Raw genomic sequence first — 225,960 nt, 5'->3', positions numbered from 1 at the left:
GTTGCTGCAGTAGGAGGCACCGCCGGTGAGCACCCCCACCAGGTACTTGTTGCTGGTCTGGAACAGGCCCGAACCACTGCTGCCGCCCTCGGTCACGCCGCTGGTCCAGCCCACGGTGATGTGGGTGCTGCTGGCGGCGCTGCTGCTGCCGCAGCTGATGCTGGTGGAGCCCGCAGCCCGGGTGCAGGCCGAGTAGCCCGCCACCTGACCCACACTGATTTTTTGCAGGTCCCCCGCGGGGTTGTGCACACTGCCGACGGCGGTGCTCACGGCGGGCAGGCTGGGCGACCAGCCGGCATAGGTCACCCCGGCGGGCGGACTGCTGTTGAGCTTGAGCAAGGTGGTGTCGTTGCTGATGCTGGTGTAGAGCAGGGTGGCGCCGCCGCTCACGGTTTTGTTCAGCCCGCTCAGCACCCCGCTGCCACAGGCTGAGGCACGGTAAAACCAGAAGGTCTGCAGGGTCGATGCGACCGCCTGGGTGGCGATGCAGTGGTTGGCCGACAGGAAGTACGGGGTCTGGCTGTTGGCTCGGTCGTTGAGCAAGGTGCCGGTGCACAGGTAGCTGGAGCCGGTGCTGACGTCCGAGAACAGCATGCGCGCCGTGCTGTTGGAGGTGCTGGCCCAGTCGGCGTTGCAGCCCACGTCGATCTCACAGCTGCCCGAGTTGTTGATCTTCAGCACCAGCTTGGCCGCCGTTGGGGACTGGAACAGGTGCGAGATGCGCGGCACATTGATTTGCAGGTTGCGGGTCGGCACCCCAGCCGGTAACTCGATTTCGAGGTTGATTTCTTCTCCTTCCACATAGGGTGCTGCGTAGGTGCGGCTGGCCGTGCTGCCGGGGGTTTCGATGGCGTTGGCGCTGATCGCGTCTTGGATGGCGGCCCCGCTGACCTGGGTGGCCGTGGTGGCGCCTTGGCCGTAAAAGCGCAGCTGGGCCTGGGCGGGGATCGCCGTCACGTCCAGCAGCAGGCGGGCGCCGGCGGCGCCGGTGGCGACGAAGCGGATGGCGGTGATCTGCCCGCCGCTGTCGGTGGGCGTCCAGCTCAGGCGCTGGCTGAAGTCGCTGGCCGAGCGCAGTTCAGTGACCTGGCGACCCACGCCGATTTGCGGCACGTCATTGAGGCTGCGCTCGCTGCTGGTGCTGACCTTGGCCACATCGGCGCTGGCGCTGCCCAGCACCAGTTGCGCACTGGGGGCGGGGGAGTTGCGGCCCAGGGTGTAGGCCTGCGGGTCTTGCGCGCCGGCCTTGGTGACTTCGGGGGTGTAGGGTTCGACCGGGGTGGTCTGGGGTTCTGTGGCGACCGCCAGGCGGGTGCTGCTGGCGTCGACGCCGTTGGTGCTGCCGCCGCAGGCGCTCAGCAAGGCGGCCAGACTCAGCGCCAGCCCGTGGACAAACCCTCTCGTTGTCATGCTCTTTCCCTTTTCAGTGTGTCGTGCTGTGGCTGGCGGGGGGCGCAGGGCCTTGCCGCTCATCCAAAGTGGGGTGATTTTGCGCTGCCTGTCGCTGGAGAGCCAGCCCCTTTGTCTTCGCCAGGCCTTCACGGGGGGTTGTTGATCGCAGGGCGCGCCTGGCCCTCCACCGACAAGGCCTGGTGCAGCAGGGCTGGCATCAGGCCGAGCATGCGCTGGGCTTGCTGCCCTGGCGGGTTGGCGCTGGCGTGGTAGCTGTACAGCGACATGGGCGGCAGCTCGTGCAGTTCCAGGGTCAGCAGCGTGGCCGGGTCCAGGTGGCGCGCGGTCAGGAAGTCCACCACGGTCCAACCCATGCCCCGGCGCACCAGCTCCAGTGCCAGGCGCGAGGTTTGCACCTGGATGCCAGGGCCGGCCGCGGCCTGCAGGCGTTGCGACAGCTCGTCAATGGCCTGGCGCATCGGGTCGTCGCCCACCAAGCGGATCACCGGGATGTGGGCCAGGCGCGCGTGCGGGCGGGGGCCGGGGCTGGGTGGGCAGCTGTCCCACAGGGCCCGCGTCACGGCCAGGAACAGGCGGCCGCTGACCAGCAAGTCGCTGCTGATCTGGGGGTGCGGGTGCGGGTAGTAGCCCAGGCAGAAGTCCACGCTGTGCGTCAGCAGGGCCTGGGCCATCTGGTCCTGGTTCAAGGTGCGCACCTCGATGCCGACCTGGGGGTGGCGCTGGGCGTGCAGTTGCAGCACCTCAGGCAGGAATTCGTGGGTGATGGCCGGGATGGCGGCCAGCCGCACCAGGCCGGTGTCGCTGCGGCCCAGGTTGCGGGCGGTGCGGCGCAGACCATCGAGCTGGCGGTGGATGCTGGCCGACTCCATGGCCAGCACCCGAGCTTCGGGCGTGGGGCTCAGCCCGGCGGGGCTGCGCGTGAAAAGGCGGTAGCCCAGCTGCAGCTCGGTGTGGGCCACGGCTTTGCTGACCGCCGAAGGGGTGATGCACAGCAGGCGTGCGGCGGCACTCATGTTGCCGGTTTGCAGCACGGCTTGGAAAACTTCGAGCTGGCGCAGGTTCATGGGTGGGTGGGGCAGTCGGTCGGAAAAAGCACTCGGGTGGCGTGGGGTGTGAATTTAACTCATACCCTGCGGTTGATATTTCGCAGCGGAATCGGACCCTGTTCTCATAGCATGGCGCACCTCGTGCATGTGCTCGAGCCGTGAAGCCGGGGTGTGCGCCCGCTTCATACCCCCTCAACTACAGGATGTTCAAGATGTTGAATCGTTTCGGATGGAAAAACGGCCTCGCAGCCCTGGTGCTGTCGGCTTTGTCCAGCGTGGCCCTGGCCCAGGCAGCCAAGCCCCATGTGGTGGTGTTGGCCACGGGCGGCACGATCGCTGGCGCCGGTGCCTCGGCCGCCAACAGCGCCACCTATTCGGCCGCCAAGGTGCCGGTCGACAAGCTGCTGGCCGGTCTGCCTGAACTGGGCCAGGTCGCCCGCGTGAGCGGCGAGCAGGTCTTCCAGATCGCTTCGGAAAGCTTCACCAACGACCACCTGCTGACCCTGGCGCGCCGCGTCTCGGCCCTGAGCAAGCAAGCCGACGTCAACGGCATCGTGGTCACCCATGGCACCGACACCCTGGAAGAAACCGCTTACTTCCTGAACCTGGTGGTGCGCACCAGCAAGCCCATCGTCGTGGTGGGTTCGATGCGCCCGGGCACGGCCCTGTCGGCCGACGGTGCCTTGAACCTGTATGACGCCGTCAGCGTGGCCGCCAGCCAAGACGCCGCTGGCAAGGGTGTGCTGGTCACCATGAACGACGAGATCCAAAGCGGTCGCGACGTCAGCAAGAGCATCAACATCAAGACCGAAGCCTTCAAGAGCCAATGGGGCCCCCTGGGCATGGTGGTCGAAGGCCGCAACTACTGGTTCCGTGCCCCGGTCAAGCGCCACACCAACGCCTCTGAGTTCAACATCGACGAGATCCAGAGCCTGCCTGCGGTCGACATCGTGTACGGCTACAGCAACATGAACACCACCGGCATCGAAGCCTACGGCAAGGCCGGCGTCAAGGCGCTGATCCACGCTGGCACCGGCAACGGTTCGGTGGCGGCCCAGGCCGTGCCGGCCCTGCGCGCGGTGCGCGCCAGCGGCGTGCAGGTGATCCGTGCTGCCCGCGTGCCCGACGGTTTTGTGCTGCGCAATGCCGAGCAACCCGATGACCAGTACGACTGGGTGGTGTCGCACGACCTGCGTCCGCAAAAGGCCCGCATCCTGGCCATGGTCGCCCTGACCAAGGCCCAGGACGCCAAGTCGCTGCAACGCATCTTCTGGGAATATTGATCCCCCAGTCGGCCCGCCCTGGCGCGGGTCGCTTGTCCAGGCCGGCCGCTCGTGAGCGGGCCGGCCTTTTTCATTTTGTGGTGCCTCCAGGCCCGGGCGCGGCCACCGGGCTGGCGGGCCGTAAAATCAGGGGTTTGCATGCGCGCTCGGGCTGGTCCGGGCGCCAGCGCCTCATTCACCTCTTTGCCCAGGTCCTGTTCAGCAGGGCCCACCGTCATGTTGACCTTTCAGCAAATCATTCTGAAGCTGCAGTCCTACTGGGACGCCCAGGGCTGCGCGTTGTTGCAGCCCTATGACATGGAAGTCGGGGCAGGGACCTCGCACACCGCCACCTTCTTGCGCGCCCTGGGCCCGGAGCCCTGGAAGGCCGCCTACGTGCAGCCCAGCCGCCGTCCCAAGGACGGCCGTTACGGCGAAAACCCCAACCGCCTGCAGCATTACTACCAGTACCAAGTGGTGCTCAAGCCCGCGCCCAGCAACATCCTGGAGCTGTACCTGGGCAGCCTCGAAGCCCTGGGCTTTGATCTCAAGAAGAACGACATCCGCTTTGTCGAAGACGACTGGGAGAACCCCACCCTGGGTGCCTGGGGCCTGGGCTGGGAAGTCTGGCTCAACGGCATGGAAGTGACGCAGTTCACTTACTTCCAGCAAGTGGGTGGCATCGATTGCAAGCCCATCACCGGTGAAATCACCTACGGCCTGGAGCGCTTGGCCATGTACCTGCAGGGCGTGGACAACGTCTACAACCTCAAGTGGACCGACACCCTGAGCTATGGCGATGTCTATCACCAGAACGAAGTCGAGCAGTCGACCTACAACTTCGAGCACAGTGACGCCGAGTTTTTGTTCACCGCCTTCAGCGCGCACGAAAAGCAGGCCAAGTACCTGATCGAACAGCAACTCGCCCTGCCGGCCTATGAGCAAGTGCTCAAGGCCGCCCACACCTTCAACCTGCTGGATGCGCGTGGCGCCATCTCGGTCACCGAGCGCGCCGCCTACATCGGCCGCATCCGCAACCTGGCCCGCGCCGTGGCCCAAGCCTATTACGAGAGCCGCGAGCGCCTGGGCTTCCCCATGGCCCCGCGCGAATGGGTTGACCAAATGACGAAGAAGACCGCCTGAGCGCGCCCGGACGAAGCGAAAGAACCCGACATGAGCCACCAAAACCTTCTCGTTGAACTGTTTGTCGAAGAACTCCCGCCCAAGGCTTTGAAGAAGCTGGGCGAGGCCTTTGCCAACGTGCTGGCCGAGCAACTCAAGGCCCAGGGCCTGAGCAGCGCCGACAGCGTGGTCACCGCCTACGCCTCGCCGCGCCGCCTGGCCGCCCACATCACCCAGGTCGCGCCCCAAGCGGCTGACCGTGCCGTGCAGCAAAAGCTCATGCCGGTGAGCGTGGGCCTGGACGCCGCTGGCAACGCCACGCCGGCCCTGCTCAAAAAGCTGGCCGCACTGGGCGCCGACGCCTCGGCCGTGGCCGGCCTCAAGCGCGCCCCCGATGGCAAGGCCGAAGCCTTGTTCTACGACAGCGTGGTGCCTGGCGCCGCGCTGCAAGCCGGGCTGCAAAAAGCGCTGGAAGAGTCGCTGGCCAAGCTGCCCATCCCCAAGGTCATGACCTACCAGCTCGAAGCCGATTGCGAGCTGCCGGGCTGGACCAGCGTCCATTTTGTGCGCCCCGCGCACGGCCTGGTGGCCCTGCATGGCAGCAGCGTGGTACCGCTCAAGGTGTTGGGCCTGACGGCAGGCAACACCACCCAGGGCCACCGCTTTGAAGCCGCCAAGCCGGTGGTCACCCTGGCCCACGCCGATGACTACGCTGAGACCCTGCGCCGCGACGGTGCCGTGATCGCCAGCTTTGCCGAGCGCCGCGCCGAGATCGCGCGCCAGTTGGCCGAGCGGGCCGCCCAGATCGGTGGCGGCGTGCGCCCCATTGAAGACGAGGCCTTGCTCGATGAGGTGACGGCCCTGGTCGAACGCCCCAATGTGCTGGTCTGCGCCTTCGAAACCCAGTTCCTGGACGTGCCGCAGGAGTGCCTGATCCTCACGATGAAGGCCAACCAGAAGTACTTCCCCCTGCTCGACGCGGCCGGCAAGCTGACCCACCAGTTCCTGGTGGTCAGCAACATCAGCCCCGACGACGCCAGCGCGGTGATTGGCGGCAACGAGCGCGTGGTGCGCCCGCGCCTGGCCGACGCCAAGTTCTTCTTCGACCAAGACCGCAAAAAGACCCTGGCTTCGCGCGTTGAAGGCCTGGGCAAAGTGGTTTATCACAACAAGCTGGGCACCCAGGGCGAGCGCGTCGAACGCGTGCGCCACATCGCCCGCGCCATTGCCGCTCAGCTGGGCGACGCCACCCTGGTCGAACAAGCCGACCTGGCCGCCCAACTGGCCAAGACCGACCTGGTGACCGACATGGTGGGCGAGTTCCCCGAGCTGCAAGGCACCATGGGCCGCTACTACGCGCTCAACGATGGGCTGCCCGAAGCCGTGGCCGACGCCATCGAAGACCACTACAAGCCCCGTTTTGCTGGCGACAGCCTGCCCCGCGGCACGGTGGGCCTGGTGGTGGCCCTGGCCGACAAGCTCGAAACCCTGACCGGCATGTTCGGCATTGGCAACCTGCCCACCGGCGACAAAGACCCGTTTGCCCTGCGCCGGCACGCCCTGGGCGTGGTGCGCATGTTGATCGACCAACAACTGCCGCTGTCGCTGTCGGCCCTGTTGAGCAGCGCCGTGCCCGCATTCGGCGACAAGATCACCGACGCCACCCCGGCCCTGGCCGACTTCATCTACGACCGCCTGGCCGGTGGCCTGCGCGAGCAGGGCTTCAGCGCCCAGGAAGTCGACGCCGTGCTGGCCCTGCGCCCGCAGCGCCTGTCCGACGTGGCCCAGCGCCTGGAGGCGGTGCGCGCCTTCGCGGCCCTGCCCGAAGCCGCCGCCCTGGCGGCCGCCAACAAGCGCGTCAGCAACATCCTCAAGAAGGCGGGCGAAGTCGACGCCCACGTCAGCCCCGTGCTGCTCAAGGAGCCGGCCGAGCAAGCGCTCTATGCCGCGCTGCAAGCCACCGTGCCGGGGGCCAACCAGCAGTTCGAGGCCGGTGACTACACCGCATCGCTGCAGGCTTTGGCCGCGCTGCGCGCGCCGGTCGACGCCTTCTTTGACGGCGTGATGGTGAACGCCGAAGAGACCGACCTGCGCCTGAACCGCCAGGGCCTGCTCAAGACCCTGCACGAGGCCATGAACCGCGTGGCCGATCTGGCCCGCCTGGCCAGCTAAGTCCCACCGACCTCAGGAGCCTGCTATGAAACTCGTCATTCTTGACCGCGACGGCACGATCAACGAAAGCAGTGACGACTTCGTGAAGAGCCCTGAGGAATGGCTGCCCCTGCCGGGCGTGCTGGAGGCGATTGCCCGCCTCAACCATGGCGGCTTCCAGGTCGTGGTGGTGTCCAACCAGGGCGGTCTGGGCCGGGGCTTGTTTGACATGGCCCAGGTCAATGCCATGCACGCCAAGATGCACAAACTGCTGGCGGCAGCCGGTGGCCGGGTGGAGGCGGTGTTCTTCTGCCCCCACGGGCCCGAAGAGGAATGCCGCTGCCGCATGCCCTTGCCCGGCCTGTTCGAGCAAATTGGCGAGCGTTATGGCATCAGCCTCCAGGGCGTGCCCATGGCGGGCGACAGCTTGCGCGATTTGCAGGCCGGTCACGCGGCGGGCTGTGAGCCCCACCTGGTGCTGACCGGCTTGGGTGCCGAGTGGCGCGACCGTTCCCTGCCCGACACCTTTCCGCCCGGCACCCGGGTGCACGCCGATGTGGGCGCGTTTGCCGACCACATCCTGGCGCGCGAGGCCCAGCGCCAGGCCCAATTGGCCTGACCCGGCGCTTGCCGTGGCCCTGTTTGTTTGAGTTTCCTCTCCGAGAAAGTCCCCATGTCCTTGTTGCGTTCCATCTTGCATGCCTTGTGGATGCTGGTCACTGTCATGCCCTGGGCCCTGATCATGCTGGTGGCCTCGATCTGGCGCCGCGGCAAGCCCCTGTGGTGGATGGCGGTGCGCTGGCTGCGCTGGGCCACCGATGGCGCCCGCGTCATCCTGGGCATCCAGGTCAAGGTCATCGGCCGTGAGAACCTGCCCGTGGGCGAGACCGCGCCGGCCATTTTGCTGGTCAAGCACCAGTCCACTTTTGAGACCTTCTTGATGCCCACGCTGATGCCGCACCCGCTGGCCTATGTGTTCAAGAAAGAGCTGCTGTACGTGCCGTTTTTCGGCTGGGCCATGGGTCGGCTGGACATGATCCACATTGACCGCAGCCAGCGGGCCCAGGCCTTCAACAAGGTGGTGGCCCAGGGCAAACGCCTGCTGGCCCAGGGCATCTGGATCATCATGTTCCCCGAAGGCACGCGCATTCCGCGCGGGCAAAAAGGCCAGTACAAGAGCGGCGGCACCCGACTGGCCATCGAGACCGGCGCGCCCGTGATCCCCGTCGCCGTGACCTCGGCCAAGTGCTGGCCCCGCAAGGCCTTCATCAAGCGTCCTGGCCTGGTCGAGGTGTCGATTGGCAAGCCCATTCCCAGCCAAGGCCGCCAGCCCGATGAGCTGATGCGCGAGGTCGAGGCCTGGATCGAGGCCGAAATGCGCCGCCTCGACCCCGAGGCCTACGCCAGCCCGGCAGCCTCTTCGACCCCCTCCTGAGGGCGAGCACTCTGCCGGTTTTCGCCATGCACCGACTGCTGCAGTTCACGCTGGACTTGTTCGAGCGGGAGCGCGCGCCAGCGGCGGCCCCCACGCCCCTGCCTCAGCCCACAGCTGCGCCGCGTCCGCGCCGCGCGGCGCCCCCAAAGCGCCGCGCCAGCACGCCGCCACCACAGGCCTTGGGCGAGGACTTGTTTGCCGTCGCTGCCCCGGCAGGCCCCACCGCGCCCAGCCCGGCCAAGTCGCCACGCAGGCCGACGGGGGCTGCGCCGGCCGAGCCCTTGGCCGAGGTGATTGCGCCCATGGCCTTCCAGCACCCGCAGGCCAACCGGGCCCTGCGCTTGCAGGACAGCACGGTGGCCTACCTGTTCAAGCGCGCGCGTCGGCGCAGCATCGGCTTTGTCGTCGGGCCCGATGGCCTGGTGGTCAGCGCGCCGCGCTGGGTGACGCTGGCCGAGGTCGACACCGCGCTGCTGAGCAAAAGCGCCTGGATCTTGCGCAAGCTGGGTGAGGCCCGCGAACGCCAGCAGCGCCAAGCGGCAGCCCAGGTGCGTTGGACCGATGGCGCGGAGCTGCCCTTTTTGGGCGAGCCCATGCGCCTGACCCTGTCCCCGGGCCAGTCCCCCGGCGGCCAGTTGCAGGTGCTGGCCCCCGAGCAGGCCCAGGCCGAGGGCGTGGCCCGGGTGCTGCTGCTGGGCCTGCCCCCACAGGCCGCGGAGAGTCAGGTTCGCGACGCGGTGCAGGCCTGCCTGATGCGCGAGGCCAAGGCCTTGTTCATCCAGCGCCTGGACCACTTCGCGCCGCAGTTGGGCGTGCAGTGGAAGAAGCTCGCGCTCAGCAACGCTGGCACGCGCTGGGGCAGCGCGCGCATCGATGGCAGCATCCGCCTCAATTGGCGCCTGATCCATTTCAGCCTGCCCGTGATCGACTATGTGGTCGCGCACGAGCTGGCCCACCTGCGCGTGATGGACCACAGCCCGCGCTTCTGGGACACCGTGGCCTCGGTGCTGCCCGATTACGCTGAACGCCGGGGTCAGCTGCGCCACGTGGCCTTGCCGCACTGGGATTGAGTCTGCGGCTGGCGCGGCTGGTCTGCCATGATTTCGCGGCTTCTGCACCTCCCTCCAGCGGCGTCCAGCGCCAGCGCTGAGTGCCACCTTGCCGCACAATGCCAGTCCGTCCCGGGGCCGTCCCCGGGGATCCTTCGTCCACGCAAACGCGACCACCAAGGCGTTCCATGATCCACGGCCTGGCCACCCTTTTTCTGCTGCAGCTGCTGGGCGAGGCCTTGGTGTTTGCCCTGCACCTGCCGGTGCCTGGGCCCTTGTTGGGCATGGTGCTGTTGGCGGCCTTTCTGGTCTGGCGCGGTCATGTGCCCGAGGGGCTGGGCCAAGCCGCGGGCGGCCTGCTGCAAAACCTGATGCTCTTGTTCATTCCCGCCGTGACCGGCGTCATGATGCATTGGGGGCGGGTGGCCCAGGAATGGCAGCCCTTCCTGGTGGCCTGCGTCGCAGGCGTGGCCATCACCTTGCTGGTCACGGCCTTCACCTTGCGCTGGCTGCTGCGCCGCAGTGGCACGGCGCTGGACGAGGAGCTGGCATGAACCCTTCCGGCCTGTTTGAAGTCTGGGTGTTTTTGGGCCGCTCGCCGCTGCTCTGGCTGGGCCTGACCTTGCTGGCCTACCTGGGCGCGCTGGCGCTTTACCGGCGCTCGGGCTACCTGCCTTTTTTGATCCCGGTGCTGACGGCCACCAGCTTCACCATCGCGGTGCTTTGGCTCACCGACACGCCTTACCCCACTTACTTTGAGGGGGCCAAGTTCGTTCACTTCTTGATCGGCCCGGCCACGGTGGCGCTGGCGGTGCCCTTGTACAGGCAATGGGCGCTGTTGCGGCGCATCTGGCGCCCGGTGTTGTTGGCCTTGCTGGTGGGCTCGTTGACGGCCATGGTGTCGGCCTGGGGCATCGCCTGGGCCCTGGGCGGTAGCCGTGAGACCTGGATGTCCTTGATGCCCAAGTCGGCCACCATGCCGATTGCCATGGCCCTGGCCGAGCAGGCCGGCGGCCTGCCTTCGCTGGCGGCGGTGGCGGTGGCCGTGACGGGCATTGCCGGCGCCATCATGGCTCGGCCCTTGTTGAACTGGGCCGGCATCCGAGAGCCCGCCGTGCGCGGCTTTGCGGTCGGCTTGTCGGCCCATGCCATCGGCACGGCACGGGCCCTGCAGGTGCATGAAACCGCAGGTGCTTTTTCGGCCCTGGCCATGGCTTTGAACGGCGTGGCCACGGCCTTGCTGATGCCGCTGCTGCTGGCCGTGATGCGCGCCTTCGGCGGCTGATGACGGTGTTTTCCAAACCCAAGAGGATGCAATGAACATGATTTCCAGGGCTTTCCCGGGCGCGCCGCGCCACCCCCTGTGGTGCCGTGCCCTGGTGCTGGCAGCAGGGCTGGTCTTGGGCGCTTGTGCGAGCCCGACGCCCCCTGAGCGGGCACCAGCGTCCCGCCCGTCCTGGAGTCAGGCGGGCATCGCTGCCGTCTTGGCCCAGAGCGACCGCAGCGAGGCGGACCGCGCACAGGATGCGCGCCGCCATGCCGCTGACTGGTTGGCTTTTGTGGGAGTGGGCCCGGGCATGCAGGTGCTGGACCTGGCTGCCGGCAGCGGTTACAGCAGCGAACTGCTGGCCCGCGCCGTGGGCCCCAGCGGTCGGGTTTTTGGCCAGAGCACGCCGCCGGTGAGCAGCCTGTTTGTGGCTGGGCCCGGTGTGGCGCCGCCCCAGCCGCCTGGCCCGGTGGCCGCGTTCACGGCAGGTCCGTCTCCGGCGGCCGTGCCCCGCCCGCGGTCGGCCGACTGGTTGCGCGCGCGCAGGCAGTACGCCGGCCTGAGCCAGCTCGAACCGGTCGAGCGTCCGTTTGAAGAACCGGTGCCCCCCGCGCTGGCCGCAGGCAGGCTGGACATCGTGACCCTGATGTTCAACTACCACGACCTGGGGCACCTGGGGGTGGACCGCGCCCGCATGAACCGCGCGGTGTTCGCCGGCTTGCGCCCGGGTGGGGTGTACGTGCTGGCCGACCACGCGGGCCGCCCGGGCACGGGCATCAGCGAGTCGCGCACGCTGCACCGCATTGAAGAAGCCTTCTTGCGCCAGGAGGTGGAGGCGGCAGGCTTTCAGTGGCTGGCGCGCTCGGACCTGTACGCCAACCCGGCCGATCCCCGCGACCAGCGCAGCCCCGAGCCGCCGCAGCAGCCCGACGGTTTTTTGCTCAAGTTCATCAAACCCTGGTGAGGGGCAACGGGGCCTGCTGGCCCCGTTGCTCAGGCTGGCTCAGCCCCGGGCGTGGGTCACGCCACCATCGACGGTCAGGGTCGAGCCCACCACGTAGTCGCCCGCGCGCGAGGCCAGGAAGATGGCCGCGCCGGCCATGTCCTCGGGCTCGCCAATGCGGTGGGCAGGGATGCGGGCCGACACGGCTTCGCCATGGTCGCGCGCGTCACGGTTCATCTCGGAGGCAAAGGCCCCCGGGGCGATGGCGCTGACCACGATGTTGTCCTCGATCAGGCGCAGCGCCATGCGCCGCGTCAGGTGGATCAGACCGGACTTGCTGGCCGCGTACGAGTAGGTTTCCATCGGGTTCACGGAGATGCCGTCGATCGAGGCGATGTTGATCACCTTGGCCGGGCGCGTCGCGGCGGCGCGGCGCAGTTGGGGCACCAGGGTTTGGGTCAGGAAGAAGGGGGCTTTGAGGTTCAGGTCCACGACCTTGTCCCAGCCGCTCTCGGGGAAGTCGTCAAAGGGGGCGCCCCAGGCGGCGCCGGCGTTGTTGACCAGGATGTCCAGCGATTCTTCGTGCTGTGCGTAGGCGGCGGCCAGGGCTTGGGCGCCCGCCAGGGTGGACACGTCGCCCGGCAGGGACACGCAGTGCCCGTGCTGTGACAGCTCGGCGGCGGTGGCGTCGCAGGCGGCGGCCTTGCGCGCCGAGATGTAGACGCGCGCGCCCTGGGCGATGAAGCCTTCGGCGATCATGCGGCCAATGCCGCGCGAACCGCCGGTGATGAGCGCGGTGCGGCCTTGCAAAGAAAAGAGTTGGCGGGTGTCCATGGGGCAGGTCTCCTGGTTTTGTTTTGGAAGGGGGAAGGCGGCTGCAGCTCAGCCAAAAGCGTGGCGCTGGGCCAGGCCGCCGAGCCGGGCGGTGATGTCGAAGAAGCCTTGCAGGGTGTCGTCGATGATCTCTTGCGCGGTTTTCACGCCCTCGATCAGGCCCACGCTCTGGCCGGCCAGGGCGGGGGCGGCTTCCATGTCACCGCCAAAGTAAACCTGCTGCAAGCCGGCAAAGGTGTCGGCGGGCATGAGGCCCGCCTCGTGGATGTGGCGGGTGCGCTCGGACTTGAGTGCGCGGATGCAGGGCGAGGCCTTCTTGTTCAGCACCCAGGTGCCGGTCTCGCTGGCCGCTGCGATGGCGTTTTTGTAATTGGCATGCACCGGGCTTTCGGCGCAGCAGACAAAACGCGTGCCCATCTGGATGGCTTCAGCCCCCAGGGCAAAGGCGGCGGCCATGCCGCGCCCGTCCACGATGCCGCCGGCCGCCACCAGGGGCAGGTCGACCCGGCTGCGGATGCTTTGCAGCAGCACCAGGGTGGAGACTTCCTCGGGGTTCTTGAAGCCCCCGCCTTCGGCGCCTTCGACCACCAGACCGTCCACGCCGGCGTCGGCGCATTTGAGGGCGGTCTCCAGCGTGGGCACCGCGTGGTAGACGGTGATGCCAGCGCTCTTCAAGGGCGCAATGAACTTGGCCGGGCTGCCGGCCGAGGTGGTGACAAAGCGCACCCCGCTGTCGCAGACAAAGCGCAGCATGGCCTCGTCATGCAGAAAGCGAATGGGCAGGTTGACCCCAAAGGGCAGGCCCAGGGCCAGCATCTGGCGGATCTCGGCCTGGCAATTGGCGGTCTCGCCCGACGAGGTCTCGATGATGCCCAGCCCCCCGGCGCGCGACACGGCCGAGGCCAAAGGGGTGCGGGCGATCCAGCCCATGGGGGCCTGAAAAATGGGGTACCTGGCGCCCGTGTGGGCGAGGACGCGGTTGCCCGCAAGGGCCGGGGAGGGGGTGCTCATGCTGGTGAACCTGACAGTGGGAACATGGGCTGGCAGCGTAGCGCCGGCGCTTCCCGCTGTCGGTCACCTGCGGGTCAGGGCAGCCAGCGTCGCGCCAGGGCCATGCCCAGCAGCAGGGCCGCCACAAAGGCCAGGGCGTCCAGGCCGCCCACCAGCAGCGAGGCCAGAGCCGGCCCGGGGCAGTAGCCCGCCAGGCCCCAGCCGATGCCGAACAAGGCCGCGCCGCTGAGCAGCTTCCAGTCGATGTCGCGCCGCGTCGGGAGTTGAAAGCGTGGTGCCAACCAAGGCTTGCGCTGCGGGTGCTGGGCGTTGGCGGGCGTCAGGGCAAAGGCCAGCAAGGTGACGGCCAGGGCGCCGCCCATGACAAAGGCCAGGCTGGGGTCCCAAGTGCCGTCGGCCAGGCCAGCCAGGTTCAGAAAGCCCAGCACCTTGGCCGGTTGGGTCATGCCCGACAGCACCAGGCCGGCGGCAAACAAGGTGCCCGCGCCCAGGGCGCTTAGCAGCACCGCCCAGCGCTCGGGTGGGGGGCTGGGCGCGGAGTTTGGGGGAGTGAGGCTCGTGGGGTTCATGTCAGTCTTTCGGTCTGCGTGCATTGGAGGCGTGTCGATCAGCCCAGCCAGCGTGTCAGGCCCACCGTGGCAAAGCCCGCACCCATGAAGGTGGCGGTGGCCACCAGCGAGCGCAGCGAGCGCCGGCCCAGGCCACACACGCCGTGGCCGCTGGTGCAGCCCGAACCCAGCACGGTGCCAAAGCCGACCAGCAGGCCGGCCAGCGCCAGCAGCGGCAGGGGGCGCAGCGCGGTGACGGGGGGGTGCAGCCACAGCGTGAACAAGGCGCCGCCCCCGATCAAGCCCAGCAGGTAGGCCAGGCGCCAGGCGCGGTCGCCGGTGGGCGTGGTGCTGCGGCCGGGCAGCAAGGCGGCGGTGATGCCGCTGATGCCCGTGACCCGGCCCAGGGCGGCCAGCAGCCACCAACTGGCCAAGCCGATCAGCAAGCCGCCAAGGCTTGATTGAAGGTAGGGGTGCAGGGTGTTCATGCGCGGTATCTTTCGGAGTTCGTAGCCTGAATATACTCCATGGGGTATATTTGTGCTTCTCCCATTCCATCACCCACCCAGGAGTTCTGATGTCGCAACTGGCCGATCCCGCCAAGAAAAAAGCCTTGCAGGCCCGCCTCGCGCGGGTGGAGGGGCAGTTGCGTGGCGTGCAGCGCCTGATTGAAGAAGAAGCCGACTGCGAGCAGATCGCCCAGCAGTTGGCAGCGGCGCGCAAGGCGCTGGACAAATCCTTCTTCAACATGGTGGGCTGCATGATTGAGCAGGGCGGCATGCCTGGCCCCCATGTGGCGGCGATGCTGGCCAAATTCGCCTGATGGGCTGACCCTGATTTCTGAGGATTCGATATGCAACCGATTCAATTGTTTGACGCCGCCTCCAGTACCTACACCTATGTGCTGCACGACCCGGTCACGCGCGAGGCCGTGATCATCGATCCGGTGGACGAGCACCTTGAGCGCGACCTGCAACTGCTGCGCGACCAGAGTTTGACCTTGCGCTGGATCATCGAGACCCACGCCCACGCCGACCACATCACCAGTGCGGCCGCCCTGGCCGAGCACACCGGCGCCCACACCGTGGCGCCCGAGGGCTGTGGCGTTGGCACCGCCTCGACCCAGTTGGCGGATGGCCAGAGCCTGAGCTTTGGTGGCGAAACCCTGCGTGCCTTGCACACCCCCGGCCACACGGCGGGCAGCATGAGCTACCTGTGGCGCGACCACGTCTTCACGGGCGACACCTTGCTGGTCAATGGCTGCGGCCGCACCGACTTCCAGTCGGGCAGCGCCGAAGCCCTGTACCGCAGCCTGACCGAGGTCTTGTTCCAGTTGCCGGAGGCCACCGTGGTCTGGCCAGGCCACGATTACCAGGGCCGCACGCGCTCCAGCATCGGGGTGGAAAAAGCGTCCAACGCCCGCACGGCCGGTCGCAGCCTGGACGAGTTCGTGGCCTTGATGGGGGCGCTGGACCTCCCCAAGCCCCGACGCATTGACGAAGCCGTGCCCGCCAACCTGCGCTCCGGTCTGCGCCAGGACGCCGGCGGCACGCCCGTGGGCCAGCCGCAGGCCGCCGCGGGCTATGCGGGCGACGTGTCGCCTGCGCTGGCTTGGCAATGGGTGCAGGCCGGTGAAGCGGTGCTGGTGGATGTGCGCACCGACGCCGAGCGCGAATGGGTGGGCTATGTGCCCGGCGGTGTCGGCCTGGCTTGGAAGCAGTGGCCCGGCATGGCCATGAACCCGGCCTTCGATGCCGGTGTGCTGGCCGCAGCAGCCGACGGGCGCAAGGTGGTGCTGCTGTGCCGCAGCGGCGTGCGCTCGGTGGCGGCCGCGCGGCGCGCCACGGAGCTGGGCGTGGCCCAGGCCTACAACATCCTCGAAGGCTTTGAGGGGGACCCAGACCAGAACGGCCAGCGCGGTCGCAAGGGCGGTTGGCGTTTCCGTGGCCTGCCCTGGCGCCAGGGCTGAAGTGGCCACGGCGCCGCCGCCGCCGGCTCAGCGCGCGGCTTGCTGGCGCAGGTGGCGCTGGTAGCGGTACATGGCCGGCGTGGTCCACAAGCGCAGCAGGCTGCGCAGGTGCAGGCTCACATAGCGCCACTGCCGGTGGCTGGTGCGCTGGGCGTGGTGGGTCATGTGGGTGTCGGCGCGCGCCAGCTGCCAGCCGGCGGTCTGCAGGCGCAGGCAGAAGTCCACGTCCTCGCAGTACAGGAAATAGCCCTCGTCAAAGCCCCCCATCTGACGCCAGATGCGGCTTTGCAGCACCCAGCAGGCCGCATTCACCCAGTCGCGGCGCGGCACGGGGGGGCGGTGGGTGTAACGCTTGAACAAGGCCCAGGGCGTGGGGATTTCACGTTCGCTGTCCTGCACCGTGCCGTCCAGGTTCAACAGCCGAGGGTAGGCGCAACCCACCCCAGGCTGGTTGGACAGCGCGAGCAAGCGGGGCCACAAGTCGGCCGGCAGGTTTTCCAGATCCGGGTTGATCACGCCAAAGTGGCTGGTGCGGCACAGGGCAAAGGCCTGGTTGTGGTTGTGCCCGAACCCCTGGACTTCGCGGTTGTGCACTTCGCTGAGCTGGAAAGGCCAGCCGCCCACCGGGGTGGGCAGGGGGCGACCGCTGCCCGGCAGGTTGTGCGTCACGATCAGGTGCTTGAGCACCCCCCCGTGCTGTTGGGCCAACTGCCCCAGCAAGGTGTGCAGGCAGTCGTCATGGTCGTGGCTGACCACCGACAGGGTCAGGCCCTCGATCAGAGGCGACTCCACTTGGGGCGCTGCCGCCGCACCCCCTTCACTCACGAATGACACCTGCTTTCATGGCGCGGATGTTAACTGTTCGGCACGCTTGAATTTGGCGCGCGGGGGCTCAGATGGTCTGGGTGCGCATTTTTTCCGCGCCTGATCACGATGAATTCTGGGGCCTTTGGTGTGTTGGTGGGGCTGTCTCTGCTGGGGGCGGCTTGGCTGTGGCTGGCGCCTTGGCGCCAGGCTTGGCGGCGTTGGCGTGTGAGCCGACAGGCGTTTCCGGCGTCTTGGCGGGCCATTTTGCGCGAGCAAGTGCCCCTGGTGGCGCGTTTGCCCGCGGATCTGCAGCTGCAGCTCAAGCGGCGCATGCTGGTGTTTTTGGCCGAAAAGCCCTTTCTGGCCTGCGATGGCCTGGTGCTGACCGAGGCCATGCGCGTGGTGATCGCGGCCCAGGCCTGTTTGCTGCTGCTCAACCGCCCCGGGGCGGACTTTGCGTCGCTGCGGCAAATCCTGCTGTACCCGGCGCCGTTTTGGGTGGACCGGGTGCGCGCCGGTGCGGCGGGCGTGGTGCATGAGCAACGCCAGGCCTTGTCGGGCGAGTCCTGGCAGCAAGGCCAGGTGATCCTGTCCTGGGCCGATGTTCGGGCCGGCAGCGCCGACCCTGGCGACGGCCGCAACGTGGTGATCCACGAGTTTGCGCACCAGCTCGACCAGGACAACGGCCCCGCCAATGGGGCCCCGGCCCTGGGCGGCCGGCGACGCCAGCGCGAGTGGCAGCAGGTGATGGGCGCGGAGTTTGCCGCCTTGCAGGCCCGGGTGGCGGCGGGGGACCCCGGACTGCTGGACGCCTACGGTGCCTCCGATCCAGCCGAGTTTTTTGCGGTGATCAGCGAGGCTTTTTTTGAACAGGGCGAGCGCCTGGCCGCGGCGCATCCGGCGCTTTACCGCCAGCTGAGCCTTTTTTACCGGGTGCTGCCCCTGAGCTGGCGCTGAGCCCGCAGGCCCCGTTTACCGAAGCCCCAGAGCAGATGGTGCAAAATTGCGCCCTTGTCGGGGGCTCCTGGCGCCGCCAGTGCGGGCGGCCTGAAGCGGGTTGAGGGGCGTATCCAGTCCTTGATGCCGCGGAGCCCCATTGCCTCATTGCCCATCCCATGACCACTGACGCCTCTGTTGCCATTGAGCCTTCGCTGACGAACGTCGCGGAGCGACCCCGCCTGGGCGAGCTGCTGGTGCAGCAGGGCAAGCTGAGCGCGCGCGACATGGAGCGTGCCCTGCAGGCCCAGCAAGAACTGGGCAACATGCTGGGCCGGGTGCTGGTGCAACTGGGCCTGGTGTCCGAGCTGGACGTGTTGCACACGCTGGCCCAGCAACTGGGTGTGGCCGTGGCCCGGGCTGAGGACTTTCCTGACATGGCCCCCGAGGTTGAGGGCCTGTTGCCTGAATTTCTGGCCGCCAATCAGGTGTTTCCGTTGCGGCTCGAAGACGAGCGTCTGGACGTGGCCATGGCCGTGCCGCAGGACGCCTTTGTGCTCAAGGCCTTGCACCTGTCGACCGGGCTGAGCATCCGGCCCTTCATCAGCCTCGAAAGCGACATCGAAAAAGCCCTGGCCCAGCCGGCGCCGGCGGCCGAAGAGGACGAAGCCGATGGCTTCGAAGACGAAGGCCTGGGCGGCGATTTTGTCGAGCATTTGAAAGACCTGGCCAGCGAAGCGCCGGTGATCCGCCTGGTCAACAGCATCATTGGCCGCGTGATCGACCTGCGCGCCTCGGACATCCACCTGGAGCCCTTCGACGACGGCCTGCATGTGCGCTACCGCGTGGACGGCGTGATCCATGCCGGCGAATTGGTGCCGCCCAAGCACAGCGCGGCGGTGAACTCGCGCGTCAAGCTGCTGGCCCACCTCGACATCGCCGAGCGCCGCCTGCCACAGGACGGTCGCATCAAGACCCGCGTCAAAGGCCGTGAGTTGGACCTGCGGGTCTCGACCGTGCCCACCGTGCACGGCGAAAGCGTGGTGATGCGGGTGCTGGACCGTGCCAGCGTGCGCTTCAGCCTGGAGAGCATGGGCTTTGCCAGCGACACCCTGGGTCGTTTCAACACCTTGCTGGCCAAGCCGCACGGGATTTTGCTGGTCACCGGGCCCACCGGCTCGGGCAAGACCACCACGCTGTACGCGGCCCTGTCCAAGCTGGACTCGGCCACACAGAAGATCATCACGGTGGAAGACCCGGTCGAGTACCAGCTCGAAGGCATCAACCAGATCCAGGTGCACCCCCAGATCAACCTGACCTTCGCCAGCGCGCTGCGCTCCATCCTGCGCCAGGACCCGGACATCATCATGATCGGTGAAATGCGCGACGGCGAAACCGCCCAGATCGCGGTGCAATCCGCCCTGACCGGTCACTTGGTGCTGTCCACGCTGCACACCAACACCGCCGCCGGCGCGGTGATCCGCTTGAAGGACATGGGGGTGGAGGGCTACCTGATCACCTCTTCGGTCAATGGCGTGCTGGCCCAGCGCCTGGTGCGCACCTTGTGCAAGCACTGCAAGGTGCCTGAAGTGCCCTCGGCCGAGCTGCTGGCCACGGCGGGCTTGCACCGCTTTTGCGCGCCCGGCCAGCCGATTTACAAGGCGGTGGGCTGCGACCACTGCCGGGGTTCGGGCTACCAGGGCCGAACCGGCATCCACGAATTGCTGGTGCTGGATGAGCCCATGCGCCGCGCCATCGTGGCCGGCGAGGACGCCAGCCGCCTGCATGCGCTGGCCATCCAGTCGGGCATGCTGACCTTGCACGAAGACGGCTTGCGCAAGGTGGTGGCGGGCGTCACCAGCCTGGACGAACTGCTGCGCGTGACGGAGGACCAGGGCGATGCCTGAGTTCATCTGGCGCGCCGCTGACGCCAGCGGCAAGGCCCAGGACGGGCGGCTGGACGCCCCATCGGCGGCCGCGGTACAAAAACAATTGCGCGCGCGCGGCCTCACGCCGCTGAGCATCCGCGCGCCGGGCGCCGAGGACGGCGCAGCACCCGCCCCGGCGGAGTCGGCCGGCGCCGCCGCGCTGGCGGGGCTGGTGGCCGCGCCAGGCAAGCAGCGCTTGGGGCGTGGGCCGGTCACGCAGGCCGACATCCTGCTGCTGACCTCGGAGCTGTCCATCATGCTGCGCGCCGGCCTGGCGCTGGACAACGCCTTGCGCGTGTTGATCGGCATGAGCCACAAGCCCTCGGTGGCCGAACTGACCCAGCGCACGCTGGAAGACGTCAAGGGCGGCACGCCTTTCAGCAAGGCGCTGGCCAAGAACCGCAACCTGTTTGGCGACTTCTACATCAACATGATCCGCTCCGGCGAGGTCAGCGGCCAATTGACTTCGGTCATGGAGCGCCTGGTCGAGCACATGGAGCGCCTGCGCGCGCTGCGTGAAAGTGTCGTCTCGGCCACCATTTACCCGGCTATTTTGTTGGGCGTGGCGGTGCTGTCGCTGATTGCCATGCTGGGTTTTGTGGTGCCGCAGTTCGAGAAGCTGTTCACCGACATGGGCGACGCCTTGCCCATGCCGACCCGCATCGTGATGAGCGTGGGCCATGCCTTCACCCGCTACGGCCTCTTCATGGCGCTGGGTGCAGCGCTGCTGGTGTGGCTGGTGCGGCGCTGGCTGTTGTCGCCTCAGGGGCAGCAGTGGTGGCAGGTGCGGGTGCTGCGCCTGCCCTTGCTCGGCCGGCTGATGCTGAAGTACCAGCTGACCTTGTTTTCGCGCTCGCTGGGCACCTTGTTGGGCAACGGCGTGCCTTTGCTCACCGCCTTGCACATTGCCACCGACACCGTCACCAACACCGTGCTGCGCCAGGCCTTGGCCAGCGTGGGCCCGAATGTCAAAGAGGGCGGCAAGATGGTGGACGCGATTTCGGCCACGCGTATTTTTGAACCTCTGGCCATCAACCTGATCAGAGTGGGCGAAGAGACGGGTCGCATTGGCCCCATGATGCTGGAGTTGGCCAACATCCTGAACCGGGATGTGGAGCTGGGCATCAAACGGAGCCTGACCCTCGTGGAGCCGCTTCTGATCATCGTTTTGGGTTTGATGATCGCCTCGATCATCGTCTCCATCTTGTTGGGCATCCTGTCCATCAATGACCTTGCAGCTTGATTTTTATTGAAGGATTCATCATGGTGAGCATTCGCCAAAGCCGTCGTCAACGTGCCAGCCGGGGTTTCACCCTGATCGAATTGCTGGTGGTGCTCGCCATCCTGACCTTGCTGGCCGGTCTGGTGGGTCCGCGGGTGCTGAACCAGCTGGGGGGCGCCAAGTCCAAGACCGCTGGGGTGCAAATTGCCGACCTCGAAAAATCCCTGGACCTCTTCAAGCTCGACGTGGGCCGCTTCCCGACCGCAGAAGAAGGCCTGGACGCGCTGGTCACCAAGCCGGCCGCTGTCTCCGCCGGCTGGAACGGCCCCTACCTCAAGGGGGGCGTGCCCACCGATCCGTGGGGCAAGCCTTACAAGTACGCCCTGGCGGGTGGCAATGTGGAAATCATCTCCTACGGTGCCGACGGTGCCGCTGGTGGTGAGGGCGAAAACGCCGACGTGCGCAACGCCAAGTAAGCAGGGGCGGCAGGCGTGCGGGCGCAGCGTGGTTTCACGCTGATTGAATTGCTGGTGGTGTTCTCCATTGCCGCCTTGCTGGTGGGCGTGGTGCCCTTCGCCTTTTCACGCATGCAAGAGTCCGCCCAGTACCGCGACGTGCTGCGCAACATGATGTCCGATTTGCGCCTGGCCCGCCAACAGGCCCGGGTTCAGGGCCGCGAGGTTCGGTTTCGCCTGGACCTGACAGGGCGACGCTTTGGCATCGACGGGCAGAGCACGCGTGACATTCCCGAGCCCTTGCAAGTTCGTGCCACCGTGGCCGGCATTGAAATGTCGGCCAACCAAGTGGCGGCCATCCGTTTCATGCCTGAGGGCGGTGCCACCGGCGGCAGCGTGGATGTGTTCCGCCCGTCCGGGCAGGGCACACGGGTGCGCGTGGACTGGCTGTCGGGCCAGATCAGCACCGAATCGATCCGGCCATGAGCGGCCCCTTGTCCCACCACAGCCGGGGTTTTTCCTTGCTGGAGTTGCTGGTGGCCATCGCCATCATGGGCATGGCCATGGGCTTGCTGTACCGCGCCAGTGGCGGCTCGGCGCGCAGCGTGGGCCAGGCCGAGGCCTACCAGCGCGCCGCTGTGGTGCTGGAGTCTTTGCTGTCGGCGCGTGACGCCGTGCCGGACATCGGGGTCAACGAAAGCGGGCGTTCGGCAGGTTATGAATGGGCGGTGCGCTCCGAGCCTTGGACGCAGGGTGGGGGGCTGGACCCGCGCGCCGTGCCTTTGCACCGGGTGTTCATGACCGTGCGCTGGCTGGATGGCGAGCGCTGGCTGAGCCTGGATGCGGTGACTTTGCTGCCCCAGCGCAAACCGGTTGTTCCAGGGGGCTAGTGGATGTCGATGCGCCCCTTGCTTGCTCGTGTTCCCACCCGGGGCTTCACTTTGCTGGAGTTGCTGGTGGTGATGTCTTTGATGTCCCTGGTCATGCTGGCCATGACCTCGGCGCTGCGCACCATGGCCCAGACCGAGGAGCGCGTGGACGCGCGCGTGGCGCGGGCCGACGATTTGCGCTCCAGTCTCGACTTTTTGCGTGGTGCGCTGGGCCGTGTGGCCATGCGCAAGGTGCCCATGCAGTCGGCGGCGCAAGGCAGCCCCTATCTATTCCAGGGCGGCGCGGATGCCATGGTCTGGGTGGGCATCATGCCGGCCCGATTTGGCGCGGGCGGCCGCTATGTGTTTCGCCTGGGCCCGGAGGCTCTGCCGCAAGGCCAGACCCTGACCCTGCGTTTTGCGCCCTGGAATCCAATGAGCGGGTTTCCGGACTGGGCTTTGACCGAGATGCGCCCCTTGGTGCTGGGTTTGACCGGCTTCTCTATTCAATATGAGGACGTGCGCCGCGCCCCTGGGCAGTGGCAGCCCGAGTGGATGCCGCGCGCGGATGCGCCGCCGGACCGCGTCAATCAGTTTCCCGCCCGGGTGCGCCTGCTGGTGCAGACCAGCCAGGGGACCTGGCCCGACGTGATCATCCCGCTGCGGGTGATGAGCTCGTCCAGCAGCAGCCTGGGTGGCTTCACCGTGGGTGGGGGGAGCCAGGATTGAACGCGGCGTCGCACGTCTCTCCACCGGCGCGATCGCGCGGCATGGCTTTGATTGCCGTGCTGTGGATCGTGGCGGCGCTCAGCCTGGTGGTCACCGGCCTGGTCAAGACCGCCCGTGATGAGATCCGGCAGGTGTCGGCCAATCGACGAGCCCTCACCAGCGAGGCCCTGGGCCTGGCCGCGATCAACCAAGTGCTGCAACAAATGCAGGTGCAGCCCACGGCGGTGACCGGCTTGACCTACGTGCCGACGCAGTTTGAAGGCGTGGCCATCCAGGTGCAGGTGCTGCCTTTGACCGGCCTGATCAACCTCAACAGTGCGCCGGCGGGCTTGTTGGTTCGCCTCTTCACCGTGGCGGGTGGCCTGGCGGCCGGACAAGCCGAGGCGCTGTCCAACCTGGTGCTGGCACAGCGCCAGGCGCGTGACGGCTCGGGTGCGCCAGTGGGGTTTGACGCCCCGGAAGACCTGCTCCAACTGCCCGGGGTCGATTACGAGCTCTATGCTAGACTCGCTCCCCTTGTGGTGGCGGACCGCCGCACAGCGGGTGGGGTCAACCCCCTGGCGGCACCGGTGGGGGTGCTCAAGGTGCTGGCCGGGGGCGACGAGGCCATCGCGCTTCAAATCGACACGGCCCGCCGGACCTCCGGTGCTGGCGTGGACACCAGTCGCCTCGACGGTGCTTGGCTGGATCCAACCATTGGCAACCGTTTCTGGCTCATTGCGCGTGTGCCGCAAGCCGATGGCGGCTGGCTGCTGAGTCTGCGCGGGGTCGATGTGGCTGCCGGTGCCCGTGACGGCCTGCCTTGGCAGACTTTCGTGGCGCGTCGTTGGTTTGAGCCTGCGCCCCGTTAACACCCCAATCCCACTGTCAACCCCCTTTTATTCCTGATGGCACTGAACTCTCAAGATTTGCGACTGTTCGGCCTGGACCTGCGCAAGGCCGGGTCCGAGCTCAGCCGCTTGTGGCAGGGGGCTGTGCAGCATCCGCTGCTGGCTTGGCTGACACCGGCATTGCCGGTGCGCTTGGTGCGGGCCGATGGCACGCTCTGGCTGTGGCTGGATGGACAGGCGGCCACACCTTGGCCCGCGTCTGCGCCCCGACTGGCCTTCCCGGCTCGCGTGCTGCCCCAGGACAAGTACCTGTCCCGCGTGCTGACCCTGCCTGCGCTGGGCGGCGCCGAACTGGCTTCGGCGCTGGCGCTGGAAGCCCAGACCAGCAGCCCTTTTGCGGCCTCGGACCTGGTCTGGGGTTACGGGGTTCAAGGCCATAGCGACGCTGGGGTTTCGGTTTTGCTGGTCATGGCCTCGCGCCGTCAGGTGGCCGCCTTGCTGGGCGCCCAGGGCGCGCCAGTCGATGAAGCCGCACAAGAGTTGTGGGTGCTGGAAGGCGATGAGGCCTTGCAGGTCCGCGATCCCGCTGCGGTGCCGCGCGGGCAGCCGATTGTCTTGCAAGGGTATGGGGAGGCGGCACGTCAGCGACGCATGGCGCTTGGCCGCACCTTGCGCACCAGCCTGTTGGCGCTGGCCTTTCTGGGGGCCGCAGGCCTGGCCATTACCCCCACCGCCCAGTTGCGCTTGCGTGCGCTCGATGCCTTGGCCCAGTTCCAGGAAGTGCAGGCCCGCACCGTGCCATTCTTGCGCCAGCGCGAGGCGCTGGTGCAGTCCGCCGACCAATTGAACAACCTGGGTGAGTTGCTGCGCGACCGCGTCGAGCCGCTGCGCACCTTGGATTTGCTGACCCAGGCCTTGCCCGACGACGCTTCCTTGCTGTCGCTGCAGGTGCAAGGCAACAAAATCACCCTGATTGGCTTGGCGCCCAATTCGGCCTCGTTGATGCAAAAGCTCAGCGCTGAGCCGCTGTTCAAGGATGTCAAGGCGCCGACCGCCGCCGTCAAGGCCTTGGGCGCGACCAAGGAGAGCTTCACCATCGAGCTGACCCTGGATGCCAAGGCCATGCGCGCCAATGACCCCGTGCCACCGCCGCCCGTGGTGGTGGCGGCGCCTGCCGCTGCGACCGTGGCCGCCACCAGCACCACGGCCACGCCCGTGCCTGCCGCTCCCGTGGCCCCGGTGACTCCCGCGCCCGCGCCTGTTGCGGCACCCGTTGCCGCGCCGGTGCTGGCACCAGTCCCTGCCGCGCCGCCACCGCCGCCCCCCGCGCCCCCGCCGGCGGGTTCCTCGCCGTTCTCCATTGGAGGAGGTGTCCGATGAGTTCTGTATTGCGCACGGCCCGCGACCGTTCTTTGCTGGCTTTGATGGGCTTGTTGGTGCTGGCCCCGATCCTGGCGCTGGCGGCTTATGTGGCTTACAAGCACCAATGGGCCACGGAACAGATGGGGCAAATGGAGCCCCGCTACGCCCGCCTGTTGGGTCTGGAGCAGCAGCGCGACAAGCTGCAAACCTTGGCGCAGCAGTCTGCGGCGCTGGTCAATCAGTACGCCTACCCTGAAGCGCAGGAGGCGACCCAGGCCGGGAACGACGCCCAGCGCCGCGTTCGCGACGCCTTTGCCAAGGCGCGCCTGGAGGTGATGAGCAGCCAGGTCCTGCCCGCCAAGCAAGAGAAACAATTCGACCGCATCCCCGTCGTGGTGCGCTTTGAAGGGCAGTTGACCGCGCTGCAAAGCGCTTTCGTGGCCTTGTCGGTTGAGCCTGGGCCCGCCATTTTGGTCGAGGGCTTCACCGCTCAGACGATTGGTGTGGTCAAGGCCGAAACGCCCCAGATGCTGGGCGGTCAGATCAATCTGTATGTGCTGAGGGTGCACCCATGAACCTTCAACTCTTCTTCACACGCCAGGGCACCTGGCTGCTCCTGGCTTTGAATGCGGCGCTGGCCCTGGGCGGCTTGGCCCTGTGGATGGACACAGAGGGGCATTGGCGCGATGTGCGCTGGCAGGCGCCGGCGCCTCAGGTGATGGCGTTGGCGGATGTGAATCTGCCGCGCGGCTCGGTCGGGGGTGACCTCGATGTGGGCCGCTTTGTGGCGGTGCTGGACCGCCCCTTGTTTTCGCCTAGCCGCCGGCCGCCGCCACCGCCACCGCCGCCAGCTCCGCCGCCGCCGGTGGACCCTTTGGCCAATATCCAATTGTTTGGGGTGTACGGCGGCAAGACCGGTGGTGGCATCGTGGCCCGCATTGACGGCAAGGTCCAGCGCGTCCAAGTGCAATCCAATGTCGGTGAATGGACGGTCAAGTCCATCAGCGGGCGGGAGGTGACCTTCGCCCGGGGTGAAGAAAGCCGCACCCTGACCCTGATCCACGCGGTGGCGGCACGGGCGCCAGCGCCTGTTGCCGCGGCCGCACCGCTGGAGGCGCCCAATCCCGGCGGTATGGCCCTGGGGGCCCAACAAAAAATGCAGGAAGAAGCGCGGGCCCGTGAGGCTGCGCGTCTGGATATCTTGCGTCGAGCTGGCCTGACGCCGCTCAAATAGTGAGTGACTACCCTATGAACAAACACAGTTTGGCTTTGACGGTTGTGGCCTTCGCCACGCTTCAGGTCTGCGCGCAGGCCCAAACCGCTGGCGCTCCCTCTCCTTTTGCCGTGGGCGGGGCGGTGGTGACAGCGCCTGCAGCACGGCCAGCCGTGGTCAAGCCCGTGGTCGTGGCGCCTGCCCCGGCCCCAGTCTCGGTGATCGCGACGCCGACCGTGGCCCAGCCTGCGGCTGTGCCGGTCGTGGCGCCTGCTGTGGTGGTGACCGCCGTCGCGGCCACCGCCACCGTGGCCCCGGCCCCGGCCGTGCCTGCGGAGCCGCTGCCCAGTCAGGTCGTCCCCGAGCCCGCTTCGCTGCCGCCGATGCTGTCGGCCGTGGCACCCAGTGTGGCCCCCGCCCCTGCGGCTTCAGGCACCAAGATTGCTGCCGAGCCGCCGCCCCAGGCCGAAGCCCGCATCCTGCAGGGGACCGACCGGGTGATCGCGCCGCCCAAGCCCTTCCCGGCCATTGAAGGCGCGGCGATGGCTTTCAAGTTTGAAGAGGCGCCGATCTCCGAAGTCATTCATGTGGTGATGAAGGACGTGGTCAAGGCCGATTACGTGTTGCACGGCCAAGTGGCGGGCACGGTGACCTTGTCCACGCAAACCGATGTGTCCCCCGACCACGCAGTGCTGCTGCTGGAAAGCGCCTTGCAGGCCAATGGCCTGAACATGATCCGGGACAGCCGGGGCACCTTCCACGTTGGCAAGCCAGAAGCCTTGCGTGGGATTTTCCCCACCATCCGCCAGGTGGTACCCAAGACGTCTCTGCCACCAGGCAGCGGCGCCATCATCGTGCCGCTGCAGTACATCGGGGCCAATGAAATGGCTTCCATCTTGCGCCCCATGTTGCCCCCCGACGCCCTGGTGCGCGTGGACAGCGTGCGCAACCTGCTGGTCTTGACGGGCAACCGCACCCAGGCCGAGGGCTGGCTCGATGTGGTCAGCACCTTTGATGTGAACTTGCTCAAGGGCATGTCGGTGGGGGTGTTCCCGCTCAAGTACGCCACGATCAAAGAAGTTGAGTTGGCTCTGCGCCTGATGTCCGGTACCACCGGGGGCGGTGCGTCGGCGGCGGCGGCTGGTGCGGCCGCGGCCCCCACGGGTACGGCGCCTGGCATGACTTCGGGCGCCACGGGCGGTTTGTCTGGGTCCAGTGCCTCGTCGGGTTCGTCAGCGTCCTTGTCGGAGAGCTTTCCCCTGTTTGGTGCGGTGCGCATCATGCCGATCGAGCGCATGAACAGCATTTTGGTGGTGACGCCGCGTGCTGCCTATTTAGAAGAGGCGCGCCAGTGGATTGAGCGCCTGGACAAGCCCAGCAACAACAGTGGTGAGTCGCAGTTGTTTGTCTACCCGGTGCAAAACGGCTCGGCCAAGCACCTGGCGTCGGTGATTGGGGGCTTGTTTGGTGGATCGGGTGGCACGGGTGCCAGCAGCACGGGCGTGGCGCCGTCCTTGGGGTCGACCAGCCAAAGTTCGGGCCTGGGATCCAGTTTGGGCAGTTCGTCAAGCGGCAGTGGCCTGACTTTGGGCACCAACCTGAATCGCACCTCAGTCAACACCCAGAGCACCCCAGCCACCGCTGTCACGTTGGCGCCCGGCTTGCGCATGATTGCCGACGACATCAACAATGCCGTCTTGGTGTACGGCAGCCGCAGCGACTTCATGAAGATCGAGGCCGCCTTGAAGCGCCTGGATGTGCCGCCGACCCAGGTGCTGATCGAGGCCACCATCATTGAAGTGACCCTGGGCGACTCGTTGCAATACGGTTTGCAGGGCATGTTCAGTGGCAAGGGCGTCAATGGCGGTTCGGGCACCGGTGTTTTGAGCACCGCAGCGGACGGCAGCTTGTCCAGCGCGGTACAGGGCTTCTCCTACACCTTGAAGAACTCGGCAGGCAATATTCAGGGCGTGCTGAGCGCCTTGGCCAGTCAATCTTTGCTCAAGGTGATCTCCAGCCCCTCGTTGATGGTGCTGGACAACCACACGGCCAACATCACCGTGGGCACGCAGCAGCCGGTGCAGACGGCTTCGACCATCATCACCAGTGGTGCGGTGAGCAACAGCATTCAATATAAGGACACTGGGGTGAACCTCACGGTCACCCCCTCGGTCAATGCCGGCAACATGGTGACCATGGACCTGGTTCAGTCGGTCACCGACATCGGTGCTAAAACTGATTCTGCAACCGGACAGTTCCCCTTCAACCAGCGCCAGATCACCAGCAAGCTGGCGGTGCGCTCGGGTGAGTACATCGTCATGGGGGGCTTGATCCGTGACAACAACTCCAACGGCAGTTCGGGTCTGCCTTTATTGAGTTCGATTCCGGTCGTGGGTGGTTTGTTTGGAACTCGCACCTCCAGTCAGAATCGGACCGAGCTGCTGGTGGTGTTGACGCCACGCGTCGTGCGATCTGACCAAGAGGTCAGGGACGTCAGCGAAGAGTTGCGTGACCGCATGAAGGGGTTCACGGGTTTTGAGGCCTTGTCCCGCGCCCCCTTGCCCAAGGCGGGCCAAAGCCCGCTCCCTGCCAGCAATGGGGTCCAACCCAAGGCTTTGCCTTGAGTTGAACGACAAGGTCAATTTTTATCGTTTAGGAGTGATGCGTGATGTGGGATCAAAAATGGACCCGCCGGGTCAGTGGCCTGGCACTGGGTTTGACCGTGCTGCTGCTGGGCGCGTGTTCCAGTCTTCCTGATCAGAAGGCCGAAGATGTGGTCCGCCAACGGTCTGAGCTTCGTTGGTCATATTTGATCAAGGGTGCGAGCCAATGGCCGAAGGCCTATGAGTTGACTGAGCCTTCCTACCGAGCTGTGAACGACTTTGACAACTGGGCCTTGAACTTTGGCAAGCAAGTGCGCTGGAAGAGCGCTGAAGTTCAAACCGTCCAGTGCGAAGCTGAAAAATGCGCGGTCAAGTTGGTGGTCTCGGTTTATTTGCCACTGTCGCGTCGCGCCAACGACACGATCAGCACCACGGTGGATGAAACTTGGTTGCTGGACCGGGGGCAGTGGTACTATCACCAACAGCCCTGATAGGGTGGCGTTTGCTGGGTTCGCTTGGCTTTGGTCAGGCGGATCGATCATGAGGAGGGTTGACTGACCATGGTTTGAAGAACTTGCCTGAATTGGACCTGTTGCTTTTTTTCTACATAAAATCACATCAGGTTTGTCTGTTGTTCATCCTCGCAACGCCTGTGCTAACATCCTCTAGCGTAATCAATCTTGGTAGTTGCGCTTACCAACTTTTTTAAATGGAGTCTTTAATGAGAAAAAGTATTCTCTCTGCAAGCATTGCTGCCATGATTGGTGGCCTCGGCTTCGCTGGTGCTGCATCCGCTGCCGTTTTCAGCAATGGCCCGACCGCAGGTACGATTCAGTACCAAAACAGCGGTATCGGTGACATCCTGCTGGTGCCTTACTTCACTTCGCAAGGCTCCAACGCCACGCTGCTGAACATCACCAACACCGACACCGTTAACGGTAAGGCTGTGAAGGTGCGTTTCCGTGGCGCTTCGAACTCTGACGATATTTTTGACTTCCAGCTGTACCTGTCGCCTGGCGACGTGTGGGCCGCTAAGGTCAGCCGCGACACCGCCACGGGTCTGAGCAAGCTGGAAACGGCTGACAACTCGTGCACGCTGCCTGGTGGCGTTGGCAAGACCACGACCGCTTTCGTGACTGGCCGTCTGAACAGCAAGCTGACCGGCGACGCCCTGGCTGCTGAAACCCGCGAAGGCTACGTCGAAATCTTGACGATGGCTGACATCAAGCAAGCTGGTTTCCCTGACCAAGCCACCGGCACCCCGCTGGCTACCCCCACGGTCAACCCCCTGTTCACGGCTACCAAGCACGTGGCTGGCGTGGCTCCTTGCTTCAGCACCGCTGCTGGCTCGGCCGCTCTGAACCTGCTGATCAACGATCCGCGCGTTTACGCTCGTAGCACCACCACTGCCAACAGCGCCACGGCAGCTGCAGGTTACTCGGCCAACGCGCTGGGCCTGGCATACCCCACCGGCAAGCTGATGGCTAACTACACCATCATCGACGTGGTTAACACGGCTACCTTCAGCGGCGAAGCTGTTGCTCTGAAGGCAACCGCTGGTGCCAACCTGGTGTTCTTCCCGCAAGCTGCTGCTGGTTTCACCGACACCTACATCGGTTCGACTGACACCATCGCTGCTCAAACCACGATCGTGGGCGACGTGACTGCTGATCCGCTGTTCCGTACCGACTCGTTCTTGGCTAACGGCACCACCCTGGTGACGACCGGCACGACCGCTCTGGTGACCCCGGGTTACTACGATCTGCCTGACCTGTCGACCCCCTACGCGAAGAGCCCTGCTTCCACCGCCAATGGCACTGACTCTGTGGCTCAAGCCAAGGCTCTGACTGCTTCGTTGGCTGTGAACTCGGTTGTGAACGAGTACCTGACCACCACCAGCATTGCTGCTACGACTGACTGGGTGTTCTCGATGCCTACCCGTCGCTATGCTGTGGCATACAACTACGCTGCTGCCACTGGCGCTGACGGCCGTATCTTCTCGGCTGGCTGGGCTACCCCGGGTGCTTACTTCACCCCGAGCAACACCACCCTGGCAACCAACGGTTACCAAATCTGCGTGGCTACCGGCGCTGTTGCTCCGTTCGACCGCGAAGAAACCGCCCCGGCTGCCGCTTCGGTTGGTTTCGTGGTCTCCCCGAGCTCGGTGGCTGCCGCCGCTACCGTCCGCTTCTGCGGCGAAGCCAGTGTGATCAGTATCAACGCTCCTGTTGCTGCTGCTCCTGCTTCCCCGACCCTGAAGTCGACCGTGACCCGTCAAGACATCTCCGTCACGACTGGCAACGAAGGCTGGCTGACCATCAACACCCCCAACGGTGCTCTGGGTCTGCCGGTTCTGGGCAAGGCTTACGTCAAGTCCAGCGGTTTCGGTGCCAACTGGTCGCACCGCTACTGATAAGTAGCTTGAATGGGACTCGCAAGAGTCTCTTCAATATGAAGGCGGGAAGCAATTCCCGCCTTTTTTCATGATGCTTTAGATTTAGTGTTGTTGTATGACTCGATTTTTTGTCCGTTTCATGCCCTGCATGGTAGGCATGTTGCTCGCTTCCATGACCGGGATCGCGGCTGCGCAAGGCCCGGGGATTGTCATTCAACGCGATGGTGTGGCCATCACCACCGCAGATCTGGAGTCTGAACTCAGCCGCATGGCACCTGAAATGCGTCAAGCCATGCTGGGCAAACCAGACGATATGGGGCGCATGAGCTCCAACCTGCTGATGCGCAGGGTACTGGCCAAGCAGGCTGAAGAAGCCGGTGTTGACAAAGACATGGTCAACCAAGCGACACTTCGCATCGTAGCCGACCGCGTGCTGTCGGACATGCAACTGGCGCGCATTGACGAGAAGGTGAAACTCGATGACAAGGTGCTGACCGAGAGAGCCCTGAGCCTTTACAAGGCGGACTCAAAGCGATTTGAACGCCCCCAAGAGGTCCGTATTCGTCACATTTTGTTGGCAAATGGCAGTGGAACCAAAGAGCAAGCAGAGCAATTGCTGCTTGAGTTGCGCAATGGCGCTGACTTTGAAAAGCTGGCCAAAGAAAAGTCCAACGACCCGGGCAGTGCTGCCAAGGGTGGTGACTTGGGCTTTTTTGCGGCGGGCCGCATGGTCAAGTCCTTCGAGGATGCGGCCTTTGCGCTCAAGAAGCCTGGTGAACTGAGTGGTGTGGTGGAGTCCCAGTTTGGCTTCCACATTCTTCAGTTGATGGAGATCCGTGAAGCCTCTGTTCAAAGCTTCGACGAAGTCAAAGACACCTTGAAGGCCGAAGTTCTGGCCAAGCTGACCCAAGATGCGCGCATTGCCGAAGGCCGCCGCATCATGGAGAAGGCTCAGCCTAAGCCTGAAGTACTGCAAGCCTTCATTGAGGCGCAATTGGCGAAGTCTGCCGCCAAGTAAGCCCACTGGGGCCGCCGCTGCGGCCCCAGTTCATTGAACTCTGCCACACGAAGTCTTGCTATGCCGCTCATTCATGACCTGTTGACGATCTTTAGGTCACGTCATTTGCTGTGGGTGCTCACCATGCGAGAGTTGTCGGCGCGGCATGCCGGCACGGCGGCAGGTTGGCTTTGGGGCTACGTCCAACCTCTGCTGACGGTGGCCGCCTACTACTTGGTGTTTGATGTGGTGTTCGCCTTGCGCCTGGGCGAGGGTGCCCCGACACGCCAAGTCGGCGCTTTCTTGATTGTGGGCGCCTTGCCCTGGATGTCGTTTTGCGATGCCATTGGCCGAGGGGCCAACAGCCTGTTGGATGCAGGCGGGATCTTGCAAAAGAACCCGCTGCCCCCGGTCTTGTTCCCCACCCGCGCCGTACTGGCCACCATGCTGGTACATGGCCCCCTGATTTTGCTGCTGGCTGTCGCTTACTGGCCCATGCACCAAGGCGCCTGGCCTGTGTTGAGCCTCTTGCCTTTGTGGTTGATGCAGGCGCTGTTCTGTGTGCTCTTGGCCTACCTGTGTGCCATCTTCTCCGCCGCCGTCCGAGACACCGTGCAGATCATCGGTTTTCTGCTGTCGGTGGGCGTCTTCATCTCGCCCGTTTTGTTTCCCGTCAGCCAGTTTCCTGAGGGGTGGCGCTGGGTGCTGTGGCTCAACCCGATGACGGCTTGGGTCGAGGCCTACCAGTTGGTCTTGCTCAAGGGGGAGTGGCCGGAAGCGTCCCAGTGGATCGCGATGTTGGTCTGGATGTCTGGGGTGGGGCTGCTCCTGGACGTGGTGGTACGTCGCAGCCGCGATCAACTGGTGGATTGGCTATGAGCACCAAATTCAACCCCGAAACCGTGATGGAGGTCGAGGGCCTGGGCAAGCAGTACCAGATCTACGACTCGCCGCGCGCGCGCATGAAGTCGCTGTTGTTGGGCACCGGCCCGCAGCGCAGCCATTGGGCATTGAAGAACGTGTCTTTCAGTTTGACCAAGGGCCAGTGCTTGGGCTTGGTGGGCGACAACGGCGCTGGAAAAAGCACCTTGCTCAAACTGCTCACGGGCACCCTGCAGCCCAGCACGGGCAAGTTGACGCGCCAAGGCCGTTTGACCGCTATTTTGGAGTTGGGGGCCGGATTTCACCCCGACTTCACCGGACGCCAAAACCTGTACTTTGGGGGCAGCCTGATGGGCCTGTCTGCCGAGGAAATCAAGCGCCTGGAGCCCTCGATCATTGAGTTCTCCGAGTTGGAGGCCGCGATCGACCGCCCGGTCAAAACCTATTCGTCAGGCATGACGGTTCGCTTGGCTTTCGCCCTGGTGACGGCGGTTGAACCGGCCATCCTGATCATCGATGAAGCCCTGGCGGTGGGGGATCAGCACTTCCAAAAGAAGTGCATCGAGCGCATCGATCAGTTCCGCGAATCGGGCTGCACCATCATTTTTTGTTCACACAGCCTCTACCACGTGCGCCACCTCTGCGACGTGTCGCTGTGGCTCAGTGGTGGGCAGGTGCAGGCTTTTGGGCCCACCGAGCACGTCTTGGCCTCCTATGAAACCCATGTGCGCCAGCAGGATGACCATGGTGAGGACCCCGAGCTGCGAGCGGTCGACGCGCCACGTCCTGTGCGCACGCTGGACCAAGCTGGGCTGGTGTCGATCGAGGTGGAGGGCTTGACGGCTGACACCCCGCCTTTGTTGCCGGGGCCCGACTTGGTGATCCACGTTCGGGGTCGGGTGCCCGATGGAAGCCAACCCAGCTTTGGCTTGATGTTGGAGCAACAACACGGCGTGGGCATCACCTCCTTGGCCACCCATGCTGAACATGCCCAGTCGCAGGTGCAGAAGCTGGGCGACGGCTTGTGGGGTGTGACCCTGCGCTTCCCGGATCTGCCATTGCACTCGGGCGAATACAAACTCAGCGGCTACCTGTTCGACAGCCAAGGACTGGTGACGCTGGATGAATGGATGAATGCCGTGGTGTTCAAGTGGGTGTCGCCCAGCTTGACGCCGGGCTTGGTGCGCTTGCCGCACCGTTGGGAGCCCAGCCTGGCTGGGTGAACAAGATCACTGTCTGACACGGGTTATCGCACATGACGGTTCAAGAAAATCACGCAAGCTCCAATGCTTGGCAGGCCTTGTTGGCCGAGCAGCAAAAAGCAGCTCCTTCCACCCCACTGCCTGAGGCCGCTGGCGAGCCCTTGGCCTTGGGTGCGGCCTGGATGCTGGTCCTGATGTTTTTTCTGTTGCCCGTGTTGGGGGCCCCTGAAGCGGCGCCCGTGGGTGATTCGGTCAAATCGGCCATCGTGGCCTTCGGGGCTTTGGGCGGCTTGCTGTGGTTTGCGCTGCAACGCCGCACCCACCCAGCGCCGCTGCAAAGCCACTGGTTCTTGGCATTGGGTGTCTTGCTGACCCTGTATTCAGTCGGCAGTATTTTTTGGGCACACGCGTACTTGGCCACAGGTGAAGCCCTGCGCTGGGCACTGTTGTCCCTGGTGTTCTGGCTCACGCTGCAGTTCAAGACCCGCTCCTTTTTTGTGGCGCTGTCCTGGGCGATCCACCTGGGTGTCTTTTTGTCCTCCGTGGTGGTGGCCTGCCAGTATTGGTTTGGGGTGGAGTGGTTTGCCCAGGCGGCACAGCCGGCCTCCACTTTTGTGAACCGGAACTTCTTCTCTGAGTACGCAGTGTGTGCGCTGCCGTTCTCGCTGATGCTGTTGTCGCGTCTGCGAGCCGGGTTCCCGTTGTACTTCCTGGTGGTCAGTTTGGCCGTGGATGTAGCTGCGTTCTTGATGACGGGTACGCGTTCAGCGCTTCTTGGTGTGGGGGTCGCTTTGGTCGCCGTTCCCATGATGTTCTGGTTCTACCGTCATCCCTTGGGCCTCACGCAGCGTTGGCAAGCCAGCACGGCGGGGACGGTCGTGCTGTTGTTTTTGGCCGTTGTTGTGGCCCTTGGTCTGTTGCCCACGGGCAACCCCTCCATACTCAAGGACCATGCTGTGTCGGGGCGCGGGCACAGTGCTTTTGCGCATGCCTTCCAACGCTTTGAATCAACGGGTGAGGCGCAAACGGCCAACGACAAAAGCAGTATTTCTGTGCGTTTCGACATGTGGCGTGCTGCGCTGAAAGCAGTTGCAGCCAACCCGATTATTGGGGTAGGTGCGGGAACCTGGGAAGTAGTGATCCCGCTGTACCAAACTGAGAAATCTGAAATTGAGATCGACTACTACGTTCATAACGAGTTTTTGCAACTGATCGTTGAGTACGGTCTTGTTGGTTGGGCTTTCGTGTTGGCATTGCTGGCATTGCTTGCGCAAAGTGCATGGCAGTTGCTGCGTAGCGTAACGAGTTCCGAAGACTCCAACCTTGCCATGCGCCTGACTGGGGTCTTGAGCTTGGTGTTGTTGCTTTGGGTGAGCAATCTGGGTTTCCCGTGGCATTTGGCTGGCACCGGGGCCTTTTTGGCCTTGAACATGGCGCTGATGCTTGCTCCCTCCAAGTCGGTGGCGGAGACTCCAATTGTTGGGCCTTGGCAGGCGGTTTGGCCTTGGGCAACGGCGGTGCTGGCCGTGCTCGGATTGCTGGCGACCGTGTACGGCACCCGCCAAGCTTTCATCGCCGAGGACCGATATATGCGCAGCATCGGCTTGTTGAAAGCTGCTAAGTTGCTACCCAACCCGTCAGATCCACGCCGCAAAACGTACATGGAGCTCTCCCTGAAAGCTGGCAAGGAGGCGGTTGCCATCAATCCGCACTACCGCAAACTGTTGAGTCAAGTGGCCGACGAGTTCAGTAACCTGGGTGATTGGAGGAATGCGGTTTGGGCCTATGAGTTGATGGCGGCTTCTCGACCGAATGTGCCCGTCATTTGGGCTAACCTCGCCACGGGCTACTCCTACGATGCCGATCACGATAAGGCCAAGGACGCCCTGGCCAAAGCGGCTGCACTCAAGCCAGATGCCTATTCGGTGCGGTATGCCACGGTTCTGGTGCAGGCCAATGCAGGCGACGTGGAGGGTGCTGCCAAAAAGCTGCGAAGCTACATTGAAGACGGTGGTTTCAATGTGCCGCTGGTGGATGCGACGCTGATCATGGCGCGCCGCACCGGTGACTGGGATCTCGCGCTGAAGGCTTTGGAAGGCGGGCGCGTCAAAGCCCCAGACCAAGCCGTGCGCATGTCCCTGCAAATGGCCGCGGTCTACAACTTGTTGAAGCAACCGGAGAAGGTGGTTTTGGCCTTCCGTGATGCGCTGGTGTTCGGGGCCAAGAAGGGGCAGCAAAGTGCTGTGCTGCAACGCATTCCGCCTGAACTCCGTGAACAGGTGCAAGCCCTGGCCCAAGCCCAAATCAAGGCTGACCAAGCCGCCGGCAAACCATGAACCGTCAACGCTTGCGACTGGAGTTCCGAGACCTGCTGGAGCTGGTGCTCCTGCCGGGTCTGGCCGCTGTCTTGCCCTGGTCCATCTGCTTCCGTGTCTTCAAGTGGCTGGCCCACATCCCCTCGCTGTACCGCGAGCCCTGTGAGCGGGCACTGGAACAGGCCACGCAGCGCGGCTGGGTCGGCCAGGAGCCCGGTGCGGCGGCGCGCTGGATCTGGTCGCGGCGCCTGGTCACCTTGGTGGATCACGCGGATTTCTACCTCGGCCGCACCCGGTCGGACGCCTGGATGCGCCGCCATCTGGAGGTCGAAGGCCACTGGTGCCCGCCAGACCAAGCTGCCTTGCTGTGCACCTTCCATTGGGGGGCTGGCATGTGGGGCCTGCGCCACGCGCGCGCTCAGGGCTTGAAGCCACACGCGCTGGTGGCCGCCCTCAATGGCGACCATTTCAAGGGCCGCAGCGTGCTGCATTGGTATGCGCGCGCCCGCACCCAGGCCGTGACCGATGCGCTGGGGCAACCCGCCATGGACGTGTCGGTCAGCCTGCGCCCCGCCATCAAGGCCTTGCGCTCCAACGAGCAGGTGTTGGCCGCCATCGATGTGCCCGCAGATCAGGTCGTTTCCAGCGAAGTGGTTTCCCTGGCGGGCATGCCGGCCCGTGTGCCGCGCGGCTTGCTGCGCCTGGCCGTGGACCAGAAGATTCCAGTCGTGCTCTACATCACCGGTTTGAACCTGGACACCGGCCGGCGCCATTTGCGCATGCGGGTCTGGGGTGTCGGCGATGACGTGAGCACCCTGGCACAGGCTGTGTTTGCCGAGCTCGATGGCTTGATCCGCCAATGCCCGCCCGCTTGGCACTTCTGGAGCGAGGCACCGCGCTTCTTCATCGAAGCGTCGGAGCTGGCCGCCGCTGCCGCGGTCGAAGCGCAGGCCGCGACGGCCATCGCCCCGGTCGAAGCCGAAGCCGCCGCCAACGCCTGAAGCTCAGCTCACCGGCCCGCCCACAAGCGGGCGCTTGATCAGACTTCTCCCAGGCTGTGACCTGGGGGCCGCCTGTTGCACGGGGCCGAACGCCCCCGTCTCTCAAAAACGACTGCTGCGGTAGCGCTCCAAAAAATCCTGCGGCAGCACTTGGGGCGCTGCCACGGTCGGCAGGTCCTTCAAATACTCGCTGCCGTAGTGCCAGTCCCGCACGACGCTGCCCATCAGGCCAGGGTCGCGCTTCGCTGGCGGGGTGGGGGCAGTGCCGGTGACAAAGTGCGCTTCGCGCACCTCGCGCCACCACACAAGGCACTCGTTGACCGGGCTGTTCCAGGGCCGCAGCCATGACCAGGCGCGCCCTTGTAGGCGCTCCGGGAAGGCGCCCAGATCGGGGGCCACCACGGGCAGACCCGCCTGCAGACAAGTGCTCAGTGTGTAGCTGTAGGTCTCTGGCCACAGGGCCGGGAACCACACCACATCGGGCTGCAGCCAGGTCAGCATGGCGGGCAAATCTTCATCCCGGTAGGCGCCGTGCACGGTGAGTCGGCTTTGCGGCCGGGTCTTCAGGGTACGGTAGCCATAGCCGACCAAGTGGATGTCGATCAGCACGTTTCGGCGTTCGGCCTCCAGCGCCAGTTCTTCCAGCAGGTCCGCCCCTTTGATGGCACTCAAGGCGCCGATGACCACCACCTTCAGCGGCGCCTCTGCGCTCAACAGGCGGGGCAGGGTGGCCTCGGGCAACTGAGCGGGCAAGTCCAGGTGCGGCGCCCAGCGCAGATCACAGCCCGGCACGTAGCGGGCCATGCGCTCGGCGGCGTCAAGGCTGGGGGCCAGCACGTGGCGGGTGCGCTGCAGCAGCTGCGCGTGGTAGTAGCGCCAATCTTCGATGCGGCCGCCCCCTGGGCCAGGCCGCTCGGCGACACATTGTTGGCACTGGGCCAGGCCTTGTTCGCCGCAGTATTGCGAGCGCTTGTCGGTCAGCGTGACCTGGGGGCAGACGGTGTAGAAGTCATGGGCGGTGAAGTCGGACGTCACGCCCAGGTCTTCAGCCAGTCCCATGACCGGGCCGGCGTGGCCCAGCAGGTGTTGGTAGTGCACATGGCGCACGCCCAGGTGGCGCAGCGCCTGCAGCAGGGCGGGGTACTCGGTCGCGAGGTCAAAACCCAGCTCCAGACCTTCTTGGGGCCCCATGAGCTGCAGCCGAACCTGCGCCCCATCTTCGGGGCGCAACATCAGGCAGAAGGCCTGGCCTTGCAGCGAGGCCGCCAGTTCACGCACATGGCGCATGGTGCCGCCTTCGTAGCGGTGGGTCACCATCAGCACGCCGGGCAGCCCGGCTTCCACGAGGCGGGCCACGTCCACAGCCTGGCGCGCAGCGCGGGCCGGGTCGCGCCCGATGAAGGCCTGCACCTCGGCGTCGTAACTGGGGTGCAGGCGGCGCAGGGTCTCCATCGCAGCCAGTTCGCGGGCGCTCTTGGAGGCGCCAAAGCTCACGCCACCCGCGTGCAGCACAAAGGTGTCGAGCGCGTGCAGGTTGCGCCAGCCAGCCTGTTGCGCGCGGCAGCAGAAGTCGTTTTCCTCGCCGTAGCCTTTGCCGAAGTTGGCCACATCGAACAGGCCCACGGCCTGCAGGCAGTCGCGCCGGATGTACATGCAAAAGCCCACGCCGGTGGGCACATCCACCACCTGGCCCGGGTTGGTGCGGGCAAACAGCGCGTCCAGGCGGGCGGTGTCGTAGCCCACGGGCAGCGGGTTGGCCTCGCAAAAGCGTGGCGTGCTGCAAATGGTGGCGTTGTTGGAGAACGGTGTCACCGTGGCCACGCGGCCGTTGTGGTGGGCGGCGTGGGCCAGGCGGTCCAGCCAGTCATTGGCCACCTCGGTGTCGCTGTTGAGCAGCACCACATCGCGCTCCGGGTGCAGCGACATGCCCCGGTTGACCGTGGCCACAAAGCCGAGGTTTTCGGTGTTTTCCAGCAGGGTGATGCGGGGCTCGCTGGCCGCCACCTCCCGCAGCCAAGCGGTGACTTCGGGCTCCGGGCTGCAGTCGTTGATGACGATCAGCGCCCAGTCGCGGCGCTGCACGCTGGCCAGGGCCGAGCGGATGCAGCGCTGGGTGTCGCTCAGGCCCCGGTACACGGGCACGATGACGTCGATGGGGGGCGCTGGTGGCGCGTCCGGCCGCAGCTCGGGTGCCGGCTCACGCTGGGGCGGCGTGGCCGGCGCAGCCAGGGCTGCTGGCGCTTCAGGCACCCCATGGGGACGTTGACCGAGCAGGCTGATCTTGAGTTCCACCAGGGGGCGGGTGAGCCGGAACACCGTGGTGTTCTCCAGCGCCTGCACATGGCGGCGATGCTGCGCGCTCTCCAGGCTGAGTTGCTGGACTTGGGCCTGCAGTTGCTGGTGTTCTGCCTGCAGGGCGGCACATTGCGCCTGCAGCGCATCGCGCTCCTCTTCGGTGCGACGCAAGGCGGCTTGCAGGGGCAGGCGTTCGGCGTTGAGCGCCTGGTGGGCCGCGTGCAGCTGCTGGAGGTTGGCGCTCAGGGTCTGATGGCTTTGCGCCAAGGCGTCGTGCTGCTGCTGGGCCTGCGTCCATTGGCGGTCCCAGGCGTTTTGAGCGGCCTGGTATTGCAGCGATTGGGCGCGGAATTGTTCAGCCAGGGCCATGAAGTCGGCCGACAGGGGCCACCCCAAGCGGGCTTCAAAAGTGCCGCCCACGGCTTGCGGCAGCAGCGCCTGCACAGGGGGGCTGACCCAGGGATCGTTGCCCACCAGCAGGCACAGCGGGCTGCCATTGCCCAGCCCGGTGCGGTGCAGCAGCAGGTCATGGTGCGGCCATTGGCCCAGCTGAGCCAGGCCGTCGAGTTCGCTGCTCCAGTGCCACAGCAGGCGGCCGTCAGCGGCCTTCAGGCTCAGGCTGTGCAGGTGCAAAAAGCCAGGCCGGTCGGCCGGGTCAAAGCGCAGTTCGTTGAGCTCGCGCTCGCTGGGCAGCGCGAACACCAGGGTCTGGTCGGCTTGTCCCACGGCGCCGGCCAAGACGAGCTTGCGGTCTTCGCTCAGCCCGCGCGCGTCGCCCAGGTACAGGTTGGCGCTGAAGCGCGGGTGGGCTTGGGGTGGGGCGGTGTGCAGCAGCTCGCTGACGTGCTCGCGATCCGGTTCGACCGAGGCGATGAACTGGTAGGTCAGCGCGTCAGGCTGGCTCAGCAGTTGCTCGGTCACGGCGGGTGCCAGGGTGTCAAACCAGGTGCGGAATTCGGATTCGTGCAGCTCGCGCTCGATGGTGTCCAGCGCCCGCAGGCCCCAGCCCTCTTCGCTGAGGAAGCGGGCCAGCGACTGGCGAGTGAAAAAGCGCACGTGGGTGCGGTCCAGCAAGCCTTCGTCGCGGTACAGGAACTCGCCTTGCATCAGCTCGGCGATCAGGCCCGCGTAGCCTGCATTGGGGATGGAGATCAGCACCTGCCCCCCCGGGGCCAGCAGGCTGCGGCAGGCGCGCAAGACCTTGTCGGGGCCGCGCAAATGCTCCAGCACATCGGCGCAGATGATGAAGTCGTAGGTCTCACCCGCGAAGCGCAGCGCCAGGTCATCCTGGTCTAGGTCGGTCACGTCGACACGGCGGTAGCCGGGGCGGGCCAGTTCGGCTTCGGCCTCGTTGATGGTCACCCCGTCCACGGTGCATTGCCTTTGGGCCGTCAAATGGTGGCCCAGCGCCCCACTGCCACACCCCAGGTCCAAGACCCGGGCGCCAGGCTGGACCAGGTCAGACAGCACCCGCAAGGAGGTCCGGGCTTCTTGGCGAATTTCGCGCGTGTAGACGTGCAGAGGAGCGTTCCGAGATGACATGCGCGGATTATGAGGGCTGTCCAAACCCCCTCAAGCGCTAGAGCGCCAGCGCCCGGGCCCGCAGCGGCCCCGCGCGCTCGAACTAGAATCCGAGGTTAAAAGAATTCAGGGACTGGCCACTTGCATCGGGCCTACCCTGGCGATTTTCCCGAGTGAATCCAAAAGGTTTATCCATGCAGGCTCTTACCGCCGTCTCTCCCGAAGCCTTCGCTGGCCAATTCTGGAAGCACCCAGGTCACTACCAATACGCTGTGACCACCTCGTTTGTGCCCCTGTCGGCGGCTGAACTGCGCAAGGCGGCTGCCCACCTGCCGCTGGCCTTTGTGAAGTTGGCTGGTGAGTGGCAACTGGTGGCCATCCTGTCGCTGCTGGAGAACACCAACCTGCTGGTCGGCCCCCAAGGCCAATGGCTGGGCGCCTATGTGCCGGCCGCCCTGCGGGCCCACCCCTTCCGCCTGGTGCGCGACGCGCAGCAAAAAGGCCTGGTGTTGGCCACCCTCGACACGGGCGAGCACTTGGTGCCGGCCTCGGAAGGCCAGCCCTTCTTCGAGCAAAACGGCCTGCCCAGTGCCGAACTGCAGCGCGTCATGAACTTCCTGATCGAGCTGGAAAACGGCCGTGTGCAAATCACCCGCGCTGCCACCGCCCTGTTTGCGGCGGGCGTGTTGAGCCCCTGGGAGCTGGTGGCCAGCCACAACGGGCAAGACCAAAAGGTGGCGGGTCTCTTCCACATCAACGAAGCGGCCTTGGCGGCCTTGTCGCCCGAGAAACTGCTGCGCTTGCGCAACGAAGGCGGTCTGCCCGTGGCCTACGCACAGATTTTTTCTGAAGAACAACTGCTGCGCCTGCAGCAAGCCATTCAGACCCAAGAAGCCCTGCGCGCCGAGTCGAACTGATTGATCGTTCCGTGCACCGCGTCGCCAGCCCGGGAGCTTGCTTGAACCGCCTGACCGCCTGATGGTTGTCCTCACCACCATCGCCTTTTTGATCGCCCTCCTGACGGGGGTGGCGATCGTGCGCGCGCAAGGCCGTGCCGCGGCCATGTTTCGCTATGGCGACGACAAGCCCCAGCGCTTCCACGTCGGCCATGTGCCGCGCCTGGGCGGCCTGGCCTTGGGCGCGGGCCTGTCGGGGGCCTGGCTGGTGGGCGCTTTGGTCGATGGGGTGTTGGTTAACCTGAACCTGCGGCTCAACCCCATCAACGTGCTGCTGTGGCTGCTGGTCATGATGCCGGCCCTGCTGACGGGCCTGATGGAAGACATGACCCAGCGCTTGCCGGTCAGCCTGCGCCTGCTGGCCACCTTTGGCACGGCGGTGTTGGCCTGCTGGTTGCTCGGCCTGGCCGTGCCCCGCCTGGACATCGACTGGATCGACCGCAGCCTGAAGCAATGGCCCTGGCTGGCCGTGGTGCTGGCGGTGATGGCCATTGCCGGCCTGCCCCACGCCTTCAACATCATCGATGGCTACAACGGCCTGGCCGGGACCGTGGCGTTGTTGATCTCCCTGGCCCTGGCCCACGTGGCTTTGCAGGTGGGCGACCGCACCCTGGCCGCGCTGATGATGGCGCTGGCCGGCGCGACCGCGGGCTTCCTGATCTGGAACTACCCGCGCGGCCTGATTTTTGCCGGCGACGGCGGCGCTTACCTGTGGGGCGGCGTGATCGCGGTCGGCGCCATCATGCTGGTGCAGCGCAACCCGGCGGTCTCGCCCTGGTTCCCGCTGCTGCTGCTGATTTACCCGGTGTGGGAGACCCTGTTCTCCATCTACCGCAAAGCGGCGCGTGGCGTGTCGCCGGGTGTGGCGGATGCGCTGCACTTTCACCAGCTGATCTTCCGCCGCCTGGTGCGCAAGGTGTTCCATGACGACCACGCGCGGCAGTTGCTGATCCGCAACAACCGCACCTCGCCCTACCTCTGGGGTTTCACCGCGCTGACCGTGCTGCCGGCCGTGCTGTTCTGGCAGAACTCCGTCGTGCTGCTGCTGTTTTGTGGCCTGTTCGTGGTGACCTATGTGCTGGCCTACCTGGCCATCGTGCGCTTCAAGGTGCCCGGTTGGCTGCGTCGTTGAGCGCGGCGTGATCGGCCTTTTCTGGCCGACACGGAACGCCAGGCCGCAAGGGCCCTGTCGCTTGCGGCACAATTCGGCCTGTTTCGCCTCCCCCGGCTGTGTTTCAGCCCCTCCTGGTAAACCGCCTCAGGCCCCGGCCCGGGGCACCCACCCTCAGTTCAGACCATGACCGACATCCAATCCATTGCCCCGCGCGACAAGGCCGAGATCCTGGCCCAGGCGCTGCCCTACATCCGCAAGTTCCACGGCAAGACCCTGGTCATCAAGTACGGCGGCAACGCCATGACCGACCCGGCCCTGCAGGCCGACTTTGCGGAAGACGTGGTGCTGCTCAAGCTGGTGGGCATGAACCCGGTGGTGGTGCACGGCGGTGGTCCGCAAATCGAAACCGCGCTGAACCGCCTGGGCAAGAAGGGTGAGTTCATCCAGGGCATGCGCGTCACCGACGCCGAAACCATGGAAGTCGTGGAGTGGGTGCTGGCCGGTGAAGTGCAGCAAGACATCGTGGGCCTGATCAACCAGGCCGGCGGCAAGGCGGTGGGCCTGACCGGGCGCGACGGCGGCATGATCCGCGCGCAAAAGCTCAAGATGGTCGACAACCAGGACCCGAACAAAGAATACGACGTGGGCCAGGTCGGCGACATCGTCTCCATCGACCCCAGCGTGGTCAAGGCGCTGCAGGACGACGCCTTCATCCCCGTCATCAGCCCGATCGGTTTTGGCGAAGACAACGAAAGCTACAACATCAACGCCGACGTGGTGGCCAGCAAGCTGGCCACCGTGCTCAAGGCGGAGAAGCTGGTGCTGCTGACCAACACCCCGGGCGTGCTCGACAAGTCGGGTCAGCTGCTGACCGACCTGACGGCCAAGCGCATCGACGAGCTGTTTGCCGACGGCACCATCTCGGGCGGCATGCTGCCCAAGATTGCCGGCGCGCTGGACGCGGCCAAGAGCGGTGTCAACGCGGTGCACATCATCGACGGCCGCGTGCCGCACGCCATGCTGCTGGAAATCCTGACCGAACAGGCCTTCGGCACCATGATCCGCTCGCACTGAGCGCACCCCATCTCAGGCCCGCTTGCCGCGCCCCTGGCGCTGGCCGGGCGGGCCTGAGGGTCTGGTTTTAACCCCCCTGCACCGCATGAGACTGCTGCTCGTAGAAGACGATGTGATGGTGGCCAGCGGCATCAAGCTGGGCCTCAGCGATGCCGGCTATGCCGTGGACTGGGTCGGCAGCGGCGAGCGCGCCGAAGAGGTGCTGCGCGGCGAGACCTTTGACGCCGCCATCATCGACATCGGCCTGCCCGGCATGAGCGGGTTGGACCTGACCCGGCGCCTGCGCCTGTCCGACGTGGCCAGCCGCACCATGCCGGTGTTGATCCTGACCGCGCGCGACGCCTTGCAGGACCGCGTCCAGGGCCTGGACCTCGGGGCCGACGACTACATGGTCAAGCCCTTCGAGTTGCCTGAACTGCTGGCCCGCCTGCGCGCCTTGCTGCGCCGCTCCCAGGCCGCGACGTCCGCCGTGCTCAGCTTCGGCCCGCTGGAGATGGACACCGCCAGCCGCCGCGCCACGGTGCGCCACCCGGTCGACGGTCGCCAGACCGTGATCGACCTGGGCCCGCGCGAGTGGACGGTGATGGAGTACCTGCTGATCAACGCCCCCAAGCCCGCCAGCAAGGACAAGCTGCTCGCCGCCCTGACGGGTTGGGACAAGGAAATCACGCCCAATGCGGTCGAGGTCTACATCTCCCGCCTGCGCAGCAAGCTCGAGCCGCATGGCCTGGCGCTGCGCTCCATCCGGGGCTTTGGCTACCGCCTCGAATTGCAAGAAGGCGCCTGAATGGCCAGCCGCCTGCGCAACCGGCTGCTGGTCATGCTGCTGGCGCCGCTGTTCCTGCTGGGCCTGGGCAATGCCTGGTTTGACTACCGCTCGGCCGACAGCGCGGCGGTCCAGCACGACCGCCAACTGCTGCGCTACGTGCCCTTGCTGGCCGACTCGGTGGTCGCGCCGGGCGTGCAAAGCGGCGACCCGCCCGTGCTGCTGCTGGCGCCCCCCGTGGAGGACTTTCTCAAACTGCGGCCCGGCCACGCGGCCTACAGCGTCAACGACCTGGACGGCCGCTTGCTGCACGGCGAGCCCTGGCTGTCCGGCGCCACCGTGGCCACGGGCGAGCCCGAATTCCACAGCGTCGAAGAGCAGGGCATCACCTACCGCATCGTGTCGCAGCGCGTGCGCACCCGTGCGGGCGAGCTGGTCGTGCAACTGGCCGACGGCTCGGACCCGCGCCAGCAGTGGCTCAGCGCCTTGCTGGCCCGGGTGCTGCTGCCCAATCTGGTGCTGATGATCGCCGCCGCCTTGACGGTCAGTTGGGCCGTGCGCCGCGCGCTGCGCCCCCTGATCGAACTGACCGAGGCGGTGGAGAACCGCTCGCCCCAAGACCTCAGCGCCATCGACGTGGCCGCCTCGCCCGCCGAGGTGCGGCCCCTGGTCCAGTCGCTCAACCGCTTGTTCGACCTGGTCAACGCCCAGTCGGCCAGCCAGCGCCGCTTCATCGCCGACGCGGCCCACCAACTGCGCACCCCTTTGGCCGGTTTACAAGCCCAGGTTGAAGCCTGGGCCCAGGTGCTGCACAACAAGCACCGCCAGCCCCCGGGGGCGTCGACACCGGTGCCTGGCGCGGGCGGTGCCCAGCCCGTCACCTTGGCGCTGGACGCCGAGCAGATCGACAAGCTGCGCCGCGCCACCCGCCGCACCTCGCAACTGGCCAACCAGTTGCTGGCCTTGTCGCGTGCCGATGCGCGCAGCATGGAGGCCCAGCCCGTGCAACGCGTGGACCTGCTGGCCTTGTGCGAGTCGCTGCTGGAGGCCCACCTGGACGCGGCCACCGCACGCGGCATCGACCTGGGCCTGGCTGCGCAAGCCGCCCACACCCAAGGCCATGAATGGCTGCTGCGCGAGCTGTTGGCCAACCTGGTGGACAACGCCATCCGCTACACCCCACCCGGCGGCAGCGTGACCCTGCGCTGTGGGCTGATCCCCTTGGCTGGGTCCGTCAAGCCCTACCTCGCGGTGGAGGACGACGGTCCGGGCATCTCGGCGGCCGAACGCAGCCGAGTCACCGAACGCTTCTACCGCGTGCCGGGCACCGTGGGCGAGGGCAGCGGCCTGGGCCTGGCGATCGCCGATGAGATTGCCCGCGTCCACCACAGCACCCTGGAGCTGCACGCCGGCCAGGGGGATCGTGGCCTGCTGGTGCGCCTGGTGTTCGCCCCCGAGCCGGCCTGAGATCGCCCCGCGCCACCGGCGGGCGCGAGCCCTTCCGGTTGGCTGCGGACGCCCCTTGTCTTCCCACCTTCGACCGCATCGCGGGCCTTGGCGCCCGGGCTGGCGCAGGCCCCGGGTGCGCCCATTCGCGTGTGCGAGAATCAGCCGCGCCAACCCCCTTCGCCGATGCCCGATACCCCCTCATTCACCGCCGCTTCCGATGACGTTTTGAACCCGCTGCTGCCCGAGGCGCAGGCCGAGGTGGGCGCGGACATCGACGCAGTCCCTGCGCGCAAGCGCCCCCGGCCTGGTGAGCGGCGCGTGCAGATCCTGCAGACCCTGGCCAGCATGCTGGAGCAGCCCGGCGCCGAGCGCATCACCACGGCCGCGCTGGCCGCGCGCATCGGCGTCAGCGAGGCCGCGCTGTACCGCCACTTCGCGAGCAAGGCGCAAATGTTTGAGGGCCTGATCGAGTTCATCGAGCAGACCGTGTTCTCCCTGGCCAAGCAGCTCATCGATCGCGAGGCCGCGGGTGACGCTGACCCGCGCACGCTGGGCCGGCGCCAGGCCACCCGGGTGATGTACCTGCTGGTGCAGTTCGCCGAAAAAAACCCAGGCATGGTGCGCGTCATGTGTGGCGACGCCCTGGTGCTGGAACACGAGCGCTTGCAGCAGCGCATGAACCAGTTGTTTGACCGGCTGGAGTCCACCTTGCGCCAGTGCCTGCGCCCCTTGGCCGAGGCCTTGGGCTCGCCCACGCCCACGGTGGATGCGCAGGTGCGGGCGGCGGCGCTGACGGCATTTTTGCAAGGTCGCCTGCAGCGCTATGCGCGCTCCGGCTTCAAGCGCCTGCCCTCCGAGCAATTGGACGGCACGCTGGACTTGCTGCTGGCCGCCTGAGTCACCAGCTCCACAAGGTGCCGTCGTGCTGCAGTCGGTTCACCGGCAGGTAGGCGCGCTGGTAAGGGTAGCGGGCCGCCAGGGCCTCGTCGATGTCCACCCCGTGCCCCGGCGTCTCGCCGCAGTGCATGAATCCTTGTTCAAAGCGGTAATCGTGTGGAAAGACCTCCAGTGTCGCCTCGGTGTGGGGCATGTACTCCTGGATGCCGAAGTTGGGCACCCAGGTATCGAAGTGCAGCGCCGCGCCCATGCACACCGGTGACAGGTCGGTGGCGCCGTGGCAGCCGGTGCGCACCTGGTAGAGCGCCGCCAGGTCGGCGATGCGGCGCAGGTGGCTGATGCCGCCCGCGTGCACCACGGTGGTCCGGATGTAGTCGATCCACTGCTGCTCGATCAGGGCCTTGCAGTCCCACAAGGAATTGAACACCTCGCCCACCGCCAGCGGCGTGGTGGTGTGCTGGCGGATCAGCGCAAAGGCCTGCGGGTTCTCGGCGGGGGTGGCGTCTTCCAGCCAGAACAGGTGAAAGGGCTCCAGCGCCTTGCCCAGGCGCGCCGCCTCGATGGGCGTGAGCCGGTGGTGCGCGTCGTGCAGCAAGTGCACCTCCGGGCCCACGGCCTCGCGCACGGCAGCGAACAGGGCGGGCGTGTGGCGCAGGTATTTTTCGCTGCTCCAGTCGTGCTCGCTGGGCAAGCTGCCATCGGCGGGCTCGTAGAAGCCGCCGTGGCCCACGCCATAGACCTTGTCCAGGCCGGGCACCCCGCTTTGGGCGCGAATCGCCAGGAAGCCCATCTCCCGGTGGCGCAGCACCTCGTCCACGGTGTGTTCGATGTCGCGCCCATTGGCGTGACCATAGACCAGCACGCGGCTGCGGCTGCGCCCGCCCAGCAGTTGGTACAGCGGCAGGCCCGCGGCCTTGGCCTTGAGGTCCCACAGGGCCGTGTCCACCGCCGCGATGGCGCTCATGGTGACCGGGCCCCGCCGCCAGTAGGCGCCTTTGTAGAGGTACTGCCAGATGTCCTCGATCTGGTGCGCGTCGCGCCCGATCAGGCAAGGGATCACATGGTCGTTGAGGTAGCTGGCCACGGCCAACTCGCGGCCGTTCAAGGTAGCGTCACCCAGGCCGGTGAGGCCCTGGTCGGTTTCGATCTTGAGGGTGACGAAGTTGCGGCCGGGGCAGCAGACGATGACGCGGGCAGCGGTGATTTTCATGGGGTTCCGCTTGGGGCGGTGGCGGCATGGAGTTCGTTCAGTGCGCCCAGCACGCCCAGGGCCTGGATGCGCTCCAGGTGATGCTGCACGGCGCCAGTCCAGCGCGGGTGGTGTGGCAGGGTGGGGCCCCAGAGGTCGAGCCGCGCCGACAGGGCCCGCACCGTGGCGGCCGCATCACCTGCGTGGGCGCGCGCCAGCGCCTGCAGCGCCTCGGCTTGCGGGTCGTTCAAGGTGTAGGGCTGGCCTTGTTCGTTCACGCCCAGCAGGTAGCGCAGGTAGACCGCCGCGCTGAAGGCCAGGTGGCTGATGCCCTGGCCGGCGGCCAGTTGGCGCTCGGCCGAAGGGGGCCAGCGCAGCGGGATTTTTTGCGAGCTGTCGGTGGCGATCTGGTGCACGCTGTGCTTGAGTTCGGGGTTGCCAAAGCGCGCCAGCAGGGCATCGCGGTAGTCGGCCCAGTCGCGCCGGCTCAGGTGCGGCGCCACCTCGGTGCTCATCAGGCTGTGCACGAACTGCCGGATCGCGGGGGTGCCAATGCAGTCGGCAATCACCGCCAGGCCCATCACCGCGCCCATGCAGGCCATGGCCGAGTGGCTGCCATTGAGCAGGCGCAGCTTGGCTTCTTCAAACGGGCGCACGTCATCGACCACGGTGACGCCCGCGCTGGCCAGGGCGGGGCCGTCGGCGGGGTCGACAAAGCGGCGCTCGATCACCCATTCCCAAAACGCCTCGGTGCCCAGGGCCGCCTCATCGTCCAGGCCCAGGGCCTGGCGCGCTGCCTGCAGCCGCTCGGGCGTGGCCGCTGGCACGATGCGGTCCACCATGCTGTTGGGGAAGGCGCAGCGCTGGGCGATCCAGTCCGACAGCGCGCCGGGCTCGGCGGTGCACAAGGCCTGTAGGCGCCGACCGTTGTCGCTGAGGTTGTCGCAGGAGGCCAGGGTCAGGCCGGGCAGGCCCGCTTGCTGGCGCCGCGCCAGGCCTTGGCGCAGCAGCGCGGCCAGCTCGGGGGTGTAGCCTTTCTCGGTCACGGTGAGGGTGATCCAGCGCGTGCCCGGCGCGGCGATGGCTTGCAGCACCGCCTCGGGCTCACGCGCGGCCACGCTGGTGCGCAGCAAGGCGCCCGGCACCTGCCAGTGCAGGCCTTGTTGGCTGGCGATCTGTACCGCGTACAGACCGTCCTGGCGTGCCAGCGCGTCGGCCAAGGTGGTGCTGCGCATGGCCACGCCGTGCACGCCCCAGTGGCGGTGGCCGGCTTGCAGCAGGTGGTCAAAGACCAGGGCCTGGTGGGCGCGGTGAAAGGCGCCCAGGCCCAGGTGCAGCACGCCAGGCGTGAGGCGGTGGCGGTCAGCGCCGGGCACGCGCACGCCGCGCTCGGGCAATTGGTTCAGGGTGTGGCGGTTCAGCGAAGGCATGGGTGTGGCAGGCGGGGAAGGGCTCAATCGAATTGCAGGCCACCGTTGAGGTCCAGCACCTCGCCGGTGATGAAGCCGCTCAGGGGGTGGGCCAGGAAGAGCACGCAGTGGGCAAACTCCTCCAACTCACAAAAACGGCCCACAGGAATGGTCTTGCGCAGCTCGGCCTGGCGTTCGGGCGAGACCTGCTCCGTGACCATCTGGGTCTTCACAAAAGCGGGGGCCAGGGCGTTGCAGGTCACGCCAAAGGCGGCGTACTCGCGCGCAAAGCTGAAGGTCAGCGTGACCACGCCGCCCTTGCTGGCGGCATAGGCCGGCAGTGGCGACAGGCCGCCGGTCTTGGCGCCGAACGAGGCGATGTTGACGATGCGGCCAAAGCGGCGCGCCTTCATGCCGGGCGCCACGCGCTGGCTGACGTAGAACACGCCGTCCAGGTTGACGCGCAGGATGCGCTGCCACAGCTCGGGCGTGGTCTGCTCGCAGTTGGCGTACTGCAGGATGCCGGCGTTGTTCACGCACACGTCGATGCGGCCCCAGTGCGCTTCGATGCGGCGGCAGGCGGCGTCCACGGCCTGCACATCGCTGACGTCCATGGGGGTGCAAAACAGGCGCTCGCCGTGCTCGCCCAGGGCCTGGGCCACCTGGTCGGTTTTCAGGTCGGTGGCGGCCACGCGGTAGCCGGCTTGCAGCAAGGCGCGCGTGGTGGCCAGTCCCATGCCGGCGTTGGCGCCGGTGACCAAGGCCACCTGGTCGAGGATGGCGGGCAGGGCGCCCAGGGCCGCAGGCCGGGCGGGTGCGCTGGGCGCCGTGTGGGGGGGCGGGGTGGGGGTCATGGCGGGCATTCCGTTCAGGCCGCCGACACCGGCGCGCCCACCTTGTGGGCGGCGGCGACGATTTCTTGCCAGGTGGTGGCGTCCAGCTCGATGCCGTCGCGCAGGCGCTCGGCGCGGGCGGCGCGCTCGGGCTCACCAGCCAGTTGCACGCCGTCCGTGCCAGGCGCGGGCGGGCTGTGCCGCAGCCAGTCGACAAAAGCCGTGGCTTGGGCCTCGAAGTGCGCCTGGGTGCCCAGGCGCACCGGGTCGATCAGCTGGGTCAGCATGCCGTTGAGCACGGCCTTGCGTGCATCGGCGGGTTGGTGCCAGGTGCCGCCGCCAGTGAGGGCACCCCCCAGCAGTTCGCAGGCCACAGCCAGGCCGTAGCCCTTGTGCTCGCCAAAGGGCATCAGCGCACCAAAGCCGCCGCCGGGTTGGGGCACCACCACCACGCCGGGGTCCTGGGTGGGCGCGCCATGTTCGTCAATCAGCAGGCCGCTGGCCACGGTCTTGCCCTGGTTGTGGGCCACGCGCATCTTGCCTTGGGCCACACGGCTGGTGGCGAAGTCCAGCACAAAGGGCGGCGCGTCGCGCAGCGGAATGCCGATGCAGCAGGGGTTGGTGCCAAAGCGCCCGTCGCCGCCCTGCCAGGCCGCGACCACGGGGCGCGACAGCACGTTGACGAAGTGGATCGAGACCAGTCCCGCAGCGGTGGCCATCTCGGCAAAGTGGCCGATGCGTCCCAGGTGGTGGCTGTTGCCCAGGGCCACGGTGCAGGTGCCGTACTGGCGAGCGCGCTCGATGCCCATCTGCATGGCTTGCTCGCCAATCACCTGGCCGTAGCCGCGCTGGCCGTCCAGCGTCAGCAGGGGGCCGGTGTCCAGTTGCACCGACAGCGCGGCATTGGGCTTCAGGCCGCCTTCGAGCACGGCGTCCACATAGCGCGGCACCATGCCCACGCCATGCGAGTCGTGGCCGCTGAGGTTGGCCAGCACCAGGTTGTCGGCCACCAACTCGGCTTCTGCCGGCAGGCTGCCCGCGTGTTGCAGGATGAGGGCCACTTGTGCGCGCAGGGCCGGAGCGGAAAAGCGTGGGTTCATGGTGAAACTGTTTGGGGTGGAAGGGGCCTGGCGGGGGGCTTACATCACGGCGCCGATCTGCCAGGGCACGAACTCGTTTTGGCCGTAGCCGTGGCGTTCGCTCTTGCTGCTCTGGCCGGAGGCGGTGGCCAGCATCAGCTCAAAAATGCGCTGGCCCATGGCCTGAATGCTGCTGCCGCCGTCGATGATTTCCCCGCAGTTGATGTCCATGTCTTCCTCCTGGCGCTGCCACAGTGCGCTGTTGGTGGCCAGCTTGAGCGAGGGGGAGGGCGCGCAGCCATAGGCGCTGCCCCGGCCGGTGGTGAAGCAAATCAGGTTGGCCCCACCGGCCACCTGACCGGTGGCACTGACCGGGTCGTAGCCCGGGGTGTCCATGTAGACAAAGCCGTGCTCGCGCACGGGCTCGGCGTACTCGTACACTGCCTGCAAGTTGCTGGTGCCGCCCTTGGCGACCGCACCCAGCGATTTCTCGAGGATGGTGGTCAGGCCGCCCGCCTTGTTGCCGGGCGAGGGGTTGTTGTTCATCTCGCCGCCGTTGAGCGCGGTGTACTGCTCCCACCAGCGGATGCGCTCGATCAGCTTGTTGGCCACCTCGGGGCGCACGGCGCGCCGCGTCAGCAGGTGCTCGGCGCCATAGATTTCGGGGGTTTCGGACAGGATGGCGGTGCCCCCATGCGCCACGAGCAGGTCGACCGCCGCGCCCAAAGCCGGGTTGGCGCTGATGCCGGAGTAGCCGTCCGAGCCCCCGCACTGCAGGCCCACGGTCAGGTGGGCGGCGCTGCAGGGCACGCGCTGCACGGCATTGGCCAGGGGCAGCATGTGCTCGATCAGCGCAATGCCCTTGGCCACGGTCTGACGGGTGCCGCCGCTGTCCTGGATGTTGAACACCTGGAACAGCGGCGTCTCCGCCAGGTGGCTGTGGGCCAGCCAGGTCTTGAGCTGGTTGGCCTCGCAGCCCAGACCCACCACCAGGATGGCGGCGAAATTGGCGTGGGTGGCGTAGCCCGCCAGGGTGCGTTCCAGCAGCTTCAGGCCCAGGCCTTCGGTGTCCATGCCGCAGCCGCTGCCGTGGGTCAGGGCGACCACGCCATCGACTTGCGGGAAGGCGGCCAGCGCCTCGGGCCGGTTCTGACGCGAGAAGTGGTCGGCGATGGCGCGCGCCGCGGTGGCCGAGCAGTTCACGCTGGACAGCACACCAATGTAGTTCCGCGTGGCCACACGGCCATCGGCGCGCTGGATGCCCATGAAGTGGGCCTCGCGCGGGGCCGGGGCGGGCTTCACGTCGCTGCCCACCGCGTAGTCGCGCTCAAAAGCGCCTTTGGCTGCACCCATGCCCAGGTTGTGGGTGTGCACATGCTCGCCCGCCGCGATGGGGCGCGAGGCAAAGCCAATGATCTGGTTGTAGCGCCGCACGGGGGTGCCGGCGTCCAGCGCGCGCACCGCGACCTTGTGGCCCGGGGGCACCAGGCCGCGCACGGTCAGGCCGTCGAGCACGGTGCCGCCGAGCAGCTGGCTGCGCGCAATCAGCACGTCGTCATCGGGGTGGAGTCGGATGAAAGGGGTCATGGTCACAGGCCTTGGGCGGTGTGGGGTTCAATAAAACAGGCGGGGCAGCCACAGCACCAGCTGTGGGCAGTAGGTGATCAGCACCAGGCTGCCCAGCAGCGGCACCAGCCAGGGCAGGATGGCCACGGTGGTGCGCTCCACGCTGAGCTTGGCCACCCGGGCCAGCACAAACAGCACCATCCCCATGGGCGGGTGCAGCAGGCCGATCATGAGGTTGAGCACCATCACCAGGCCGAAGTGCACCAGGTCAATGCCCAGCTGTTGGCAGATCGGGACCAGGATGGGCACCAGGATCGTGATGGCCGCGGTGGGCTCCAGGAAGCAGCCCACGAACAGCATCAGCAGGTTGGCCATCAGCAGGAACACCCAGGGTTCCTTGGTGAAGCCCAGCACCCAGCCCGCGATCGAGGTGGTGACGCCGGTGGCCGTCAGCATCCAGCCAAAAATGCTGGCGGCCGCGACGATGAAGAGCACCGTGCTGGTGGTCTCCACCGTGTCGAGGCAGACCTTCACGAACATGCGAAAGCGCAGCGTGCGGTACCAGGCAAAGCCCAGCACCATGGCCCACAGGCAGGCGGCGATGGCCCCTTCGGTGGGCGTGAAGATGCCCGTGGTCATGCCGCCGATCAGCAGCACCGGGGTCATGATGGGCAGCACGGCCTGGAAGTCGAACAGCTTGTCGGCGGCAAACAGCAGCAGCAAGGCGCCCAGCACCGTGGCCTGGGCGGGCAGGCCCGCTTGGGTGATCGCGGCCCACACTGCCAGCGGCCAGCCCACCACCACGGCGGTTTCGGCCAAGGCCTTGATGACGCGCGGCCATTCGAACTTCACGTCCGCGCCCCAGCCGTTCTTGTGCGCGAAGTAGGCCACCGTCACCATCATGGCCAGGGCCATCAGCACACCGGGCAGGATGCCGGCCAGGAACAGGGCGCCGACGCTGACGTTGGCCATCATGCCGTAGATCACAAAGGGCAGGCTGGGCGGGATGATGGGGCCCAGTGTGGCCGAGGCGGCGGTCACGCCGACCGCGAACTCGGTGCCGTAGCCATGGTCCTTCATGGCCTTGATCTCGATCGTGCCCAGGCCGGCGGCGTCGGCGATGGCGGTGCCGCTCATGCCGGCAAACACCACCGAGCCGACCACATTGACATGGCCCAGGCCGCCCTTGAGCCAGCCCACCAGGGCCAGCGCGTAGTTGTAGATGCGGTTGGTGATGCCGGCGTTGTTCATCAGGTTGCCGGCCAGGATGAAGAAGGGCACGGCCAGCAGCGGGAAGCTGTCAATGCCGCTGACCATGCGGTGGATCACCACAAAGGGCGGCAGGTTGCCGGTGAACAGGATGTAGACCAGCGAGGCGCCGGCCATGGCGATGGCCACGGGCAGGCCGCTGGCCATCATGAACAGGAAAATGATTTTCAACATGGGTGGGGTCCGGTGGTGGGGCGCTGGCGCTCAGCGCTCGGCCATGGTGGATTCGGGGCGTTCCAGCGCGCTGTAGCCGCGCTGCCAATGGATGCGCAGCACCCAGACCGAGCGCGCGGTCATGGCGGCAAAGCCCAGCAGGCAGACGCCGTAGACGTAGTTCATGGGCAGCTCGACCACGGTCATCTTGTAGGTGTCCATCTTCATCATCATCTGCACCGTCAGCACCGAGGCGGCGGCAAAGAAAGCGATGCGCAGCACGTCGACCAGCAGGGCCATGGCGCGCCCGGCGCTTGGCGGCAAGTAGCGGTACAAGAAGTCGACCTGGATGTGGTTGTTCTTAGCCACGCCAATGGCCGCGCCCACAAACACCGTGCTGACCAGCAGGTAGCGTGCGATCTCCTCGGTCCAGGCTGCGGAGTCGTTGAGCACGTAGCGGGTGATGAACTGGTAGACCACCGTGGCGCCCAGGGCCCAGAAAAAGGCCAGGGCCAGCCAGGCCTCCCAGGGGGTGTCGGACAGGTCCACCTCGTCATCGGTGGTGTGAAAGGTGCCGTCGGCGCGCATCACGCGGGGGCCGGAATCCAGATCGTGCATGGCAGTTCTTTGCAGCGGGGCCCGGGCGAAGGGGCCGGGCCGGTGGGGACAAAAGCGCCGGCCCGGGCGGGCGCGGCGCGGCGGGGGCAGCCGCAGGCTCAGCGGATGGCCTGGATGCGGTCCCAGTCTTTTTTGTCGTAGCCCATGGTGCTCATGTCGATGGCCTTCACGATGCGGTCGCGGAAGGCGTTCTTGTCGACCTCGACCACGTTCAGCCCGCGCTTCTTGAAGTCGTCCACCAGCTCGCCTTCACGCTTCTGGATGTCCTTGGTGGCACTGGCTGCGGCCTCTTGCATCACGTCGGTGAACAGCTTGCGTTCGCCTTCGTTGAGGGCGTTCCAGACGTGGGGCGCGACCTGCGTGATCAGCGAGTCGTTGATGTGGCCGGTCAGGATGATGTTCTTCTGAACTTCAAAGAACTTCTTCGCCTCGATGGTCGGCAGCGGGTTCTCCTGGGCATCGACGGTGCCGTTTTGCAGCGCCAGGTAGACCTCGGCAAAAGCGATTGGCGTCGGGTTGGCGCCGCAGGCGCGCGGCAAGGCCATGTAGGCCGGCACGTCGGGCACGCGCATCTTCAGGCCCTTCATGTCGTCGCAGGTCTTGAACAGCTTGTTGCTGGTCGAGTGGCGCGCGCCGTAGTAGGTGACGGCCGTGACCTGGATGCCGGTCTTTTGCTTGTAGCCGTCGGCCAGCTCCTTGAACACATCGCTCTTGGCGTACTTGATCAGGTGGTCGGCGTCGCGGAAGGTGTAGGGGTAGTAGCCCACGCCAATGCGCGGGAAGCTGCGCGAGGCAAAGGACGCGCCCGAGATGATGATGTCCACCGTGCCCAGCTGCAGGCCCTGGTTGATGTCGCTCTCCTTGCCCAGGGTGGAGGCCGGGAAGACCTGGATGTCGAACTTGCCGTTGCTGCGCTTCTTGATTTCGTCAGCGGCCCAGACCGACCACTTGTGGTACGGCTCGGAGGTCTCGTAGACGTGGGCCCATTTGAGCTTGGTCTGGGCTTGGGCCAGGGTGGGGGCGCCCAGCACGCCAGCCATCAAGAGGCTGGCGGCCAAGGTGTGCAGGCTGCGGCGGGGAAGGCTCAGTCGGTTCATGTTGTCTCCTGTCGTTGTCGTTGCGGTGTCAATCGGTCGGGTCGTCGTCAACTTGTCCTGCCGCGCCTGCCCCCAGGTCACGGTGCCGGGCGGCTCAGCCGCTGCCCGCTCGTTTGGCCTGGCGCCAGCTGGCGCTGAAGCGGCTGTGCGAGTTGTCCATGTGCCGGTGCATGGCGGTGCGCGCGGCGTCGGCGTCATGCGCGGCAATGGCTTGGTAGATGGCTTCGTGCTCCTCGATGGCGGCGCGCCAGGAGGGAAGGGTTTCAAAGTAGCCGCCCAGGCGCTCGAACAGCGGGCCCCGGCGTGAATCCCAGAAGTGGTGGATGGTCTCGATCAGCACCATGTTGTCGCAGGCCTCGACGATGGCCGAGTGGAAGGCGCGGTCGCCATCGAGCGGCATCACGCCCTGGTTGGCCGAGGTGGTCATGTCCTGGATGGCCTGGCGCATGGCGCTCAGGTGGCGGCGCTTGGCCTGCACGGCGGCCAAAGCGGCGATCTCACCCTCGACCACACGGCGTGCGCGGATCAACTCCAGCGGCCCCCACTCGGTGGGCGCAATCTGCACCGCCGCCGGGCCACCGGCCACCGGCAGGCGGGCCAGCACATAGACGCCCGAGCCGGTGCGCACTTCGACCCAGCCTTCGACTTCCAGCGCAATCAGGGCTTCGCGCACCGAGGGGCGGCTCACGCCCAGTTGGCGAGCCAGGTCGCGCTCGGCCGGCAGGCGCGAGCCCGGCGCGAATTCGCCTTGCTCGATCAGGCCGCGCAATTGCTCGGCGATCTGGCGGTAAAGGCGTTTGGGTTCAACGGACTGGATGGGCACGGCGCAGGGTTTTCTCAACAAGACAGGGGCGGCTGAAGACCGGCTTGGGCCCCTCAGGGTTATTCATGAGTGGCCAAGTGGTCAGACCAATTCAGAATGCCACGGAAGGCTGGCGAGCCCATCAGGCAAAACCCTGAAGCGCGCCCAATGTGTTTTCTCACCTCGTTTTTTCATCGGAGATGGCATGAGACTCAAAGGAAAAACCGCCCTGGTCACTGCGGCGGGGCAGGGCATTGGCCGGGCGGCTGCTCTGGCTTTGGCGGCCGAGGGCGCCGAGGTGTGGGCCACCGACCTGAACACCGATTTGCTGGCGACTTACCAGGGTGAGCCACGCATCCACACGCGGCGTCTCGACGTGATGGACAAGGCCGCCATCCAGGCCTTGGTGGCCGAGTTGCCGCGCCTCGATGTGCTGTTCAACTGCGCTGGCTTTGTGCACAGCGGCACCGTGCTGCAGGCCACCGACGAGGACTGGAATTTCGCCTTCAACCTCAATGCCCGGGCCCAGTTCTGGACCGTGCAGGCCGCGCTGCCGCGCATGCTGGCGCAGGGCGGCGGCAGCATCATCAACATGGCCAGCGTGTGCAGCAGCCTCAAAGGCCTGCCCAATCGATTCATCTATGGCGCCTCCAAGGCGGCGGTGATTGGCCTGACCAAGAGCGTGGCGGCCGACTTCGTGGGCCAGGGCGTGCGCTGCAATGCGGTCTGCCCCGGCACGGTGGACACGCCCTCGCTGCAAGACCGCATCAACGCCAACGACGACCCGGTGGCGGCGCGGCAGGCCTTCATCGCGCGCCAGCCCATGGGGCGTTTGGCGCAGGCGCATGAGATCGCCCCGCTGGTGGTGTTCCTGGCCAGTGATGAGTCGGCCTTTGTCACCGGCCAGGCCTACTCGGTCGATGGCGGCATCACCATCTGATCCTGGCCTGCGGCCTGCCTTGGCAGCGGCCGGCCCTGTGTCAGCTTTTGTTCTCTTTGTCGATAATGACCCGCGTGCGTCCGCCAGCCGTTTGGTGGCCCGGCCGCCGACCAACCTGAAAGGACCTCATGAAACTCGTACGTTATGGCAAGCCCGGCCAGGAGAAGCCCGGCCTGATCGATGCCCAAGGCAAGCTGCGCGATTTGAGCGCGGTGGTGAAGGATGTGGGTCCTGAGCAGCTCAGCGATGCCGCCCTGGCCAAGCTGGCCAAGGTCAATGTGGACAAGCTGCCCCTGGTGCGCGGCAAGCCTCGTTTTGGCACGCCGGTGGCGGGCACGCGCAAGTTCATCGCCATCGGCCTGAACTACGCTGACCACGCCGCAGAGTCGGGTCTGCCGATCCCGCAGGAACCCGTGGTGTTCACCAAGGCCATCAGCTGCATCCAGGGCCCGAACGACCCGGTGATGCTGCCCAAGGGCTCGAAGAAGACCGACTGGGAAGTCGAGCTGGGCGTGGTGATTGGCAAGCGCGCGCGCTACATCACGCAAAAAGAGGCGCTGTCCCATGTGGCCGGCTACGTGACCATCAACGATGTCAGCGAGCGTGAGTTCCAGATCGAGCGCGGTGGCACCTGGGACAAGGGCAAGGGCTGCGACACCTTCGGCCCCATCGGCCCCTGGCTGGTGACGCGCGACGAAGTTCCGAACCCGCAAAAGCTCAGCATGTGGCTGGACGTGAACGGCCAGCGCATGCAGACCGGCAACACCAAGACCATGATCTTCAGCGTGGCCAAGATCGTCAGCTACCTGAGCCAGTTCATGACCCTGGAGCCCGGCGACATCATCACCACCGGCACCCCGCCGGGCGTGGGCATGGGCATCAAGAAGGACGGCCAGCCGGCCCCGGTCTACCTGAAGAAGGGCGACGTGGTCACCCTGGGCATCGAAGGCCTGGGCGAGCAGCGCCAGGACGTGGTGGCCTTCAAGCTCTGAGCGGCTTCACCTTGCCTAGGCCGCTGTGGGCCTGGGCGCAGCGGCGTGGCCCAGGCCGCGTCGCCTCCACCGGCCCACCGTGGCCGGGCCTCGCCAAGGGGCTGGGCGCTCAGTCCAGCGTCACACCTGAATCCTTCACCAGCTTGCCCAGGCGCACGGCGTCGCGGCGGATCAACTCGCCAAACTGGGCAGCGCTGCCCGCCACCACCGGGGTGCCAATGGCTTCCCACTTCTTGCGGAATTCGGGCTGGGCAAAGATCGCATTCAAGGTGCTGTTGAGCTTGTCCACGATGGCGGGGGGCGTGCCGCTGCGCATGGCAATGCCGTGCCAGCCCGTGAACTCATAGCCTGGCATGCCTGCCTCGGCCATGGTGGGCACGTCGGGCAGGTTGGGCACCCGTTTGGTGGTGGTCACGGCCAGCGCGGTCAACTTGCCCGACTGGATGTAGGGCAGTGAGCTGCCGAGGATGTCGAACATCACATTCACCTGGCCACCCAGCACGTCGTTCAGCGCCGGGCCCGCGCCCCGGTAGGGGATGTGCGGCATCTTCACATCCTGCAGGCTGTTGAACAGCTCACCGGCCAGGTGCTGGGGCGTGCCGTTGCCGGCCGAGGCAAAGCTCAGGTCCTGGCGCTTGCCGTCCTTGAGCGCGGCGATCAATTCCTTGAGCGACTTGATGCCGGTTTTGGGGTTGACCTCCAGCACCAGCGGAAACGACGAGAGCTGGATCACCGGCACCAGGTCGGTTTGCGGGTTGAAGGTCATGCTGCGGTACAGCGTGGGGTTGACCGCCATCGGGCCGCTGGCGGCCAGCAGCAGGGTGTAGCCGTCGGCTGGCGCCTGCTTGGCGACTTCACCGCTGCCCAGGTTGCCGCCGGCGCCGCCTTTGTTGTCGACCATCACCGTCACCCCGAGCTTGGTTTGCAGCTCGCCTTGCAGCAGGCGCGCCATCAGGTCGGTGGGGCCGCCCGGCGGGTAGGGCACGACGAAGCGGATGGTCTTGCTGGGCCAGGCGTCTTGCGCCAGCGCGGGGCTGGCGACCAGGGCCGCCGAGGCGGCCAGGCCCGCGGCGAGAAGGGTGTGAATGAATTGTTTTCTTTGCATGGTTGTCTCCGGGGGGGCTGGGGCGAAAAGGGGGCGTGGCTCAGGCACCAAAGCGTTCGCGGATGTGGCGCGCCGTGGCCAGCGGGCGGCCCAGGCTGGCCGCGGCTTGCGCGGCCTGGGCCACCAGCGCGGCGTTGTGCGGGGCGCGGCTGCCGTCCTTGAGCTGCAGGTTGTTTTCAAAGCCCACGCGCACATGGCCGCCCAGCGAGGCGGCGGCCGTCACGCAAGCGTGTTCGGTGGCGCCAAACGCGCACACGGCCCAGGGCTCGGGGCCGCTGTGGGCGTGCACAAAAGGCACCAGGTCCAGCGGGCTGGAGGTCTGGCCGGCGGTGTAGCGGCCCAGCACAAACAGCAGGAACCACGGCGCCTCGGGCACCACGCCACGCGCGCGCAGCGACTGCCAGCGCTGCAGGTCGGCCACGTCGTAGAGGATGACTTGGGTCATCACCCGTTCGCGGGCCAGCCAGCCAAAGAAGTCCGCCAGGCCAGCCTCACCGATCTCGGGCTGGTCCAGCTCGCGCAGGCCCACCGACACGGCCTCGGGGCGCAGCTCGCGCACCATGGCGATCTGCGCCGGGGCGTGGTAGACGCGGGCCGCTTCGCTGGTGACTTGCAGCACCATCTGGTCGCCCACGGCCGCTTTGACCGCGCTCAGCGCGTCGCGGTAGCCCTGCACGTCCAGGCTGTGGTGGCCGGCGGCGTCACGGATGTGCAGGTGCAGCATGGACGCGCCTGCGTCCAGGCACTGGCGCGCGCACAAGGCCAGGCTGCTGGGTGTGATGGGCAGGGCGGGGTGGTCGCTGAGCTGTTTGTAGGCGCCATTGGGGGCGCTGGTGATGATCAGGGGTGTGGTGGGCATGGGCGGGTCCTGGGGCGGTGGGGCGGTGCGGGGCGTGGGGGGCAGTGAGGGGCTCAGTCGCGCTCGATCGGGGGCAGCTCGGCGGCCAGCAGGGTCAGGCCTTGCTGCAACAGGGCGTCGTAGCGCTGGCGCTCGGCCAGGCGGCGCTCTTCGGGCCAGTCGTAAAAGCCCCCTCCGGTTTTCATGCCCAGGCGGCCGGCGGCCACGCGCTCGCTGAGGGCGAGTGCCGGCGTGGTGTTGGCCGCCAGCGAGGGGTACATGGTGGCGGCGGCCGCGCAGTGCACGTCCAGGCCCGCGTGGTCGCGCTGCATGACCGGGCCGGCCGCCAGGTAGCGAAAGCCAAAGCCAAAGCGCACGGCAGCGTCCACGTCCTCGGGCGTGGCCACGCCCTCGTCGATCATGGCAAAGGCCTCGCGGGCCAGGGCGTGCTGCAGCCGGTTGGCCAGGAAGCCGGGCTTGTCCTTGCGCACCCGCACCGGTACGCTGCCGCAGCCGCGCATGAAGCTGCACAGGCGCTCCGCCTGGGCCTCGTCGGTGCGCGGGCCTTGCACCACCTCGACCAGGGGCACCAGGTGGGCCGGCATGAAGAAGTGCAGGCCCAGCATGCGCTCGGCCGTGGGCAGGCCGTCGGCGATGGCGCTGATGGGGAAGCTGGAGCTGTTGCTGGTCAGCACGCAGTCGGCCGGCGCGTGCTGCAGCAGTTCGCCAAACAAGGCCTGCTTGAGGGGCAGTTTTTCAGGGATGCATTCAATCACCAGCACCACATCGGCCCAATGCACTTCGGCCAGGCTGGCCACGCACTGCACCCGCTCGGCGCGGGCGCCCAGGTCCAGGGGCGTCAGGCCCTGGTGCACGCGCAGGGGCAGGGCTGCACGTTGCGCTTCGTTGGGGTCGGTGACGGTGACGCGGCAGCCGCCACGGGCCAGCACGGTGGCCACGTCGGCGCCCATGGTGCCCGCGCCAATGACAACGGCGTGGGTGTGGCGGGGGTGTTCAGGCAGCAGGTTCAAGACAAAGTCCTCGGTCAGGTTCAGCACAGATGGGCGCAGTCTAGGAAGCCCGCATTGAACCGTCTAGACGATTTTTTCAATAAACTGATCGGCTATGAAGATCAATTGGTCCACGCGCGAGTTGGAGGTGTTCCTCGCCCTCGGGCAAACCCTGAGTTTTCGGCGCACCGCCGAGCAGGTGCATTTGTCGCAGTCGGCGGTGTCTGGCGTGCTGACCCGGCTGGAAGAAACGCTGCAGGTGCGCCTGTTCGACCGCACCACGCGCAGCGTGCAACTGACCCTGGCGGGCCAGGTGTTTCTGGAGCAGGCGCAACTGCTGTGCACCCAAGCCGACGAGGCTGTTCGCGCCGTGCGCAGCGTGGCCGAATTGCAGGTCGGGCAGGTGACGTTGGCCGCCTTGCCCTCGCTGGCGGCCACCGTCGTGCCCCTGGCGATGGCGCGCCTGACCGAGCGCCATCCCGGCATTCGCCTGGCGGTGATGGACACCTTGTCTGGCCCGGCCTTTGACCTGGTGCGCAGCGGCCAGGTGGACTTTGCGCTGACGGCGGCCAACCCCGCCTACGCCGACCTGGACTACCAACCGCTGGCCTCGGACGGCTTCGTGCTGCTGCTGCCGGCGCAGCACGCCCTGGCCAAGGGACGGCGCGCCCTGGCCTGGTCCGACGTGGCTGAGTTGACGCACATCTCCATGCCCCTGCCCACCAGCGTGCGCCAGTACGCCGACGCGGCTTTGCTGCAGCACCGGCTGCGCTTTGCGCCGCGCTACGAGGTGGAGCACCTGGCCACCATCAACGCCATGGTGGCTGCAGGCCTGGGGGTGGCCGCCCTGCCTGAGCTGGCGGCGGCGGTCGCGCCTTTGACGGGGGTGGTGCGTCGGCGCTTGGTCGAGCCCGACATCCTGCGCCCGATTGGCCTGGTCACCCGGCGCGGGCGCAGCCTGAGCCCCGCCTCGGCCGAGATGGTGGCCCTGCTGCGCGAAGAGATGCAGCGCCTGGTGCCGCGCCGGCGCAAGCCAGTGTCCAGACCCGTCCCGGCGTCTGGCGAAGAAGCCTGAGCGCCTGGCCGGGGCGCTGGCGCCGTGCGCTTATTTGAGCGGAATCGTCATGGCCCGGTCCACCGGCACGGCGGTCACGCTGTTTTGCGGCGAGCCGTCCACCAGGCGGTCCGAGTAGCTCAGGTAGACCAGGGTGTTGCGCTTGCTGTCCACCATGCGCACCACGCGCAGGCGCTTGAACAGCAAGGACATGCGCTCGGAAAACACCTCGTCCTCCTGGCGCAGCGTGCCCTTGAACTCGATCGGGCCGACCTGGCGGCAGGCGATGGAGGCTTCGGCCTTGTCTTCGGCCACACCAAAAGCGCCCGACAGGCCGCCCGTGCGGGCCCGCGAGACAAAGCAGGTCACGCCCAGCACTTGCGGGTCGTCATAGGCCTCCACCACGATCTTGTGGTTGGGGCCGATCAGCTTGAAAGCGGTGCTGACATCGCCCACCACCTCGGGCCCGGCCAGGGCGGCCTGGGCGCCCAGCAGCAGGGCGGCCCCCAGAAAAAGCGAGTGGGTGCGGTTGGACAGCAATGGGCGAAGACGCAGCATGGGTTCTCCAGATCAGACGGCCGGCGCGCGGCGATTGCGGTAGTCTGCCTTGGTTTTGTGAAAACCTCAGGAGACACACCATGGATTTGCAATTGAAGGGCCTTCATGTGTTGGTGACCGGCGGCAGCAAAGGCATTGGCCTGGCTTGCGCGCGCGGCTTTCTGGACGAAGGCGCGCGCGTGACCCTGGTCTCGCGCAACCCGGCCAACCTGGCCGCCGCCCAAGCCAGCCTGGGCGTTGATGCCAGCCGCCTGGCCACCGTGGCCGCTGACCTGTGCGATGCCGGTGCCGCCCTGGCCGCGTTGGACGCCGCCGAGGCCGGCCTCGGCCCGGTGGACATCCTGGTCAACTCGGCCGGTGCGGCGCGCCGCACCCCGCCCGACGAGCTGCAGCCTGAGGCCTGGCACGCGGCCATGCAGGCCAAGTACTTCAGCTACATCCACATGATCGACCCGCTGATCAAGCGCATGGGTCAGCGCGGCCGAGGTGCCATCGTCAACGTGGTGGGCAATGGCGGCAAAGTGGCCAGTCCCATTCACCTGCCCGGCGGCGCCGCCAACGCGGCGCTGATGCTGGTCAGTGCGGGCCTGGCTGCGGCCTATGGCCCGCGCGGGGTGCGCGTCAACGCCATCAACCCCGGCCTGACCCTGACCGACCGCCTGCGTGAAGGCATGGCCGCCGATGCCCGGCTGCAGCAGATCAGCCCCGAGCTGGCGCTGCAGCGCGCCCGCGAAAAACTGCCCCTGGGCCGCCTGGCCGAGCCGGAAGAAATTGCCAACGCGGTGCTGTTCCTGGCCTCGGCCAAGGCCAGCTACATCACGGGCGCCATCCTGGCCATGGATGGCGCGGTCACGCCCATGGTGGTCTGATCGTGTCGGCTGGGGGGCGCATTGGCTTGCCCGAACAGGGCTGGACTTGGACGTCGGAGGCCGGCGACAGCCTGCTGGCGTCGGCTGAAGCCGCCGGCGTGACCCTGCCCAGCTCGTGCCGCAACGGCACCTGCCGCGCCTGCCTGTGCCGTTTGTTGAGCGGCCAGGTGCGCTACCGCATCGAGTGGCCGGGCTTGAGCGCCGAAGAGAAGGCCGAGGGCTGGATCCTGCCCTGCGTGGCCGAAGCGCTGGGCGACTGCACCTTGGCTGTGCCGGCGGCCAGCCGGGCGGCGTTTGACTAGGTCGGACTCGGGCCCGCCATGAAAAAGGCCGGCTTGCGCCGGCCTTGCTGGGGTCTGGGGCGGTCGGAGGCTCAGCGGCCTTGGGCCGCGTCGCTCACGCGTTTGGCCAGGTGGGCCAAGGCTTCTTCGACCTGGTCGACCAGCACCAGGCACAGGTCGCCTGGTTGCAGGCGGTCCAGCGCCACATCGATGGCCTTGAACTCACCCTGGATCTCTTCCACATGGCGGGTGCGGGTGGCGCCGGCCAAGCCCTGGCGCAGCAGGCCCATCACCTCGCCGTCGGCGCGGCCACGCTGGCAGGCGTCTTCGTACAGCACCACATCGTCAAAGGCCTGGCCCAGGATGGCGGTCTGCTCGGTGATGTCCTCGTCGCGGCGGTCGCCGGCACCGCTGATGACCACGGAACGGCGCTGCGCCGGCATGGCTTCCACGGCGGACACCAGGGCGCGCATGGCGTCCGGGTTGTGCCCGTAGTCGGCAATCACGGTGGCGCCCCGGAAGTCCATCACGTTGAAGCGGCCGGGGGCGTTGTCGCTGTCGTTGACAAAGCTGGCCACGCCGCTGCGGATGGTCTCCCAGCTCAGGCCCACGCCCCAGGCCGCCGCCACGGCGGCCATCACGTTGTCGATCTGGAAGCCGATGGTGCCGTTGCGCGTGATGGGCACGTCGCGCAGCAGGATGTGCTCGCGCCAGGTGCCTTCGGTGACCACGATGGCGTCCCCGTCCACATAGACGGTGCGCTTGCCTTGGGCGCGGTGTGTGGCCATCACGGGGTGGTTGCGGTCGCGGGCGAAGAAGATCACCTGGCCCGGGCAGCTGTCGGCCATGGCCGCGACCATGGGATCCGCTGCATTGAGCACGGCATAGCCAGCGGGGGCCACGTTTTGCACGATCACGCGCTTGACCACGGCCAGGTCTTCCACCGTGTTGATGTAGTTCATGCCCAGGTGGTCGCCGGCGCCCACATTGGTCACCACGGCCACTTGGCAGCGGTCGTAGCCCAAGCCTTCGCGCAGGATGCCGCCTCGCGCGCTTTCGAACACGGCCGCGTCCACGTCGGGGTGCAGCAGCACGTTGCGCGCGCTCTTGGGGCCGCTGCAGTCACCGCTGTCGATCTGGCGGCCGTTGACGTACACGCCGTCGGTGTTGGTCATGCCCACGCGCAGGCCGCTGGCCGTGAACAGGTGGGTGATCAGGCGCGCGGTGGTGGTCTTGCCGTTGGTGCCGGTGACGGCCACCACGGGGATGCGGCCATCGTCGCCGCTGTTGTAGAGGTGCGAGACCATGGCTTCGCCGACCTGGCGGCCCTTGCCATAGGAGGGCATCAGGTGCATGCGCAGGCCAGGCGCGGCATTGACTTCCACGATGCCGCCGTGCTGCTCTTCGAGCGGGCGCAGCACGCTCTCGCAGACCACGTCGACGCCGCAGATGTGCATGCCCACCATCTGGGCTGCCGCCACGGCGCGCGCAGCCACTTCGGGGTGCACGTCGTCGGTCACGTCGGTGGCGGTGCCCCCGGTGCTCAGGTTGGCGTTGTTGCGCAGGATCACGCGCTGGCCCTTGGGCGGCACGGATTCGGGCTTCAAGTCTTGCAGGCTCAGGCGCGCGATGGCGATGTCGTCAAAGCGGATCTTGGTCAGCGAGGTGGCGTGGCCCACGCCCCGGCGCGGGTCGGTGTTGACGATGTCCACCAGCTCGCGCACGGTGTGCACGCCGTCGCCGATGACTTGCGGCGGATCGCGGCGGGCAGCGGCCACCAGGCGGTCGCCCACCACCAGCAGGCGGAAGTCGTTGCCCGGCAGGTATTTTTCGACCAGCACCTCGCCAATGTCAGCGGCCGCCTTGTAGGCCAGGTTGAGCTGGGCGCGGTCGGTGATGTTGACGGTCACGCCCTTGCCTTGGTTGCCGTCTTGCGGCTTGAGGACCACGGGCAGGCCGATCTCGAGCGCGGCAGCCCAGGCGTCGTCTTCGTCGACGGCGGGGCGGCCCAGCGGCACCGGCACGCCAGCGGCGCGCAGCAGCATCTTGGTCAGGTCTTTGTCCTGGGCGATCGATTCGGCCACGGCGCTGGTGGTGTCCACCTCGGCGGCCTGGATGCGGCGCTGGCGCGAGCCCCAGCCAAACTGCACCAGGCTGCCCGAGGTCAGGCGGCGGTAGGGAATGCCACGTTTGACGGCCGCTTCGACGATGGAGCCCGTGCTCGGACCCAGGCGTTCGTCTTCGTCGGTTTCGCGCAACTGGGAGATCGCCGCATCGATGTCAAACGACGTGTTGTCCAGCGCCGCCTGGATCAGGGCCAGCGCCTGGTCAAAGGCCTGGCGGCCCACGACTTCTTCGCTGTATTCGATCACGACCTGGTAGATGCCGGGTTCGCTGGTGGCGCTGGTGCGGCTGTAGGTCACCGGGCAGCCGGCCTGCGATTGCAAGGCCAGGCCGGCGGCTTCGAGCACATGGGCCAGGGACACCGGGCCTTCGTGGCTGTCGGGGCGCAGCGCACCGATACCGGGGAAGAGGGCGCGGATGCGGGTTTCAAACCCGTCCAGACCAGCGACAGAGCGCTCTTCGGGGGCACATTCCACCACGGCCTCGATGGCGGTGTGGCGGCTCCAGATGTTGGGGCCGCGCAGGGCCCGGATGCGTGAGACTTGCATCAGTTTCTCTTGAGTTCAGTGGGCGCGTTGGGGCGATTGGGCGGCGCGGCTCAGCGGAAAAATGCTGTGCTGCCAGCCGGGCGAACCGGTTGCGGATCGGGATCGAAGGTTTCGATGCCGGCGGCGATCAGGTCGGGCGAGATGTCCAGCGCCCAGGCCGTGGCCACGGCGGCCAGCAAGGCCTCTTCGCTCATCGGGAAGGCGGTGTTCTGGCGCGTGCGGATGTCGCCCAGGTCGGACAGCACCTTCTCGTGGCTGCCTTCGGCCAGCACCACATAACCTTGCTTGAGGTAGACCGCCCGGCCCTGGGCCGCACGGTGCGCCTCGATGGCGGGCACATCGGCGGTCAGGCCATACAGCACGACCGAGCCGTCGCACAGCGAGGCCATGTCGCTGACACGGGTGTCGGCGGTGTTGAGCACGGCCACGCCGTCGGGCAGCACCACGTCGACCTGGGTGCGCATCACGCGCACCATCTGGTCGGCTTCATGCACGTCGTAGTGGCTCAGGGCCTCGAAGCCTTCGAGGTCGGTCACCACGCCCACTTGGCAGCGGTCGTAGGGCAGGCCGTCGCGCAGGATGGTTTCGGCGCCGTTTTCGATCACCGTGGCCTGCACCGAGTGGTTCATCAGCAGGCGGTGGCCGGCTTCCCAGTTGGCGCAGTCCACGGATTCGACACGGCGGCGGTCCAGGAACAGGCCATCGCGGCAGGCCAGACCGGTCTGGCGGCCACTGAGGTGGGCCAGCCAGGCGACCATGCGGGCGATTTTGTGCGTGTCGCGCGTACCAGCCACGCCCACCACGGGGATGCGGCCCGGGGCGGCGTCGCCTTCGGTCTCGGGGAACAGGTGGTCGACGATGGCGCGGCCCACAGGGCGGGGCGAGCCTTCAGCGGGCTTCAGGTGCATCAGCAAGCCGGGACCGGCGTTGACTTCCACGATGGCGCCGCCTTGCTCGGCCAGCGGGCGCGAGATGTCCTTGGCCACCATGTCGATGCCGGCAATGTCCAGGCCCACGACGCGGGCGGCCAGGCTGGCGGCGTACTGCACTTCGGGGTGGATGTTGTCGGTGCAGTCGATGGCCACGTTGCCGTTGCGCTCGATCACCACAAAGCGGCCCGCAGCGGGCACGGCCTCGGGGCTCAGACCCTGGCGTTGGATCTCGAGCTGCACCTTGGTGTTGGTCTCGATGACGATGGTTTCGAGCGGGAATTCTTCTTCGAAGCCGCGGCGTGGGTCGGAGTTGAGCTGGTTGTCAATCAGCTGGCGCACGGTGGAGCGACCGTCGCCGGTGATGCCGATGATCTCGCCGCGCGCGGCGGCCACGACCTTGTCACCCACCACCAGCAGGCGGTGCTCGTGACCGGGGATGAAGCGCTCGACCATCACGTCGCTGCCTTCGGGGTAGGCTACGTGGTAGGCGGCTTCGATGTCGGCCTGCGTGTGCAGGTCCAGGGTCACGCCCCGGCCATGGTTGGCGTCGGAGGGCTTGACCACCACCGGGAAGCCAATGTCTTGCGCAGCTTCCCAGGCTTCTTCGGGGCTGTTGACGATCTGGCCTTCGGGCACCGGCACGCCACAGGACTTGAGCAAGGACTTGGTCAGGTCTTTGTCGCCGGCAATGCCTTCGGCAATGGCGCTGGTGAATTCGGTCTCGGCCGTCCAGATGCGGCGCTGGCTGGCACCGTAGCCCAGTTGCACCAGGTTGCCGTCGTTCAGGCGGATGTGCGGGATGCGACGGTCGGTGGCGGCGTCCACGATGCAGGCGGTGCTGGGGCCGAGGTAGCAGTTGTCGACTTCGGTGCGCACGCGGTGCACGGCGGCCTTGACGTCAAAGCTGTCGCCGCGGATGGTGGCGGTCAACAGTTGGTGACCGGCGTCCAGGGCGGCGCGGGCGACGCGCTCTTCACGCGCCCGGAACACCATGCGGTAAATGCCATGGCGCGAGGTGCTGCGGGTCTGTCCAAAGCCGGTGGGCATGCCCGCCAGGTTGAGCAGCTCGATCACGATGTGCTCCAGGATGTGGCCCGCCCAGGTGCCTTCTTCGAGCCGCTGCAGGAAGCCGCCGCGTTCGCCGACCCCGCAGTGGTGCTCAATCAAGGCCGGCAACAAGGCCACCAGCCGGTCTTTGAAACCGGGGATCTTGTTGGAGGGGTAGTTTTCGAGTTCCCCCAGGTCCAACCAGACTTCCAGTACGGAACGGTAGGTCCAGATGTTGGGGCCGCGCAGGTAATTGATGCGCAAGAGCTTGAGATCGTCGGCTTTGATCATGTTCGAGTCGGGTTCGGTGCCTGGCGCCATGCCGCCATCCAGCCGAGATTGTGCGCTCACTTTGGGCGCTTGGCTGAGCTCGCATTCTGCGTCAGGGCGTCGCATGGCCTCGGTTTCGGCGAAAATCGACTTTTCCTGCCTCTGCGCGGGAGGGCGAACAGTGCCGCGCGGTACGGAATCAAAATGCAACATTCAAATCCTGTAGGTTCTCCAGACGAGACAGCCGATCTCGGAAGAATCGACCCTCAATCTCAACTGGCGTCCGGTGAAAACGTCCTCGCAAGCCTTCCGGTTGACCTGGACGCACGCCTGCATTTCGCCTCTGGCCTGCTGGCGGTGACGGAAAAACGCCTGCTGGCCTGCGAGCCTGGCAGCGGCGAATGGCGCTCCTGGCCGCTGGAGGCCAGCCTGTCGCTGCGCCACAGCGACCACGCCGGCGTGGGCACGCTGGAGCTGGTGACGGCCGAGCGCCGACTGGCGCACTGGCGCTTCACGCTCAGCGCTGACGTGCATGCCATGCGCCTGATGCGCGTGTTCGAGCAGCGCCTGGCCCTGCTGGCGGGCGCCGCGCCCGAGGACAACGAAGAAGTCGCCTGCTGCCCCGCCTGCAGCGCCCCGTTGCCGCCCGACAGCGAAAGCTGCCCGGCCTGCGAGCGCGAGCTGCAGCCGCCCACCTCCACCTGGGTGCTGCTGCGCCTGTGGCGTTTTGCGCACCCCTACCGAAAGCAACTGGCCGCCGGTTTTGCGCTGACCCTGGCCTCCACGGCGGCCACGCTGATCCCGCCTTACCTGACCATCCCGCTGATGGATGACATCCTGATCCCGTTCCAGAACGGTCAGAAGATCGATCCCATGCTGGTGCTGCTGTACCTGGCGGGCCTGCTGGGCTCGGCACTGGCCGCCTGGGGCCTGAGCTGGGCACGCACCTACATCCTGGCCCTGGTGTCCGAGCGCATTGGCGCGGACCTGCGCACCACCACCTACGAGCACCTGCTGCGCCTGTCGCTGGACTACTTTGGCGGCAAGCGCACGGGCGACCTGATGAACCGCATCGGTTCGGAAACCGACCGCATCAACGTGTTTTTGTCGCTGCATGCGCTGGACTTCATCACCGACGTGCTGATGATCACCATGACGGCGGCCATCCTGTTCTCGATCAACCCCTGGCTGGCCCTGGTCACCTTGGTGCCTCTGCCGTTCATTGCCTGGCTGATCCACACCGTGCGGGATCGCCTGCGCACGGGGTTCGAGAAAATCGACCGCGTCTGGTCCCAGGTCACCAATGTGCTGGCCGACACCATCCCCGGCATCCGGGTGGTCAAGGCTTTTGCACAGGAAAAGCGCGAGGCCGAGCGTTTCAAACAGGCCAACCGCTACAACCTTGAGGTCAACGACAAGCTCAACCGCACCTGGTCGCTGTTCTCGCCCACCGTGTCACTGCTGACGGAAATCGGCCTGCTGGTGGTGTGGGGTTGCGGCATCTGGCTGGTCTCGCGCAGCCAGATCACGGTCGGGGTGTTGACGGCCTTCATTGCCTACATTGGCCGCTTCTACACCCGGCTGGACTCGATGAGCCGCATCGTCTCGGTGACGCAAAAGGCCGCGGCGGGCGCCAAGCGCATTTTTGACATCCTGGACCACGTCTCCAACGTCCCCGAGCCGACCCAGCCGGTCAAGCTGCCTGCGGTGAAGGGCCGCATCGAGATGAACAACATCGGTTTTCGCTACGGCACGCGCAGCGTGATCCGGGGCGTGGACCTGGACATCCAGCCCGGCGAAATGATCGGTCTGGTCGGCCACAGCGGCTCGGGCAAGAGCACCTTGGTCAATTTGATCTGCCGTTTTTACGATGTCACCGACGGCGCCATCCGCCTGGACGGCACGGACATCCGCCGCTTTGCCGTGGCCGACTACCGCAGCAACATCGGCCTGGTGCTGCAAGAGCCCTTCCTGTTCTTTGGCACGATTGCCGAGAACATCGCCTACGGCAAGCCCCACGCCAGCCGCGAGGAGATCGTGGCGGCGGCCCGCGCCGCGCACGCACATGACTTCATCCTGCGCCTGCCTCAGGGCTATGACTCGCTGGTGGGCGAGCGTGGCCAGGGCCTGTCGGGGGGTGAGCGTCAGCGCATCTCGATCGCGCGGGCGCTGTTGATCGATCCGCGCATCCTGATCCTCGACGAGGCCACCTCGGCTGTGGACACCGAAACCGAAAAGGAAATCCAGCGCGCGCTGGACAACTTGGTGCAAGGTCGCACCACCATCGCCATCGCCCACCGCCTGTCCACCCTGCGCAAGGCCGATCGCCTGGTGGTGATGGACCGCGGCCAGGTGGTCGAAGTGGGCCCACACGACGAGTTGATGGCCAAGCAAGGCGCTTACTGGCGCCTGTACGAAGCCCAGGTGCGGCGCGTCGATGGCGCCGACGACGACAGCCTGGCCCTGGCGCCCAGCGCCCATTCCGCCCACCCGGCGGGTCAACCCTGAGGTGGCCAGACCATGACCCACAGCCTGTCTTTTCAACTGCAGCGCAATGCGCTGGGCCGTCTGGTGCTGACCGACGCCCAGGGCCAAAGCCATGTCGGCGTGACGCCGGTGCGGGCCTTCCCGATCGCCGCCCCCGACGAGGGCCTGTCCCTTGTGGGGCCGGAAGGCCATGAGCTGGCCTGGGTACCACGCCTGGACCAACTGCCCCGCGCCGAGCGCGCCTTGCTAGAAGAAGAACTGGCCACGCGCGAGTTCAACCCGGTGGTCAAGCGCTTGCTGGCGGTGTCCAGCTTCTCGACCCCCTGCACCTGGACGGTCGAGACCGATCGGGGCCAGACCCAGTTCGTGCTCAAGGCGGAGGAAGACATCCGCCGGCTGGAGCGCGGCAAGCTGCTGATTTCGGGCGGCCAGGGCATCGTCTACCAGGTGCCCGACATGGCGGCCTTGGACCGGGGCTCGCGCAAGCTGCTGGAACGTTTTTTGTGAGCCGGGCGGGGCGCTGACCCCCCCCTTATATTTCTGATCGAGGCTTTTTCATGCCCCTGCACACCACCGCGCTGGTCCTTTTTTCGGGTGGCCAGGACTCCACCACCTGCCTGGCCCATGCGCTGGCGCGCTACGAGCGCGTCGAAACCGTGGCCTTCGACTACCGCCAGCGCCACAGCGTGGAGCTGCAGGCCCGCCTGGCTGTGCTGAGCGAGCTGCGCACGCAGTTCCCGCACTGGGCGGCCAAGCTGGGTGATGACCACTTGCTGGACCTGGGCGTGCTGGGCCAGGTCAGCGAGACCTCGCTGACCCGCGACATGGCCTTTCAGATGGCGCAAGGCGGCCTGCCCAACACCTTTGTACCGGGTCGCAACCTGCTGTTCCTGACCCTGGCTGCGGCTTTGGCGTACCGGCGCGGGCTGGAGGTCATCGTGACCGGCGTGTGCGAAACCGATTACTCAGGCTACCCCGATTGCCGCGACGACACCATGAAGGCCATGCAACTGGCCTTGTCGCTGGGCATGGACCGCCGCCTGCTGATTGAAACCCCGCTGATGTGGATCGACAAGGCCGAGACCTGGAAGATGGCGCATGACCTGGGCGGCGCCCCCTTGGTGGACTTGATCGTCGAGCACTCCCACACCTGCTACCTGGGTGACCGCGAACACCGCCACGCCTGGGGCTGGGGCTGCGGGCACTGCCCGGCCTGCGAGCTGCGCGCGCGCGGGCATGAGCGCTACCTGGCGTCGCTGACGGCCCCTGGGGTTTGACGGCGACTTGAACTGATGCATCCAAAAAAGAGACTTTCGAGTCTCTTTTTGCTTTTTGCGGACTCTTTTTTCAAATCAAAAAAATCTCAAAATTTTTTGCAGAAGGCCCTTCATTTTTCCGAGGGACTGCCGTAAACGGTACGAGAGCGCTCAAAAACGCTTGTTTTTCTATGTAAACAATTTGTACTGAGTGGGCCTGTTATGCAACTTCCCCCTGTCGATCGCTCGTTGAGCTGGGCCGCCTATGGCGCCGGCGCTGCGGCGTCGGCGGGCGAAAGCGAGCGTCAAACCCCCAGCAAGCCCTCCACCACGGTGACCAACGCACCGACAGAGTCCACCATCGTCACGGTGTCGGGGCGCAAGGTGGAGAGCCCGGACAAGCCTTCGGCCTCCAATGACCAGCCCAACAAGGACTGGACCGAGGTCAAGAAGAAAGCCACCACCGAAGAGCCCAAGAAGCCGCCGCCGGAGCCCATCTCCAAGAAGCTGCTGGACTTCATCCACTCGGTGTGGAAGGCCAGCGGCTCGGTGGTCGAGCTGGCTGCCACCGAGGCCAGCGACGAAGCCAACCGCCTGCAAAACGAGCAGACCAAGGCGGGGTTGTCGACCAATTTGCTGGTCTACACCGACCCCAAGGTCAAGCGCGGCGGCGGGCTCTGAGCCCCGCCCGCCGGGCTGTGCAGGGCGGGCGGCCCGCGCCAGCCCTGGCCCATGCACCCCTCAAATCGACTCACTGACCAGGCGGAAGCGCCGTGGCGAGGGGCTGACTTCTTCCAGACGCCAGCGCGTGTTGTGGAAGCGCGCCAGCTCCGGCCGGTGTGCAATCGACACCAGGCCCCCGCCCTGCGCTTGCGTCAGCGCCACCAGGCGTTGGTAAAGCAGTTGCTCGGTCTGTTCGTCCAGGGCGCTGGTGGCTTCGTCCGCCATCACCCAGGCTGGGCGCTTGAGCAGCACGCGGGCCAGGGCCAGTCTTTGCTGCTCGCCGCCCGACAGTTTTTGGCTCCAGGCGTCTTCGCGGTCCAGTTCGGTGCACAGATGCGGCAGTTCCGCTTGGCGCAGCGCCTCGCGCAAAGCCTCGTCATCGTAGGTGTTGGCCGCCTCGGGGTAGGCCAGGGTGTTGCGCAGCGGACCGTTGGCCAGGTAGGGCTTTTGCGGGATGTACATCACGCGCTGCGGCTGGCTCAGGCCGCCTTGGGCATGGGGCCACAAACCGGCCAGGGTGCGGAACAGCGTGGACTTGCCGCTGCCCGAGGGACCTTGCAACAGCACCTGCTGGCCCGGGCGCGCGTGGGCGCTGCTGGGGTCGAGCAGCGGCTGGCCGTTGGGCAGCTGGATGCTGAGGTCCTCAATCGCCAGGTCCTCGCCCAGGGCGGTGTGCAGGCCTTGGGGCACGGCCTGGGCCTGGCTCAGGTTTTCTTCGAACGTGGTCAGCCGGTCGCTGGTGGCGCGCCAGCTGGCCAGGGAGTCGTAGTTGTCGACCAGCCAGCTCAGCGAGCCCTGCACGCGGTCGAAAGCCGAGGCGATCTGCATCAGCTCGCCGAGTTGGATGGCGCCGCTGAAAAAGCGCGGTGCGGCCACGATGAAGGGAAACACCATGGCCGCCTGGCCGAAGAAGTTGGTGAACCAGACCAGGCGCTTTTGGGCCTTGATGAGGGCGATGTAGTTCGTCATCAAGCGGCCAAAGCGCTGTTTGAGGTTTTCGTTCTCGACCGAGCTGCCCAGGTCCAGGGCAATCGATTCGCTGTATTCGCGCACCCGGCCCATGTGGCTGCGGAAGTCGGCTTCATAGCGCTTTTGCCCGAAATTGAGCCCGATCAAGGGCCGCCCGATGTAGTGCGTGGCGACACTGCCGACCAGGCAGTACAGCACCGCCATCCAGACCATGAAGCCGGGGATGCTGTAGTCGTTGCCTTGCAGGCTGAAGGCAAAGTTGCCCGACAGGCTCCAGAGGATGCCGACAAAGCTGGCCAGGGTGACCACGGCATTGAGCAGGCCCATGCTCAGCGACACCGTCAGCGAGGTGAACAGGTTCACGTCCTCCTGGATGCGCTGGTCGGGGTTGTCTGGCGGTGCTTGGCCCGGGCCGCTGTGGGCATAGCGGGCCAACTCCAGTCGGTAAAACAGGTGGTTGGCCAGCCAACGGTCCAGGTAATGGCGCGTCATCCAGGCGCGCCAGCGCAGCTCCAGCCACTGGGTCAGGTAGAACTTGTAGACCGCGATCACGATGTAGGCAAAGGCCAGCAGGGCAAAGCGCGACAACTGGTGCCAGAACACATCGGCCTGCTTGTTTTGCAGGGCGTCGTAGAAGACGCGGTTCCAGTCGTTGATCAGCACCAGCATGTACACCGCGCCCAGGTTCAGGGCCACGATGGCGGCCAGCAAGCCGCGCGCCTGCCAGCGTTCCTCGGAGCGGAAGTAGGGCAGGGACAGGGCCAGGATGCGCCGGCTGGTGTCGCGAAAAAGATGAAACTTAGAGACCGTCATGGAACGCAATGGTAGTTAAAGCGCATCCCCGGGGCCTGAGTGGATCAAGCTGGGGTGTGAGCGGTGGATAATTTGGCATGTGCAGGGAGAGCCCCCGCACCAGGAGGGCCGTTCGTTGCGAAGCAGCCCCAGCAGGAGGGAAGTTTGCCAGTTTCGATTCGGGCCCGTCTGAACCAGATGTTGCTCTTCATGACCGTGCTGGGCATGGCCATCGCCACGAGCTGGGCTTGGTGGATCACCCGTGCCCAGGTGCTGCGCGATGTGGAAGCCGTGGCGAGCCAGCACATGGCCATGGCCCAAGCCATGCGCCGCTACACCGAGTTGCATGTGCGCGAAGCCTTGATGGCCGATGCCCGCCAGTTTCACCCGGCCTCGGTGCCTTCGTTCGCCGCCACCACGGCCATGGCCCTGCTGCGCGAGGACTACCCCAACCTGGACTACCGCGAGGTGGCGCTGCAGCCCACCGTGCCTGCGCACCAGCCTCAGGGTTGGGAGCGGGTGGCGGTGGACGCCTTTCGCGCGGACCCGACGCTCACCACCTTGCAAACCCGGGCCTGCTCGACCGATGAGCAGCACTGGTGTCTGGCCAAACCCTTGCGCGCCACGGCGGCCTGCCTTCACTGCCACGGCCAGCCCGAGCAGGCACCACCGGCGATGCTGGCCCGCTATGGGGCCGGCAACGGTTTTGGCTGGCGCGAAGGCGAGGTGATCGGTGCGCAGTTGGTGTCCGTGCCCCTGACGCCCCTGTGGAGCCGGGTGTACCGGGCCATGTGGCGCACCGCCGGCCTGTCGCTGGGCATCATGGCGCTGTTTTTCTTGATCATGAACTTTGCGCTCAAGCGCCTGGTGATTTCGCCGCTGCAGGCCAACAGCGATGGCTGGCAGCGCCTGGCCTCGGAAGACCCGCTGACCGGTCTGGCCAACCGGCGGGAGTTCAACCTGCGGGCCGAGCAGGCCCAGCGCTGGGCTGAGCGAGAGGGGCGTCCTTTGTCCTTCATCGTGCTGGATTTGGACCACTTCAAACAACTCAATGACCGCTTCGGCCACGCCGAGGGCGATGGGGTGTTGCGCACCATGGGCCAGTTGCTGGCCCAGAGCACGCGCCACCGTGATCTGCCAGCCCGCCTGGGCGGCGAGGAGTTTGCCGTGATGGTGCCGGGTCATGACCTGATGGAGGCGCAGCGTTTTGCCGAAGCCTTGCGCCACAAGGTGGAGTTCACGGTGTTTCCGCGTGGCCTGCCGGTGACCACCAGCCTGGGCGTGGCGCAGTGGCAGCCCGGGGAGTCGGTGGCCGACACCTTGCAGCGGGCCGACGAAGCTTTGTACCGGGCCAAGGCGGCGGGTCGCAACTCGGTCTGCCTGGCGCCCTGAGGCGGCCGCCGGCTCAGCGCTTGGCTTCGCTGCTGCTCTCACTGGCTTTCTGGGCCCGCACTTCCTTGGCGTAGGCACGGATTTCTTCAAAGCTGACTTTGCCGTCGTGGTCGGCATCGGCCGCGTCAAAAGCCTTGGCCAGTCGTGGAATGAAGGCGACTTCGCTGCGGCTCAGGTAGCCGTCGCCATTGAAGTCCAGCATCTTGAACTGGCGCGCTGCCAGGGCTTCACCTTCGCTGGGTTGCTCGTCGGAGGGGCTGGGGGCGGCGCTGGCCTGGGCGCTGACTGGTGCCAGCGGGGCCAGGCACAGCAGGCCAGCCGCCAGGGGCAGGGCGAAGGCGCGGAAAAAGCTCATGGTGTTCCTTTCAAGAGGCGTCAGATGGGGGCAGAGCCCGCGTCTTCAACGCCTGAGGACGGGCGTGGGGGGCCGTCTTTGCCGATGGTGACAGACTTTGCGAAGGCTTCACCGATGGCCAAACCTCAGGGGTTGGACACCCCGCTGTGCACATGGCCGGCGGGCACATGCTGTGCCGCCGAGTTGACGTGGCCGGTCTGGTCGTCAAAAAAGAAGTCAGGCTCGAACTCGCGCAGAAAGCCGCCCTTTTCCAGCCCGCCCAGAAACAGCACCTCGTCCACCTCGATGTTCCAGCGCATCAGCGTGCGGATGGCGCGCTCGTGGGCCGGAGCGCTGCGGGCGGTCACCAGCGCGGTGCGGATGCGCATGTGCGGGTTGTCGGCCTGCTGCAGCCGATGCAGGGCCGCCAGCAAAGGCTTGAACGGCCCGTCGGGCAACGGGTCGGTGGCGTGCTGGCTCTCGTGCTGCTGAAACGCGTCCAGGCCCTGGCTTTGGTAGACGCGTTCGGCCTCGTCGGAAAACAGCACGGCGTCACCGTCAAAGGCGATGCGCACCTCGTTGGGGTGGCTGTTGCTGGCCTGAACCGACTCGGTCAACACACGCGCGGCCGGAAAACCCAGCGCCAGGGCTTGGCGCACGTCGCTTTCATTGGCCGACAAAAACAGGTGGGCGCCCAGGGGCCGCAGGTAGCCAAAGGGGTTGCGTCCGCGCGTGAACACACCGCGCTGCAGCGGGATGCCGGTCTCGTGGGCCGAGCGAAAGATGCGCATGCCGCTGACCGGGTCGTTGCGTGACAGCATGACCACCTCGACCAGGCGATCGGCGCCGGGGCGGTTGAAGGCCAGCAGTTTTTTGACCAGCGAAAACGCCACGCCAGGCGGTGCGGTCTGGTCCAGGCGCTCGAGCTGCAACTGGCGGTAGGCTTGTTCGCTGACCTGTTCGAAGACGGTGTTCTCTTCTTCAAAGTCAAACAGCGCGCGCGAGGAAATGGCCACCACCAACTGGCCATCAAGGGTGACAGGCATGGGCCCAGCCTCCAGGGTTGAATGTCTGCATTGTGAGGCCAAGTCCTGTGCACAGCGGCGTCGCTGGGAGCCGGCACCGGCCACCGCCGGGCCGCTCCCCAGGCGCCCGGGCCCCCCCCTTGGGGGGCAGCGACCCACACGCAGCGGGGGAGCGTGGGGGCCCAACCGGCCGTCGCCGGGCCGCTCCCAAGGCGGCAGGGGCCCCCCTGGGGGGCAGCGACCCACACGCAGTGGGGGAGCGTGGGGGCCCTATTTCACTTGACGAACTGGTTCAGCTGGATGATGGGCATCAGCACCGCCAGCACGATCAGCATCACCATCAAGCCCATGGCCACGATCAGCAGCGGCTCCAGGATGGTGGCCAGCTGCATGGCGCGGCGCTGCACCTCGGTCGCGAGCTGGGTGGCGGCGCGTTGCAGCATCAGGGGCAGTTGCCCGGTTTGCTCGCCCAGGCGCGCAAACATGGCGACCAGGCCCGGAAAGCGCTTTTTCTGCGCCAGCGCCGAGCCCAGCGGCGCGCCTTCACGCACCAGCACCAGGGCGTCGAGTGCGTCGGCCCGCATGGCCCGGTTGGACACGGTCTCGGCCGCCGCCTGCAAGGCTTTGAGGATGGGCACGCCCGCGGCCGCCAGCATGGCCAGGGTGCTGGCAAAGCGGGCCGCGTTGTAGCCGCGCGCCAGCTTGCCAATCAAGGGCAGCTTGAGCCAGGCCGCGTCAAAGCGCAGGCGCCAGGCCTCCAGGGTCAGCAGGTAGCGACCCAGCGCGACCAGCGCCCCCAACAGGGCCGCCATCAGCCAACCATAGGAGCGCACCAGGTCGCTCAGGCCCAGCATGATCACGGTCAGCAGTGGCAGGGCGCGCTTGGTGCCGGCAAACACATTGGCCACCTGCGGCACCACGTAGCCCACCAGGAACAGCACGATGACGATGGCCACCAAGGTCACGATGGCTGGGTACATGGCGGCGCCAATCAATTTGCTGCGCAGGGCCTGGCGTTCTTCGAGGTCGTCGGCCAGGCGCTCCAGCACCAGGCCCAGGTTGCCGCTTTGCTCGCCCGCGCCAATGACGGCGGTGAAGATGTCGCTGAACTCGCGCGGGTGCTGGGCCAGGGCGCGGGCAAACGAGGCCCCGGCATTGACCTCGGCGCGCAGGCCGGCCACCAGCTGGCGCTGGGCGTCGCTGTCGGCCTCATCGGTCATGGCGGTCAGGGCGCGCTCCAGCGGCAGGCCCGAGCTGACCAGCCCGGCCAACTGGCGCGTCCAGATCGCCAGCGTCGTGGCGTTGAAAATGCGTTGGCTGAACAGGCCGGGGCGGTGCACGCCATCGGCGTCTGCGTCGGCGCTGCCGCCCTTGACGGGCAGCACCGCGAGCGGCACCAGCGCCTGGGCGCGCAACTGGCTGCGCGCGGCGCGCGCGGTGTCGGCCTCGATCACGCCCTTGCGGGTCTGGCCCTGGGCGTCGACGGCTTCAAAGGAATAGGCTGGCATGGGCGCGCGCTGGTGGGGGTCAGTCGCGCGTCACGCGCAGCACTTCTTCGCGCGAGGTGATGCCGGCGGCAATCAGGCGCTCGCCGTCCTCGCGCATCAGCGTCATGCCCGAGGCCAGGGCCGCGTCGCGGATCTGTGCCTCGGCGGCTTGGCCGTGGATTTGCGCGCGGATGGCTTCGTCGGTGACCAACAGCTCGAACACGCCGGTGCGCCCGGCATAGCCGGTCTGGCCGCAGTGCTCGCAGCCTGCGCCGTGGCAGTGCGGGCAGTACTTGCGCACCAGGCGCTGGGCCAGCACGCCCAGCAGCGAGGACGACAGCAAGAAGGGCTCTACGCCCATATCGGTGAGTCGGGTGATGGCGCTGGCCGCGTCGTTGGTGTGCAGCGTGGCCAGCACCAGGTGGCCGGTGAGCGAGGCCTGGATGGCGATCTGCGCGGTTTCGAAGTCGCGGATTTCGCCGATCATGATCACGTCGGGGTCCTGGCGCAGGATGGCGCGCAGGGCTTTGGCAAAGGTCAGGTCGATCTTGGCGTTGACCTGGGTCTGGCCGACGCCGGCGAGCTCGTACTCGATCGGGTCTTCCACCGTCATGATGTTGCTCTGCGTCGCGTCCAGGCGCTGCAGGGCCGAGTACAGGGTGGTGGTCTTGCCTGAGCCCGTGGGGCCGGTCACCAGGATGATGCCGTGCGGCTGGCCGATCAGGCGTTCAAAGCGCGCCAACACCTCGCCCTGCATGCCCACCGATTCGAGGCTGAGCTTGCTTTCGCTCTTGTCCAGCAGGCGCAGCACGGCGCGCTCGCCGTGCGCGCTGGGCAGGGTGGAGACGCGCACGTCGATGGCGCGCGTGCCCAGGCGCAGGCTGATGCGGCCGTCCTGCGGCAGGCGCTTTTCGGAGATGTCCAGGTCGGCCATGATCTTCAGGCGCGAGATCAGGGCCGCGTGCAGCGCGCGGTTGGGTGTCACCACCTCGCGCAGCGTGCCGTCGACGCGAAAGCGCACGCTGGAATGGCGCTCGTAGGGCTCGATGTGGATGTCGCTGGCGCCGTCGCGCGCGGCCTGCGTGAGCAAGGCGTTGAGCATGCGGATGATGGGCGCGTCGTCGGCGGTCTCCAGCAAGTCTTCCACGGCGGGCAGCTCTTGCATGATGCGCGACAGGTCGGCGTCGGACTCGACCTCGCTGACCACGCTGGCGGCGCTCGATTCGCCCTGGGCATAGGCGGCCGAAATGCGCTGGGCCAGGGCCGGTGCGTCCAGCCATTGGACGGCTTGCACCGGGTGGCGGCGCATCACTTCACTGACGGCGGCCGCGTCGGCCTCGGGGGCCTGCACCAGGGTGCATTGCTGGCCGTCGTCTTCCAGCAGCAGTTGGAAGCTGCGCGCGAACGCATAGGGCAAGGGGTGGCGCATGGCTCTCAGGGCTTGGCTGGGGTGTCGGTGACGATGTTGCTGCCGCTGCTGCTGGGGCTGACGTTGGCACTGGGCGGCAGGATGGGGGCTCCCTTGGCATCGGTGCGCGGGGCCAACGCGGGCAGCACGGGCGCCTCGCTGACGCTGGGCATCATGGCGCTGGGTTTGGGCTGCACGGTCTGCTGCACGCCGCGCAAGGTCTCGTAGCGGCCTTGGGTGATGGCGTCGGCGTCCGAGGCCTCGCGCACCACGACCGGGCGCAGGAAGATCATCAGATTGGTCTTGTTGCGCGCGCGGTTCTCGCTCTTGAACAGGTTGCCCAGGATGGGCAGATCACCCACGCCAGGCACCTTGTCGGCGGCGCCCGCGTACTCGTCTTGCAGCAGGCCGCCCAGCACCACGATGGCACCGTCGTCGACCAGCACGTTGGATTCGATCGAGCGCTTGTTGGTGGAGGGACCGTTGGTGTTGGTCTTGGTCGAGGCGTCGATGCTCGACACCTCTTGGTAGATGGCCATCTTGACGGTGCCGCTCTCGCTGATCTGCGGCTTCACGCGCAGTGTCAGGCCCACGTCCTTGCGCTCCACGGTCTGGAAGGGGTTGACCGTGCTGTTGCTGTTGTTGGTGCTGGTGTAGGTGCCGGTCACGAAGGGCACGTTCTGGCCGATGACGATCTTGGCTTCCTCGTTGTCCAGGGTCAGCAGACTGGGCGTGGACAGCACGTTGCCATCGGTGTTCTTTTCCAGGAACTGGGCCAGGAAGCCCAGCACGTACTGGCCATTGATCTTGCTGCCGATCCCGAAGTTGAAGCCATTGCCCGGCAACACCGTGCCCAAGGTGCTGGTGGACAGGCTCAGCAGGTTGGCCCCGGCTTGGGACGAGTTGGTGCCCAGCAGGCCGACCGTGCCGCCGGCGCTGCCCAGCAGGCCCTGCCACTGCACGCCAAACTGCGCCACCTTGTTGGCGTTGACTTCGACGATCAGGCTTTCCACCAGCACCTGGGCACGGCGGCCATCGAGCTTGTCGATGACGGCGCGCAGCTGGCGGTACTGGGGTTCGGGCGCGGTGATGATCAGCGAGTTGGTCGAGGGGTCGGCCTGGATCTGGCCACCGGTCGAAGGCTGGGCGCTGGTGCCGAAATTGCTGGACGCACCCAGGCTGCTGGTGCTGCTGCTGGCGCTGCCCCCCAGCGGGTTGCTGGTGTTGGCGCTGGGCGTGCTGCCCAAGTTGTTCAGGCCGCTGCTGGTGCCGGTGACGCCGGTGCTGTTGGCTCCGCCGCCCGCGTTCATGGCGGCGCGCAGGGTGGTGGCCAGTTTGGTGGCGTCGGCGTTCTTCAGGTAGACGACATGGATGTTGCCCGCCGCGCCATTGGCGCCCGAGGTGGGTTGGTCAAGCTTGGCCACCAGCGACTTGACCAGTGCAGCGCGCGCCGGGTTGGCGGCGCGCAGGATCAGGCTGTTGCTGCGCGGCTCGGCCAGCAGCGTGGTCTTGAACGAGGTGTCGGTCTGGCCTTGGCCGGCCGCCGCTGGGGCGCCGCTGCTGCCCGGGTCGATCAGGCGCGTCACCAGAACGGCCAGGTCGGCGGCCACGGCGTGCTTGATGGGCAGCACTTCGACGTCGCTGGCATTGGGCACATCCATGGACGCGATGATGCGGGCCAGGCGCTGCAGGTTGTCGGCGTAGTCGGTGATGATCACCGAGTTGTTGCCCGGGTTCACGTTGATGGTGTTGTTCGGGCTGATCAGGGGGCGCAGCACCGGCACCAGGTTGTTGGCGCTCTCATGGTTGAGGCGGAAGATCTGGGTCACGATCTGGTTGCCGCCACCGCCACGCTTGTCGGTCTCGCTGCTGGAGATGGTGACCGAGCCGCCTTGCAGTTTGGCTTCGGCTTCAGGCACGACCTTGTACAGGCCGCTGGCCTCCACCACCGCAAAGCCTTGCAGGCGCAGCGTGGTCAGGAACTGTTCCCAGGCCACGGCGGGGCTGACCGGCCGGTCGCTGGTCAGGGTGATGGTGCCTTTGACGCGTGGGTCGATGACCAGGTTGCGGCCGGTGATCACGCCCAGGGTGCGGGCCACGCCGTCGATGTCGGCGCCATTGAAGTTCAGGGTGATCGGCTCGCCGGCCTTGGGGGCCGATCCGGTTTGCGCCGGGCTGGGCACGGCACCCAGCAGCAGGCTGGAGGCCAGTGACAGGCTGGCCAGTCGGACGAGGGGGCGGGTCGGGGTTTTCATGTGCATTAGCCCAGGGTGATGTGGGAGCGCGCGCCGCGGCGGCGTCCGATGAGGTTCAACAGATTGGCCAGCGCCGCTTCGCGCTCGGGCGCGGCTTCGGCCGTGCCTTGGAAGCGCAGCCGGGCACCCACCCACTGGCCCTGGCCGCTGAGCAGCAGGCTGCCTTCCAGCGTTTTCAGGTCCAGGCTGGGCGCGTCACCACCTTGCAAGGTGGCGCGGTAGCTGCCCATCGGGTGCAAGGTGGACAGGCGGGATGAGATGTCCAGTGCGTCGAGCTGGACTTGGCCCGCCAGGCGCAGGCGGCCGGCGGCCCAGTCCAGGCTCAGGCCCTGGAGTTGCAGCTGCAAACGGCCTTCCGGTTGCAGGGTGTTCCAGGGGGTGCCCAGGCCGCTGAGCAGCTGGGCGGGCCAACGCGATTGGTGGTCTTGGATTTGCACGTGGACGCGGTTCCAGCCAGGCTGGACCCGGGCTTGCAAAGGGGCGTCGGCGCAGCAGTCCAGGTTCAGCGCCAGGCTCAGGCCGGTCCACTGCGGACGCAGTTGCCAGCCCACCCGGCCAGGCAGGGTGGTGCGGTCCTGGCTGTTGCGGCCCCCGGTCAGCACCAAATGGGCCGAGCCGGTCCAGACCGTGCCGCGCGGCAGCAGCAACTGCACCTGGCCTTGGCTGGCCTGGTCCACGCCGGCCGCCAGCCAGCGTGCCGGGGCCCAGAGCAGGCCACACAGCAGGGCGCCGCACAGGGCGCCCGCCCAGGCCCAGCGCCGGCCCAGGCGAGCGTCGGCGGCGGAGCCAGGGCGTGCCACCGCCGCGGCCACGGCGGGGCGCGCACGGAGGGTCGAGGAGCGAACGGGCAGCAGACGCATGGGGCCAGCGGTAGAGGGGGTCAGGCCGGCGGCAGCTGCAGCACCAGGGTGCCGTCCCAGGCAGGGCCGGGGGGCAGGCTGCCGGGTTTGGGCGGAGCGGCATTGGGGCCGGGGGGCGGGCTGCGGGTCAGGCGGGCTTCACCGGGCAGCACGCGGGCATTGGCCCGGGCCAGGGCCAGCCACTGGCTCAGCGCCTCGGCTGGGGTGTTCTTCAGCACCAGGGTGGCGCGCTCGCCTTGCAGGTTGAGCTGGGCGCTGTTGCCCAGGCGCTGGCGCACGCTGGCTTCCAGGGCCTGGATGGCTTCGCTGCGCGGCAGGCGGGTTTGTTGTTGCAGGGCTTGGGCCTGGCTCTTGAGCTGCTGCATCTGCTGCCATTGGCGGTCCAGCGTTTGCTGGCGTGCCTCGGCCTGGCGCAAGGTGTTGAGCGCGGGTGCCAGGGCCACCGCCCAGAGCAGGGCTGCGCCGATCACCACCGCGGCCAGGCTCAGCCAGGTGCGCTCGCGCGGGGCCAGACGCAGCCAACGCTGCTGCAGCTCAGCCCGCAGGCGCTGCGGCAGGGTCGCCGCAGAAGAAGGGACGCGGCTCATCAGCGGGGCTCCTGGCGCAAGGTCAATTGGTCGGCTTCAAGGCGGCCGCTGTAGCCGCGCTGGCGCAGGCGCTCCAGGGTCTGGCTGCCTTCTTCGGCACTGAGGTTCAGGCTCTTGAGGCGCAGTTCACCGGCGCTGAACTCAATGCCGCTGGCGCTGCGCCCAGGCGGCGCCGCCAGTGCGGCGGCGCCCAGCAAGGATTCGAGGTCGTCGCCCGCTGCCTGGCCCGTTGCCTGGCGCAGGGCACTGACTTCGCGGGCCATTTGCAGCGGCGCATCGACCACCACCTGGACTTGCGGAAAGGTCTGGGTCAGGGTCTGGCGGATGTCGGTCTGGCGCTGGCGCAGGGTCTGGTTTTCTTTCCAGGCCCAGGCGTTGAGGCCCGCCACTTGGGCCAGCAGCAGCACCCCCAGGCCCCAGCGCACGGGGCGCCAGGCGGGCGACAGCCAGGCCGCTTGCAGGCCGCGCTGCACCTGACGGCCCAGGCGTTGGCGCTGGCCGCTGGCAAAGCTGTGCTGGGCCAGTTCCCAGGGGCTGGCGGCGGCCGCCAGCCAGCGGGTGGCGGGGGTTTCCAGGCGCACGGGGCGGCCCAGGGCTTTTTCCGCCAGGGCGGCAACAGCGGGTTCGGCCAGCAGTTCGGCCTCTTCGGGCCAGGCGGGCAGGGTGGTCTGCGGGTTGAGCGGCAGGCTTTGCATCGGGCTGTGCGGGCCCAGGCCGGTGGCCACCCACCAGGCGGGGCGCAGCAGATCCGACGGTGGGGCCAGCGCGCGCAGGACCGGGCCTTCGGCCGCGCTGGCGGGCCACAGCTCGGGCACGATGCGGGTCACATGGCGGCCCGCAGCCTCCAGGGCTTGGACGCAGGCGCGCAGCCAGGCTTGGTCGCACACGGCGACCCAGCGCGGGGTATCGCCTTCCGTGGCGGGGCCCAGGGCCAGGTGCAGTTGGCTGGGCTCGTCCAGCAGGCGCTCTTCGAGCAGGCCTTCGAGCACGGCCTGCAAGCGCGGGCTGGCCGCGTGGGTGCCGCGTGGCAGGGTCACGGCTTGCCAAGACAGCTGCTGCACCGGCACCACGGCCACGACCTCGGCAGGGCGGGTCACGGCGGGCAGCAGGTGGGCCACGGCGGCGCCTTGCTGGGCCACGGTCTGGCCGTCGGGCGTCAGCAGGTAAGGCCATTCGGTGCTGGCCGTGGGGGGCAGCGCTGGCAGGTGAACGATCAGGGTGCTCATGGGTGGTGTTGGCGGCCCATTGTAGAGAGATGATGTGAAGGTTTGATGGGGGTGGCCACCAGGGCTTGGTGAGGCGGCGGGTTCACGGCGGATTGCTGTTGCCGGGGCCGCGTTGGAACTGGCCGCGTTCGCGCCAAAGCGTCTGCACTTCCGAGTTGTTGCGCACCACCAGGGAGCGCTCTTCCATGCGGTTGTCGCCCAGGCGCAAGCGCCCCAGCACCTCGAAATAACGGCTGGTCACGCTGTGCTCGCTCTCGTTGACTTGCGCGGCGAGTTCGCCCAGTTGCTGGCCCACATCGCTGAGACTTTTGAAGTGGCTGCGCGCGCGCAGACTGACCAGGCGCTGGGCGCTGGCCATGTCCAGGCTGCGGATGCTGGCGTAGAGCACCTCGGCTGGCGCGGTGTTGAGGTTGACCGGGGTCCTCTCGGGCAGCAAGGTGATGAAGGGGCGCAACTGGGACAAGGTGCTGGCGCTGAGGCCGAAGTTCAGCAACTGGTCCAGGCGCTGCGCGGGCAGCAGGGCTTGGCTGTCGCCAGCCTTTTTGGCTTGCAGCAGGTTTTGCTCCAGCGTGCTGAGTTGGCTTGCGGGCAGGCTCAGCAGGTCGAACAGTTTGGCGAAAGCGCGGTGGGCGTTGGGCTGCAAGGCCTGGTTGTCGATCAGGTTGCTGATGTTCAGGCGACCTTGCTGGTCGGTGATGCTGCCGGACAAAAAGGCCTCCAGCGCGTCGTTGTCGTCGCTGGCGTTGTTGTTCGAGTCGGCGGCCAGAAAGCTGGACAGGCGTGCCTCTTGCAGCGGGATGGCCCAGGGCTCAGACAGGCTGTCGGGGCCGCCGGCAATGGCGTCTTCGCGCAGGATCAGGCGCGACCAGTCCAGCGCCCCGGTGAGGATCCAGTGCGACTGCACCCGAGCGCGCTCTGCGCTTTCCACTTCAACGGCGCGCCATTGCTGCCACAGCGCCCCCGCCGCCAGGGTGGCCACCAGGGTGACGGTGAGCATGGCGGTCAGCAAGGCCGCGCCGCGTTGCGGCAGCGCTGTGGGCCTGGGGGCGTTTCGGCGCTGCGCCAAGGGGATCAGCCAACTCATGACTTGCCCCCGCCCAAGGTGGGGCGGGCCCAGTCGCGTTGCAGTCGGCCGCTCAAGGCCTGGCCGGGCGCCAGGGTCAACACCAGGCGCACGCCTTGGGGCAGCAGGCCGTTGCGGGTGTCACCCGATGGAGCCCCACCGCTGGCGGGCGTGCCGGGTGCCGGGCTGCCGCTGCCGGTGGCGCTGGCATCGCTGGACAGCGGATTGGTCCAGGCGTCTTGGCGGTAATAAAAAATCTGCCACTCGGTGGCGGGGGCGATCAGCACCTCGCGCTGGCGCGCAGCCTCGTCGGGGTTTTGCCCCCACAGGGCAGCTTGCTGCCAGGCCTGCTCCCATTCGCTGCGCCGGCTCAAGGGCGGGGACTGCCAGCGCAGCCATTGGCCTTGGGCGCCTGGGTTGCGCAGGGTCCAGCCCACCACCAGGGTGGTTTCGGGGGCGCTGGCAGGCCCGCGCCGCGTCATGCGCAGGACCCGGCCGTCCCAGTCCAGCGCACTGACCTGGGGCAGTTCCACCAGGGCCTCCAGATCGGCCTGCCATTGGCCCAGCCCGGCTTGAAGGGTCAGGATCTCCTGGCCGTACTGCTCGGTCTGGCGCTGGGTGCGCATCATGCCGTCCAGGCCTTGCCAGCTCAGCAAGGCCATGATGGCCATGACCGACAGGGCGATCAGCAGCTCGACCAGGGTGAAGCCCCTCGGACGGGGGCGCGGTGCGTGGTGGGCGCGAGTCATGTCACCAGCGCCCCACCACGGTGGAGAGTTTCACGATGGGGCGCCCTTGCTCGTCCAGCGCCTGGGCGTCAACGCGACGAAAGCTGGGGTTGGGCGTGGGGCGCACCGCCACGCTGACTTGCAGCACCCGACCGGCCTGTTCGCAGGCCTGGGTGCTGTCGCCCACCGACGGCATTTGGCGCGACAGGCGCACCTTGACCAGTTCGTTTTCGGCGCACACATGGGCGAGCAAGGTGTCGGCTTGGCGGCTGGCGTTGCGCGTCAGGGCCGAGCTGGCCTGCACCCCGGCCATCAGGGCGATGGCGACGATGCTCAACGCGACCAGCACCTCGATCAGGGTGAAGCCTTCGGCCGGGCGCCAAAGTGGGCGGTGCGGTCTCATGGGGCGTCGGCCTGCACGCCGAAGGGGCGCAAGCCGTCGGTGGCGATGCGCAGCTGACGCCCCGGCGCGTCGGGCCGTACCAGGGTGACTTGCTGCGGGCCGATCACGGGCTCGGGGCCCAGGGTGAGCAACAGGTCGCTGCGGGTGATCGTGGTGCCAGGACTCAGCCATTGGCTGGGCAGGCTGTCTTTGGGCAGGCCGGTGAATTGAAAGCCTTGCTCGGTCAGGGACCACTGCACGGCCACGCCGCTGGCGCGCGAGCGGGCGCGTGCCGTCTCCAGCAAGGCGGCCAGGCGCTGGGCTTCACGCTCCAGCTGGACCTGTTGGTTGTCGCGCAGCGCAAAGCTGACGCCTGCCGTGGCCAGGGCCATGATGCTGATGACGATGAGCAGTTCGATCAGGGTGAAGCCCCCGGCGCGAGCGGCCCGGGGCGGGGTGGTGTTCATGGCCTGAGGGCGGGGCGGGCAGCGCGGTCTGGGCGCGTGCTCACTGCCAGCTGCCCACGTCGGCGTCTTTGCCTTCACCGCCTGACTGACCGTCGGCGCCGAAGGACATGACGTCGATTTCACCCTTCACACCCGGGTTGAGGTACTGGTAGGGACGGCCCCAGGGGTCGTTGGGCAGCTTCTCCAGGTAGGGCTTCCAGTTCGGTGGCACCGGGGTGGTGGTGGGACGGGCCACCAGGGCGCGCAGGCCTTGCTCGGCGCTGGGGTAGCGCTGGTTGTCCAGTCGGTACAGCTTGAGCGCCTGCATGAGGTTGTTCACGTCGGTGCGTGCAGCGGTGCTGCGCGCGTCGTCGGCACGGTCCAGCACGTTGGGCACGATCAGGGCGGCCAGCACGCCGATGATGACCAGCACCACCATCAGTTCGATGAGGGTGAAGCCGGCTTGCAGGCGGCGGCGCAAAGAGGAAGTGGAGCGGGTCATAGGCAGGGGGCTTGCAGACATCAAAGAGAGATTCGCTTGAATCATAATCCGCGCATGATGACATCTTCGCTCCCGTCCCCGGCCCGTCGTTGGGCCATTCGTGGCACGTCCTTTACAGTCTGGGCGCTGGCGGCGGGGTCGGCGGTGTTTTGGGGCCTTCGTTTGAGCCAGCCTGCGGTGCCTCCCGCGGTGGAGGTGGCGGGCCAGGCTGCCGTCGCGGCGGACCCGGCCTTGCTGGCGCGTTTTTTGGGCGCGCCCAACGGCCAGGCGCCGGCTGTGGCCGGGGGCGCTGCCCTGGCTGGGCGCTTCAGCCTGGTGGGGGTGGTGGCCGATGGGCACCGGTGGGGCGCCGCCCTGATTGCCATCGATGGCAAGCCGGCCCGGCCGTACCGGGTGGGCGCGCAGCTCGAAGACGGGGTCACCTTGTTGTCCGTGGAGCAGCGCCGGGCGGTGCTGGGCCCCTCACGCGAGGCCCCGCCCAGCCTGACGCTGGACCTGCCGGCTCCCAAGCCCTGAGTCTGGTTCAGGCGCTCTTCAGGGCCCCTCGCAGCACTGCCATTCTCCGCAAGCCGGTCCCTGGGTGGGCCACTGAGTGGCCCGTTCGACGTGGCGCACGCCTTGTCGCAGCAGCTGCACGGCGCGGATCACCCCGGCATGCGTGATCCACACCGCAGCCTGGCCCTCAGGGGTCTGGACCCGGGTGCGTTGCAGGGCCCGTTCCACTCGCTGCATCACTTGGTTGACGGTTTCGCCACCCCCCGGTGCGTGGTCGGCAAACTGCGCAGTCCATGCGCTCAGGGCCGCTTCGCCCAGGGCGTCCCAGGTTTGGCCTTCCCAGGAGCCAAAGTCCATTTCGGCCAGATCGGGGTCACCGCCCGCGGGGCTGGCACTTTGCAAATCAGGCCGGACTTCACGCAAAGCCTGGGCCAACTTTGCGCATCTTTGCCGAGGCGAGTGATGCAGCGCGGCGCCCCAAGGCAACTGCTCGGCCAACTGATCGCGCACCTGGCGTTGGTGCTCGGGGTCGGCGGCCACGTCCAGTCGGCCGTAGCAGACGCCAGGCGCCACCAGGGCGCGCGGGTGGCGCACCAGCCACAGGGCGCTCATGCCGCGCTTTGCTGGGCCCAGGCGATGGCCAGGCCCAGGTAGGTGGCGATCTCGCAGACCTGCTGGGTGGCGCCCAGGCAGTCACCTGTGAAGCCTTGCAGGCGGCGCCGGAACAGGCGCCCCATGTAGACCAGGGCCAGCGCGCCGGCCAGCACCCCGGCGCCCACCAGACTGGGGCCCAGTTGCCAGCCCAGCAGGAGCAGCGGCGGGAGGCACCAGAGCACGGCCGCGCCCAAGGCCGGGCCTGAAATTTGATCGGCCAGCGGCTTGCTTTTGGATCGCGCGGTGTCACCCACATGCGGCAAGGTGCGCACCAGCCACAGTGGCCACAGGCGCGACAGCACATGGCCCAGCAGCAGAGCCGACACCACCAGTGCGAGGCTGGCCTGGCCCAGCCAGGACAGCACGGCGACCTTGCTGAGCAAGCCCAGTTGCAAGGCCATGGCGCCAAAGGCGCCGACGCGCGAGTCCTTCATGATGTCCAGCGCGCGTTCCCGGTCGTAGCTGCCGCCCAGGCCGTCGGCCACATCGGCCAGGCCGTCCTCATGAAAGCCACCGGTCATCATGACCGTGGCCACGGTGCAGGCGACCGCGGCGACCGCGGCGCTCCAAGGTGAGGGCCCCAGGGCCTGGCTCAAGGCCCAGAAGACCCCTGCTGCCAAGCCGCCCGCCAGCCAGCCAATGGCCGGAAAGTGCGCGGCGCTGGCGCGCAACATGGCTGGGCTGTAGCCGACCCAATCCGCCAGCCGCCCGGTGATGGGGATGCGGGTGAAAAACTGGACGGCCAGCAGGACGTGGCGCACAAAGTTCATGGGGTGGCGGGCGGGGGCAGGGGCCGCAGCCCCGGCCATCATTGCTGCAGGAACATGCGGTAGACCGGGTTCTGCGTCTCTTCGATGCAGGGGTAACCCAGTTGGGCCAGGAACTGGTCAAAGGCCTTGTGCTCGGCCGCGGGCACCTGCAGGCCAACCAGGATGCGGCCGTAGTCGGCCCCCTGGTTGCGGTAGTGGAACAGGCTGATGTTCCAGTTGGGTTGCAGCAGGCTCAGGAACTTGAGCAGCGCGCCGGGGCGCTCAGGGAAGACAAAGCGCAGCAAGCGCTCGTCCTGGGCCAGGGTCGAGTGACCGCCGACCATGTGGCGGATGTGTTCCTTGGCCAATTCGTCGTGGGTCAGGTCCAGGGTCTGGAAGCCGCGGCGTTTGAAGTTCTTGGCGATTTTTTCCGACTCGCCTCGGCCCATGGTGGTCAGGCCTACAAAGACGTGGGCCTTGGCAGAGTCGCTGATTCGGTAGTTGAACTCGGTCACGTTGCGCGGGCCGCCCGGCAAGTCGCCGACCGTCTCGCAGAAGCGGCGGAAGCTGCCGCGCTCCTCGGGGATGGTGACGGCGAACAAGGCTTCGCGTTCCTCGCCCACCTCGGCACGCTCGGCCACGAAGCGCAGGCGGTCGAAGTTCATGTTGGCGCCGCACAGGATGGCGGCGTAGGTTTCGCCCTTGGTCTTGTGCGTGGCCACGTACTGCTTGATGGCGGCCACTGCCAGGGCGCCGGCGGGCTCGACGATGCTGCGGGTGTCCACAAACACGTCTTTGATGGCGGCGCAGACCGCGTCGGTGTCGACGGTGATGAAGTCGTCCACCAGGTTCTTGGCCACGCGGTAGGTTTCTTCACCCACCAGCTTGACGGCGGTGCCGTCCGAGAACAGGCCCACGTCGGCCAGGGTGACGCGCTTCTTGGCGGCCACCGATTGCATCATGGCGTCGGAGTCGTTCATCTGAACGCCGATCACCTTGATCTCGGGGCGCACGGCCTTGATGTAATTGGCCACGCCTGAAATCAGGCCGCCGCCCCCAATGGCCACAAACACCGCGTCCAGCCGGTTGGAGCCCAGGCCTTGCAATTGGCGCAGGATTTCCATGGCGATCGTGCCTTGGCCGGCGATCACATCGGGGTCGTCAAAGGGGTGGACAAAGGTCAGGCCCTGCTCTTTTTCAAGCTTGACCGAGTGGTCATAGGCGTCGGAGTAGCTGTCGCCGTGCAGGACCACTTCGCCGCCCAGACCCCGGACAGCATCGACCTTGAGTTGGGGCGTGGTGGTGGGCATCACAATCACGGCCCGGCTGCCCAGCTTGTGGGCGCTCATGGCCACGCCTTGGGCGTGGTTGCCGGCCGAGGCGCAGATCACGCCGCGCTTGAGTTGCTCCGGCGTCAGGTGGGCCATCTTGTTGTAGGCGCCCCGCAGCTTGAAGCTGAACACCGGTTGCTGGTCTTCGCGCTTGAGCAGCACCTTGTTGTGCAGGCGGCGGCTCAGGTTGCGCGCGGGCTCCAGCGCGGACTCGACGGCCACGTCGTAGACGCGGGCAGTCAGGATTTTTTTGAGGTAGTCAGCCGGTTTGAGTGCTTTGGCGGTCATGGGCGCAAGGGAAATAGGATCGCGCCGGGCCCCGTGCTTGGCCGCTGTGCAGTGGCGAGCGGCCCGGTCAGACCCGCCATCATAGGCCACAAGAAAAAAGCCCCGAGTCGTGAGACTCGGGGCTAAATCCACCAAAGGAGGAGGTGGAGGAGACAATGGGTGCGTAAAAAACAGAGTTCGTTACGCGATGTAGGAAGTGTATTCATAATTTGCTGCAATGCAACAAGGAATTCGTTCTAAATTGCGATGAATTACTGGGTAGAAGTTGTTTTTATGCTGCATAAGCGTTTTTAATGAGGTGAATCAATGGAATGCACGGTGAGTTGGACGGGTGCGAGCGGTACGCGCTCGGGCATGGGCTTTGTGGCTGAAACCGGCAGCGGCCATGTCTTGATGATGGACGGCGCCCCCGATGCCGCCAAGCCTGAGAACGGTGGCCAAAACCTGGCCCCCCGCCCCATGGAGACGGTGTTGGCCGGCACCGGGGGCTGCACCGCCTATGACGTGGTGCTGATCCTCAAGCGCGGTCGCCACGATGTGCGTGGGTGCACGGTCAAGCTCAGCAGCGAGCGTGCGGACACCGACCCGAAGGTGTTCACCAAGATCCACATGCAGTTCACTGTCACGGGCAAGGGCATTCCGCCTTCGGCCGTGGAGCGGGCCATTGCCATGAGCCACGACAAGTACTGCTCGGCCAGCATCATGCTGGGCAAGACCGCCGAAATCACCACGGGTTTTGATCTGATCGAGGCCTGAACCCATTGCAGCCCAGGCGCGGGCCCTGAGCGCGGTGCCCCGACTGGGCTCAGATGTAGTGCGCGGTCCGGGTCATGACCTTGGCGGCCATCCGCATCAAGGCCTTGGCGGGCGCGGGCAGCTCCGCCGCGCCCGCGGCCTGAGCCTCCTGGGCGTGGCGCTCTTCGTCGACCTTCATCTGCGCCACGATGGCGCGTGAGGCCTCATCCGAGGCAGGCAGTCGGTCCAGGTGGCTTTGCAGGTGAGCGGCCACCTGCTTTTCGGTTTCCACCACAAAACCCAGGCTCACTGCATCGCTGATGCGCCCCGCCACCAGGCCCAAGGTGAAGGCACCGGCATACCAGAGTGGGTTGAGCAGGCTGACGCGGTCGCCCAGTTCGTCCAAGCGCTCACGGGTCCAGGCCAAGTGGTCGGTTTCCTCGCGGGCAGCTTGCTCGAAATGAGCTTTCAGCGCTGGATTGCGCGTGCTGGCCGCTTGGGCGGTGTAAAGCGCCTGGGCACACACTTCACCCACATGGTTGACGCGCATCAGTGCGGCAGACAAGGCCTTGTCTGCCGGAGTCTGAGGACTGCCGTGCTCAGCCTGCACCGGGTGGGGTGAGCTGCTGTGGTGCTTGGCAAACAGGGTGCGCAGTGCGGCATCAGCCGTGAGCAGGAAGCGTTCCATGAGGCGTTGATCGAGGCGTTGTGCACCGAGATCCCAGTGAGTATCGACAGTTTGGGCCCTAAGTTTAGGGGTTTGCCCGCCACCAGGCTTTGATCTTGAGCAGTAAGCCCTGTTTGGCAGTTTGTTGCACAGGTGCAACGAAAATGCCGTCTTGAGTCCCTTTGCGGGTTATTTCCTTTGCGCGGAGGCCGGACGTCTGTTGCAATAGCGAGAACTTCCATCAAGGAGGTTGGCCCGGGGAACCGGCGGATTGCAGTCGTGGCAGCACCAAGCAATTCTTCGAACCGGCGCCCTATGTTTAACCTTGGAGAAACTCGCAATGAAAAAATCCCTGATTGCACTGGCAGTGCTGGCTGCTTCCGGCGCCGCTATGGCTCAATCTTCCGTGACCCTGTTCGGCGTGCTGGACCTGGGCTACGAAAACGTCAAGACCGAAGCCGGTCGCATCTCTGGCATTTCGCCTTCCGCCAACAGCTCCAGCCGCATTGGCTTCAAGGGCGTTGAAGACCTGGGTGGCGGTCTGGCCGCTTCCTTCTGGCTCGAAGCCGCTATCAACCCCTCGTCGGGCATCGGCTCGTCGGGCACCCAATCGAACAACCAAGCTGGCGTCGGCACCGTTGCCGCCGGCGGCCTGACCTTTAACCGTCGTTCCACCCTGAGCCTGTCGGGCAACTTCGGTGAACTGCGTATCGGCCGTGACTACGTGCCGTCGTTCTGGAACACCGCTGTGTTCGACCCGTTCGGTGCTAACAGCGTTGGCGCCACCCTGGCCAACTACACCGGCAACAGCTCGGCCGCTACCTTCGTTCGCGCTTCCAACAGCATCGGCTACTTCCTGCCGGGCAAGCTGGGTGGTTTCTACGGTCAAGGTACCTACGCTTTCGGCAACCGCGCCAGCAACGAAAAGGTTGGCACTGTTGACACCTCCGACAACGGCCGTTACATCGGTCTGCGCGCTGGTTACGCTCAAGGCCCGATCGACGTCGCTGTCGCTTACGGCAAGACCAACTACGCTGCTCGCACCGTTGACTTCTCGCCCCTGGGCGGTGGTTCGGCTGTTGCCGCTGGTGACTTCACCGACGTGAACTTCGGCGGTTCGTACGACTTCGGCGTCGCCAAGGTCATGGGTACCATCACCAACCAAAAGCTGGCTAACGTTGTGACCAATGGCAACAACAAGTCCATCAAGGGCTGGTCGCTGGGTGCTAACGCTCCCGTCGGCGCTGGCAACATCTTGGCTCAATACAGCCAAGTTAAGCTGGACTCGGCCAAGGCTGACAAGTGGTCCTTCGGCTACACCTACAACCTGAGCAAGCGCACTGCTGCTTACGGTACCTTCGCTCGCGTGGGCAACTCCGGTGGCGCTGCTGTGACCGCTGGTTCGTTCAGCTCGGGTTCGCTGTCGGCTGTGACCGGCGCTGCCAACGCCAACAAGTCGTCGACCGGCTTCAGCGTCGGCCTGCGCACCTCCTTCTAATCAAGACTCGCCTCTGGCGAGTGTTTGATCAGTAAGAGAAAAAGCCGCCAAGCTTTCGAGCTTGGCGGCTTTTGTCATTGGGGCCTGGCATCGTCAGGTTGGGAGGTGTTGGACACACTCCATGTGCACTCGGCCCAGCGCCCGTGGCCTAAGATGAGCCCACAGTGGATTCATGCAGACGCACCCACCCCGCAACAGCCTCCTTCAGGGAGGCTGTTTTCATTTTGGAGGGGTGTCGGTCAGGCGTTCGGACCGAACGCGCCAGCTTGGCGTGGGACGGGACGGTGGGGCTCCAGAGGGCATGGCGGCCCCCAGCCAGAGCGAGCAGCTCAGATCCGCTGTTCTTGGACCGCGTGGCAGGCCACCCACTGGCCTTCGCTGACCGCATTGAGTGCAGGACGTTCGGTTTTGCAGCGCTCGTTGGCGTGTGGGCAACGGGGATGGAAAGTGCAGCCGCCGGGTGGGTTCAACGGGTTGGGTACCTCGCCTTGCACGGGGGTGCGTGCACGCCCTGTCTGGCGCATCTCGGGGATGGCGTCCAGCAGCATGCGCGTGTACGGGTGCTTGGGTGCGGCAAACAGGGTGTGTTTGTCGGCACGTTCCACCAAGCGACCCAGGTACATCACGCCGACCTCGTCACTGACGTGGCGCACGACGGCCAGGTTGTGTGAGATGAACAGGTAGGTCAGACCGCGCTCGCGCTGCAGATCTTTCATGATGTTGAGCACCTGAGCCTGGACGCTGACGTCCAGCGCCGAGGTGGGCTCGTCACAGACCAGGAATTCAGGTTCAGTGGCCAGGGCGCGCGCAATCGAGATGCGCTGACGCTGCCCACCCGAGAACTGGTGCGGGTATTTAGGCATGTCCAGCGGGCTCAGGCCCACGGACTTCAGCAGGGCACCCACGCGTTCGCGCAGCTCCGCCTTGTCGGTGATGAGGCCGTGCTCGCGCAGGGGCTCGCCAATGATGTCTTCCACAATCCAGCGCGGGTTCAGGCTCGCATAGGGGTCCTGAAAGATCATCTGGATGCGGCGGCGCAGGGCACGGCCTTCGGGCTTCTTGAACTCGGCATGGGCGTCCTGGCCGTCAAAGGTCAGGTGGCCGCGGGTGGGTTCGTAAAGGCCGACCAAGAGACGGGCCACGGTGCTCTTGCCACAGCCCGATTCGCCCACCAGGGCCAGGGTGCGGCCTTTGCGGATGTCAAAGCTCACACCATCGACCGCGTTCAGGGACTGGCGCGGTTTACCTTCCAGCACGCGGTTGAGCCAGGGGGCGGAGACGTCAAAGGTCTTGGCCAGGTCGTGGGCCTGGACGAGGGGGGCGTCTTGGGGCGTCATGGGGGTGCTCATGCGGTGGCGGCTTCGGGGCGGGGCTGGCCGTCGTGCAGCCAGCAGGCGGACAGGGTTTGTCCTGTGCTCATGAGTTCGGGGCGGTCGCGGCGGCAGCGGTCGTGCGCTTGGGGGCAGCGTGGGTTGAAGGCGCAGCCTGTGGGGATGGCGTTCAGCCGGGGCATGGCCCCATCGATTTGGTTGAGCCGTTCGCGGTCCAGCGCCATGTCCGGGATCGAGGCCATCAAGCCTGCGGTGTAGGGGTGGTTGGGGTGGTTGATCACCTCGTGCACCGGGCCCATTTCCACGATACGGCCGGCGTACATCACGGCCACACGGTCGCAGGTTTCGGCGATCACGCCCATGTCGTGGGTGATCAGCATCACGGCGGCACCGCGCTCGTGACAGATGTTCTTGAGCAAGGTGATGATCTGGGCCTGGATGGACACATCCAAGGCGGTGGTGGGTTCGTCGGCCACGATCAGCTGCGGTTGGGCGGCCAAGGCCAGGGCGATCACTACACGTTGGCGCATGCCGCCGCTGAACTGGTGCGGGTAGTGGTCAATGCGCTGCTCTGCCGCTGGGATGCCCGTGTCCTTGAGCAAATCGATCGCGCGGGCACGGGCATCGGCGTGGCTCAGGGGCAGGTGGGCCTGGATGGTCTCCACCAGTTGGTGGCCCACGGTGTAGAGCGGGTTCAGCGAGGTCAGTGGGTCTTGGAAGATGGCGCCGATGCGCCGCCCACGGATGCTGCGCATCTGCTCAAAATTGAGGTGGTCAATGCGTTGGCCTTGCAGCACGATCTCGCCCGAGGCGATGCGCCCGGGCGGTTCCAGCAGGCCAATGATGGACGCGCCGGTGAGCGACTTGCCCGCGCCGGACTCACCCACCACGCCCAGGATCTCTCCGGGCGCGATCTGAAAGGAGATGCCGTCGAGGGCACGCAAGGTGCCGCGGCGGCCGGGAAACTCGACCACCAGGTTTTTGACTTCTAAAAGACTCATTCCATGTCACCAAGCTGTTCTTAACGCAGGCGCGGGTTCAGGGCATCGCGCAGCCAGTCGCCCAACAGGTTCACGCTGAGGGCGATCAGCACCAGCATCAACCCTGGGAAGACCGTGATCCACCATTCGCCCGAGAACAGGTAGTCGTTGCCGACGCGGATCAGGGTGCCCAGCGAGGGCGAGGTGGGCGGAGCGCCCACACCCAGGAAGGACAGCGTGGCTTCCGTGATGATGGCCGTGGCCACCTGGATGGTGGCCAACACCAGCACCGGGCCCAGCACATTGGGCAGCACATGGCGCACCATGATGCGCCACGACGAGACCCCGGTCACCCGGGCGGCCTGCACGTATTCCTTGTTGCGCTCGACCAAGGTAGAGCCGCGCACCGTGCGTGCGTACTGGACCCAACCGGTCAGCGAGATGGAGATGATCAGCACGCCGAAGGCCAGCGACTCGTGTGCGTTGGGGAACAACGCCCGGCCCACGCCGGCAATCAGCAGGGCGATCAAGATGGGAGGAAAGGACAGCATCACATCGCACAGGCGCATCAGCACGGCGTCGATCCAGCCGCCACGAAAGCCCGAAATCAAGCCCAGCGTGACCCCGACCAGCACCGACAACAACACGGAAGCCAGGCCCACCACCAGGGAGATGCGCGCGCCGTACATGACCGCCGACAGGATGTCGCGGCCCTGGTCGTCCGTACCGAGCAGGTACTTGGTCGAGCCCAGCTCAGACCAGGCCGGCGGCAGTCGCGCGTCACTGAGCTCGAGCGCGCTCAGGTCGAATGGATTATGTGGCGCTACCCAGCCCGCAAACGCGGCGCAGAAGATGCAGACAAAGGCGATCAAGGCCGCCAGCATGGCCACCGGAGAGGTCCGGAAGCTGTAGCCGACGTCGCTGTCAAGCCAGCGGGCCAGTGGATTTTTCATGGGTCACAAAAGAGAAGTGCCGGGCCTGGGGTCAGGCCCGGCGGAGGGCATGGGCGTCAGCCGGTTACTTGCTGATGCTCATCCACTTGAAGGGCATGGAGTTGTCGGCCAGTTGCACCAACTGGACCTTCTTGCTCACGCCCCAGGCCAGGGCTTGCTGGTGCAGCGGGATGTGGCCGACGTCGGCTGCGTGGACTTCAAAGGCTTCGCGGATCATGGCGTTGCGCTTGGTCTTGTCGGTCTCGGCCTGAATCTTCTTGGTCAGCTCGTCCACCTTGGGGTTGCAGTACGAGCCCAGGTTGAACTGGCCCGCCCCCTTGTCGTCCACGCAGGCCATCAGCGCATTCAGGGCGTTGTGGGCGTCATAGGTCGACGGGGTCCAGCCCAGCATGTAGAAGCCCGTGTCGCGGCGCAGGATCTTGGGGAAGTACGTGCCCTTGGTTTCGGCCTGCAGGTTGATCTTGACGTTGATGCGGGCCAGGTTGGCCGCCACGGCCTGGCAGATGCGGGCGTCGTTCACGTAGCGGTCGTTGGGGCAGTTCATGGCCACTTCGAAACCGCTGGCATAGCCTGCATCGGCCATCAGCTTCTTGGCGGCTTCCACGTCATAAGGCAGGCGCTTGGCGTCGGCCTGGAAGCCATTGATGCCGGGGCCCACCAGCAGGGCCGAAGGGTTGGAGGCGCCGCGCATCACGGTCTTCTTGATGCCTTCGATGTCGATGGCTTGGTAGAAGGCTTGGCGCACGCGCTTGTCTTTGAAGGGGTTCTTGCCCTTGACGCTGGAGTAAAGCAGCTCGTCACGCTTTTGGTCCATGCCCAGGAAGATGGTGCGCAGTTCGGGGCCGGTGATGGCGCGGGTGTTGGCGTTGCTGTTCACGCGCTCGATGTCTTGCACCGGCACGGGTTCCATCACGTCGATCTCACCCGACAGCAGGGCGGCCACGCGGGTGGCGTCGTTGCCGATCGGCGTGTAGATGATGTCGGTGGCATTGCTCTCGTTCTTGCCCCAGTAGTTGCCGTTGCGCGTGAAGGCCGTGCGCACATTGGGCTGGCGCTCGCGCAGGCGCCACGGGCCGGTGCCGTTGGCGCGGAAGGAGGCTGCGTTTTCAATGCCCTTGCGGCGGTCCACCGGGCCCGTGGCCTGGTTGGTTTCGCACCACTTCTTGCTCATCATGAAGACCAGCGAGACCACGTCGGGCAGGATGGGGAAGGGGGTCTTGGTTTCGATCTCGACCGTGTGGTCATTGATCTTGCGGACTTCCTTGAAGTCGTTGGTGTAGCTCTTCATGTCAGAGCCGTCGACTTGCGTGCGGGCAAAGGAGAACACCACGTCATCGGCGGTGAAGGGGGTGCCGTCGTGGAATTGAACGCCCTTGCGCAGCTCAAAGCGCCACACGGTGGGCGAGGTTTGCTTCCAGGCCGTGGCCAGCATCGGCGCCAGGCTCAGGTCCTTGTTGCGGCCCACCAGGGGTTCGTAGACGTTGCCGGTCACGCTGAGCTGCAGCGACTCATTGAGCGAGTGCGGGTCCATGGACAAAGCATCGCCCTGGTTGGCTACGCGGATGGTGACCGTCTGTGCGCCGACGCCCGTGGCGCCCAGTGCCAGTGCGGCAGCCAGAGACAGAACTTGCAGGTTGAATTTCATGGGAAGCTCCTCGGAGATAGACAAAGACTGAGGCTTCAGTCGGCTTGGCGGGGTTCTAGGGGCAGACCCTGCTCGATCAGGCCGGCGTGCAAGGCCGAGCCCAAGGGCAGGATGTCGTCATTGAAGTCGTAGCGGTTGTTGTGCAGGTAGGCGCTGCTGTGCTGCGTGCCTTGTCCGATGCGCAGGTAGGCGCCAGGCTTGACCTGCAGCATGAAGGAGAAGTCTTCGGCGCCCATGCTGGGCTCCAGGTCACGCACCACATGGTCCTTGCCCACCAGGTGCTGGGCCACATCGCCGGCAAAGCGGGCTTCGGCCAGGGTGTTGATGGTGGCGGGGTAGATGCGCTCGTAGTTGACCTTGGCGGTGGCGCCAAAGCCCAGCGCAATCGCGCTGCAGAGTTCATTGAGGCGGCGTTCCACCAGGTCCTGAACCTCGGGGTTGAAGGTGCGCACCGTGCCAACCAGGGTGGCCGAGCCGGGCACCACGCTCATGGCGCCCAGATCGCCGGCCTGCATGGCACAGATGCTGATGACGGCACTGTCGATGCCGCGCACATTGCGCGACACGATGCTCTGCACCGCCGTGATGATGTGCGCCGACACCACCACCGGGTCAATGGTCTGGTAAGCGTGGGCCCCGTGGCCGCCGCGGCCGGTGATCTCGATGGTGATGCGGTCGGCTGCCGCCATCATGGGGCCGGGGTTGATACCGATCATGCCGGGAGCCATGCCCGGCCAGTTGTGCATGCCAAACACCGATTGCACCGGGAAGCGCTCAAACAGGCCATCGTCAATCATGGCCTTGGCGCCTGCATAACCTTCCTCGCCGGGCTGGAAGATCAACACGGCCGTGCCGTTGAAGCGCCGGGTTTCTGCCAGGTAGCGGGCCGCGCCAATCAGCATGGCGGTGTGGCCATCGTGGCCGCAACCGTGCATCAGGCCGCTCTTGGTGGAGCGCCAGGCAAAGTCGTTGTGCTCGGCCATGGGCAGGGCATCCATGTCGGCGCGCAGACCGATCAGGCGGCCGCTGTCGCGACGCTGACCATGGATCACGGCCACCAGGCCGGTCTTGCCCAGGCCTTCGTGGATTTCATCGACCCCGCAGAGCTTGAGCGCTTCGCGCACCCGCCCCCCGGTGTAGACCTCTTCAAAGCCCAGCTCGGGGTGGGCGTGCAGGTCGCGCCGGAAGGCCGTCAGCTCGGGGTGGAAGCGTGCAATGTGCTCGAAGGCGCGTCCCGTGGCGCGCAGGCGCACGGGGGTGTTGTGGTCGCCGTACATCTCAGTGGCCTCCCGACTTGCCGGTGCGCAGGCGCGGATCGACGACAAAATAAAGCAGGTCCACCACCAGGTTGATGACCACAAAAATCAGGGCAATCAGGCACAGGTAAGCGGCCATCACCGGGATGTCGGCAAAGGTCACGGCCTGGATGAACAGCAAGCCCATGCCCGGCCACTGGAACACGGTCTCGGTGATGATGGAAAACGCGATCAGCGAACCCAGTTGCAGCCCGGTGATGGTGATCACTGGCACCAAGGTGTTTTTGAGCGCGTGGCCAAAATGGATGGCGCGGTTGGACAGGCCGCGGGCGCGGGCGAACTTGATGTAGTCGGTGCGCAGCACCTCCAGCATCTCGGCGCGCACCAGGCGCATGATCAAGGTCAGCTGAAAAATCGCCAGCGTGATGGCCGGCAGCACGACGTGGTGCCATCCATCCAGGCGCAGCAGGCCCGTGCTCCACCAGCCGATTTGCACCACTTCACCGCGGCCGAAGCTGGGGAACCAGCCCAGGCCCACGGAGAAGCCCAGGATCAGCAAAATGCCGATCAGGAAGGTCGGCAGCGACACGCCCAGCAAGGACACCGTCATCAGCAACTGGCTGCCGAAGCTGCCTCGGCGCAGCGCGGCGTAAACGCCCATGGGCACGCCGATCAGCAAGGCCAGCAGGGCGGCCACCAGGGCCAACTCCAAGGTGGCTGGAAAGCGTTCACCAATGAGGCGCGACACCTTGGCACCCTGGCGCAGGCTGAGCCCGAATTCGCCTTGGGCTGCGTTGATCAGGAAATGCCAGAACTGCACCACAAAGGACTGGTCTAGCCCCAGCGCAGTGCGCAGCTCCCGGATTTGTTCAGGGGTCGCGTCCTGCCCCAGCAAGAAGACCACAGGGTCACCCACGAACTGGAACAGCATGAAGGCAATCAAGGCCACGGTGATCATCACCAGCACCGCCTGGGCCAGCCGACGCAAAGTAAAAGCGAACATCAGTGTGTGTGGATGCTAGGCATGTAAAAAGAAGTATCGAACCGATGCTAGCAGAGCAATTCCTGTGCCGATACAGGGAATCTCATAGCCTGCGGGGGTATTTCACCAGCGCACGATCTGGCGCAGAAAAAAATGGAGCGTTCCCTGAATGAAAGGGGCCCGTGGCAGGCGCGATGGCCGCGGTGGCGGCTGTGTCCGGAGGGTGCGCGGTACGGCCCGCGATGAGTTGATCGACCCCATGACCGCCAGGCGTTGGCGCGCCAGGGTCACAGGCTGCTCAAGGCGCTGTTTTGGCCGTGGCTGGCAGCAGCCGCACCGGCCCGTACCAAGCTTTGCTTTGCGATTGGGTGTTGTCGGTGTCGGTCATGATGGCCACGCCGATCAGGGCCCCCGGGGGCTCGCCATAGCAGCGTTCGTAGTCGGCTCGGATGTCGCGTTCGTAACTCAGCCATTGGCCCAGTTGGCTGGGGCCGGACTCCAGCACGATCTTGCGGACGCGGTCGGTGCGTGGGCTGGGCAGCACGGTCTCTGGCGGCAGGCTGTTGCTCCAGACATACATGACGGTGGCAAAAGGCATGTCCTCACCGGTCAAGGCACGGGCCAGCTCGGACATCATCGCGTTGCGCGTGGACAAGCGGCTGCGGTCACCATCAAAGGCCAGCAGCACGCGCACGGGCGAGTCGTCCATGTCGCGCCGCGTCATGTCGGCCTCGTTGATCAAGGCCGGTACCTTCCAGGAAAAGCTCAGCCGCCCCAGTTGTTCTGGTGAGACGCGCACCACCTGGCGCAGCAGGCTGGCCGAGGCGTCGGCCTGCGCCAACATGGCGTCACGCCCGTCCTGACGCTGGTAGCTGAACACGGTTTCTGACTTGCCTGGAAAGCGGTGTGTTTGCCAGGCCGTGTCGGGGATGCCTTCCGACTGCGAGCGTTGTGCCCAGGGGTTGCTGTTCGACTGGGCCTGAGGGTTGCTCGCGGGCGCTTGGGGGGCGCTGCTGCAGCCGATCAGCCCCAAAGCGCCGCCCAGGCCCAGCAGCAGGGCCAGCAGACCCTGGCGGGTGCGGATGGCAAAGCGAGGGGCGGCTTCAAGGGGGCGAAGAAGATCGGGCTGGACCACGTCGGTAACTCCACTGGGCTGAAGACATTGTCAGACTGCGCAGTGTAGTGGTCCGGACTTCACACTTCACGCATAACGTTTGTTGCGCAGGTTGTTTTTCATCTCTTTGAGCAGCGGCTGCAGCGGGCTGCCAATGCGCAGCGCCACGCAGGTGGCCACCACGTCAATGATCATCAGGTGCAGCAGGCGCGACACCATGGGGCTGTAGCGGTCATAGCCTTCGGGGTGATCGGCAGCCAGGTGGATGTGGCCGGCTGAAGCCAGGGGCGAGCCACTGGCGGTGATGACGATGGTGGTGGCGCCGTTTTTACGCGCGATGTCGGCAGCGTCCATCAGGTCGCGCGTGCGGCCTGAGTTGGAGATGATCACCACGCAGTCGCCCGGGCCCAGCAGCGAGGCGCTCATCACCTGCATGTGGCCGTCGCTGTAGGCGATCGAGGTGATGCCCAGGCGGAAGAACTTGTGCTGCGCGTCTTGCGCCACGATGCCCGAGTTGCCCACACCAAAGAACTCGATGCGGCGCCCGGTTTGGTAGGTGCCGGCAATGGCCTCGGCCGCCCGCTCCAGCGCGGTGGTGCTGGCGTCGTTGCGGTACTTGAGGAAGGCTGCCACGGTGTTGTCGATCACCTTGACCAGCACATCACTGGTCTTGTCGTCCGCGTCCACGCTGCGGTGGATGAAGGGCACGCCCTCGCTCACGCTGCCGGCCAGCTTGAGCTTGAAGTCCGACAGGCCGTCATAGCCCATGCTGCGGCAAAAGCGCACCACCGTGGGCTTGCTGACGTGGGCTCGGTAGGACAGCTCGCTGACCGGCAGGTTGGCGAAGGCCCGTGGGTCGCTCAACACCAGTTGGGCCACACGCTGTTCGGCCGGGGCCAGCGAGGACATGGAGGCTTTGATGCGGTCAAGCATGGCGGGCTTTCGAGGGGCGAGGTGGGCGGGTTGGGGCAAGGTCGGTGCAGGGGGCTTGCATCACGCTTCTTCGGACCAGCAGTGTCCGTCGCGCGCAATCATGGCGCTGGCTGCGCTCGGCCCCCAGGTGCCTGCGGCGTAGGGGCGCGGCGGCATCTGGCCCGATTGCCAGTGCTCCAGGATGGGCTGCACCCACTGCCATGCTTCTTCTTGCTCGTCGCTGCGCACGAACAGGTTGAGGCGGCCGTCGATCACGTCGAGCAGCAGTCGCTCGTAAGCGCCGACGCGTTCGCTGCCGAAGCGCTTGTCGAAGTCCAGGTCCAGTTGCACTGGCGCCAGGGTCTGGGTGACGTTGGAGCCGCTGGCTGCCGGGACGCGCTGCGCCTGGCCCTCGGCCAGCAGGTGCAACTCCAGGCCGTCGCGCGGCTGCAGGTTGATGACCAGCTTGTTGGCCGCCCCAATGGGCGCTTTGAAAATGGGGTGGGGCGCGGGGCGGAAGTTCACCACGATGTGGGCCTCGCGCGCGGCCAGGCGTTTGCCGGTGCGGATGTAGAAGGGCACGCCGGCCCAGCGCCAGTTTTCGATCTCGGTGCGCAGGGCGACGTAGGTTTCGGTGTCGCTGCCGGCGGGCACGCCGGCTTCCTGCAGGTAGCCTGGCACGGCTTTGCCGCTGCGGTTGCCTGCACTGTACTGGCCGCGCACGACATGCTGGGCCAGGGTCTCGGGCGTCCAGGCCTTGAGCGAGCGCAGTACCTTGAGTTTTTCGTCGCGGATGGCGTCGGCATGGGCGTTGATGGGCGGCTCCATGGCGATGGCGCACAGCAGCTGCAGTGCGTGGTTTTGCACCATGTCGCGCAACGCGCCGGTGCTGTCGTAGAACTGGCCGCGCTTTTCCACCCCCAGGTCTTCGGCGATGGTGATCTGGATGTTGGCAATCGTCTCGCGGCGCCACAGCGGTTCGAACAAGGCGTTGCCAAAGCGCAGTGCAAACAGGTTCTGCACGGCGGGCTTGCCCAGGTAGTGGTCGATGCGGAAGATTTGGCGCTCGCCAAAAGCCCGGCCCACGGCGGCGTTGATGGCGCGGTTGGAGGCCAGATCGTGGCCCAGGGGCTTCTCCAGCACCACGCGGGTGCGCGGCGTGTTCAGGCCAGCGGCGGCGAGCTGCTCGACCACGGTGGTGAACAAGCCAGGCGCCGTGGCCACGTACATCACCACGGTGGCGGCTTGGCGTTGCGCCAGGGTCTGCGCCAGTGCTTGGTAGTCCTCGGGTTTGGACAGGTCCATGCGCACGTAGTGCAGCATGGCGGCAAAGCGGGCGAACTCGGTGGGGCTGGGTTGTTTGGGGCCATCCACGTCGCGAAAACGCGACTCGATCAAAGTCCGGTACTGCTCATCGGTCAAGGCGTCACGCGCCACGCCTATGATGCGGCCACCCTCTGGCAAAGTGCCGTGTCTGAAGGCCTGAAACAGGGCGGGCATCAGCTTGCGCCAGGCCAGGTCGCCTGTGCCGCCGAACAAGATGAGGTCGAAGCCCGCAGGCTTCACAATGTCAGAGGTGCTTTGCATGGCTGGGTAATGTAACTTGGTTTCTTGATTTTTCAAAAAAATCTGCATTGAAGGTCGTTTTCGACCTTGTTTCATGGAGATTTGTTGGTAATCAAGTTACCATCTGGCCCGCGTGGGCATGAACCAAACTTTTTTTCGAGACCGCATGAACCAACTCGACGCACTCCGGCAGTACACCACCGTGGTGGCTGACACCGGCGACTTCAAGCAACTGGGCGCATTCCGTCCGCAAGACGCCACCACCAACCCCTCGCTGATTCTCAAGGCCGTTCAAAAGCCCGAGTACCAGCCCCTGCTGGCGCAGACCGTGCAGCAGTTCCGCGACCGCCCGCTCGACGAGGTCATGGACCGCTTGCTGGTTGCGTTTGGCCGCGAAATCCTGTCGCTGATCCCGGGCCGTGTCTCGACTGAGGTGGACGCCCGCCTGAGCTTTGACACCGCCGCCACCGTGGCCCGCGCTCAGCGCCTGATCGCGCTGTACCAAGCTGAAGGCCTGCCCACCGAGCGCGTGCTGATCAAGATCGCCGCCACCTGGGAGGGCATCCAAGCCGCCGCAGAGCTGGAGCGCCAAGGCATCCACACCAACCTGACCTTGTTGTTCTCTTTCGCCCAGGCCGTGGCTTGTGGCCAGGCCAAGGTGCAGCTCATCTCGCCCTTTGTGGGCCGCATCTACGACTGGTACAAAAAGAACGCCGGTGCCGCTTGGGACGAGGCCGCGCGCAGCGGCGTGAACGACCCCGGCGTGCAATCGGTGACGCAGATTTACCAGCACTACAAGCGCTTTGGCATTGCCACCGAGGTGATGGGGGCCAGCTTCCGCAACGTGGGCCAGATCATCGCCCTGGCCGGCTGCGACCTGCTCACCATCGCTCCAGAGCTGCTGGCACAGCTCGCCGCCAGCGACGCGCCCTTGACCCCGGCGCTGAGTGCGGAGGCCGCGCAGCGCTTGGACCTGCAACCCGTCAGCTACGACGAGGCGGGCTTCCGCTACGCCCTCAACGAGGACGCCATGGCCACAGAGAAGCTGGCCGAGGGCATCCGCGCTTTTGCTGCTGATGCGCTCAAGCTTGAAAAGCTGATGCAGGCCCTTTGAACGCCTGCCGGGGCCTGTGAGCCTCTTGGGCCGCGACTTGGGGTCGCGGCTTCCATTTCCGATCCGAATATTGCAAGGACCGTATGACCCAGCGCCTTCGCTGCGATGAAACCCCCGCCTGGACCGCTTTGCAGGCGCACTACGAGCAAGTGGGTCGCCACTTCGATGTGCGCGCTGATTTCGAGCACAACCCGGACCGTTTCACGCAGTTCAGCCAGCAAGCCCCCCATGTGTTTGCTGACCTATCCAAGAACCGCATCGACACCCAGGCCGAGGCCTTGTTGCTGCAACTGGCCGAGCAATGCGGCCTGGCCGAACACCGCGACGCCATGTTCGCGGGCGGCTGCATCAACAGCACCGAACACCGCGCCGTGATGCACTACTTGCTGCGCAACCAGTCGGTGCCCGCCACGCCTGGCGAAGTGGCCGCGCCGGTGTTTCGCGGTGCCGTGGCCGATGCGGCCATGCCCGAGGTCAACGCCACGCTGCGCGCCATGCTGGCGTTTGCCGAGGCGGTGCGCGCCGATGAACAAATCACCGACATCGTCAACATCGGCATTGGAGGCTCGGACCTGGGGCCGCAGATGGCGGTGGTGGCCTTGCAGGCCTATGCCATCACTGGCAAGCGCTTCCACTTTGTGTCCAACGTGGACGGCGACGAACTGGGCGAGGTGCTGGAGCAGATCCGCCCCAACAGCACGCTGTTCCTGGTGGCCTCCAAGACCTTCACCACCCGCGAGACCATGACCAACGCGCACAGCGCGCGCCAATGGTTTCTGGACCAGGCGGGGCCCGACGCCGACCTCGGCCGGCACTTTGCCGCCCTCACCACCAACCTGGAGGCCGCCCAGGCCTTTGGCATTCGCACCACCTTTGGCTTCCGGGACTGGGTGGGCGGGCGCTACTCGATGTGGTCGGCCATTGGCCTGCCCTTGGCGATCGCCATTGGCGAAGAGGGCTTCCGCGCCCTGCTGGCCGGCGCTCACGCCATGGACCAGCACTTTGTCAGCGCGCCGCTGGCGCAAAACCTGCCGGTGCGCCTGGGCCTGCTGGACGTCTGGTACCGCAACTTCCACGGCTTCAGCAGCCGCAGTGTGGCGCCTTACCACCACGGTCTGCGGCGCCTGCCGGCCTACCTGCAGCAGCTGGAGATGGAAAGCAACGGCAAGCGCGTGGACGCGCAGGGCCACACGCTGGGCTACAGCACCTCGCCCGTGGTCTGGGGGGAGCCCGGCACCAACGGGCAGCACGCCTTCTTCCAGATGATCCACCAGGGTACGGACATCGTCCCGGTCGAGTTCATCGCCGTGCGTGAGCCCGCGCATGACATGCCGGGCCACCACGCACAGTTGGTGGCCAATGCCTTGGCCCAGGCCCAGGCATTGCTGCAAGGCCGCAGCGACGCGGGCGGCCACCGCCACTTTCCGGGCAACCGCCCCAGCAGCTTCTTTGTGCTGGAGCGCATGGAGCCCGTGACCTTGGGCGCGCTGATTGCGCTGTACGAGCACCGCGTGTTTGTCAGTGGCTCCATCTGGGGCATCAACAGCTTTGACCAGTGGGGCGTGGAGTTGGGCAAGCAATTGGCCCAGGACATCCAGCCGCGTCTGGCCTCGGGCGATGTGCGCGGGCTGGACCCGTCCACCGCGGGCCTGTTGCGCCAATTCCGGCCGCGCTTCTGAAACGCTGAGTGGCGGCCGCCTGGGGGCGGCCACCAACGCGCCCCCCCCTTCGGAGCGCCCATGAAAAAAGGGCCGCATCACTGCGGCCCTTTTCATCGTTGAGCGTGAGGCTCAGGCAGGCATTACATGCCCATGTCGCCCATGCCACCCATGCCGCCGGGCATGGAAGGAGCAGCGGACTCGTCCTTCGGTGCTTCGGCGACCATGGCTTCGGTCGTCAGCAGCAGCGAAGCCACGGAGGCAGCGTTTTGCAGCGCGGTGCGGGTCACCTTGGTCGGGTCCAGGATACCCATTTCGATCATGTCGCCATAGGTGTCGTTGGCGGCGTTGAAGCCGTAGTTGCCCGAGCCATTCAGCACGGCATTGACCACCACGCTCGGTTCGCCACCGGCGTTGTAGACGATTTCGCGCAGCGGGGCTTCGATGGCCTTCAGGATCAGCTTGATACCAGCGTCTTGATCGGCGTTGTCGCCCTTGATCTCGCCAGCAGCTTGCTTGGCGCGCAGCAGAGCCACGCCACCACCGGCCACGATGCCTTCTTCCACAGCAGCGCGGGTGGCGTGCAGGGCGTCTTCAACGCGGGCCTTCTTTTCCTTCATTTCGACTTCGGTGGCAGCGCCAACCTTGATCACGGCCACACCGCCGGCCAGCTTGGCCACGCGTTCTTGCAGCTTTTCGCGGTCGTAGTCGCTGGTGGCTTCTTCGATTTGCACACGGATTTGCTTCACGCGGGCTTCGATGTCAGCAGCAGCGCCGGCGCCGTCGATGATGGTGGTGTTTTCCTTGCCCACTTCGATGCGCTTGGCTTGGCCCAGGTCAGCCAGGGTCACCTTTTCGAGCGACAGGCCGACTTCTTCAGCGATGACCTTGCCACCGGTCAGGATGGCGATGTCTTCCAGCATGGCCTTGCGGCGGTCGCCGAAGCCCGGAGCCTTGACGGCCACAACCTTCAGGATGCCACGGATGGTGTTGACCACCAGGGTGGCCAGGGCTTCGCCATCGACTTCTTCAGCGATGATCAACAGCGGACGGCCCGACTTGGCCACTTGCTCCAGGGTCGGCAGCAGGTCGCGGATGTTGCTGATCTTCTTGTCGAACAGCAGCACAAACGGGTTGTCCAGCAAAGCGGCTTGCTTTTCCGGGTTGTTGATGAAGTAGGGCGACAGGTAGCCGCGGTCAAACTGCATGCCTTCAACGACGTCGAGTTCGTTGTTCAGCGACTTGCCGTCTTCCACGGTGATCACGCCTTCCTTGCCGACCTTGTCCATCGCGTCAGCGATGATTTGGCCGATGGAAGCATCGCTGTTGGCCGAGATCGAGCCGACTTGAGCGATTTCCTTGGAGGTGGTGGTGGCCTTGGTGGCCTTCTTCAGCTCGGCGACCAGGGCTGCAACAGCCTTGTCGATACCGCGCTTCAGGTCCATCGGGTTCAGGCCGGCGGCCACGTACTTGGAGCCTTCGCGCACGATGGCTTGGGCCAGCACGGTGGCGGTGGTGGTGCCGTCACCAGCGTTGTCGCTGGTCTTGGAGGCCACTTCCTTCACGAGCTGAGCGCCCATGTTTTGCAGCTTGTCCTTGAGTTCGATTTCCTTGGCCACGGACACACCGTCCTTGGTCACGGTGGGGGCGCCGAACGAGCGTTCCAGCACCACGTTGCGGCCCTTGGGGCCCAGGGTCACTTTGACTGCGTTGGCCAGGATGTTCACACCCTCGACCATGCGAGCGCGGGCTTCACCGCCGAAGACGACGTCTTTTGCTGCCATGATTAGATTTCTCCGAATTCAGTAATTGGTTTGTGCGGGGGATGGAGGCGAATTACTTTTCGACTACAGCGAAAAGGTCTTCTTCCTTCATGACCAGCAGCTCGTCGCCGTTGACCTTGACGGTCTGGCCCGAGTACTTGCCGAACAGAACGCGGTCGCCGACCTTGACGGCCATGGCGCCCAGTTCACCCTTGTCGTTCTTCTTGCCAGGGCCAACGGCCAGCACTTCGCCTTGATCAGGCTTTTCGGCTGCGTTGTCGGGGATCACGATGCCCGAGGCGGTCTTGGTTTCGTTTTCCAGACGCTTGACGATCACGCGATCGTGCAGAGGACGAAGGTTCATTGCATCTCCTGATTAGCAACAAGTTTCACAATCAAAAAGCAGCCCCGGACATCGGGGTGCTTCGAAACAGCCAAGGAATCGGCGCTGTTAGCACTCAACTCCTTCGAGTGCTAATGATAAGGGCAATTGAATCGGTTTCAAGAGGGGAGTTTTCTATGGGGGTGGCATGGCGCTGAACATGCGGCATCTGCTGCGGAACGCCACTTTAGTTTCGTGAGCGCGCCATTGATCTTTAGTTTTTTGGATCGCGCTCTGTGGCAAGGCCGTGCGATGGGCGTCTATACCGATCGGAGCGGTCGTAGTCTGGCTTGGCCGGATTCCCACTACAGGTCTGCCATACTTGGCTCCCGGGCGCGAACTTCGCGGAGAGTTTGACGATCTGGATGCCGTGTCGTTGTGGGCGCGCGCTGGCACAAATTGATCTTTGCTGGAAACTCGCGTCTTGGGTCGTTGATCCTCTGCACACGCTGGCGCTAGGTTTCAGTGCGCCTCATCCCAGGGGGCTATGTCCCCGTTGTGGGCTTGGTTCCAGTGCTCCTGAGCTGCGCTGGTACAAGAATCACAACTAACCAATTCGTCTATCGTCGTGGCTATTTCTTGTGTTGATTTGTTTTGTGGTGCAGGAGGCCTAACGCATGGCTTTGTGCTGGAAGGTCTGCCGGTGGTTGCAGGCATCGATTTGGATCCCGTTTGTCGCTACCCTTACGAGGTAAACAACGGGGCAAAATTTCTTGAGCGAGACATCAGCCAGGTGACTGCTGCAGAGCTAAGTGGCTTGTTCGGCGACGCCAGTGTGAAGATTCTTGCTGGCTGCGCACCATGCCAACCCTTCTCCACCTACGCGCAGCGCTACGACTCGGATAGCAAAGACGGGAAATGGGGTCTTCTGTATGAGTTCGCACGTCTAGCAATGGGCGTTATGCCGGATGTCATCACTATGGAGAATGTTCCGACCGTCGCGAAGCACAAGGTGTTTCATGATTTCGTTGATACGCTCAGGCGAATCGGGTACCAGGTCTGGTCAGATGTCGTCGACAGTTCCAAGTACGGCGTTCCTCAAACTCGCCGTCGTATGGTGCTTCTAGCGTCTAAGCATGGCCCGATTGAGTTGATTGCGCCAACCAGCCCTAAGCCAAAGACAGTGAGGCAGGCGATTGGCCGTCTGCGTGCGCTCAATGCGGGAGAGGCTGCACCACGGGATAAGTTGCACGTTTCGTCGACGCTATCGGAAAAGAACTTGCAGCGAATCAAAGCTTCAAAGCCTGGCGGGACATGGCGCGATTGGCCGAGGGATCTTATTGCCCACTGCCACCAAGCCGAAAGCGGTCGGACCTACCCGGGGGTCTATGGTCGCATGGAGTGGGATAAGCCTGCCCCGACCATGACCACGCAATGTTATGGGTTCGGAAACGGTCGCTTTGGACATCCAGAACAAGATCGCGCGATCAGCTTGAGGGAGGCCGCAATCATTCAGAGCTTTCCGCGTGACTATGCCTTCGTTCCCGCTCGCGGTGAAGTGAGTTTTACGGCACTGGGGCGCCTCATCGGCAATGCAGTGCCCGTTGGCCTCGGCCGTGCCATAGCTCGAAGCATCAATGATCACTTAGCCCAACTGGCTGTCAGGTGACAGCTTGACCGAAAGTCCGTCGGAACGTCCGACAACGCTAGCCGAACAAAAATACCAAGGCAGCACAGGGAGTTTTTATGGAAGTTTTGAGCGAACAAATTCGCCACACATATCGTGCTCGTCCAGAGCCGGGTCAGTTGGTTGAAGTCAGGCGTCGGCAGTGGATCGTTGCTGAAGTGGCTTCCTCCAAGCTGGTATCAGTTGGTGTACCTCAGAATTCGGTGACCCTCTCATCCATCGACGAAGATGGTCTGGGTGAGGAGCTTGAGGTCATCTGGGAGATCGAGCCCGGCGCGCAAGTCATTGAACGTGCGGGGCTGCCAACAATCTCCGGCCAAGATGACTCCGACACCCTCGAAGCCTTTCTTGATGCGGTTCGCTGGGGTGCTGCCACCAATGCCGACAGAGGTTTTCTGCAAGCGCCGTTCCGCAGCGGCGTCAGCATTGAGGATTTCCAGCTTGATCCACTGGTACGGGCCATCGACATGGCGCGCGTCAATCTACTCATCGCCGATGACGTCGGCTTGGGTAAGACCATTGAGGCTGGTCTTGTCATTCAGGAGATGCTGCTGCGGCACCGTGCTCGCACCGTCCTGATCATCTGCCCCGCATCGCTGCAAGAAAAGTGGCGTGTGGAGATGCTGGAAAAGTTTGGCCTTGATTTCCGGGTTGTCGACACGGCCTACATCAAGCAGTTGCGCCGCGATCGCGGTATCCATGCCAATCCCTGGACTTCCCATCCACGTCTGATCGCGTCCATGGACTGGGTCAAAAGCGGTGAAGGACTGCGCGCCATGCGCGATGTTCTGCCTGCGCATACCAGCTACCCGCGCAAATTCGACATGCTGGTCGTCGATGAAGCACACAACATCGCCCCCGCTGCCGGTGCGAACTACGCGCTGGAGAGCCAGCGCACACGCTTCATCCGTTCCATCAGCCCGCACTTCCAGCATCGGCTGTTCCTGACGGCCACTCCGCACAACGGCTACACCGAATCCTTCACATCGCTGCTGGAGCTGTTGGACGACCAGCGTTTCGCTCGAAACATCCTGCCCGATGAAAAGCAGTTGGGTCAGGTCATGATCCGCCGCCTCAAAAGCGATCTGGTCGATGCCGAAGGCAAGCCGCTCTATGCACAGCGCAAGTTGCAAGCGCTGCCGGCCTCGTACTCCCCACAAGAGCGCGCCATTCACCAAACACTGAACGACTACTGCGCGAGCCGCGAGCAGGATGCCGAAAAGGTCGGCAATGGGTTCGGCACGTCGTTCGTCAACCAGTTGCTCAAGAAGCGGCTCTTCTCTTCACCCGCCGCGTTCGCATCCACCCTTGAAAAGCACATTGCCAGCCTGGCCAATGGCAGCCATCGCAAGGACAAGGATGCAATGGCCGACCGCATTTTGCGCAAAGCCATCCTGCGAGTCGAAGAAGACTACGCCAACGACCAGGACGTCGAGAACGCGCAGTCCGAGGCTGTCGAAGAGGCATCACGACGTGCGCAACCGCTGACGGCGGAGCAGCAACAAATGCTGAACGAGCTGCGATCGTGGGCACAGACCGCCAAGAACCAAGTCGATGCCAAAGCCAAAGCAATCCTCGACTGGCTCGCCACCAATCTCAAGGCTGATGGTCAGTGGAATGATCGCCGAGTCATCTTGTTCACCGAGTACCGCACCACCCACCAGTGGATGCACGAGATCCTTGCCAGCCACGGTTTCGGTGGCGATCGTCTGGCCATCCTTCATGGCGGCATGCCGCAGGATGAGCGCGAGAGAGTCAAAGCCGCTTTCCAGTCCTCGCCCAAGGACTCTGCGGTGCGCATCCTGCTGGCCACCGATGCCGCGTCCGAAGGTATCGACTTGCAGAACCACTGCAACTGCCTCGTCCATCTGGAGATTCCCTACAACCCCAATGTGATGGAGCAGCGCAATGGACGTATCGACCGGCACGGTCAGCGTCAGAAAGAAGTATTGATCTGGCACCCAGTCGATGGCGGCGAAGAGGGCAAAGCAACCATTGGTGGCCATGGCGACGACATCATCCGGGCTCTGCGGAAGCTCGAATCCATGCGGGCGGACATGGGCAGCGTCAACCCGGTCATCGCACCCCAAATGTCTGGGCTGATCGAAGGCTCGCTCAAAGACCTCGACACCCGTCTCGCTGAAGCCAAAATCGCCAAGGCCAGACGCTTCGTGCGCGCCGAGCGCGAACTGAAAGACCGAGTCGCCAAGCTTCACGAACGGCTCCTGACCACGCAGCAGGATTTCCACCTCACTCCCGAGCACATCCTGATGGCGGTAAAGACAGGCCTTGTGTTGGCAGGCCGTCCGCCGCTTGAGCCTTTTGCCTTGGCTGATGCTCCAGCAGGAACCGTATTCAAGATGCCTGCACTGTCGGGCTCGTGGGCGCGCTGCCTTGAGGGTCTGCGCCACCCCCACACACTGCAAATCCGGCCTATCACCTTCGATCACGCCGTCGCCACCGGGCGTGACGACGTGGTGCTGGTTCACCTGAACCACCGACTGGTGCAGATGTGCCTGCGCTTATTGCGTGCCGAGGTCTGGGCGCAAGACGATGTGAAGAAGTTGCATCGCGTCACCGTGCGTTCGGTGCCGGATGCACTGATCGACGGCCCTGCCGTGGTCGTCACCTCGCGACTGGTCGTCACGGGTGGCAACCATCACCGCCTTCACGAAGAGCTGACGGTGGCCGGGGGGTATCTGGGTGACAAATCTTTCCGCCGAGAGGACGGCGTCACCAAAGTCCAGCAATGGATGGATCAGGCCAAGCCGATGACCGCCCCAGACTCTTTGTTCGATGCCCTCCGCGCCCGCTTCGACCGTGCACAGAGCGCCATCCTACAGGCGGTCGACGCCCGGTCAAAAGACCGGCTCAAGTTCCTGACCAGCACCCTGCAATCGCGCAAGCAGCAAGAAATAGCTGACATTGGCTCCGTGCTTGATGAGCTTGAGAAAGCCATTCAGCTTGAGCTGAAAAAAGATCAGGAGCCGTCGCAGCTTACGTTGTTCTCGGAAGACGAACGAACACAACTCAGGCGCGACACTGCCGCACTGGAAGCGCGTCTTGCACGCATTCCAGCCGAGCGCCAGCAGGAGGCTGAAGCCATCGAAACCCGCTACGCCAAACTCAACGACCGCACCTTTCCGGTCGCGGTCATCTTTCTGGTGCCTGCATCTGCCGTTCAAGGAGATGCCGCATGAGTGCTCCCAGCGTGCATGATGGTTGGCTGTCGCTGATCGAGATCTCCGGCCCTTTCCTCGCCGTTTCCGTTCTGAAGGAATCCTTTCCACAAGGGCTGGAGGAACTGGATGCCACCAAGCGCAAACGGCTGCGCCAGGCCTACGAGGAATGGCGCGAAGCGATGGAGCTGGAAGACTCGCAATTCGCTGAGTTGCACGTGGCTTGGATCGACGAGGTGCTGTCGCGTGGCCTTGAGCTTGATGAAGCCGGCAAAGGTGACGTTCTCAAGCGCGCCGACTGGTGCGCGGCCAATCTGCTGGCCACCTTGCCCGAACATGGCGTCACGCTGTCGCCCGATCATGCAGTAGTCGACGAGCAACACGCCAACAAGCCACTGCTGCTGATTCAGACCTATGTACAGGATGTCGACATTGATGCAACGCTGAAGCAAGACGGCTGGGCTGCGACTCCTGCCGATCGCATGGTTCAGTTGTGCCGTTCATTGGGTTGTCGGCTCGGACTGGTTACCAACGGCGAGCGTTGGATGCTGGTGGATGCCCCGGTGGGTGCCGTTACTACCTTTGTCAGTTGGTATGCCCGCATCTGGAGCCAGGAGCCCATCACCCTGCAGGCCTTCGTGCATCTGCTCGGCATTCGTCGCTTCTTTGTTGATGAATCCGAACAACTGCCCGCACTGTTCGATCGCTCTCTGAAGTTCCAAGACGAAGTAACCGACGCCCTCGGCGAGCAAGTCCGCCGCGCCGTCGAAGTGCTGATTCAGACGCTCGACAAAGCCGACCAGGATCGCAATCGAGAGCTCCTTCACGACGTCAAGGAGCCCGAGCTATATGAGGCCGCGCTGACGGTGATGATGCGCTTGGTGTTCTTGCTCTCCGCCGAGGAACGCGGCCTGCTTCTGATGGGCGACGAACGCTACGAGGCCAACTATGCGCTCTCCACTCTGCGCATGCAGTTGCGCAAAGAGTCCGAAGAAATTCTCGAACGCCGTTGGGATGCCTGGTCGCGCCTGCTGGCGATCTTCCGAGCGGTGTTTGGCGGCATCGAGCATGAAAACCTGCGCCTGCCCGCCTTGGGCGGTTCGCTGTTCGATCCCGACCGCTTCCCCTTCCTCGAAGGTCGGCCCAAAGGCTCGAACTGGCGCAGCGATGCAGCCAAGCCGCTACCCATCGACAACCGCACCGTGCTGCTGTTGCTGGAGGCCATCCAACAATTTCAGGGGCGCACGCTGTCTTACCGTGCACTGGATGTCGAACAGATCGGCTACGTGTACGAGGGCCTGCTCGAACGCACCGTCAAGCGCACCGATGAGGTCACGCTGGAACTGGATGCCACCAAGAGCGCCAAGACCCCATGGGTCAAGTTAGCCGAGCTGGATTCGGCTCGATTGGATGGTGCCGTGCAACTGACCGAGTTGCTGCAGGAACGTTCCGGCAGTTCGGCCAGCCGGGTACGCAATGATCTGGCTAAACCCGTCGACGACACCTTCGCCGACCGCCTGCTTACCGCTTGCTTGGGCGATACCAAAATGCGTGACCGCATCAAGCCCTATGCCCATCTGCTGCGTACCGATCCATGGGGCTATCCGCTGGTCTATCCCGCTGGGGCCTTCATCGTCACCACCGGTTCCGACCGACGCGAAACCGGAACCCACTACACGCCGAAATCGCTGACCGAAGCGATCGTCGCCGAGACTCTCAGGCCAGTAGCCTATGTGGGCCCAGCAGAGGGAACTCCGCGCGATCAATGGATTCTGAAATCTCCCGCCGAACTATTGAATCTCAAGATCTGCGACCCCGCCATGGGCTCGGGCGCATTCCTGGTGCAGGCATGCCGCTGGCTTTCTGATCGCCTCGTCGAGGCTTGGTCACAGGTTGAGGCTACCGGCGAAACTGTGTGCATGGATGGTGAAGTTCTAGAAGCAGGAGTTGCCAAGGCGCCTCTGCCTCGCGACAGCGAAGCCCGCACGGTGATCGCACGTAGACTCATCGCCGAGCGCTGCCTGTACGGCGTCGATTTGAACCCGTTGGCAGTTGAATTGGCCAAGCTCTCGATCTGGCTGGTGACGCTGGCCAAGGGCCGTCCTTTTGGTTTTCTGGACCACAATTTGCGTTGCGGCGATAGCTTGTTGGGCATTCATCGGCTGGATCAGCTCACCCAGCTTTCGATGAATCCTACGGGGCAGGGCCAGCTACGCTTGTTCGGCCAGAACATCGAACAGGCCGTGCGCGAGGCCATTGAACTGCGACAGCAGTTACGCGCAATTCCCATCCGCGATATCCGGGATGTGGAGGCTATGGCGCATCTAGATGCCGATGCGCGCCGCAGACTCGAAGTAGCGGAATGCATCGCCAATGCGTTCATCGGGGAGGTGTTGGCTGCGGGCGGCAATGACGCGGTACTGAAGAACGCGCTGGCGTCGCTCGCCATCCAAGCCGGGCAGGCAATTGATGGCAACCACGACGTGTTCGCATCAATGCACCAGCGATCAATGGCTACTCTCTCGACCGATCTGCCAGGCGACAAGACCAAACGCCGACCTTTTCATTGGCCTTTAGAGTTTGGGGAAGTATTTGGACTCGGTGGCTACGGCTTTGATGCAATTGTCGGGAACCCTCCTTTTTTGGGAGGAACATTGGCATCGGCAACTTTTGGCGTTACCTACATGGCTAGCTTACAGCGGTTAAATCCGCCTTGGCATGGTAAAGCGGACTTGGTGGTTGGATTTTTTAAAAAGGCGGCCCAATTACTGCAGCGAGAAGGGAAATTCTCTTTTATTTCGACCGCATCAATTTTGCGAGGGGAGTCTCTTGATGCCTGCCTGAGGCCACTAACAACTACTGGCTGGCATCTCTACTCAGCAAGGAGTCCTTATAAGTGGCCTGGGTCTGCGATGCTTGAAGTTGTAAACATTTCATTTTCCCACGGCTGGCAGGGAAATTTTCGTCTGAACGACCGAGATGTGACTGGAATAACTGAAGATCTCTTGCCGAAGACGACCGATGAAGCTCAGCCGTTTGTATTGGCATCACAGTGTTTGTCCGGGAAGTTGGGGGCAAAGCTTTCGCCAGCAAATCGAGAAGTTTCTTACGACAACTATCGCGAATCTCTAAAAGAATATCCAGAGCTGGATGCGTTCATGGTGCCGACACTTGGAGGAAAGGAAATCTATGGATTAATTGACTTCATGTGCGCACCCCGCGCGATATCCAAGGGAAAGTACTCCCAATGGCTTTCATCTATTCCAGACCACACAAGACATAAGACACTCTTGAACGCTGAGGCATACGCACATTCCGCGCCTGCTTTGGCATTACAAACGGCGCTGAGTAAATCTCGCTTAGCTTTCGCATGTGGCGAGACGTCGACCCTGTTAAATTTCTGTGCTGTGCCGCACGTTGATGCAATCCTCAAACATAAGCTTGTCGTTTTCCCGGCAAATTGCTGGGGGTTGTTTTCCATTCTGCAATCCAACATTCATCTTCATTGGGCTTGGCGTTGGGGGTTGCGTAGAAAGAGCGACTTTGTATATAGCCCTAAGAGATGTGCCGACACATTTCCACTTCCTGATTCAGTGCAGGATCAAATGGATGACTTTCCGTCATTTCTTTCAGAGGTGGGCGAGAAATATCATGAGAGGCGCCATGATTTCATGATGTCATCGAAAATGGGGCTCACGAAATTAAATAACCTCTTTCACGATCCGGAATATAAAGATCAAGATGTCTGCAAGTTACGTGATCTTCAAATTGATGTGGATTCCAACGTCATGCGCGCCTATAACTGGGGCGACATCAACCTTGAACACGGTTTCCACGAAGTTCCGTACCTGCCCGAAAACGACCGCATCCGCTTCACGATATCAGAGTCGGCACGTATTGAAGTGTTGCGACGGCTATCTGACCTAAATCGCAAGCGGTATTTGGAAGAGGTAGCACAAGGGGTGCATTCCGGCGGTAAGACGCGAACCTCAATACCTGCTAAAAGCGGCCAACATTCTAAGACTGCCTCGGATCAGTCCGTGAATGATCTGTTTGCGGGAGGCAACGCATGATTGACCAGCGTTACTCCGCTGGCCTGATCGTCACGGGGCAAGACTTTGCAGCGTGCGGCTGGAAAATCTCGCTGGCCGACAGAGAGCGCGAAGGTTATTCATCAATGTGGCAAGCGTTCTCCAGTGCCGCCAGAAAGGCATCAGAAGACAATCGCCCATCACACGGAAAAGCGCTGTGGTTGCTTGCAGATGCCTGCTCGATGATGCTCTCGCCGAAAAGCCTCAATGAGCCTTTCAAACCATTCATGGTGATGGAAGGTCGACGTTCGGTAGTCCCTGACGATTTCTCGGAATCAGACATCGCGTTTTATGCCGAGATTGTCGATGCAATCGATGATGCATGGTTGAAGGCACGAGTAGCTGATCTCGTCTGGCTGAAGCAGCGTCCACGAAACGTCCAGTTTGCGCTCGCGGCGATCGACGCATATCGGCTGATCCCATTGGATACAGAAACGTGGGTTCGTGGTGGCCACGAATGCTGGGAGCGTGCTATCAGCTTGGCGCGCATGTTGAAAGCTGGCGCAGGAACGCGCTTGACCGAGATGGAAGCAGCCATTCTTGACACCTTCAACAATTCGACCAAAGAATGCGGTTTTCTTGGGCTGTGGCTGGCTGATCTATTGGATTCAAATGGCTTTGGTCGAACGCATTCGTCAGTCATTGCGCAGAAGCTAAATATTCTGGCTGTTGAATTTGAGGGGAATGGTGATCTGCATCGCTCCCGTGAGTTCTTCGATGCAGCAAGCCGATGGTTTGAGCGGTCAGGTGACGAAGCCAAATCGGCAGAAATGACCGTCGCAGTCGCTGAAGGATGGGTGAAAGAGGCAATCTCCCGCGTCTCATCCGACCAACCCAGTCATATGGTTGCTGCGAGTTTTTACGAAAAAGCCATTCAGATCTACCGCAGCATTCCACGCAGCCAGCGAGCAATTCATAAAGGCGATGAACGAATTGCCAAATTGCATCGGCATATGAGTGATGCTGGAGAAAAGTCACTAGATGAACTTGGTTCGGTCAAAACCCCAGGTATAGACATCTCCGAGCTTGTTGAAAATTCTCGCAAGTCGGTTGCAGGAAAGTCAGTACAGGATGCCTTGTTCTCGTTTGCAAACATCTACCAAGGGGCGCGGGTAAATAAAATTCGCACAGCGGCAGAAAAAATCCTGCAGCAGAGCCTTTTACGTCGTTTGGCCGGAAGCACGCATCTGTCTCGTGATGGCCGGGTCATTGCCAAGCAGCCAGCAGCCGGATTCGCCAATACTGATGCCAGTGACGACCCAGCGTTGTGGGCGCAAATGGTCCACGACTATCAGATTCTGATCAACATCGTCGTGCATGGCGACATATGGCCTGCCCACGAAGTGCTGTTGCAAGAGCATCGCTTGCGTGAGGATGACTTCATTGGTCTCGCAAGTCAGTCCCCAATCGTTCCACGCGCCCGAGAACGCCTATTCGGCAAGGCGCTCCATGCTGGCTATGACCGCGATTTCACCGTAGCAATGCATCTGCTGGCGCCTCAGATAGAGCACATGGTTCGGTTCCACCTGAAGAATGCTGGGGTGAAAACCACCAATCTCGACATTGATGGCATTGAGAACGAAAACGGCTTGAGCACCCTGATGGGCTTGCCAGAAACAGAAACGGTATTCGGGAAAGACTTGTCCTTTGAGATCAAGGCGCTGTTCTGCGATGCCTTGGGGCCGAACTTGCGTAACGAATTGGCGCACGGCCTCTTGGACGACGATTCATTTCAGTCAACTCATGCGATTTACGCGTGGTGGATGGGGTTGAGGCTTGTCTTCAACACGTTCTGGAATGCTGCGCGGAAAGCCGAAAGCGACAAGGGTGCGGAGGAAAGTAATGACAACTGACAAATCGACCAAATCATCGAACGCATGGATCGCCATCGATCATGGCCTTGCAGCCGATCTCACTTTGGCCCCCTACACCTTGCGGCTGAATGGCGAGCGTTCGCTGTATCAAGCCATCGCTGATGACGATTGGGTGTTGATCCTGAACTCCGCTGCTCACATCACGCGGGTCGGACGAGTGCTGCGGGTTCGGTCTGATCTGGAAACCACCACGATCTACTTCGATCGCATGCTGTTGGTCGATCCGGCGGTTCCGATTGCCCATACGTCACTCACCCGACCATCCACCGGAAGCGTTGGCCGTATTCAATGGACGGACTTCCTGGAGACGCTCCCCAAGGCCTTGCAAAAGACCATCGCAGAAGTGCCGACCATTGAGGATCAGGCCTATATCCGCGAACTGCTGCAATTGGCGGTGATGGACGACCTGCTCGGCCCGGCTGGCGGTCCCCGTGAACGCATCGTCGACATGGGGGTGCGCGACCGCTACCTGGTTGGCAAACTGGCCCCGCGTGAGGCCGCACAAGGCGGCATTGAGGGGCTGGACGGGCCACTGGCCAATGACGACGCAGAAGAGCCCACTGAGGCCAAGGCTCCAGGGCGGCACGAACCGGGTGCTGAGTTTGGAACCGCTACCGGGCGTGTGGAGCCGGAATCGGACTCGTCCGACGAAATTGATGCCGCCAGTAACCAGTCGCTGGTGCCCAGCAGCCTTGGTATGACCTTCTGTGTGAATGGCGATGCCGATCAGATCGAGATCGAGGCGCGCTGGGGTCGGTATGAGCGCAGCGACGAGCACGAGATTTTCCGCACCCGTAAGAACAAGGAAACCGGAGCGGAAGTGCAGACCAAGGCCAAGGTCTGGCAACGCATTCCCTGTGGCGGCAAGATCGTGCTGCCGCTGACCGAAGGCGTGATTCCGCATCAGGCACCGGACAACGAGTTCCCCGAAGTTCGCGTGCAGGGTTCCATTCGGGCCAAAAATGCCAATGGCGATCGACTGGTCACCTTGTTCCTGGTGAATGCACAGGAAGAGCCTCCCACCAACCGCGATACAGCGTGGGTGTTCCAGCCCGAGCTGATCGTTCGCTCGGAGAAGGATGCCGCCAAGCGCGCCATCTTCCGGCGCAGGCCAGTGCTGGACGCTGACGGCATGGACCCTGAGCGTGAAGCGCTGGAGATGATCTACCGCAACCGCGTCGAATTCGCCGTGGGCCATGGCGTTGCCGTCCATGCCGAAACCGCAGACGACGTGACACTGGCCACCGAGGTGCGCACCACGGTGATGCCACAGTATGAGGTGCAGGTCACGGAGACGCCCGGACTTGATCCAAGTGATCGGCCGGCAATGCGCGAGATGGTCAGCAGCGGTTTGCTCGATATGCAGCGGCTGGCGACGTTGGATATTGATCCGCTGATCGACGCCCTGAGCATGTTGACGAAGGACTACGCCGCATGGATTGATGAACAACGGGCTCGCATCGGGGCAGAAGTGACCGGCTACGACACCCAGTCGCAACAGGCGATGGACCGATGCCAAGAGATCCACACCCGCCTGCAACAGGGTATCGACACGCTGAAAGTCAATGAGAAAGCGCTGGCCGCATTTCGGTTTACCAACCGAGCGATGGCGACGCAACGCGTGCGCAGCCAATACGCGCTGGCCATGCGCAGGGGCGAGGATGTCACCATCGACAAGTTCGACGTGCTGAAAAACCGCAGCTGGCGTCCATTCCAGTTGGCGTTTCTGCTGCTCTCGATTCCGTCACTGGCAGACCCGAGCCACCCGGATCGCATTGAGCCTGTCGAGGCCTACGCAGATCTCTTGTGGTTCCCCACTGGCGGCGGCAAGACCGAAGCCTATTTGGGCGTGGCGGCCTTCACCATGGCCATCCGGCGCATGCAGGGCAATCTTGGCGGATATGACAGCTCACGCGGTTTGGCCGTGATCATGCGTTACACCCTACGCTTGCTGACGCTGCAACAGTTCCAGCGCGCAACGGCTTTGATTTGCGCCATGGAAGTTTTGCGCCGTGAAGCGCTGGATAAGGGCGACAAATCTCTCGGTACGGAACCCTTCACCATTGGCCTCTGGGTTGGCAATAAGGTCACGCCAGGTACAACCGAGGACAGTCACCGCGCCATTGAGGACGTACGCAACCCCGGCAAATACAACGCCGGAGCGGCATCACCCGCGCAGCTCACCAGTTGCCCGTGGTGCGGCTCGGAAGTGGCACCCGGACGGGATGTGGAGGTCGACAAAGGCTCTGGCCGAACCTTCGTCTATTGCGGCGACAAGAAAGGCCGCTGCGATTTTTCCAAGGGCAAGTCCAGCAAGCAGCCACATCCGGGGATTCCTGTGCTGGTGGTCGACGAAGAGATATACCACCGCCCACCGACGATGATGATCGCCACCGTGGACAAGTTCGCCATGATGGCGTGGCGTGGTCAGGTGCGCACACTGTTTGGTCGTGTGGGCCAGGAATGCGAGCGCCACGGACTGCTTTGGCAAGGTGCCGATTGCAATGGCAACCACCAGGCTGGCAAGGGGCTTCCTTCTTCAAAGGTAAAGACCATCAGCCCCATCCGCCCGCCTGACTTGATCATCCAGGATGAGTTCCACCTGATCAGTGGGCCGCTGGGCACCATGGTGGGTTTGTATGAGACCGCCGTGGATGAACTGTGCGGCTGGATGTTCAATGACAAGACAGTCAAGCCGAAGATCATTGCCTCCACGGCGACAGTGCGCAAAGCCAAGGAGCAAGTGAACAACGTCTTCATGCGCCGTGTTTCGGTGTTCCCCCCGCATGGACTTGACGTGGAGGACAACTTCTTCTCGGTGCAACGACCGATCGAAGACAAGCCGGGGCGGCGTTACCTCGGGGTGTGCTCCCCTGGCAGTTCGCGCCCCGCGATGTTGATCCGTGTCTACACCGCGTTCTTGACGGCGGCACAGGAACTGTTCGATCACTTTGGCGAAGCCGCTGACCCGTACATGACCATGGTCGGCTACTTCAACTCTCTGCGTGAGTTGGGCGGCATGAAGCGGCTGGCAGAGGACGACGTGCAGACGCGTTCTTATCGCGTGCAGATGAGCATGGTGGAGCGGCCCGCATTGGCACAACGCAGCATCAGCAACATTCGCGAGCTGACGTCGCGGGTATCGAGTCAGGATATTCCCAAGTACCTGGACAACCTTGAGGTCAAGTTCAAGTCCGAGTTCGACACCGCTACCGGCAAGTACGTGACCCGATGGCAAGAAGGCGACACGCGCGCCATTGATGTGGTGCTGGCGACCAACATGCTGTCGGTGGGTGTCGACGTGAACCGACTCGGGCTGATGGCCGTGAATGGGCAACCCAAGGGAACCGCCGAATACATTCAGGCCACCAGCCGTGTGGGGCGCTCCTTCCCCGGCTTGGTCTGCACGGTGCTGACGTGGGCCCGACCACGCGACCTGTCGCATTACGAAACCTTCGAGCATTACCACGCCACGTTCTACAAACACGTCGAAGCGCAATCCGTAACGCCATTCTCACCGCGCGCGATGGACCGGGGCTTGACGGGGGCGATGCTGAGTCTGATGCGCCTTGAGAATGATGTGTTCAGCCCGAACGAAGGCGCGGGCCAACTGAGCATGTCCAACCAGGCTGAGATGACGGATGCCATCAAGATGTTGGCGACTCGCGCGGGCAATGTCGCTGAAGACAACTCGCGTAAACAGTTGGCCGAGACCGAGCTGAAAGAGCGTGCCGACGAATGGGCGAAGGAAGTCAGCAAGGGCGGACGGATCTTGGCGTATGAGAAGCGCGGCCCCGAAAAAGACAAGACCGTGGCATTGATCAAGTCGCCAGGACTTCAAGCCTGGGACAACTGGACCGTGCCGATGTCGATGCGAGAGGTCGAGCCCGGCGTGCGTCTGATCATGAACACGAGCCATATCATGGACGATCACGATTGGAAACCTCGTCCCGCAACGAAGGATGAGGATTGAACATGATCATCAACAACAAAACGCCAGTCGGCGAAGTGCGCCCCAGCCAATTACTGTGGACCTATGGCCCCGGTGCGCTGATCGACCTGCCCAGCCTTTCCGTAGTGACACTCGGCATCGATAGATGGGAAAAGGATCGCTGCCAGCCGATTCAAGAGGCGCGGCTGCTTGCTGCCGTTCGGAAGGTTCTGGGGTCGCAGGTCGAGAACCTGCGGATGCCGCCATTCCAGAAGAGTGAACTCGTCGATGTCTGGTCGGCTGAGGCTAACATCGGTGTCCCCGTCCGGCCATTCCCGCGCTGGATGCGCTGCGTGAAATGCGGCCTGCTGTCGCCCTTCGATGCTGGTCTGTTCGAGATCAAGGAGAACCGCTTCAGGCCGGAGCGAACCCGCTTCGTTCACAAAGGCTGCCGTGGTTCCAAAGGCGATCAGCCGGCCAAGGATGCGGATGCCGTTCCCGCACGTTTCCTGCTGGCCTGCCGCGATGGTCACCTCGACGATTTTCCTTGGCACTATTTCGTTCACGGCGGCAACAGCTCGTGCAAAGGCACGCTGCGCTTCTTCGAGAGTGGCGCATCGCTGCAAACGGAAAACCTGTGGGTGAAATGTGATGCATGTGGAGCATCTCGAAGCATGGCGCACGCCTTCGGCAAGGCAGGAAAGGAGAATCTGCCGGGTTGCCGAGGGCGACATCCCCACCTAGACCACTTCGATCACGAATGCGATGAGGAAGCGCGCGCGGTTCTGCTGGGTGCCACGAATAGCTGGTTCCCCATCACGCTCTCGGCGCTCGCGATTCCCCAGATCAACGACCCGCTCAGTCAACTGATCCAGGATGGCTGGGAGTTTTTCGACGAACTTGAATCCGAAGCCGAGGTGTCGGTGACGGTGAAGACCTTGAAGAAGACTGGTGCGCTGCCAGGAATAGACAAGTATGCGGCGGCCTCGATCTGGTCGGCCATTGAGGCACATCGCTCCGGCGGCGGGCAGGATGTCGTAGGTGAGGCCGACATCAAAGGGCCCGAGTGGGATGTACTGACAGAGGCCAACCCGCCCACGGACTACCCGCACTTCATGAGCAAGAAGGTCAGCACGCCACAGGGCCTCGTAGGCCATATCAGTCGAGTCTTGCTCCTTGAGCGCTTGCGCGAGGTGAATGCCTTGTTGGGCTTCACTCGGGTCGAAGCACCAGAAGAGTCCGGCGATCCGAATGAGCGCCCCCAAATGGCAAGCCTGTCACGCAGCAAGCCGGATTGGGTGCCAGCCAACCAGGTTCATGGTGAAGGAATCTTCATCCAGTTCGACGAAGCCGCGCTGGTCACGTGGGAGGCTCTGGATGGTGTGAAGAAGGTCGACCAGATGCTCCGTGGTGGTCACAAGGGGTGGCGCAATTCGCGTCATCTCGACCCGAACGAAGGTTACCCCGGCATTCGTTATGCGATGCTGCACACGCTGTCTCACTTGCTGATTCGTGAGCTGGCGCTGGAGTGCGGATACAACGCTGCGAGCATTCGTGAGCGCATCTATGCCGATACATCGGGCGACAGCCCGCAGGCGGGGATCCTCATCTACACCGCAGCAGCAGATTCTGACGGCACGCTGGGTGGCCTTGTCGACCTCGGGAAGCCAGAAAACCTTGGCCGCCTGCTGGAGCAAGCACTGAATCGTTCGAAGATCTGCTCATCAGATCCGCTCTGCTCGGAACATGACCCCGAAAAAGATCGCTCATTGCATGGGGCTGCTTGCCATGCGTGCTCTTTAGTGGCGGAGACATCTTGCGAGCGGGGCAATCGGTATCTGGACCGATCGCTGCTCATACCAACACTCGAACGCGACAACGCTGCTTTCTTCAAGGGTTTCTGACGTGGATGAACTTTTGGATGCTATTGCAGCCTTGGTCTCTCTGGTTTCGCCTGAAAAGATACATGCAGTCGCCGCCCGTGTTCGTCGAACTGATGCCCGTAAGGCTGCGACGACATTGCCGAGTGTGGTCGGAACCCCAGTCGCCAGCAGCGTGGTAGAGCAGCTGGCAGCAGCCTGGCAAAACACTGAGGTCGGTTCTGACGAACTGGCATCCATGCTTATCGCTGCAAGCCACGTTTACGCCAAAGCGGCCTCGGAGCAGTCCACCGAACTCGTGTGGACTGGTCCGACCACGCCCTTCGTATCGGCGCGCCGAACAGAGCAGGCGCTTCTGCAAGTCATCAATTCCGCTGAAAAGTCGTTGTTCATCACCAGCTTTGTAGCCTACGACGTGTCGGCCATTGTCAAGGCGTTGAATGCTGCAAGTGATCGCGGGGTTGTTGTATCAATGCTGCTTGAATTGTCCAAAGATCACGGCGGCAGCATCACTTTCGATGCGATAGGCAAGATGAGAGCACTGGTCCCGTCCGCCAACCTCTACGCTTGGCACGATCAGGCTGCAGCCTACTCTGGTGGCCGAGTTCACGCCAAAGTGGTTGTCGCCGACAGTAAAGTCTGTTTCATTACAAGCGCTAATTTAACTGGCCACGCGATGGAAATGAACATGGAGGCCGGAGTTCTGATCACTGGCGGCAAGGTCCCAGAAGTGCTTTCAAAGCATCTTCACTTGCTCGTTGCGCTCAGGGTGGTAGGCCCCTCTTGAAGCCTCAATGTGGATGCCGTGTCGCTGGTGTCTACTGTAGGCTACGGGCTAAGCCATGCATGGCCAGCCTACAAAAGGGGCGTTCACCGATTGCTCCTTCAGTCTTCAAGCGATACCGACTGGCGCGAAGTTTTCAGAACGGCTGCAAAACACCTAACTAGGTATCGGTGAAGTGATAGGTAGACATTTCGCCGTAACGGCTTTGCGGGAACAAGGTGGTTAGCATGTATCGAGGTTTGATTGCTCTGGACGCTGACGGCGTATTGCTCGACTTCAACCTGGCCTATGGCCGGTCATGGGAGAAAGCCTTTGGAGTGAAGCCTCGGTTGGTGAACCCGAACGCTTACTGGGCCGTTGATCGCTGGGGCGTGCCCCGATTGACTGGGGCCGCGCTTGATCGCCTCCGGGCTACGTTCGATGATGAGTTTTGGACGACAGTGCCAGCCATTGATGGTGCTATCGACGCGTGTCATACCCTTTGTGAAGCTGGGTATGAATTGGTGTGCGTCTCTGCCTTGCCATCTAAGTTCGAGGCGGCTCGATTGAAGAACCTGCAAGATCTGGGGTTTCCGATCAAGAGGGTGATCGCAACAGATAACGACCAAGCCAGCGTGAGTCCCAAGGCACAGGTACTTGATGTCTTGAAGCCTGAGGCATTTGTGGATGACTACTTGCCGTACCTGAAGGGCGTACATCCAGACATCCACTCTGCGCTGATCCTGAGAGATCCTCATGGTTCACCAAATCAAGGCGCGGACCTGAGCTTGGCATCCTCTCAGCATGTGAACTTGGCTCAGTTTTCCGCCTGGTGGGTTCAACGCCGGGCCGTTGGCAACGATTCACTCCAAGCTCAAGTCCAACCGACAACTTAGTAAGGTCGGAATCGCAGAGCGAGTTGGTCTGAGGGCGCTCATCCAGGTATGGGGAGCAAGGGTATGAATCTGGTTTTTGGAACTGGCTTGTAGCACTCGGCACTCAAGTCAATCGCTAACGCTTGCCACTGCGAGTCCACAGCTAGTAGTTCTTGTAGCCCTAAGACCCTGTTCCGAAGAACTGCTACCAGCAACGCTGTCGCATCCTGATGAATGTGCTCGCCGATGCCCCATTTTTGAAGCCAAGCGACAGCAACCTTTGCACAGTCAAGCTCTGAATCCGTTCCTTCGTTGACCTTCAGGCAATGAATGATCAAGCACAGGGCACCAATTTCGGGTCGATTGATCAGACCTGCCACGTCGCGTGGTTGAAGCCAAATTGGCGTTCTGAATCGCAGTCCAGTACCGATTGCCTCTTTGCTGAGAGAGGTGAAGATGAGGTCACGCGGCAGACCTGGGCCGTAGCGGCCATACAACTCAGCAGCAAATTCAGTTAGGGCTTCCCTTTCAGAAGGCATGGTGAGGGCTCTGAAAAAAGGCGACTGTGAGGTTCTGTAGACGGCTGGCCACTCTTGACGAAGCCACTCATAGATAGTTGGCTTCGGTACTTGCATACCCCTGCCGTAACGAAGAAAGGCCACGGGCGTGGACCAACTGTGTGCTTCGGATGAGTAAGACGGAGTTTGCTCAGCGAATTGACGGTGAAGAGTTGACAACTTCAACCCGGACACACGTTTCAGTTCCGTGAACGTGATCGCAGCCCTTAGCCGTTCAATCTCGCACTGCCGAGGGCGGCCCGGACCACGTTTCGAATTGCTTCGCGAGGGGGATAAAAGCGTCGTGAAATTCGTCATTTGGAGATTATCACGATGTAGTGCTAGGCCCATAAAACGGTCAGAATGTCTGGCTGCACATGACCAGTGATCCGATCTCCATCTTTCGGCGCGACAAAGCCACCGCCTCTTCTTTGCTGACAGAAGCTCAAGCCAAGGCCGCCCTGGCCATGGCTGGAGTAAGTGTTGCGGATTGGGCGCGAGCTCGGGGCTTTAGCCCGGAACTCACAAGGATGGTGCTAGCAGGTAAACGCAAGTGCTTGCGAGGCCAGTCACATCAGATTGCCGTCGAACTAGGCATCAAGTCTGGCGTCGATCTGCGGTCTGTCGATCGTCTGTGCTGACTGCTGAACTGGAGAGATTGAAGGAAAAAACCAACCCCCAAAAAAACGAAAACCGACCACCCTTTCGAATGATCGGCGTCGCCGGCAGCAGGAAGAACGAACCACCTAAGGATTAGGCCCCTTTAGCTGGAATTTACTCCTGCAGCTGCGACAACGTCAAGCTGCGCGCGTGACTTTTTTGTTGCGTGTGTGGCTGTCTACGTCCCTCTGTAGGAGTCATCATGACCAGAAAAATCGTCAAACGCTCGCCGCACCGAGAAGTCGGCGTCATCAACGCAGCATGGCTGCTTGATCACTCTGTTGAGCACGAATCACACCTTGAGCGACGCTTTGTGATCGCTGCTCTTGCCTGTCCTGTTGTCAAAGACATCGTCCATCAGCCCGTCACGCTTTCTCTCCCTGGTGGCGAGAAGCCTGAGCGGTACACCCCGGATTTCAAAATTGCTTTCAACGACGGAGACAGCGTCATCGTTGAAGTTAAGCCCGAGGTGTTTCTTAAAAAACATGAGGAAAAGCTCAAACGGGTTGAACGCTTACTGCACGCCGATGGGCAGCGCTATCTCGTCATCACAGACAAGCTGATTGACGGCCAGGCGCTAGCCACCCGCGCACTGCTGTTGATGCGGTATGGGCGGCTGCGCTTCACGGACGAAGAGGCTCTGGAATGCTTGCAAACGATGCGTCGAGTGTGCGAAGGGGACACTTCCATCAAGGCTCTTGTGTCTCAAGGCTTGTCAGAGCCACTGATCTGGAACTTGGTCGCCAGACACCAATGCCGTGTTCCTGCGGATTTCTCGGTGGATGCTGATCAACGCGTTTTTATCGATCCTGTGAAAGGAGACCACCATGATTACTTTAAGTCGTGGTTTGGTATTGAGGCACGGTGATCGGCAACTGGAGTTTGAACGCGACCTGGGTGATGGTCGCGTTCAATTCAAGTATCTGGACACTTTCGAGGTCTGTACTTTCAAGGCGTTTCGTCTGCTTAAGGACATCTTCGAAGGTAAGTTCAAGCCCACCTCCGTACCCGCTGCTCAACCAGGGCCACAACCTGCAGGGCATGCGCTTCCTGTTAGTTGGAGTCCAAAGCAGCTGGCGCTCATCGATTTTCGTATGGAGTTCGTGCAAGCGGTGCTTAATCAGCCCTGCCGGACCTACTCGAGGGAACAGTGTGCGACTGTCGCAAACCAGGTCTGGAGCAGGCATATTGATGCCGTGAGGTGCGGGGAGCGGCCGATTTCTACCCACAAATGCCCGTCTGGCTCCACGGTTGAGCTTTGGCTGCACACCTATCTTCGTGCTGATCGCAATGCATACGCACTCGCTGATAGACGCGCATTCGTCGTTCGGCCAAAGCGCATTTCAGCGACAGTTGATGAGATCGTCAACCAGATCTTGTCGAAGAGCTACTTGTCACTTCGTGGGCCTTCCGTCAGAGAGGTGCATGGAGAAATCAAAAGGACCATCGCGCAGCACAACCGCCAGCATGGAGTGGACCTGAAAGCTCCTTCGGAGCGAACGGTGGATCGACGGGTTGCAGAGATACCCCCATATATCCGCGATTGCAAACGCGTTGGTATGGGCTACGCCAAGAACAACTGGCGCTACAGCCTACACGGAGATATGAGCACACGCATCATGGAGCGGGTAGAGGTCGACCATACCTTGCTGGATGTGTGGGTCATTGATCCGAGAACTGGTGTCCCTCTGGGAAGACCCTGGATCACACTCCTGATAGATCGGTATTCAGGCTACTTGCTTGGACTGTACGTAAGCTTTTATGGCCCATCAGCTGCTACCGTGGCCAGAGCCCTCAAGTTCTCAATTCTTCCTAAGGAGGAACTTGTGGAAGCGCTTGATGAGCATCCATTGCGTTGGACTGCGATGGGCGTACCCGAACTGATTGTGGTGGACAACGGATTGGAGTTTCATTCGGCCCAGTTCAAGCGAATCGGCTGGGAACTGCGATGTGACATGCTGTTCAATCCGGTCCGGCAGCCGTGGTTCAAGCCTGCTATTGAGCGCGCGATCAAGGAGTCGAATCGTGTACTGCCAAGTCATGGTCGCGTGCATACCGTCATCCGCAATGCAGTTGCTCCTGACCCGTCAAAGACGTCGGCCATCATCTTTGATGATTTGTGCACGTGCCTCATTGAGTGGGCATCTCAAACTCACCCCTTGAGCATCAATGCCACCACGCTTTGCAGATCCTGGGATCTGTGGGAAGAGGGGCGGCAGTCGAGTCCTCCAGCAATGTTCCCGACGCAGCTGTCGGGGCTTGACCTCCTGTGTGGACTGAATGCCCATCGAACTGTGGATGGTGATGGTGTGTTTTTCAAGTACCTCCGCTTCAACTCCGAGGAGTTGCAAGACTACCGTCGGATGAAGCACGAGAATTTTCGGACCGAGATCCGTTTCAATCCGGACGATCTCAGTAGTGTTTTTGTCCATTTGCCCAGGGCTAAGTCTTGGTTGAACGTACCGTTGCAGCGCCCCTTGTTCAACGATGGCTGTGGCCTGTCGTTGGTCCAGCTTGAAATCGTACGTGAAGAAGCCAAAAAGCGTCTCACCCGTGCCAATGCATACGAGGAGATGGAGAAGGCTATCTGGAGTCTTCGAGACAAATGGGAGCAGGCCGCAAGTCGCGGGCTCAGGGTTCGCAAGGATGCCAAGCTCATCCGAATGCAGGGACTGACCTCTGTCCCGATGACCCCATCGAGCCCGCTTGTTCCACCTTCACAGGAGCCCTTGATGCTCGTCAGCCCTGCAATGCAACAAGCACTTCCAAAAGTGATGCCATTTCCAGCGTTTTCTTTAGAGGATTGATCCATGAATAAAGAATTGAACAGTTATTCAGGGCATCGATCGCCTGAGGTTCTCAAGGTCGGCGAGCAGATTTTGAACGTTGTAGTGGATCACCAGGTCTTTAGACGAATTCGCGATGCCTGCCGTGACTTGATTCACACCATGCGCACACTGCGCACCCCAAGCGGCATATTGATCCTCTCGGAGCCTGGCATGGGAAAAACCTTGCTGCTTGATTTGATCGATCGTGAGTTCTCCAAGGCAGCTCAGCTTGAGGGCAATTGTCTACAGATTGCTTTGGACGACGCCGTAGATCAACGCGGGATTGCCTCAGCAATGACCCTTGCTTTGGGCTACCCCGCATTGCCTTCGCGTCCGACGCTGGTAGCATTGAATCACATGGTCAGTATCGGTTTGCAGCGCCGCCGTGCTGCAGCCCTCCTGATCGATGAAATGCAGCATGTTTGCGAAGGGCACAAAGACATTACGGCCAGGGCTGCTACGGACTGGTTAAAGGTACGAATGGACATGTTCAATCTCCCAGTAATCGGAGCAGGAACGAGGGCTTTAGAACGGTTGGCTTTGATCAATCCTCAGTTCGTGAGTCGTGCTTCGGCCGCCTACGTCATTCATCCGTTTGATTTGGATGAGCAATGGCGTCAGTTATTAGCGGCCTTTTCCCACGCTGTTCAAGCGGTAGATCTCGGAATCGTGAACACCTCCGCATGCCGGGCGCTTCATGTGGCCACTGGGGGGAACATGCGTACACTAAAGCGTCTGTTGATGTACGCCTGTATGCATGCGGCGACCCAACCTCAAAAGATCGTTACTTTAGAGTCTCTGTCAAAAGGGTTGCGGGATGTAAAAGGGGATGTTTCTTCGGCCAATGACCCTTTCCAACGCAGCCGATGATGAGCAGCAGTTACAACACCAGAGCCATTGATTCCATGACCATATCACGTCTTTGGGCCGCAAAGCAGCCTTTGGCGGGTGAGAGTTGTGCGTCGTGGATTCAGCGAGTATGTGGTGATCACCAGTACTCGGTTGGTATATTTAAGCGAGTGCTGGATCATTCGCCTTACAAAGGCGACTGGGATCGACCTCAGCGGTTGTATTCTTTTCAGCGTCTTGAAGAATTGGTGGAAATTCCTGGGCTGATTCTCAATCATAGCGATATGACGATTTTGGGAGCTCTGTCTCAGACCCAAAATTCATCCGATCTGCTCAGAATGTTCAATAATAAGCCTGCATATAGATGGTGTCCTATTTGCTTCGCAGAAGATAAAATTCCCCATTTGCGATGGTATTGGCGCTTACGGGGCGTACGTGAGTGTTGGGAGCATCAAGAGCCGCTGAGTGAAGGATGCATCGCGTGCGGCGAACCGATTTTTGTGCACCGGGCAATATTGACGAAGAGTCCTGCCTTGCATCTATCCGAGTGCGCTGAGTGCGGTATGAGTTTATCGGTGTCAGGGGTGCAAGGTCGGTATTACTACAAAGAACCACAGCGTAAGTTGAGATCAATTTTTGCTCCATGGTGGATGAGCGGTCGGCCTTTGAGTATTGGCGATGCCGAGCGATTGGCTGCGAAATATGTCTATGTGGTCAGAGATCGTAGTCGACTTGCAGCAGCACGATTTGAGGTCAATGTTAGACGCCGCCACGAGCTGCTTAAGCAAGAAAAATTGTGGGTGTTGGACGGTAGCTGCTTTCGGGAAGGGGTGATACCCAATATCGAGAAGTCGGAAAAGTTCCGGCCTCCTTGGCAATGGAGGGTCAATCCTTTTCGGCGCCTCGCTGTTGCAGACGCCTTGTGGACTATTCGCGGTGAGTTACGCGAGATGCGGGGACCAGGAGGTGGGGACGCACCATGAGCATCCTGCAGTTGCAATTCGATTGCGATCAGTATTCGCTCCCCATCCAGGACGACATTTGGCCGGGGGAGTCAGGGCAAGGCTACGTGCTTAGGATGGCCGCCAGCAACGGCTTAGGTGGGATTGCACGCGTCAAGAAAATGCTGGGTTGTTCGCGCTTCCAGACGCTTTGCGCCCAAGACGCTCCTCAGCTTGCTCAGTGGTTTGGAGCTAGTGTGCAGCGATTGTCTTATGCACTAGAGTCAACCCAGGGTGGACGGCGCGTGGAGGGCTTAACCTACATGGGCCACAACCTGGGCCGAAGCTATTTCCTCAATCGCTCCTACCCTCGTGTATGTCCAGACTGCGTGAACGAGTTTGGATATTGCCGAGCAGCATGGGATTTCACGCTTTGCGTTGCGTGTGCCCGGCACCATCGCTTGTTGATCGACAGGTGCCCGGCCTGTTCCGCGCCGTTGAAATGGACGCGACCAGCGCTCTGTTTGTGTGACTGCGGTCATCCATGGACGTCGCTTGACTTTCGCTCTTCCCCTACAGATGGCGAGTTGTTCATCGCGCAGCTCATAGACCATAGGATGGATGATCAAAATCGCATTTCCAGCGGTGCTTCTCCGTGGAGGTTTCCGGCTGCATTTGGATTTGACCTCCTGCGGCAGTTCATGGCGGATCTCAGCATGGACGGGCTTCACAGAGCGCTTTTTGCTTTCGCTACGGCTGCGGGGTATGAGTCCGATACTGTGCCCGAGCGCCGATTGAGAGCTGCGATGCCAAAGGCTCAGCAAACCATATCCATGAGTATGGCAGTGGGGGTAAAGCTTACCCAACAAGAGAGGTTCTTTATGACATCCAGTCCGTCCGTTCTGATAGACCTCCTGAGCGAGGCTGGTGCATTGACTCCTGCTTCTCCCGCTGACCTTAGCATCGCCCAATCACTGCTCGGAGCTTTTGGGACTTCTGGGTTTGTCAAGTCATCAAAACAATCGTCGTTGGCTCAACTGGTTTTGTTCTGAATTGGGCTGTGGTGCAGCAAAGGTGCCGCTCAAAATTAAACATTTTCATATAAGTAAATTGAATCTAATGCCTTTCGGTGTCGGGTGTGCAGCGATAGTGGTCTTGCAACTGCATATTCCTGTGGCCGACAGCGTGCCTCAATTTCGCACTTTGATTTTTCGTTAAACCGCATGACTCCAATTTTGGTCTTCCTTTACGCGGCCCTTACAGCGGCTTCAAGACGCTATGCGAACGCGGCGCCTATGAAATCTACGCTGTATGCTTCTGGGAAGACGACGGGTAGGTTGACGATAACGCAGATGAAGTGCTCGGCGGACCACATGAGCGTTTGAGCCTTGCAATCTAGAAAGCCAACTATCGAGCGTTTAGCACTTCTCGTAGGCATAACCTTCCTCATTTTCGACCACCATTGCCCGAGGAGATGCCAAATACGGTTTAACACGTCACACACATCAGATGCCTTCGGCTCCGCTTGGCTTCAACATTAGGCAACATCAACAGGAGGCCACATGCGTACGCCGGACACATCCAACCCGTTAGTCATCGCAGCACTTGGCGTAGCGATAGCCGCCGTTCTGTGGGGCGCTGCGCAACTCATTGCACCGATCTTTGATGGAGTTGCCGTATTAATCAAGGCAATAGGCGCTGCAGGGGGAATTGCTGTGGCCACAGCTACTACTGGCTTTGCCACTGCTGGCGTAGTGGCCCCTTGGCTCGCGCCAGCAGCGGCAGGTAGCATGGCCGCTGTAGACGCCGGGGTAACTTATATTGTCTTGCAAAAGGTGGTGGAGAAAGGAAGAGAGCAACCATTACGAATGGTTGCTGCCGGCCCTTGGTTTGCTTGCCGTCTTTTTCGTGGGCCTGACAAAGGATGAGTTGTTCCCGACTTTCATTGAGAGGGCGATCTACGCACTTACTACCTGGCTATGCACCATTGGCGGCGGAATCTTGTTACTCAATCAGCGAATCGCAGTGCGAGTTTTCGGAGCAGTGTTGCCGTTCGCGCCAACAGTTGTAGTTTGGGCAATTTTGGTTCGTGAGCAACAACTCTCGAAGGGCTTGGCCGAATTCGTCAAAGCAGGCAGCGTCGGTGCCATAGGCTTGGTGGGCGTGTTTGTACTCGCGCTCGTCATAGTCGGCCTCGGCATTTTCCTTCCCAAACGCAATGCTGCCTAACCCTGTCTTGCACCGGACTCGCCCTTGCCGAGCCAGTGAATCCACGTTACGAGTAAAGAGTGCTGTCATTCTGTTGCCGTCATGGCTGAGTCAGGCTGGGCGCAGGCGTTGCGATACTCATCAACTAACGACTGCTCCTTGCCTCAGGCCTTCGTCGAGCAGTGGGAGGCGGCTTTGCAGCGTAAGGAGCCGGCCACTGTCCGCGCACGTACGCGCGTGGTCGTCATCAAGCTGACCTTCAGTACGCCGAGGGAGGTGCCGCCATGGTCAATAACGAAAGCGACGAACTGCAGTCGTCCACAGATCCGAGGGGGTGATACAGTCCGATCTGTGCCCGGTCCTGGCCGGCGCGACGCGCTCAACTCGAACCGTTGCGGTCATTCCAGATTTCATTCTCCTAGTCGGAGATGGGGCTGCCGTTCAAATCGAGCCCAGCACGCCAGCCTTCCCTTCAACGTAGGCCTGCTTCCGTCGTAGTTACAGCTGCCCCATAGCACCAAAAGGGTCCGCTGCGGACGATCAAATGCGACACTCAAACTTAAACTTCGCTAAAGAGGGAGAAAAGATGGCGTTCAACTCCATGATGACCGACACGGTCGACCTAATCAAGAAGAGCGGAGAAGTCAGGCAGGGCATCAAAGCCAGCGTGCAGGCAAGAGGGATATACATTGTCGGCGTGCCCGATGGACTTCTCATTGAGCCCGAGGACCTTGTGCGCAGGCGTATGTCAAATGGTGCGGAAGAAACGTTCCTCGTTGTGGACCCCGGCTTCCACGAGAAATTCGGAGGAATCCCCGCCTCATACCAGATGAAAGTTCGCAAGCTTGGTCTGCCCGAAGCACAGCGTGCAATTCAGCATCTGACGGTGAACATGAACGGTCACGCCGCTAGGTTCAACAACCAATCCGTTGATAACTCGACGAACGTCGTGACAGTCAACACCTCGGTTTTCAACCATCTCCAGAATCTTCGTGCGGAGATCCAGAAGGCCGCTTTGAAACCAGACGAGAAGAATGCCGCGCTGGAGATTGTCGATGCTATCGAGGACCAGATCGACTCAGGGAAGCCGAAAAAGTCGATCATGACTGCACTTCTCGCGTCGCTCCCAGCCATCGACTCCGTTACGAGCATCGGCAAGAACATTTATGACGCACTCCACGCGGCGGGGCAGATCTGATCCACTGCTCTCACGAAGACCTTGCGTGATATGAGTACGCTTCACCCAATGATCGAGAGGGCGTGCAGGGACTTCAGCCAGTACATGCAACTTGTTGTCGATCCCGCCTTCGCCGCGCTGCGCTCGGACCTGGCAGGCGGCAGCGCTCGTCTCCATCAAGTATTCGGTGCCAACCTATTCCTCGCACATGCTATCGACTACGTCTTGGCGATTCGAATAGCAGATGGTATCGCTGGCGGCCGGGCGAAGCTCGTCAAAACCTTCGACGAAATCTTCAGCGTTGCGGGAGCACGTATCGGGAATCGTAAGTTCGAGTTGATCGACGCCATCAACAACTCGTTGAAGCACATCGAACTCGATCCTGTGCGTTACGACGACCTGAGACAGCGGTATGGCCAGCTCACCTTCCGCAGTCTGGTGGAAGAGGACGGACTGGTGCTGTGCATACTCGAAGGCTTTCGATTTGACTATGCACGCGTCGTATTGCGCCCGGCATATGCTGCGCTCTCTGGGCTCGATCACGAGTCAGCAGAGGATGTGCTGGAATTCGCGCGCGGCCGCGGTGTGGAAGACAGCTGGTCAGTCGCCGACGAGCTGATGTTTTCCAGCGATCCTGCTGACGCAATCGATCAGATGATCATGGCCTGCAATCCCGAATGCGAAGACTGTGGCGAAAGGGAAGACACCTGTCGTTGCGCTCAATTCAAATACGACGGCACTGCGGGACGCTTTGAACCCCTCGTTCATGACCGATTCGACTTCGACACGGTCATGTCCAGGATCTCCGGTGCATATCGGCCAGATCGGGAGTGATGGGCACAGCTCCACTCCACCAGCGACGCGGGGAACATCCGAAGAGGCACGCATGCAGCAGCGGACTGGTGTTCGTCGTCAACGCGCGGCTGACGTGGCGCGAGAGAGGACGGCTGGGTCCAAGGGCTGGCGCGCGTCTACTGCCGCCGCGGTATCGCCGATGATGCGGCACAGTGGGATGTCCCAAATTGACTTCCGGAGCGTCTGCTTCACGTCACTGCGATCATTTCACAGCGAGCGGTTGACCGGCTGCTCCCAGCCTGTAACGGGCATTGCGATGGCTTAACTTTACCTTTTCAACATTTACGAATCTAGAGTGACGCAAAGACCTAGCAAACGAAAGTAGAGTGGCGTGACCCTCCAAACACCAATGGCGAAATTTGAGAAAACTTTAGATTAATCAATGGCTTGCGGCAGTAGTTTTTCTAGGGTCAACTGTCGTTCCGCATCTGCGGCCCGCTTCGCCTGCGACTGCGGCGCCACCTTGGCAGGCTGTGACCGAACTGTGGTGGTGGACGACCTGATGGCCTGAGGCAGGGCGGGGCAGGCGTTTGCCACCTGCATGGCCTGTCGCTGGCGTCAGCTCGGCGTTGCACCCGACTCCGGCGCTGACAAATCACGATCCAACAGGCAGTCGATCAGTGCGCTCAGCGCGGGTGGCATGTGACGCCGGTTCGGGTAATAAAGAAACAGCCCGGGCCGTGTGATCGACCAATCGGCCAGGACCTGCACCAGCCGCCCCTGAGCCAGGTGCTCATCGACGCGTTCGCGGTCAAAGGCGTAGGCCAGGCCCAGCCCCTGAAGTGCGGCTTCGATACCGACGTCCGAGTGGTTGGTGACCAAAGGCCCTTCCGCATCGATCTCGAGGCGCTGGCCCTTCTTCTCGAACTCCCAGCGATAGGCCCTGCCGTCCACCTGCAGGCGCCAGTTGATGCAGGCGTGGGTGTGCAGGTCAGCCGGCGAACGCGGCACACCGCGATGCGCCAGGTAGCCTGGTGACGCCACCACGGCCATGTTCACGTCCGGCGTGAGGCGCAAGGCGATCATGTCCTTCTCCAGCCGCCCGCCCACGCGGATGCCGGCATCGAAGCGACCCGCAACGATGTCGCTCAGTTGGTCATCCACCACGATGTCCAGCACCACGTCGGGATGGGCGCGATGGAATCGGCCCAGCCGGGGCGCAATGAGCTGCCGTGCCGCCATGCCCAAGGTGTTGATGCGCAGCGTGCCGCGTGTCTGACCCGCCGTCGCACTGGCCTCGGCAACCGCATCGGCCATCTCTCGGAACAAGGGGGCGATGCGGCGGAACAACTGATCGCCAGCGGCCGTGGGGGCCAAGCTGCGCGTGGTGCGGTTCAACAGCCTGGCGCCGAGTCGGGCTTCGAGCTGACGGATGGTCTGGCTCAGTGCCGAGGGCGACAGGCCCAAATGCGCCGCGGCACGCGAAAAGCTGGCGCGCTCAACCACGGCCGCAAAGGCCTTCAGTTCAGCAAACTCGGACCCGCGCATTCTGTATTCGTTTCTACATAGAACATTCAAATTCTAGGTGATTCACTTATTTCTCTGGCGGCGGCATCCTGACCTCTTCATCACCACGGAGTTCTTCACCATGACCGCCCTGATCCTTCCCGAGCCCATTGCCGCCTATTTCGTCGCCGACCAACAGAGCCCCGAGGCTGTCGTCCGATGCTTCACCGCACAAGCCGTCGTGAAGGACGAGGGGCGATCCCACGTCGGCCTTGACGCCATCAGGTCGTGGAAGCTTGAAGCAGCCAGCCGATACACCTACACGAGTGAGCCCTTTGCCTGGGTGCAGGAGGACGGGCGCCAACGCGTCACCAGCCGAGTGACGGGGAACTTCCCCGGCAGTCCGGTCGATCTCCAGTACGACTTTCGGCTCGAACGCGGCCTGATCGCCTCATTGGAGATCACCTTGTGAGCTTCTGACCTTCCACTGGCGCTCCAGCGGGCCGCCGTTCACAGGCGGCTGACGCCCATCCTTTCGGATGCAGGGGTATTTCCCAGGCGAGGGCACGAGCCGTTCTGTGGGTGGAAAATTGACGTTCAACGGGAGCCCGACATGAACCGACTGACCGCCAAAGATTTCCACCCAGCGCTGCTCGAGCTTTACGACGGCTACGTGCATGGACGCCTGAGCCGACGTGACTTTCTCGATCGTGCTGCGAAGTTCGCCGTTGGTGGCGCGACGGCTGCGTCTCTGTTGACCTCGCTCAGCCCGAACTACGCACAGGCCCAGCAGATCGCGTTCACCGACCCAGACATTCACGCCCAATACATCCGTTACCCCTCCCCCCATGGGCACGACCAGGTGCGGGGCTACCTGGTTCGGCCAGCCAAGGTGACAGGGCGGGTGCCAGGCGTCGTGGTCGTGCATGAGAACCGGGGGCTGAATCCTTACATTGAGGATGTGACGCGCCGCGTCGCCAAGGCTGGCTTTGTGGCGCTGGCCCCCGACGGCCTGAGTTCAGTTGGCGGCTACCCAGGCAACGACGACGACGGCCGGCGCCTGCAGCAGCAGGTGGACCCTCAGAAACTCATGAATGATTTTTTTGCCGCCATCGACTTCCTGGGGGCCAGCGAGCTGAGCACCGGAAAAATCGGCATCACGGGCTTTTGCTACGGCGGCGGGGTGTCCAACGCCTCGGCGGTGGCCTACCCCAACCTGGCTGCAGCGGTTCCGTTCTATGGTCGCCAGGCGAAGCCGGAGGATGTTCCACGCATCAAGGCGCCGCTGTTGCTGCACTTCGCTGAAACCGACCCTGGCGTGAATGGCACTTGGCCAGCTTACGAGGCGGCCCTCAAGGGGGCTGGGAAAACCTACGAAGCCCATGTTTACCCCGGCACCAACCACGGCTTTCACAACGACTCCACGCCCCGCTACGACGAGGCAGCAGCCAAGCTCGCTTGGGGTCGGACGATGGCTTGGTTCAAACGCTACCTGGCTTGAACCGGCCCCGGGCCGCATTTCAGCCGCCGGCGCTTGGGGCGGCTCAAGGCTTCACAGGCAGGGGCAGGCCCTCAGCCTGGGCTACTTTCTCCAGCGCCGTTTCAAAGAGTTTGCGCGCGGCCCCCGCGACTTGCTGCAAATACGCGTGCAGTTGAGCGTCGGCCACACTCCGGTTGGCGCAGTCGCCGCTGTAAGTTTCAAAGCTGGAAATTTGCAGGAGCAACTGGGCCAGGTGGCTCGGGCACTCGCAGGCCACAGTGGAAGAAAGGGCGGCGAACTCGCTCAAGGCCTCGTCGGTGAAACGGGGGGCCGAGGCCTCTGGCTCGGCGACACCTTGGGTACTGAGCTGCTTTGGATCGAACACCTCGCGGCTCTGACGGGTTGGCGCCATGGCTTTTCTCCCCAGGCCCATGAACCATTCGCTGAGAAGTCCCTCATCTGCGGACTCTTGTAGCAGGGCGACGCCCGTGCTGCTCAAGGCGGCGCGTCCGGCTGCGCTGGAGTAGCGGTACACCACAGCCGTCGCGCTGGCCTGCCAGGCCTCCTGCGCCAGGCGCAGTTGATGACCGGCATCCGGCTGCAATCCCGCTGATTGCCAAAGCAGCAGGTCGACGCCAAGTTCGGAGGCGCTGGACGCCGCCAATGCCGCATCGGCGAGTGAGTCAAACACCCCCACCCAACGCACCGACAGGCGCCCACGCTGGCGGTCGATCAAACGTTTGAGTCGGTTCGCCAGCGCGGGGCCGACGACAACCAGCTTCAGCGCCTGGCTTGGGGAACTGGCCTGGGTGAAGTCATTCAGTGTGGCCTCGGGATGGGCGCGTTCAATCGCGCGCAATTGCGGCAAGTCCAGGGGGGCCAGCAGGCTGATCGCATGGCCCTGCTCGGTCAGCCGCCGCAGCAAGATGACGCGCTCAACGTCTGCCGCCGTGTAGAGCCGGTGCCCCGAGGTCGCTGCTCCGGGTTGCACCGCCCGGTAGCGCTGCTCCCAAATGCGCAGCGTGGCCACCGGCATGCCTGCTGCACGTGCCACCGCCCCACTGCGGAACGTGGGCGTTTGGGGGCTGACCTGCGGTGTGGGTGCCCCTTCCGGGTTGTGGCGCGTCATCATGGGTCTTTTGAGTTTGTATTGAGTCGAATTATGACGGGTTTGGCCTCAATCAAGCGATTTTCAGGCCCTTTTTGATCGGTGAAAAATTAAAATACCGATTCAATGCCAACCCAATGCAACTCCATTCTTTGACGGGCATGCCCAACGCAACGCCCAGACACCCGCCTGCTGAGCGCCCAAGTGTGAGCGCCTCACGGAGCCGCGCCCGGGCGGACACCATGCCTGACATGCCAGCCCACACGGCCGCAGATTTGAGGACGGACCACGCGGGGGAAACTGGCGCCATCGCCATCTACCAGGGGGTGCTGGCCACGGCACGCGACCCTGCGCTGCGATTGTTCGCCGAGCGTCATCTCGTCACAGAACGCCAGCACCTGCACGACATCGAGGCGTGGCTACCGCCCCAGCAGCGCAGCCGCCTGTTGTCCTTGTGGCGCTTGGCTGGATTTGTCACGGGAGCCGTGCCTGGTCTGTGGGGCTCCAAGGCGGTGTATGCCACCGTCGAGGCGGTTGAGACTTTTGTTGACCGTCACTACGAAGACCAGATTCGACGCTTGTCTGCACAGCCCGCGCTATCGGAGCTTCGCCAAACACTTTTGGCATGTCAGGCCGACGAGTGCGCTCACCGAGATGAAGCGGCCGCGGCACAAGCGCAGTGGCAGCCCGGCCGGGCCTTGCGTGCCTGGTGCACCTTGGTGGGGGCTGGATCGCATGCGGCGGTGGCCTTGAGTCGCCATCTTTGAGAGACCACCCCATGACCGTCATCCCGAGCGAAATCGAACGCTTCGACCGCCTCAGTGCCACTTGGTGGCATCAGCAGGGGCCGATGCGCCCCTTGCACGTCGTCAATGCCTTGCGGCTGGGCTATGTCGTCGCGCAGATGGGGGCGCACTGGCGGCGTGAGCCCTCGCGCGCCGTGTCCGGGCTGCGCGTGCTGGACATCGGCTGCGGCGGCGGTTTGATCGCCGAACCCTTGGCCCGCATGGGGGCTCGGGTGGTGGGCGTGGACGCTTCACCCGGCAACGTGAGTGCGGCCCGCTTGCATGCAGCGGAGCAGGGCATTCGGCTTGACTATCGCTTGGGCGAAATGACAGATGCGCTGAACCAGGAGGAGCGTTTTGATGTGGTGCTGGCCCTGGAAGTGGTCGAGCATGTCAAGGACGTTCCGGCCTTCCTGGCCGCTGCCGCGGGCCATGTGGCGCCGGGCGGCATGCTGATGGTGTCAACGATCGATCGAACCTGGAAGAGCTTTCTCTTCGCGATCGTGGGCGCGGAGTACCTGCTCAGGGTGCTTCCCCGTGGCACGCACCAGTGGTCCCAGTTTGTTCGCCCTGACGAACTCGATGCCACCCTGGCGACACAAGGGCTGCTGCCACTGGAGCGGCGCGGGATGCGCTACCTGCCCTGGGTTCACCGTGCCACCTGGTGCACAGACACCCGGGTCAACTACATCGCCACCTACGCCCACGCTGAGCTACCTCGCCGCAAGCATTGAAAGCGCACATGCCATGACACCTCCCGCCACACCCACCTCCCAGGGCCGTCCTGACAAGCCGGCCTTGACCGTGCTGTACGACGGTGCTTGCCCACTTTGCCGGCGCGAAATCGGCGTCTACCGTCGCCTGGATGCACTGGCGCCGGGGGCGACCGTGTGCTACGCCGACATCAGCGATGCGGCTGTGCCCGTGCCCCCGGGCGCCACGCGAGACCACTTGTTGGCGCGCTTTCATGTGCAAGACCGCGATGGCGTGCTTCTCAGCGGCGCGCAAGCCTTCCTGGCGCTGTGGCGTCATCTGCCAGGCTGGCGGTGGTTGGCCTTGTTGGGCCGTGTGCCCGGGGCCGTCTGGGTGATGGAGCGCAGCTACCGGCTCTTCCTGCGCGTCAGGCCCAGGCTGCAACGCTGGGCCGCGCGCCTGGATTGACTTGTCCTGCCCAGCCTTGGGCTTCATCGCCCCCTCCAGACCCACCCAGCCATTTTTCAGCCTGTTGAACACCTCATGACCACCATCGCACTCATCACTGGCGCCACCGGCGGCATTGGCCGCGCACTGGCGCATCAACTTCACGCACAGCGTGTTCGCGTCGTGGCGGTTGGACGCAACCTGAACCGCCTCGACGAGGTGCCGGCCGATCTGCGGATAGCCGCTGACACCACCACACCGGAGGGGGCGGAGCAGGTCATGTCCGCTTGCCAGCAGGCGCTGGGTGAGGTGCCCTCTTGGTTGGCGCATTGCGTCGGCAGTACCTTGATTGCGCCCTTGCACCGCACCCGCGCGGAGGCCTACCGAGAGGTGATGCGCGTCAACCTCGACAGTGCGGTGTACATGCTTCAAGCGTGGATTGGGGCGCGCCAAAGCAGCCCCGGCGCTGCCGTGCTGGCCAGTTCAGTGGTGGCTCGGGTCGGCGTGGCCAACCACGAAGCCATCGCCGCCGCGAAGGGCGGGGTAGAGGCCCTGGTGCGCAGTGCTGCGGCCACCTACGCGGCGCAGGGATTGCGCATCAACGCTGTGGCGCCGGGCATGACCGAAACGCCCATGACAGCCAACATGTTCAAGATGGCGGCCATGCGCGAGGGGGCTGCACGGCAGTACCCCTTGGGCGGCATCCAGTCCGCGGAGCAAGTGGCAGAGGTCATGGCCTTCTTGTTGGGTGACGGCGCGTCCCGCATGACGGGGCAGATCCTCGCGGTGGACGGTGGGTTCACAACGATCAGGCCCCTGGTGCGTTGAGGCCCAGCCTTCCCTGCTTGGCTCCACCGGCGCAACCAGGCGGCGCCAGCGCCATTCCCTGGCCGCCACCGGTGCCCTGTGCATCCCTGGATGTCATGCTTTTGACGCACTCGCTGCCCATACTCCCGTGCTTTCTTCATCCCCGCAGAAAGACACACACCATGGGATTTGCACGCCATGCCTTTGGGCCCCGCTGGGCCGTCGTTTCAGTCCTCACCGCCCTGGCCCTCGCCGTGGCCGCTTGCGGCGGCGGCGGGAATGGCAGTGACCTGACCGAGTCTCCCGTCGCATCCCTCAAATTGATCGGCACCGCCTCCCTCCCCACCGGCACGGTGTTCGAGGGGGTGGAGTTTGGCGGCATCTCCGGCATGGACCAAGCCACGGACGGCAGCTATTGGGCCATCTCGGACGACCGGGGCGGCGAGCGTGGCACGCCGCGCTTCTACAACCTGAGCATTGACTACACCGCGACAGGCCCTGTCACAGTCAAGATCAACCGCCAGACTTTCATGCAGCGCGAGGACGGTTCCGCCTTCCCCGCCACGGCGCGCACCGTGGACCCCGAGGCGATCCGCCTCGCGCCCAATGGCAACCTGTATTGGTCGTCCGAGGGCAACTGGGGCACGACGGCGGCGACCCTGTTCCAGCCCTTCGTGCGGGAGATGACCCCTGCAGGCCAGTTCGTGCGCGAGTTCAAGGTGCCGGCGATCTACAACTACGTGGACAACACCACCACGGGCGGGCGCAGCAACAAGCTTTTCGAGGCCCTGACCGTGGCCACGGATGGCACGGTGTTCGTGGCCAACGAGGACGCCTTGATCCAGGACGGCCCCATCACCACTGTGCAGGCGGGCAGCGTGGTGCGCGTCACCGCCCTGGACCCGGCCACAGGGGCTTCCAAGGCCCAGTACGCCTACCAACTGCCGAAGATTCCGGTGGATGCCCCGGCGGGTGCGCCTTTCGGTCCCGACAATGGCTTGTCGGATTTCCTGGCCATCGGCAAGAAGAAATTCATCGCGGTGGAGCGGGCCTTCGCTTCGGGCATCGGCAACACCATCCGCCTGGTGCTGACCGAGATCACCGACAGCACCACCAATGTGAGCAGCATCGCCAGCCTCGCTGGCGGAGCCACCTACACGCCCATGACGCGCAAGCTCCTGCTGGAGATGCCCATCACCTACCAGGGGGTCAAGCTCGACAACATCGAGGCCATCACCTGGGGCAAGACGCTGCCCAATGGCCACCGCACGATTGTGCTGGCGGCGGACAACAACTTCACCGCCACCACCCAGGCCAATCAGTTCATCGTCTTTGAGGTTCTGCCGGAGTAAAAAGGCGATTGACAGCTTCCTGACAGGGGCATGGGTCCAAGATGTCGCCCAAACTTCGAACTGATTGGAGACATCGATGACATCACTTGACCTGCCAAGCCCCTCTGCTGACCGCCGCCGCCTGCTTTTGACCGCGGGTGGTCTGCTCACGGCGGGGGCCTTGGCGCCCAGCCTGGTGCGGGCCCAAAGCACCTGGCCCAACAAGAGCATTCGCTTTGTGGTGCCGTTCGCACCCGGCGGCAGTTCCGAGATCGTGGCCCGTTCGACCGCTGCCGAGTTGACCAAGACCTTGGGCCAAAGCGTGTTTGTCGACAACAAGCCCGGCGCGGCCGGCAACATCGCCATGCAAGAGGTGGCCCGTGCCGAGGACCAGCACACGCTGATCCTCGGGCACATCGGCACCTTGGCGGTCAACCCCTACATCTTCCCCAAGCTGCCCTACGACCCCAACAAAGACTTCAAGCCCATCAGCCTGCTGGCCAAGGTGCCGAGCCTGTACGTGGTCCATCCCAGCGTTCCGGCGAAGAACCTCAAGGAGTTCTTGGCGTACGTGAAATCCAAGCCTGGCCGACTCAGCTACGGCTCGGCTGGCAACGGCAGCGCCGGGCATCTGGCGTTTGAGTACCTCAAGATGACAGCGGACCTGTTCATCCTGCACGTCCCCTACCGGGGCACCGGCCCCATGATGACCGACCTGCTGGCGGGGCGGCTTGAGGGTTCCGCCGTGGGGGCGGCGGCGGTCCTGCCTTTCATCAAGGCCGGCAAGTTGCGTTGCATTGCTACCGGCTCGACCAAGCGGCTGACTCAATTGCCCGATGTCCCGACCGTGGCCGAACAGGGCTTCCCGGGCTTTGAAATGACCCAGTGGTATGGCATGTTGGCGCCAGCCAACCTCGCGGCACCGAACGTCGCCAAGCTGTCCGAGCACACCATGAAGGCCGTGAAGTCGCCCGAATCCCTGGAGCGACTGAACGCCGATGCGGCCGAAGTGCTGGGTGGCACGCCGGAGCAGTTCAGCCAGTTCATTGCCGCAGAACAAGCGCGTTGGCAGAAGGTGATTGCCCGCGCCAGCATCAAGCCTGACTGACGCCGCGCTTCGATTAGCATCGGCGGCATGCGCATCCTGTTGGCTGAGGACGAACACCACCTGGGCACCTGGCTCTGCAAGGCTTTGGAGCACGCCGGGATCCAGGTCGAGTGGGTCGACGATGGCCGTCTGGCCGACCAGGCGCTTCAGCAGCGCGACCACGACGCCTTGGTCCTGGATTTGGGCCTGCCCGGCATGGACGGTCACCGCGTGCTGCAACGCTTGCGTGAGCGCGACCAGCGCTTGCCCGCCCTCATCCTGACCGCGCGTGACTCATTGTCCGAGCGGGTGGGCGTCCTCAACGCGGGCGCCGATGACTTTTTGGCCAAGCCCTTCGAATTGGCCGAGCTGGAGGCCCGCTTGCACGCCCTCGTCAGGCGCGCCCGGGGGGTGGAGCAACCACGCCTGAGCTGCGGCCCCTTGGTCTACGACGGCACGCGCCGGCAATTCAACCTGCACGGGGAGTCGCTGCCGCTCTCGCCGCGGGAGATCGGCGTTCTTCGCGCCCTCATCCAACGCAGTGGCGAGCCCCTGTCCAAACAACAAATCATCGATCGGGTGTTCTCTGACGATGAAGATGTGCACCCCGAAGTGGTCGAGGTGCTCGTGTACCGACTGCGCAAGCGCCTGGACGGCAGTGGCGTCCGGGTGGTGACCTTGCGTGGACTGGGTTATCTGCTGGAGCCGGACTGAGTTGCTGCCGTTGACCTCCCGCCTGCGTGACCGCCTTCGGCGCACCAGCCTGTGGCTGCGCATGCTGCTGTGCATGTTGCCCATCTTGCTGCTGGTCACCGCCATCGAGTTGTGGATGACGCGGCAAGAAGCGCTCGAGTCGGCCAATGCGGCCTATGACCGTTCGTTGTTGGGCGCGCTCAAGTCCATCGATGCCAACATCTCCACGGCCTCTGGTGGGCTGTCGGTCGAGCTGCCCTACACGCTGTTCGAGTTCTTTGAACTCACGGCCAGTGGTCAGGTGTTTTTCAGGGTTGCCACCTCAGACGCCCTGGTCGAACTGGGCAGTGCGGATCTGCCCGCGCCCCCCAGCCCACCGCCGGCCGGCCTGCCGGTGTTCTATGACGCGACGTACTTTGGCGAATCCGTTCGACTGGTCGCGTATGAGCGTGCTCTGGAACGCACGCCACACGGGGCTCAGGGCCGCAGCGTCATGATTCAGGTGGGCGAGAGCACGCGCTCACGGCAAGCCTTCACGCAGCGTTTTGTGCGCAGCGCCGCCATTCGCGATGCCATTGTGTTGGTCTTTCTGATGCTCGGGGCTGCACTGGTCTTGCGCGTCGCCTTGTCGCCCTTGGCGCGCCTGGCCCGGGAGGTGGAGGCGCGCGCCCCAGAGGACCTGACCCACATCGACAACCAGCGCCTACCGGCCGAAATCAGCCCGCTGGTGGGGGCCGTCAACCACCACATGGCCCGCATCCAGGACTTGATGGCCCAGCAGCGCCAGTTTCTGGACGATGCCTCGCATCAGCTGCGCACCCACCTGACCACCCTTCAAATGCAGGTCGACTACGCCAAGCGCGAGCCGGATCCGCACAAGATCCGCAGCGCCCTCGACGCCCTGGGCGAAGAAATTGGCCGCGCCTCGCGCAGCTCGCAACAACTCCTGGCGCTGGGGCGCAGTGACTCGGTGGCCGTGTCGATGTCCGCGTTTGACCTGGAGCCGCTTTTGCGCGAGGTGGCCTTGAGCTGGCTGCCGCAGGCCCGCGCCAAGCGCATCGACCTGGGCATCAGAACGCCCTTGCCCGGGGCCTTCGCCTGGGGGGACCGCACCTTGCTGCGCGAGGCCTTGAGCAACCTCGTCAGCAACGCCATTGCTTACAACCGGCCCGAATGCAGCGTCACGGTCTACGCGACGGGAGATGACCGAGGCTGGCGCTTGAACGTGGTGGATGACGGCCCGGGACTGAGTGACGAGGAGCGCCACACCCTGGGCCAGCGCTTCCGTCGTGGTGCGAACGCCGCCAAGGGCGGGTTTGGTCTGGGGCTGGCCATCGTGCGCTCCATCGCCGAGCGCCACGGCGGCCAACTGCACCTGGTGGCGACCGAGTCCGGCCGCGGTCTGCACGCCATCGTGTCCTGGCCCCAGCCCAGCGCGCCGCGCCAGCTCGCCAACCGCGGTGAGCAGGGCCCGTCCACATGACGCAGCCGTCCTACGGCGCCCAGCGCCTCAAGCCAAGCTCAGCCGCCAGGGCGCCGTACTGGCCCAGTTGCTGCTCCGTGTAGGTCTTGAGCACCGAGCCGGTCATGGCGTGCGGGTACAGGCCGGACTGGCTGAGCAGCCGCCCATAGCCCGGGGCCTCCATGGCTTCCCGAAAAGCCTTGGACCAGGCTTCGGAGACCGCGTCCGGCGTGTTGGCACTGACATAGACCCCTCGAACCGTGGGCCAGACGACATCCACCCCTTGTTCGCGCGCGGTTGGCACGCCCTCCAGTGCCCCGCCCAGTCGCTGTGCCGACAGCACCGCCAAAAAGCGCAAGGAGACACCCGCCTTGATCGCCTTCAAGGCCTCGGCGGCATCACCGGGGAACACGTCAATGTGCCGCCCCTGCAACGCACTCAGCGCGTCTCCACCGCCCTCGAAAGAGACAAACCGAAGCGCGCGGTGATCGCCCCCGGCCGCGCGGACCAACAGCGCCGCTTTGACCCAGTCCTGGCTGCCGATGGTGCCGCCAGCGCCAAACACAAGCCGCGAAGAAGGCTGCTTCAAGGCCAGGATCAAATCGGACAGCTGCTTGTACGGCGAGTCCTTGGCCACGGCAATCACGCCGTAGTCCGTGCCCAGCACCGCAATGGGCTTCATGGCCGACGGTGGGTGGGGCCCGAAGCGGCCTTGCGCCATGTTGAGCAAGGACCCGCTGGAGAAGGCCACCAAGGTCGATGCGCCCCCCAACTCACCTTTGGCAACCCGGTCGAACGCCACGGCACCAATACCGCCGGGTAAAAACCGTTGGTTCAAGGCGGGGCGGGTGGGTCGCACGGCTTGCAGCGCGTCCCGCGCCAGGGCGCAGGTCAGTGCAAAACCACCGCCGGCTTTGGCGGGAATGACGCAATCGGCTTCCAGCAGGGCTGGGTCGCGCCCAGGCAGCTCTTGCGCCAGCCCTGTGCTGCCCAGCAGCACCAGGAGCAGGCCGAACAGGGGCACTGTGTTCCGAATCATTGTGTGGGTCCCACGCGGCGGGCTTGTCTCTGTTGCAAGTGAGTGCTCAAGCGGCATGGCTGAGCCCGGGCCCATTTTAGAGAGGTCGCGGCCAGCGCGGCGGTGCCGCCAACAGCCGTTCTCTCAATCAAACCGCCCTGTCGCTGCCACCGCCAGCAACTGATCCACCACATAGCGCAGCCGCGGACTCAAGGGCCCGCGGTGGGGCCAGACCGCGTGGATCTCCACGTCGGGGCCGGCCACCTCGGACAACACTTCCTGCAGCTCGCCGGCTGCGATTCGCTCGCGCACCATCGACACGGGCAACTGCAGCAGGCCCAGGCCCGCGACGGCGGCATCGACCAGGGCTTCACCGTCGCTGAGCTGGTGGGTGGCATGCGGTGTGTACAGACCAGGCTGGTCCCCCACGCGCACGGACCAGCTCAAGGGGGGGCCATGGGAGGTGCCGACGATGCAGCGGTGCTCGGACAGGTCGGCCAAGGTGGCCGGCGTGCCGTAGCGCCTCAGGTAGGCTGGGGACGCGCAAATGACCCGCCTTTGCTGCGCCAGGCGGCGCGCCACCAAGTGGCTGCTGTCGGCCAAGCGACCAAAGCGGATGGCCAGGTCCACGTCCTCGCGCAGCAGGTCGCTGGTGGCGTCGGTGAAGCTCAAGGTCAAGCTGATGCCCGGGTGCGGCCGCACGATATCCATCAGCGCGGGCAGCAGCACGCGCCGCCCAAACGCCACAGGCATGTCGATGTGCAGCAGCCCGCTGAGAACCTGGTTGCTGGACGACAGGGCGGTCTGCGCGGCCGTCACCTCGTCCAGCGCAGACAGGCAGGCCGCCAGGTAGGCCTCGCCATCGGAGGTCAAACGGGTCAGGCGCGTGGTGCGGTGGAAGAGCTTGAAGCCCAGTCGGGTCTCCAGGCGGGTGATGGCCTTGCCCACCGCTGATTTGGTCAAGCCCAGCTGGTCGCCGGCTTTGGTGAAGGTGCCTGCACGCGCCGCGGCCACAAACACGGCAATGCCTGAAAAAGGGTCCTGCTCGTCCATTGGTTCCTGGGGGGATACTTTGTAAGGAAATCAGGTTGATTATGGTCTCTGTATTCCACCCTACGATGACGGAACCACTGGGGGAGGGCGGCTCAGACCGGCTTCCTCTACCTCACCACAAGCCTTGAAGGAGTTATCCCCATGCCCGTCGTTCGTGTCAGTTGGTTCGAAGGAAAAGGCCCCACCCAAAAAGCCGCCGTGGCCGCCGAGATCACCCAGAGCATCGTGCAGCACACCGGCACCGACCCCAATTACATCTATGTGATCTTTGAAGACGTGAAGGCCTCGGACTGGGCTGGCGCGGGCAAGCTGTATGGAGAAGCCAGCCCCGGCTGAGCGAGGCCTGACAGGGCTTTGTCGACGCCCGTAGCGCTACCAGCAGAGCCCTTGGGGCGCGGGGCTGAGGCCCCGCTGAGCTCAGGCCGGATCAGGCCCTCACTTCACCTGGCTGCTGTAGTTCAGCGGCACCCAGGCAAAGCCCTTGCCGCTGGCGCGCAGTCGGCCCACGCCGGGGAAGGGGAAGTGGGACACCGCCACCAGGCTGCCGTCGCTGGCCAGTTGCTTGAACAGGCGCAGGCGTTCCTTGCGGGCTTGGCCGGCATCGCTGTCAAAGCCGATCGTCACCTCGGGCGACTCCAGCTGCACCGAGGCCACGTGGATCAGGTCACCGATCAGCACCAGGCGCTTGCCCTCGCTCTCCAGCACATAGACGTTGTGGCCCGGCGTGTGGCCGTGGGTCGCGTGGGTGCGCAGACCCGGCAGGACCTCGCCATTGCCACTGAAGGTCTTCAGTTTGCCGGCCTCGTCATACGGGTTGAGCGACGCCATGGCGCCTTGGAAGAAGCCCTTGTTGGCGGCGGGTGCCGCGTCCAGATGGGCCTTGGACAGCCAGAAGTCCTTGTCCGCCTGGTCGGCGTGCACGGTGGCGTTCGGGAACACCCGTTTGCCATCGGCCACCAGTCCGCCAACGTGGTCGGGGTGCATGTGGGTGATGACGATGTCGTCCACCTGCTCGGGCTGGTAGCCGGCGGCCACGATCTGGGCCGCGAGGCGGCCCAGGGTCGGGCCGAACAAGCTGCCTGCACCGGCGTCGACCAGGATCAGTCGGCTGCCGGTGTTGATCAGAAAGCCGTTGACCGAGGTCTCCAGCGGGGCGGCCAGGTAATGCTTCTTGAGGCCGCTGCTCACTTTGCCTTTGGGCGCGTGCAGCAGCTGGTCCACCGGCAGGTCCACCGTGCCGTCGCTCAGGGCGGTGACTTCGGCCGCGCCCACCATCAGGCGGTACCAGCCTGGGGCCTGTACTTTTTGTTGGCTGGCCGCCGCCTGGGCCGAGCCCAGGGGCAGGGCGGCGCCGCCCAGGGTCAGGGCCAGGGACAAGCCCAGGCTTTGCAAGGTGGCCAGGGCCAGGCGCGAACGGCGCGGTGGGGTGGAAGCGGAAAGGTGGTTCATGTTGTCGCCTTGGGAAGGGGCCACGTCAGGCGGCGTGGCCGGGTTGATTGGAAGCAGGCCCATTGTTGTCTTTTGCAAATAAAGGAACAATAGGGTGTAACGCAATCAATCTTTGCATCTTGTGCAAAGTTCGGCCGCCCGCTCCGGTGGGTCTTGAGCAGGTTTTCTTCATGATCGACGCACTCAAAACTTTTTTGGCCGTGGCCCGGGCCGGGCACTTTTCGGAGGTGGCCCGCGAGCAGGACGTGGCCGTGTCTTCGGTGACCCGCAAGATCGACGCGCTGGAGACCGAGTTGGGCTCCAGCCTGTTTCGCCGCAGTTCCCGCCGGGTGGCCCTGACCGACGCCGGCGAGCAATTCGTGCCGCGCGCCCGCGCCATTCTGAGCGAGATCGCCGAAGCCAAGCAGGCCCTGCTGCAAATCGACGATGCCCTGCAAGGGCAAATCACGGTCACCGCCCCCACCGCGTTCGGTCGCCGCCATGTGGTGCCCGCGGTGGCCGATTTCATGCAGCGCCACCCAGGGGTGGAGGTGGACCTGCACCTGAGCGACCAGGTGATGGACCTGACGGAGCAGGCCGTGGATGTGGCCATCCGCATTGGCTTGCAAGTCGACAGCGAGTTCAATGCGGTGCGCTTGGCGCCGGTGCGCCTGGTCACCTGTGCCAGCCCGGCCTATTTGGCGCGGGCCGGGATGCCGCCATCGCCACTGGACCTGTTGCAGCATGAGTGCATCAGCGTGGCCACACCGCCGGCGCCGTCTTTTGTCTGGCGCTATTCGGGCGTCAACCGGCAGCAGCCGCTGCGTGTGCAGGGGCGCTTTCGCACCGATGACAAGGACGGCATGCTGCAAGGGGCCTTGGCGGGCTTGGGCGTGGTGCACATCGCCACCTGGGTGGTCAGTGACCACCTGCGCGACGGGCGTTTGGTGGCCCTGTTTCCGCAGGAGCTCAGCGACCCGCCCCAAGAGGGCTTGCCTGGCATTTTTGCCGTGCGTGGTTTGGGGCGCGGGCGTTCGCGGCGCAGCGAGCTGTTCATCCAGCAACTGCGGGAGTCGATTGGCGAGCCAGCCTGGTGGGACCGCCAGGACGGGGGCGGCCCTGGCGCGCCGCGCTGAGTCCCTCAGGTCGTCACGATGACCTTCAAGGCCTTCGTGTCGGCGGCGCGGGCAAAGGTGTCGTAGGCCTCCAGGATCTGGTCCAGCTTGAAGTGGTGGGTGATCAGTTGGGTGGCGTCGATGCGCCCGCTCAGCACGGTCTTGAGCAGCAGGGGCGTGCTGACGGTGTCCACCAGGCGGGTGGTGATGGTCAGGTTCTGCGACCACAGCCGCTCCAGGTGCAGTTCCACCGGGTGGCCGTGCACGCCAATGTTGGCAATGAAGCCGCCCGCCGCCACGATGTTCTGGCACAGCTCAAAGGTGGCCGCGATGCCCACGGCCTCGATGGCCGTGTCCACCCCCTGCCCGTTGGTCAGGGCCAGGACTTGGGCTGCTGCATCGCCCGCGCCGCTGTGGACGGTGTGGGTGGCGCCAAATCGCTTGCCGATGGCCAAGCGGTGCTCGTCCAAGTCGATCAGGATGATTTGCGCGGGCGAATACAGCTGCGCCGTCAACAAAGTGGCCAGGCCAATGGGCCCCGCGCCCACGATCGCCACGCTGCTGCCCGGCTGCACCCGGCCGTTGAGCACGCCGCATTCAAAGCCCGTGGGCAAGATGTCGCTGAGCATCACCAGCGCGTCTTCGTCCGACCCTTCGGGGATGGGGTACAGGCTGGTGTCCGCATGCGGAATGCGCACCCAGTCGGCCTGCGTGCCATCGATGGTGTTGCCCAGAATCCAGCCGCCGGTGGCGCAGTGCGAATACATGCCGCGCCGGCAGGCCGGGCAGCGGCCGCAGGCGCTGATGCAGGAGATCAGCACCCGATCCCCTTTGTGAAAACGGCTGACCCCGCTGCCCACCGACTCCACCACACCCACGCCTTCATGGCCCAGGATGGTGCCGGGCAGGCAGGTGGCGACGTCGCCTTGGAGGATGTGCAGGTCGGTGCCGCACAGCGTGGTGCGGGTCACCCGCACGAGCGCATCGCCGGTTTGAGTCAGCTGCGGTTGGGGACGTTCTTCGAGGGCTTTGAGGCCGGGGCCGTGGTAGACAAGGGCACGCATGGTGGCAACTCCTGGGTCGCAAGGACGAGGCGAAATGGCCTCGCCAACCATGCTGCGCGGCTCACCCGGAGGGGTCTGTGCGAGGCGGCACGCAAGCCCACGGTGCCGCCCGTGCACGGGACAGAACCCCCCTGGCAGGGGGGGGCCGCAGGCGCTGAGGGAAGGCCCTTCTTGTATTTACAAGACGATTGGTTTAATAATCGACCATGACCACCCCGACCCCTGACCAGCCCCCACGCCCCCGGGGCCGCCCACCCAAAGTCCGCGAGGACCAGCTCGACGTGCGCGAGGCCCTGCTGCGCCATGGTTTGGAGGTGTTGACCGAGAAGGGCTTTGTCGCCGCGGGGCTGGACGAGTTGCTGAGCCGCGCCCGCGTGCCCAAGGGTTCGTTCTACCACTACTTCGACAGCAAAGAGGCCTACGGCCTGGCCCTGATTGACCACTACGCCGACTACTTTGCGCGCAAGCTGGAGCGCCATTTCAGCCAGCCAGACCGCCCGCCTTTGCAGCGCCTGCAGGCCTTTGTCGAAGACGCGCAAAACGGCATGGCGCAGTACGACTTCCGCCGGGGCTGCCTGATCGGCAACCTGGGCCAGGAGATGAACGCCTTGCCCGATGCCTTCCGCGCCCGTTTGCTGGCCACCTTCGAGGATTGGCAGGCGCGCCTGGCCGCCAACCTGCGCGCCGCGCAGCAGGCGGGCGAACTGGCCGCGTTGGCTGACGTGGCGGCGCTGGCAGCCTTCTTCTGGATTGGCTGGGAAGGCGCCGTGCTGCGCGCCAAGCTGGAACGCAGCGCCGCCCCACTCAGCCTGTTTGCGACGCAATTCTTTGCCGCCTTGCCCCGCCCTGAACCGCTTTAACCCGCCTCCAACCGCCACCCCGAAAGGACCCCCATGTTCCAAGCCATCGTGATCGACAAGGACAACGAGCGCCAATGGGCCGAGCTCAAGAACCTGGACGAGAGCCAACTCCCTTCCGGTGATGTGACCGTGCGCGTCAGCCACTCCACCCTCAACTACAAGGACGGCCTGGCCATCACCGGCCGCTCGCCCGTGGTGCGCAAATTCCCCATGGTGCCCGGCATCGACCTGGTGGGCGAGGTGGAAAGCAGCAGCCACCCCGACTACCAGGCTGGCGACTGGGTGATCCTCAATGGTTGGGGCGTGGGGGAATCCCACTGGGGCGGCCTGGCCCAGAAGGCGCGGCTCAACGGCCACTGGCTGGTGCCGCTGCCCCAAGCCTTCACCCCGCCGCAGGCCATGGCCATTGGCACGGCGGGCTACACCGCCATGTTGTGCGTGTTGGCGCTGGAGCGCCAGGGCGTGCGCCCCGAACACGGCGAGATCGTGGTCACCGGTGCCGCCGGTGGCGTGGGCAGTGTGGCCGTCGCCTTGCTGGCGCAACTGGGCTACCGCGTGGTCGCCGTGACCGGGCGGCCCGGTGACGCCGACTACCTGCAGCAACTCGGTGCCGTCGAGGTGCTGGACCGCGCGCTGTTCAGCGCACCCGGCAAGCCCCTGGCCAAGGAGCGCTGGGCCGGCGCGGTGGACGTGGTGGGCAGCCAGGTGCTGGCCAATGTGTGCGCCAGCACGCGCTACCGCGGCGTGGTCACCGCCTGTGGCCTGGCGGGGGGCATGGACCTGCCCGCCACGGTCGCGCCCTTCATCCTGCGCGGCGTGACCCTGGTGGGCATCGACAGCGTGATGTGCCCGCGCGAAGAGCGCCTGGTCGCCTGGCAGCGCCTGGCTTCGGACCTGAAGCTCGACAAGCTGGGTTTGCTCAGCCACGACATCGGCCTGGGCCAGGCCATCGAGACCGCGCACCAACTGCTGCAAGGCACGGTGCGCGGCCGCGTGGTGGTGGACGTGAACGCCTGAGCTGTCCGCCCTGGGCGACTGCGCTCAGCCTCCTGCGCCGGAGCCCGGTCTGTCCAGGGGCCGGCTGGGGGCCTGCACGCCTGGGATCTGGGGCAGGTGCTCGCGCATCAGCGCAATGAAGGCCCGCAAGCGGGCGGGCTGGAACTGCCCTGGCGGGTGCACCAGCGAAATCGGCAAGGGTGGTGCCGTCCACGCTGGCGCCAGTTGCACCAGCCGCCCCTGGTCCAGCGCCTCGGCCACGGCCCAGGTCGACGCAATGCCCACGCCCAGACCGGCCAGCGCCGCATTGCACAGCGCGTGCAGGTGGTCGGTGGACAGCCGGGGCTGGATCGCAAAGCGCTGTACCTCGCCGCGCTCGCTGTGGTGGAGCGTCACTTCGTCACGGTAGAAGGTGCTCAGCGCCAGCCAGGGCAGGCGTGCCAGCGCCTGCGGTGTTTGCGGCAATGGGCCGTCGCCCCAGAGGCCAGGCGCAGCCACCACGATGCGCGGCAACTCGGCCAGGCGGATGGCCACCACGCCTGGGTCCTGCACGGGGCCGATGCGCACCGCGCAGTCGATGCCCTCGCTGACGAAGTCAGGCAGGCGGTCTTGCAGGCGCCATTCCACCGACACCTCGGGGTAACGCTGCAGATATTCGACCAGGGGCGGCATCAGCTGCTGCTGGCCAAACACCGTGGGGGCCAACACGCGCAGCAGGCCGCGCGGCGCGTCTTGCACCCCATGTAAATCGGCCTCGATCGCGTGCCAGCGTTCCAGCAGGGCCTTGGCGTGTTCGTAGCAGCGCTGGCCGTCTTCAGTCACTTTCATGGCGTGGGTCGAGCGCTGCAGCAGGCGCAGGCCCAGCTGGCGTTCCAGCAGCTGCAGACGCCGGCTGACCGTGGGCTGCGTGGTCCCCAGTTGCTGGGCTGCAGCCGACAGGCTGCCGGCCTCGACGATGCGCACCCAGGTCTGCAACAGTTCCAGGCGATCGGTGCTTTGAGGGGTTTTCTTCATTCGTAGAGCGTATAGCCATTCTTCCAATAGAGCTACTACCAAGGTCGGCTATGCAAAAGGAGAATGCCAGCCTGGTTCAACACCCTTCATCCAACAGGAACTCCCCATGTCCAACCCTGCTTGCCTGGCCTCGCCGCAGGCCGATCCCGCGCCCTTGCCGTCTTCCTTGGTGCTGTTGCTGGCGGCCGGGGCGGGCCTGGCCGTGGCTTCGATTTACTACAGCCAACCGTTGTTGGGGCCACTGGGCGAGAGTCTGCATGCCAGCGCCGCGCAAGTGGGGGCTGTGCCCACCCTGACCCAGCTGGGTTATGCGCTCGGCATTGTCTTGCTCGCCCCCTTGGGCGACCGCCATGACCGGCGCAGTCTCATCGTGCTCAAGGCGGCCCTGCTGGTGCTGGCCTTGCTGGGCTGCGCGCTGGCGCCAGGCTTGGGGCTGTTGATGGTGGCCAGCCTGACCGTCGGCGTGGCGGCCACGATGGCCCAGGACATCGTCCCGGCGGCGGCCACCTTGGCCTCGGCCACCCAACGGGGCCGCACCGTGGGCACGGTGATGACGGGCCTGTTGCTCGGCATCCTGTTGTCCCGCGTGGTCAGTGGCGTGCTGGCGCAGCAGTTTGGCTGGCGCGCCGTGTATGGGATGGCGGCGTTGGCGGTGGCCGTCATTGGCTGGGCCTGCTGGCGCGGCCTGCCGCGCTTTGCCCCCACCACGTCGCTGGGCTACGGGGCGCTGCTGGGCTCGATGGTGGGTTTGTGGCGGCGCCACGCCGAGTTGCGCCGCGCGGCCTGGGCGCAGGGCTTGCTGTCGGTGGCCTTCAGTGCGTTTTGGTCCACGCTGGCGCTGATGCTGTACCAGCGCTACCAGATGGGCAGTGCCTTGGCCGGGGCCTTTGGTCTGGCGGGTGCTGCGGGGGCCTTGGCAGCGCCCTTGGCAGGACGCTGGGCTGACCGGCGGGGCGCCGCCTGGGTCACCCGCTGGGGCAGTGCGGTGGCCGTGTTGAGCTTTGCTGCCCTGGCCTTGGAGCCCCATTGGCCCCTGGCCGCGCGCTTGCCTTGGCTGGCGCTGTGCACGGTGGGGTTTGATTTTGGTGTGCAGGCCGCGCTGGTCGCCCACCAGACCCTGGTCTACAGCCTGGAGCCGGCGGCCCGCAGCCGCCTCAATGCACTGCTGTTGACCGCCATGTTCATTGGCATGTCCGTCGGCTCTGCCTTGGGCAGTGCGATGTTGGCGCAGTGGGGCTGGACGGGCGTGGTGGCTTTGAGCACGTTGGCTGCGGCAGCGGCCCTGGCGGTGCGCCTGTTCGGGCGGGGCAGGCTGTCGGCCCCATCGCCTCGGCCTTGAGGGACGGGTCGCGGCCGCCTGTTGATCAGCCCCGCTGTGGCTGAAAGGCCTGGGCGACAAAGTCCACAAAAGACCGCACCCGGGCCGCAGACTGGTGGCGTTGCGGGTAGACCGCGTGGATGTCGGCGTCCGGGGTGCTGTAGCCGGGCAGCACCTCGACCAGGCGGCCACTGTCCAGGTAGCGCTGGATGTCCCACTCGGCGCGCAGCAGGATGCCGTGCCCGTCCAGCGCCCAGTTGACCGCGATCTCACCGTCGTTGGTGCTGAGGTTGCCGCGCGTCTTGATGGCTTCCGTCTGCAGCTTGGCGCCCCGGCCGGTGCCCAGGCGCCACAGCCCATAGGCCTCGTCACCTTGCCGGATGCCGATGCACTGGTGCTGGGTCAGGTCGTGGGGCACCTTGGGTGTGCCGTGCTGCTGCAGGTAGGCCGGCGACGCGCACAGCAGGCGCCGGTTGGGGGCGATGCGGCGCGCGATCACGCGGGCGTCCGGCGGCGCACCAAAGCGGATGCAGACATCAAAGGTGTCCTCGGTCAGCGGCGGCGGGTTGACCGACAGCTGCAGCTGCACCTCCACCTGCGGGTATTGGCGCGCAAAGCGTGAGATCAGGGGCGCGATGTGGCTGCGGCCAAAGCCCAGCGTGGCGTTCACGCGCAGCAGGCCTTGCGGGGTGGACTTGGACACACCCAGCAAGTCTTCCATGTCCTGGATGTCGCCCAGAATGCGGCGCGCGTGCGCCAGGTACAGCTCGCCTTCGGGCGTCAAGCTCATGCGGCGCGTGGTTCGGTTGACCAGCAAGACCCCGACCCGGGCCTCCATCAAGGCCAGGTGCTTGCTGACCGCCGGGGTGGTGATGCCCAGTTCGCGGGCGGCCGCGCTCAGGCTGCCCGCGCTGGCCAGGGCCGAGAAGAAGCCCAGGTCAGCGGGTTGAATAGCGTCTGCCATGCGTGATTGTTGAACTCAGGTGAACAATGCTTTCACTATAGCGGCGCGCGCAGCGGGCTGGGTCTTTCTACAGTCGCGGCACTGAAAACCAGACGGAGACGCACCCCCATGAAAACCTATTCCATTGCCACCATCCCCGGGGACGGCATCGGCAAAGAAGTCATCCCCGCCGGCCAGGACGTGCTGCAAGCCTTGGCCTCGGGCAGCGACCGCTTCCGTTTTGAGTTCGAGAACTTTGATTGGGGTGGGGACTACTACCGCCAGCACGGCGTGATGATGCCGGCCGATGGCCTGGAGGCGCTGCGCGGCAAAGACGCGATCCTGTTCGGCTCCGCCGGCGACCCGCAAATCCCCGACCACATCACGCTGTGGGGCCTGCGCCTGAAGATCTGCCAGGGCTTTGACCAGTACGCCAATGTGCGCCCGACCCGCATCCTGCCCGGCATCGATGCGCCGCTCAAGCGCTGCCGCGCCGAGGACCTGAACTGGGTCATCGTGCGCGAGAACTCCGAGGGCGAGTACTCGGGCGTGGGCGGTCGCGTGCACCAGGGCCACCCGATCGAAGCCGCCACCGACGTCACCATGATGACCCGCGTCGGCGTGGAGCGCATCATGCGCTTCGCCTTCAAGCTGGCCCAGTCCCGCCCGCGCAAACTGCTGACCGTGGTCACCAAGAGCAACGCGCAGCGCCACGCCATGGTGATGTGGGACGAGATCGCCGCCCAGGTGGCCACCGAGTTCCCGGACGTGAAGTGGGACAAGGAGATCGTCGACGCCTGCACCGCGCGCATGGTCAACCGCCCAGCCACGCTGGACACCCTGGTCGCCACCAACCTGCACGCCGACATCCTGAGCGACCTGGCCGCCGCGCTGGCCGGCAGCCTGGGCATTGCGCCCACCGGCAACATCGACCCCGAGCGCCGCTACCCCAGCATGTTCGAGCCCATCCACGGCTCGGCCTTCGACATCATGGGCCAGGGCCTGGCCAACCCGGTGGGCACCTTCTGGTCGGTGGTCATGCTGCTGGAGCACCTGGGCGAGTTCGACGCAGCCCAGCGCCTGATGGCCGCCATCGAGCATGTCACCGCCAACCCCGCCCTGCACACCCGCGACCTGGGCGGTCAGGCCAAGACCGCTGAGGTCACACAGGCGGTCTGCGCCCAGCTCGCCGCTGGCGGCTGAAGCCCGCCTCTGCGCTCAGACCGGTCCTCGGACCGGACCCGCCCCCACCCGTCAGCCCACCCATCCGAAGGGGGCGGCGTGTGAGGTGCCGCCTTGCTTGCATCAGAAATCGGAGACCCCCATGACCTTCTTGTTGGATCGCTTCACCGCCCGCTGGCAGCGCCTTGGGCTGCGCAGTGCCGGCCTGGCCCTGGCGGGCCTGGCCCAGGCCGCCAGCGCCCAGTCCTGGCCGGCCAAGCCCGTGACCCTGGTGGTGCCCTTTCCCCCCGGGGGCACCACCGACGTGCTGGCCCGCGCCCTGGGCAGTGCCTTGTCCAAGAACCTGGGCCAGTCGGTGATCGTGGACAACCGCCCCGGCGCTGGCGCCACCATCGGCGCCGACGCGGTGGCCAAGGCCAAGCCCGATGGCTACACCTTGCTGATGGGCGCGGTGCACCACACGATTGCCAGCAGCGTCTACAAAAAGCTGCCTTACGACTTCCAAAGAGACTTGGCCCCCATCACCACCGTGGCCGTGGTGCCGAATGTGCTGGTGGTGCAAGCGAGCACCCCCGCCAACAACGTGGCGGAGCTGGTGACCCTGCTCAAGGCCCAGCCCGACAAGGCCACCTTTGGGTCCAACGGCAATGGCACGGCCCAGCACCTGATCGGTGCCCAGTTCCAGGCCCAGACCGGGGTGGTGCTGACCCACATTCCCTACAAGGGCAGCGGTCCCATGGCCACCGACTTGCTGGGCGGGCAGATCCTGCTGTCCTTTGACACCATCACCCCGGTGCTGCAGCACATCCGCAGCAACAAGCTGCGCGCCTTGGCGGTCACCACCAGCACGCGCTCGCCAGCCCTGCCCGAGGTGCCCACGCTGGAGGAGGCGGGGCTCAAAGGCTTCAACATCGGCACCTGGTTCGGCGTGCTGGCGCCGGTCGCCACGCCCAGGGACATCGTGGTGCGGCTCAACACCGAGATGGTCAAAGTCATCCAGTCGCCTGAGTTCGTCAAGCGCATGGAGGAGATCGGCGCCCAGCCCGTGGGCAACAGGCCCGAAGAGATGGCGCGCCAGATCAAATCCGAGACCGACAAGTTTGCCGACCTGGTCAAGTCCGCCAAGGTCGTCCTGGAGTGAGGCCTGACTGGGGCGCTCCGGGGTGCCCCGGCCGTGTCGCTCAGCGCCCTGACGCGGCCTGCTCGGCCTGAGCCTCCAGGTAGGCCAGCAGGCGCTGGGCCGCCGGGCTCAGGTCCTGGTGGCGTCGAAAGCAGATGGAGAACTCGCGCTGCGCCCAGTCATTGAGCAGGCGCACCGTCTGGATGCGGCCGGCCGCGCTGTGTTGGCGGCTGATCTCGCTGGGCACCACGCTCACCCCCAGGCCCGCGCTGACCACCCGGAAGGCCGCGTCAAAGTTGGACACCACGGCACGGTAGCTCAGCGTCTGCCCCACCTGGGCGGCGGCCCGGTGCAGCAGGGTGTAGACCGCGGTGGAAGAGGGCAAGCCCACATGCTCATGGCCCAGCGTGTCCTCAAAGAACAGCGCCTCGTGCGCGGCCAGTGGGTGGCCCACGGGCACGGCCAAGGCCAGTTCGTCGCGCCGGTAGGGGCGGCTTTCCAGCCCACCCAGGTCGACCTGGCTCCAGCACACGCCCAGTGAAGCCACCCCTTCGCGCACCAGGCTGACGATGTCGCGCGAAAAGCGCTCTTCGATGTCGACCTGGATGTTTTGGTGTGGCGGCTCACGCATGAAGCCCGCCAAGTCGTCCAACAGCGACTCCGCCACCGCCGAGGCACTGGCCACCACCCGCACATGGCCCTGGATGCCGCTTTTGAAGCGCGCCATGTCAGCCTCGATCTTGTCCAGCGTGAACAGCAGCGAGCGCGCGTGCTCCAGCAGCACCTGGCCCGCCGGCGTGGCCTCGCTGCCTTTGCGCCCTCTCACCAGCAAGGGCAGGCCCAGGGCGTCCTCCAGCTGCGACAGGCGCTTGCTGATGGCCGAAGGCTCGATCAGCGCCTGGGCAGCGGCCGCCTTGATGTTGCCCAACTCGCACACGCTCACCAGCAGCTTGAGGGATTTCAGGTCCAGGTCGCGCATTTATTGATTCCGAATCGGAACTTTGAGGCTTCCGATATTGAATTTGAAGTTGGATTGGGAATTCAGCAAACTATAGCCAAACAGGGCCATCCCCGGCCCCACTGGGAGACATGAGCTTGACGACAACCCTTCCCCCCCGCGCGGTGATCCGCGAGGTTGGCCTGCGCGACGGCCTGCAAAGCATCCAGACGGTGCTGCCCACGGCGCGCAAAGTTGAGTGGATCAACGCCGCCTACGCCGCAGGTCAGCGTGAGATCGAGGTGGGCTCTTTTGTGCCGGCTCGGCTGCTGCCGCAGCTGGCCGATACCGCCGAGTTGCTGGCCCACGCCAAGACCTTGCCCGGTCTGTTCGCCTCGGTGCTGGTGCCCAATCTGCGCGGTGCCGAAGCCGCCTTGGCAGGCGACGCTGACCTGATGCTCTTGCCCCTGTCGGCCAGCCACGCGCACAGCCTGGCCAATCTGCGCAAGACCCCCGACGAGGTGGTGGCTGAGCTGGGCCGCATCCGCGCGGCGCGCGACGCCTCGGGCCGCAAGACCCTGATCGAGGGGGGCGTAGGCACCGCCTTTGGCTGCACTTTGCAAGGTGAGGTCCCCACCACCGAGGTGCTGCGCCTGATGCAGGCCCTGCTGGACGCAGGGGCCGACCGCGTCAGCCTGGCCGACACGGTGGGCTATGCCGACCCGGGCTCGGTCAGCCGCCTGTTCGAGCAGGCGCTGAAGCTGGCGGGCGACCGATTCTGGTGCGGGCATTTTCACGACACCCGGGGCCTGGCGCTGGCCAATGTCCACGCCGCCTTGCAGCTGGGGGTGCATCGCTTTGATGCCTCACTGGCCGGCATTGGCGGCTGCCCACATGCGCCGGGCGCCAGTGGCAACACGGCCAGCGAAGACCTGGCCTTCATGCTGGAAGCTGCGGGCGTGGACACCGGCATCGAGCTGCCTCAGCTGCTGGCCCTGCGCGAGCGCGTGGCCGGCTGGCTGGTGGGCGAGGCCACCCATGGTGCCCTGCACCGCGCGGGCTTGCCCCAGCACTTTCAAGCCGCCGCCGCTCGGGCGGTCTGAGCCCTGTGGCCCCCCTTTTTGACCTTGAGAACTGCATGAACACAGAAGCCACCGGACTGCCGCTGCAAGGCGTGCGCGTCATCGAATTCACCCACATGGTCATGGGCCCCACCTGCGGCATGATCCTGGCCGACCTGGGCGCCGAGGTCATCAAGATCGAGCCCCCGGGCGGTGACAAGACACGCCAGCTGCCCGGCTTGGGCATTGGCTTCTTCCGCAGCTTCAACCGCAACAAGAAAAGCGTGGTGCTGGACATCCAGACCCCCGAGGGCCTGGCCAGCGCCAAGGCGCTGATCGGCCAAAGCGATGTGCTGCTGGAGAACTTCCGCCCCGGCCTGATGGACAAGCTGGGCCTGGGCGCCGAGGCCTTGAAGGCTGAGTTTCCCAAGCTGATCTACGTGTCGCACAAGGGCTTCTTGCCCGGCCCCTACGAGGACCGACTGGCGCTGGACGAGGTGGTGCAGAACATGGCCGGCCTGACCTACATGACCGGTCCCCCGGGCCGCCCGCTGCGGGCAGGGACCTCGGTCAACGACATCATGGGTGGCATGTTCGGCGCCATTGGCGTGCTGGCTGCGCTGCGTGAGCGGGACCGCACCGGCCAGGGCCAGGAAATCCAGAGTGCCCTGTTTGAAAACTGCTGTCTGCTGGCGTCGCAGCACATGCAGCAGTTCCAGATGACGGGGGAGGTGCCGCCACCCTTTCCGGCACGGGTGTCGGCCTGGAGCGTGTACGACACCTTTGACGTGGCGCACGGCGAGCAGCTCTTCATTGGCGCGGTCAGCGACAAGCAGTTCCTCACCCTGTGCGAGGTGCTGAACCGGCCCGACCTGGCCCGCGACCCAGCCCTGGCCACCAACGCCCAGCGCGTGGCCCTGCGCCCTGACCTCTTGCGTCGCCTGGCCGAGAGCACCCGCCAGTGCGAGATCGAGGACCTGTGCGCCCGCCTCAAGGCCGCCGGTTTGCCGTACGCCAAGGTGGTGCGGCCGGACCAACTGATCCATGATGAGCACCTGCTCGCCAGCGGCGGCCTGGTGCCCATGCAGACCGAGGACGGTGGCAGCACCCAGGTGGTCTTGCTGCCCCTGTTGATGGGCGGGCGCCGGCCTGGGGTGCGCCACCCGCTGCCCCGGGTGGGCGAACACACCGCGGAGGTGCTGGCCCGCCTGAACCCTTGAATCGGCCTGGCATGGCGATGCGTTTCTTCCCCCCCCAAAAAAAAGCGAGACAAGCATGAACTTCCCACTCACACGCCGCGCCGCACTGGCCCTGGGGGCCGCGCTCTGCACCGGCCTGGGCAGCGTACCGGCGGCCTGGGCGCAAAGCCCTGGCAACCCACCCATGCGGGTGATCCTGCCCGTGGGCCCCGGCTCGGGCGTGGACACCATCGTGCGCGCCGCCCAGACCGCGCTGAGCAAGGCACTCAACCAGCCCGTGGTGATCGAGAACCTGCCTGGCGCGGGCGGCATCACCGGCACCTCGGCCCTGGTCAAGGCCGCGCCCGACGGCAACACCATCGCCGTCATCTCGAACAACCACGCGGTCAACCCCAGCGTGTTCAAGAAGCTGCCCTACGACAGCCTGAACGACCTCACCCCGATCAGCGTGGTGGGGGGCTCGCCCTTCTTGCTGGTGGTCAACCCCAAGCTGGTGCCCGCCAAAACGGCCAAGGAGCTGCAGGCCTTCTTGAAGGTCAAGCCAGAGGAGCACAACTACGCCTCGTCGGGCAACGGCACCATCATCCACCTGGCCGGTGAGATGGTCATCGACGCGATGGAGGTGGAGGTGCGTCATGTGCCCTACAAAGGCATGGGGCCCATGCTCACCGACATCATGGCGGGCCAGCTGGAGATGGGCGTGGCCTCGGTGGCCTCGGTGCAGGGCCAGCTCAAGAGCGGCGCCCTGCGTGCCATCGGCGTGCTGGGCAAGAGCCGCATCGCCTCGCTGCCCGACTTGCCCACCTTCGCTGAGCAGGGCTTCCCGGAGGTGGACGTCATGGGCTGGTTTGCCGTGGTGGCGCCCGCCAAGTTGCCTCCTGCCCAGGTCAAACGCCTGCACGAAGCCGTGGTCGCGGCCTTCAACGACCTCGAGGTCATGGCGGCCATGGCCAAGCAAGACAATGTCATCAAGCCCAGCACGCCCGAGGCCGCGCGCCAGTTCCTCAAAAGCGAGCAGGAGCGTTACGCCAAGATCGTGGTCAAGGCGAATGTGAAGCTGGACTGAGGGGGGGCCGCGCGGCCCTCACTACACTGGCGCCCATGCCGTGCACCCCGCTGACCGCCCCCGAGCCTGAGCCCCGCACCCCGTGCGCCGAGGCATCGGGTGCGGGTCCGCTGCTCAGTGCCCATTTCGAGCAGGACGGGCAGCGCTGGCGCCGCCCCGTCAGCGCTCGCCTGCACGCCACCCATTTGAACCTGCCCGCGCCACCGGCCTGGCTGCAGGCCGACTGGGCGCGCAGCGTGCAGCACGACCTGGCCCTGGCCCCGGGCGATGTCGAGGTCCTGCCCTGGGGGCAGATGCGCCGCCGCTGGGTCGAGCACCGCCAGTGCCAAGCCGCAGTCGCCCAGTGGCTGAGCGGCTTGGGCCTGGGCGAGCTGCTGGCCGACAGCACCGCGACCCTGATGGTCTGCCTGGGCGCGCGCTACCACCACGATGCCGAGCAATACAGCGAAGCGCTGTTTTGCAACCTCTTCCTCAGCGACGACGCCGGCCTGGACCTGCACTTCCCGGCCACCGGCCAGCGCCTGCCCGTGCAGCGCGGTGCGGTCGTGCTGTTTGACCCGTCCCAGCCGCATGGCGTGGTGGCGCGCCATGCGGCGGGTTTTGAGCCCGCCACCCTGTCGGCCGAGGCCTTGGCAGGCCAGGTGTTCATGAGTTGGGAGCTGCGCCCTGACCCCGCGCTGTGGCGCCGCTGGCTGGGCGTGCTGATGGAGCCCGACCCTGCTGGCCCGGGTCAGCCCGAGGCCGCTTTGCAGCTGGGCGGCACCCCGGTCCGGGTGTGCCCTGACAGCGGGGTGTGGCGACCCGCCATGTGAGGTCCGCGCGGCGAGCTTCAGGCCCCAGCGCTCGCCCCCAGCATCAAATCCAAATTCTGCACCGCAGCGCCCGAGGCCCCCTTGCCAAGGTTGTCGAACACCGCGCTCAGCAGCACCTGACCCTGCGCTGCGTTTTCGAACACGCCCAGGCGCAGCTGGTTGCTGTCGTTGAGGGCCTGTGGGTCCAGGGTGGCTGTTTGGGCGCTGTCGGCCAGGGGCATCAGCTCGACATGGCGGGCCGCGGCGTAATGGGCTTGCAAAGCGGCGTGCAACTGCGCCGCCGTCACCTCCGGGGGCAGCAGGCGCAGGTGCAGTGGCACGGTCAACACAATGCCCTGGCGGTAGTGGCCGTAGGCTGGCACAAACAAGGGCCGGTGTTGCAGGCCGGCGTGCTGTTGGATCTCCGGCGGGTGCTTGTGCGCGAGTTGCAGACCGTACAACTGGAAGGCTGGCGGGGGCTGGCCTTCGGCAGGGGCCTCGTGCGCCTGCACCGCTGCCCGCCCGCCGCCCGAGTAGCCTGACACCGCGTGGATCACCACGGGGTAGTCCGCAGGCACCAGGCCGGCCTGCACCAGGGGCTGCAGCAGGGCAATGGCCCCTGTGGGGTAGCAACCCGGGTTGCTGACACGTTGGGCCTGGGCAATGCGCTGGCTTTGGGCCGCGCCCAGTTCGGGCAGGCCGTACACCCAGTTCGGGTCGGTGCGGTGGGCCGAGCTGGCGTCGATCACGCGCACCGCCGGGTTGCGCAGTGCGGCCACGGCCTCGCGCGCGGCCGCATCGGGCAGGCACAGGATGGCGATGTCGCAGTGGTTCAGGGCCTCGGCGCGGCGCTGTGGGTCTTTGCGTTCGGCCGCGGGCAGGCTCAGCAGGCGCAGGTCGCTGCGCGCGCCCAAGCGGGCGTGGATTTGCAGGCCGGTGGTGCCTTGGTCACCATCGATGAAAACAAGCGGGGCGGTCATGGTCAGGGCTCTCCTGGAGGCTGGGGTGGTTCAGGGCCGGGACCCTGGGAGCCCTGATCTTGCGTCTGTCATGAGATTAAGAAAAGTTGAATATCATGAAGATCAGATTCAGATTTCATGATCCAAGAACCGAGGGGCTTTCATGCGTGAACTCAGCCTGGACCGCCTGCGCACCCTGGTCACCATTGCCGACCTGGGCTCTTTCGCACTGGCCGCGCGCGCACTGCACCTGGCCCCGCCCACGGTCAGCCTGCATGTGGCCGACCTGGAGGCCCGCTTGGGGGCACCGCTCTTGCTGCGCCAGCGCGGCCAGGTGCGGCCCTCGGGCGTGGGGGCTTTGTTGATCGAACGGGCGCGCCGTTTGTTGGCCGAGGCCGACCAGGCCCTGGACGAGGTGCAGCGCCAGGTGCAGGGCCTGGCCGGGCGGGTGCGCCTGGGCGCGTCCACGGGGGCCATCGCCCACCTGCTGCCGCAGGCGCTGGAGCAACTGGGTCGCGACCACCCAGACATCGATGTCCAGGTGGCGGTGCTGACCTCGCAAGACACCTTGTCTCGCCTGAGTGAAGGTCGGCTGGACCTGGGCCTGGTGGCCCTGCCGCAGGCGGCGGTGCCGGGCCTGACCGTGCTGCCCTGGCGGCGCGACCCGGTCATGGCCTTTGTGCCGGCGGCCTGGCCCACACCGCAGCGACTGAGCCCGGCCTGGCTGGCGGCCCGCCCGCTGATCCTCAACGATGCCGGCACCCGCTTGTCGCGCCTGACCCAGGAGTGGTTTGCCGCGGCCGGCCAGCAGCCGCAGCCGCGCATCGAGCTCAACTACAACGACGCCATCAAGAGCCTGGTGGCTGCCGGCTACGGCGCCACCTTGCTGCCCCACGAGGCCAGCGCACCGCCGCCCGATGCGCGCATCCGCATGCTGCCGCTGCGCCCGGCGCTGTGGCGCCCGCTGGGCATTGCCCACCGTGCGCGGGGCCTGGAGGCCGCGACCCAGCAGGTGCTGAACGTTCTGTGGCCGATGCGCCAGGCCTGAGGCCTCTGGGCCTTGGCAACCAAGCGATTTCCAGGTCGCCTGCAGAAAATCTCGGCCGGTGCCAGAATGCCTGGGTTCTTCGGCGCTGGGCCTCACGGCACAGACGCCGGGTCGCATTTTGGGCAGGGTGGCCCAACCCCGGCTTGGCCGGCGGCCAGGCCCCCGCCTCCACTCCCTTCTTCTATTGGAATTCCCATGGACCTGATCCAAATCCTCAAGTGGCGCTACGCCACCAAAAAAATGAACCCGGCCAAGGCCGTGCCGCAAGAGAAAGTCGAGCACATCCTGGAAGCCGTGCGCCTGACCGCCACCTCCAGCGGCCTGCAGCCCTATGAGTTGATCGTCGTCACCAACCCCGAAGTGCGTGAAAAGATCAAGGCCATCGCCTGGGGCCAGGGCCAGATCACCGACGGTTCGCACCTGGTGGTGTTTGCTGCCTGGGACAACTACACGGCCGACCGCATCAACCAGATGTTCGACCTCACCAACGATGAGCGTGGCTTCAAGAACGAAGGCTGGGAAGCCTACCGTGCCAAGCTGCTGGCGATGTACCCCGGCCGCGAAGCGGAAGCCAACTACCAGCACGCTGCCCGTCAGGCCTACATCGGCCTGGGCACCGCGCTGATCGCGGCAGGCGAAGTGGAAGTGGATGCCACCCCCATGGAAGGCTTTGACCCCGCCGCCCTGGACGAGATCCTGGGCCTGCGCGCGCGCGGCCTGCGCAGCGTGCTGATCCTGCCCCTGGGCTACCGTGAGGAAGACAAGGACTGGTTGGTCAAGCTCAAGAAGGTGCGTCGCTCGCACGCCAACTTCGTCACCGAAGTCAAGTGATGAAGGCCTCTGCCCGGTGCGCTTCGCGCGTTCCGGGCGGGGCGCGGCACCTTCTCCAGTGAAGGACATGCCGCGCAGGCGTCAGCGGACGCCTGGTGGTGTCGCAGGGGAGCGCTAACATGCGCTCAACACCACTTCGGTGGCACGCGGCTTGCACAGCCGTTGTGCCTCCTTCAAGCTGCGACATGACCGCTTCCGATCCGCATTACTCGGCTCCTCGCCCCCGGGGCTCCAGCCTGGCCGGCAAGGCCTACTGGGCCATGGTGCAGCGCGTCACGGTGATCGCTGGCGCCATTGATGTGGGCTACATCTTTCTGTTTGCCTGGCTGGGGGCTTCGACCCTGGCCTGGATCAATGTCCTCAGCGTGCTCCTGTATGCGGCCGCCTATGGGCTGATTGGGCGCAAGCAAAACACCCTGGCGCTGCTGTTGATCTGGTTCGAGGTCATGGCCCACGCCGCCATCGGCTCCTTGCTGATTGGCTGGGACAGCGGGTTTCATTACTTTCTGCTGCTCTTCATTCCCGCCATCGTGGTGGCCAATTCACGCGGCTTTTCTGCGCCCATCGTGCTGGGTTTGTTGCTCTATTACCTGGGCTTGAAAGCGGTCTGCGACCAGTGGGGGCCGCTGACGCCGCTGCCTGGCGCTGAGCTGCGCACAGTGTTCTGGGTCCATGTCTGCCTGGTGTTTGCCATGTCGGCCTCGATCGCGGCCTTTTACCGCCGCGCCATCCTGTCCGCCGAGCGCAGCTTGGTGGAACAGGCCCAGACCGACGCGCTGACGGGGCTGCGCAACCGCACCGGCTTTCAGTCTCAGGCCAGCGAGGCCTTGGCCCGCAGCCAGGCCCTGGGTGAGTCCGTGGCCGTGCTCTTGGGTGATGTGGACCACTTCAAGCAGTTCAATGACCGCCACGGGCATGAGGCCGGCGACCGCGTGCTGATCCATGTGGCACGCACCCTGCAGACCCACGCGCGCGGTGGCGACTTGCTGGCGCGCTGGGGCGGTGAGGAATTCTTGCTGCTGATGCCGGGCTGTACCCAGGCGCAGGCCGAGGCGGCCGCCGAGCGCATTCGCCAGGCCGTGGTGGGCACGCAAATCCCCATCGATGGCGCCGAGGTGCCACTGTCCTTGTCGCTGGGGGTGGCCTGCCTGGGGCCTGAGGAGTCCTTGCAAAGCGGCATCTCGCGCGCGGACCGGGCTCTGTACGACAGCAAGCACGCCGGGCGCAACCGGGTCACGCTGGCTTTGCCCTTGGCGGTGCCGGCCTGAGGGGGCCGCGCCCAGGCGTCAGCGCGGCGCCAGGTGGATGCCGGCCAGCATGCAGCGCACCGAGCCTCCCGCCAACTCCAGTGTCGGCACGCTGAGTGGCAGCAGGCGGGCGCTGCGTTCGATGCGGCCGCGTTGCTCAGGCGTCAGGCTGTCATGGGCCCGCTGCGACAAGGCCAGGACCCGGCCGTCACGCCCACTCAACTCCAAGGCGTTGCCGGCAAACTGGGCGATCTGATCCGCACTCAGCTCGATCAGTTCGCGTCCGCTTTCTTCCAGCCGCGCCCGCACCTGGGCGGCGCGCGCCGGGTCGGAGAACAGCGACAGACCGACCAGGGCGAAGTCGGTGGCCACGCACATCAGCACATTGGTGTGGTAGACCGCTTGGCCTTGGGCGTCGGCGGTGCCGAACACCATGGGCTCGTAGTTGAAGTGGGTGCAAAAGCGCTCCAGTGCGATGGCATGGGCCCGGTTGGACTGGGCGGTGTAGGCCACCCGCGCCAGGTGGTCCAGCACCATGGCGCCAGTGCCTTCGAGGAACAGGCCGTCGGGCTCCAGCCCGGTGTAGTCAATCACGTCCTGGACGCGGTACTCGGTCTTGAGCATCTCGATCACATCGCTGCGGCGTTCGCGGCGGCGGCTGGGCGAGTACATCGGGTACAGCGCCACATGGCCGCCGGGGTGGGTGGAGAACCAGTTGTTGGGGAACACTGAGTCGGGCGTGTGGCGCTCGCCCCGGTCTTCAAACAGGTGCACGCGCACACCTTGCGCCTGCAAGGCTGCGGCGGCAACGCTCAGCTCGCGGTAGGCGTCCTGGGCCACGCGTTGGGCGTCGCTGCCCTCGGCGGGGCGCTGAAAGTGGTTGTCGGCGGCGGTTTCGGGGTTGGGGCTGAATTGGTGCGGACGCACCATCACCACAGCGCTGGGGGCCTGGATGGAGCGGGCCGCGGGACGGGGTGCAGGCAGCGGCTGCAGGGCGACGGGGACGAGGGGCAGGGAGGGCATGTCAAATCCGGGCGGAGGGTGGGGTGTGGCAGGTGGCTTGGCGTGCGCCAGGCCAGCCGGCAGTGTGGGCGTCGGGGGCGTCAAAATGAAGGGGACATCCCGTGCAAAAAGCAGCAGGGTTTGTGCAAACCGCCAGCACGGATGCCGCAAAAAGGTAACTTCATGGACAAACACGTCTTGGGCGCTGCGCCCCCGCGCCAACGCGCTGCACCCCGCCGCGCTGCCCCCTGGTCGGCATGGCGCTGGCGCGCCTGGGCCTGGGCCGGGGTGCTGCTGGCCCTGCTGGGCGCAGGCGCGCTGCCAAGCCACGCCCAAACCCAGGCCCACCCGGCGCCCCCAGTGGCCCCGGGTGCCGCCTTCCAGGTGCCCACCCGCGAGGGCGTGAGCACGGTGGTGTATTGGCAGGCGGTCGACTCGGCCCGCGCCACGGTGTTGCTGTTTCCGGGCGGCGGCGGCGGCTTTGGCACCGTCAGCCAGGGCCTGCCCAGCGGCGGCAATTTCCTGGTGCGCTCGGTGCCGTATTTTCTGGCGCAGGGCTTGAATGTGGCGGTGTTGGGGCGGCCCAGCGACAGCGCCGATCTGGGCTATGCCGACCGCATCGCGCCGGCCCATGCGCGTGATGTGGCGCAGGTCATCGCCTGGGTGCAGGCGCGCAGTGCCGCTCCCTTGTGGCTGGTGGGCACCAGCCGGGGCACGGTGTCGGTGCTGGCGGTGGCTCTGGCGCGCCAAGCGCAAGGGGAGATCGCGGGCATCGTGCTGTCCTCCAGCATCCTGAACACCGCCAAGCCGGGCGCGCTGCCGTCACAGGATTTGGCGAGCCTGCGCCTGCCCGTGCTGATGGTGCACCACCGGCAAGACGCTTGCGGGGTGTGTCCGCCGCAGGCTTTGCCGGCCGCATTCGAGGCGCTGACGCAGGCGGCCGTCAAAAAATTGATGTGGGTGGACGGGGGCAGTGCGCCGCGCGGCGAGGCCTGCGAGCCCTGGCACCACCATGGCTATGTGGGCCAAGAGCGCGAGACGGCCGAGCAGATCGCGCAGTGGCTCACCGCGCCCACGCCCTGAGCGTGCGCCCGATGAATGCGGCGCTTACTTGTTGGACGCCAGCAGCAGGCCGGCCGCCCCCATGAAGAAGCCACCCGTGGCCTTGTTCAGGCGCACCACACCGCGTTGCGTGGTGATGAGGCGGCGCAGCTGCAGCCCGCCCAGGGCGTAGGCCAGCGTGGCGACAAACTCAGCGCACAGGTAGGTGGGGCCCAGCACGGCAAACTGCGGCGCGGCAGGCAGGGCTGGGTCGATGAACTGCGGAAAAATCGCTGCGAACAAAATGATGGCCTTGGGGTTGGTGATGCCCAGCAAGAACTCTTGCAGCACCAGGGCCCGCCGTTTGGGCGGAGCCGAGGGCGTGGCGGTGCCGGCCGGGCTGTCGAGCTGGCTCAGGCCACTGAATTCACGGCTGCGCCAGGCGCGCCAGCCGAGGTAAAACAGGTAGGCCGCCCCCGCCCATTTGACCGCCAAAAACGCGGTTTCAGACGCCAGCAGCATGGCGCCCAGGCCCACCGCCGACACGGTCAGGAACACCGCAAACGCGCTGACCCGGCCCAGCGTGCCGATCAGCGCCGCCCCCACCCCTTGGCGGATGCCGTTGTTGAGGGCGCAAAAATTGTTCGGCCCCGGGGTCAAGGCAATGGCCACGGCCACAGGGAAAAACAAAACGGCGTTCATGCTCATGGGGGGCTCCTGGGCCAGCCCGAAGCGGGCGGCGGGTGGTCAAACGCTGGCCGGGGCCAGGTGCCCAGTTTTTAGCACAGCGCGTGCCAGCCTGCAGTGCCTTGGCGGGCACCACAGGCCACCCGCGTCAATAGCCCACTTCTTTGAGGTAGCTCGCGCGTGCCGCAAAAGCGGTGTTGGCAAAGTCGCTGAACACCCCGTCCACGCCCGCGCGGTAGAAGGTCAGGTACTCGGCCACCGGGTCGCCCTTGTAGAAACCGGCCAGGTACTTTGACTCGTTGCGGAAGGTGTAGACGTGCACGAACAGGCCGGCCGCATGGGCATCGGCGATCACGCTGTTGGGCGTGACCGAGTTCACGTCCGCCATCGAGCCGCTGTAGCCGGCGGTGGTGGGGAAGGGCGACACCTTCAGCGCCATGACCTGGGGCTTCCAGGGGCCGATGCCGTCGGCGTAGGTCTTGATCTCAGCCAGGCCTGCCGGCGTCAGCATGGTGCCGAAGTAGCGACCATCGCCCGCCAGGGTCCAGCTGTAGGGGCGGCCATCGACGAAGTTGTATTCGTCATTGGTCTGGTAAATCATCTCGCCGGTTTTGAAGTTGATGTCATTGCCGTCCACCAGCTGCACCGCCCGAGTGGCCAGGCCGATGGAGCGCATGTACTTCAGGCTGGCCGGGTCAAAGCTCTGCACCAAGATGGGGGAGGTCTTGGTGTTGAGGTTGTTGTCCTTGATCAGCTTGACCAAGGCGTCTTCAAACGGGTGGGTGCCGGTGCCGCAGCCATTGGCCATGGCTTGGGCGTTGTTCCAGTAGGGGTTCTTGGTTTCCGGGTAGACGCTCAAGGCGCGGCCTGTCTTGGCGCTCTGGACCTTGGCGATGTCGATCAGTTCCTGGAAGGTCAGGATCGGGTACTTGCCATTCAGGTTGCTCGGGCGCTGGTCGCGCGCATCGTAGGTGGTGCCGCCCAGCCACTGCTTGAGTTCGGCCACGGTGAAGTCGGTGATGGACCAATCGCCGGTGTGGTCTTCGCCGTCCACCACCAGGGACTTCAGCACCGACTTCGGGTCCTTGGGGTTGGTCAGGTCGCTCAAGTAGGTGGCCGGGCCACCGTACTGCGCCAGCGAATAGCTCACCGGCACCTGCACGCCGGGCACCGTGCGCTTGCGCGCGGCCACCACGGGGTTGGTCAGGGCCACCGTGCTGATGTTGGTGTTGTCGCTCAGCCAGGGGTTGTGGCGGACGACCAGCACGCAGTCCTTGCTCATGTGCAGATCGGCTTCCAGCGAGTCGGCGCCAGCGGTGGCGGCCGCTTCGTAAGCCGGCTGGGTCTCTTCGGGGTACAGGCCTGGCAGGCCCCGGTGGCCGATGACCAGCGGCACGCTGCCGTCCAGGGTCTTGAGCCAACTGCTGTTGCTGCTGCCACCGCCGCCGCAGGCGCTCAGGCCCAGCACCAGGGTGGTCAGGGCCAGGCCGCTCAGGCCCGGCAGGCGTTTGGGTGTGAATGTCATGTCAAGGGTCTCCGTCCCGTCGGTAAAGCGTGGAGTTTGGGGGGCTGCTGTGACGGCAGCGTGAATGCGCGGGCTCGCCCTACACTCCCAGCCCAGGAAGGACATTGCATGGACCGCTTCACGATTTCGCTGGACGAGGATCTGGCCCACCAGTTTGACCACTTGATTGCCGCGCGCGGCTACCGCAACCGATCCGAGGCGGTGCGGGACCTGATCCGTGCCGCCATCGAACAAGACGGTCAGCGTGAAGCCCCCGCAGGCTATTGCGTGGCCAACCTGTCCTATGTCTACAAGCACCAGCAGCGCGAGTTGGCCGATCGACTGGCCACTCTGCAGCACCACAGCCACGACCTGACCCTGGCCTCCATGCGCAGCCAGCTGGACCACGAGCACTGCATTGAATCGGTGCTGCTCAAAGGGCCGACCGCCGAGGTGCGCCGCCTGGCCGACGCCATCGTGGCCGAGAGCGGCGTGCGCCATGGCCAGGTCAATGTGGTGGCCTTGGAGCCCGACCAGCCCCATGTGCATGGCCCGGGCGGGAGGGCCCATGTGCACCTGCGGCCCCGCCGCTGAGGCCCCCCAGGCCGCCGTCCCCGGCATACGCTGGATGGCGCATGGCCGCTCGGCCCATTTAGTAAGAGAATGTCCAAAAATTTCTTACCATGGACGTCTCCACCTCCTCCGACTGGCCCACGCTCCTGGCCCTCGCTTTTGTGCTGGGGCTCAAACATGGGCTGGACGCCGACCACCTGGCCACCATTGACGGCCTGACGCGCCACAACAGCCGCCTGCAGCATCGTTTGGCGGCTTTTTGCGGCAGCTTTTTTTCGCTCGGCCACGGCGCGGTGGTCATGGCCACAGCGCTGGGTCTGTCGGTGCTGGCTGGGCACGGCCAGGTGCCTGAGTGGCTGGACGCGCTGGGCGCCTGGGTGTCGATTGGCTTCTTGCTGCTGTTGGGGGGGCTCAATCTGTGGGCGCTGTGGCGCACGGCGCCCGATCAAATGGTGCGACCGCTGGGCTTGAAGGCCTGGGGCCTGCGCGGCTTGCAGCAGGTCTCGCACCCGGTCATGGTGGCCCTGGTGGGGGCTTTGTTTGCCCTGTCGTTCGACACCTTGTCCCAGGCGGCCTTTTTTGCACTGGCTGGCGGGCGCCTGGGCGGGGCCTGGCCGGCGGCCAGCCTGGCTTTGGCGTTCTTGTTGGGCATGCTGGTCACGGATGGGCTCAATGGCCTGTGGATGGCGCGCTTGATGGCGCGCGCCGACCAAGTGGCCCGCCGCGCCTCGCGCGTGATGGGCCTGACCATCGTGGCCTTGAGCTGGGGGGTGGCTGGCCTGGGCCTGGCCAAGCTGTACTCGCCCACCGTCGATGCGTGGGCCGAGGGCAAAGAGCTGTTGTTGGGCCTGGCCGTGCTGGCCTCGCTGATGCTGGCTTTTGGGCTGGTGCTGCGCGGGGCGCGCCGCCGCTGGGCCTGAAGACCCTGGGCGTCTGGCCTGCAGACCCCCTCAGCTGGCGTACTGCAGTCGGGCCACGGCCCGCAAGTGCTCGGCCGTGGTGCTGGGCAGGCCAAAGAACTCCAGGTAGGCCGGGATTTGCTCAAACAACATGTCCGAGCCCACCTGGTAGCGGCAGCCCCGTGCGGCCGCGGCGCTCAGGAAGGCGGTCATCTCTTTTTTCATGACCACCTCACCGACAAAGGTGTGGGGCTCCAGGCGCGACACGTCCATGGGGAAGGGGTCGCCCTCGTTCATGCCCATGGGGGTGGCGTTCACCACCAGGTCAAAGCCGGCTGGGTCATTGGCGCCGGTCACCACCTGCAGCGCGGGGTAGTGCTGGCGCAAGCGCTGGGCCAGGGCCTGGGCCGAGACCTCGCGGCTGTCGTACAGGTGCAGCTCGGCCACGCCTGCGGCCGCCAAGGAGGCCGCAATGGCCGAGCCCGCGCCGCCGCAGCCCACCAGCAGGGCGCGCGCGCTTGCCAGCAGCACGCCTTTGCGCAGCACGCCGCGCACAAAGCCTTCACCATCGAACATGTCACCCACCAGGCGGCCTTGCGCGTCGCGGCGCACGGCGTTGCAGGAGCCCGCGATCTGCACCGCGGTCGAGGCCTGGTCCAGCAAGGCCACGGTGCTCACCTTGTGGGGCATGGTGATCAGCGCGCCGCACAGGTTGTCGAGCCCAAAGACCGAGCGCAAAAAGCCCGGAAAGTGCTCGGCCTGGCTGGCCATGGGCACCACCACCACGTCGATGCCGGCGACTTCAAAGTAGGGGTTGTAGATCATCGGCGCCCGGAACGAGTGCGTCGGGTAGCCGATGTGGGCAATCAGCGAGGTGTTGCCAGTGATCTGCATGGGCGCTCCTCAGGCCGCAGCGCGCGCAGCCGACACGCCGGCGCGCAGGCCCAGCAGGTAGCTGTCCACGCCAAAGCCACAGATCTGGCCCTTGACGATCTCGGCGAACACCGAAGTGTGGCGGAAGGCCTCGCGCGCATGGATGTTGGACATGTGCAGCTCCACCACGGGCACGGTCAGGATGGCCAGCGCATCGCGGATGCCGTAGCTGTAGTGGGTCCAGGCGCCCGCGTTGATCAGCACGGCGTCTGTGCCGTCCTGGAAGGCAGCGTGGATGCGCTCACACATGGCGCTTTCGGCATTGGTCTGGAAGGACGTCACCTCGGCGTTCAACTCGCGCCCCAGGTCCTGCAGTTGCTGGTCGATCTCGGCCAGCGTCACGGTGCCGTACTGGGCCGGGTCCCGTTTGCCGAACATGTTGTGGTTGATGCCGTGGAGCATGAGGACTTTGAGCGTGCGCATGGGGTGACCGTGGGGTGGGAATAGGGGCTTGAAATGAACACGGCCCGACCGCATGGGCAGTCAGGCCGTGGCGTGGCTGGGGCTTACTTGCGCAGCTTGGCCAGTTCGGCTTGCAGGGCGTTGACCACGTCCACACCGGCGATGGCGGCGTGCTTCTCGATCACGGGCTTGAGCTTCTCGCGGAACTTGGTCAGCTCCGCGGCGTTGAACTCGGTCACTTGCATGCCGTGCTTCTTCAGGCTGTCCAGGGCGGCGCCAGACTGCTCACGCGACACACCGCGCTGGAACTTGGCGGCTTCCACGCCGGCGTCGGCAATGATCTTCTTTTCATCCGCGCTCAGGCCGTCCCAGAACTTCTTGCTGATGATCAGCGACTGGGGGTTGTACTGGTGGTTGGTCACGGCCAGGTACTTCTGCACTTCGTACAGCTTGTTGGCTTCCACCACGGTGAAGGGGTTTTCCTGGCCGTCGATGGCCCGGTTTTCCAGCGCGCCATAGACCTCAGGGAAGGCCATGGGCGTGGGGTTGGCCCCCAGGGCGGTGACCCAGTCCACGTTGATGGCGTTGGGGATCACGCGCAGCTTCAGGCCAGCGATGTCTTCGACCTTGGTGATCGGTCGCTTGCCGTTGGTGATGTTGCGGAAGCCCAGTTCCCAGTAGGCCAGGCCGTGGATGCCCTTGGCGTCCAGGCGGTCGTGCATCATCTTGCCGAAGGCGCCATCGACCACGGCGTCGGCTTCCTGGGCGTTGGCGAACATGAAGGGGAAGTCGAAGACCGAGAATTCCTTCAGCACATTGGCCAGGATGCCCGAGTTCATGACCATCATCTCCAGCGTGCCGCCTTGCAGGGCCGAGATGTTCTGGGCATCACCGCCGAGCACGCCGCCGGCGAACACATTCACCTTCAGCTTGCCACCCGAGCGAGCGCTGACCAGCTCGGCAAATTTTTCCGCGCCAGTCACCAGCGGGTGGCCCTTGGGGTTTTGCGTGGCGAACTTGATGGTGCGCGGCTTGATGTCCTGGGCGGCGGCCAGGCCCATGGAGCCCACGGCGATGGCGGCGATCAGGGTCTTCAGAAAAAATCGTTTCATGTTTGTCTCCAGTCAGGGGTCAGAGGCTTCAAAAAGAAGGGTCAGAAGGTGAGGGGGAAAAGTGGGCGTCAGTAGAACCAGCGCAGCGGTGCCAGCACGGTCTGCGGGAACACCACCATGATGAACATCACGATGAACTGCGCGGCCATGAAGGGCAGCACGCCGCGCGTGACTTCGTCCATCTTCATGCGCCCCACACCCGCCACCACGTTGAGCACCGTGCCCACCGGCGGCGTGATCAGCCCGATCGAGTTGTTGATGATGAACAGCACCCCGAAGTACACCGGGTCAATGCCCGCGGCCTTGATCACCGGCATCAGCACCGGCGTCATGATCAGGATGGTCGGCGTCATGTCCATCGCCGTGCCCACCAGCATCACCAGCACCATGATGGCGATCAGCAGCAGGGTCTGGTTGTCCATGAAGGGCTTGAGCAGCTCCACCATCTGCGCGGGCAGGTTGGCCACCGTGATCAGCCACGACGACACCATGGCCGCCGCCACCAGGAACATCACCACCGCCGTGGTCTTGGCCGCGGTCGCAAAGATCGGGTACAGGGCCTTGAGCGGCAGCTCGCGGTAGATCACGCTGGCCACGAACAGCGAGTACACCGCCGCCACCACCGCCGCTTCGGTGGGCGTGAACACGCCCATGCGCAACCCCACCAGGATGAACACCGGCAGCATCAGGGCCCACACCGACTCGCGCGCGGCCTTCCAGACTTCGGCGCGGGTCTTCTTCGGGGGCAGCGCCAGCTGCTCTTTGCGACCCACCCACCACCAGGTGAAGGCCAGGCCCACCGCGATCATGATGCCGGGGAAGATGCCAGCGATGAACAGCTTGCTGATCGACACGTTGGCGGTCACGCCAAAGATCACAAAGCCGATGCTCGGCGGGATGATGGGGCCGATCACGCCCGAGGCGGCGATCAGGCCGCCCGAGACTTCCTTCTTGTGCCCGGCCTTGACCATCATGGGCAGCAGCAGCGCGGTGAGCGCGGCCGCATCGGCCACCGCCGAGCCCGACAGGGCCGACAGCAGGCAGGCCGCCAGGATCACCACATAGCCCAGCCCGCCCTTGACGTGGCCGACCAGGGCCAGCGCGAAGTTGACGATGCGCTGGGACAGGCCGCCCACGTTCATGATCTCGCCAGCGAGCATGAAGAAGGGCACGGCCAGCAGCGGAAAGCTGTCGGCGCCGTTGATGAAGTTCTGCGCCAGGATCTGCGCGTCAAACAGGTCCAGGTGCCACATCAGGCCCACGCCGCTGGCCAGCAGCGCGTAGGCAATGGGGATGCCGAGCATCATGGCGCCGATGAGGCCGCCCAAAAAAATCAATACCGTCATGGCAAAGCGCTCCGGGGTCTGGGTGTTGTTGTCGTTGTCGGGGTGGGTGCGGGGGCGGGCTTACTTGCCCGCGTGGGGCAGCGGCTTGTCGCCCAGCGGGGAGTGGCTGTGGGCGTTCTCGCGCGCCAGCTCGGCCTGCAGGGCCTCGAGTTCGGCTTGTTCCTCGGACTCTTTGACCATCACGAGGTCGGCGTCGCTGAGCTGGCCGGTCAGGGCGCGCAGCATTTGCAGCAGCAGCAAGACGCCGGCGCAGACCGAGAACACCACGCCCGAGGCGTAGAAGATGGCGACCGACAGGCCCGAGACCGGGGCTTCGACGTCCCAGTTGATCTTGGCTTGCTGCAGGCTGCCGTCAAAGAACAGCCAGGTGATGTAGAGCATGAGCAGTTGGCCCAGGACCAGGCAGATCTTTTTGCCGAGCACGGGCAGGCGCGAGACCAGCATGTCGCTGCCGAGGTGGGCGTTTTCTTTGATGGCGGCGACGGCGCCCAGGAAGGTGATCCAGACAAAGAGCCAGCGCGACAGCTCCTCGCTGACGGCGATGCCGGAGTTGAAGCCGTAGCGCATGACGACGTTGCCGAACACGAGCACGACCATCACCGCCAGGGCGAAGGCGATGAGGGCGTTGATGAATTGGACGTACCGGTCAATGAATCGGTTCAGCATGAATGGGGTCTCCTCAGGTGCGCTGCAAATGTACGAACCAGTTAGTTTTTGGGCTATTGGTGATAACCCGAGGGGTGGTGGCCTTGGCGCTGGGCGCGCACGGTGGCGATCGGTGACCGCGCAAAGGGCCGGTTGGCGCTTGGGGGGTGAGCCCGGTGACAGGTCGTGAGCTGCGCGCCAGACGTGGCAAGGCGCTTTTGGTCGGGGGGCGAGACGGAACCGAAGGCGGCGAGGGGTGACGCTCAGCGCGCCCACAGCCGGGCTGTGCTGGCGGTGGCGCCGACCGCGGCGCAAACCGCCCCCAGGGCCAGCGCGGTGATGGCGCCGTGGGCACCCGCCAGGCTGAAACACAAGGCCACGCCGGCGGCGCCCAGGGTCTGGCCGGTCAGGCGGGCCAGGGCGATCATGCCGCTGGCCCCACTGGCGCGTTCCGGTGGGGCGCTGGACATCAGGGCACGCAGATTGGGCGACTGGAAGAAACCAAAGCCCGCGCCGCAGAGGCACAGGCGCCAGACGATGTCAAAGGCTGTGGGGTTGTCGGGCAGCAGGGCCATGGTGGCCAGGCCCAGGCTCAGCAGGCTCAGGCCAATGCCGCCCAGCAAGCCCGGGGGGTAGCGGTCGGACAGGCGACCCGCCAAAGGCGCGGCCGCCGCCACCACCACAGGCCAGGCGGTCATCAAAAAGCCGGTGTCCACCGGGTTGCGGTGCAGCACCTCTTCAAAATAAAACGGCAACGACACGAAGGCCAGGCCCTGGGCCGCAAACGAGGCCATGGCGGTGAGGGTGGACAGGGCAAACAGCGGGCGGGCCAGCAGGTCCACCGGCAGCATGGGCGCGGGGTGGTCGGCCTGGCGCCGCAGCAGCAGTGCGCCCGCCACCAAGCACACCGCCGCCGGGCTCAGCACCCAGGCCCAGGGCTCGCGTTGGGCGGCGGCGCCCAGGGCCAGGATCAGGCTGGCAAAGGTGATGGCCGTCAGCACGGCGGTCAGCGGGTCCAGGCCGTGACCACGCCGTGCGCTGTGCGGCAAGGTGCGCCAGCCAAAGCCCAGGGCCAGCACACCCAGGGGCACGTTGATGGCAAACAGCCAGGGCCAGTCGGCCACAGTCAACACCAGCGAAGCCACGGTGGGCCCGACCGCAAAGAACACGCCCACCACCAGCGCGTTCATGCCCACGCCCCGGCCCAGGCGCGAGGCGGGGTAGAGCAGGCGGATCAGCGCGATGTTGACGCTCATGATGGCGCCCGCGCCAATGCCTTGCAGCGCCCGGGCCGCCGCCAATTGCGGCAAGGTGTGGGCCAGTGCGCAGGCCAGCGAGGCCAGGGTGAAGAAGGCCAGGCCCCCGATGAAGACCCGGCGCGGGCCCACCCAGTCGCCCAGGGCGGCAAATGGCAGCAGGGTGGCCACCACGGCGAGTTGGTAGGCGTTGATGACCCAGATCGAAGCCGCAGGCGGCGCCCGCAGGTCGGCGGCCATGGCCGGCAAGGCGGTGTTGGCTATGGCCGTGTCCAGCGTGCCCAGGCCCACGCCCATGAGGATGGCGATCAGGGCCAACACGCCTTGGGGGCCCAGCCGGTGTTCGGGTTCTGTGGGGAGAGGGGGCGTGGTGCGTGGGTCGGCGGCGGCGGGCATGCCGCGACTATATCGGCGCCGCGCCATTCCTGCTGGCGCTCGCTGGTGCTTGAGGAGGGCGGGGCCGTCGCGGGGCGCCCCCGCCAGTGCCTCAGGCGAAAGCCGGCTGCTGCACCACCAGCGTGCCGCTGCGGCCAGGGATGGTGCCCAGCGCCACCGGGCAGCGCGGCAGCGCGCTCAGGTCGAGCTGGCGGGCGCAGTCGCCCACGGTGGCAAAGCGGTAGCCTTGTTCACGCCAGCCGCGCAGCAGGCGCTCGAACACCGGGGCCAGCTTCTGGCCTTCGAGTTCGGCGTGCAAGGTGTAGACATGCAAGGGCGCCAGGGTGCGGGTGCGTGCCAGCAAGGCTTCGTGCACGTTGTCCACGGTCCAGCCGTCCAGGCCGATCAGCTCGTCCAGCGTGGGCAAGGTGCTGGGCAGCTGCACCGGGCCGATCACCTGGCCTTGGGCATTGCAAGGCCAGTAGGGGTGCTCACCACGCCCGTCCGAGGCCACGGTGTAGCCCAGTTCGGCTTGCAGGCGGTAGGCGGCTTCGTTCATTTGCCAGCCTGCGGCGCCGTGCACCGTGGGGCGTTCGCCAAAGACCTCGGCGTAGCGCTCGGTGGCGAGTTGCAGCTCGCGCCGGGTCCAGGCCTCGTCGGCCTGGGCCACACCGTCTTGCCAGCGGACATGGTCCCAGGTGTGCACGCCGGTTTCAAAGCCGGCGCGGCGGATGGCGCGCAGGCCCTCGGCTTCGCACCGGCCGATGTCGGGGCCCGGCAGCATCACGCCGTACATCAGGGTCTTGATCCCGTAGTGCTCGACCACCGAGGTGCGCGCCACCTTGCCAAAAAAGCCCGGGCGGAACACCCGCTTGAGCGCGCGGCCCGTGTGGTCCGGCCCCAGGCTGAACAAGAAGGTGGCGGGGGCGTCGTGCTTCTCCAGCAGGCGCGCCAGGGCAGGCACGCCTTCGCGGGTGCCGCGAAAGGTGTCCACATCGATCTTCAGGGCGATGACGCTCATGCGCGGGGCCGGTCTCAGTTGATCAGACCGCGCGCGCTGTCGAGCTGGTCCTTGTAGTGCTCAAACAGGCGGCTCAGCGCTTGTTGCATGGTCACTTGCGGGGCCCAGCCCAGTTCTTCCTGGGTGTTGGCGATCTTGGGCACGCGGCGGCTCACGTCCTGGTAGCCCTGGCCGTAGTAGTCCTTGGAGGTGGTTTCGACCACTTGCACCTTGGCCGCGTGCTCGCGGTACTCGGGGTACTGGGCGGCCAGGGCCAGCATTTCGGTCACCAGGTCGCGCACCGACAGGTCGTTGCTGGGGTTGCCGATGTTGTAGATGTGGCGCGTGGCGCAGCCGCCTTCGTTGGCCAGGATCAGCATCAGGGCGCGGATGCCGTCGTCAATGTCGGTGAAGCAGCGGCGTTGCGCGCCGCCGTCGACCAGCTTGATCGGCTCGCCGCGCACGATGTGGCCCAGGAACTGGGTGATCACGCGGCTGGAGCCTTCCTTGGCAGTGTGCAGGTTGTCCAGGCCCGGGCCGATCCAGTTGAAGGGGCGGAACAGGGTGTAGTCCAGGCCGTGCTGTTGGCCGTAGGCGTGGATCACACGGTCCAGCAGCTGCTTGGAGCAGGCGTAAATCCAGCGCGGCTTGTTGATCGGGCCGTAAACCAGGTTGGAGGCTTCGGGGTCGAACTCGTCGTCCTCGCACATGCCGTAGACCTCGCTGGTGCTCGGGAACACGATGCGCTTCTTGTACTTGACGCAGTGGCGCACGATTTCGAGGTTGGCTTCAAAGTCGAGTTCGAACACGCGCAGCGGGTCGCTCACATAGGTGGCCGGGGTGGCGATGGCCACCAGGGGCAGCACCACGTCGCACTTGCGCACGTGGTATTCGATCCACTCCTTGTTGATGGTGATGTCACCTTCAAAGAAGTGGAAACGCGGGTGGTCCATCCAGGGCTGCACACGCTCGGAGTGCATGTCCATGCCGTAGATGTGCCAGTCGGTGTTCTCGATGATGCTGCGGGTCAGGTGGTGGCCGATGAAGCCGTTGACGCCAAGGATGAGCACGTTTTTCACGGTTTGGTCCTGTATCTGTTGAATGGGGTTGAATCAGTCGGCCACCAGCACGGGCTGGGGACCAAAAAGCTGTTGCAGGCGCGCCGCATCCAGCGGCTCGCCGTCCAGGCGCGCGGCGCGTACCGGCAGGGGTTGACCGTCGGCGCCGGTGATCACCAGGCCCGCGCCTTGCACGCTCAGTTGGAAGCGACCCGCGCCCGGCGTGGCCGGCGGCACCGCGCCGGCCGGGCCCGGTGGCCCCGCCCAGAAGCTGCGGTCAATTTGCACGCGCCGGCCCTGGGCCTCAAAGAAGGCACCGGGGTAGTCCGGCGGGGCCACGCCGCGCACCAGGTTGTGGATTTGCCAGGCGCTGGCGTGCGCAGGAATGCGCCCGTCTTCGGGTGTGCGGCGGCCAAAGTACTGGCCGGCGATGTGTTGTTGCGGGTGGTGGGGTGCGCTGCCGTCCAGCAAGCCGGGCAGGCTGCGCGCCAGCACCAGCTCGGCGGCCAGCGTGACCTTGTCAAACACCTCGCGGGCCGTGTCGTTGCTCAGGATGGGCACGGCCTGCTGGTCGATCAGCGCGCCGTGGTCGGGCTTGACGTTCATCACATGCAGGCTGGCGCCGATCTCGCGCTGGCCATGCACCACGGCCCAGTTCACCGGGGCGCGGCCCCGGTAGCGCGGCAGCAGCGAGCCATGCAGGTTGAAGGCGCCGTGGCGCGGCAGGTCCAGCAGGGGCTGGCCCAGCATGTAGCGGTAGTAGAACGAGAACACAAAGTCCGGCGCCGCCTGCTGCGCCTGGGCCAGCAGTTCGGGCGCGTCGGCGCTGTCGGGGGTGATGCAGGGCAGACCGTGTTCGGCCGCGAGCTGGGCCACGCTGGCAAACCAGATGGTCTCGTTCGGGTTGTCGCTGTGGGTCACCACCAGCTTCACGTCGACGCCGCCGTCGAGCAGCACCTTGAGCAGGCGCACGCCCACGTTGTGGTACGCGAACACGATGGCGCTGGGGCGGCGCTGGCTGGCGGGGGCGGCCACGGTGGGGCTCACTCTTTTTGCTCCAGCACCGCGCTGATCACATAGCGCGGGCGTTGGCGCACTTCGCTGTAGATGCGGCCCACGTACTCACCGATCAGGCCGATGCCAAACAGTGCCAGGCCAATCAAGAAGAAGGCAATGGCAAACAGGGTGAACAAGCCACCTTCTTCGGGTCCGAGGATCAAGCGACGGCCCAGTAGTAGTAACACCAGCAATCCGGCACCGGCAGAAATCGCCATGCCCATCAGTGAGAACCACTGCAGGGGCACGACCGAAAAGCTGGTCACCAAGTCAAAGTTGAGCCGGATCAGGCTGTACAGCGAGTACTTGGACTCGCCGGCAAAACGCTCCTCGTGGCCGACCACCACCTCGGCGGGGTTGCGCGCGAACTGGTAGGCCAGGGCCGGGATGAAGGTGTTCATCTCGCCGCACTGGTTGATCAGCGAGACGATGTCACGGCTGTAGGCGCGCAGCATGCAGCCCTGGTCGGTGATGTTGATGCGGGTCAGCTTGGCGCGCAGGCCGTTCATGGCCTTGCTGGCCCAGCGCCGCCAGGCCGCGTCCTGGCGCATGCGGCGGATCGAGCCCACGTAGTCGTGGCCCTCGTCCATCTTGGCCAGCAGGGTGGCGATGTCTTCAGGCGGGTTTTGCAGGTCGGCGTCCAGGGTCACGATGCGCTCGCCCCGGCAGTGGGCAAAGCCCGCCAGGATGGCGCGGTGCTGGCCGAAGTTGCCGTTGAACAGGATCACGCGGGTCACGTCCGGGCGGCGCTTGAACTGCTCGGCCAGGATGCCGGGCGAGCGGTCGCGGCTGCCGTCGTTGATGAAGATGACCTCGTAGCGCAGGCCCAGGGCGTCCAGCGCCGGGTAGAGGCGGTCGAACAAGGCGGCCAGGCCGTCTTCTTCGTTGTAGACCGGGATCACCACGCTGAGCACCGGGCCGGCGGGATCGTGCGCCGGCAAGGGGGCCAGGGGGGACAAAGAGGGTTGGAGCTCGGAGTTCAAGGGCGGGTGACCGGTGGGGTTCAGGACAGGACGGCGCGCAGCGCAGCGCACACACGGTCCACATCAGTGTCGTTCATGGCGGGGAACAGGGGCAGCGTGATGGTGCGCTGGCCCACGTCCTCGGCGTGCGGGAACTGGCCTTCAAAATGGCCCATTTTGCGGTACAGGGTGAACAGGTGCATGGCCGGGTAGTGCACGCCCACACCGATGCCGTGCTCGCGCATGCGGGCAATGAAGTCAGCCCGCACCACCCCGCGCGGCAGCAGGGGCTGGAACATGTGCCAGTTGCTGTTGTCGAAGTCGGCCCGCGGCAGTTCCAGGCCCAGGTCGCGCGGGATCAGCTCAAAGTAGCGCCGCGCCAGTGCGATGCGGCGCTGGTTGAAGCCGTCGAGCTGCTTGAGCTGGCCCAGGCCGATGGCGGCGGCCACGTCGGTGAGGTTGCTCTTGCCGCCCAGTTCTTCGACGTCGGCGCTGCCATCGGGGAAGCGCACCACGCCTTGCAGGCGCAGGCGCTCAAAGCGGCGGGCCTCGTCCTCGTTGTTCATCACCAGGCAGCCGCCTTCGGCCGTGGTCATGTTCTTGTTGGCGTGGAAGCTGAAGGACACCAGGTCGCCGCCCAGGCCGATTTCCTGCCCGGCCCAGGTCGCGCCCAGGGACTGGGCTGCGTCTTCGATCACGCGCAGCTGGTGGCGCTGGGCGATCTCATACAGGCGCACCCGGTCCACCGGCAGGCCGGCCAAGTCCACGGGCAGCAAGGCCTTGGTGCGCGGCGTGATGGCGGCTTCGAGCAAGGCCAGGTCGATGTTGCGGGTGAGGGGGTCGATGTCCACCAGCACCGGCGTGGCACCCACTTGCAGGATCACATTGCCGGTGGCCACCCAGGTCAGCGGGGTGGTGATGACCTCGTCGCCCGGGCCGACACCGGCCAGGCGCAGGCCCAGCTCCAGCGTGGCCGTGGCCGAACTGGCCAGGCGCACCGGGCGGCCGCCGAAGCGTGCCGACAAGGCCGCTTCCAGCTCCTGGCAGCGCGGACCCGTGGTGAGCCAGCCCGAGCGCAGCACGGCGCCCACGGCTTCGATGGTGGCTTCGTCAATCGAGGGTCGGGTGAAGGGCAGAAAAGGCTGCACGGTGCGGTCCGGTTGGAAAGTAGGGGGCAAAGCGGCGGGGCAGGCGGTGGATAAAGCGCCTCAGCTGCGGGCGATGATAGCCACGCCCAGCAGGATCACGGCCATGCCGGCCCAGCGCTGGTTGGAAATTGCCTCGCCCAGCAGGGCTGCGGCCAGCAAGGCATTGACCACATAGCCAATCGACAGCATGGGGTAGGCGATGCTGACGTCCACCCGCGACAGGGCCACGATCCACAGCACCACGCTCAGCACATAGCAAAACAGCCCGCCCAGGATGCCGGGGTGGAAGGCCAGGGTCAGGGCCACGCCGCGCAGGCCTTCCAGGCCCTGGATGGGGCCGACCGCGTTGGCGCCCGATTTGAGCAGCAGCTGCGCGCCTGCATTGAGCAGCACGCCGGCGAGGACAAACAGGAAGTCGGTGAGTTTCATGAGAAGGGGCGGGGCCTCAGGGTTTGGCGATCACCACGCGGCGCTCGTCTTGGAACACGATGCGCGGCGTCAGGCCCAGCGCTTGAATCGCGGCCAGGGTGGGCCGCTCCATGTAGGCCACGGCCTGGGGCGCGGCCTGCCAGCGCGGCACAAAGGCCTCCAGCGTGGGGACCCAGCGCTCGGGCTCACGCGCCTGGCCAAATTCGAACTCGCCCACAAACTCCACCAGGGTGACGGGGCGACGCAGGTAAAACGGCAGGGTTTGGTCGTAGCTGCGCAGCGAGAACACCGGCACGGCCGGGTCCAGGGCCTGGGGAATGGCCTGCACCAGTTCAGCACTGCTTTTTTGCAGGCCATAGCCGTTGTGCGCCTGCAGCCCGATCAGCACGCACACGCTGTTGGCCAGGGCCAGCACAGCCACAGCCACCTCTTTGCGCTGACGGCGCAGCAGCCACCAGGCGACCGCGCTGGCCAGCAGGAACAGGGCACTGGCCAGGCCCACGCCATTGAGCATGGCGCGCGCAATGGCGGGGCTGCTGTCCTTGGCCACCAACTGCTCGGCCAGCAGCCAGACCGCCAAGCCGCCGGACCAGGCCAGCACCGGCACCAACAGGTGCCAGCTCAGGGCGCGGCAGGAGGCCTGCTCCAGGCGCCGCGCCAACAGCAGCACCAGGGCCGGGAACATGGGCAGGATGTAAGACGGCAGCTTGGAGCTGGAGGCGCTGAAGAACAGCATCACAAACAGCGCCCAGACCAGCAAAAAGCCCTCGGCAAAGTCGCTGCGCCGCACCCGCATGAGCCAGGGCAAGGCGCCGGTCCAGGGCATGAAGCCCAGCAGCAAAAAGGGGATGAAGTACCACAGCGGGCCTTCGCGGTTGTGCACAGGGCTCAGGTAGCGCTGCAGGTGCTCGTGCACAAAGAAGAACCAGGCAAAGTCGGGGTTGCGTGCCGACACGGCCCAGAACCAGGGCACGGTGAGCACGGCAAACAAGGCCAGGCCCACCACCCAGCGCATGGCGCGCCAGATGGCAAAGTCCAGCCGCCACAGGCTGTGCAGCACCAGCACGGCGCCCGGGATCAGCAGGCCGACCAGGCCCTTGCTCAGCACGGCAGCGGCCAGCCCGACCCAGGCGGCCAGCATCCAGCCGCTGCGCGCCTGGCCTTGGGCCTGGTCGTGCTGGGCCAGCAAGAAGCCGCACAGCGCCAGGGTCAGCGCCGCGCACAAACCCGCGTCCAGGGACAGAAAGTGGCTGTTGATCAAGATCCAGGCCGTGCCCGCGCCGCACAGCAAGGCCAGCACGCCGGTGCGCGGCCCCCACAGGCGGTGCGCTGTGTGGCCCAGCAGGCCCACGGTCAACAGGCCAGCCAGACCCGGCCAGAGCCGGGCACTGAAGTCACTGACGCCCAGCAGCGCCATGGACAGCGCCCCGCCCCAGTACTGCAAGGGGGGCTTTTCAAAATAGAGCAGGCCGTTCAGGCGCGGGGTGATCCAGTCGCCGCTTTGCAGCATGGCCAGCGACAGCATGGCGTAGCGACCCTCGTCGGGCGAGATCAGGGCACGGCTGCCCAGGGTGAACAGCCACAAGGCCACAAAGGCCAGCCCGGTCAGCAGCGGCCACAGCGCGAGCCGTCCGCGTTGACGCGATGCGCTGGGGTTCAACAGGGACGCCGGGGAGGTGTGATTCACGGTGGGTCTGGTCCGCTGCGGGGGGTCCCGTTCGGTGAAAAAAAGAAGGCGGGGCCGCTGCGCGCCAGGCCACCGCATCCGCCAGGCGGACCAGGGCCCGTCCGTGCTGGCGGGGCGGCTGATTATATTCGGGCCGCCCCAGCTGGCCGAGCGGGTTTCGAGGCGGCCTCAAGCCGCGGCGGCGGCGGCCAGGCGGTCGCGGAAGGCCTCGGGCACGGGGGTGACCTTTTTGTCCTGTTTGCCGACAAAGACCACGCCGATCTTGCCGCGGGCCACCTCGCGGCCACTGCATTTTTCGGTCATGCAGAACACCAGGTCGAAGCCGTAGCGGTTGAAGTCCTGCGGCAGCATGGCCACGCACATGGTTTCGCCATGAAAACCCTCGGATTTGTACTGGGCCACGATGTCGCCCACCACGATGGACAAGCCCTCCACCCCCGCCTCGCGGTAGCCCAGCCACTGGAAAAAACGCACCCGCGCCTCAGACACCAAGGTCAGCAGTTGGGCGTTGTCCAGGTGGCCGCCCTGGTTCACATGGCTGATGTAGATCTGCATCTCCGTGGAGAACAGGTAGTGGTCGGGCAGTTCAAATTGGAGGCGGGCCATGGCGGGGACGGGAAAGGGAGGTTCAGCAGAAGGAGCGGTATTGTGCCCGGCCGGTCGATTGGCGGGTTCAGGCGGCGCGATTCCCCCGGCCAGGGCCGGCGCTGGGCCCCCGCCGCAGCATCAGGGCGCCTGGGGCTTCAGGGCGCGCGGGTCTGGGTCGCCAGGGCGGTGCCGGGCTCGGCCTGCCAGCCGCCGCCCAAGGCCTTGACCAGCTGCACCGAGGTCAGCAACTGCTGGCTGCGGTTTTGCACCTCCTGGCGCTGGTAGCCCAGCAGGGTTTGCTGGGCCAGCACCACCTCCAGCAGGCTGGAGGCGCCCGCCTGGTAGCGGGCCTGCGACAGGCTCAGCACTTTTTCAGCGCTGGCCACGGCCTGCTGCAAGGCGCGCGAGGACTGGCGCAAGGCGGCCTGGGTGCTCAGCCCGTCCTGCACCTCCTGGAAGGCCACCAGCACGGCCTGGCGGTAATTGGCACTGGCTTGCTGGTAGCTGGCCTTGGCCACGTTCACCGCAGCGGTGGTGCGGCCGCCATCGAACAGGGTTTGTGTGGCACTCAGGCCCAGCGACCACAGCAGGCTGGGGCCACTGAAGAGCTTGGCCAGGCTGCCGCTGTCGTCGCCATACAAGCTGGACAGGGTCAGGCTGGGGTAGTAGCCGCTGCTGGCAATGCCGATCTGGGCGTTGGCGGCGGCCATGGCGCGCTCGGCGCTGGCGATGTCGGGGCGGCGCTCCAGCAGGTCGGCGGGCTGGCCCAAGGCCACCTGGGGTGGCACAGGCAATTGGCTGTTGGCGCTCAGGCGGAAGGTGGGCGCGGGCTGGCCCGTCAGCGTGGCCAGCGCGTGCTCGAAGCGGGCGCGTGTGTCCTGGAGCGACTGCAGCTGGGCTTCGGTGCCCGACAGCAGGCCTTGCTGTTGGCCCACGTCAATGCCGGAAGCGCTGCCCAGCTCGTGGCGCGCGTTGACGAAGTCCAGCGTCTTGCGCTGGGCGCGCAGGGTTTGCTGCAGCACCTCGATCTCGGCGTCCAGGCCGCGCAGGGCCAGGTAGCTGCTGGCCAACTGGGCGCCCAGCAACAGGCGGGTGTTCTCCAGGTCGGACTGCGATTGCGCCTCGCTGGCGCGCGCGCCTTCGAGCTGGCGCCGCACGCGGCCCGACAGGTCCACCTCGTAGCTGACCGTCAAGGCCAGGTTGTAGTCGTTTTGCTGCACCGAGCTGTTGGTGCTGGTGTAACTGGTCACCGGCCGGTTGGCCGAGGTCTGGTAGCGGGAGGTGCCGCCTTGCAGGCCCACGCGCGGCAGCAGCGCGCCCAGGGCCGAGCTGGTTTGCGCGCGTGCCTGTTCCAGCCGCGACTGGGCCAGGGCCAGGGTGTTGTTCTGGCGCTGGGCGAGGTCCATCAAGGCGTTGAGCTGGCTGTCGCCGTACAGCGTCCACCAACTGCCTTTGGGCTCGGTGTCGCGCGGTTGGCCGCTTTGCCAGCCGGGCTCGGTCTGCCATTGGGCCGGGGTGGTGACGGCGGGGCGCTGGTAGTCGGGGCCCACGGCCGAACAGCCCGCCAGCAGCAGGCCGCTCAAGCTCAGCGCCAGCCAGAGCGGGCGGCGCAGTGGCGTGGGGCTGGACGCGCTCACGATGCGCTCCGGGCCGGGGTGGGCTTGTCGCCAGCCGGCTTGTTGTCGCTGCCGCCGCCCTTGCCTTCGGGGGCCTTGGGCTCGGGCAGGTCGGAGGCTTCCACGGCATCGCCCTCGGCCAGCGAGTCCGGCGGGTTGACGATCAGTTTGTCGCTGGGCTTGAGGCCGTTCAGGATCTCGATGCGCACGCCCAGGTCGCGGCCCAGCGTCACTTTTTGCAGGTGCACCTTGCCGTCGGTCACTGTGGCCACCAGGGTGCCTTCGGGGCGGAACAGCAAGGCGTTGTTGGGCACGGTCAGCGTGGGCTTGTCGGCGGCGGCGGTTTGCAGCGCCACCTGCACGTAAGAGCCCGGCAGCAGCTTGCCTTCAGCGTTGGGCAGGTTGATTTCAACCTGCAAGGTGCGGGTGGCCGGGTCGATGGCGCCAGCCGTGCGCACCACCTTGCCGGTGAAGCTCTGGCCCGGCAGCTCGGACAGGGTGACCACGGCATCGCTGCCGACCTTGATGCGCGGCGCCGCGCTTTGCGGGGCCGCCACGTACAGGCGCAGCGGGTCGACCTGCGACAGGGTGAACAGCAGCTTGGGCGCGCCGCCGTTGCCCGCGTCGACCAGGCTGCCGACGTCGATGTTGCGCTTGGTGATCACACCGGAGAACGGCGCCACGATGCGGCCATAGGACAGCAGCTGCTCCAGGCGCTGCACATTGGCCTCGGTGGCGGCCACATTGGCCTGCACCAGCTTCAAGGTGTTTTGGCGCTCGTCCAGCTCTTGTTGCGACACCGCGTCGCGCTGGCGCAGGCCTTGCCAGCGTTCAAAGCTGGTGCGCGCCAGTTGCAGGTTGGACTGGGCTTGCTGGCGGTTGGCGCGGGCCTCGGCCAGTTGCTGCTCGGTCTCGCCGGTGGCGATTTCGGCCAGCAAATCCCCCTTCTTCACGCGCTCGCCAATGTCTTTGTGCCAGCGTTGCACATAGCCACTGACGCGGGCGTACAGCGGCGTCTCCATGTAGCCCTGCAGCGTGCCCGGCAGCTGCAAGGACTGCTGACCGCGGCCTGGGCGGGCCGAGACCACGTAGACGTGGATCTTGGCGTTGGTCTGGGTGGCGGCGCTGAGTTCGCGCGCGTGGGCGGCGCGCTCGAACATCACTGCGCCGGCACCCGCCCCCAAGGCCAGCAGGGCGGCCAGGGCCACCCACTTGGCGCGGCGCAACAGCAGCAGGCGGCGGATCTGGTGAGCGCCTTCATGCTCGTGCAGGCCATGGATTCCGATGGAAGAGTGTCGCTGCGCGTGGCTCATGTCAGGCATTTCCTAGGCTGGAGGGCGTGGGGGTGGGCAGGCTGGGGGGCGTGTGGCGGGCGGCACGGCGCTCCAGCCAACGGTGCACGCCGGCAAACACCACCGGCACAAAGAACAAGGTCGAGACGGTGGCAAACAGCAGGCCGCCAATGGTGGCGCGGCCCAGCGGGGCGTTTTGCTCGCCACCTTCGCCCAGGCCGATGGCCATGGGCAGCATGCCGATGATCATGGCCAGGGCCGTCATCAGCACCGGGCGCAGGCGGGTGGTGCCGGCTTCCAGCGCGGCCGACAGCGGTGCGGCGCCGTCCAGCAAGCGCTCGCGGGCAAACGAGATCATCAAGATGCTGTTGGCCGTGGCCACGCCCATGGTCATGATGGCGCCGGTCAGGGCGGGCACGCTCAGCGGTGTGCCGGTCAGGAAGAGCATCCAGGCGATGCCGGCCAGGGCGGCGGGCAGGGCGGTGATGATGATCAGCGGGTCGATCCAGGACTGGAAGTTCACCACGATCAGCAGGTAGACCAGCACGATGGCGCCCATCAGGCCCAGGCCCAGGCCCAGGAAGGAGGACTGCATGGTCTCCACCTGGCCGCGCATCTTGACGGTGCTGCCCCGGGGCAGCTCGTCTTTGATGCTGTCGATGGCTTTTTGCACCTCGCTGGCCACGCTGCCCAGGTCACGCCCGGAGACGCTGACATACAGGTCCACCACCGGCTGGATGTTGTAGCGCGACACCACGGTCTGCTCGCGCGCCGGGCGCACGGTGACCAGGTTGCTCATCAGCTGCGGGGTGGGCGGCGTGGCATTGGGGTTGTTGTTGGTGATGGGGGCGCCGACCGGGATCTGCAGCAAGGTGTCCAGCGAGTCCACGTTGTACTGCGGGGTTTGCACCGCCACCGTGTAGACCACGCCGTTGCTGGGGTTGAGCCAGAAGGCCGGGGCGGTCTGGAAGCTGCCCGACAGCGAGACCAACAGGTTCTGCGCCACGTTGTTGGCGTTCAGGCCCAGCTGCTGCAGTTGGGCACGGTCGATGTCGAGCTTTTTGGTGGGCTGGTTGATGCGCTGCTGGATGTGCACGTCCACGGCCCCATCGATCTGCCGCACCTTGCTTTGCAGCAGACTGGCCAGGCGGTAGTTCTCGGCCACATTGGGGCCGGCAAACTGCACGTCGATGGCCGCGGGCTGACCGAAATTGAGGATCTGCGTGATGATGTCCGCCGGCTGGAAGAAGATCTCCACGCCCGGGAACTGCGGCGGCAGCTCGGCGCGCAGGCGGCGCACATAGTCGTCGGTAGGGGCGTGGCCTTTTTTCAGCGCGATCTGCACCTCGCCGTCCAGGGTGCCGATGGTGCCGGCGTTGCTGTACGACAGGTTGATGCCGCTGTAGGGCAGGCCCAGGTTGTCGAGGATGGTTTCCAGCTCCTCGGGCGGCACGATCTGGCGCACCGCGTTTTCAATGCGGTCGGCCAGTCGGGCGGTTTCTTCGATGCGGGTGCCGGTGGGGGCGCGGAAGTGCAGGCGGATCAGGCCCGCGTCCACGGTGGGGAAGAAGTCCCGACCCAGCACCCCGTACAGGCCGCACGAGCCCACACAGAACAGCAAGAACAACAAGATGAAGCTGCCCCGGCGCGGCAGCAGTGCGCTCAGGATCACCACATAGGCGCCACGCAGGCGCTCAAAGGCCGCGTCAAAACCCAGGTAGATGCGGCGCAGCGGACCGGGGCGGCTGTCGTCAGGCACCGGGGCCTTGCGCATCAAGAGCATGACCAGGGTGGGCACCAGGGTGCGCGACAGCACGTAAGAGGCCAGCATGGCAAACACCACCGACTCGGCCAGCGGCACAAACAGAAAGCGCGCCACGCCGGTCAGGAAGAACATGGGCACGAACACGATGCAGATGCACAGGGTGGAGACAAAGGCCGGCACCGCGATTTCGCCCGCCCCGTCCAGGATGGCCTGCTCCAGCGGCGTGCCCAGGTGCAGGTGGCGCTCGATGTTCTCGATGGTCACCGTGGCGTCGTCCACCAAGATGCCCACGGCCAGCGCCAGGCCGCCCAGGGTCATGAGGTTGATGGTCTCGCCCAGCGCGTACAAGGCCAGGATCGAGGCCAGCACCGACAGCGGGATCGACACCGCAATGATGCAGGTGCTGCGCCAGTTGCCCAGGAACAGCAGGATCATCGCGGCGGTCAGGCAGGCGGCGATCAAGGCCTCATGCACCACGCCGGTGATGGCTGCCTTGACGAACAGGGACTGGTCAAACAGCGGGGTGATCTTCAGGTCTGGCGGCAGGGTCTGGGCCACCGTGGGCAGCAGGCTGCGCAGTTTGTCGACGATCTCCAGCGTGGAGGCATTGCCGTTTTTCAGCACCGACAGCAGCACGCCCCGGCTGCCGTCCTGGCGCGCCACGTTGGTCTGGGGTGAGAAGCCGTCGCGCACATTGGCCACGTCGCTGAGCACGATGGTGCTGCCGTTGCTGGACCGCACGGGCAGGTTGCCCAGGCCCGCCAGGGTGTCGGGCGAGCCGTTCATGGAGATGGTGTATTCGGTCTCGCCCAGCTTGGCCGTGCCGCCGGGCAGGATCAGGTTTTGCGCGTTGATGGCGGTGATCACATCGGTGGGCGTCAGTCCCTTGGCCTGCAAGGCCTTGGTGTCCAGGTCCACCGACACCAGCCGGTTTTTGCCGCCGTAGGGGAAGGGCACGGCCGCGCCGGGGATGGTGATCAGGCGCGGGCGCAAAAAGTTGACGGCCGCATCGAACAAGCCCTGCTCGGACATGCTGGGGCTGGACAAGCCCAGTTGGATCACGGGCAGGCTGGAGGCCGAGTACTTGATCACCAGCGGGGGCGTGATGCCGGGCGGCATTTGCCGCACCACCGCCTGCACCGAGGACGTGACCTGGGCCAGCGCGGTCTGGATGTTGGCGTTGGGCTGGAAGAAAACCTTGATCACCGCGATCCCGGCCAGGGACTGCGACTCGATGTGCTCGATGTCGTTGACGGTGGTGGTCAGCGATCGCTCATTGACGTTGGTGATGCGGGTGCCCACCTCTTGGGCCGACAAGCCGCTGTAGTTCCAGATGATGCTGATGACCGGGATGTTGATTTCCGGAAAGATGTCTGTCGCCATGCGCATCAGCGTCAACGGCGTGGCCAGCACGATCAGCAAGGCCATCACGATGAACGTGTAGGGGCGGCGCAGCGCAATATTGACGATCCACATTGATCAGGCATCCGGTTGGCAGACAGGCGTCGCGGCCCAGCCCCGGGTTGGGCTCAAGCGGACGTGATCGCGGATTGTGCAGGAGAAAGCAAAGCCCCATCGGAGCCTCTGGCAGGTTTACCGCATGAGCTCAGGCGCTGTGCGTTGCTTTATGCTGCTTTGTCGTAGCCAAGTGCTGTTTTGGGGGGAAGCCTGGGGGTAAACCCTGGGAACTTCGGGTTGGGCCTGAGGTGTTGAGCGCTTGGTTTGACGCGTCCAACCAACACCGAGAGGGGGTGTTTCGGAGGGCCCAGACGCAAAAAAGCCCCTCGAGAGGGGCTTTTCTTGAATCGGGGCAGAGGCTGCTGGGGGCTGAGTGGCTTTGAGACCACCCGAAGCGCCAGGGCCTCAGCCGCAGATCGATTCTATTTAGTAGCTGCTGCCGCCGCCGTAGCCGCCGCCGCCGCTGCGGCCACCGCCGTAGCCGCCGCCGCCGCCGCCGCTACGGCCACCGCCGTAACCGCCGCCGCCGCCGCCGAAGCCGCCACCGCTGCGCGGGGGACGGGGTTCCATCGGCTTGGCTTCGTTCACGGTGACGCTGCGGCCGCCCATGGATTGACCGTTCATGCCGTTGATAGCGGCTTGAGCTTCAGCATCGCTGCCCATTTCGACAAAGCCGAAACCCTTGGAGCGGCCGGTGTCACGTTCCATCATGACCTTGGCGCTGGTCACGGTGCCGAATTCGCTGAAAGCTTGTTCGAGATCGTTGTCGCGAACTTGGTACGGCAGGTTGCCGACGTAGAGTTTGTTGCCCATTTTGGGACTCCTAAAAATACATAGAGAAAGCGATGGAGTCCCGAAAACGCACATTTCAGACGAAAACCTGGCCAATCACCGCAAGCCTGTGCAACTTGAATTGCACTCATGCATTAAATGCGCGGAATCCAAAAACACCTAGCAATTTTTTAGAAATAAGCTTGGCTTTCTTGATTTAAGTGGGCTGGAGGGGCCGGTTGTTGACTGGAAAAGACAGATTTCGCCCCTGCTTTCACCAGACTGACAGCGAGCAGACCCGCCGGACGGTCAGCCGTCGGCTGGCCGGAGGCGCTGATCTGGGGCCTGGCGGCCTGCGCGCCCTTCGCCCCGCCACCCCTCAGGGCCTGCCCGTGATCTGCTGGAACCACCACAGCAGCAGTCCCGGCACCACCACGGGCAGGGTCAGGGTCATGAAGACGGCGACAAACAACACCAGGGTCACCAGGTCGGCCAGGCATTGGCGCGCCCAGACCCGAAGGTCTTCGTCCCAAAAGCGCTTGTTGTTCATAAGGCCCTCGCTGCTGGCGGCCTGATGGGGCCGCTTACCTTGGGTTTTACTCCGTCGGTCGCACAGGTCAAGGTCTATTTGGGGCGCTGCCAACTTGGCGCGACCCCACCCAGGGCACCAAGTTGGCGCGCGTCGCCATGTTTCGGTGCTGCCGGGGGCCGTCAGAGGCCAGTTTGCTTGGGCATGAAGATTGCTTGATGTGGCCGTGCCCGCAGGTATTGTCGCCCACGCGTTCGCACCCGGTTTCCGCTAACGACGGCGGAGAAGCATGGCGCCCCCATCGGTCTTGGTTCATTCAAGGCTGCTTCGGAGGTCCATTTTTCTTAGATTTCTTCAACCCAGGCGGGTGTGAGCGCTCAGCGCCACCCCTGCCCAGGCGAAGCAGTCCCGTCTTGGCAAGGGACAGCAGCGCCTGTACGCCTCTGAGGTGCTTATGAAAATCGTCGTTGTGGGTCATGGCATGGTCGGCCACAAGTTCCTGGAAAGCCTGGCCGAAGCCGGCCTGCCCCAGGCCCAGATCACCGTCTTGGGCGAAGAAGTTCGCCCCGCTTACGACCGGGTGCACCTGTCCGAGTTCTTTGCCGGCAAGACCGCCGAAGACCTGAGCCTGGTCGAGCCGGGCTTTTTTGAACGCACCGGCTACACCCTGCGCCTGGCCTCGCGGGCCGTGGCCATTGACCGCAGCGCCCACACCGTGACCACCGCGGCGGGCGAGGTCTTGCCCTACGACAAACTGGTGCTGGCCACGGGCTCCAACCCCTTTGTGCCCGCCGTGCCCGGCCACGACCGCGCCGACTGCTTTGTCTACCGCACCATCGAAGACCTGGAGGCCATGACCGCTTGTGGCGCCCGCGCCAAGACCGGCGTGGTGGTGGGCGGCGGCTTGCTGGGCCTGGAATGTGCCAAGGCCTTGCGCGACCTGGGCCTGCAAACCCATGTGGTCGAGTTTGCCCCGCGCCTGATGGCGGTGCAGGTGGACGAGGGCGGTGGCCGCGTGCTGCGCCAGAAGATCGAAGACCTGGGCCTGCAAGTGCACACCCAGAAGAACACCCTGGAGATCGTGGACGGCACCGAGGCCCGCCACCGCATGGTGTTTGCCGACGGCTCGGCGCTGGAGGCGGACATGATCGTGTTCTCCGCCGGCATCCGCCCGCGTGACGAACTGGCCCGTGCCAGCGGCCTGGACCTGGGCCCGCGCGGCGGCATCAACATCGACAGCGCCTGCCGCACCAGCGACCCCGACATCTACGCCATTGGCGAGTGCGCCGCCTGGAACGGCCAGACCTTTGGCCTGGTGGCGCCCGGCTACGAGATGGCCCGCGTCACCGCGCGCCACATCGGGGGCCAGGACGACGCCGCCTTTGTGGGCGCCGACATGAGCACCAAGCTCAAGCTGATGGGGGTGGACGTGGCCAGCCTGGGTGACGCCCATGGCAAGACGCCGGGCAGCCGCAGCTTTCAGTACAGCGACGAGATCAAGCAGGTCTACAAGAAGATCGTGGTCAGCGAAGACGGCAAGCGCCTGCTAGGCGCCGTGCTGGTGGGCGATGCGGCCGAGTACGGCAGCCTGCTGCAAATGGCGCTCAACGCCATCGCGCTGCCGGCCCAGCCGGAGTTCTTGATCCTGCCGTCCAGCGACGGCCAGGCCAAGCCCACGCTGGGCGTGGACGCGCTGCCCGACAGCGCGCAGATCTGCTCGTGCAACAACGTCAGCAAAGGCCAGATCTGCCAGGCCGTGTGCGAGGGCGCGACCTCCATCGGGGCGCTCAAGGCCTGCACCAAGGCGGGCGCCACCTGCGGCGGCTGCGTGCCCCTGGTCACCCAGGTCATGAAGGCCGAGATGAAGAAGCAGGGCCTGGCCGTCAACAACCACCTGTGCGAGCACTTTGCCTACTCACGCCAAGAGCTGTACCACCTGGTCCGCGTGGGCCAGATCCGCAGCTTTGACGCGCTGCTGGCGCGCCACGGCCACGGCCTGGGTTGCGACATCTGCAAGCCCGTGGCCGCCAGCGTGCTGGCTTCGTGCTGGAACGAGTTTGTGCTCAAGAAAGACCTGGCCAGCCTGCAAGACAGCAACGACTACTACCTGGGCAACATCCAAAAAGACGGCTCGTACTCGGTGGTGCCGCGCATGCCCGCCGGCGAGGTCACGCCCGACGGTCTGATCGCCGTGGGCCAGGTGGCCAAGAAGTACGGCCTGTACACCAAGATCACCGGCGGCCAGCGTGTGGACTTGTTTGGCGCCCGCGTCGAGCAACTGCCCGCCATCTGGGAAGAGCTGATCGCGGCGGGCTTTGAGTCCGGCCACGCCTACGGCAAGTCGCTGCGCACGGTGAAGAGCTGTGTCGGGTCCACCTGGTGCCGCTACGGCGTGGGCGACAGCGTGGGCCTGGCCGTGCTGCTGGAGAACCGCTACAAAGGCCTGCGCGCGCCGCACAAGATCAAGTTTGGCGTCTCGGGCTGCACCCGCGAATGCGCCGAAGCCCAGGGCAAGGACATTGGCGTCATCGCCACCGACAAGGGCTGGAACCTGTACGTGTGCGGCAACGGTGGCATGAAGCCGCGCCACGCCGAGTTGTTCGCGTCCGACCTGAGCCAGGCCGAGCTGATCCGCCTGATCGACTGCGTGCTGATGTTTTATGTGCGCACCGCCGACCGCCTGCAACGCACCAGCACCTGGCGTGAGAACCTGGAGGGCGGCCTGGCCTATTTGCAAGACGTCATCCTGCGCGACAGCCTGGGCCTGTGCGCCGAGCTGGAAAGCCAGATGCAGCAAGTGGTCGACACCTACCAATGCGAGTGGAAAACCGCCGTCACCACGCCCGAGGTGCGCCAGCGCTTCCGGTCTTTTGTGAACAGCGACCGCGCCGACGAGCACATCGTGTTTGTCGAAGAGCGCGGCCAGATCCGCCCGGCCCGCCCCGAAGAGCGTGACTTGGCCGCCGCCACAGCCAACGCATCCGCATCCGCCAGCGCCCCGCGCGCCCTGGCTTGAGCCCCCCAGGCCTGGAGGAATTGAACATGAGCACCCCCACCGACACCCTGAACTGGACCGCGGTTTGCACCGTGGCCGACATCCTGCCCAACACCGGCGTCTGTGCCCGCGTGGCGCAGCACCATGTGGCCATCTTCCGCGTGGGCGACGCGCAGTTTTTTGCCATCGACAACGTGGACCCCAAGTCCCAGGCCAGCGTCAATTCACGCGGGCTGGTGGGCAACCTGGCCGACCGCACCGTGGTAGCCTCACCGCTTTACAAGCACCACTTTGACCTGCGCAACGGCGAGTGCCTGGAAGCCCCGGAGTATTCGGTGCGCGCCTACCCGGTGCGCCTGGACGGCGACCAGGTTTGCGTGGCCGCCCCTTGAGTCCCGCGCGCATGTCAGCGGCGGCCCCGCGTGCGCAGGGTACGGAAGGTGCTTGGTCTGCCAACTACACCACCGACCCCGATCAAGCCATGCCCCTGTCCGTCTCACAACTGGTATTGCGTGCCAAGCAACTGGAGATTGAGGCCCTGCGCCACCTGGCTGGGCGCGTGGAGTTGGTCGACGTCACCGGCCAGTTGATCGACGCCTTGCAGCGCGAGCGCGGCGCCAGCAGCGGCTTTTTGGCCTCGGGCGGGCAGCGCTTTGCCGCCGAGCGCCGCGCCGCCAGCGCCGTGGCCGAGCCGGTCGAAGCCGCTTTGCGCGAGCAATTTGCCCAACACCTGCAGCCGCCCCTGGGCGCGTCCACCCGCCTGTTGTCGCTGATGGCCTGGGTGCTGCTGGACCTGGAGGCGCTGCCCGCGCTGCGCGCCCAGATCGAACGCCAAGCCCCCAGCGCCAGCGACGCCGTGGCCGCCTTCAGCCGCGTGATTGCGGGTCTGGTGGAGCTGATTTTTCATTTGGCCGATGCGGCCCCCAACCCCGATGTGTCGCGCCTGCTGGTCGCCTTTGTGCACCTGGTGCAAGGCAAAGAGGCGGCCGGCCAAGAGCGCGCCGTGGGCGCCCAGCTGTACGCCTCGGGCCTGTGCACCGAGGCTCTGCAACAGCGCGTGGTGCAGCTGATTGAGGCGCAAGAGCGCAGCCTGCACCTGTTTGAAGAATTTGCCGAGCCCGCCCTGCGCACCCGCTGGCAGCAACTGCAGCTGACCCCCAAGGTCGCCCTGCTGGAGCGCCTGCGCCGCACCCTGTGCATGGCGCGCCACGAAGCCGCGCTGGACAGCAGCCTGAGCGACGATTGGTTTGAAGTGGCCAGCGTGCGCATTGCCGAGCTGTGGCAACTGCAAACCGAGCTGGTCGCCTGCCTGCGCCAGGCCTGCCAGGCCCAGATCGAGGCCGTGGAGCGCGATCTGCAAGACTCGGAAGGCCTGCTGCGCCAACTGCGTGACAAGCCTTTGCCGCGCGCCCAGGCGGTGGAGCGCTTTTTCTCGCAATCCGGTGGCGAGGCGCTGCCTGTGGCGGGCCTGGCCGGGGCGGCTCATTCGGCGGCCGCTTCTGTGGCTGCTGGTTCTGGTTCTGGCGGTGCCGGTGCCGGTGTCGGTGTCGTCGATGCAAGCGCTGCCGTCAATGCAGCGCCAGGGCACGAACCCAGCGTGTCGTCCTTGGTCGAGCTGCTGCAAGCCCAGTCTGAGCGCCTGGCCCGCATGGAAGTCGAACTGGACACCGCGCGCCGCGCCTTGAACGAACGCAAGGTGATCGAACGCGCCAAAGGCGCCCTCATGGCCCGCCTGGGCCTGACCGAAGACGCCGCGCTGCGCGCGCTGCAAAAAGCGTCGATGGACCACAACCGGCGCTTGCTGGATGTGGCGGAGGCGACGCTGGCGCTGCCGGATTTTGTGTTTGAGGGGAGAGGGGCGGGGAAGTGATAGGGGTATCGGGTGACGGCTTGAGGCTGGCAACGGGCTTTGAATTGACCACCCTCGGCATGCAGTTTGGGACCCCAAGCGGTCCATAGTCGTGCCATCGGGATCGACCACTGGCGGTCGTTCAGTTAAAGTCCGCGCCCGCTGGGTGATTTTTGCCCGCACGATCAACCCGCATCCCAAGGGCCACTCGGCTCCCCGTTGACATCTCTTGAAAACAAAATCTGCTGTCTGCGATGTGTCGGCTGATGCGGTCACGCAACCCGCAGCTTTCGGAGCTGGAAAAACAACATGCTGTTAACCGATATCGCTGTCGAGCACATTCGGGTGTCCAAAAAGGATGGCGTTCGTCAGACTTTCTTGCTGCATCCGTTCACCGATACCCAGCGCGATTCACACGGAAAATTCGAACTGGTTCGCGACGTCTGCCAACCAGGACGCAAAGACGTGAAACGCTCAACCTACGTGACGTTTCAACAATTGGCGGAGTTGTATGCGAAAGGCGTGCTCGAAGAATTCGGGTTTTCCGTTCGCATGTGTCCACGTCAAGGTACGTACCCATCCAAGCTTCCAGCCAAAAAGATACTGCCTACCAGCATCAAGCCAGGCTCTTCTTTCGACCTGGCGGTTCAAAAGGTGGATGTTCATAAAGAAGCCACGCGCGATTTGAGAACCGCCTTGCTTCGCGCCAGCGTCAAAATTTAAGAATGACGGCGTCGATTGATCGGGGAGTTGCTGTGAATCCATCCGTTGCCCACGCTGAACTCATCGCCACGTTCAAGCGGGCCGAGGCGGAGGCCACTCACAAGTTCGGGCTGATCCAGGCGGCTGCCCATAAAGGGCCCAAGGCCATACAAGCCGCCTCCGAGACAGCGGCCAAGGCAGCCAAACGCAGGGACTCGTACGCGAAAAAGCTGGAAGATTTGGGCGTGAACCCCAAGGACTTCGCCACCCAGCCTACGGCGTAACACCCGCCCTTGCCGGCTGCCCACAATGGGTCCTGATCGCCAAAATGATCCACAGCCTGAAAACGGAATCGGTTGTGGGTCTTGCACCGATTTGCATGCTTTCGAGGTGCTGTATTCAAGCATCGTTGTTTTCGGGTCGCGAAGCCGCGCGTGCGGGTGAGCAAGGCCGGGGTTTCGCAGTCGTGGCCTCTGAAGTTCGGGTTCTTGCCCCTAGGAGCACTCAAGCTGCCAGTGAGATCAAAACGTTGATTCAATCCAGCCAAGAAGAGGTTGCTCAAGGGGCGAATGTTGCGCAGCGGGCCGGCGCCTCAATCGAAGACACAGTGCAGTCGACAAGCCGTGTCAGTCAGTTGTTGAGCGAGATCGCAACTGGCGCCAGAGAACAGAGCCAAAGTCTTGACCAAGTCGGCAGCGCCATCCAGGACCTTGGCCTCATGACTCAGCAGAAGCTATAGGACATCGCCCCCCTCCCGGTGTGTCCTACTTCAATCGTTGGCTCATTCGGGTTTAAAACCGGCCGCCTTCAGAAGCTCCATGCCCTGTGAGACCTCTGACGTGACAAAGCGCCGAAACTCCTCTGGTGTCTCGGACACCGTCTCGATCCCCATGGCACTGAAGCCTCCGCTGCGACCGATTTCGGCCACCGATGCATTGATCGCCTTGTTCAGCGCTTGCACCCGGTCGTTTGGTGTGCCCCTTGGTGCCCAGACCCCGTACCACGAGCTGTAGGTGTACTGGGGCAGCCCGCTTTCGGCCACGGTCGGGACCTCGGGTGCCAGGGCACTGCGCTTGCGCGAGGTGATGGCAATAGGCCTGACCTTGCCCGACTTGGCCAGGGGCAGCAGCGAGATCATCGAGTCCAGCAGCAAATTGACATGGCCGCCCGCCACATCCACCAGCGCGGGCTGGGTGCCCTTGTAGGCGATGTAGCTGAAATTGACCTGCCCCATGCGCGCCAGCAGTAGCGTCGCCAGGTGGCTTGGCGCGCCCGCGGCAGGGATGCCAGCGGTCCAGCTGTCCGACTTGCTGCGCGCCGCGCTGAGCACCTCCGACAGCTTGCGCGGCTCCAGGTCGGGGGCGATGACCAGCATCAGCGGTGCTTCGCCGACGCGGGCGACTGGGGCAAAGTCGGTCTGCGGGTCGTAGGGCGGGTTCTTCAGCACCTGGCGGGCATGGACGTGGGTGGCTGCAGAAAACAGCAAGGTGTAGCCATCGCTGGGCGCGGTCTGGACAAACTTGCCCCCCAGCGTCCCGCTGGCGCCCGCCCGGTTTTCCACGATCACGGACAGGCCCAATTGCTTGCCCAGTTGGTTGGCCAACAAGCGGGCCGCTGAATCCACACCGCCCCCGGCCGCGAAGGGCACGACGATGCGCAGGAGGCGGTCGGCCTCCGGAAAGGCGCTGGCCTGGGCTTGCGCCAGGACCGGGCTTGCCAGGCCCGCCAGGGCGCCCAGCACTTGTCTTCTCGAGTTTTTCATGGGTGTCTCCATTGTGATCAAGCTATCCGTTCAGGTGGGCCGCCGCCGGCGCCGCGGCCGAGCCATGACGTCCAAGGTGCTCTCCAGGGCCTCCCGGTCCATGCCTCGCGTGATGAACACCAGGCGGGTGCGGTGGTCCGCCGTTGGCCAAGCAGGCAGGTAGGCCGGTGGATGAAAAAGGTGCTGTATGGCATGGACCACCAGGGGCTTTTCAGGGGACTGGACCGTCTGCACAAGGCCCTTGAAGCGCAGCAGCTTCTCGCCCTGGGCCGCGACGACCATGTCCAGCCACTGCGCAAAGCCGTCCAAGTCCAGGGGCTCATCGCGTAGCAGCACAAAGCTCTGCACATCCGCCAGATGGCGTGGGCTGGCGGTGGGCGCCCCGACGGGGTGGTAAAACGCCGGAGCAGGGGGGGGCGCCAGATCAGCCCTTGGGGCGAGCAAGCGTTGACGCAGCAGTTCCACGCCGTCCAGGCCCAGCTGCCGAACTGGCGCGCTCGGGTTGAGTTGGGCGAGGCAGTTCAGCAAAGACGCAGTCTCTGCGGGATGGGTGATGAGGTCCAGCTTGGTCACCAGCACCTCGTCGGCCGCCGCCAACTGGGCCAGGGCCTCGGGGTGCTGTGCCAGGCTGTTCTGGCCCAAGACCGCATCGACGGTGCAGAACACCGTGCCCAGCCGGTAGCGGGTCGACAGCAGCGGGTCCAGCAACAGCGTGCGTAGGATGGGGCCGGGCTCGGCCAGGCCGCTGGTTTCGATCACCACGCGCTGGATGGCCTGACCCGGGCGGTCCATCAGGGCCCCCAGCGCCTGGACCAGATCGCCGCGCACGGCACAACACAGGCACCCATTGGGCAGCAGCACGACGTCGTCGGGCGCCGCTGCGGTGAGCAGGTCCTGGTCCAGGCCGGCCTCACCAAACTCGTTGACGATGACGGCGGTTCCCGACAGGTCCGGCGAGGCCAGCAGCTGGTTCAGCAAAGTGGTTTTGCCGCTGCCCAGGAAGCCGGTCAGCACGCTGACTGGCACCCGGGGCCCCTGGGCTGGGGTGTCGGCGCGCAGCAAGGCAGAGAAGTGACCGCTCATGCGCCAGCCCCTCCGCCGTGCAAGGCCTTGAACGAGGTCAAGGTCTTTTCGATGCGGGGCAAGACCCAGTCGCTGACCGCCTGAGGCAAATCGCCTTCGCTGGCGTCTTGCAACAGCACCAGCAGGGGCGACGGCGGCCAGCCCTCGGTCTGGCGCGCACGGAAGTACGCCGCCACATCGGGCTGGTCGCAGCGCAAGGCGGCATCCTCGAGGTAGTCGACGATGTCGAGCTCGAAGTCCTCCAGGCGCAGGCTGATGCCGCCCGCGCCGCAGCCACAGGACATGCCCAGGGCCACGTGGCGGATGGACAGCTCGCTCCACAGGCTCACCAGCCTGGCGGCCTGCTGCAGCGATGCTCGCTCTGCCATGGCGATGCTCACTGGCCGGCCCAAGCAACCGGGTCAGCGGCCGAGGCGGCCACAGGGGCTTGGGCGCGCAGGGCCTGGGTGGCTTCGGTGTCCACCTGCCCCCGGGCGTCGAGCACCACCCGGTAGACCTCACGGGCCACTTCGGCGCTCACATAGCCTTCGCGCACGTCGTCGGCGACGCGCTCCAGCTCACGGTCCAGCGGGTTGCCAAAGCCACCACCGCCGCCCGACAGCATCTTGTAGGCATCGCCACGTTCCAGACGCACGTTGAAGATCTTGGCGTTCGGGTGGTCGGTCTTCCACTCTCCCTTGTGGCGCACGGCCAGGCCGTTGCCCATGGCGTCGCCGCCGCCCTCCAGGCCCCAAGGCTTGCAATGGACGCGGTCAATCCGGGTGGTGACCGTGAAGGGCGACAGGGCCTGGACCACCATCTCCGCTCCCAGACCACCACGGTACTGACCGGCGCCGCCGGAGTCTCGCCGGATCTCATACTTCTCGACCAGCACCGGGTACTTGGCCTCCAGCTGCTCGGTCGGGCTGTTGTGCGTGTCACCGTCGTTGATGCAGACCGTGACCGACACACCGTCCTCCTTGCTCTTGGCGCCCCAGCCGCCGCCGAGGGGGCCGATGCCGACGATGAACAAGCGGCCATCCTCGGGGCTGATGCCGTGGATGTTGGGGAACACCAGGTCGGCATGGTGACCCGCAATGGAGCGGTCCGGGATGGCGGGTGCCAGTGCCTTGAAGATGGTGTCGATCACCGTCATCGGGAAGGTCATCCACACCCGCATCGGGTAAGGCCGCTCGGCACTGATCACCGTGCCCATCGGCATGATGACCTTGAGTGGGCGGAAGGAGCCGTCGTTCACCGGGTAGTCGGTGGGCGTGGTCAGGCACTTGTAGGCTACCTGGGCGCACGCAATGCCGGTGGTGAAGCCCGAGTTGTAGAAGCCCCGCACCTGCTTGCTCACGTCGGACAGGTCCACGGTCATCTCGTCGCCCGAAACCGTCACCTTGACGCGGATCGGGATGCGCTTGCCAATCTCCAGTCCGTCGTCGTCCATGAAGGACTCGGCCTCGTAGACCCCGTCGGGGATGGACAGCGTGTTCTGGCGCGCCACGGCCTCGCTCGAATCCATGATCTGCGCGATGGCCCCGTTGACGGCACCTGCACCGTAGCGCTGCAGCAGCTCCACGTAGCGGCGCTCGCCGGTGGTGATGGCCGTGATCTGGGCGCGCAAGTCGCCCAGGGCACGCTCAGCCAAACGCACGTTCATGGCAATGATGTCGATCAGGTCCTGGTTGACCACGCCCTCGCGCTGGTACTTCATGATGGGGATCTGGATCCCCTCGCTGAAGATGTCGGTGGTCACATTGCCCAGCGTGCCGCCCACATCCAGCCAGTGCGCCATGCAGCAGGTGAAGCCCTCCAGCCGGCCCTCATGGAACACCGGCATGGTGAACGTGAAGTGGTTCAGGTGGCTGCCCGTGGTGTAGGCGTCGTTGGTGACCAGGATGTCGCCCGGGCGGATGTTGTCGTAGCCGAAGTGGCGAATCTTCGCCTTGACTGTTTCCGACATGCCCCGGATGAACATCGGCAGCCCCAGGCCGATGGAGACGGTGTCGCCTTCCTTGGTGAACAGGCCCACCGTGAAGTCCAGCGCCTCGTAAATGATGAGGTTGTAGGCCGTGCGGGTCAGGTTGGTCTTCATTTCCTCCGTCACGGCGTACAGGCCGTTGCGGATGATTTCCACGGTGACCGGGTCGACGGTCTTGAGCTCAGCGTTGGTGTTCATGTCCGATCACTCCCAATCTCGATTTGCAGGTTTCCAAGTTCATCCACACGCAGCGCGTCTCCGGGTTGAATCACCGTGGTGGAGGCGTGCTCTTCGATCAGGGCCGGACCCGTGATCTGATTGCCCGCCAGCAAGCGGTCGCGCAGGTAGACCGGCGTTTGGGCCCAGCCCGTGGAGCGGAAGTACACCGGCTTGACGGCCCGCACCGCCGCCGCTTCGGGTACCGCAGTCCCCTGCGCCACACTGTGCTTGGGCGGCTTCTTCATCGTGCCCAGCACCGTCACGCGCAAGCTCACCAAGTCAGCCGGCTCTTGCGGAGCCGAAGTGCCGTAGCGCACCTGGTGCAGTTGGTCGAACTGCTTCTTGATGGCCGCCCGGTCCTTGCCTTCAAAGAAGGCCAGCGGCAGGTCCACCGTCACGGCGTGCTCCTGGCCCACATAGCGCATGTCGGCGGCGCGTTCGATCACCACGCCATCGGCCTGCACGCCGGACTGGGCCAATGCGGCTCGCCCTTCGTCTTCCATCTTTTGGTAGGCGGCTTCGATCTCATCGAAGGACAGGTCATTGAGCTTGCGGAACACCGAGCGCACGTAGTCGTAGCGCAGGTCGGAGAACAACATGCCGTAGGCCGAGAAGTAGCCCGGTGCGTAAGGGATCAGCACCTTGCGAATGCCGATTTCGCGGGCAATTGCCGAGGCATGCAGGGGACCAGCACCGCCGTACACCACCATGGTGAAGCTGCCAGCGTCCAGGCCGCGCTCGGTGGTCACTGCCTTCACGGCATGGGACATTTGGGTCACCGCGATCTGCAAGATGCCATCGGCGGCCTGGGTCGCATCCAAGCCGAGGGGCGCCGCGATGCGCTCGTGCATTTGGCGCTGGCAACCCGCCAGGTCCAGCTTGAGTTCACCGCCCAGGAAGTTGTCCGCGTCCAGGCGGCCCAGCACCAGGTTGGCGTCGGTCACGGTGGGCTCAGTGCCCCCGCGGCCATAGGCGACCGGGCCGGGGATGGAGCCGGCACTTTGGGGCCCCACGCGCAAGGCCTTGCCCGTCTCAACCCGGGCGATCGAGCCACCGCCCGTGCCGACCTCATGGATGTCCATCATTGGGATCTGGATCGGCAGGGCCCGTTCATAGCCCCCGATCAAGGCCGAACCGGTGGTCAGGGGGCGGCCCTCGCTGATGACGCCCGCCTTGGCCGTGGTGCCGCCCATGTCAAAGGCAATCGCGTCGCCCATGCCCAATTGCGCACAGATGGCCTGAGCGCCGATGACGCCTGCCGCAGGCCCCGATTCGAGCATGCGCACACAGCCGACCTTGGCGTGCTCGACCGGGAACAGGCCCCCGGTGGATTGCACGATGTAGAAGTCGCCCTCAAAGCCTTGCTGGCCCAGGTGGTCTTCCAACTGGCCCAGGTATTGGGACACACGCGGGCCCACATAGGCATTGGCCACGGCGGTGGAGACGCGTTCAAATTCGCGGTATTCCTGACTCAGCTCGTGTGAGGCGCAGACGAAAGCCCCGGGCAGTTCCTCTTGCAGGATCTGCTTGACGCGTTGTTCATGGCTCGGATTGCGGTAGCTGTGCAACAGCAACACGGCCACGGCCTCGACCCCTTCGCCTTTCAGATCCCGGGCGAGTTCACGCACCGCGGCCTCGTCCAGCGGCTTGTGGGTGCTGCCGTCGGCCCGCAGGCGTTCGGCCACCTCAAAGCGCAGTGAACGCTTGACCAGCGGTTGATGCTTGTTGAAGAACAGGTTGTAAGCGTCGGGGCGGTTGACGCGGCCGATCTCATAGATGTCGCGGAAGCCCTCGGTGATCAGCAAGGCGGTCTTGGCGCCATTGCGCTCCAGCAGCGTGTTGATGGCGATGGTGGAGCCATGCAGGAACAGGTGACCGTCGCGCCAGTCGATCTTGGCGCTGTCGATCGTGGCTTGGATGCCTTTGACCAGCTCACCGTGGGTGGACAAGGCCTTGCCAAAGAGCAAGCGACCGCTGGCCTCGTCAAAGGCGGCCATGTCGGTGAAGGTGCCGCCGATGTCCACGGCAATGCGCAATTGGGGTTTCTGTGTCATGCGTTTCTCCCCTTCAGGCCGCGCTGCGGTCGGTGCCGATGCGATTGCGCAACACACCCAGGCCCGTGATCTCGACCTCGACGACATCGCCCTCCTTCATGTAGAGCGGCGGTTCGCGGCGGTCGCCCACCCCACCTGGGGTGCCGGTCGCGATCACATCGCCGGGCGACAGCGGGGTGAAACGGGAGACGTAAGCCACGATGGTCGGGATGTCAAAAATCAGGTCGGCCAGGCTGGCGTGTTGCATCACTTGCCCATTGACGCGCGTCTCCAGGGCCATCTGGGTCACGTCGGACACCTCATCGCGCGTCAGCAGGTAGGGGCCCAAGGGCCCGGTGCCCGGGAAGTTCTTGCCCGGCGTGAACTGGTGGGTGTGGCGCTGCCAGTCGCGCACGCTCACGTCGTTGAAGCAGGTGTAGCCGGCGATGTGCTCAAAAGCGTTCTCCGCGGCGATGTGTCGTCCCCCCTTGCCCACCACGAAGGCCAGTTCGCCTTCCCAGTCGAAGCGCTCCGAGAACGCGGGCCGCAGCACCTCGTCGCCATGCGCCGCCAGGGAGTCTGCAAAGCGCAGGAACAGGGATGGAAATTCGCTGTCGGCGCGCTTGGTTTCGGCCACGTGGGTCTTGTAGTTGAGCCCCACGCAGATGACCTTGCCGGGGGCCGGGATCACCGGTTGGGCCTTGACTTGAGCGGGGTCGATGCGCTGGCCACCGCTTTGAACAGCGGCCTGAAATTCCGGCAGGGCGTTGGCCGCCAGGACGGCCGTCAGATCAGGGTAACGAGCCAAGAAGTCAGCTGCGGGGGCCACAAAGGCGTCACCTTGGATCACGCCATAGCGGGCTTGGCCGTCTTGAATAAAGCTCACGAGTTTCACGGGGTCTCCTTGCGGTATGTCGATGACGGCAGACTGTAGGTTTGACCGAGAAATCCTGATAGATGCAAATAAAGTCTTTCAGATATCTCTAATAAGGCATATCAATACCGAGAACAATGCGGCCAGAATCGAGCCTGTGACCGCCCTGGCCATGCCTTTGGTGCATTCAGCCAGGGCGTGCCGCAAGGACGTCTTGGCTCTGCCCGACGTCCTGTTCCGTCAACCCCATGACCTGCGCCTTGCCTTGTGCAAGGGCTTGAAACTCACCCATGAACATCCAGGACTTTCGACTGTTCCTCGAAGTGGTGGAGGCTGGTAGCCTGACCAAGGTCGCGGCCCAGCGCCACACGGCTCAGTCGTACATCAGCCGCCAGGTCAGCGAGTTGGAGAAGCAATGCGGGGGTGCTTTGTTTCGTCGCACGGGTCGTGGCGTGGTGCTGACCGAGTTCGGCGAGTCCGTGGAGCGGCGGGTTCGCATCTGGATCCGCGACAGCGAGGAGATGTTTGCTGACTTCCAGCAGCTGTCCCGGGTGCCGATGGGCGATGTGAAGATCGGCATCCTGCCGTCGGCTGCCCACCCGTTGATGACCCAGGTGTTCAAGGAGTTGCGCAGCCACTTTCCTCAGATCCGCCTCAACGTGCGCGAGGGCCAGGGCGGCGAGTTGGATGCCATGCTCGACACCGGTGCCGTGGACATGGCCATCTTGTTTCGTTACGAGCCGCCGCGCAGCCAGGAAGAGATCCACCTCGCCACCGCGGACACCTACCTGGTGTCGCGGCCAGGCCTGCCCATCACCCAAGCGGGAACGGTGTCCTTCCAGCAGCTCAATGGCTTGCCGCTGGTGCTGCCCAGGCGTCCCTCGCACTGGCGATCCATCTTGGATGAGACGGCGCGCAGCCAGGGCTTCTCGTTGCAGGCCGAGATCGAGGCCGACTCCCTGCGCCTGCAAAAGGAGATCCTGGCGCAAAGCGATGATCTGTGTGCGCTGCTGGGGCCTTTTTCGGTGCAAGAGGAGCTCCGCTCGGGCAAATTGCAGGCGGCCAAAATCGTTGACCCGGACCTCAAGCGCTATGTCACCCTGGCCTTGCCCAAACAAGGGCAGCTGACCCAGGCACTGCGAGCGGTTTCCAAGATCATCAAGGACAAAGGCGACTTGTTGGGTTACCACCCAAGCCCTTGAGCCTGGCTCAGTTTTTGTCTTTGGCGCCGGAGGCGGGCGCATCCACAGATCCGGCTCGCGCAAAAAAGCGCCCGGACTCCCCGAGACCGGGCAAATTGGGCTGAACGCTGTGGCGCACAGCCCCTCGCATTGAAACCCTGGTCGCCAGCGCCTTCAGAACGAGTGGCGAACGCCGAAGTCCATGCCGGTCCAAGTCGCGTTGGCCACCCCGGTCACCCCACCACCGCTGAGTGCTGCGCCGTTGCGGTTGCGGATCTGCGAATAGGTGGTGTACACGGCGGTGCGCTTGGACAGCTCATGCACATAACCGACAGCGAACTGGTTGGCAGAGCGCGCTGAAGTCGAGTTGTCCGTGACCTTCGACAGCGACACCGGGATGTAGCCCGATCCGACCTTGGCCTTGGCACCCAACATCCAGCCATTGGAGCGGTTGGGCCCCGCGACGGCATTCTTGCTGTCGGTGAAGTACAGGGCGGATGCCGTGACGGAACCGAACTGGTAGCTGGCGCCGAGGTTGCTGGTGCTGACGGCACCGTTGGCCATGGCCGTGCGTCCGGATGCGACGGCCACGTTGACATCACCGCGGGTGTAACCGATTCGCACCCCTTGGTAGTTGCCGTTGTCCGGCGTGGCCGCATTGGAGGGGGCATTGTTGACTGCGGCCATCAGTTCGCCATACACGCCGTTCAGCTCTGGCAAGTGGTAGCCCACCGAATTGGAGGCGCGCACCGCCGTCTGAACTGTCGACACCCGGGTCAAGGCACTTTGGGCGATGTTGGTGATACCGCCTGCGCCTGCGGTGCCAAAGGGATCGAACACGATCAGGTTCCAGTAACTGGGCACAAACCCCCGGCCCAATCGCAGTTCACCCCATTGTTTTGACATGAGGCTCAGCGAGGCCCGGCGGTTGAACACCAGGCCGCCGACCGTGCCCGCTGTGGCGTTGTCGGTGCTGAGCGCACCACCAGTGCCGCTGGCCACGTTCAGTCCGGCATCCAGCACAAACCCGGCGGACAAGCCGCCGCCCAAGTCCTCTGTACCGCGGATGCCCAAGCGGCTGTACTGGTTACCACCGGTGCCATACACCCTGGTCATGCTGGCGCTGCCTTGCGAAGCTCGTTGCACCGTGGTGTCCAAAACGCCATACAGCGTCACTGAGCTTTGCGCTGCGGCGTTGAGTGCGAGTCCGCAAATCGCCAGCGGAAGTCCGATCTTTTTCAATGTTGTCTCCTGTCAAGTCCTGGGGTTCACTGGCCTGTCCCGCCGTCGTGAGCTGGCAGGTGAGCCGGTGAAAGGACTCTAGGTTTGACAGGCGGGCCGAGGTAGCGGGCAATTGGAGAAATCAGCCATCGCGCGGCAGGTATAGCTGTTCAGCTGCGCTTCAGCCAGCGGCCGAGATGGCCCTTTGAATCTCCAGCCCCCTCTTGCCGTCGATTCGCATGCGGCGGCGCAAGTCTGTGTACGGGATCAGCTACGCAGCTTCATTCGGGGTCGTTTTTCAAAAGCCGCCATCGCAGGCGATGGCTCTTCTCAGTGGCGGTGTCGGAGTAGGCTTTTGGCGTTCTTCAGCCCCGCCAAGGCACAGACCTCTGGCATCGACAGGCCGCTGGTGATCCAGTTGTGGATGACGGTGTTCCTGATCACCTGGGGGCCGGTCTTGATGGGCGGTTCTTGAGCACAGGCCGCTGCGGCGCGCTCGATGACGTTGGTCACAAGATGGAATAGCATCCGAATCGACAGCTGGTTGGCCCGGTTGCTCATGAAGAGGAAATCGTGACCGTGCAGGCGGGGGTTCATGCGCCGAGCTTTGAGCCACTGCTGCAAGGCGATTTGGGAGGTCGGCGCCAAAGTGATTTCACGGGCCTGTCGGATCCTGGTGCCCACAATGCGGATACCCACTGGACGCGTGACCGAGGTCCCTTCGTTGGCCATGGGGTCCAGGCCACCCGGCCAGACAAGGTCCGCCAGCAGAAACTCACGAATCTCCTCACCTGTCAGCCCGTGGTGATAGAGGAGGTGGAGGATGGCGATATCGCGCAGATCGAAGGTGCTGGCTTGGACCGGATCGGGGAACGCCTGGGGCAGGGCGCGCCAAAGGATGGGGTTTAGTACATTGGATTCGACCAGGACCGTTGGTGGAATATCCGCTTCCAGCATGGCTTGTGCTGGGTTGGATCGGGTCAGTTCTCGCCGGAGAGCCCAATCGTAGATGCGATCGATCAGGGTCCAGTAGCGGTCCCGAGACACCACACTGGAGCTGCGCACGGCGCCATCGGCGTTGGTCGCGCGGCGTGCTCTGATCTTTTGCAAGAACGCGTGAACCAATTCCGGGCTGGCGTCGTGCCACCGTGTTTGGTGATCCGTCAGGTGCTGGCACCAGAGCTTCCAGATGGCGCGGTAATGGTTCTTCGTCGATGCGGATTTCACCCGGTCGCCGTCCCATGCCGCATTCATCCTGGCTTCAAGCCATTGCTCGAAAACCGCTTCAACATGAAGCGGGGGATTGGATGGGATGGAATCTGATTGCATTTCAGGTTTGATGATGGCTCTGAAGACTGCACGCCCTCCAATTCATTATTGCTGAACGCTGGCCCGCTTTGGCCTGGCCGACCCAGCGCTGCAGCATGCGCTGCTCAACACCGAGGTCCCCCGCCATTTGCGTGATCATCGCTCCAGACCGCTTGGCCAGCTGCACTGTTTCTCGCCCGGACCTGTCAGTCAGAGTTCTGCTCATTCTTGGGACGTTTGACTCCTGAACACATCAGGTCATCCGATGTGGCTAGTAAACGGGGGAAGCCCAGCATGAAGCCACAGTCAGAAAGACGTCCAGTCGTCTGCGGTCACGTCCTTGCCAAGAACCGCGCGGCTTTGGCCCGAATCTGATTTCGCGGGTCGCTTGACTCGTTCGATGGGCTTCTGAGCGCCATGAGCGTGAGCGCCCATCCGTGATGACCACCACCAAAGGTGGATCAAGCCGGGAATGCATCGATGGATTGGATGTTTTGACAACGCATGAGCCTTGGGCCGATCGAACGGATCGATGCCTGCTCAGTCAAGAGGGGTCAATGTCTTCACAACCTCTGTCAGGTTGTCCTTCAGACATTGCAGCGCCGGGTCTCGCAGGCTGCTGCTGCGCCAGGCGAGCTCGATGGAATAGTGAGGTAGTTCAATGGGGCAGGGCAGGCACACCAGCGTGCCCAGGCTTGCCAGGGCTCGGGCTGCGTGCTCGGGCAGTGTGGCCACGGACGTGCTGCCGCACAACAGGTGGGGCAAGGCGGCAAAGTGGCTGGTGGAGGCCTCGATACGCCGGCTCAGGCCCTGGGCGGCCAGGGCTTCGTCGACCACTCCCACGAAGCCGCCCGATGAGATCAGCAGATGAGGGCGGCGCAGGTAGTCCTCCAGCCCCAAGGCCCCGGCCTGTGCCTGTGCAATGTCCATCACGCAGGCGTAGCGCCCGGTACCCAGCACCTGGCGTGTCAGTGTGCGTGAACTGCCCGTGCCGGAGCCCAGGCTGAGATCGATGCGCCGGTCCATCAGCATGTCGGCGGCCAGGCCGCTGTGTGTCTGACGCAGCACCAGGCGGAGGCCAGGCGCGGCCTGCTGAAGGCGGTCGATCAGCCGTCGCCCCAGGGCCATCTCGTGGTCGTCCGAAAGGCCCAGCACCACTGTGCGCCCAGCCAGGGTGGCCCCATTGGGCTGGGCCAGCGCCAGGCTTTGTCGCAGCTTGTGCAGGGCATCGGCGATCAGAGGGCGCAGCTCCTCGGCCTTGGGCGTGGGGCGCAGGCCGCGGCCGGTGCGTTCGAACAAAGGGTCGCCATACAGGCCCCGCAGCCGGCCCAGTGCTGCGCTGACGGCCGACTGCGTGACCCCCAGCCGGATTGCGGCGCGGCTGGCCGTGCCCTCCTCATGCAAGGCCAGCAGCACCTTGAGCAGGTTCAGATCGACGCTATCGATATTTATTTTATTCATATCTTATTGTCTGATTGGGCGGTTGATTGATGATCGCCAAAGACCGAGCATGACGCCATCATCTTGTTGTTTAGAAGGCGAGTTCACATGACCCGATCGACTGTCGCTGCGCTTCAAATCGGCGCCCACCCCGGCGGCAAGGCTGCCACACTGGCGCAGATCCTGTCCTATGAGGATGCCATCCTCGCCGCTGGCGCCAGCTTGGTGGTCATGCCAGAGGCCTTGCTGGGCGGCTACCCCAAGGGCGAGGGCTTCGGCACCTATCTGGGTTACCGCCTGCCCGAAGGGCGTCAGGCTTTTGAGCGCTACTACAACAACGCCATCGATGTCCCTGGGCCCGAGACTGAAGCGCTTGCCGGTCTGGCGGAGCGCTGCCAGGCCCACATCGTGATCGGCGTGATCGAGCGCGCGGGCAGCACCCTGTATTGCACTGCTCTGTTTTTTGCGCCCGAGGGCGGCTTGGTGGCCAAGCACCGCAAACTGATGCCCACTGGCACCGAGCGGCTGATTTGGGGCCAAGGCGATGGCTCCACCTTGCCGGTGCTCGACACCCCGGCAGGGCGCGTCGGCGCGGTGATATGTTGGGAAAACCACATGCCCTTGCTGCGTACCGCCATGTACGCCAAGGGCGTGCAAATCTGGTGTGCTCCCACCGTGGACGCGCGCGACATCTGGCAGTCGTCTATGCGCCACATTGCGCATGAGGGACGCTGCTTTGTGATCAGCGCCTGCCAGGTGCAGCCCTCACCCCAGGCCCTGGGCGTGAACGCCCCGCACTGGGACGCCGAGTTACCCCTGATTCAAGGCAACAGCATGATCGTGGGCCCCTTGGGCGATGTGTTGGCCGGCCCGCTGAAGCAAGAGACTGGCTTGCTGGTGGCCCAGATCGACACCGCTGAACTGACCCGTGCCCGCTACGACTTCGATGTGGTGGGTCACTATTCGCGTCCGGACGTTTTCTCGCTGACCGTGGATGAGCGCCCACGGCAGAGTGTGGTCTTCAAATCTTGAAACCCAGGCTGCCCGGCACCAAATGCATGTGCTGCCTAAGACCGGCTAACTCGGCCGGTCCACGAACCGAGAACAGATGATGGCGGCAGCCAAGGTGAGCAAAGCTTGATGAATATCGAGCCGCCTCTCAAATCTGATCCGCAGCTTCCTTCGGCAGGCAGAGGCACGCACGCCCATCAAGGAACTTTGCCGCAATGGCGGCTTCAGTGTCGCGACTTTCTACAAGTGGCGAGCCAAGTTCGGCGGCGTGCGGGTCTCGGAGGCCCAACGCCTGCGAGAGTTGGACTCTGAGAACGCCAAGCTCAAGCGGCTGCTAGCAGAGGCGCACCTTGACAGGCACGCGCCCAAGAGCGTTCTGGGGGTAAAGCGCTACCCCCGCAGGCTAAGCGAGAAGCGGTTGGGCGCATGGTGAAAGATCACCCGCTGTCCGAGCGATGCGCGTGCCGGCTTGTGGGGCCCTCCCGCGACAGCTATCCGAAGGCGGTGCGCACAGACAAGGCCTATGGCATTCGGTTCCTGGCCCTGAGGTTTCGGGGTATGGCCAGACATGAACAGTTAGCCGTTTGCCAGCTTCTGTCGCACAAGACTTTCGAGCACTCGACAAGAGGCCAGACCTTTCGGTCTGGCTCTTAGTTATCTAGCCAAAACTGGCCAGCAGACCAGTACAAGCACGATCAGTGCTTGTACCACCCGTTTCGCGACATTACGCATCGGCGGTACCTCCTTTGTGGGGAGATGACTGCGTCGAATGTGAAGATCGCAGCATGCCTGCTAGTTGTTGGAATCTTTCGGGTTTCGCTGCAAAGGGCTACCTGCTAAAGGCTCGGGTGGTCCTTTGGACGCTGACATCGATGCGCTGCTCGGTCGCGGACCGCTGCCCTTACCCGCCATGCCCCTCAGACCTTCTTAAAGTACGTTTTTCAAATTCACTGTATTAAAAATTATGTGTATTGTTATATAAAAAAAGACAAAGATTAATAAAAAACGATAACTATCTCTTATCGTGGGTGGATATGCGGGTGGCCCAAGCACGCAAATCCAGGGCCGTACATGCATCTAGAAGGGCGAAGCCGAGCGCGCAGCCGACCCGTTGCTGGCTGAAGTTGGTCAAGCTGCCCTGCGCGAACTCGAGGTCGCCAAAGACGCGCTAGCCCAGCAGGAGCAGCGCGTCAACGAGCCGGCTCAGGCTTGGGTCCAGCATGTGGCCTTGTTGTTGACGCGTCATGTTGGCTTGGAGCGCAGCCTGCAGCCCGGCACCGGAAGATGCTGCATCAACTGACCGAAGACTGCCGCCGAGCAGCTGAGCGCTATGACTGCGTCGATGTCGGGTCTGCCTGGAAATTGATCGCTCACGTCAGGGGCGCAGGTCTGGGCGCCACCCAAGGACCGTCACCGAGAAGGAGTTGAAGGTCGCCTTGGAAGAGACCTTGCGGACTCAGCAACGCGTGAAGTCAGAGCAGGAGCAGATGGAAGCAATTCATACTTTTGCTCAATTAGCCTGGCAGCAGGAGCGATTGGCAGTGCAGGAGCAAATTGAAAGACTGCAGGCTGTTCTGCTTGCTCGCCTTGTATTTGCCCAGTGATTTCCTGCTCAAGTGTTAATATGAATAGGAAACACAAATGGCACACTGATGGAAGACGGTATCGCTGGTTCGACTCAATCAGTTACTTGGGTGAGCCGACTTGCTGTACCAGTGCCATGGCAAATGCACCATGTCCTACAGACCAGTCAGAGTAATCGTTTTCATGCATGAAAATAAATATGTCTGACGGTTGCACGCCCGCATTGGCCTCAAGGTTGCGGGCGATGCTCGCGTATAAGGTGCGTTTCATGGCATCGCTCCGGCCACGGCGCATGGTGATTTCAATAACCACAACACGGTCAGATCTTTTGACTCCATTGAAGGTTGGGCTGCATGCAAACTGGCCAGTGACGTAGGGAGATACCATGTTAAACAACTCATCCGGCGGCATTCCGATGCTTTCTACTAGCGCATCGTGAATCCCTTGCACAATGCCTTGTTGTTTCTCCGGGCTGGTGTCTGCTGGTAGGTTAGTACGAATAAAAGGCATTTGAACTTTCTTGAATCATGGAACTGGAGGACGAATTTTGTAGTGCTTAAAGCCAGAAGAAAAGCGATTTATACTCGGTCTCTATGTGACTTAAACTCAAGTAAATGAAACGCCAGCTACCCCCTCTCAATGCCTTGCGAGCCTTTGAAGCCGCTGCTCGCTTAGGCCGCATGAGCGCAGCAGCACTTGAGCTGTCCGTGACACCCGGGGCCATCAGCCGCCAAGTGCAGCAGCTGGAACGCAGCCTCAATGTGAAGTTGTTCGAGGGCTCAAAAAATAAGCCCCTACTCACCCCCGCGGCTCAAACACTCTTGTCGGCGCTATCGCCCGCTCTGGACCAGATGGAAGCGGCGGTCAAGGCAATCAGCAATGCAAACAGCGGCGTGCTGGACGTGGCGTGCTTCAGCACCTTCATGGTGAAGTGGCTCATACCCAAGTTGTTTGATTTCAACGCGCTTCATTCAGACATGAAATTCGGCTGCAAACCACTCAGCGCGCTGATGATCCTGATCAGGAGCGAATGGATTTGGTCATTGCAGTCCAAGAGCTCTCATCCAGCATGCCCAACGCAGTGCCCTTGTTTCCCGAGCAACTGGGCCCCGTCTTGGCGCCTGCGCTTGCAGACCGTCTTGCATTGAAAACACCGCTCGATTTGCCAGGAAAAACCCTGCTTCAGTCCAAGGGCCGTCTTGACGCCTGGGCCATGTGGGCTTCGGCGATGGGGTGTGCCACCCCATTGGGACCTGGCGCCACATTTGACCACTACTACTTTGCGCTTGAGGGGGCTGTGAGTGGTCTGGGAATAGCGCTTGCACCTTGGCATTTGGTGGCCGACGACATACTCGCAGGTCGCTTGGTGGCACCGTTCGGATTTTGCAGCAGCGGCTTGCACTACGTCGCTAAATGCCGTCAGCAGCGCAACCTGCGTCTTGACCTGTTTTGCGATTGGCTCCAAGCGCAGGCCGCTCAATTCACTCTAGCCCCCGCGCCACTGCGCGCCATGCCTTCTTCTCCTTGCAGGGCGGGGTAGTTCGTACCGTAGCCTTTTGCGCGGCGCGCGCCATGGCTTTCATGCGCCGGTCCGATTCGCACTCAATGGGCACAACCGCGCTGCGGTGGACCAACCGGTCCATCAGCGACACCGCGCAGGCCGCATGGGGAAACTGAGTATTCCGACTCGTTCAACCACCAGCTACGATTCAAACCCGGCAACCCTTCCGATCTGAACCTGCCACGGATTCCGATTCAAAGCAAGCCACCCACTGCTATTGCTGCCCACCACTTCACGGCCTCAATGAATGCTTCGCAAGCGTGATCAATTGGCCAGCAATTCTCTCCAGTCCAGGATGAGGTCACCCAGTTGGACGCTCTCTGTGTGTCTGCTGGCTGGAACGTCGATGATGGAACTGCTAGCGCTGCAGACTGACGGCGGAATTCGGCCAGATGCAGCCTGTTGACTTTCATACGATTCGTTCTGCTCGTGATTCAACAGCCTAAACAGGCCATCCTTTGCAAACTTACACTGAAAACAACTTCCAGGAGAAATCGGTGTCCAAAATATCCCGCATGGTCCTGTTTATTCTGCTGGTCGTTCGGGATACATCACGTTATGCGTCATAGGCTTCAAATTAGGGCCGGGCGGCCTAGCGATGCGGATCGCCTCGCTGTCCTGGCAACCCAGGTCTGGCTGCACACCTACTGCACCAACGGCGTCAACACCGAGGTTGCCCAGTATGTCCTGTCAGAACTCACGGTTGAGCGGTTTGCCGTGCGCCTGACTGAACCTCAGTCCCACATCCTCGTTGGCGAATTCCAGGAGTGGCTTGTGGGCTTTGCCGCTATTAGGTTCGGTGCCTCGTGTCCGTCCATTGCCAAGTCGACAGTTGAGCTACAAACGCTCTATGTTCAAGAGCACTTTATTGGTCAGGGCATCGGCAGGTCACTGCTCGAAGCCGCAGAAGCCAGGGCACGCGAGGAAGCCGCCGCCCGCCAGACCTGTCACCGGCTCAAATAGAACGAGTCAGCAAGCTCAGCGCGGCGGAGCTTGTTCTCATCGATGAGGCGCTCATGTCGCAAAGATCCAGAGAATGGAGGAAGGTGGCGCGGGTTTGACCTGCCCAGGATCTGTGCAAGATCATGAGTGAAGCCGGTGCCCAACGCAATTCCCCCCACTCTCAAGCACCGAGCGAAATACGCAAGGGTCCAATGCTCTTGCCGCCATGTGTGCTGATTGTTCAGCCCTAAATGACCACAAGAGCTAGAAATTCAGACTTGGTTGATTTCAGAGTCTAGAACTGGTTAGCCTTAGATATCCTCAGGCCATGAGTTGTTGGTTCAGCATGTTCAGATCTGAATAGGAATCCACTAGGCCGCCGCAGAGCAAATGCTGCTGTCGACGCGCTGGCCTCTGGAGACCGTGCTGGTTCGAAGGGGGACTTGTCGACACGGGAGGTGGTGCCGGTGATCCTAGTTCGATTGAAAGCGAACCTTCCTCTGGAAAGCCATCCAAAATACCAATTGATATTTGGTTTTATTTATGAAATTCAACATTCCAATGTTTCATCTTCTGATGTGAGAGAGGATGAAAGTTGCCAAAAATAAAGGCCAAAACGCCATGAAAATGCACGTGTGCAAAGTCATGGATAGGAGTTTATTGAGGACTTTTTTGAGCCTGAAGAGTGGCGTCTCTGAATCTTCGTCGATGTCTATCGATGAGTGCTTCCATTCATCAACATGACTGCGTCCATTGATCATGTGA

General features: G+C 64.8%; 202 protein-coding genes and 4 pseudogenes (1 of these 206 running past the window's edge). 110 read left to right on the top strand and 96 right to left on the bottom strand.

Annotated features, from left to right (window positions below):
* Together PSQ39_RS02485 and PSQ39_RS02480 are read right to left on the bottom strand one after the other, a co-directional pair.
* Positions 1–1,410, bottom strand: the 5' portion of a protein-coding gene (locus tag PSQ39_RS02485) for a trypsin-like peptidase domain-containing protein (RefSeq protein ID WP_273925008.1). 534 nt of this gene lie to the left of the window's left edge; 1,410 of the gene's 1,944 nt are visible here — the first part of the coding sequence; the start codon lies at positions 1,408–1,410; its stop codon lies off the left edge, out of view.
* A 128-nt stretch (positions 1,411–1,538) separates the two neighbouring features.
* Positions 1,539–2,477 (bottom strand): LysR family transcriptional regulator, encoded by a 939-nt coding sequence (locus PSQ39_RS02480; protein WP_273925007.1) that lies wholly within the window; start codon positions 2,475–2,477, stop codon positions 1,539–1,541.
* Positions 2,478–2,671: 194 nt separating this feature from the next.
* On the opposite strand from PSQ39_RS02480, the gene PSQ39_RS02475 reads away from it, so the two are divergent.
* The 9 genes from PSQ39_RS02475 (at position 2,672) to PSQ39_RS02435 (ending at position 11,709) form a co-directional block, all read left to right on the top strand.
* Entirely contained in the window at positions 2,672–3,742 is a 1,071-nt protein-coding gene (locus PSQ39_RS02475; protein WP_273925006.1) for a type II asparaginase, read from the top strand.
* 216 nt (positions 3,743–3,958) lie between these two features.
* On the top strand, positions 3,959–4,864 hold the full coding sequence (gene glyQ / locus PSQ39_RS02470) for a glycine--tRNA ligase subunit alpha (RefSeq protein ID WP_273925005.1): 906 nt from the start codon (positions 3,959–3,961) through the stop codon (positions 4,862–4,864).
* A gap of 30 nt (positions 4,865–4,894) precedes the next feature.
* Positions 4,895–7,015 (top strand): glycine--tRNA ligase subunit beta, encoded by a 2,121-nt coding sequence (gene glyS, locus PSQ39_RS02465; RefSeq protein WP_273925004.1) that lies wholly within the window; start codon positions 4,895–4,897, stop codon positions 7,013–7,015.
* Between the two features lie 25 nt (positions 7,016–7,040).
* Positions 7,041–7,613 (top strand): D-glycero-beta-D-manno-heptose 1,7-bisphosphate 7-phosphatase, encoded by a 573-nt coding sequence (gene gmhB / locus PSQ39_RS02460; RefSeq protein WP_273925003.1) that lies wholly within the window; start codon positions 7,041–7,043, stop codon positions 7,611–7,613.
* A 54-nt stretch (positions 7,614–7,667) separates the two neighbouring features.
* Entirely contained in the window at positions 7,668–8,429 is a 762-nt protein-coding gene (locus PSQ39_RS02455) for a lysophospholipid acyltransferase family protein (protein ID WP_273925002.1), read from the top strand.
* Between the two features lie 26 nt (positions 8,430–8,455).
* A complete protein-coding gene (locus tag PSQ39_RS02450; protein WP_273925001.1) occupies positions 8,456–9,499 on the top strand; it encodes a M48 family metallopeptidase in 1,044 nt (347 codons plus the stop codon).
* A 167-nt stretch (positions 9,500–9,666) separates the two neighbouring features.
* Positions 9,667–10,032 (top strand): CidA/LrgA family protein, encoded by a 366-nt coding sequence (locus PSQ39_RS02445; protein WP_273925000.1) that lies wholly within the window; start codon positions 9,667–9,669, stop codon positions 10,030–10,032.
* A complete protein-coding gene (locus PSQ39_RS02440) occupies positions 10,029–10,763 on the top strand; it encodes an LrgB family protein (RefSeq protein ID WP_273924999.1) in 735 nt (244 codons plus the stop codon). Before PSQ39_RS02445 ends, PSQ39_RS02440 begins: the two co-directional genes overlap by 4 nt.
* Positions 10,764–10,794: 31 nt before the next feature.
* On the top strand, positions 10,795–11,709 hold the full coding sequence (locus tag PSQ39_RS02435) for a class I SAM-dependent methyltransferase (RefSeq protein ID WP_273924998.1): 915 nt from the start codon (positions 10,795–10,797) through the stop codon (positions 11,707–11,709).
* 39 nt (positions 11,710–11,748) lie between these two features.
* Here the strand turns inward: PSQ39_RS02435 and PSQ39_RS02430 are convergent, their stop codons facing one another.
* The 4 genes from PSQ39_RS02430 to PSQ39_RS02415 all read right to left on the bottom strand — a co-directional run bounded on the left by PSQ39_RS02430 (position 11,749) and on the right by PSQ39_RS02415 (position 14,578).
* Complete coding sequence (locus PSQ39_RS02430; protein ID WP_273924997.1) at positions 11,749–12,522, bottom strand: SDR family oxidoreductase; 774 nt, start codon at positions 12,520–12,522, stop codon at positions 11,749–11,751.
* Between the two features lie 48 nt (positions 12,523–12,570).
* A complete protein-coding gene (locus PSQ39_RS02425; RefSeq protein WP_273924996.1) occupies positions 12,571–13,533 on the bottom strand; it encodes an NAD(P)H-dependent flavin oxidoreductase in 963 nt (320 codons plus the stop codon).
* A gap of 74 nt (positions 13,534–13,607) precedes the next feature.
* The gene (locus PSQ39_RS02420; protein WP_273924995.1) at positions 13,608–14,102 is read right to left on the bottom strand and encodes a DUF6691 family protein; all 495 of its coding nucleotides are present in this window, start codon (positions 14,100–14,102) and stop codon (positions 13,608–13,610) included.
* Positions 14,103–14,140: 38 nt separating this feature from the next.
* Positions 14,141–14,578: a YeeE/YedE family protein gene (locus tag PSQ39_RS02415; RefSeq protein WP_337961926.1), complete on the bottom strand. Its 438-nt coding sequence runs from the start codon at positions 14,576–14,578 to the stop codon at positions 14,141–14,143.
* Positions 14,579–14,658: 80 nt separating this feature from the next.
* Here PSQ39_RS02415 and PSQ39_RS02410 point away from each other — a divergent pair, with 80 nt between their 5' ends.
* The 3 genes and pseudogenes from PSQ39_RS02410 to PSQ39_RS02400 all read left to right on the top strand — a co-directional run bounded on the left by PSQ39_RS02410 (position 14,659) and on the right by PSQ39_RS02400 (position 16,050).
* Positions 14,659–14,904, top strand: coding sequence for a metal-sensing transcriptional repressor (locus PSQ39_RS02410; protein ID WP_273924993.1), 246 nt, complete (start codon positions 14,659–14,661; stop codon positions 14,902–14,904).
* Positions 14,905–14,934: 30 nt separating this feature from the next.
* A pseudogene (locus PSQ39_RS02405) lies at positions 14,935–15,435 on the top strand (MBL fold metallo-hydrolase); the annotation flags it as partial.
* Between the two features lie 162 nt (positions 15,436–15,597).
* Positions 15,598–16,050 (top strand): rhodanese-like domain-containing protein, encoded by a 453-nt coding sequence (locus tag PSQ39_RS02400; RefSeq protein WP_409241990.1) that lies wholly within the window; start codon positions 15,598–15,600, stop codon positions 16,048–16,050.
* Between the two features lie 27 nt (positions 16,051–16,077).
* Here the strand turns inward: PSQ39_RS02400 and PSQ39_RS02395 are convergent, their stop codons facing one another.
* Entirely contained in the window at positions 16,078–16,884 is an 807-nt protein-coding gene (locus PSQ39_RS02395; protein WP_273924992.1) for a glycosyltransferase family protein, read from the bottom strand.
* A gap of 99 nt (positions 16,885–16,983) precedes the next feature.
* Here PSQ39_RS02395 and PSQ39_RS02390 point away from each other — a divergent pair, with 99 nt between their 5' ends.
* The 19 genes from PSQ39_RS02390 (at position 16,984) to PSQ39_RS02300 (ending at position 37,796) form a co-directional block, all read left to right on the top strand.
* Positions 16,984–17,814: a M90 family metallopeptidase gene (locus PSQ39_RS02390; protein ID WP_273924991.1), complete on the top strand. Its 831-nt coding sequence runs from the start codon at positions 16,984–16,986 to the stop codon at positions 17,812–17,814.
* Between the two features lie 158 nt (positions 17,815–17,972).
* Positions 17,973–19,700 (top strand): type II secretion system ATPase GspE, encoded by a 1,728-nt coding sequence (gspE, locus tag PSQ39_RS02385; protein ID WP_273924990.1) that lies wholly within the window; start codon positions 17,973–17,975, stop codon positions 19,698–19,700.
* Positions 19,693–20,964: a type II secretion system F family protein gene (locus PSQ39_RS02380; protein ID WP_273924989.1), complete on the top strand. Its 1,272-nt coding sequence runs from the start codon at positions 19,693–19,695 to the stop codon at positions 20,962–20,964. The genes gspE and PSQ39_RS02380 overlap by 8 nt, the downstream gene beginning before the upstream one ends.
* Before the next feature lie 20 nt (positions 20,965–20,984).
* Positions 20,985–21,419 carry a type II secretion system major pseudopilin GspG gene (gene gspG, locus PSQ39_RS02375; protein WP_273924988.1) on the top strand — a complete coding sequence of 145 codons (435 nt, stop codon included), beginning with the start codon at positions 20,985–20,987 and terminating at the stop codon, positions 21,417–21,419.
* A 15-nt stretch (positions 21,420–21,434) separates the two neighbouring features.
* Positions 21,435–21,884, top strand: a complete 450-nt coding sequence (locus tag PSQ39_RS02370) for a GspH/FimT family pseudopilin (protein ID WP_273924987.1) — start codon at positions 21,435–21,437, stop codon at positions 21,882–21,884.
* The gene (locus tag PSQ39_RS02365) at positions 21,881–22,288 is read left to right on the top strand and encodes a type II secretion system protein (protein ID WP_273924986.1); all 408 of its coding nucleotides are present in this window, start codon (positions 21,881–21,883) and stop codon (positions 22,286–22,288) included. The genes PSQ39_RS02370 and PSQ39_RS02365 overlap by 4 nt, the downstream gene beginning before the upstream one ends.
* 18 nt (positions 22,289–22,306) lie before the next feature.
* Complete coding sequence (locus PSQ39_RS02360; protein ID WP_273924985.1) at positions 22,307–22,996, top strand: PulJ/GspJ family protein; 690 nt, start codon at positions 22,307–22,309, stop codon at positions 22,994–22,996.
* A gap of 41 nt (positions 22,997–23,037) precedes the next feature.
* On the top strand, positions 23,038–23,847 hold the full coding sequence (locus PSQ39_RS02355) for a general secretion pathway protein GspK (protein ID WP_273924984.1): 810 nt from the start codon (positions 23,038–23,040) through the stop codon (positions 23,845–23,847).
* 36 nt (positions 23,848–23,883) lie between these two features.
* Positions 23,884–25,206 carry a PilN domain-containing protein gene (locus PSQ39_RS02350; RefSeq protein WP_273924983.1) on the top strand — a complete coding sequence of 441 codons (1,323 nt, stop codon included), beginning with the start codon at positions 23,884–23,886 and terminating at the stop codon, positions 25,204–25,206.
* Entirely contained in the window at positions 25,203–25,763 is a 561-nt protein-coding gene (gspM, locus tag PSQ39_RS02345) for a type II secretion system protein GspM (protein ID WP_273924982.1), read from the top strand. Before PSQ39_RS02350 ends, gspM (PSQ39_RS02345) begins: the two co-directional genes overlap by 4 nt.
* The gene (locus PSQ39_RS02340) at positions 25,760–26,422 is read left to right on the top strand and encodes a hypothetical protein (protein ID WP_273924981.1); all 663 of its coding nucleotides are present in this window, start codon (positions 25,760–25,762) and stop codon (positions 26,420–26,422) included. Before gspM (PSQ39_RS02345) ends, PSQ39_RS02340 begins: the two co-directional genes overlap by 4 nt.
* A gap of 14 nt (positions 26,423–26,436) precedes the next feature.
* Positions 26,437–29,025, top strand: coding sequence for a type II secretion system secretin GspD (gspD, locus tag PSQ39_RS02335; protein WP_273924980.1), 2,589 nt, complete (start codon positions 26,437–26,439; stop codon positions 29,023–29,025).
* A gap of 92 nt (positions 29,026–29,117) precedes the next feature.
* Positions 29,118–29,495 carry a hypothetical protein gene (locus tag PSQ39_RS02330; RefSeq protein ID WP_273924979.1) on the top strand — a complete coding sequence of 126 codons (378 nt, stop codon included), beginning with the start codon at positions 29,118–29,120 and terminating at the stop codon, positions 29,493–29,495.
* A gap of 230 nt (positions 29,496–29,725) precedes the next feature.
* Positions 29,726–31,417, top strand: a complete 1,692-nt coding sequence (locus PSQ39_RS02325; protein WP_273924978.1) for a cell surface protein — start codon at positions 29,726–29,728, stop codon at positions 31,415–31,417.
* Between the two features lie 97 nt (positions 31,418–31,514).
* Positions 31,515–32,417: a peptidylprolyl isomerase gene (locus PSQ39_RS02320; protein ID WP_273924977.1), complete on the top strand. Its 903-nt coding sequence runs from the start codon at positions 31,515–31,517 to the stop codon at positions 32,415–32,417.
* A 60-nt stretch (positions 32,418–32,477) separates the two neighbouring features.
* Positions 32,478–33,275, top strand: a complete 798-nt coding sequence (locus tag PSQ39_RS02315) for an ABC transporter permease (protein WP_273924976.1) — start codon at positions 32,478–32,480, stop codon at positions 33,273–33,275.
* Positions 33,272–34,501: an ABC transporter ATP-binding protein gene (locus PSQ39_RS02310; protein ID WP_273924975.1), complete on the top strand. Its 1,230-nt coding sequence runs from the start codon at positions 33,272–33,274 to the stop codon at positions 34,499–34,501. The genes PSQ39_RS02315 and PSQ39_RS02310 overlap by 4 nt, the downstream gene beginning before the upstream one ends.
* A gap of 32 nt (positions 34,502–34,533) precedes the next feature.
* A complete protein-coding gene (locus tag PSQ39_RS02305; RefSeq protein ID WP_273924974.1) occupies positions 34,534–36,816 on the top strand; it encodes an O-antigen ligase family protein in 2,283 nt (760 codons plus the stop codon).
* The gene (locus tag PSQ39_RS02300; RefSeq protein WP_273924973.1) at positions 36,813–37,796 is read left to right on the top strand and encodes a lysophospholipid acyltransferase family protein; all 984 of its coding nucleotides are present in this window, start codon (positions 36,813–36,815) and stop codon (positions 37,794–37,796) included. Before PSQ39_RS02305 ends, PSQ39_RS02300 begins: the two co-directional genes overlap by 4 nt.
* Positions 37,797–37,898: 102 nt before the next feature.
* Here PSQ39_RS02300 and PSQ39_RS02295 read toward each other — a convergent pair whose 3' ends face one another.
* On the bottom strand, positions 37,899–41,633 hold the full coding sequence (locus PSQ39_RS02295) for a methyltransferase domain-containing protein (protein ID WP_273924972.1): 3,735 nt from the start codon (positions 41,631–41,633) through the stop codon (positions 37,899–37,901).
* A gap of 173 nt (positions 41,634–41,806) precedes the next feature.
* Here PSQ39_RS02295 and PSQ39_RS02290 point away from each other — a divergent pair, with 173 nt between their 5' ends.
* From PSQ39_RS02290 to slmA, 6 genes are all read left to right on the top strand, one after another.
* Positions 41,807–42,529: a SapC family protein gene (locus PSQ39_RS02290; protein WP_273924971.1), complete on the top strand. Its 723-nt coding sequence runs from the start codon at positions 41,807–41,809 to the stop codon at positions 42,527–42,529.
* A gap of 61 nt (positions 42,530–42,590) precedes the next feature.
* Entirely contained in the window at positions 42,591–43,700 is a 1,110-nt protein-coding gene (locus PSQ39_RS02285; protein WP_273924970.1) for an MraY family glycosyltransferase, read from the top strand.
* Positions 43,701–43,865: 165 nt separating this feature from the next.
* Entirely contained in the window at positions 43,866–44,756 is an 891-nt protein-coding gene (gene argB, locus PSQ39_RS02280) for an acetylglutamate kinase (protein WP_273924969.1), read from the top strand.
* Positions 44,757–44,841: 85 nt separating this feature from the next.
* Complete coding sequence (locus tag PSQ39_RS02275; RefSeq protein WP_273924968.1) at positions 44,842–45,543, top strand: response regulator transcription factor; 702 nt, start codon at positions 44,842–44,844, stop codon at positions 45,541–45,543.
* On the top strand, positions 45,544–46,989 hold the full coding sequence (locus PSQ39_RS02270) for a sensor histidine kinase (RefSeq protein WP_273924967.1): 1,446 nt from the start codon (positions 45,544–45,546) through the stop codon (positions 46,987–46,989).
* A 165-nt stretch (positions 46,990–47,154) separates the two neighbouring features.
* Positions 47,155–47,868 carry a nucleoid occlusion factor SlmA gene (slmA, locus tag PSQ39_RS02265; protein WP_273924966.1) on the top strand — a complete coding sequence of 238 codons (714 nt, stop codon included), beginning with the start codon at positions 47,155–47,157 and terminating at the stop codon, positions 47,866–47,868.
* Between the two features lies 1 nt (position 47,869).
* On the opposite strand, the gene manD is transcribed toward slmA, so the two are convergent.
* From manD to PSQ39_RS02220, 9 genes are all read right to left on the bottom strand, one after another.
* Entirely contained in the window at positions 47,870–49,078 is a 1,209-nt protein-coding gene (gene manD, locus PSQ39_RS02260; RefSeq protein WP_273924965.1) for a D-mannonate dehydratase ManD, read from the bottom strand.
* Positions 49,075–50,487 (bottom strand): mannitol dehydrogenase family protein, encoded by a 1,413-nt coding sequence (locus tag PSQ39_RS02255; RefSeq protein WP_273924964.1) that lies wholly within the window; start codon positions 50,485–50,487, stop codon positions 49,075–49,077. Before PSQ39_RS02255 ends, manD begins: the two co-directional genes overlap by 4 nt.
* Positions 50,488–50,510: 23 nt before the next feature.
* Complete coding sequence (locus PSQ39_RS02250; RefSeq protein WP_273924963.1) at positions 50,511–51,320, bottom strand: SDR family NAD(P)-dependent oxidoreductase; 810 nt, start codon at positions 51,318–51,320, stop codon at positions 50,511–50,513.
* Positions 51,321–51,334: 14 nt separating this feature from the next.
* On the bottom strand, positions 51,335–52,399 hold the full coding sequence (locus PSQ39_RS02245) for a malate/lactate/ureidoglycolate dehydrogenase (protein WP_273924962.1): 1,065 nt from the start codon (positions 52,397–52,399) through the stop codon (positions 51,335–51,337).
* Between the two features lie 39 nt (positions 52,400–52,438).
* Positions 52,439–53,965 carry a UxaA family hydrolase gene (locus PSQ39_RS02240; RefSeq protein ID WP_273924961.1) on the bottom strand — a complete coding sequence of 509 codons (1,527 nt, stop codon included), beginning with the start codon at positions 53,963–53,965 and terminating at the stop codon, positions 52,439–52,441.
* Between the two features lie 27 nt (positions 53,966–53,992).
* Positions 53,993–55,387: a TRAP transporter large permease gene (locus PSQ39_RS02235; protein ID WP_273924960.1), complete on the bottom strand. Its 1,395-nt coding sequence runs from the start codon at positions 55,385–55,387 to the stop codon at positions 53,993–53,995.
* Positions 55,388–55,417: 30 nt separating this feature from the next.
* Positions 55,418–55,984, bottom strand: a complete 567-nt coding sequence (locus PSQ39_RS02230) for a TRAP transporter small permease (protein WP_273924959.1) — start codon at positions 55,982–55,984, stop codon at positions 55,418–55,420.
* Positions 55,985–56,082: 98 nt separating this feature from the next.
* Positions 56,083–57,081, bottom strand: a complete 999-nt coding sequence (locus PSQ39_RS02225; RefSeq protein WP_273924958.1) for a sialic acid TRAP transporter substrate-binding protein SiaP — start codon at positions 57,079–57,081, stop codon at positions 56,083–56,085.
* Positions 57,082–57,175: 94 nt separating this feature from the next.
* Positions 57,176–57,904 (bottom strand): FadR/GntR family transcriptional regulator, encoded by a 729-nt coding sequence (locus tag PSQ39_RS02220; protein ID WP_273925611.1) that lies wholly within the window; start codon positions 57,902–57,904, stop codon positions 57,176–57,178.
* 184 nt (positions 57,905–58,088) lie between these two features.
* On the opposite strand from PSQ39_RS02220, the gene PSQ39_RS02215 reads away from it, so the two are divergent.
* Together PSQ39_RS02215 and PSQ39_RS02210 are read left to right on the top strand one after the other, a co-directional pair.
* Positions 58,089–58,823, top strand: a complete 735-nt coding sequence (locus tag PSQ39_RS02215; RefSeq protein WP_273924957.1) for an SDR family oxidoreductase — start codon at positions 58,089–58,091, stop codon at positions 58,821–58,823.
* A gap of 128 nt (positions 58,824–58,951) precedes the next feature.
* Positions 58,952–59,815 (top strand): fumarylacetoacetate hydrolase family protein, encoded by an 864-nt coding sequence (locus PSQ39_RS02210; protein ID WP_273924956.1) that lies wholly within the window; start codon positions 58,952–58,954, stop codon positions 59,813–59,815.
* 109 nt (positions 59,816–59,924) lie between these two features.
* Here PSQ39_RS02210 and PSQ39_RS02205 read toward each other — a convergent pair whose 3' ends face one another.
* The 3 genes from PSQ39_RS02205 to PSQ39_RS02195 are packed head-to-tail and all read right to left on the bottom strand — an operon-like array spanning position 59,925 to position 62,807.
* Positions 59,925–60,920, bottom strand: coding sequence for a Bug family tripartite tricarboxylate transporter substrate binding protein (locus PSQ39_RS02205; protein WP_273924955.1), 996 nt, complete (start codon positions 60,918–60,920; stop codon positions 59,925–59,927).
* 40 nt (positions 60,921–60,960) lie between these two features.
* Positions 60,961–61,779: a BKACE family enzyme gene (locus PSQ39_RS02200; protein WP_273924954.1), complete on the bottom strand. Its 819-nt coding sequence runs from the start codon at positions 61,777–61,779 to the stop codon at positions 60,961–60,963.
* A 53-nt stretch (positions 61,780–61,832) separates the two neighbouring features.
* Positions 61,833–62,807 carry a 3-hydroxyacyl-CoA dehydrogenase family protein gene (locus PSQ39_RS02195; protein WP_273925610.1) on the bottom strand — a complete coding sequence of 325 codons (975 nt, stop codon included), beginning with the start codon at positions 62,805–62,807 and terminating at the stop codon, positions 61,833–61,835.
* Positions 62,808–62,883: 76 nt separating this feature from the next.
* Between PSQ39_RS02195 and PSQ39_RS02190 the strand changes: the two genes are divergently transcribed.
* Positions 62,884–63,843 (top strand): LysR family transcriptional regulator, encoded by a 960-nt coding sequence (locus PSQ39_RS02190; protein ID WP_273924953.1) that lies wholly within the window; start codon positions 62,884–62,886, stop codon positions 63,841–63,843.
* A gap of 30 nt (positions 63,844–63,873) precedes the next feature.
* Here PSQ39_RS02190 and PSQ39_RS02185 read toward each other — a convergent pair whose 3' ends face one another.
* A complete protein-coding gene (locus PSQ39_RS02185; RefSeq protein ID WP_273924952.1) occupies positions 63,874–64,380 on the bottom strand; it encodes a CreA family protein in 507 nt (168 codons plus the stop codon).
* Between the two features lie 80 nt (positions 64,381–64,460).
* Here PSQ39_RS02185 and PSQ39_RS02180 point away from each other — a divergent pair, with 80 nt between their 5' ends.
* Both PSQ39_RS02180 and PSQ39_RS02175 read left to right on the top strand, forming a co-directional pair.
* Complete coding sequence (locus PSQ39_RS02180) at positions 64,461–65,249, top strand: SDR family oxidoreductase (RefSeq protein WP_273924951.1); 789 nt, start codon at positions 64,461–64,463, stop codon at positions 65,247–65,249.
* Positions 65,249–65,551 (top strand): 2Fe-2S iron-sulfur cluster-binding protein, encoded by a 303-nt coding sequence (locus PSQ39_RS02175; protein ID WP_409241989.1) that lies wholly within the window; start codon positions 65,249–65,251, stop codon positions 65,549–65,551. The genes PSQ39_RS02180 and PSQ39_RS02175 overlap by 1 nt, the downstream gene beginning before the upstream one ends.
* A gap of 71 nt (positions 65,552–65,622) precedes the next feature.
* Here PSQ39_RS02175 and cphA read toward each other — a convergent pair whose 3' ends face one another.
* Both cphA and PSQ39_RS02165 read right to left on the bottom strand, forming a co-directional pair.
* Complete coding sequence (gene cphA / locus PSQ39_RS02170; protein ID WP_273924949.1) at positions 65,623–68,202, bottom strand: cyanophycin synthetase; 2,580 nt, start codon at positions 68,200–68,202, stop codon at positions 65,623–65,625.
* A 50-nt stretch (positions 68,203–68,252) separates the two neighbouring features.
* Positions 68,253–70,472, bottom strand: a complete 2,220-nt coding sequence (locus PSQ39_RS02165; protein ID WP_273925608.1) for a cyanophycin synthetase — start codon at positions 70,470–70,472, stop codon at positions 68,253–68,255.
* Positions 70,473–70,655: 183 nt separating this feature from the next.
* Between PSQ39_RS02165 and PSQ39_RS02160 the strand changes: the two genes are divergently transcribed.
* From PSQ39_RS02160 to PSQ39_RS02145, 4 genes are all read left to right on the top strand, one after another.
* A complete protein-coding gene (locus PSQ39_RS02160; RefSeq protein ID WP_273924948.1) occupies positions 70,656–72,959 on the top strand; it encodes a cyanophycin metabolism-associated ABC transporter in 2,304 nt (767 codons plus the stop codon).
* A 12-nt stretch (positions 72,960–72,971) separates the two neighbouring features.
* The gene (locus PSQ39_RS02155) at positions 72,972–73,445 is read left to right on the top strand and encodes a cyanophycin metabolism-associated DUF1854 family protein (protein WP_273924947.1); all 474 of its coding nucleotides are present in this window, start codon (positions 72,972–72,974) and stop codon (positions 73,443–73,445) included.
* Between the two features lie 56 nt (positions 73,446–73,501).
* The gene (queC, locus tag PSQ39_RS02150) at positions 73,502–74,215 is read left to right on the top strand and encodes a 7-cyano-7-deazaguanine synthase QueC (RefSeq protein ID WP_273925607.1); all 714 of its coding nucleotides are present in this window, start codon (positions 73,502–73,504) and stop codon (positions 74,213–74,215) included.
* Positions 74,216–74,416: 201 nt separating this feature from the next.
* The gene (locus PSQ39_RS02145; RefSeq protein WP_273924946.1) at positions 74,417–74,875 is read left to right on the top strand and encodes a hypothetical protein; all 459 of its coding nucleotides are present in this window, start codon (positions 74,417–74,419) and stop codon (positions 74,873–74,875) included.
* A 60-nt stretch (positions 74,876–74,935) separates the two neighbouring features.
* On the opposite strand, the gene PSQ39_RS02140 is transcribed toward PSQ39_RS02145, so the two are convergent.
* A complete protein-coding gene (locus tag PSQ39_RS02140; protein ID WP_273924945.1) occupies positions 74,936–76,699 on the bottom strand; it encodes an ABC transporter ATP-binding protein/permease in 1,764 nt (587 codons plus the stop codon).
* Between the two features lie 144 nt (positions 76,700–76,843).
* Between PSQ39_RS02140 and PSQ39_RS02135 the strand changes: the two genes are divergently transcribed.
* A complete protein-coding gene (locus PSQ39_RS02135) occupies positions 76,844–78,070 on the top strand; it encodes a GGDEF domain-containing protein (protein ID WP_273924944.1) in 1,227 nt (408 codons plus the stop codon).
* Between the two features lie 13 nt (positions 78,071–78,083).
* On the opposite strand, the gene PSQ39_RS02130 is transcribed toward PSQ39_RS02135, so the two are convergent.
* The 13 genes from PSQ39_RS02130 to gspG (PSQ39_RS02070) form a co-directional block, all read right to left on the bottom strand.
* Positions 78,084–78,425 (bottom strand): EF-hand domain-containing protein, encoded by a 342-nt coding sequence (locus PSQ39_RS02130; RefSeq protein ID WP_273924943.1) that lies wholly within the window; start codon positions 78,423–78,425, stop codon positions 78,084–78,086.
* 125 nt (positions 78,426–78,550) lie between these two features.
* Positions 78,551–79,450, bottom strand: a complete 900-nt coding sequence (locus PSQ39_RS02125) for a 5'-nucleotidase (RefSeq protein WP_273924942.1) — start codon at positions 79,448–79,450, stop codon at positions 78,551–78,553.
* Positions 79,451–79,704: 254 nt separating this feature from the next.
* Complete coding sequence (gene gspF / locus PSQ39_RS02120) at positions 79,705–80,937, bottom strand: type II secretion system inner membrane protein GspF (RefSeq protein WP_273924941.1); 1,233 nt, start codon at positions 80,935–80,937, stop codon at positions 79,705–79,707.
* A 19-nt stretch (positions 80,938–80,956) separates the two neighbouring features.
* Complete coding sequence (locus PSQ39_RS02115; RefSeq protein WP_273924940.1) at positions 80,957–82,345, bottom strand: GspE/PulE family protein; 1,389 nt, start codon at positions 82,343–82,345, stop codon at positions 80,957–80,959.
* Positions 82,346–82,350: 5 nt separating this feature from the next.
* The gene (gspD, locus tag PSQ39_RS02110; protein WP_409241971.1) at positions 82,351–84,585 is read right to left on the bottom strand and encodes a type II secretion system secretin GspD; all 2,235 of its coding nucleotides are present in this window, start codon (positions 84,583–84,585) and stop codon (positions 82,351–82,353) included.
* Entirely contained in the window at positions 84,585–85,439 is an 855-nt protein-coding gene (gene gspN, locus PSQ39_RS02105; protein ID WP_273924938.1) for a type II secretion system protein N, read from the bottom strand. Before gspN ends, gspD (PSQ39_RS02110) begins: the two co-directional genes overlap by 1 nt.
* A 20-nt stretch (positions 85,440–85,459) precedes the next feature.
* Positions 85,460–86,026 (bottom strand): type II secretion system protein GspM, encoded by a 567-nt coding sequence (gene gspM, locus PSQ39_RS02100; protein WP_273924937.1) that lies wholly within the window; start codon positions 86,024–86,026, stop codon positions 85,460–85,462.
* Positions 86,026–87,252, bottom strand: a complete 1,227-nt coding sequence (gene gspL, locus PSQ39_RS02095; RefSeq protein ID WP_273924936.1) for a type II secretion system protein GspL — start codon at positions 87,250–87,252, stop codon at positions 86,026–86,028. The genes gspM (PSQ39_RS02100) and gspL overlap by 1 nt, the downstream gene beginning before the upstream one ends.
* Before the next feature lie 82 nt (positions 87,253–87,334).
* Positions 87,335–88,336 (bottom strand): type II secretion system minor pseudopilin GspK, encoded by a 1,002-nt coding sequence (gspK, locus tag PSQ39_RS02090; protein ID WP_273924935.1) that lies wholly within the window; start codon positions 88,334–88,336, stop codon positions 87,335–87,337.
* Positions 88,333–89,064, bottom strand: a complete 732-nt coding sequence (locus PSQ39_RS02085; protein WP_273924934.1) for a PulJ/GspJ family protein — start codon at positions 89,062–89,064, stop codon at positions 88,333–88,335. The genes gspK and PSQ39_RS02085 overlap by 4 nt, the downstream gene beginning before the upstream one ends.
* A 1-nt stretch (position 89,065) precedes the next feature.
* Positions 89,066–89,446 carry a type II secretion system minor pseudopilin GspI gene (gspI, locus tag PSQ39_RS02080; RefSeq protein WP_273924933.1) on the bottom strand — a complete coding sequence of 127 codons (381 nt, stop codon included), beginning with the start codon at positions 89,444–89,446 and terminating at the stop codon, positions 89,066–89,068.
* Positions 89,443–89,892 (bottom strand): prepilin-type N-terminal cleavage/methylation domain-containing protein, encoded by a 450-nt coding sequence (locus PSQ39_RS02075; RefSeq protein WP_273924932.1) that lies wholly within the window; start codon positions 89,890–89,892, stop codon positions 89,443–89,445. The genes gspI and PSQ39_RS02075 overlap by 4 nt, the downstream gene beginning before the upstream one ends.
* Positions 89,893–89,932: 40 nt before the next feature.
* Positions 89,933–90,373 (bottom strand): type II secretion system major pseudopilin GspG, encoded by a 441-nt coding sequence (gspG, locus tag PSQ39_RS02070; RefSeq protein WP_273924931.1) that lies wholly within the window; start codon positions 90,371–90,373, stop codon positions 89,933–89,935.
* Between the two features lie 162 nt (positions 90,374–90,535).
* On the opposite strand from gspG (PSQ39_RS02070), the gene PSQ39_RS02065 reads away from it, so the two are divergent.
* Positions 90,536–90,889, top strand: a complete 354-nt coding sequence (locus PSQ39_RS02065) for a type II secretion system protein N (RefSeq protein ID WP_273924930.1) — start codon at positions 90,536–90,538, stop codon at positions 90,887–90,889.
* A gap of 18 nt (positions 90,890–90,907) precedes the next feature.
* Here PSQ39_RS02065 and PSQ39_RS02060 read toward each other — a convergent pair whose 3' ends face one another.
* Genes PSQ39_RS02060 through ilvA form a run of 3 tightly spaced genes read right to left on the bottom strand, consistent with a single transcriptional unit; the run spans position 90,908 to position 93,890 of the window.
* Positions 90,908–91,480: a histidine phosphatase family protein gene (locus tag PSQ39_RS02060; RefSeq protein WP_273924929.1), complete on the bottom strand. Its 573-nt coding sequence runs from the start codon at positions 91,478–91,480 to the stop codon at positions 90,908–90,910.
* Positions 91,477–92,292, bottom strand: coding sequence for an adenosylcobinamide-GDP ribazoletransferase (locus PSQ39_RS02055; protein WP_273924928.1), 816 nt, complete (start codon positions 92,290–92,292; stop codon positions 91,477–91,479). The genes PSQ39_RS02060 and PSQ39_RS02055 overlap by 4 nt, the downstream gene beginning before the upstream one ends.
* A gap of 38 nt (positions 92,293–92,330) precedes the next feature.
* Complete coding sequence (gene ilvA / locus PSQ39_RS02050) at positions 92,331–93,890, bottom strand: threonine ammonia-lyase, biosynthetic (protein WP_273924927.1); 1,560 nt, start codon at positions 93,888–93,890, stop codon at positions 92,331–92,333.
* A gap of 306 nt (positions 93,891–94,196) precedes the next feature.
* Between ilvA and PSQ39_RS02045 the strand changes: the two genes are divergently transcribed.
* Positions 94,197–94,646: an OsmC family protein gene (locus PSQ39_RS02045; RefSeq protein WP_273924926.1), complete on the top strand. Its 450-nt coding sequence runs from the start codon at positions 94,197–94,199 to the stop codon at positions 94,644–94,646.
* A gap of 49 nt (positions 94,647–94,695) precedes the next feature.
* On the opposite strand, the gene coq7 is transcribed toward PSQ39_RS02045, so the two are convergent.
* On the bottom strand, positions 94,696–95,313 hold the full coding sequence (gene coq7, locus PSQ39_RS02040; RefSeq protein ID WP_273924925.1) for a 2-polyprenyl-3-methyl-6-methoxy-1,4-benzoquinone monooxygenase: 618 nt from the start codon (positions 95,311–95,313) through the stop codon (positions 94,696–94,698).
* A 319-nt stretch (positions 95,314–95,632) separates the two neighbouring features.
* Between coq7 and PSQ39_RS02035 the strand changes: the two genes are divergently transcribed.
* Positions 95,633–96,790: a porin gene (locus PSQ39_RS02035; protein ID WP_273924924.1), complete on the top strand. Its 1,158-nt coding sequence runs from the start codon at positions 95,633–95,635 to the stop codon at positions 96,788–96,790.
* A gap of 329 nt (positions 96,791–97,119) precedes the next feature.
* On the opposite strand, the gene PSQ39_RS02030 is transcribed toward PSQ39_RS02035, so the two are convergent.
* The 9 genes from PSQ39_RS02030 to zwf form a co-directional block, all read right to left on the bottom strand.
* Positions 97,120–98,139: an ABC transporter ATP-binding protein gene (locus tag PSQ39_RS02030; protein ID WP_273924923.1), complete on the bottom strand. Its 1,020-nt coding sequence runs from the start codon at positions 98,137–98,139 to the stop codon at positions 97,120–97,122.
* Entirely contained in the window at positions 98,136–99,122 is a 987-nt protein-coding gene (locus PSQ39_RS02025) for an ABC transporter ATP-binding protein (protein WP_273924922.1), read from the bottom strand. Before PSQ39_RS02025 ends, PSQ39_RS02030 begins: the two co-directional genes overlap by 4 nt.
* Before the next feature lie 20 nt (positions 99,123–99,142).
* Positions 99,143–100,054, bottom strand: a complete 912-nt coding sequence (locus tag PSQ39_RS02020) for an ABC transporter permease (RefSeq protein WP_273924920.1) — start codon at positions 100,052–100,054, stop codon at positions 99,143–99,145.
* 64 nt (positions 100,055–100,118) lie between these two features.
* Positions 100,119–101,699, bottom strand: coding sequence for an ABC transporter substrate-binding protein (locus tag PSQ39_RS02015; protein WP_273924919.1), 1,581 nt, complete (start codon positions 101,697–101,699; stop codon positions 100,119–100,121).
* Between the two features lie 35 nt (positions 101,700–101,734).
* Positions 101,735–102,976 carry a M20 aminoacylase family protein gene (locus tag PSQ39_RS02010; RefSeq protein ID WP_273924918.1) on the bottom strand — a complete coding sequence of 414 codons (1,242 nt, stop codon included), beginning with the start codon at positions 102,974–102,976 and terminating at the stop codon, positions 101,735–101,737.
* 1 nt (position 102,977) lies between these two features.
* Complete coding sequence (locus PSQ39_RS02005; protein WP_273924917.1) at positions 102,978–103,958, bottom strand: ABC transporter permease; 981 nt, start codon at positions 103,956–103,958, stop codon at positions 102,978–102,980.
* A 277-nt stretch (positions 103,959–104,235) separates the two neighbouring features.
* On the bottom strand, positions 104,236–105,072 hold the full coding sequence (locus PSQ39_RS02000) for a DUF3047 domain-containing protein (protein ID WP_273924916.1): 837 nt from the start codon (positions 105,070–105,072) through the stop codon (positions 104,236–104,238).
* 66 nt (positions 105,073–105,138) lie between these two features.
* Positions 105,139–105,984 carry a MurR/RpiR family transcriptional regulator gene (locus PSQ39_RS01995; RefSeq protein ID WP_273924915.1) on the bottom strand — a complete coding sequence of 282 codons (846 nt, stop codon included), beginning with the start codon at positions 105,982–105,984 and terminating at the stop codon, positions 105,139–105,141.
* 60 nt (positions 105,985–106,044) lie between these two features.
* A complete protein-coding gene (gene zwf / locus PSQ39_RS01990) occupies positions 106,045–107,550 on the bottom strand; it encodes a glucose-6-phosphate dehydrogenase (RefSeq protein ID WP_273924913.1) in 1,506 nt (501 codons plus the stop codon).
* 145 nt (positions 107,551–107,695) lie between these two features.
* On the opposite strand from zwf, the gene tal reads away from it, so the two are divergent.
* Together tal and pgi are read left to right on the top strand one after the other, a co-directional pair.
* Entirely contained in the window at positions 107,696–108,643 is a 948-nt protein-coding gene (tal, locus tag PSQ39_RS01985; protein ID WP_273924912.1) for a transaldolase, read from the top strand.
* An 83-nt stretch (positions 108,644–108,726) separates the two neighbouring features.
* Positions 108,727–110,322 (top strand): glucose-6-phosphate isomerase, encoded by a 1,596-nt coding sequence (gene pgi, locus PSQ39_RS01980; RefSeq protein WP_273924911.1) that lies wholly within the window; start codon positions 108,727–108,729, stop codon positions 110,320–110,322.
* Positions 110,323–110,444: 122 nt separating this feature from the next.
* Here the strand turns inward: pgi and groL are convergent, their stop codons facing one another.
* Together groL and PSQ39_RS01970 are read right to left on the bottom strand one after the other, a co-directional pair.
* Positions 110,445–112,085, bottom strand: coding sequence for a chaperonin GroEL (gene groL / locus PSQ39_RS01975; protein ID WP_273924910.1), 1,641 nt, complete (start codon positions 112,083–112,085; stop codon positions 110,445–110,447).
* A 52-nt stretch (positions 112,086–112,137) separates the two neighbouring features.
* Positions 112,138–112,428, bottom strand: a complete 291-nt coding sequence (locus PSQ39_RS01970; RefSeq protein ID WP_273924909.1) for a co-chaperone GroES — start codon at positions 112,426–112,428, stop codon at positions 112,138–112,140.
* A 580-nt stretch (positions 112,429–113,008) separates the two neighbouring features.
* Here PSQ39_RS01970 and PSQ39_RS01965 point away from each other — a divergent pair.
* From PSQ39_RS01965 to PSQ39_RS01930, 8 genes are all read left to right on the top strand, one after another.
* A complete protein-coding gene (locus PSQ39_RS01965) occupies positions 113,009–114,055 on the top strand; it encodes a DNA cytosine methyltransferase (protein ID WP_273925606.1) in 1,047 nt (348 codons plus the stop codon).
* 77 nt (positions 114,056–114,132) lie between these two features.
* Complete coding sequence (gene drmD / locus PSQ39_RS01960) at positions 114,133–117,273, top strand: DISARM system SNF2-like helicase DrmD (protein ID WP_273924908.1); 3,141 nt, start codon at positions 114,133–114,135, stop codon at positions 117,271–117,273.
* On the top strand, positions 117,270–121,325 hold the full coding sequence (locus PSQ39_RS01955) for a DNA methyltransferase (RefSeq protein WP_273924907.1): 4,056 nt from the start codon (positions 117,270–117,272) through the stop codon (positions 121,323–121,325). Before drmD ends, PSQ39_RS01955 begins: the two co-directional genes overlap by 4 nt.
* A complete protein-coding gene (locus tag PSQ39_RS01950) occupies positions 121,322–123,196 on the top strand; it encodes a DUF4209 domain-containing protein (RefSeq protein ID WP_273924906.1) in 1,875 nt (624 codons plus the stop codon). The genes PSQ39_RS01955 and PSQ39_RS01950 overlap by 4 nt, the downstream gene beginning before the upstream one ends.
* Positions 123,186–127,190 (top strand): DISARM system helicase DrmA, encoded by a 4,005-nt coding sequence (gene drmA, locus PSQ39_RS01945; RefSeq protein WP_273924905.1) that lies wholly within the window; start codon positions 123,186–123,188, stop codon positions 127,188–127,190. The genes PSQ39_RS01950 and drmA overlap by 11 nt, the downstream gene beginning before the upstream one ends.
* 2 nt (positions 127,191–127,192) lie before the next feature.
* A complete protein-coding gene (locus tag PSQ39_RS01940; RefSeq protein ID WP_273924904.1) occupies positions 127,193–129,052 on the top strand; it encodes a DUF1998 domain-containing protein in 1,860 nt (619 codons plus the stop codon).
* A 1-nt stretch (position 129,053) separates the two neighbouring features.
* Complete coding sequence (drmC, locus tag PSQ39_RS01935; protein WP_273924903.1) at positions 129,054–129,815, top strand: DISARM system phospholipase D-like protein DrmC; 762 nt, start codon at positions 129,054–129,056, stop codon at positions 129,813–129,815.
* A 224-nt stretch (positions 129,816–130,039) separates the two neighbouring features.
* Positions 130,040–130,687: an HAD family hydrolase gene (locus PSQ39_RS01930; RefSeq protein ID WP_273924902.1), complete on the top strand. Its 648-nt coding sequence runs from the start codon at positions 130,040–130,042 to the stop codon at positions 130,685–130,687.
* A 38-nt stretch (positions 130,688–130,725) separates the two neighbouring features.
* Here the strand turns inward: PSQ39_RS01930 and PSQ39_RS01925 are convergent, their stop codons facing one another.
* Complete coding sequence (locus PSQ39_RS01925) at positions 130,726–131,205, bottom strand: hypothetical protein (protein ID WP_273924901.1); 480 nt, start codon at positions 131,203–131,205, stop codon at positions 130,726–130,728.
* Positions 131,206–131,600: 395 nt separating this feature from the next.
* Between PSQ39_RS01925 and PSQ39_RS01920 the strand changes: the two genes are divergently transcribed.
* From PSQ39_RS01920 to PSQ39_RS01880, 9 genes are all read left to right on the top strand, one after another.
* Positions 131,601–131,864, top strand: a complete 264-nt coding sequence (locus tag PSQ39_RS01920; protein ID WP_273924900.1) for a DNA-binding protein — start codon at positions 131,601–131,603, stop codon at positions 131,862–131,864.
* Positions 131,865–132,085: 221 nt separating this feature from the next.
* A complete protein-coding gene (locus PSQ39_RS01915; protein WP_273924899.1) occupies positions 132,086–132,751 on the top strand; it encodes a TnsA endonuclease N-terminal domain-containing protein in 666 nt (221 codons plus the stop codon).
* Positions 132,711–134,690 carry a Mu transposase C-terminal domain-containing protein gene (locus PSQ39_RS01910; RefSeq protein ID WP_273924898.1) on the top strand — a complete coding sequence of 660 codons (1,980 nt, stop codon included), beginning with the start codon at positions 132,711–132,713 and terminating at the stop codon, positions 134,688–134,690. Before PSQ39_RS01915 ends, PSQ39_RS01910 begins: the two co-directional genes overlap by 41 nt.
* Positions 134,691–134,693: 3 nt before the next feature.
* Entirely contained in the window at positions 134,694–135,581 is an 888-nt protein-coding gene (locus PSQ39_RS01905) for a TniB family NTP-binding protein (protein WP_273924897.1), read from the top strand.
* Positions 135,581–136,543 carry a TniQ family protein gene (locus PSQ39_RS01900; RefSeq protein WP_273924896.1) on the top strand — a complete coding sequence of 321 codons (963 nt, stop codon included), beginning with the start codon at positions 135,581–135,583 and terminating at the stop codon, positions 136,541–136,543. Before PSQ39_RS01905 ends, PSQ39_RS01900 begins: the two co-directional genes overlap by 1 nt.
* Positions 136,540–137,553 (top strand): TniQ family protein, encoded by a 1,014-nt coding sequence (locus PSQ39_RS01895; protein ID WP_273924895.1) that lies wholly within the window; start codon positions 136,540–136,542, stop codon positions 137,551–137,553. Before PSQ39_RS01900 ends, PSQ39_RS01895 begins: the two co-directional genes overlap by 4 nt.
* An 820-nt stretch (positions 137,554–138,373) precedes the next feature.
* Positions 138,374–138,730: a hypothetical protein gene (locus tag PSQ39_RS01890; RefSeq protein WP_273924894.1), complete on the top strand. Its 357-nt coding sequence runs from the start codon at positions 138,374–138,376 to the stop codon at positions 138,728–138,730.
* Positions 138,731–139,295: 565 nt separating this feature from the next.
* Positions 139,296–139,907: a hypothetical protein gene (locus PSQ39_RS01885; RefSeq protein ID WP_273924893.1), complete on the top strand. Its 612-nt coding sequence runs from the start codon at positions 139,296–139,298 to the stop codon at positions 139,905–139,907.
* Positions 139,908–139,991: 84 nt separating this feature from the next.
* Positions 139,992–140,720, top strand: a complete 729-nt coding sequence (locus PSQ39_RS01880) for a hypothetical protein (protein WP_273924892.1) — start codon at positions 139,992–139,994, stop codon at positions 140,718–140,720.
* A 579-nt stretch (positions 140,721–141,299) separates the two neighbouring features.
* Here PSQ39_RS01880 and PSQ39_RS01875 read toward each other — a convergent pair.
* A complete protein-coding gene (locus tag PSQ39_RS01875) occupies positions 141,300–142,229 on the bottom strand; it encodes a LysR family transcriptional regulator (protein WP_273924891.1) in 930 nt (309 codons plus the stop codon).
* Between the two features lie 100 nt (positions 142,230–142,329).
* Here PSQ39_RS01875 and PSQ39_RS01870 point away from each other — a divergent pair, with 100 nt between their 5' ends.
* Entirely contained in the window at positions 142,330–142,659 is a 330-nt protein-coding gene (locus PSQ39_RS01870) for a nuclear transport factor 2 family protein (RefSeq protein WP_273924890.1), read from the top strand.
* A gap of 141 nt (positions 142,660–142,800) precedes the next feature.
* Positions 142,801–143,688 carry a YghX family hydrolase gene (gene yghX / locus PSQ39_RS01865; RefSeq protein ID WP_273924889.1) on the top strand — a complete coding sequence of 296 codons (888 nt, stop codon included), beginning with the start codon at positions 142,801–142,803 and terminating at the stop codon, positions 143,686–143,688.
* A 43-nt stretch (positions 143,689–143,731) separates the two neighbouring features.
* Here yghX and PSQ39_RS01860 read toward each other — a convergent pair whose 3' ends face one another.
* Complete coding sequence (locus PSQ39_RS01860) at positions 143,732–144,796, bottom strand: MerR family transcriptional regulator (RefSeq protein ID WP_273924888.1); 1,065 nt, start codon at positions 144,794–144,796, stop codon at positions 143,732–143,734.
* Between the two features lie 221 nt (positions 144,797–145,017).
* On the opposite strand from PSQ39_RS01860, the gene PSQ39_RS01855 reads away from it, so the two are divergent.
* The 8 genes from PSQ39_RS01855 to PSQ39_RS01820 all read left to right on the top strand — a co-directional run bounded on the left by PSQ39_RS01855 (position 145,018) and on the right by PSQ39_RS01820 (position 152,101).
* The gene (locus tag PSQ39_RS01855) at positions 145,018–145,542 is read left to right on the top strand and encodes a demethoxyubiquinone hydroxylase family protein (protein ID WP_273924887.1); all 525 of its coding nucleotides are present in this window, start codon (positions 145,018–145,020) and stop codon (positions 145,540–145,542) included.
* An 11-nt stretch (positions 145,543–145,553) separates the two neighbouring features.
* Positions 145,554–146,294, top strand: a complete 741-nt coding sequence (gene ubiG, locus PSQ39_RS01850; RefSeq protein WP_273924886.1) for a bifunctional 2-polyprenyl-6-hydroxyphenol methylase/3-demethylubiquinol 3-O-methyltransferase UbiG — start codon at positions 145,554–145,556, stop codon at positions 146,292–146,294.
* 13 nt (positions 146,295–146,307) lie between these two features.
* Entirely contained in the window at positions 146,308–146,721 is a 414-nt protein-coding gene (locus PSQ39_RS01845; RefSeq protein ID WP_273924885.1) for a thiol-disulfide oxidoreductase DCC family protein, read from the top strand.
* A gap of 75 nt (positions 146,722–146,796) precedes the next feature.
* Positions 146,797–147,528: an SDR family NAD(P)-dependent oxidoreductase gene (locus PSQ39_RS01840; protein ID WP_273924884.1), complete on the top strand. Its 732-nt coding sequence runs from the start codon at positions 146,797–146,799 to the stop codon at positions 147,526–147,528.
* Between the two features lie 161 nt (positions 147,529–147,689).
* Positions 147,690–148,859 (top strand): esterase-like activity of phytase family protein, encoded by a 1,170-nt coding sequence (locus PSQ39_RS01835; protein ID WP_273924883.1) that lies wholly within the window; start codon positions 147,690–147,692, stop codon positions 148,857–148,859.
* 76 nt (positions 148,860–148,935) lie between these two features.
* On the top strand, positions 148,936–149,946 hold the full coding sequence (locus PSQ39_RS01830; protein ID WP_273924882.1) for a Bug family tripartite tricarboxylate transporter substrate binding protein: 1,011 nt from the start codon (positions 148,936–148,938) through the stop codon (positions 149,944–149,946).
* A gap of 27 nt (positions 149,947–149,973) precedes the next feature.
* Positions 149,974–150,639, top strand: a complete 666-nt coding sequence (locus PSQ39_RS01825) for a response regulator (RefSeq protein WP_273924881.1) — start codon at positions 149,974–149,976, stop codon at positions 150,637–150,639.
* A gap of 10 nt (positions 150,640–150,649) precedes the next feature.
* Positions 150,650–152,101: a sensor histidine kinase gene (locus tag PSQ39_RS01820; RefSeq protein ID WP_409241970.1), complete on the top strand. Its 1,452-nt coding sequence runs from the start codon at positions 150,650–150,652 to the stop codon at positions 152,099–152,101.
* 10 nt (positions 152,102–152,111) lie between these two features.
* Here PSQ39_RS01820 and PSQ39_RS01815 read toward each other — a convergent pair whose 3' ends face one another.
* On the bottom strand, positions 152,112–153,119 hold the full coding sequence (locus tag PSQ39_RS01815) for a tripartite tricarboxylate transporter substrate binding protein (RefSeq protein WP_273924880.1): 1,008 nt from the start codon (positions 153,117–153,119) through the stop codon (positions 152,112–152,114).
* A 123-nt stretch (positions 153,120–153,242) separates the two neighbouring features.
* The gene (locus PSQ39_RS01810) at positions 153,243–154,151 is read right to left on the bottom strand and encodes a LysR family transcriptional regulator (RefSeq protein ID WP_273924879.1); all 909 of its coding nucleotides are present in this window, start codon (positions 154,149–154,151) and stop codon (positions 153,243–153,245) included.
* A 141-nt stretch (positions 154,152–154,292) separates the two neighbouring features.
* Between PSQ39_RS01810 and PSQ39_RS01805 the strand changes: the two genes are divergently transcribed.
* Positions 154,293–154,487: a tautomerase family protein gene (locus PSQ39_RS01805; RefSeq protein ID WP_273924878.1), complete on the top strand. Its 195-nt coding sequence runs from the start codon at positions 154,293–154,295 to the stop codon at positions 154,485–154,487.
* Between the two features lie 99 nt (positions 154,488–154,586).
* On the opposite strand, the gene PSQ39_RS01800 is transcribed toward PSQ39_RS01805, so the two are convergent.
* Positions 154,587–155,600, bottom strand: a complete 1,014-nt coding sequence (locus PSQ39_RS01800; protein WP_273924877.1) for an MBL fold metallo-hydrolase — start codon at positions 155,598–155,600, stop codon at positions 154,587–154,589.
* A 170-nt stretch (positions 155,601–155,770) separates the two neighbouring features.
* On the opposite strand from PSQ39_RS01800, the gene PSQ39_RS01795 reads away from it, so the two are divergent.
* Positions 155,771–156,715: a LysR family transcriptional regulator gene (locus PSQ39_RS01795; protein ID WP_273924875.1), complete on the top strand. Its 945-nt coding sequence runs from the start codon at positions 155,771–155,773 to the stop codon at positions 156,713–156,715.
* Between the two features lie 5 nt (positions 156,716–156,720).
* Here PSQ39_RS01795 and PSQ39_RS01790 read toward each other — a convergent pair whose 3' ends face one another.
* A complete protein-coding gene (locus PSQ39_RS01790) occupies positions 156,721–157,758 on the bottom strand; it encodes a zinc-dependent alcohol dehydrogenase family protein (protein ID WP_273924874.1) in 1,038 nt (345 codons plus the stop codon).
* Positions 157,759–157,964: 206 nt separating this feature from the next.
* Here PSQ39_RS01790 and acuR point away from each other — a divergent pair, with 206 nt between their 5' ends.
* Together acuR and acuI are read left to right on the top strand one after the other, a co-directional pair.
* A complete protein-coding gene (gene acuR / locus PSQ39_RS01785; protein WP_273924873.1) occupies positions 157,965–158,618 on the top strand; it encodes an acrylate utilization transcriptional regulator AcuR in 654 nt (217 codons plus the stop codon).
* Positions 158,619–158,651: 33 nt separating this feature from the next.
* The gene (gene acuI, locus PSQ39_RS01780) at positions 158,652–159,635 is read left to right on the top strand and encodes an acrylyl-CoA reductase (NADPH) (protein ID WP_273924872.1); all 984 of its coding nucleotides are present in this window, start codon (positions 158,652–158,654) and stop codon (positions 159,633–159,635) included.
* Positions 159,636–159,659: 24 nt separating this feature from the next.
* Here the strand turns inward: acuI and PSQ39_RS01775 are convergent, their stop codons facing one another.
* Complete coding sequence (locus tag PSQ39_RS01775) at positions 159,660–160,628, bottom strand: LysR family transcriptional regulator (protein ID WP_273924871.1); 969 nt, start codon at positions 160,626–160,628, stop codon at positions 159,660–159,662.
* Positions 160,629–160,734: 106 nt separating this feature from the next.
* On the opposite strand from PSQ39_RS01775, the gene PSQ39_RS01770 reads away from it, so the two are divergent.
* Positions 160,735–161,967, top strand: a complete 1,233-nt coding sequence (locus tag PSQ39_RS01770; protein WP_273924870.1) for an MFS transporter — start codon at positions 160,735–160,737, stop codon at positions 161,965–161,967.
* Positions 161,968–161,992: 25 nt separating this feature from the next.
* On the opposite strand, the gene PSQ39_RS01765 is transcribed toward PSQ39_RS01770, so the two are convergent.
* Positions 161,993–162,910, bottom strand: a complete 918-nt coding sequence (locus PSQ39_RS01765) for a LysR substrate-binding domain-containing protein (RefSeq protein WP_273924869.1) — start codon at positions 162,908–162,910, stop codon at positions 161,993–161,995.
* A gap of 108 nt (positions 162,911–163,018) precedes the next feature.
* Here PSQ39_RS01765 and PSQ39_RS01760 point away from each other — a divergent pair, with 108 nt between their 5' ends.
* A complete protein-coding gene (locus PSQ39_RS01760; protein ID WP_273924868.1) occupies positions 163,019–164,092 on the top strand; it encodes a tartrate dehydrogenase in 1,074 nt (357 codons plus the stop codon).
* Positions 164,093–164,213: 121 nt separating this feature from the next.
* Positions 164,214–165,212 (top strand): tripartite tricarboxylate transporter substrate binding protein, encoded by a 999-nt coding sequence (locus PSQ39_RS01755; RefSeq protein WP_273924867.1) that lies wholly within the window; start codon positions 164,214–164,216, stop codon positions 165,210–165,212.
* 40 nt (positions 165,213–165,252) lie between these two features.
* Here the strand turns inward: PSQ39_RS01755 and PSQ39_RS01750 are convergent, their stop codons facing one another.
* On the bottom strand, positions 165,253–166,170 hold the full coding sequence (locus tag PSQ39_RS01750) for a LysR family transcriptional regulator (RefSeq protein ID WP_273924866.1): 918 nt from the start codon (positions 166,168–166,170) through the stop codon (positions 165,253–165,255).
* 110 nt (positions 166,171–166,280) lie between these two features.
* On the opposite strand from PSQ39_RS01750, the gene PSQ39_RS01745 reads away from it, so the two are divergent.
* The 4 genes from PSQ39_RS01745 to PSQ39_RS01730 are packed head-to-tail and all read left to right on the top strand — an operon-like array spanning position 166,281 to position 170,266.
* A complete protein-coding gene (locus tag PSQ39_RS01745) occupies positions 166,281–167,231 on the top strand; it encodes a hydroxymethylglutaryl-CoA lyase (protein ID WP_273924865.1) in 951 nt (316 codons plus the stop codon).
* Between the two features lie 35 nt (positions 167,232–167,266).
* Positions 167,267–168,409, top strand: coding sequence for a CaiB/BaiF CoA transferase family protein (locus PSQ39_RS01740; RefSeq protein WP_273924864.1), 1,143 nt, complete (start codon positions 167,267–167,269; stop codon positions 168,407–168,409).
* Between the two features lie 55 nt (positions 168,410–168,464).
* Positions 168,465–169,454 (top strand): Bug family tripartite tricarboxylate transporter substrate binding protein, encoded by a 990-nt coding sequence (locus PSQ39_RS01735; protein ID WP_273924863.1) that lies wholly within the window; start codon positions 168,465–168,467, stop codon positions 169,452–169,454.
* A gap of 35 nt (positions 169,455–169,489) precedes the next feature.
* Positions 169,490–170,266, top strand: a complete 777-nt coding sequence (locus tag PSQ39_RS01730) for a hypothetical protein (protein WP_273924862.1) — start codon at positions 169,490–169,492, stop codon at positions 170,264–170,266.
* Positions 170,267–170,283: 17 nt separating this feature from the next.
* On the opposite strand, the gene argC is transcribed toward PSQ39_RS01730, so the two are convergent.
* Positions 170,284–171,225: an N-acetyl-gamma-glutamyl-phosphate reductase gene (argC, locus tag PSQ39_RS01725; RefSeq protein WP_273924861.1), complete on the bottom strand. Its 942-nt coding sequence runs from the start codon at positions 171,223–171,225 to the stop codon at positions 170,284–170,286.
* A 142-nt stretch (positions 171,226–171,367) separates the two neighbouring features.
* On the opposite strand from argC, the gene PSQ39_RS01720 reads away from it, so the two are divergent.
* The 3 genes from PSQ39_RS01720 (at position 171,368) to PSQ39_RS01710 (ending at position 174,351) form a co-directional block, all read left to right on the top strand.
* Positions 171,368–172,252, top strand: coding sequence for a LysR family transcriptional regulator (locus tag PSQ39_RS01720; protein ID WP_273924860.1), 885 nt, complete (start codon positions 171,368–171,370; stop codon positions 172,250–172,252).
* Between the two features lie 195 nt (positions 172,253–172,447).
* Complete coding sequence (locus tag PSQ39_RS01715) at positions 172,448–173,083, top strand: NAD(P)H-dependent oxidoreductase (protein ID WP_273924859.1); 636 nt, start codon at positions 172,448–172,450, stop codon at positions 173,081–173,083.
* A 185-nt stretch (positions 173,084–173,268) separates the two neighbouring features.
* Complete coding sequence (locus PSQ39_RS01710; RefSeq protein ID WP_273924858.1) at positions 173,269–174,351, top strand: GGDEF domain-containing protein; 1,083 nt, start codon at positions 173,269–173,271, stop codon at positions 174,349–174,351.
* Positions 174,352–174,369: 18 nt separating this feature from the next.
* Here the strand turns inward: PSQ39_RS01710 and ctlX are convergent, their stop codons facing one another.
* Positions 174,370–175,260, bottom strand: coding sequence for a citrulline utilization hydrolase CtlX (gene ctlX, locus PSQ39_RS01705; RefSeq protein ID WP_273925604.1), 891 nt, complete (start codon positions 175,258–175,260; stop codon positions 174,370–174,372).
* A 255-nt stretch (positions 175,261–175,515) separates the two neighbouring features.
* Between ctlX and PSQ39_RS01700 the strand changes: the two genes are divergently transcribed.
* Complete coding sequence (locus PSQ39_RS01700) at positions 175,516–176,415, top strand: alpha/beta hydrolase (protein ID WP_273924857.1); 900 nt, start codon at positions 175,516–175,518, stop codon at positions 176,413–176,415.
* Positions 176,416–176,439: 24 nt separating this feature from the next.
* Here the strand turns inward: PSQ39_RS01700 and PSQ39_RS01695 are convergent, their stop codons facing one another.
* Both PSQ39_RS01695 and PSQ39_RS01690 read right to left on the bottom strand, forming a co-directional pair.
* Positions 176,440–177,075: a LysE family translocator gene (locus PSQ39_RS01695; protein WP_273925603.1), complete on the bottom strand. Its 636-nt coding sequence runs from the start codon at positions 177,073–177,075 to the stop codon at positions 176,440–176,442.
* A 133-nt stretch (positions 177,076–177,208) separates the two neighbouring features.
* Positions 177,209–178,585, bottom strand: coding sequence for a glycerophosphodiester phosphodiesterase family protein (locus PSQ39_RS01690; protein WP_273924856.1), 1,377 nt, complete (start codon positions 178,583–178,585; stop codon positions 177,209–177,211).
* Positions 178,586–178,693: 108 nt separating this feature from the next.
* Between PSQ39_RS01690 and nikR the strand changes: the two genes are divergently transcribed.
* Positions 178,694–179,158, top strand: a complete 465-nt coding sequence (gene nikR / locus PSQ39_RS01685) for a nickel-responsive transcriptional regulator NikR (protein ID WP_273924855.1) — start codon at positions 178,694–178,696, stop codon at positions 179,156–179,158.
* An 89-nt stretch (positions 179,159–179,247) separates the two neighbouring features.
* The gene (locus PSQ39_RS01680; protein WP_273924854.1) at positions 179,248–180,057 is read left to right on the top strand and encodes a HoxN/HupN/NixA family nickel/cobalt transporter; all 810 of its coding nucleotides are present in this window, start codon (positions 179,248–179,250) and stop codon (positions 180,055–180,057) included.
* Positions 180,058–180,087: 30 nt separating this feature from the next.
* Here the strand turns inward: PSQ39_RS01680 and PSQ39_RS01675 are convergent, their stop codons facing one another.
* The 19 genes and pseudogenes from PSQ39_RS01675 to PSQ39_RS01585 all read right to left on the bottom strand — a co-directional run bounded on the left by PSQ39_RS01675 (position 180,088) and on the right by PSQ39_RS01585 (position 201,485).
* The gene (locus PSQ39_RS01675; protein ID WP_273924853.1) at positions 180,088–180,930 is read right to left on the bottom strand and encodes a shikimate dehydrogenase family protein; all 843 of its coding nucleotides are present in this window, start codon (positions 180,928–180,930) and stop codon (positions 180,088–180,090) included.
* A 9-nt stretch (positions 180,931–180,939) separates the two neighbouring features.
* Positions 180,940–181,392, bottom strand: coding sequence for a type II 3-dehydroquinate dehydratase (aroQ, locus tag PSQ39_RS01670; RefSeq protein ID WP_273924852.1), 453 nt, complete (start codon positions 181,390–181,392; stop codon positions 180,940–180,942).
* Positions 181,393–181,475: 83 nt separating this feature from the next.
* Positions 181,476–182,483, bottom strand: coding sequence for a TRAP transporter substrate-binding protein (locus PSQ39_RS01665; RefSeq protein WP_273924851.1), 1,008 nt, complete (start codon positions 182,481–182,483; stop codon positions 181,476–181,478).
* A gap of 68 nt (positions 182,484–182,551) precedes the next feature.
* Positions 182,552–183,829 (bottom strand): TRAP transporter large permease, encoded by a 1,278-nt coding sequence (locus tag PSQ39_RS01660; protein WP_273924850.1) that lies wholly within the window; start codon positions 183,827–183,829, stop codon positions 182,552–182,554.
* A gap of 60 nt (positions 183,830–183,889) precedes the next feature.
* Complete coding sequence (locus tag PSQ39_RS01655; RefSeq protein WP_273924849.1) at positions 183,890–184,495, bottom strand: TRAP transporter small permease; 606 nt, start codon at positions 184,493–184,495, stop codon at positions 183,890–183,892.
* 242 nt (positions 184,496–184,737) lie between these two features.
* Positions 184,738–186,126 (bottom strand): MFS transporter, encoded by a 1,389-nt coding sequence (locus PSQ39_RS01650; RefSeq protein ID WP_409241969.1) that lies wholly within the window; start codon positions 186,124–186,126, stop codon positions 184,738–184,740.
* 91 nt (positions 186,127–186,217) lie between these two features.
* Positions 186,218–187,126 (bottom strand): polysaccharide deacetylase family protein, encoded by a 909-nt coding sequence (locus PSQ39_RS01645; RefSeq protein ID WP_273924848.1) that lies wholly within the window; start codon positions 187,124–187,126, stop codon positions 186,218–186,220.
* A gap of 14 nt (positions 187,127–187,140) precedes the next feature.
* On the bottom strand, positions 187,141–188,184 hold the full coding sequence (locus PSQ39_RS01640; protein ID WP_273924847.1) for a bifunctional UDP-4-keto-pentose/UDP-xylose synthase: 1,044 nt from the start codon (positions 188,182–188,184) through the stop codon (positions 187,141–187,143).
* A gap of 33 nt (positions 188,185–188,217) precedes the next feature.
* Complete coding sequence (locus PSQ39_RS01635; protein ID WP_273924846.1) at positions 188,218–189,210, bottom strand: formyltransferase; 993 nt, start codon at positions 189,208–189,210, stop codon at positions 188,218–188,220.
* Positions 189,207–190,160 (bottom strand): glycosyltransferase, encoded by a 954-nt coding sequence (locus PSQ39_RS01630; RefSeq protein WP_409241988.1) that lies wholly within the window; start codon positions 190,158–190,160, stop codon positions 189,207–189,209. The genes PSQ39_RS01635 and PSQ39_RS01630 overlap by 4 nt, the downstream gene beginning before the upstream one ends.
* A 62-nt stretch (positions 190,161–190,222) precedes the next feature.
* Complete coding sequence (locus PSQ39_RS01625; protein WP_273924845.1) at positions 190,223–191,359, bottom strand: DegT/DnrJ/EryC1/StrS family aminotransferase; 1,137 nt, start codon at positions 191,357–191,359, stop codon at positions 190,223–190,225.
* 30 nt (positions 191,360–191,389) lie between these two features.
* Positions 191,390–191,758: an EamA family transporter gene (locus PSQ39_RS01620; RefSeq protein WP_273924844.1), complete on the bottom strand. Its 369-nt coding sequence runs from the start codon at positions 191,756–191,758 to the stop codon at positions 191,390–191,392.
* A 16-nt stretch (positions 191,759–191,774) separates the two neighbouring features.
* Positions 191,775–193,445, bottom strand: coding sequence for a glycosyltransferase family 39 protein (locus tag PSQ39_RS01615; RefSeq protein ID WP_273924843.1), 1,671 nt, complete (start codon positions 193,443–193,445; stop codon positions 191,775–191,777).
* Between the two features lie 168 nt (positions 193,446–193,613).
* Positions 193,614–194,051, bottom strand: coding sequence for an acyl-CoA thioesterase (locus PSQ39_RS01610; RefSeq protein WP_273924842.1), 438 nt, complete (start codon positions 194,049–194,051; stop codon positions 193,614–193,616).
* Between the two features lie 137 nt (positions 194,052–194,188).
* Positions 194,189–195,670, bottom strand: coding sequence for an efflux transporter outer membrane subunit (locus PSQ39_RS01605; RefSeq protein WP_273924841.1), 1,482 nt, complete (start codon positions 195,668–195,670; stop codon positions 194,189–194,191).
* The gene (locus PSQ39_RS01600; protein ID WP_273924840.1) at positions 195,667–196,962 is read right to left on the bottom strand and encodes an efflux RND transporter periplasmic adaptor subunit; all 1,296 of its coding nucleotides are present in this window, start codon (positions 196,960–196,962) and stop codon (positions 195,667–195,669) included. Before PSQ39_RS01600 ends, PSQ39_RS01605 begins: the two co-directional genes overlap by 4 nt.
* A gap of 1 nt (position 196,963) precedes the next feature.
* Positions 196,964–200,182 carry an efflux RND transporter permease subunit gene (locus PSQ39_RS01595; protein WP_273924839.1) on the bottom strand — a complete coding sequence of 1,073 codons (3,219 nt, stop codon included), beginning with the start codon at positions 200,180–200,182 and terminating at the stop codon, positions 196,964–196,966.
* A 420-nt stretch (positions 200,183–200,602) separates the two neighbouring features.
* Positions 200,603–200,977, bottom strand: a pseudogene (locus tag PSQ39_RS01590) (RNA recognition motif domain-containing protein); the annotation flags it as partial.
* A 337-nt stretch (positions 200,978–201,314) separates the two neighbouring features.
* Positions 201,315–201,485, bottom strand: a complete 171-nt coding sequence (locus tag PSQ39_RS01585) for a hypothetical protein (RefSeq protein ID WP_273924838.1) — start codon at positions 201,483–201,485, stop codon at positions 201,315–201,317.
* Between the two features lie 433 nt (positions 201,486–201,918).
* Between PSQ39_RS01585 and nirB the strand changes: the two genes are divergently transcribed.
* The 6 genes from nirB (at position 201,919) to PSQ39_RS01555 (ending at position 207,749) form a co-directional block, all read left to right on the top strand.
* The gene (gene nirB, locus PSQ39_RS01580) at positions 201,919–204,480 is read left to right on the top strand and encodes a nitrite reductase large subunit NirB (RefSeq protein ID WP_273924837.1); all 2,562 of its coding nucleotides are present in this window, start codon (positions 201,919–201,921) and stop codon (positions 204,478–204,480) included.
* Positions 204,481–204,506: 26 nt separating this feature from the next.
* Positions 204,507–204,851 carry a nitrite reductase small subunit NirD gene (gene nirD / locus PSQ39_RS01575; protein ID WP_273924836.1) on the top strand — a complete coding sequence of 115 codons (345 nt, stop codon included), beginning with the start codon at positions 204,507–204,509 and terminating at the stop codon, positions 204,849–204,851.
* Between the two features lie 89 nt (positions 204,852–204,940).
* Positions 204,941–206,329: a nitrate- and nitrite sensing domain-containing protein gene (locus PSQ39_RS01570; RefSeq protein ID WP_273924835.1), complete on the top strand. Its 1,389-nt coding sequence runs from the start codon at positions 204,941–204,943 to the stop codon at positions 206,327–206,329.
* A gap of 288 nt (positions 206,330–206,617) precedes the next feature.
* Positions 206,618–207,031: a hypothetical protein gene (locus PSQ39_RS01565; protein ID WP_273924691.1), complete on the top strand. Its 414-nt coding sequence runs from the start codon at positions 206,618–206,620 to the stop codon at positions 207,029–207,031.
* 2 nt (positions 207,032–207,033) lie between these two features.
* Complete coding sequence (locus PSQ39_RS01560; protein WP_337961919.1) at positions 207,034–207,294, top strand: hypothetical protein; 261 nt, start codon at positions 207,034–207,036, stop codon at positions 207,292–207,294.
* A 44-nt stretch (positions 207,295–207,338) separates the two neighbouring features.
* Positions 207,339–207,749: a methyl-accepting chemotaxis protein gene (locus tag PSQ39_RS01555; RefSeq protein ID WP_273924834.1), complete on the top strand. Its 411-nt coding sequence runs from the start codon at positions 207,339–207,341 to the stop codon at positions 207,747–207,749.
* Between the two features lie 42 nt (positions 207,750–207,791).
* On the opposite strand, the gene PSQ39_RS01550 is transcribed toward PSQ39_RS01555, so the two are convergent.
* From PSQ39_RS01550 to PSQ39_RS01525, 6 genes are read right to left on the bottom strand one after another with little or no spacing between them, the layout of a single operon-like run.
* Positions 207,792–208,772 (bottom strand): Bug family tripartite tricarboxylate transporter substrate binding protein, encoded by a 981-nt coding sequence (locus tag PSQ39_RS01550; protein WP_273924833.1) that lies wholly within the window; start codon positions 208,770–208,772, stop codon positions 207,792–207,794.
* A 30-nt stretch (positions 208,773–208,802) separates the two neighbouring features.
* Positions 208,803–209,855, bottom strand: coding sequence for a CobW family GTP-binding protein (locus PSQ39_RS01545; RefSeq protein WP_273924832.1), 1,053 nt, complete (start codon positions 209,853–209,855; stop codon positions 208,803–208,805).
* Positions 209,852–210,223, bottom strand: a complete 372-nt coding sequence (locus tag PSQ39_RS01540; RefSeq protein WP_273924831.1) for a hypothetical protein — start codon at positions 210,221–210,223, stop codon at positions 209,852–209,854. The genes PSQ39_RS01545 and PSQ39_RS01540 overlap by 4 nt, the downstream gene beginning before the upstream one ends.
* 8 nt (positions 210,224–210,231) lie before the next feature.
* Positions 210,232–212,019, bottom strand: a complete 1,788-nt coding sequence (locus tag PSQ39_RS01535; protein WP_273924830.1) for a hydantoinase B/oxoprolinase family protein — start codon at positions 212,017–212,019, stop codon at positions 210,232–210,234.
* On the bottom strand, positions 212,016–214,094 hold the full coding sequence (locus tag PSQ39_RS01530) for a hydantoinase/oxoprolinase family protein (protein WP_273924829.1): 2,079 nt from the start codon (positions 214,092–214,094) through the stop codon (positions 212,016–212,018). Before PSQ39_RS01530 ends, PSQ39_RS01535 begins: the two co-directional genes overlap by 4 nt.
* Positions 214,095–214,107: 13 nt before the next feature.
* Positions 214,108–214,968 carry a fumarylacetoacetate hydrolase family protein gene (locus tag PSQ39_RS01525; protein ID WP_273924828.1) on the bottom strand — a complete coding sequence of 287 codons (861 nt, stop codon included), beginning with the start codon at positions 214,966–214,968 and terminating at the stop codon, positions 214,108–214,110.
* Between the two features lie 269 nt (positions 214,969–215,237).
* On the opposite strand from PSQ39_RS01525, the gene PSQ39_RS01520 reads away from it, so the two are divergent.
* Positions 215,238–216,149, top strand: coding sequence for a LysR family transcriptional regulator (locus PSQ39_RS01520; protein ID WP_273924827.1), 912 nt, complete (start codon positions 215,238–215,240; stop codon positions 216,147–216,149).
* Between the two features lie 153 nt (positions 216,150–216,302).
* On the opposite strand, the gene PSQ39_RS01515 is transcribed toward PSQ39_RS01520, so the two are convergent.
* The 3 genes from PSQ39_RS01515 to PSQ39_RS01505 form a co-directional block, all read right to left on the bottom strand.
* A complete protein-coding gene (locus tag PSQ39_RS01515) occupies positions 216,303–217,370 on the bottom strand; it encodes a porin (RefSeq protein ID WP_273924826.1) in 1,068 nt (355 codons plus the stop codon).
* Between the two features lie 309 nt (positions 217,371–217,679).
* A complete protein-coding gene (locus PSQ39_RS01510) occupies positions 217,680–218,678 on the bottom strand; it encodes a tyrosine-type recombinase/integrase (RefSeq protein WP_273924825.1) in 999 nt (332 codons plus the stop codon).
* A 519-nt stretch (positions 218,679–219,197) separates the two neighbouring features.
* Entirely contained in the window at positions 219,198–220,118 is a 921-nt protein-coding gene (locus tag PSQ39_RS01505) for a LysR family transcriptional regulator (protein WP_273924824.1), read from the bottom strand.
* 87 nt (positions 220,119–220,205) lie between these two features.
* On the opposite strand from PSQ39_RS01505, the gene PSQ39_RS01500 reads away from it, so the two are divergent.
* Positions 220,206–221,129, top strand: a complete 924-nt coding sequence (locus tag PSQ39_RS01500; protein ID WP_273924823.1) for a carbon-nitrogen hydrolase family protein — start codon at positions 220,206–220,208, stop codon at positions 221,127–221,129.
* A 45-nt stretch (positions 221,130–221,174) separates the two neighbouring features.
* Here the strand turns inward: PSQ39_RS01500 and PSQ39_RS01495 are convergent.
* Positions 221,175–221,276, bottom strand: a pseudogene (locus PSQ39_RS01495) (IS5/IS1182 family transposase); the annotation flags it as partial.
* Between PSQ39_RS01495 and PSQ39_RS01490 the strand changes: the two are divergent.
* From PSQ39_RS01490 to PSQ39_RS01480, 3 genes and pseudogenes are all read left to right on the top strand, one after another.
* Positions 221,242–221,594: pseudogene (locus PSQ39_RS01490) on the top strand (transposase); the annotation flags it as partial. The pseudogenes PSQ39_RS01495 and PSQ39_RS01490 sit on opposite strands and share 35 nt — an antisense overlap.
* A gap of 625 nt (positions 221,595–222,219) precedes the next feature.
* Positions 222,220–222,408 (top strand): hypothetical protein, encoded by a 189-nt coding sequence (locus tag PSQ39_RS01485; protein ID WP_273924822.1) that lies wholly within the window; start codon positions 222,220–222,222, stop codon positions 222,406–222,408.
* 136 nt (positions 222,409–222,544) lie between these two features.
* Complete coding sequence (locus tag PSQ39_RS01480; RefSeq protein WP_273924821.1) at positions 222,545–222,712, top strand: hypothetical protein; 168 nt, start codon at positions 222,545–222,547, stop codon at positions 222,710–222,712.
* 82 nt (positions 222,713–222,794) lie between these two features.
* Here PSQ39_RS01480 and PSQ39_RS01475 read toward each other — a convergent pair whose 3' ends face one another.
* On the bottom strand, positions 222,795–223,202 hold the full coding sequence (locus tag PSQ39_RS01475; RefSeq protein ID WP_273924820.1) for a tautomerase family protein: 408 nt from the start codon (positions 223,200–223,202) through the stop codon (positions 222,795–222,797).
* A gap of 104 nt (positions 223,203–223,306) precedes the next feature.
* Here PSQ39_RS01475 and PSQ39_RS01470 point away from each other — a divergent pair, with 104 nt between their 5' ends.
* The 3 genes from PSQ39_RS01470 to PSQ39_RS01460 all read left to right on the top strand — a co-directional run bounded on the left by PSQ39_RS01470 (position 223,307) and on the right by PSQ39_RS01460 (position 225,216).
* A complete protein-coding gene (locus tag PSQ39_RS01470) occupies positions 223,307–223,840 on the top strand; it encodes a LysR family transcriptional regulator (RefSeq protein ID WP_273924818.1) in 534 nt (177 codons plus the stop codon).
* A complete protein-coding gene (locus PSQ39_RS01465) occupies positions 223,723–224,232 on the top strand; it encodes a LysR substrate-binding domain-containing protein (protein WP_273924817.1) in 510 nt (169 codons plus the stop codon). The genes PSQ39_RS01470 and PSQ39_RS01465 overlap by 118 nt, the downstream gene beginning before the upstream one ends.
* A 579-nt stretch (positions 224,233–224,811) precedes the next feature.
* Positions 224,812–225,216: a GNAT family N-acetyltransferase gene (locus PSQ39_RS01460; RefSeq protein WP_273924816.1), complete on the top strand. Its 405-nt coding sequence runs from the start codon at positions 224,812–224,814 to the stop codon at positions 225,214–225,216.
* Positions 225,217–225,960: the final 744 nt, after the last annotated feature.

Origin of the sequence: Curvibacter microcysteis, assembly GCF_028649455.1 — a bacterium.
Lineage (GTDB): Bacteria > Pseudomonadota > Gammaproteobacteria > Burkholderiales > Burkholderiaceae_C > Curvibacter > Curvibacter microcysteis.
The sequence above is the reverse complement of the archived record's forward strand: the minus strand, read 5'-3'. Positions and strand labels throughout refer to the sequence as shown.

Coding starts and splice junctions, on each gene's coding strand:
- PSQ39_RS02480 (WP_273925007.1), bottom strand. CDS start 2,477: ATGAACCTGCGCCAGCTCGAAGTTTTCCAAGCCGTGCTGCAAACCGGC.
- PSQ39_RS02475 (WP_273925006.1), top strand. CDS start 2,672: ATGTTGAATCGTTTCGGATGGAAAAACGGCCTCGCAGCCCTGGTGCTG.
- glyQ (WP_273925005.1), top strand. CDS start 3,959: ATGTTGACCTTTCAGCAAATCATTCTGAAGCTGCAGTCCTACTGGGAC.
- glyS (WP_273925004.1), top strand. CDS start 4,895: ATGAGCCACCAAAACCTTCTCGTTGAACTGTTTGTCGAAGAACTCCCG.
- gmhB (WP_273925003.1), top strand. CDS start 7,041: ATGAAACTCGTCATTCTTGACCGCGACGGCACGATCAACGAAAGCAGT.
- PSQ39_RS02455 (WP_273925002.1), top strand. CDS start 7,668: ATGTCCTTGTTGCGTTCCATCTTGCATGCCTTGTGGATGCTGGTCACT.
- PSQ39_RS02450 (WP_273925001.1), top strand. CDS start 8,456: ATGCACCGACTGCTGCAGTTCACGCTGGACTTGTTCGAGCGGGAGCGC.
- PSQ39_RS02445 (WP_273925000.1), top strand. CDS start 9,667: ATGATCCACGGCCTGGCCACCCTTTTTCTGCTGCAGCTGCTGGGCGAG.
- PSQ39_RS02440 (WP_273924999.1), top strand. CDS start 10,029: ATGAACCCTTCCGGCCTGTTTGAAGTCTGGGTGTTTTTGGGCCGCTCG.
- PSQ39_RS02435 (WP_273924998.1), top strand. CDS start 10,795: ATGAACATGATTTCCAGGGCTTTCCCGGGCGCGCCGCGCCACCCCCTG.
- PSQ39_RS02430 (WP_273924997.1), bottom strand. CDS start 12,522: ATGGACACCCGCCAACTCTTTTCTTTGCAAGGCCGCACCGCGCTCATC.
- PSQ39_RS02425 (WP_273924996.1), bottom strand. CDS start 13,533: ATGAGCACCCCCTCCCCGGCCCTTGCGGGCAACCGCGTCCTCGCCCAC.
- PSQ39_RS02420 (WP_273924995.1), bottom strand. CDS start 14,102: ATGAACCCCACGAGCCTCACTCCCCCAAACTCCGCGCCCAGCCCCCCA.
- PSQ39_RS02410 (WP_273924993.1), top strand. CDS start 14,659: ATGTCGCAACTGGCCGATCCCGCCAAGAAAAAAGCCTTGCAGGCCCGC.
- PSQ39_RS02390 (WP_273924991.1), top strand. CDS start 16,984: ATGAATTCTGGGGCCTTTGGTGTGTTGGTGGGGCTGTCTCTGCTGGGG.
- gspE (WP_273924990.1), top strand. CDS start 17,973: ATGACCACTGACGCCTCTGTTGCCATTGAGCCTTCGCTGACGAACGTC.
- PSQ39_RS02380 (WP_273924989.1), top strand. CDS start 19,693: ATGCCTGAGTTCATCTGGCGCGCCGCTGACGCCAGCGGCAAGGCCCAG.
- gspG (WP_273924988.1), top strand. CDS start 20,985: ATGGTGAGCATTCGCCAAAGCCGTCGTCAACGTGCCAGCCGGGGTTTC.
- PSQ39_RS02365 (WP_273924986.1), top strand. CDS start 21,881: ATGAGCGGCCCCTTGTCCCACCACAGCCGGGGTTTTTCCTTGCTGGAG.
- PSQ39_RS02355 (WP_273924984.1), top strand. CDS start 23,038: ATGGCTTTGATTGCCGTGCTGTGGATCGTGGCGGCGCTCAGCCTGGTG.
- PSQ39_RS02350 (WP_273924983.1), top strand. CDS start 23,884: ATGGCACTGAACTCTCAAGATTTGCGACTGTTCGGCCTGGACCTGCGC.
- gspM (WP_273924982.1), top strand. CDS start 25,203: ATGAGTTCTGTATTGCGCACGGCCCGCGACCGTTCTTTGCTGGCTTTG.
- PSQ39_RS02340 (WP_273924981.1), top strand. CDS start 25,760: ATGAACCTTCAACTCTTCTTCACACGCCAGGGCACCTGGCTGCTCCTG.
- gspD (WP_273924980.1), top strand. CDS start 26,437: ATGAACAAACACAGTTTGGCTTTGACGGTTGTGGCCTTCGCCACGCTT.
- PSQ39_RS02325 (WP_273924978.1), top strand. CDS start 29,726: ATGAGAAAAAGTATTCTCTCTGCAAGCATTGCTGCCATGATTGGTGGC.
- PSQ39_RS02320 (WP_273924977.1), top strand. CDS start 31,515: ATGACTCGATTTTTTGTCCGTTTCATGCCCTGCATGGTAGGCATGTTG.
- PSQ39_RS02315 (WP_273924976.1), top strand. CDS start 32,478: ATGCCGCTCATTCATGACCTGTTGACGATCTTTAGGTCACGTCATTTG.
- PSQ39_RS02310 (WP_273924975.1), top strand. CDS start 33,272: ATGAGCACCAAATTCAACCCCGAAACCGTGATGGAGGTCGAGGGCCTG.
- PSQ39_RS02305 (WP_273924974.1), top strand. CDS start 34,534: ATGACGGTTCAAGAAAATCACGCAAGCTCCAATGCTTGGCAGGCCTTG.
- PSQ39_RS02300 (WP_273924973.1), top strand. CDS start 36,813: ATGAACCGTCAACGCTTGCGACTGGAGTTCCGAGACCTGCTGGAGCTG.
- PSQ39_RS02295 (WP_273924972.1), bottom strand. CDS start 41,633: ATGTCATCTCGGAACGCTCCTCTGCACGTCTACACGCGCGAAATTCGC.
- PSQ39_RS02290 (WP_273924971.1), top strand. CDS start 41,807: ATGCAGGCTCTTACCGCCGTCTCTCCCGAAGCCTTCGCTGGCCAATTC.
- PSQ39_RS02285 (WP_273924970.1), top strand. CDS start 42,591: ATGGTTGTCCTCACCACCATCGCCTTTTTGATCGCCCTCCTGACGGGG.
- argB (WP_273924969.1), top strand. CDS start 43,866: ATGACCGACATCCAATCCATTGCCCCGCGCGACAAGGCCGAGATCCTG.
- PSQ39_RS02275 (WP_273924968.1), top strand. CDS start 44,842: ATGAGACTGCTGCTCGTAGAAGACGATGTGATGGTGGCCAGCGGCATC.
- PSQ39_RS02270 (WP_273924967.1), top strand. CDS start 45,544: ATGGCCAGCCGCCTGCGCAACCGGCTGCTGGTCATGCTGCTGGCGCCG.
- slmA (WP_273924966.1), top strand. CDS start 47,155: ATGCCCGATACCCCCTCATTCACCGCCGCTTCCGATGACGTTTTGAAC.
- manD (WP_273924965.1), bottom strand. CDS start 49,078: ATGAAAATCACCGCTGCCCGCGTCATCGTCTGCTGCCCCGGCCGCAAC.
- PSQ39_RS02255 (WP_273924964.1), bottom strand. CDS start 50,487: ATGCCTTCGCTGAACCGCCACACCCTGAACCAATTGCCCGAGCGCGGC.
- PSQ39_RS02250 (WP_273924963.1), bottom strand. CDS start 51,320: ATGACCCCCACCCCGCCCCCCCACACGGCGCCCAGCGCACCCGCCCGG.
- PSQ39_RS02245 (WP_273924962.1), bottom strand. CDS start 52,399: ATGAACCCACGCTTTTCCGCTCCGGCCCTGCGCGCACAAGTGGCCCTC.
- PSQ39_RS02240 (WP_273924961.1), bottom strand. CDS start 53,965: ATGACCCCTTTCATCCGACTCCACCCCGATGACGACGTGCTGATTGCG.
- PSQ39_RS02235 (WP_273924960.1), bottom strand. CDS start 55,387: ATGTTGAAAATCATTTTCCTGTTCATGATGGCCAGCGGCCTGCCCGTG.
- PSQ39_RS02230 (WP_273924959.1), bottom strand. CDS start 55,984: ATGCACGATCTGGATTCCGGCCCCCGCGTGATGCGCGCCGACGGCACC.
- PSQ39_RS02225 (WP_273924958.1), bottom strand. CDS start 57,081: ATGAACCGACTGAGCCTTCCCCGCCGCAGCCTGCACACCTTGGCCGCC.
- PSQ39_RS02215 (WP_273924957.1), top strand. CDS start 58,089: ATGAGACTCAAAGGAAAAACCGCCCTGGTCACTGCGGCGGGGCAGGGC.
- PSQ39_RS02210 (WP_273924956.1), top strand. CDS start 58,952: ATGAAACTCGTACGTTATGGCAAGCCCGGCCAGGAGAAGCCCGGCCTG.
- PSQ39_RS02205 (WP_273924955.1), bottom strand. CDS start 60,920: ATGCAAAGAAAACAATTCATTCACACCCTTCTCGCCGCGGGCCTGGCC.
- PSQ39_RS02200 (WP_273924954.1), bottom strand. CDS start 61,779: ATGCCCACCACACCCCTGATCATCACCAGCGCCCCCAATGGCGCCTAC.
- PSQ39_RS02190 (WP_273924953.1), top strand. CDS start 62,884: ATGAAGATCAATTGGTCCACGCGCGAGTTGGAGGTGTTCCTCGCCCTC.
- PSQ39_RS02185 (WP_273924952.1), bottom strand. CDS start 64,380: ATGCTGCGTCTTCGCCCATTGCTGTCCAACCGCACCCACTCGCTTTTT.
- PSQ39_RS02180 (WP_273924951.1), top strand. CDS start 64,461: ATGGATTTGCAATTGAAGGGCCTTCATGTGTTGGTGACCGGCGGCAGC.
- cphA (WP_273924949.1), bottom strand. CDS start 68,202: ATGCAAGTCTCACGCATCCGGGCCCTGCGCGGCCCCAACATCTGGAGC.
- PSQ39_RS02165 (WP_273925608.1), bottom strand. CDS start 70,472: ATGATCAAAGCCGACGATCTCAAGCTCTTGCGCATCAATTACCTGCGC.
- PSQ39_RS02160 (WP_273924948.1), top strand. CDS start 70,656: ATGCAACATTCAAATCCTGTAGGTTCTCCAGACGAGACAGCCGATCTC.
- PSQ39_RS02155 (WP_273924947.1), top strand. CDS start 72,972: ATGACCCACAGCCTGTCTTTTCAACTGCAGCGCAATGCGCTGGGCCGT.
- PSQ39_RS02145 (WP_273924946.1), top strand. CDS start 74,417: ATGCAACTTCCCCCTGTCGATCGCTCGTTGAGCTGGGCCGCCTATGGC.
- PSQ39_RS02140 (WP_273924945.1), bottom strand. CDS start 76,699: ATGACGGTCTCTAAGTTTCATCTTTTTCGCGACACCAGCCGGCGCATC.
- PSQ39_RS02130 (WP_273924943.1), bottom strand. CDS start 78,425: ATGAGCTTTTTCCGCGCCTTCGCCCTGCCCCTGGCGGCTGGCCTGCTG.
- PSQ39_RS02125 (WP_273924942.1), bottom strand. CDS start 79,450: ATGCCTGTCACCCTTGATGGCCAGTTGGTGGTGGCCATTTCCTCGCGC.
- gspF (WP_273924941.1), bottom strand. CDS start 80,937: ATGCCAGCCTATTCCTTTGAAGCCGTCGACGCCCAGGGCCAGACCCGC.
- PSQ39_RS02115 (WP_273924940.1), bottom strand. CDS start 82,345: ATGCGCCACCCCTTGCCCTATGCGTTCGCGCGCAGCTTCCAACTGCTG.
- gspD (WP_409241971.1), bottom strand. CDS start 84,585: ATGCACATGAAAACCCCGACCCGCCCCCTCGTCCGACTGGCCAGCCTG.
- gspN (WP_273924938.1), bottom strand. CDS start 85,439: ATGCGTCTGCTGCCCGTTCGCTCCTCGACCCTCCGTGCGCGCCCCGCC.
- gspM (WP_273924937.1), bottom strand. CDS start 86,026: ATGAGCCGCGTCCCTTCTTCTGCGGCGACCCTGCCGCAGCGCCTGCGG.
- gspL (WP_273924936.1), bottom strand. CDS start 87,252: ATGAGCACCCTGATCGTTCACCTGCCAGCGCTGCCCCCCACGGCCAGC.
- gspK (WP_273924935.1), bottom strand. CDS start 88,336: ATGAGTTGGCTGATCCCCTTGGCGCAGCGCCGAAACGCCCCCAGGCCC.
- PSQ39_RS02085 (WP_273924934.1), bottom strand. CDS start 89,064: ATGACTCGCGCCCACCACGCACCGCGCCCCCGTCCGAGGGGCTTCACC.
- gspI (WP_273924933.1), bottom strand. CDS start 89,446: ATGAGACCGCACCGCCCACTTTGGCGCCCGGCCGAAGGCTTCACCCTG.
- PSQ39_RS02075 (WP_273924932.1), bottom strand. CDS start 89,892: ATGAACACCACCCCGCCCCGGGCCGCTCGCGCCGGGGGCTTCACCCTG.
- gspG (WP_273924931.1), bottom strand. CDS start 90,373: ATGACCCGCTCCACTTCCTCTTTGCGCCGCCGCCTGCAAGCCGGCTTC.
- PSQ39_RS02060 (WP_273924929.1), bottom strand. CDS start 91,480: ATGAGCGCCCTGTGGCTGGTGCGCCACCCGCGCGCCCTGGTGGCGCCT.
- PSQ39_RS02055 (WP_273924928.1), bottom strand. CDS start 92,292: ATGAACTTTGTGCGCCACGTCCTGCTGGCCGTCCAGTTTTTCACCCGC.
- ilvA (WP_273924927.1), bottom strand. CDS start 93,890: ATGACCGCCAAAGCACTCAAACCGGCTGACTACCTCAAAAAAATCCTG.
- PSQ39_RS02045 (WP_273924926.1), top strand. CDS start 94,197: ATGGAATGCACGGTGAGTTGGACGGGTGCGAGCGGTACGCGCTCGGGC.
- coq7 (WP_273924925.1), bottom strand. CDS start 95,313: ATGGAACGCTTCCTGCTCACGGCTGATGCCGCACTGCGCACCCTGTTT.
- PSQ39_RS02035 (WP_273924924.1), top strand. CDS start 95,633: ATGAAAAAATCCCTGATTGCACTGGCAGTGCTGGCTGCTTCCGGCGCC.
- PSQ39_RS02030 (WP_273924923.1), bottom strand. CDS start 98,139: ATGAGCACCCCCATGACGCCCCAAGACGCCCCCCTCGTCCAGGCCCAC.
- PSQ39_RS02025 (WP_273924922.1), bottom strand. CDS start 99,122: ATGAGTCTTTTAGAAGTCAAAAACCTGGTGGTCGAGTTTCCCGGCCGC.
- PSQ39_RS02020 (WP_273924920.1), bottom strand. CDS start 100,054: ATGAAAAATCCACTGGCCCGCTGGCTTGACAGCGACGTCGGCTACAGC.
- PSQ39_RS02015 (WP_273924919.1), bottom strand. CDS start 101,699: ATGAAATTCAACCTGCAAGTTCTGTCTCTGGCTGCCGCACTGGCACTG.
- PSQ39_RS02010 (WP_273924918.1), bottom strand. CDS start 102,976: ATGTACGGCGACCACAACACCCCCGTGCGCCTGCGCGCCACGGGACGC.
- PSQ39_RS02005 (WP_273924917.1), bottom strand. CDS start 103,958: ATGTTCGCTTTTACTTTGCGTCGGCTGGCCCAGGCGGTGCTGGTGATG.
- PSQ39_RS01995 (WP_273924915.1), bottom strand. CDS start 105,984: ATGCTTGACCGCATCAAAGCCTCCATGTCCTCGCTGGCCCCGGCCGAA.
- zwf (WP_273924913.1), bottom strand. CDS start 107,550: ATGCAAAGCACCTCTGACATTGTGAAGCCTGCGGGCTTCGACCTCATC.
- tal (WP_273924912.1), top strand. CDS start 107,696: ATGAACCAACTCGACGCACTCCGGCAGTACACCACCGTGGTGGCTGAC.
- pgi (WP_273924911.1), top strand. CDS start 108,727: ATGACCCAGCGCCTTCGCTGCGATGAAACCCCCGCCTGGACCGCTTTG.
- groL (WP_273924910.1), bottom strand. CDS start 112,085: ATGGCAGCAAAAGACGTCGTCTTCGGCGGTGAAGCCCGCGCTCGCATG.
- PSQ39_RS01970 (WP_273924909.1), bottom strand. CDS start 112,428: ATGAACCTTCGTCCTCTGCACGATCGCGTGATCGTCAAGCGTCTGGAA.
- drmD (WP_273924908.1), top strand. CDS start 114,133: ATGGAAGTTTTGAGCGAACAAATTCGCCACACATATCGTGCTCGTCCA.
- PSQ39_RS01955 (WP_273924907.1), top strand. CDS start 117,270: ATGAGTGCTCCCAGCGTGCATGATGGTTGGCTGTCGCTGATCGAGATC.
- PSQ39_RS01950 (WP_273924906.1), top strand. CDS start 121,322: ATGATTGACCAGCGTTACTCCGCTGGCCTGATCGTCACGGGGCAAGAC.
- drmA (WP_273924905.1), top strand. CDS start 123,186: ATGACAACTGACAAATCGACCAAATCATCGAACGCATGGATCGCCATC.
- PSQ39_RS01940 (WP_273924904.1), top strand. CDS start 127,193: ATGATCATCAACAACAAAACGCCAGTCGGCGAAGTGCGCCCCAGCCAA.
- PSQ39_RS01930 (WP_273924902.1), top strand. CDS start 130,040: ATGTATCGAGGTTTGATTGCTCTGGACGCTGACGGCGTATTGCTCGAC.
- PSQ39_RS01925 (WP_273924901.1), bottom strand. CDS start 131,205: ATGCCTTCTGAAAGGGAAGCCCTAACTGAATTTGCTGCTGAGTTGTAT.
- PSQ39_RS01920 (WP_273924900.1), top strand. CDS start 131,601: ATGACCAGTGATCCGATCTCCATCTTTCGGCGCGACAAAGCCACCGCC.
- PSQ39_RS01915 (WP_273924899.1), top strand. CDS start 132,086: ATGACCAGAAAAATCGTCAAACGCTCGCCGCACCGAGAAGTCGGCGTC.
- PSQ39_RS01910 (WP_273924898.1), top strand. CDS start 132,711: ATGATTACTTTAAGTCGTGGTTTGGTATTGAGGCACGGTGATCGGCAA.
- PSQ39_RS01905 (WP_273924897.1), top strand. CDS start 134,694: ATGAATAAAGAATTGAACAGTTATTCAGGGCATCGATCGCCTGAGGTT.
- PSQ39_RS01900 (WP_273924896.1), top strand. CDS start 135,581: ATGAGCAGCAGTTACAACACCAGAGCCATTGATTCCATGACCATATCA.
- PSQ39_RS01895 (WP_273924895.1), top strand. CDS start 136,540: ATGAGCATCCTGCAGTTGCAATTCGATTGCGATCAGTATTCGCTCCCC.
- PSQ39_RS01885 (WP_273924893.1), top strand. CDS start 139,296: ATGGCGTTCAACTCCATGATGACCGACACGGTCGACCTAATCAAGAAG.
- PSQ39_RS01880 (WP_273924892.1), top strand. CDS start 139,992: ATGCAACTTGTTGTCGATCCCGCCTTCGCCGCGCTGCGCTCGGACCTG.
- PSQ39_RS01875 (WP_273924891.1), bottom strand. CDS start 142,229: ATGCGCGGGTCCGAGTTTGCTGAACTGAAGGCCTTTGCGGCCGTGGTT.
- PSQ39_RS01870 (WP_273924890.1), top strand. CDS start 142,330: ATGACCGCCCTGATCCTTCCCGAGCCCATTGCCGCCTATTTCGTCGCC.
- yghX (WP_273924889.1), top strand. CDS start 142,801: ATGAACCGACTGACCGCCAAAGATTTCCACCCAGCGCTGCTCGAGCTT.
- PSQ39_RS01860 (WP_273924888.1), bottom strand. CDS start 144,796: ATGACGCGCCACAACCCGGAAGGGGCACCCACACCGCAGGTCAGCCCC.
- PSQ39_RS01855 (WP_273924887.1), top strand. CDS start 145,018: ATGCCTGACATGCCAGCCCACACGGCCGCAGATTTGAGGACGGACCAC.
- ubiG (WP_273924886.1), top strand. CDS start 145,554: ATGACCGTCATCCCGAGCGAAATCGAACGCTTCGACCGCCTCAGTGCC.
- PSQ39_RS01845 (WP_273924885.1), top strand. CDS start 146,308: ATGACACCTCCCGCCACACCCACCTCCCAGGGCCGTCCTGACAAGCCG.
- PSQ39_RS01840 (WP_273924884.1), top strand. CDS start 146,797: ATGACCACCATCGCACTCATCACTGGCGCCACCGGCGGCATTGGCCGC.
- PSQ39_RS01835 (WP_273924883.1), top strand. CDS start 147,690: ATGGGATTTGCACGCCATGCCTTTGGGCCCCGCTGGGCCGTCGTTTCA.
- PSQ39_RS01830 (WP_273924882.1), top strand. CDS start 148,936: ATGACATCACTTGACCTGCCAAGCCCCTCTGCTGACCGCCGCCGCCTG.
- PSQ39_RS01825 (WP_273924881.1), top strand. CDS start 149,974: ATGCGCATCCTGTTGGCTGAGGACGAACACCACCTGGGCACCTGGCTC.
- PSQ39_RS01815 (WP_273924880.1), bottom strand. CDS start 153,119: ATGATTCGGAACACAGTGCCCCTGTTCGGCCTGCTCCTGGTGCTGCTG.
- PSQ39_RS01810 (WP_273924879.1), bottom strand. CDS start 154,151: ATGGACGAGCAGGACCCTTTTTCAGGCATTGCCGTGTTTGTGGCCGCG.
- PSQ39_RS01805 (WP_273924878.1), top strand. CDS start 154,293: ATGCCCGTCGTTCGTGTCAGTTGGTTCGAAGGAAAAGGCCCCACCCAA.
- PSQ39_RS01800 (WP_273924877.1), bottom strand. CDS start 155,600: ATGAACCACCTTTCCGCTTCCACCCCACCGCGCCGTTCGCGCCTGGCC.
- PSQ39_RS01795 (WP_273924875.1), top strand. CDS start 155,771: ATGATCGACGCACTCAAAACTTTTTTGGCCGTGGCCCGGGCCGGGCAC.
- PSQ39_RS01790 (WP_273924874.1), bottom strand. CDS start 157,758: ATGCGTGCCCTTGTCTACCACGGCCCCGGCCTCAAAGCCCTCGAAGAA.
- acuR (WP_273924873.1), top strand. CDS start 157,965: ATGACCACCCCGACCCCTGACCAGCCCCCACGCCCCCGGGGCCGCCCA.
- acuI (WP_273924872.1), top strand. CDS start 158,652: ATGTTCCAAGCCATCGTGATCGACAAGGACAACGAGCGCCAATGGGCC.
- PSQ39_RS01775 (WP_273924871.1), bottom strand. CDS start 160,628: ATGAAGAAAACCCCTCAAAGCACCGATCGCCTGGAACTGTTGCAGACC.
- PSQ39_RS01770 (WP_273924870.1), top strand. CDS start 160,735: ATGTCCAACCCTGCTTGCCTGGCCTCGCCGCAGGCCGATCCCGCGCCC.
- PSQ39_RS01765 (WP_273924869.1), bottom strand. CDS start 162,910: ATGGCAGACGCTATTCAACCCGCTGACCTGGGCTTCTTCTCGGCCCTG.
- PSQ39_RS01760 (WP_273924868.1), top strand. CDS start 163,019: ATGAAAACCTATTCCATTGCCACCATCCCCGGGGACGGCATCGGCAAA.
- PSQ39_RS01755 (WP_273924867.1), top strand. CDS start 164,214: ATGACCTTCTTGTTGGATCGCTTCACCGCCCGCTGGCAGCGCCTTGGG.
- PSQ39_RS01750 (WP_273924866.1), bottom strand. CDS start 166,170: ATGCGCGACCTGGACCTGAAATCCCTCAAGCTGCTGGTGAGCGTGTGC.
- PSQ39_RS01745 (WP_273924865.1), top strand. CDS start 166,281: ATGAGCTTGACGACAACCCTTCCCCCCCGCGCGGTGATCCGCGAGGTT.
- PSQ39_RS01740 (WP_273924864.1), top strand. CDS start 167,267: ATGAACACAGAAGCCACCGGACTGCCGCTGCAAGGCGTGCGCGTCATC.
- PSQ39_RS01735 (WP_273924863.1), top strand. CDS start 168,465: ATGAACTTCCCACTCACACGCCGCGCCGCACTGGCCCTGGGGGCCGCG.
- PSQ39_RS01730 (WP_273924862.1), top strand. CDS start 169,490: ATGCCGTGCACCCCGCTGACCGCCCCCGAGCCTGAGCCCCGCACCCCG.
- argC (WP_273924861.1), bottom strand. CDS start 171,225: ATGACCGCCCCGCTTGTTTTCATCGATGGTGACCAAGGCACCACCGGC.
- PSQ39_RS01720 (WP_273924860.1), top strand. CDS start 171,368: ATGCGTGAACTCAGCCTGGACCGCCTGCGCACCCTGGTCACCATTGCC.
- PSQ39_RS01715 (WP_273924859.1), top strand. CDS start 172,448: ATGGACCTGATCCAAATCCTCAAGTGGCGCTACGCCACCAAAAAAATG.
- PSQ39_RS01710 (WP_273924858.1), top strand. CDS start 173,269: ATGACCGCTTCCGATCCGCATTACTCGGCTCCTCGCCCCCGGGGCTCC.
- ctlX (WP_273925604.1), bottom strand. CDS start 175,260: ATGGTGCGTCCGCACCAATTCAGCCCCAACCCCGAAACCGCCGCCGAC.
- PSQ39_RS01700 (WP_273924857.1), top strand. CDS start 175,516: ATGGACAAACACGTCTTGGGCGCTGCGCCCCCGCGCCAACGCGCTGCA.
- PSQ39_RS01695 (WP_273925603.1), bottom strand. CDS start 177,075: ATGAACGCCGTTTTGTTTTTCCCTGTGGCCGTGGCCATTGCCTTGACC.
- PSQ39_RS01690 (WP_273924856.1), bottom strand. CDS start 178,585: ATGACATTCACACCCAAACGCCTGCCGGGCCTGAGCGGCCTGGCCCTG.
- nikR (WP_273924855.1), top strand. CDS start 178,694: ATGGACCGCTTCACGATTTCGCTGGACGAGGATCTGGCCCACCAGTTT.
- PSQ39_RS01680 (WP_273924854.1), top strand. CDS start 179,248: ATGGACGTCTCCACCTCCTCCGACTGGCCCACGCTCCTGGCCCTCGCT.
- PSQ39_RS01675 (WP_273924853.1), bottom strand. CDS start 180,930: ATGCAGATCACTGGCAACACCTCGCTGATTGCCCACATCGGCTACCCG.
- aroQ (WP_273924852.1), bottom strand. CDS start 181,392: ATGCGCACGCTCAAAGTCCTCATGCTCCACGGCATCAACCACAACATG.
- PSQ39_RS01665 (WP_273924851.1), bottom strand. CDS start 182,483: ATGAAACGATTTTTTCTGAAGACCCTGATCGCCGCCATCGCCGTGGGC.
- PSQ39_RS01660 (WP_273924850.1), bottom strand. CDS start 183,829: ATGACGGTATTGATTTTTTTGGGCGGCCTCATCGGCGCCATGATGCTC.
- PSQ39_RS01655 (WP_273924849.1), bottom strand. CDS start 184,495: ATGCTGAACCGATTCATTGACCGGTACGTCCAATTCATCAACGCCCTC.
- PSQ39_RS01650 (WP_409241969.1), bottom strand. CDS start 186,126: ATGCCCGCCGCCGCCGACCCACGCACCACGCCCCCTCTCCCCACAGAA.
- PSQ39_RS01645 (WP_273924848.1), bottom strand. CDS start 187,126: ATGAGCGTCATCGCCCTGAAGATCGATGTGGACACCTTTCGCGGCACC.
- PSQ39_RS01620 (WP_273924844.1), bottom strand. CDS start 191,758: ATGAAACTCACCGACTTCCTGTTTGTCCTCGCCGGCGTGCTGCTCAAT.
- PSQ39_RS01610 (WP_273924842.1), bottom strand. CDS start 194,051: ATGGCCCGCCTCCAATTTGAACTGCCCGACCACTACCTGTTCTCCACG.
- PSQ39_RS01600 (WP_273924840.1), bottom strand. CDS start 196,962: ATGAGCCACGCGCAGCGACACTCTTCCATCGGAATCCATGGCCTGCAC.
- PSQ39_RS01595 (WP_273924839.1), bottom strand. CDS start 200,182: ATGTGGATCGTCAATATTGCGCTGCGCCGCCCCTACACGTTCATCGTG.
- PSQ39_RS01585 (WP_273924838.1), bottom strand. CDS start 201,485: ATGAACAACAAGCGCTTTTGGGACGAAGACCTTCGGGTCTGGGCGCGC.
- nirB (WP_273924837.1), top strand. CDS start 201,919: ATGAAAATCGTCGTTGTGGGTCATGGCATGGTCGGCCACAAGTTCCTG.
- nirD (WP_273924836.1), top strand. CDS start 204,507: ATGAGCACCCCCACCGACACCCTGAACTGGACCGCGGTTTGCACCGTG.
- PSQ39_RS01570 (WP_273924835.1), top strand. CDS start 204,941: ATGCCCCTGTCCGTCTCACAACTGGTATTGCGTGCCAAGCAACTGGAG.
- PSQ39_RS01565 (WP_273924691.1), top strand. CDS start 206,618: ATGCTGTTAACCGATATCGCTGTCGAGCACATTCGGGTGTCCAAAAAG.
- PSQ39_RS01560 (WP_337961919.1), top strand. CDS start 207,034: ATGACGGCGTCGATTGATCGGGGAGTTGCTGTGAATCCATCCGTTGCC.
- PSQ39_RS01555 (WP_273924834.1), top strand. CDS start 207,339: ATGATCCACAGCCTGAAAACGGAATCGGTTGTGGGTCTTGCACCGATT.
- PSQ39_RS01550 (WP_273924833.1), bottom strand. CDS start 208,772: ATGAAAAACTCGAGAAGACAAGTGCTGGGCGCCCTGGCGGGCCTGGCA.
- PSQ39_RS01545 (WP_273924832.1), bottom strand. CDS start 209,855: ATGAGCGGTCACTTCTCTGCCTTGCTGCGCGCCGACACCCCAGCCCAG.
- PSQ39_RS01540 (WP_273924831.1), bottom strand. CDS start 210,223: ATGGCAGAGCGAGCATCGCTGCAGCAGGCCGCCAGGCTGGTGAGCCTG.
- PSQ39_RS01535 (WP_273924830.1), bottom strand. CDS start 212,019: ATGAACACCAACGCTGAGCTCAAGACCGTCGACCCGGTCACCGTGGAA.
- PSQ39_RS01530 (WP_273924829.1), bottom strand. CDS start 214,094: ATGACACAGAAACCCCAATTGCGCATTGCCGTGGACATCGGCGGCACC.
- PSQ39_RS01520 (WP_273924827.1), top strand. CDS start 215,238: ATGAACATCCAGGACTTTCGACTGTTCCTCGAAGTGGTGGAGGCTGGT.
- PSQ39_RS01510 (WP_273924825.1), bottom strand. CDS start 218,678: ATGCAATCAGATTCCATCCCATCCAATCCCCCGCTTCATGTTGAAGCG.
- PSQ39_RS01505 (WP_273924824.1), bottom strand. CDS start 220,118: ATGAATAAAATAAATATCGATAGCGTCGATCTGAACCTGCTCAAGGTG.
- PSQ39_RS01500 (WP_273924823.1), top strand. CDS start 220,206: ATGACCCGATCGACTGTCGCTGCGCTTCAAATCGGCGCCCACCCCGGC.
- PSQ39_RS01475 (WP_273924820.1), bottom strand. CDS start 223,202: ATGCCTTTTATTCGTACTAACCTACCAGCAGACACCAGCCCGGAGAAA.
- PSQ39_RS01470 (WP_273924818.1), top strand. CDS start 223,307: ATGAAACGCCAGCTACCCCCTCTCAATGCCTTGCGAGCCTTTGAAGCC.
- PSQ39_RS01465 (WP_273924817.1), top strand. CDS start 223,723: ATGGATTTGGTCATTGCAGTCCAAGAGCTCTCATCCAGCATGCCCAAC.
- PSQ39_RS01460 (WP_273924816.1), top strand. CDS start 224,812: ATGCGTCATAGGCTTCAAATTAGGGCCGGGCGGCCTAGCGATGCGGAT.